The sequence below is a fragment of the Aureimonas sp. AU40 genome, from assembly GCF_001463785.1.
In the GTDB taxonomy this organism is placed as follows: domain Bacteria; phylum Pseudomonadota; class Alphaproteobacteria; order Rhizobiales; family Rhizobiaceae; genus Aureimonas.
On the sequence record NZ_BBWL01000041.1, the window covers coordinates 278,730 to 508,511 of the forward strand.

Annotated in this window: 203 protein-coding genes, 5 tRNA genes and 2 pseudogenes (2 of these 210 running past the window's edge); 106 read left to right on the forward strand and 104 right to left on the reverse strand. The window is 63.9% G+C overall.

What is annotated here, in order from left to right; translation table 11 throughout:
• From AUL32_RS14885 to AUL32_RS14900, 4 genes are all read left to right on the forward strand, one after another.
• Window positions 1–271, forward strand: partial view of an ATP-dependent Clp protease proteolytic subunit gene (locus tag AUL32_RS14885; RefSeq protein ID WP_061976205.1) — the end only. Its footprint begins 362 nt before the window's first position; only the last 271 of its 633 coding nucleotides appear in the window; the start codon falls outside the window, past its left edge; the stop codon is at window positions 269–271.
• Window positions 272–516: 245 nt separating this feature from the next.
• Complete coding sequence (clpX, locus tag AUL32_RS14890) at window positions 517–1,785, forward strand: ATP-dependent Clp protease ATP-binding subunit ClpX (protein ID WP_061976204.1); 1,269 nt, start codon at window positions 517–519, stop codon at window positions 1,783–1,785.
• Between the two features lie 247 nt (window positions 1,786–2,032).
• Entirely contained in the window at window positions 2,033–4,459 is a 2,427-nt protein-coding gene (gene lon, locus AUL32_RS14895) for an endopeptidase La (RefSeq protein ID WP_062116353.1), read from the forward strand.
• Between the two features lie 164 nt (window positions 4,460–4,623).
• Window positions 4,624–4,902, forward strand: a complete 279-nt coding sequence (locus AUL32_RS14900; RefSeq protein WP_061976202.1) for an HU family DNA-binding protein — start codon at window positions 4,624–4,626, stop codon at window positions 4,900–4,902.
• 324 nt (window positions 4,903–5,226) lie between these two features.
• On the opposite strand, the gene AUL32_RS14905 is transcribed toward AUL32_RS14900, so the two are convergent.
• Window positions 5,227–5,302, reverse strand: a tRNA-Val gene (locus AUL32_RS14905).
• Window positions 5,303–5,572: 270 nt separating this feature from the next.
• Here AUL32_RS14905 and AUL32_RS14910 point away from each other — a divergent pair.
• From AUL32_RS14910 to dnaE, 26 genes are all read left to right on the forward strand, one after another.
• Window positions 5,573–5,649, forward strand: a tRNA-Asp gene (locus tag AUL32_RS14910).
• A 58-nt stretch (window positions 5,650–5,707) separates the two neighbouring features.
• Window positions 5,708–5,784, forward strand: a tRNA-Asp gene (locus tag AUL32_RS14915).
• Window positions 5,785–6,072: 288 nt separating this feature from the next.
• The gene (locus tag AUL32_RS14920) at window positions 6,073–6,438 is read left to right on the forward strand and encodes an NADH-quinone oxidoreductase subunit A (RefSeq protein ID WP_019995320.1); all 366 of its coding nucleotides are present in this window, start codon (window positions 6,073–6,075) and stop codon (window positions 6,436–6,438) included.
• Window positions 6,429–6,986 (forward strand): NuoB/complex I 20 kDa subunit family protein, encoded by a 558-nt coding sequence (locus AUL32_RS14925; RefSeq protein WP_062116355.1) that lies wholly within the window; start codon window positions 6,429–6,431, stop codon window positions 6,984–6,986. Before AUL32_RS14920 ends, AUL32_RS14925 begins: the two co-directional genes overlap by 10 nt.
• A 1-nt stretch (window position 6,987) precedes the next feature.
• Window positions 6,988–7,587: an NADH-quinone oxidoreductase subunit C gene (locus AUL32_RS14930; protein ID WP_062116357.1), complete on the forward strand. Its 600-nt coding sequence runs from the start codon at window positions 6,988–6,990 to the stop codon at window positions 7,585–7,587.
• Between the two features lie 5 nt (window positions 7,588–7,592).
• Window positions 7,593–8,024: a GFA family protein gene (locus AUL32_RS14935; protein WP_062116361.1), complete on the forward strand. Its 432-nt coding sequence runs from the start codon at window positions 7,593–7,595 to the stop codon at window positions 8,022–8,024.
• A gap of 2 nt (window positions 8,025–8,026) precedes the next feature.
• Window positions 8,027–9,217 carry an NADH-quinone oxidoreductase subunit D gene (locus AUL32_RS14940; RefSeq protein ID WP_062116364.1) on the forward strand — a complete coding sequence of 397 codons (1,191 nt, stop codon included), beginning with the start codon at window positions 8,027–8,029 and terminating at the stop codon, window positions 9,215–9,217.
• Window positions 9,218–9,372: 155 nt separating this feature from the next.
• Window positions 9,373–10,566 (forward strand): NADH-quinone oxidoreductase subunit NuoE, encoded by a 1,194-nt coding sequence (gene nuoE / locus AUL32_RS26525; RefSeq protein WP_062116365.1) that lies wholly within the window; start codon window positions 9,373–9,375, stop codon window positions 10,564–10,566.
• A gap of 17 nt (window positions 10,567–10,583) precedes the next feature.
• Entirely contained in the window at window positions 10,584–11,891 is a 1,308-nt protein-coding gene (gene nuoF / locus AUL32_RS14950; protein WP_062116368.1) for an NADH-quinone oxidoreductase subunit NuoF, read from the forward strand.
• A 68-nt stretch (window positions 11,892–11,959) separates the two neighbouring features.
• Complete coding sequence (gene nuoG / locus AUL32_RS14955; RefSeq protein ID WP_062116371.1) at window positions 11,960–14,035, forward strand: NADH-quinone oxidoreductase subunit NuoG; 2,076 nt, start codon at window positions 11,960–11,962, stop codon at window positions 14,033–14,035.
• Between the two features lie 15 nt (window positions 14,036–14,050).
• The gene (gene nuoH, locus AUL32_RS14960) at window positions 14,051–15,097 is read left to right on the forward strand and encodes an NADH-quinone oxidoreductase subunit NuoH (RefSeq protein ID WP_061976194.1); all 1,047 of its coding nucleotides are present in this window, start codon (window positions 14,051–14,053) and stop codon (window positions 15,095–15,097) included.
• Between the two features lie 104 nt (window positions 15,098–15,201).
• Window positions 15,202–15,693 carry an NADH-quinone oxidoreductase subunit NuoI gene (gene nuoI, locus AUL32_RS14965; RefSeq protein WP_061976193.1) on the forward strand — a complete coding sequence of 164 codons (492 nt, stop codon included), beginning with the start codon at window positions 15,202–15,204 and terminating at the stop codon, window positions 15,691–15,693.
• A 109-nt stretch (window positions 15,694–15,802) separates the two neighbouring features.
• Entirely contained in the window at window positions 15,803–16,417 is a 615-nt protein-coding gene (locus AUL32_RS14970) for an NADH-quinone oxidoreductase subunit J (RefSeq protein ID WP_062116374.1), read from the forward strand.
• A gap of 22 nt (window positions 16,418–16,439) precedes the next feature.
• Window positions 16,440–16,748 carry an NADH-quinone oxidoreductase subunit NuoK gene (gene nuoK / locus AUL32_RS14975; protein WP_061976191.1) on the forward strand — a complete coding sequence of 103 codons (309 nt, stop codon included), beginning with the start codon at window positions 16,440–16,442 and terminating at the stop codon, window positions 16,746–16,748.
• Window positions 16,749–16,756: 8 nt separating this feature from the next.
• Complete coding sequence (gene nuoL, locus AUL32_RS14980; protein ID WP_062116375.1) at window positions 16,757–18,733, forward strand: NADH-quinone oxidoreductase subunit L; 1,977 nt, start codon at window positions 16,757–16,759, stop codon at window positions 18,731–18,733.
• Entirely contained in the window at window positions 18,733–20,241 is a 1,509-nt protein-coding gene (locus tag AUL32_RS14985; protein ID WP_062116378.1) for an NADH-quinone oxidoreductase subunit M, read from the forward strand. The genes nuoL and AUL32_RS14985 overlap by 1 nt, the downstream gene beginning before the upstream one ends.
• Before the next feature lie 20 nt (window positions 20,242–20,261).
• Complete coding sequence (nuoN, locus tag AUL32_RS14990) at window positions 20,262–21,710, forward strand: NADH-quinone oxidoreductase subunit NuoN (RefSeq protein ID WP_062116381.1); 1,449 nt, start codon at window positions 20,262–20,264, stop codon at window positions 21,708–21,710.
• Window positions 21,711–21,713: 3 nt separating this feature from the next.
• Window positions 21,714–22,490: a biotin--[acetyl-CoA-carboxylase] ligase gene (locus AUL32_RS14995; RefSeq protein ID WP_062116383.1), complete on the forward strand. Its 777-nt coding sequence runs from the start codon at window positions 21,714–21,716 to the stop codon at window positions 22,488–22,490.
• A gap of 118 nt (window positions 22,491–22,608) precedes the next feature.
• Complete coding sequence (locus AUL32_RS15000) at window positions 22,609–24,219, forward strand: ribonuclease J (protein WP_244497923.1); 1,611 nt, start codon at window positions 22,609–22,611, stop codon at window positions 24,217–24,219.
• Window positions 24,220–24,267: 48 nt separating this feature from the next.
• Entirely contained in the window at window positions 24,268–24,534 is a 267-nt protein-coding gene (locus AUL32_RS15005; RefSeq protein WP_062116388.1) for a DUF1467 family protein, read from the forward strand.
• 468 nt (window positions 24,535–25,002) lie between these two features.
• Entirely contained in the window at window positions 25,003–26,325 is a 1,323-nt protein-coding gene (proS, locus tag AUL32_RS15010) for a proline--tRNA ligase (protein WP_062116391.1), read from the forward strand.
• 14 nt (window positions 26,326–26,339) lie between these two features.
• Window positions 26,340–27,641 (forward strand): lipoprotein-releasing ABC transporter permease subunit, encoded by a 1,302-nt coding sequence (locus AUL32_RS15015; protein WP_062116394.1) that lies wholly within the window; start codon window positions 26,340–26,342, stop codon window positions 27,639–27,641.
• On the forward strand, window positions 27,638–28,327 hold the full coding sequence (locus AUL32_RS15020; protein ID WP_061976182.1) for an ABC transporter ATP-binding protein: 690 nt from the start codon (window positions 27,638–27,640) through the stop codon (window positions 28,325–28,327). Before AUL32_RS15015 ends, AUL32_RS15020 begins: the two co-directional genes overlap by 4 nt.
• A gap of 155 nt (window positions 28,328–28,482) precedes the next feature.
• Window positions 28,483–29,160 carry a gluconate 2-dehydrogenase subunit 3 family protein gene (locus AUL32_RS15025; protein WP_062116397.1) on the forward strand — a complete coding sequence of 226 codons (678 nt, stop codon included), beginning with the start codon at window positions 28,483–28,485 and terminating at the stop codon, window positions 29,158–29,160.
• Window positions 29,157–30,713 (forward strand): GMC family oxidoreductase, encoded by a 1,557-nt coding sequence (locus AUL32_RS15030; protein ID WP_062116400.1) that lies wholly within the window; start codon window positions 29,157–29,159, stop codon window positions 30,711–30,713. Before AUL32_RS15025 ends, AUL32_RS15030 begins: the two co-directional genes overlap by 4 nt.
• A 419-nt stretch (window positions 30,714–31,132) precedes the next feature.
• Window positions 31,133–34,603: a DNA polymerase III subunit alpha gene (gene dnaE / locus AUL32_RS15035; RefSeq protein ID WP_062116886.1), complete on the forward strand. Its 3,471-nt coding sequence runs from the start codon at window positions 31,133–31,135 to the stop codon at window positions 34,601–34,603.
• A gap of 12 nt (window positions 34,604–34,615) precedes the next feature.
• Here the strand turns inward: dnaE and AUL32_RS15040 are convergent, their stop codons facing one another.
• Window positions 34,616–35,278 carry a hypothetical protein gene (locus tag AUL32_RS15040; protein ID WP_062116403.1) on the reverse strand — a complete coding sequence of 221 codons (663 nt, stop codon included), beginning with the start codon at window positions 35,276–35,278 and terminating at the stop codon, window positions 34,616–34,618.
• Entirely contained in the window at window positions 35,278–35,589 is a 312-nt protein-coding gene (locus tag AUL32_RS15045) for a DUF3572 domain-containing protein (protein WP_062116405.1), read from the reverse strand. The genes AUL32_RS15040 and AUL32_RS15045 overlap by 1 nt, the downstream gene beginning before the upstream one ends.
• A gap of 118 nt (window positions 35,590–35,707) precedes the next feature.
• Here AUL32_RS15045 and AUL32_RS15050 point away from each other — a divergent pair, with 118 nt between their 5' ends.
• Complete coding sequence (locus AUL32_RS15050; RefSeq protein ID WP_058598284.1) at window positions 35,708–36,079, forward strand: response regulator; 372 nt, start codon at window positions 35,708–35,710, stop codon at window positions 36,077–36,079.
• A 3-nt stretch (window positions 36,080–36,082) separates the two neighbouring features.
• Window positions 36,083–37,453, forward strand: a complete 1,371-nt coding sequence (locus AUL32_RS15055; protein ID WP_062116409.1) for a PleD family two-component system response regulator — start codon at window positions 36,083–36,085, stop codon at window positions 37,451–37,453.
• A 586-nt stretch (window positions 37,454–38,039) separates the two neighbouring features.
• Here AUL32_RS15055 and rpmG read toward each other — a convergent pair.
• The 8 genes from rpmG to AUL32_RS15095 all read right to left on the reverse strand — a co-directional run bounded on the left by rpmG (window position 38,040) and on the right by AUL32_RS15095 (window position 48,032).
• Window positions 38,040–38,207 (reverse strand): 50S ribosomal protein L33, encoded by a 168-nt coding sequence (rpmG, locus tag AUL32_RS15060; protein ID WP_019995293.1) that lies wholly within the window; start codon window positions 38,205–38,207, stop codon window positions 38,040–38,042.
• A gap of 210 nt (window positions 38,208–38,417) precedes the next feature.
• Window positions 38,418–38,861, reverse strand: coding sequence for a DUF983 domain-containing protein (locus tag AUL32_RS15065; RefSeq protein WP_062116412.1), 444 nt, complete (start codon window positions 38,859–38,861; stop codon window positions 38,418–38,420).
• Window positions 38,858–41,158, reverse strand: a complete 2,301-nt coding sequence (gene rnr / locus AUL32_RS15070) for a ribonuclease R (protein ID WP_062116415.1) — start codon at window positions 41,156–41,158, stop codon at window positions 38,858–38,860. Before rnr ends, AUL32_RS15065 begins: the two co-directional genes overlap by 4 nt.
• Before the next feature lie 8 nt (window positions 41,159–41,166).
• Window positions 41,167–43,911, reverse strand: coding sequence for a type I DNA topoisomerase (gene topA, locus AUL32_RS15075; protein ID WP_062116419.1), 2,745 nt, complete (start codon window positions 43,909–43,911; stop codon window positions 41,167–41,169).
• 117 nt (window positions 43,912–44,028) lie between these two features.
• Window positions 44,029–45,153: a DNA-processing protein DprA gene (gene dprA, locus AUL32_RS15080; protein ID WP_062116422.1), complete on the reverse strand. Its 1,125-nt coding sequence runs from the start codon at window positions 45,151–45,153 to the stop codon at window positions 44,029–44,031.
• On the reverse strand, window positions 45,150–45,755 hold the full coding sequence (plsY, locus tag AUL32_RS15085) for a glycerol-3-phosphate 1-O-acyltransferase PlsY (RefSeq protein ID WP_062116425.1): 606 nt from the start codon (window positions 45,753–45,755) through the stop codon (window positions 45,150–45,152). The genes dprA and plsY overlap by 4 nt, the downstream gene beginning before the upstream one ends.
• A gap of 10 nt (window positions 45,756–45,765) precedes the next feature.
• Window positions 45,766–47,082, reverse strand: a complete 1,317-nt coding sequence (locus tag AUL32_RS15090; RefSeq protein WP_062116428.1) for a dihydroorotase — start codon at window positions 47,080–47,082, stop codon at window positions 45,766–45,768.
• Window positions 47,079–48,032 carry an aspartate carbamoyltransferase catalytic subunit gene (locus tag AUL32_RS15095; protein ID WP_062116430.1) on the reverse strand — a complete coding sequence of 318 codons (954 nt, stop codon included), beginning with the start codon at window positions 48,030–48,032 and terminating at the stop codon, window positions 47,079–47,081. The genes AUL32_RS15090 and AUL32_RS15095 overlap by 4 nt, the downstream gene beginning before the upstream one ends.
• A 154-nt stretch (window positions 48,033–48,186) precedes the next feature.
• Between AUL32_RS15095 and AUL32_RS15100 the strand changes: the two genes are divergently transcribed.
• Together AUL32_RS15100 and AUL32_RS15105 are read left to right on the forward strand one after the other, a co-directional pair.
• The gene (locus AUL32_RS15100; protein ID WP_062116433.1) at window positions 48,187–48,714 is read left to right on the forward strand and encodes a hypothetical protein; all 528 of its coding nucleotides are present in this window, start codon (window positions 48,187–48,189) and stop codon (window positions 48,712–48,714) included.
• Entirely contained in the window at window positions 48,714–49,046 is a 333-nt protein-coding gene (locus tag AUL32_RS15105) for a DUF6105 family protein (RefSeq protein WP_062116436.1), read from the forward strand. Before AUL32_RS15100 ends, AUL32_RS15105 begins: the two co-directional genes overlap by 1 nt.
• Here AUL32_RS15105 and ruvX read toward each other — a convergent pair.
• Entirely contained in the window at window positions 48,983–49,477 is a 495-nt protein-coding gene (gene ruvX / locus AUL32_RS15110; RefSeq protein WP_062116439.1) for a Holliday junction resolvase RuvX, read from the reverse strand. The genes AUL32_RS15105 and ruvX overlap by 64 nt on opposite strands.
• A 99-nt stretch (window positions 49,478–49,576) precedes the next feature.
• Here ruvX and AUL32_RS15115 point away from each other — a divergent pair, with 99 nt between their 5' ends.
• From AUL32_RS15115 to AUL32_RS15145, 7 genes are all read left to right on the forward strand, one after another.
• Complete coding sequence (locus AUL32_RS15115; RefSeq protein WP_062116443.1) at window positions 49,577–50,278, forward strand: metal-dependent hydrolase; 702 nt, start codon at window positions 49,577–49,579, stop codon at window positions 50,276–50,278.
• Window positions 50,279–50,379: 101 nt separating this feature from the next.
• Window positions 50,380–50,667 (forward strand): Asp-tRNA(Asn)/Glu-tRNA(Gln) amidotransferase subunit GatC, encoded by a 288-nt coding sequence (gene gatC / locus AUL32_RS15120; RefSeq protein ID WP_062116444.1) that lies wholly within the window; start codon window positions 50,380–50,382, stop codon window positions 50,665–50,667.
• Window position 50,668: 1 nt separating this feature from the next.
• A complete protein-coding gene (locus AUL32_RS15125; protein WP_062116447.1) occupies window positions 50,669–51,145 on the forward strand; it encodes a GNAT family N-acetyltransferase in 477 nt (158 codons plus the stop codon).
• A 26-nt stretch (window positions 51,146–51,171) separates the two neighbouring features.
• Window positions 51,172–52,653 carry an Asp-tRNA(Asn)/Glu-tRNA(Gln) amidotransferase subunit GatA gene (gene gatA / locus AUL32_RS15130; protein WP_062116449.1) on the forward strand — a complete coding sequence of 494 codons (1,482 nt, stop codon included), beginning with the start codon at window positions 51,172–51,174 and terminating at the stop codon, window positions 52,651–52,653.
• A 67-nt stretch (window positions 52,654–52,720) separates the two neighbouring features.
• Window positions 52,721–54,220: an Asp-tRNA(Asn)/Glu-tRNA(Gln) amidotransferase subunit GatB gene (gene gatB / locus AUL32_RS15135; protein ID WP_062116452.1), complete on the forward strand. Its 1,500-nt coding sequence runs from the start codon at window positions 52,721–52,723 to the stop codon at window positions 54,218–54,220.
• A 68-nt stretch (window positions 54,221–54,288) separates the two neighbouring features.
• Window positions 54,289–54,678 carry an NADH:ubiquinone oxidoreductase subunit NDUFA12 gene (locus AUL32_RS15140; RefSeq protein WP_061976163.1) on the forward strand — a complete coding sequence of 130 codons (390 nt, stop codon included), beginning with the start codon at window positions 54,289–54,291 and terminating at the stop codon, window positions 54,676–54,678.
• Between the two features lie 17 nt (window positions 54,679–54,695).
• Window positions 54,696–55,106, forward strand: coding sequence for a DUF2155 domain-containing protein (locus AUL32_RS15145; protein WP_062116454.1), 411 nt, complete (start codon window positions 54,696–54,698; stop codon window positions 55,104–55,106).
• Here AUL32_RS15145 and aat read toward each other — a convergent pair.
• From aat to AUL32_RS15170, 5 genes are all read right to left on the reverse strand, one after another.
• A complete protein-coding gene (gene aat / locus AUL32_RS15150; protein WP_062116457.1) occupies window positions 55,046–55,717 on the reverse strand; it encodes a leucyl/phenylalanyl-tRNA--protein transferase in 672 nt (223 codons plus the stop codon). The genes AUL32_RS15145 and aat overlap by 61 nt on opposite strands.
• Before the next feature lie 7 nt (window positions 55,718–55,724).
• Window positions 55,725–57,077 carry an acetyl-CoA carboxylase biotin carboxylase subunit gene (accC, locus tag AUL32_RS15155; protein ID WP_062116460.1) on the reverse strand — a complete coding sequence of 451 codons (1,353 nt, stop codon included), beginning with the start codon at window positions 57,075–57,077 and terminating at the stop codon, window positions 55,725–55,727.
• A gap of 53 nt (window positions 57,078–57,130) precedes the next feature.
• A complete protein-coding gene (gene accB / locus AUL32_RS15160; RefSeq protein ID WP_061976159.1) occupies window positions 57,131–57,613 on the reverse strand; it encodes an acetyl-CoA carboxylase biotin carboxyl carrier protein in 483 nt (160 codons plus the stop codon).
• A 236-nt stretch (window positions 57,614–57,849) separates the two neighbouring features.
• Complete coding sequence (locus AUL32_RS15165) at window positions 57,850–58,644, reverse strand: DsbA family protein (RefSeq protein WP_062116463.1); 795 nt, start codon at window positions 58,642–58,644, stop codon at window positions 57,850–57,852.
• A complete protein-coding gene (locus tag AUL32_RS15170) occupies window positions 58,641–60,032 on the reverse strand; it encodes a M48 family metalloprotease (protein ID WP_244493156.1) in 1,392 nt (463 codons plus the stop codon). The genes AUL32_RS15165 and AUL32_RS15170 overlap by 4 nt, the downstream gene beginning before the upstream one ends.
• Window positions 60,033–60,133: 101 nt before the next feature.
• Between AUL32_RS15170 and AUL32_RS15175 the strand changes: the two genes are divergently transcribed.
• On the forward strand, window positions 60,134–61,303 hold the full coding sequence (locus AUL32_RS15175; RefSeq protein ID WP_062116466.1) for a pyridoxal phosphate-dependent aminotransferase: 1,170 nt from the start codon (window positions 60,134–60,136) through the stop codon (window positions 61,301–61,303).
• A 62-nt stretch (window positions 61,304–61,365) separates the two neighbouring features.
• Here the strand turns inward: AUL32_RS15175 and AUL32_RS15180 are convergent, their stop codons facing one another.
• Window positions 61,366–64,263, reverse strand: a complete 2,898-nt coding sequence (locus AUL32_RS15180) for an Rne/Rng family ribonuclease (RefSeq protein WP_062116468.1) — start codon at window positions 64,261–64,263, stop codon at window positions 61,366–61,368.
• 567 nt (window positions 64,264–64,830) lie between these two features.
• On the opposite strand from AUL32_RS15180, the gene AUL32_RS15185 reads away from it, so the two are divergent.
• The 3 genes from AUL32_RS15185 to prfB all read left to right on the forward strand — a co-directional run bounded on the left by AUL32_RS15185 (window position 64,831) and on the right by prfB (window position 69,853).
• Window positions 64,831–66,006 (forward strand): N-acetylmuramoyl-L-alanine amidase, encoded by a 1,176-nt coding sequence (locus AUL32_RS15185; protein ID WP_082659702.1) that lies wholly within the window; start codon window positions 64,831–64,833, stop codon window positions 66,004–66,006.
• A 190-nt stretch (window positions 66,007–66,196) separates the two neighbouring features.
• Window positions 66,197–68,638 carry a penicillin-binding protein 1A gene (locus tag AUL32_RS15190; RefSeq protein WP_062116471.1) on the forward strand — a complete coding sequence of 814 codons (2,442 nt, stop codon included), beginning with the start codon at window positions 66,197–66,199 and terminating at the stop codon, window positions 68,636–68,638.
• Between the two features lie 86 nt (window positions 68,639–68,724).
• Window positions 68,725–69,853 (forward strand): peptide chain release factor 2 gene (prfB, locus tag AUL32_RS15195; protein ID WP_156421478.1). Its coding sequence is split into 2 segments (ribosomal slippage): window positions 68,725–68,793 and window positions 68,795–69,853, totalling 1,128 coding nucleotides; the frame shifts between segments, so codons are not numbered across the junction.
• Window positions 69,854–69,934: 81 nt separating this feature from the next.
• Here prfB and AUL32_RS15200 read toward each other — a convergent pair.
• The 3 genes from AUL32_RS15200 to AUL32_RS15210 all read right to left on the reverse strand — a co-directional run bounded on the left by AUL32_RS15200 (window position 69,935) and on the right by AUL32_RS15210 (window position 72,572).
• Complete coding sequence (locus tag AUL32_RS15200; protein WP_062116477.1) at window positions 69,935–71,179, reverse strand: M23 family metallopeptidase; 1,245 nt, start codon at window positions 71,177–71,179, stop codon at window positions 69,935–69,937.
• A gap of 92 nt (window positions 71,180–71,271) precedes the next feature.
• The gene (locus AUL32_RS15205; RefSeq protein WP_062116480.1) at window positions 71,272–72,093 is read right to left on the reverse strand and encodes a ferritin-like domain-containing protein; all 822 of its coding nucleotides are present in this window, start codon (window positions 72,091–72,093) and stop codon (window positions 71,272–71,274) included.
• Window positions 72,090–72,572 (reverse strand): peroxiredoxin, encoded by a 483-nt coding sequence (locus AUL32_RS15210; RefSeq protein WP_062116483.1) that lies wholly within the window; start codon window positions 72,570–72,572, stop codon window positions 72,090–72,092. The genes AUL32_RS15205 and AUL32_RS15210 overlap by 4 nt, the downstream gene beginning before the upstream one ends.
• Window positions 72,573–72,868: 296 nt before the next feature.
• On the opposite strand from AUL32_RS15210, the gene AUL32_RS15215 reads away from it, so the two are divergent.
• The gene (locus AUL32_RS15215; protein ID WP_156421479.1) at window positions 72,869–76,207 is read left to right on the forward strand and encodes an AsmA-like C-terminal region-containing protein; all 3,339 of its coding nucleotides are present in this window, start codon (window positions 72,869–72,871) and stop codon (window positions 76,205–76,207) included.
• 52 nt (window positions 76,208–76,259) lie between these two features.
• Here the strand turns inward: AUL32_RS15215 and tyrS are convergent, their stop codons facing one another.
• Window positions 76,260–77,510, reverse strand: a complete 1,251-nt coding sequence (gene tyrS / locus AUL32_RS15220; RefSeq protein ID WP_062116488.1) for a tyrosine--tRNA ligase — start codon at window positions 77,508–77,510, stop codon at window positions 76,260–76,262.
• A gap of 53 nt (window positions 77,511–77,563) precedes the next feature.
• Window positions 77,564–78,238 (reverse strand): alpha/beta hydrolase, encoded by a 675-nt coding sequence (locus tag AUL32_RS15225; RefSeq protein WP_061976148.1) that lies wholly within the window; start codon window positions 78,236–78,238, stop codon window positions 77,564–77,566.
• Window positions 78,239–78,434: 196 nt separating this feature from the next.
• On the opposite strand from AUL32_RS15225, the gene AUL32_RS15230 reads away from it, so the two are divergent.
• The 7 genes and pseudogenes from AUL32_RS15230 (at window position 78,435) to sufA (ending at window position 85,569) form a co-directional block, all read left to right on the forward strand.
• Window positions 78,435–79,607 carry a cysteine desulfurase family protein gene (locus AUL32_RS15230; RefSeq protein WP_062116491.1) on the forward strand — a complete coding sequence of 391 codons (1,173 nt, stop codon included), beginning with the start codon at window positions 78,435–78,437 and terminating at the stop codon, window positions 79,605–79,607.
• Between the two features lie 140 nt (window positions 79,608–79,747).
• Window positions 79,748–81,286 carry a Fe-S cluster assembly protein SufB gene (sufB, locus tag AUL32_RS15235; protein WP_062116493.1) on the forward strand — a complete coding sequence of 513 codons (1,539 nt, stop codon included), beginning with the start codon at window positions 79,748–79,750 and terminating at the stop codon, window positions 81,284–81,286.
• A gap of 80 nt (window positions 81,287–81,366) precedes the next feature.
• Complete coding sequence (sufC, locus tag AUL32_RS15240) at window positions 81,367–82,122, forward strand: Fe-S cluster assembly ATPase SufC (RefSeq protein ID WP_061976145.1); 756 nt, start codon at window positions 81,367–81,369, stop codon at window positions 82,120–82,122.
• Complete coding sequence (gene sufD / locus AUL32_RS15245) at window positions 82,122–83,366, forward strand: Fe-S cluster assembly protein SufD (RefSeq protein ID WP_062116496.1); 1,245 nt, start codon at window positions 82,122–82,124, stop codon at window positions 83,364–83,366. The genes sufC and sufD overlap by 1 nt, the downstream gene beginning before the upstream one ends.
• Before the next feature lie 55 nt (window positions 83,367–83,421).
• Window positions 83,422–84,675, forward strand: coding sequence for a cysteine desulfurase (locus AUL32_RS15250; RefSeq protein ID WP_062116499.1), 1,254 nt, complete (start codon window positions 83,422–83,424; stop codon window positions 84,673–84,675).
• Window positions 84,676–84,785: 110 nt separating this feature from the next.
• Window positions 84,786–85,115 (forward strand): annotated as a pseudogene (locus tag AUL32_RS15255) (SUF system Fe-S cluster assembly protein); the annotation flags it as partial.
• Window positions 85,116–85,194: 79 nt separating this feature from the next.
• Window positions 85,195–85,569, forward strand: a complete 375-nt coding sequence (sufA, locus tag AUL32_RS15260) for a Fe-S cluster assembly scaffold SufA (protein WP_062116504.1) — start codon at window positions 85,195–85,197, stop codon at window positions 85,567–85,569.
• Window positions 85,570–85,716: 147 nt separating this feature from the next.
• On the opposite strand, the gene AUL32_RS15265 is transcribed toward sufA, so the two are convergent.
• From AUL32_RS15265 to parE, 3 genes are all read right to left on the reverse strand, one after another.
• Window positions 85,717–87,282 (reverse strand): DEAD/DEAH box helicase, encoded by a 1,566-nt coding sequence (locus AUL32_RS15265; RefSeq protein WP_062116507.1) that lies wholly within the window; start codon window positions 87,280–87,282, stop codon window positions 85,717–85,719.
• Window positions 87,283–87,489: 207 nt separating this feature from the next.
• Window positions 87,490–88,083: a hypothetical protein gene (locus AUL32_RS15270; protein ID WP_062116510.1), complete on the reverse strand. Its 594-nt coding sequence runs from the start codon at window positions 88,081–88,083 to the stop codon at window positions 87,490–87,492.
• Between the two features lie 12 nt (window positions 88,084–88,095).
• Window positions 88,096–90,129: a DNA topoisomerase IV subunit B gene (parE, locus tag AUL32_RS15275; RefSeq protein ID WP_062116514.1), complete on the reverse strand. Its 2,034-nt coding sequence runs from the start codon at window positions 90,127–90,129 to the stop codon at window positions 88,096–88,098.
• Here parE and AUL32_RS15280 point away from each other — a divergent pair.
• Entirely contained in the window at window positions 90,128–91,237 is a 1,110-nt protein-coding gene (locus AUL32_RS15280) for an alpha/beta hydrolase family protein (RefSeq protein ID WP_156421480.1), read from the forward strand. The two genes, parE and AUL32_RS15280, sit on opposite strands and share 2 nt — an antisense overlap.
• 72 nt (window positions 91,238–91,309) lie before the next feature.
• On the opposite strand, the gene glnA is transcribed toward AUL32_RS15280, so the two are convergent.
• Window positions 91,310–92,719 (reverse strand): type I glutamate--ammonia ligase, encoded by a 1,410-nt coding sequence (glnA, locus tag AUL32_RS15285; protein WP_061976137.1) that lies wholly within the window; start codon window positions 92,717–92,719, stop codon window positions 91,310–91,312.
• Window positions 92,720–92,775: 56 nt separating this feature from the next.
• Window positions 92,776–93,114 carry a P-II family nitrogen regulator gene (locus tag AUL32_RS15290; RefSeq protein WP_019995247.1) on the reverse strand — a complete coding sequence of 113 codons (339 nt, stop codon included), beginning with the start codon at window positions 93,112–93,114 and terminating at the stop codon, window positions 92,776–92,778.
• A 284-nt stretch (window positions 93,115–93,398) separates the two neighbouring features.
• Between AUL32_RS15290 and AUL32_RS15295 the strand changes: the two genes are divergently transcribed.
• On the forward strand, window positions 93,399–94,847 hold the full coding sequence (locus AUL32_RS15295) for an NAD(P)H-hydrate dehydratase (RefSeq protein WP_156421492.1): 1,449 nt from the start codon (window positions 93,399–93,401) through the stop codon (window positions 94,845–94,847).
• Between the two features lie 3 nt (window positions 94,848–94,850).
• Here the strand turns inward: AUL32_RS15295 and uvrA are convergent, their stop codons facing one another.
• Complete coding sequence (gene uvrA / locus AUL32_RS15300) at window positions 94,851–97,727, reverse strand: excinuclease ABC subunit UvrA (RefSeq protein ID WP_062116525.1); 2,877 nt, start codon at window positions 97,725–97,727, stop codon at window positions 94,851–94,853.
• A gap of 248 nt (window positions 97,728–97,975) precedes the next feature.
• Here uvrA and ssb point away from each other — a divergent pair, with 248 nt between their 5' ends.
• Window positions 97,976–98,530 carry a single-stranded DNA-binding protein gene (ssb, locus tag AUL32_RS15305; protein WP_062116528.1) on the forward strand — a complete coding sequence of 185 codons (555 nt, stop codon included), beginning with the start codon at window positions 97,976–97,978 and terminating at the stop codon, window positions 98,528–98,530.
• An 11-nt stretch (window positions 98,531–98,541) separates the two neighbouring features.
• On the opposite strand, the gene AUL32_RS15310 is transcribed toward ssb, so the two are convergent.
• The gene (locus AUL32_RS15310; RefSeq protein WP_061976133.1) at window positions 98,542–99,177 is read right to left on the reverse strand and encodes a MarC family protein; all 636 of its coding nucleotides are present in this window, start codon (window positions 99,175–99,177) and stop codon (window positions 98,542–98,544) included.
• A 460-nt stretch (window positions 99,178–99,637) separates the two neighbouring features.
• Between AUL32_RS15310 and gyrA the strand changes: the two genes are divergently transcribed.
• Window positions 99,638–102,343 carry a DNA gyrase subunit A gene (gyrA, locus tag AUL32_RS15315; protein WP_244497925.1) on the forward strand — a complete coding sequence of 902 codons (2,706 nt, stop codon included), beginning with the start codon at window positions 99,638–99,640 and terminating at the stop codon, window positions 102,341–102,343.
• Window positions 102,344–102,371: 28 nt separating this feature from the next.
• On the opposite strand, the gene AUL32_RS25280 is transcribed toward gyrA, so the two are convergent.
• The gene (locus AUL32_RS25280) at window positions 102,372–102,644 is read right to left on the reverse strand and encodes a hypothetical protein (RefSeq protein ID WP_156421481.1); all 273 of its coding nucleotides are present in this window, start codon (window positions 102,642–102,644) and stop codon (window positions 102,372–102,374) included.
• 38 nt (window positions 102,645–102,682) lie between these two features.
• Here AUL32_RS25280 and coaD point away from each other — a divergent pair, with 38 nt between their 5' ends.
• The 13 genes from coaD to mazG all read left to right on the forward strand — a co-directional run bounded on the left by coaD (window position 102,683) and on the right by mazG (window position 115,398).
• A complete protein-coding gene (gene coaD / locus AUL32_RS15320) occupies window positions 102,683–103,195 on the forward strand; it encodes a pantetheine-phosphate adenylyltransferase (RefSeq protein WP_062116534.1) in 513 nt (170 codons plus the stop codon).
• Window positions 103,196–103,214: 19 nt separating this feature from the next.
• Window positions 103,215–103,757, forward strand: a complete 543-nt coding sequence (locus AUL32_RS15325; RefSeq protein ID WP_061976130.1) for a peptidylprolyl isomerase — start codon at window positions 103,215–103,217, stop codon at window positions 103,755–103,757.
• Window positions 103,758–103,856: 99 nt separating this feature from the next.
• Window positions 103,857–104,327, forward strand: a complete 471-nt coding sequence (locus AUL32_RS15330) for a peptidylprolyl isomerase (RefSeq protein WP_061976129.1) — start codon at window positions 103,857–103,859, stop codon at window positions 104,325–104,327.
• A gap of 12 nt (window positions 104,328–104,339) precedes the next feature.
• Complete coding sequence (gene queA, locus AUL32_RS15335) at window positions 104,340–105,422, forward strand: tRNA preQ1(34) S-adenosylmethionine ribosyltransferase-isomerase QueA (RefSeq protein ID WP_062116537.1); 1,083 nt, start codon at window positions 104,340–104,342, stop codon at window positions 105,420–105,422.
• Entirely contained in the window at window positions 105,419–106,558 is a 1,140-nt protein-coding gene (gene tgt, locus AUL32_RS15340; protein ID WP_062116538.1) for a tRNA guanosine(34) transglycosylase Tgt, read from the forward strand. Before queA ends, tgt begins: the two co-directional genes overlap by 4 nt.
• Before the next feature lie 215 nt (window positions 106,559–106,773).
• Window positions 106,774–107,952 carry a septal ring lytic transglycosylase RlpA family protein gene (locus AUL32_RS26290; protein ID WP_062116539.1) on the forward strand — a complete coding sequence of 393 codons (1,179 nt, stop codon included), beginning with the start codon at window positions 106,774–106,776 and terminating at the stop codon, window positions 107,950–107,952.
• Window positions 107,953–108,031: 79 nt separating this feature from the next.
• Window positions 108,032–109,225, forward strand: coding sequence for a D-alanyl-D-alanine carboxypeptidase family protein (locus AUL32_RS15350; protein ID WP_244497893.1), 1,194 nt, complete (start codon window positions 108,032–108,034; stop codon window positions 109,223–109,225).
• Window positions 109,222–109,923 (forward strand): dTMP kinase, encoded by a 702-nt coding sequence (gene tmk, locus AUL32_RS15355; protein ID WP_062116541.1) that lies wholly within the window; start codon window positions 109,222–109,224, stop codon window positions 109,921–109,923. The genes AUL32_RS15350 and tmk overlap by 4 nt, the downstream gene beginning before the upstream one ends.
• Window positions 109,920–110,969 carry a DNA polymerase III subunit delta' gene (locus tag AUL32_RS15360; RefSeq protein WP_062116543.1) on the forward strand — a complete coding sequence of 350 codons (1,050 nt, stop codon included), beginning with the start codon at window positions 109,920–109,922 and terminating at the stop codon, window positions 110,967–110,969. The genes tmk and AUL32_RS15360 overlap by 4 nt, the downstream gene beginning before the upstream one ends.
• Window positions 110,970–111,055: 86 nt before the next feature.
• Window positions 111,056–112,603 (forward strand): methionine--tRNA ligase, encoded by a 1,548-nt coding sequence (gene metG, locus AUL32_RS15365; protein ID WP_062116546.1) that lies wholly within the window; start codon window positions 111,056–111,058, stop codon window positions 112,601–112,603.
• Window positions 112,603–113,400: a TatD family hydrolase gene (locus tag AUL32_RS15370; RefSeq protein WP_062116549.1), complete on the forward strand. Its 798-nt coding sequence runs from the start codon at window positions 112,603–112,605 to the stop codon at window positions 113,398–113,400. The genes metG and AUL32_RS15370 overlap by 1 nt, the downstream gene beginning before the upstream one ends.
• 9 nt (window positions 113,401–113,409) lie before the next feature.
• Window positions 113,410–114,219 (forward strand): MBL fold metallo-hydrolase, encoded by an 810-nt coding sequence (locus tag AUL32_RS15375; RefSeq protein WP_062116553.1) that lies wholly within the window; start codon window positions 113,410–113,412, stop codon window positions 114,217–114,219.
• A 297-nt stretch (window positions 114,220–114,516) separates the two neighbouring features.
• Complete coding sequence (mazG, locus tag AUL32_RS15380) at window positions 114,517–115,398, forward strand: nucleoside triphosphate pyrophosphohydrolase (RefSeq protein WP_062116892.1); 882 nt, start codon at window positions 114,517–114,519, stop codon at window positions 115,396–115,398.
• 62 nt (window positions 115,399–115,460) lie between these two features.
• Here mazG and hflX read toward each other — a convergent pair whose 3' ends face one another.
• From hflX to AUL32_RS15420, 8 genes are all read right to left on the reverse strand, one after another.
• On the reverse strand, window positions 115,461–116,801 hold the full coding sequence (gene hflX, locus AUL32_RS15385) for a GTPase HflX (protein ID WP_062116895.1): 1,341 nt from the start codon (window positions 116,799–116,801) through the stop codon (window positions 115,461–115,463).
• Between the two features lie 35 nt (window positions 116,802–116,836).
• Window positions 116,837–117,088 (reverse strand): RNA chaperone Hfq, encoded by a 252-nt coding sequence (gene hfq, locus AUL32_RS15390; RefSeq protein ID WP_061976120.1) that lies wholly within the window; start codon window positions 117,086–117,088, stop codon window positions 116,837–116,839.
• Window positions 117,089–117,266: 178 nt separating this feature from the next.
• Window positions 117,267–118,643 carry a Trk system potassium transporter TrkA gene (trkA, locus tag AUL32_RS15395; RefSeq protein ID WP_062116556.1) on the reverse strand — a complete coding sequence of 459 codons (1,377 nt, stop codon included), beginning with the start codon at window positions 118,641–118,643 and terminating at the stop codon, window positions 117,267–117,269.
• Between the two features lie 10 nt (window positions 118,644–118,653).
• On the reverse strand, window positions 118,654–120,015 hold the full coding sequence (gene ntrX, locus AUL32_RS15400; protein WP_062116559.1) for a nitrogen assimilation response regulator NtrX: 1,362 nt from the start codon (window positions 120,013–120,015) through the stop codon (window positions 118,654–118,656).
• Window positions 120,015–122,267 (reverse strand): sensor histidine kinase NtrY-like, encoded by a 2,253-nt coding sequence (locus AUL32_RS15405; RefSeq protein ID WP_082659710.1) that lies wholly within the window; start codon window positions 122,265–122,267, stop codon window positions 120,015–120,017. Before AUL32_RS15405 ends, ntrX begins: the two co-directional genes overlap by 1 nt.
• Window positions 122,268–122,339: 72 nt before the next feature.
• A complete protein-coding gene (ntrC, locus tag AUL32_RS15410) occupies window positions 122,340–123,788 on the reverse strand; it encodes a nitrogen regulation protein NR(I) (protein WP_061976117.1) in 1,449 nt (482 codons plus the stop codon).
• Window positions 123,788–124,933, reverse strand: a complete 1,146-nt coding sequence (locus tag AUL32_RS15415; RefSeq protein WP_061976116.1) for a two-component system sensor histidine kinase NtrB — start codon at window positions 124,931–124,933, stop codon at window positions 123,788–123,790. The genes ntrC and AUL32_RS15415 overlap by 1 nt, the downstream gene beginning before the upstream one ends.
• Before the next feature lie 3 nt (window positions 124,934–124,936).
• A complete protein-coding gene (locus tag AUL32_RS15420; protein WP_082659712.1) occupies window positions 124,937–126,004 on the reverse strand; it encodes a tRNA dihydrouridine synthase in 1,068 nt (355 codons plus the stop codon).
• A gap of 151 nt (window positions 126,005–126,155) precedes the next feature.
• Between AUL32_RS15420 and AUL32_RS15425 the strand changes: the two genes are divergently transcribed.
• Both AUL32_RS15425 and AUL32_RS15430 read left to right on the forward strand, forming a co-directional pair.
• Entirely contained in the window at window positions 126,156–127,358 is a 1,203-nt protein-coding gene (locus AUL32_RS15425; RefSeq protein ID WP_062116562.1) for a bifunctional 2-C-methyl-D-erythritol 4-phosphate cytidylyltransferase/2-C-methyl-D-erythritol 2,4-cyclodiphosphate synthase, read from the forward strand.
• Window positions 127,355–127,870, forward strand: a complete 516-nt coding sequence (locus AUL32_RS15430) for a CinA family protein (protein WP_062116564.1) — start codon at window positions 127,355–127,357, stop codon at window positions 127,868–127,870. Before AUL32_RS15425 ends, AUL32_RS15430 begins: the two co-directional genes overlap by 4 nt.
• On the opposite strand, the gene AUL32_RS15435 is transcribed toward AUL32_RS15430, so the two are convergent.
• The 14 genes from AUL32_RS15435 to tpiA all read right to left on the reverse strand — a co-directional run bounded on the left by AUL32_RS15435 (window position 127,867) and on the right by tpiA (window position 142,053).
• A complete protein-coding gene (locus tag AUL32_RS15435) occupies window positions 127,867–128,331 on the reverse strand; it encodes a type II toxin-antitoxin system RatA family toxin (RefSeq protein WP_061976113.1) in 465 nt (154 codons plus the stop codon). The two genes, AUL32_RS15430 and AUL32_RS15435, sit on opposite strands and share 4 nt — an antisense overlap.
• Before the next feature lie 4 nt (window positions 128,332–128,335).
• Complete coding sequence (gene lipA / locus AUL32_RS15440; protein ID WP_062116567.1) at window positions 128,336–129,307, reverse strand: lipoyl synthase; 972 nt, start codon at window positions 129,305–129,307, stop codon at window positions 128,336–128,338.
• Between the two features lie 42 nt (window positions 129,308–129,349).
• Entirely contained in the window at window positions 129,350–129,604 is a 255-nt protein-coding gene (locus AUL32_RS15445) for a GlsB/YeaQ/YmgE family stress response membrane protein (protein WP_061976111.1), read from the reverse strand.
• 121 nt (window positions 129,605–129,725) lie between these two features.
• Window positions 129,726–131,177 (reverse strand): dihydrolipoyl dehydrogenase, encoded by a 1,452-nt coding sequence (gene lpdA, locus AUL32_RS15450; protein WP_061976110.1) that lies wholly within the window; start codon window positions 131,175–131,177, stop codon window positions 129,726–129,728.
• 53 nt (window positions 131,178–131,230) lie between these two features.
• Entirely contained in the window at window positions 131,231–131,866 is a 636-nt protein-coding gene (locus AUL32_RS15455) for an SGNH/GDSL hydrolase family protein (protein ID WP_062116570.1), read from the reverse strand.
• 31 nt (window positions 131,867–131,897) lie between these two features.
• On the reverse strand, window positions 131,898–133,325 hold the full coding sequence (locus tag AUL32_RS15460) for a pyruvate dehydrogenase complex dihydrolipoamide acetyltransferase (RefSeq protein ID WP_062116573.1): 1,428 nt from the start codon (window positions 133,323–133,325) through the stop codon (window positions 131,898–131,900).
• Between the two features lie 175 nt (window positions 133,326–133,500).
• On the reverse strand, window positions 133,501–134,922 hold the full coding sequence (locus AUL32_RS15465; protein ID WP_062116576.1) for a pyruvate dehydrogenase complex E1 component subunit beta: 1,422 nt from the start codon (window positions 134,920–134,922) through the stop codon (window positions 133,501–133,503).
• Window positions 134,923–134,931: 9 nt separating this feature from the next.
• On the reverse strand, window positions 134,932–136,026 hold the full coding sequence (gene pdhA, locus AUL32_RS15470; RefSeq protein WP_148640030.1) for a pyruvate dehydrogenase (acetyl-transferring) E1 component subunit alpha: 1,095 nt from the start codon (window positions 136,024–136,026) through the stop codon (window positions 134,932–134,934).
• A 147-nt stretch (window positions 136,027–136,173) separates the two neighbouring features.
• Window positions 136,174–136,494 carry an FtsB family cell division protein gene (locus tag AUL32_RS15475; RefSeq protein ID WP_062116579.1) on the reverse strand — a complete coding sequence of 107 codons (321 nt, stop codon included), beginning with the start codon at window positions 136,492–136,494 and terminating at the stop codon, window positions 136,174–136,176.
• 139 nt (window positions 136,495–136,633) lie between these two features.
• A complete protein-coding gene (gene eno, locus AUL32_RS15480) occupies window positions 136,634–137,914 on the reverse strand; it encodes a phosphopyruvate hydratase (RefSeq protein WP_062116582.1) in 1,281 nt (426 codons plus the stop codon).
• 78 nt (window positions 137,915–137,992) lie between these two features.
• Window positions 137,993–138,826: a 3-deoxy-8-phosphooctulonate synthase gene (kdsA, locus tag AUL32_RS15485; RefSeq protein WP_061976104.1), complete on the reverse strand. Its 834-nt coding sequence runs from the start codon at window positions 138,824–138,826 to the stop codon at window positions 137,993–137,995.
• Window positions 138,827–138,848: 22 nt separating this feature from the next.
• On the reverse strand, window positions 138,849–140,477 hold the full coding sequence (locus tag AUL32_RS15490; RefSeq protein WP_062116584.1) for a CTP synthase: 1,629 nt from the start codon (window positions 140,475–140,477) through the stop codon (window positions 138,849–138,851).
• 105 nt (window positions 140,478–140,582) lie between these two features.
• Window positions 140,583–141,185 (reverse strand): preprotein translocase subunit SecG, encoded by a 603-nt coding sequence (gene secG / locus AUL32_RS15495; protein WP_062116587.1) that lies wholly within the window; start codon window positions 141,183–141,185, stop codon window positions 140,583–140,585.
• An 82-nt stretch (window positions 141,186–141,267) separates the two neighbouring features.
• On the reverse strand, window positions 141,268–142,053 hold the full coding sequence (gene tpiA / locus AUL32_RS15500) for a triose-phosphate isomerase (protein WP_062116590.1): 786 nt from the start codon (window positions 142,051–142,053) through the stop codon (window positions 141,268–141,270).
• Between the two features lie 154 nt (window positions 142,054–142,207).
• Between tpiA and AUL32_RS15505 the strand changes: the two genes are divergently transcribed.
• The 6 genes from AUL32_RS15505 (at window position 142,208) to lexA (ending at window position 148,412) form a co-directional block, all read left to right on the forward strand.
• Complete coding sequence (locus tag AUL32_RS15505) at window positions 142,208–144,082, forward strand: peptidylprolyl isomerase (RefSeq protein ID WP_192847472.1); 1,875 nt, start codon at window positions 142,208–142,210, stop codon at window positions 144,080–144,082.
• Entirely contained in the window at window positions 144,079–145,110 is a 1,032-nt protein-coding gene (gene trpD / locus AUL32_RS15510; RefSeq protein WP_062116593.1) for an anthranilate phosphoribosyltransferase, read from the forward strand. Before AUL32_RS15505 ends, trpD begins: the two co-directional genes overlap by 4 nt.
• Window positions 145,107–145,916: an indole-3-glycerol phosphate synthase TrpC gene (trpC, locus tag AUL32_RS15515; RefSeq protein ID WP_062116596.1), complete on the forward strand. Its 810-nt coding sequence runs from the start codon at window positions 145,107–145,109 to the stop codon at window positions 145,914–145,916. Before trpD ends, trpC begins: the two co-directional genes overlap by 4 nt.
• The gene (gene moaC, locus AUL32_RS15520; protein WP_062116599.1) at window positions 145,913–146,395 is read left to right on the forward strand and encodes a cyclic pyranopterin monophosphate synthase MoaC; all 483 of its coding nucleotides are present in this window, start codon (window positions 145,913–145,915) and stop codon (window positions 146,393–146,395) included. The genes trpC and moaC overlap by 4 nt, the downstream gene beginning before the upstream one ends.
• Window positions 146,392–147,603, forward strand: a complete 1,212-nt coding sequence (locus AUL32_RS15525) for a molybdopterin molybdotransferase MoeA (protein ID WP_062116903.1) — start codon at window positions 146,392–146,394, stop codon at window positions 147,601–147,603. The genes moaC and AUL32_RS15525 overlap by 4 nt, the downstream gene beginning before the upstream one ends.
• A gap of 71 nt (window positions 147,604–147,674) precedes the next feature.
• Window positions 147,675–148,412 (forward strand): transcriptional repressor LexA, encoded by a 738-nt coding sequence (gene lexA, locus AUL32_RS15530; protein ID WP_062116602.1) that lies wholly within the window; start codon window positions 147,675–147,677, stop codon window positions 148,410–148,412.
• Here the strand turns inward: lexA and AUL32_RS15535 are convergent.
• Window positions 148,366–150,462 carry a ComEC/Rec2 family competence protein gene (locus AUL32_RS15535; protein ID WP_156421482.1) on the reverse strand — a complete coding sequence of 699 codons (2,097 nt, stop codon included), beginning with the start codon at window positions 150,460–150,462 and terminating at the stop codon, window positions 148,366–148,368. The two genes, lexA and AUL32_RS15535, sit on opposite strands and share 47 nt — an antisense overlap.
• 297 nt (window positions 150,463–150,759) lie before the next feature.
• Here AUL32_RS15535 and gltX point away from each other — a divergent pair, with 297 nt between their 5' ends.
• Together gltX and gltA are read left to right on the forward strand one after the other, a co-directional pair.
• On the forward strand, window positions 150,760–152,184 hold the full coding sequence (gene gltX, locus AUL32_RS15540; RefSeq protein WP_062116607.1) for a glutamate--tRNA ligase: 1,425 nt from the start codon (window positions 150,760–150,762) through the stop codon (window positions 152,182–152,184).
• Window positions 152,185–152,434: 250 nt separating this feature from the next.
• Window positions 152,435–153,721 carry a citrate synthase gene (gene gltA, locus AUL32_RS15545; protein WP_061976093.1) on the forward strand — a complete coding sequence of 429 codons (1,287 nt, stop codon included), beginning with the start codon at window positions 152,435–152,437 and terminating at the stop codon, window positions 153,719–153,721.
• A 45-nt stretch (window positions 153,722–153,766) separates the two neighbouring features.
• Here the strand turns inward: gltA and lpxB are convergent, their stop codons facing one another.
• The 14 genes from lpxB to AUL32_RS15615 all read right to left on the reverse strand — a co-directional run bounded on the left by lpxB (window position 153,767) and on the right by AUL32_RS15615 (window position 167,863).
• Window positions 153,767–154,927: a lipid-A-disaccharide synthase gene (gene lpxB, locus AUL32_RS15550; RefSeq protein ID WP_062116610.1), complete on the reverse strand. Its 1,161-nt coding sequence runs from the start codon at window positions 154,925–154,927 to the stop codon at window positions 153,767–153,769.
• Window positions 154,924–155,811 carry an LpxI family protein gene (locus AUL32_RS15555; RefSeq protein WP_244497895.1) on the reverse strand — a complete coding sequence of 296 codons (888 nt, stop codon included), beginning with the start codon at window positions 155,809–155,811 and terminating at the stop codon, window positions 154,924–154,926. The genes lpxB and AUL32_RS15555 overlap by 4 nt, the downstream gene beginning before the upstream one ends.
• Complete coding sequence (lpxA, locus tag AUL32_RS15560; RefSeq protein WP_062116615.1) at window positions 155,808–156,617, reverse strand: acyl-ACP--UDP-N-acetylglucosamine O-acyltransferase; 810 nt, start codon at window positions 156,615–156,617, stop codon at window positions 155,808–155,810. Before lpxA ends, AUL32_RS15555 begins: the two co-directional genes overlap by 4 nt.
• A 3-nt stretch (window positions 156,618–156,620) precedes the next feature.
• Complete coding sequence (fabZ, locus tag AUL32_RS15565; protein ID WP_082639354.1) at window positions 156,621–157,094, reverse strand: 3-hydroxyacyl-ACP dehydratase FabZ; 474 nt, start codon at window positions 157,092–157,094, stop codon at window positions 156,621–156,623.
• Entirely contained in the window at window positions 157,081–158,139 is a 1,059-nt protein-coding gene (gene lpxD / locus AUL32_RS15570) for a UDP-3-O-(3-hydroxymyristoyl)glucosamine N-acyltransferase (RefSeq protein WP_062116618.1), read from the reverse strand. Before lpxD ends, fabZ begins: the two co-directional genes overlap by 14 nt.
• Before the next feature lie 21 nt (window positions 158,140–158,160).
• Window positions 158,161–160,578, reverse strand: coding sequence for an outer membrane protein assembly factor BamA (gene bamA / locus AUL32_RS15575; protein WP_061976088.1), 2,418 nt, complete (start codon window positions 160,576–160,578; stop codon window positions 158,161–158,163).
• Between the two features lie 199 nt (window positions 160,579–160,777).
• Window positions 160,778–161,908: an RIP metalloprotease RseP gene (rseP, locus tag AUL32_RS15580; RefSeq protein ID WP_062116906.1), complete on the reverse strand. Its 1,131-nt coding sequence runs from the start codon at window positions 161,906–161,908 to the stop codon at window positions 160,778–160,780.
• A gap of 92 nt (window positions 161,909–162,000) precedes the next feature.
• Entirely contained in the window at window positions 162,001–162,852 is an 852-nt protein-coding gene (locus AUL32_RS15585) for a phosphatidate cytidylyltransferase (RefSeq protein WP_062116621.1), read from the reverse strand.
• A gap of 3 nt (window positions 162,853–162,855) precedes the next feature.
• Window positions 162,856–163,542, reverse strand: coding sequence for an isoprenyl transferase (locus AUL32_RS15590; protein ID WP_061977792.1), 687 nt, complete (start codon window positions 163,540–163,542; stop codon window positions 162,856–162,858).
• Between the two features lie 83 nt (window positions 163,543–163,625).
• The gene (gene frr / locus AUL32_RS15595; RefSeq protein ID WP_061976086.1) at window positions 163,626–164,183 is read right to left on the reverse strand and encodes a ribosome recycling factor; all 558 of its coding nucleotides are present in this window, start codon (window positions 164,181–164,183) and stop codon (window positions 163,626–163,628) included.
• 33 nt (window positions 164,184–164,216) lie between these two features.
• On the reverse strand, window positions 164,217–164,930 hold the full coding sequence (pyrH, locus tag AUL32_RS15600; protein WP_061976085.1) for a UMP kinase: 714 nt from the start codon (window positions 164,928–164,930) through the stop codon (window positions 164,217–164,219).
• A gap of 103 nt (window positions 164,931–165,033) precedes the next feature.
• Window positions 165,034–165,960, reverse strand: a complete 927-nt coding sequence (tsf, locus tag AUL32_RS15605; RefSeq protein WP_061976084.1) for a translation elongation factor Ts — start codon at window positions 165,958–165,960, stop codon at window positions 165,034–165,036.
• Between the two features lie 106 nt (window positions 165,961–166,066).
• Window positions 166,067–166,858 carry a 30S ribosomal protein S2 gene (rpsB, locus tag AUL32_RS15610; protein WP_061976083.1) on the reverse strand — a complete coding sequence of 264 codons (792 nt, stop codon included), beginning with the start codon at window positions 166,856–166,858 and terminating at the stop codon, window positions 166,067–166,069.
• 198 nt (window positions 166,859–167,056) lie between these two features.
• Window positions 167,057–167,863, reverse strand: coding sequence for an EipB family protein (locus AUL32_RS15615; RefSeq protein ID WP_062116623.1), 807 nt, complete (start codon window positions 167,861–167,863; stop codon window positions 167,057–167,059).
• A 97-nt stretch (window positions 167,864–167,960) separates the two neighbouring features.
• Between AUL32_RS15615 and AUL32_RS15620 the strand changes: the two genes are divergently transcribed.
• The 4 genes from AUL32_RS15620 to AUL32_RS15635 are packed head-to-tail and all read left to right on the forward strand — an operon-like array spanning window position 167,961 to window position 170,880.
• Window positions 167,961–168,425: a RidA family protein gene (locus tag AUL32_RS15620; RefSeq protein WP_062116626.1), complete on the forward strand. Its 465-nt coding sequence runs from the start codon at window positions 167,961–167,963 to the stop codon at window positions 168,423–168,425.
• A gap of 14 nt (window positions 168,426–168,439) precedes the next feature.
• Window positions 168,440–169,156 (forward strand): glycerophosphodiester phosphodiesterase family protein, encoded by a 717-nt coding sequence (locus tag AUL32_RS15625; RefSeq protein ID WP_062116629.1) that lies wholly within the window; start codon window positions 168,440–168,442, stop codon window positions 169,154–169,156.
• A 23-nt stretch (window positions 169,157–169,179) separates the two neighbouring features.
• Complete coding sequence (locus AUL32_RS15630) at window positions 169,180–170,397, forward strand: GNAT family N-acetyltransferase (RefSeq protein ID WP_062116631.1); 1,218 nt, start codon at window positions 169,180–169,182, stop codon at window positions 170,395–170,397.
• A gap of 54 nt (window positions 170,398–170,451) precedes the next feature.
• Entirely contained in the window at window positions 170,452–170,880 is a 429-nt protein-coding gene (locus tag AUL32_RS15635; RefSeq protein ID WP_192847476.1) for an HIT family protein, read from the forward strand.
• A 3-nt stretch (window positions 170,881–170,883) separates the two neighbouring features.
• Here AUL32_RS15635 and AUL32_RS15640 read toward each other — a convergent pair whose 3' ends face one another.
• The 8 genes from AUL32_RS15640 to AUL32_RS15675 all read right to left on the reverse strand — a co-directional run bounded on the left by AUL32_RS15640 (window position 170,884) and on the right by AUL32_RS15675 (window position 179,009).
• Window positions 170,884–171,255: an AzlD domain-containing protein gene (locus AUL32_RS15640; protein ID WP_062116637.1), complete on the reverse strand. Its 372-nt coding sequence runs from the start codon at window positions 171,253–171,255 to the stop codon at window positions 170,884–170,886.
• Complete coding sequence (locus AUL32_RS15645) at window positions 171,252–171,986, reverse strand: AzlC family ABC transporter permease (RefSeq protein WP_062116640.1); 735 nt, start codon at window positions 171,984–171,986, stop codon at window positions 171,252–171,254. Before AUL32_RS15645 ends, AUL32_RS15640 begins: the two co-directional genes overlap by 4 nt.
• A gap of 77 nt (window positions 171,987–172,063) precedes the next feature.
• Complete coding sequence (clpA, locus tag AUL32_RS15650) at window positions 172,064–174,586, reverse strand: ATP-dependent Clp protease ATP-binding subunit ClpA (protein ID WP_062116642.1); 2,523 nt, start codon at window positions 174,584–174,586, stop codon at window positions 172,064–172,066.
• 8 nt (window positions 174,587–174,594) lie between these two features.
• Window positions 174,595–174,957: an ATP-dependent Clp protease adapter ClpS gene (clpS, locus tag AUL32_RS15655; protein WP_061977791.1), complete on the reverse strand. Its 363-nt coding sequence runs from the start codon at window positions 174,955–174,957 to the stop codon at window positions 174,595–174,597.
• A 259-nt stretch (window positions 174,958–175,216) separates the two neighbouring features.
• Window positions 175,217–176,854, reverse strand: a complete 1,638-nt coding sequence (locus tag AUL32_RS15660) for a hypothetical protein (protein ID WP_062116646.1) — start codon at window positions 176,852–176,854, stop codon at window positions 175,217–175,219.
• Complete coding sequence (locus tag AUL32_RS15665; protein WP_062116648.1) at window positions 176,847–177,293, reverse strand: GtrA family protein; 447 nt, start codon at window positions 177,291–177,293, stop codon at window positions 176,847–176,849. The genes AUL32_RS15660 and AUL32_RS15665 overlap by 8 nt, the downstream gene beginning before the upstream one ends.
• A complete protein-coding gene (locus AUL32_RS15670) occupies window positions 177,293–178,318 on the reverse strand; it encodes a glycosyltransferase family 2 protein (RefSeq protein WP_062116651.1) in 1,026 nt (341 codons plus the stop codon). Before AUL32_RS15670 ends, AUL32_RS15665 begins: the two co-directional genes overlap by 1 nt.
• A 331-nt stretch (window positions 178,319–178,649) precedes the next feature.
• Window positions 178,650–179,009, reverse strand: a complete 360-nt coding sequence (locus AUL32_RS15675) for a phasin family protein (RefSeq protein WP_062116653.1) — start codon at window positions 179,007–179,009, stop codon at window positions 178,650–178,652.
• A gap of 311 nt (window positions 179,010–179,320) precedes the next feature.
• Here AUL32_RS15675 and AUL32_RS15680 point away from each other — a divergent pair, with 311 nt between their 5' ends.
• A complete protein-coding gene (locus AUL32_RS15680; RefSeq protein WP_062116662.1) occupies window positions 179,321–180,778 on the forward strand; it encodes a D-alanyl-D-alanine carboxypeptidase in 1,458 nt (485 codons plus the stop codon).
• An 86-nt stretch (window positions 180,779–180,864) separates the two neighbouring features.
• A complete protein-coding gene (locus AUL32_RS15685) occupies window positions 180,865–181,149 on the forward strand; it encodes a hypothetical protein (RefSeq protein ID WP_082639686.1) in 285 nt (94 codons plus the stop codon).
• 3 nt (window positions 181,150–181,152) lie between these two features.
• Here the strand turns inward: AUL32_RS15685 and AUL32_RS15690 are convergent, their stop codons facing one another.
• A complete protein-coding gene (locus AUL32_RS15690; RefSeq protein WP_062116665.1) occupies window positions 181,153–181,584 on the reverse strand; it encodes a DUF1489 family protein in 432 nt (143 codons plus the stop codon).
• A gap of 117 nt (window positions 181,585–181,701) precedes the next feature.
• Here AUL32_RS15690 and AUL32_RS15695 point away from each other — a divergent pair, with 117 nt between their 5' ends.
• Window positions 181,702–182,418 carry a DUF599 domain-containing protein gene (locus tag AUL32_RS15695; RefSeq protein WP_062116668.1) on the forward strand — a complete coding sequence of 239 codons (717 nt, stop codon included), beginning with the start codon at window positions 181,702–181,704 and terminating at the stop codon, window positions 182,416–182,418.
• Window positions 182,415–182,678, forward strand: coding sequence for a DUF3253 domain-containing protein (locus AUL32_RS15700; protein WP_306302892.1), 264 nt, complete (start codon window positions 182,415–182,417; stop codon window positions 182,676–182,678). The genes AUL32_RS15695 and AUL32_RS15700 overlap by 4 nt, the downstream gene beginning before the upstream one ends.
• Here the strand turns inward: AUL32_RS15700 and AUL32_RS15705 are convergent.
• Complete coding sequence (locus tag AUL32_RS15705; RefSeq protein ID WP_062116671.1) at window positions 182,648–183,466, reverse strand: YdcF family protein; 819 nt, start codon at window positions 183,464–183,466, stop codon at window positions 182,648–182,650. The genes AUL32_RS15700 and AUL32_RS15705 overlap by 31 nt on opposite strands.
• A 90-nt stretch (window positions 183,467–183,556) precedes the next feature.
• Window positions 183,557–184,387, reverse strand: coding sequence for an aldo/keto reductase (locus AUL32_RS15710; protein ID WP_062116674.1), 831 nt, complete (start codon window positions 184,385–184,387; stop codon window positions 183,557–183,559).
• Window positions 184,388–184,486: 99 nt separating this feature from the next.
• Here AUL32_RS15710 and AUL32_RS15715 point away from each other — a divergent pair, with 99 nt between their 5' ends.
• Window positions 184,487–185,446, forward strand: coding sequence for a heparan-alpha-glucosaminide N-acetyltransferase (locus tag AUL32_RS15715; protein WP_062116912.1), 960 nt, complete (start codon window positions 184,487–184,489; stop codon window positions 185,444–185,446).
• 30 nt (window positions 185,447–185,476) lie between these two features.
• Here AUL32_RS15715 and AUL32_RS15720 read toward each other — a convergent pair whose 3' ends face one another.
• The 6 genes from AUL32_RS15720 to pcsA all read right to left on the reverse strand — a co-directional run bounded on the left by AUL32_RS15720 (window position 185,477) and on the right by pcsA (window position 190,064).
• Window positions 185,477–185,869 carry a MerR family transcriptional regulator gene (locus AUL32_RS15720; protein ID WP_061976063.1) on the reverse strand — a complete coding sequence of 131 codons (393 nt, stop codon included), beginning with the start codon at window positions 185,867–185,869 and terminating at the stop codon, window positions 185,477–185,479.
• 122 nt (window positions 185,870–185,991) lie between these two features.
• Complete coding sequence (locus AUL32_RS15725; protein ID WP_156421483.1) at window positions 185,992–186,693, reverse strand: Crp/Fnr family transcriptional regulator; 702 nt, start codon at window positions 186,691–186,693, stop codon at window positions 185,992–185,994.
• Window positions 186,694–186,970: 277 nt separating this feature from the next.
• Window positions 186,971–187,060, reverse strand: a tRNA-Ser gene (locus tag AUL32_RS15730).
• Between the two features lie 13 nt (window positions 187,061–187,073).
• Entirely contained in the window at window positions 187,074–188,324 is a 1,251-nt protein-coding gene (locus AUL32_RS15735) for an acyltransferase family protein (protein WP_156421484.1), read from the reverse strand.
• A 28-nt stretch (window positions 188,325–188,352) separates the two neighbouring features.
• Entirely contained in the window at window positions 188,353–189,327 is a 975-nt protein-coding gene (locus AUL32_RS15740; RefSeq protein WP_062116684.1) for a quinone oxidoreductase family protein, read from the reverse strand.
• Complete coding sequence (pcsA, locus tag AUL32_RS15745; RefSeq protein ID WP_244497900.1) at window positions 189,324–190,064, reverse strand: phosphatidylcholine synthase; 741 nt, start codon at window positions 190,062–190,064, stop codon at window positions 189,324–189,326. Before pcsA ends, AUL32_RS15740 begins: the two co-directional genes overlap by 4 nt.
• 146 nt (window positions 190,065–190,210) lie before the next feature.
• Here pcsA and AUL32_RS15750 point away from each other — a divergent pair, with 146 nt between their 5' ends.
• Window positions 190,211–191,428: a UbiH/UbiF family hydroxylase gene (locus tag AUL32_RS15750; protein ID WP_156421485.1), complete on the forward strand. Its 1,218-nt coding sequence runs from the start codon at window positions 190,211–190,213 to the stop codon at window positions 191,426–191,428.
• Window positions 191,429–191,494: 66 nt separating this feature from the next.
• Window positions 191,495–191,833, forward strand: a complete 339-nt coding sequence (gene hspQ / locus AUL32_RS15755; RefSeq protein ID WP_061976058.1) for a heat shock protein HspQ — start codon at window positions 191,495–191,497, stop codon at window positions 191,831–191,833.
• An 86-nt stretch (window positions 191,834–191,919) separates the two neighbouring features.
• Here the strand turns inward: hspQ and AUL32_RS15760 are convergent, their stop codons facing one another.
• On the reverse strand, window positions 191,920–192,543 hold the full coding sequence (locus AUL32_RS15760) for an invasion associated locus B family protein (protein ID WP_061976057.1): 624 nt from the start codon (window positions 192,541–192,543) through the stop codon (window positions 191,920–191,922).
• 188 nt (window positions 192,544–192,731) lie between these two features.
• Here AUL32_RS15760 and AUL32_RS15765 point away from each other — a divergent pair, with 188 nt between their 5' ends.
• Window positions 192,732–194,594, forward strand: a complete 1,863-nt coding sequence (locus tag AUL32_RS15765) for an extracellular solute-binding protein (protein ID WP_062116689.1) — start codon at window positions 192,732–192,734, stop codon at window positions 194,592–194,594.
• A gap of 15 nt (window positions 194,595–194,609) precedes the next feature.
• On the opposite strand, the gene mfd is transcribed toward AUL32_RS15765, so the two are convergent.
• Window positions 194,610–198,122, reverse strand: a complete 3,513-nt coding sequence (gene mfd / locus AUL32_RS15770; protein ID WP_062116693.1) for a transcription-repair coupling factor — start codon at window positions 198,120–198,122, stop codon at window positions 194,610–194,612.
• Entirely contained in the window at window positions 198,119–198,415 is a 297-nt protein-coding gene (locus AUL32_RS15775) for an FAD assembly factor SdhE (RefSeq protein WP_061976055.1), read from the reverse strand. Before AUL32_RS15775 ends, mfd begins: the two co-directional genes overlap by 4 nt.
• Window positions 198,416–198,570: 155 nt before the next feature.
• Here AUL32_RS15775 and recG point away from each other — a divergent pair, with 155 nt between their 5' ends.
• On the forward strand, window positions 198,571–200,679 hold the full coding sequence (gene recG, locus AUL32_RS15780) for an ATP-dependent DNA helicase RecG (RefSeq protein ID WP_062116696.1): 2,109 nt from the start codon (window positions 198,571–198,573) through the stop codon (window positions 200,677–200,679).
• A gap of 15 nt (window positions 200,680–200,694) precedes the next feature.
• On the opposite strand, the gene glmS is transcribed toward recG, so the two are convergent.
• The 3 genes from glmS to AUL32_RS15795 all read right to left on the reverse strand — a co-directional run bounded on the left by glmS (window position 200,695) and on the right by AUL32_RS15795 (window position 204,791).
• A complete protein-coding gene (gene glmS, locus AUL32_RS15785) occupies window positions 200,695–202,521 on the reverse strand; it encodes a glutamine--fructose-6-phosphate transaminase (isomerizing) (RefSeq protein ID WP_062116698.1) in 1,827 nt (608 codons plus the stop codon).
• 125 nt (window positions 202,522–202,646) lie between these two features.
• Window positions 202,647–203,999, reverse strand: a complete 1,353-nt coding sequence (gene glmU, locus AUL32_RS15790; RefSeq protein WP_062116700.1) for a bifunctional UDP-N-acetylglucosamine diphosphorylase/glucosamine-1-phosphate N-acetyltransferase GlmU — start codon at window positions 203,997–203,999, stop codon at window positions 202,647–202,649.
• A gap of 54 nt (window positions 204,000–204,053) precedes the next feature.
• The gene (locus AUL32_RS15795) at window positions 204,054–204,791 is read right to left on the reverse strand and encodes a cytochrome c biogenesis CcdA family protein (RefSeq protein ID WP_062116919.1); all 738 of its coding nucleotides are present in this window, start codon (window positions 204,789–204,791) and stop codon (window positions 204,054–204,056) included.
• Window positions 204,792–204,959: 168 nt separating this feature from the next.
• Between AUL32_RS15795 and AUL32_RS15800 the strand changes: the two genes are divergently transcribed.
• Together AUL32_RS15800 and AUL32_RS15805 are read left to right on the forward strand one after the other, a co-directional pair.
• Window positions 204,960–205,035 (forward strand) — tRNA-Lys (locus AUL32_RS15800).
• 175 nt (window positions 205,036–205,210) lie between these two features.
• On the forward strand, window positions 205,211–206,302 hold the full coding sequence (locus AUL32_RS15805; protein WP_062116922.1) for a GGDEF domain-containing protein: 1,092 nt from the start codon (window positions 205,211–205,213) through the stop codon (window positions 206,300–206,302).
• Window positions 206,303–206,348: 46 nt separating this feature from the next.
• Here the strand turns inward: AUL32_RS15805 and AUL32_RS15810 are convergent, their stop codons facing one another.
• Entirely contained in the window at window positions 206,349–208,427 is a 2,079-nt protein-coding gene (locus tag AUL32_RS15810; protein WP_062116704.1) for an NAD(+) synthase, read from the reverse strand.
• A gap of 668 nt (window positions 208,428–209,095) precedes the next feature.
• Here AUL32_RS15810 and AUL32_RS15815 point away from each other — a divergent pair.
• Window positions 209,096–210,322, forward strand: coding sequence for a flavin monoamine oxidase family protein (locus tag AUL32_RS15815; RefSeq protein ID WP_062116707.1), 1,227 nt, complete (start codon window positions 209,096–209,098; stop codon window positions 210,320–210,322).
• Between the two features lie 24 nt (window positions 210,323–210,346).
• Here AUL32_RS15815 and nagA read toward each other — a convergent pair whose 3' ends face one another.
• A complete protein-coding gene (nagA, locus tag AUL32_RS15820) occupies window positions 210,347–211,528 on the reverse strand; it encodes an N-acetylglucosamine-6-phosphate deacetylase (protein ID WP_062116709.1) in 1,182 nt (393 codons plus the stop codon).
• Window positions 211,529–211,726: 198 nt separating this feature from the next.
• On the opposite strand from nagA, the gene AUL32_RS15825 reads away from it, so the two are divergent.
• Window positions 211,727–212,500 carry an NAD kinase gene (locus AUL32_RS15825; RefSeq protein WP_062116925.1) on the forward strand — a complete coding sequence of 258 codons (774 nt, stop codon included), beginning with the start codon at window positions 211,727–211,729 and terminating at the stop codon, window positions 212,498–212,500.
• A 17-nt stretch (window positions 212,501–212,517) separates the two neighbouring features.
• On the opposite strand, the gene AUL32_RS15830 is transcribed toward AUL32_RS15825, so the two are convergent.
• From AUL32_RS15830 to AUL32_RS15840, 3 genes are all read right to left on the reverse strand, one after another.
• Window positions 212,518–213,654 (reverse strand): DUF2336 domain-containing protein, encoded by a 1,137-nt coding sequence (locus tag AUL32_RS15830; protein WP_062116712.1) that lies wholly within the window; start codon window positions 213,652–213,654, stop codon window positions 212,518–212,520.
• Window positions 213,655–213,741: 87 nt separating this feature from the next.
• Window positions 213,742–214,374: a flavin reductase family protein gene (locus tag AUL32_RS15835; protein ID WP_062116716.1), complete on the reverse strand. Its 633-nt coding sequence runs from the start codon at window positions 214,372–214,374 to the stop codon at window positions 213,742–213,744.
• On the reverse strand, window positions 214,374–214,958 hold the full coding sequence (locus AUL32_RS15840) for a nitroreductase family protein (protein ID WP_244497903.1): 585 nt from the start codon (window positions 214,956–214,958) through the stop codon (window positions 214,374–214,376). Before AUL32_RS15840 ends, AUL32_RS15835 begins: the two co-directional genes overlap by 1 nt.
• Before the next feature lie 163 nt (window positions 214,959–215,121).
• Here AUL32_RS15840 and AUL32_RS15845 point away from each other — a divergent pair, with 163 nt between their 5' ends.
• Complete coding sequence (locus tag AUL32_RS15845; RefSeq protein WP_244497905.1) at window positions 215,122–216,234, forward strand: hypothetical protein; 1,113 nt, start codon at window positions 215,122–215,124, stop codon at window positions 216,232–216,234.
• Window positions 216,235–216,278: 44 nt separating this feature from the next.
• On the opposite strand, the gene thrS is transcribed toward AUL32_RS15845, so the two are convergent.
• From thrS to AUL32_RS15860, 3 genes and pseudogenes are all read right to left on the reverse strand, one after another.
• Entirely contained in the window at window positions 216,279–218,252 is a 1,974-nt protein-coding gene (gene thrS / locus AUL32_RS15850) for a threonine--tRNA ligase (protein ID WP_062116722.1), read from the reverse strand.
• 177 nt (window positions 218,253–218,429) lie between these two features.
• Window positions 218,430–218,687, reverse strand: a pseudogene (gene yidD, locus AUL32_RS15855) (membrane protein insertion efficiency factor YidD); the annotation flags it as partial.
• A complete protein-coding gene (locus AUL32_RS15860) occupies window positions 218,684–219,145 on the reverse strand; it encodes an iron-sulfur cluster assembly scaffold protein (protein ID WP_062116728.1) in 462 nt (153 codons plus the stop codon). The gene AUL32_RS15860 and the pseudogene yidD, both read right to left, overlap by 4 nt.
• Before the next feature lie 228 nt (window positions 219,146–219,373).
• On the opposite strand from AUL32_RS15860, the gene folE reads away from it, so the two are divergent.
• The 3 genes from folE to AUL32_RS15875 all read left to right on the forward strand — a co-directional run bounded on the left by folE (window position 219,374) and on the right by AUL32_RS15875 (window position 221,511).
• Complete coding sequence (gene folE, locus AUL32_RS15865) at window positions 219,374–219,997, forward strand: GTP cyclohydrolase I FolE (protein ID WP_061977784.1); 624 nt, start codon at window positions 219,374–219,376, stop codon at window positions 219,995–219,997.
• Window positions 219,994–220,431, forward strand: a complete 438-nt coding sequence (gene hisI / locus AUL32_RS15870) for a phosphoribosyl-AMP cyclohydrolase (RefSeq protein WP_062116731.1) — start codon at window positions 219,994–219,996, stop codon at window positions 220,429–220,431. The genes folE and hisI overlap by 4 nt, the downstream gene beginning before the upstream one ends.
• Window positions 220,432–220,521: 90 nt before the next feature.
• Complete coding sequence (locus AUL32_RS15875) at window positions 220,522–221,511, forward strand: patatin-like phospholipase family protein (RefSeq protein ID WP_062116734.1); 990 nt, start codon at window positions 220,522–220,524, stop codon at window positions 221,509–221,511.
• 6 nt (window positions 221,512–221,517) lie between these two features.
• On the opposite strand, the gene AUL32_RS15880 is transcribed toward AUL32_RS15875, so the two are convergent.
• Window positions 221,518–221,952: a CBS domain-containing protein gene (locus AUL32_RS15880; RefSeq protein ID WP_062116737.1), complete on the reverse strand. Its 435-nt coding sequence runs from the start codon at window positions 221,950–221,952 to the stop codon at window positions 221,518–221,520.
• A gap of 75 nt (window positions 221,953–222,027) precedes the next feature.
• Window positions 222,028–222,780 carry a rhomboid family intramembrane serine protease gene (locus AUL32_RS15885; protein ID WP_062116740.1) on the reverse strand — a complete coding sequence of 251 codons (753 nt, stop codon included), beginning with the start codon at window positions 222,778–222,780 and terminating at the stop codon, window positions 222,028–222,030.
• A gap of 238 nt (window positions 222,781–223,018) precedes the next feature.
• Here AUL32_RS15885 and AUL32_RS15890 point away from each other — a divergent pair, with 238 nt between their 5' ends.
• Complete coding sequence (locus AUL32_RS15890) at window positions 223,019–223,624, forward strand: PilZ domain-containing protein (RefSeq protein ID WP_062116743.1); 606 nt, start codon at window positions 223,019–223,021, stop codon at window positions 223,622–223,624.
• A gap of 533 nt (window positions 223,625–224,157) precedes the next feature.
• Window positions 224,158–224,715: a transglutaminase-like cysteine peptidase gene (locus AUL32_RS15895; RefSeq protein WP_062116928.1), complete on the forward strand. Its 558-nt coding sequence runs from the start codon at window positions 224,158–224,160 to the stop codon at window positions 224,713–224,715.
• A 52-nt stretch (window positions 224,716–224,767) separates the two neighbouring features.
• Here AUL32_RS15895 and AUL32_RS15900 read toward each other — a convergent pair whose 3' ends face one another.
• The 3 genes from AUL32_RS15900 to AUL32_RS15910 form a co-directional block, all read right to left on the reverse strand.
• Complete coding sequence (locus tag AUL32_RS15900; protein ID WP_061976032.1) at window positions 224,768–224,977, reverse strand: DUF3126 family protein; 210 nt, start codon at window positions 224,975–224,977, stop codon at window positions 224,768–224,770.
• A 98-nt stretch (window positions 224,978–225,075) separates the two neighbouring features.
• Window positions 225,076–225,897, reverse strand: coding sequence for a serine O-acetyltransferase (gene cysE, locus AUL32_RS15905; protein WP_062116746.1), 822 nt, complete (start codon window positions 225,895–225,897; stop codon window positions 225,076–225,078).
• 149 nt (window positions 225,898–226,046) lie between these two features.
• Window positions 226,047–226,820 carry an alpha/beta fold hydrolase gene (locus AUL32_RS15910; protein WP_062116749.1) on the reverse strand — a complete coding sequence of 258 codons (774 nt, stop codon included), beginning with the start codon at window positions 226,818–226,820 and terminating at the stop codon, window positions 226,047–226,049.
• Between the two features lie 129 nt (window positions 226,821–226,949).
• On the opposite strand from AUL32_RS15910, the gene AUL32_RS15915 reads away from it, so the two are divergent.
• From AUL32_RS15915 to AUL32_RS15925, 3 genes are all read left to right on the forward strand, one after another.
• Window positions 226,950–227,195, forward strand: coding sequence for a zinc-finger domain-containing protein (locus AUL32_RS15915; protein WP_062116752.1), 246 nt, complete (start codon window positions 226,950–226,952; stop codon window positions 227,193–227,195).
• A 10-nt stretch (window positions 227,196–227,205) separates the two neighbouring features.
• Window positions 227,206–228,345 (forward strand): FAD-dependent monooxygenase, encoded by a 1,140-nt coding sequence (locus tag AUL32_RS15920; RefSeq protein WP_062116755.1) that lies wholly within the window; start codon window positions 227,206–227,208, stop codon window positions 228,343–228,345.
• A gap of 1,085 nt (window positions 228,346–229,430) precedes the next feature.
• Window positions 229,431–229,782, forward strand: the start of a protein-coding gene (locus tag AUL32_RS15925; RefSeq protein ID WP_244497909.1) for an OmpA family protein. 806 nt of this gene lie beyond the right edge of the window; 352 of the gene's 1,158 nt are visible here — the first part of the coding sequence; the start codon lies at window positions 229,431–229,433; its stop codon lies off the right edge, out of view.

Genomic DNA, 229,782 nt, shown 5'->3' on the forward strand with positions numbered 1-229,782 from the left:
CGCTACGCCCAATGCCCGCATCATGGTGCACCAGCCCTCGGGCGGCTTCTCGGGCCAGGCCTCCGACATCGAGCGCCACGCGCAGGACATCATCAAGCTGAAGCGTCGCCTGAACGAGGTCTATGTCCAGCACACCGGCCAGGATTACGAGACGATCGAGCGCACGCTCGACCGCGACCATTTCATGACCGCCGACGAGGCGCGCGAGTTCGGACTGATCGATAAGGTCTATTCCTCGCGCGACGCGCTGGAAGTCAGCACCACCAACTGATCCCTGCCGCGATCTTGATGTTGCCATCGCCGGTTTCTACCTAGGAAAGGTGGAAGCCGGCGTTGTCGTTAAGCGTCGATCAAGGATGATCCGGCTACCGTGTGATGACGGATCTGCGACGAAGCCTTCTGCCGGTCGGATTGAACGATTGCTTTATGAGCGTTGCAGCATAGGATGACGAAAAAAGGGTCTGACGACCCATCTCCGGACCTCAAAGTCCGAGGTGCGGAACGGAAGGAAGAACGATGAGCAAAGTGAGCGGCGGCGATTCCAAGAACACGCTCTATTGCTCTTTCTGCGGAAAGAGCCAGCACGAAGTCCGCAAGCTGATCGCCGGGCCCACGGTCTTCATCTGCGACGAGTGCGTCGAACTGTGCATGGACATCATCCGGGAGGAAAACAAATCCTCCATGGTGAAGTCGCGCGAGGGCGTGCCCACCCCGCAGGAGATCATCGCGGTTCTCGATGATTATGTGATCGGACAGTCCTTCGCCAAGAAGGTTCTCTCGGTCGCGGTGCACAACCACTACAAGCGCCTGGCGCACGCGCAGAAGAACAACGACGTCGAACTGGCGAAGTCCAACATCCTCTTGATGGGCCCGACCGGCTGCGGCAAGACTCTGCTCGCCCAGACGCTGGCGCGCATTCTCGATGTGCCCTTCACCATGGCGGATGCCACGACGCTGACCGAAGCCGGTTATGTCGGCGAAGATGTCGAAAACATCATCCTGAAGCTGCTCCAGTCGGCCGACTACAATGTCGAACGCGCTCAGCGCGGCATCGTCTACATCGACGAGATCGACAAGATCAGCCGCAAGTCGGACAATCCCTCGATCACCCGCGACGTGTCGGGCGAGGGCGTCCAGCAGGCTCTCTTGAAGATCATGGAAGGGACGGTCGCGTCCGTTCCGCCGCAAGGTGGCCGCAAGCATCCCCAGCAGGAGTTCCTGCAGGTCGATACGGCGAACATCCTCTTCATCTGCGGTGGCGCTTTCGCAGGCCTCGACAAGATCATCTCGGATCGCGGCCGCAAGACCTCGATCGGCTTTGCCGCCACGGTCGAGTCGCCGGAAGATCGCCGCACGGGCGAGCTGTTCCGCCGCGTCGAGCCTGAGGATCTCCTCAAGTTCGGTCTGATCCCGGAATTCGTCGGCCGTCTGCCGGTTCTGGCGACGTTGGAAGATCTGGACGAGCCAGCCCTGGTGCAGATTCTGGTCGAGCCGAAGAACGCCCTGGTCAAGCAGTATCAGCGTCTGTTCGAGATGGAGAATGTCGAGCTGACGTTCCATGAGGATGCGCTGAAGGCAATTGCCCGCAAGGCGATCGAGCGCAAGACCGGCGCTCGCGGCCTACGCTCGATCATGGAATCCATGCTGCTGGACACGATGTTCGACCTGCCGACGCTGGAGGGCGTTCGCGAGGTGGTGATCTCGGAAGAGGTGATCGACGGCAACGCGCGGCCCCTCTACATCTACTCGGACCGTAAGGACGAGAAGGAAACGGCCAGTGCCTGATCGGTCCAACGGCCCGAAGCTTTAAACGAGATGGCCCGTTCCGGCAGAGTGCTGGAACGGGCCATTGGTTTTTTCAGGGGTTCGTGCGCGTTTTGAAACCGCTTCGTTCACGCCTTGGCGACGCACCATCGGCTTGAATGGACGGGACCAAGTCGCCACATTGCTATTCGATGACGGCCTTCGCCTCGGTGCCTGATTGGGCCGGCGTGGAAGGGCCACTAGCGGCTTCGCCGCAGAAAGGAATTTCATGTCCAATTCGACATCCGACCGCGGTCTCGGCGATCTCTCGGGGCAGACCTATCCGGTTCTGCCGCTCCGCGACATCGTCGTGTTCCCGCACATGATCGTGCCGCTGTTCGTCGGCCGCGAGAAGTCGATCAAGGCGCTGGAAGAGGTCATGGGCTCCGACAAGCAGATCCTGCTTGCGACCCAGAAGAATGCGGGCGACGAGGATCCGGCGCCGGACGCCATCTATGATCTCGGCACGCTCGCCAACGTCCTTCAGCTTCTGAAGCTGCCCGACGGGACCGTGAAGGTTCTGGTGGAGGGCATCTCGCGCGCTTCGATCACAGGCTTCACGGACCGCACCGAGTGGCACGAGGCTCACGCCGAGGTGGTGGACGAGGTCGAGGACGATCAGGTCGAAATCGAGGCTCTGGCCCGGTCGGTGATCTCGGAGTTCGAGAACTACGTCAAGCTGAACAAGAAAATCTCGCCGGAGGTGGTCGGCACCGCCGGGCAGATCGACGACTATTCCAAGCTGGCCGACACGGTGGCCTCCCATCTTGCGATCAAGATTCCCGAGAAGCAGGAAATGCTCGGCATCGTGAGCGTCCGCGAGCGTCTGGAACGCGCGCTGGGCTTCATGGAAGCGGAGATTTCCGTTCTCCAGGTTGAAAAGCGCATCCGCTCGCGCGTCAAGCGCCAGATGGAGAAGACGCAGCGCGAGTACTATCTGAACGAGCAGATGAAGGCGATCCAGAAGGAGCTCGGCGACGGTGAGGAAGGCCGTGACGAACTTGCCGAGATTGAGGAGCGCATCAAGAAGACCAAGCTCTCCAAGGAAGGCAAGGAGAAGGCCTCCGCCGAGCTGAAGAAGCTGCGGCAGATGAGCCCCATGTCGGCCGAGGCGACAGTGGTGCGTAACTATCTCGACTGGCTGCTCGGCCTGCCCTGGGGCAAATCGTCCAAGATCAGGATCGACCTGAAGCGCGCCGAGCAGATCCTGGACGAGGAGCACTACGGGCTCGATAAGGTGAAGGAGCGCATCGTCGAGTATCTCGCGGTGCAGGCGCGTCAGCCCAAGATCAAGGGCCCGATCCTGTGCCTCGTTGGCCCTCCGGGTGTCGGCAAGACCTCGCTCGCCAAGTCCATCGCTCGCGCGACGGGCCGCGAATATGTCCGCATGGCTCTTGGCGGCGTGCGGGACGAGGCCGAGATTCGCGGTCACCGGCGCACTTATATCGGCTCCATGCCGGGCAAGGTGATCCAGTCGCTCAAGAAGGCGAAGCGCAACAACCCGCTCTTCCTTCTCGATGAGATCGACAAGATGGGCCAGGACTTCCGAGGCGATCCGTCTTCGGCCATGCTGGAGGTGCTCGATCCCGAGCAGAACGCGACCTTCATGGACCACTATCTGGAGGTCGAATACGATCTATCGTCCACGATGTTCGTCACCACCGCGAACACGCTGAACATCCCCGGCCCGCTGATGGACCGCATGGAGATCATTCGGATCGCCGGCTACACCGAGGATGAGAAGGTCGAGATCGCCAAGCGGCATCTTCTGCCGAAGGCCATCCGCGACCATGCGTTGCAGGCCAGCGAGTTTTCCGTGGCGGAAGACGCGCTACGCGAGATCGCTCGGCGCTATACCCGGGAAGCCGGCGTGCGCTCCTACGAGCGCGAGCTGTCGAAGCTTGCACGTAAGGCGGTCACGCAGATCGTGCGAGGCGACGTTAAGTCGGTGGCCGTCACGGCTGCGAATCTCGCGGACTATCTCGGCGTGCAGCGCTACCGCTATGGCGAGGCCGAGCTGTCGGATCAGGTCGGCGTGGTGACGGGGCTGGCCTGGACCGAGGTCGGCGGCGAGTTGCTGACGATCGAAGGCGTCATGATGCCCGGAAAGGGCAAGATGACGGTGACCGGCAACCTGAAGGACGTGATGAAGGAGTCGATCTCGGCGGCAGCGTCTTACGTCCGATCGCGCGCGATAGAGTTCGGCATCGAGCCGCCGCTCTTCGACAGGCGGGACATCCACGTTCACGTTCCGGAAGGGGCGACACCGAAGGACGGTCCGTCAGCCGGTACAGCCATGGCAACCGCGATCGTGTCGGTCATGACCGGCATCCCAGTGCGTCGGGATATCGCCATGACGGGCGAGGTCACGCTGCGCGGACGGGTGCTTCCGATCGGCGGCTTAAAGGAGAAGCTGCTCGCCGCCCTGCGCGGTGGTATCAAGACGGTTCTGATCCCGGAGGAGAATGCGAAGGATCTCGCGGAAATCCCCGACAATGTGAAGAACAATCTCGAGATCATTCCGGTCTCGCACATGAACGAGGTCCTCGCCAACGCGCTGATCCGGAAGCCCGAGGCGATCGAATGGACCGAGGCGGACAACCCCGTGCCTGTCCGTGATTCGGGAGACGAAGCCACCTCCGCCATCGCTCATTGATCCGATTCCGCTTCGAAAAACGAAAAATGCCGCCCCATCGGGCGGCATTTTGCTTGCAAAAGCCTTGTTTCCCGGGCTTTTGGTCCATCTCACCTTGAAGCTGGCCGGTCTTTTCAGCATCGTAGCCGCTGGAGTCGGTAAGACCAAACGTTTGGAGATTTGGCATGAATAAGAATGAGCTCGTATCCGTCGTCGCGGAAAAGGCTGGCTTGTCCAAGCAGGACGCAACGACGGCCGTCGACGCGGTGTTCGACGCGCTTCAGGGTGCCATGGCGAAGGGCGACGACGTCCGTCTCGTTGGTTTCGGGACGTTCTCCGTGTCGCATCGCGCCGCATCCAAGGGCCGCAACCCGTCGACCGGCGCTGAGGTCGATATTCCGGCTCGCAACGTGGCACGCTTCACGCCTGGCAAGGGCCTGAAGGATGCGGTCAACGCTGGCTGATTTAAGCCGTAGATTTGTTCAAGAGAATGGTCGGCACCTTGGTGCCGGCCTTTTTTGTCTCGGGATGACGGCCGCGCATATCGGAGATGGGGGGCTTCCAACCATGAGACCAACCGATCTCGGCCCGACAGGTGACAAAGGCGATCGCTAGCAGCGGAAACGTAAATGGCAGGCGTCGATAGACTGCTCATTTGTTTCATGAGCGAGATCGGGCTGCGGAGGGCGTCTTTGTCGGCGAACCTTGTTCGCATTCACTCCATGGCAACCTTTCCGGTCAGGAAAAGTCATTCCCTACTGCCTAGTCTAGTTAGGAATGTCGGGGAATGGTGGGCGATGACAGGCTCGAACTGCCGACATCCTCGGTGTAAACGAGGCGCTCTACCAACTGAGCTAATCGCCCGACGCGCATCGGATAGGCGCTCGGGCACCAAAATGCAAGCGGGAGAGCGATTCGGCGGCGCCGTGCGCGATCAGGCGGCAATTTCGACTGGTAGAGGCGGTCGATTCGTCATCCAAAGCTCGCGATTCTGTCTTGCGGACGCCATGAAACGAGGGACGCAGCCGGTAAGTCATTGAATTTCTGTAGGCTGAAAAAGGGACGTTGACACCGTCAGCGGCACGCCTTAAACGACCCCTCATGCCGCTGACGGAAACGACAGCGGCACGGAGCGCGGGTGTAGCTCAGTCGGTTAGAGTGCCGGCCTGTCACGCCGGAGGTCGCGGGTTCGAGCCCCGTCACTCGCGCCATCCTAACTCAGCTACCGTATGGTGGCTTTCTATAGATCGCTTTTGGGTGATCGTTTGCGCGGGTGTAGCTCAGTCGGTTAGAGTGCCGGCCTGTCACGCCGGAGGTCGCGGGTTCGAGCCCCGTCACTCGCGCCATCTTCTCGCTTTAACTCTTCTATCGCAAAGCCCAATATCGAGCTGTCCGCATCTGATGCGGCTCTTTTGCCGCACTGCGGCCGAGCTTGCGCGAAGTGTTTTGCAGCGACGAAAGGCTCCTTGCTTCTACTTTGGGAAGGGTCTAATTCTCGCCCCGATTTGGCGAGGCGGGATAGCTTCTAGGTTTCGCGGTAAGGGGTGCGGCGACGCCGACCTTGGCCGGAAACTACATGAAGCGTCAGACCGTTGCCCGATCGCGACCCGTTCGCGGTATGGAGAGTTAGGCTTGTGAACGAGCTCCTTGGTTCTTATCTCCCGATCGTCATCTTCGTGGGTGTCGCCCTGCTGATCGGCCTGGCGCTTCTCGTCTCGCCGTTTCTCCTGGCTTTCAAGGCGCCCGACGACGAGAAGCTTTCGGCTTATGAGTGCGGCTTCGACGCGTTCGATGATTCCCGTATGAAGTTCGACGTTCGATTCTATCTCGTATCGATCCTGTTCATCATCTTCGATCTCGAAGTCGCCTTCCTGTTCCCTTGGGCCGCGTCGTTCCATGAACTGGGTTGGGCCGGACTGTGGTCGATGATGGTGTTCCTGGGTGTTCTGACCGTCGGCTTCGTCTACGAATGGAAAAAAGGTGCGTTGGAATGGGATTGACCCCCGCTTCCTCTTCGCTGGCGTCTCGCTCGGATTTGCAGGTCGCCCCGGCGGCCGACCCTTTCGTTACCGACGTCAACAATGAATTGGCCGACAAGGGCTTCATCGTCACGTCGACCGAGGATTTGATCCAGTGGGCCCGCACGGGTTCGCTGATGTGGATGACCTTCGGTCTCGCCTGCTGTGCGGTCGAGATGATGCAGATGTCGATGCCGCGCTACGACGGCGAGCGCTTCGGCTTCGCGCCGCGAGCTTCGCCGCGCCAGTCCGACCTGATGATCGTCGCCGGCACGTTGACCAACAAGATGGCGCCCGCGCTCCGCAAGGTCTACGACCAGATGCCGGAGCCGCGCTACGTCATCTCCATGGGCTCCTGTGCCAACGGTGGCGGCTACTACCACTATTCCTATTCGGTGGTTCGTGGCTGCGACCGCGTCGTTCCGGTCGACATCTATGTGCCGGGCTGCCCGCCGACGGCCGAAGCACTGCTCTACGGCATGTTGCTGCTTCAGAAGAAAATCCGCCGCCTAGGGACCATCGAGCGCTGATATGAGCATGAGCGAGCTTTCGGATTTCCTGGGCGAGACGTTTGGCGGCAAGATCGTCGAGACCAAGCAGGCCTATGGCGAACTCACGATCGAGGTTCGGCCGAGCGACATCGTCGAGGTCACGACTTTCCTGCGCGACAACTCGCAGTGCCAGTTCAAATGTTTCGTCGATCTCTGCGGGGTGGACTACCCCAATCGCATCGAGCGGTTCGAGGTCGTCTATCATTTCCTGTCGCCCTACCTGAACCATCGCATCCGCGTGAAGGTCTCGACCCACGAGGACAACCCGGTTCCATCGATCACGGACGTCTTCCCCGGTGCCGACTGGTTCGAGCGGGAAGCTTACGATCTGTATGGCATCTTGTTCACGGGCCATCCCGATCTGCGTCGCATCCTCACCGACTATGGTTTCGAGGGGCATCCGCTTCGCAAGGATTTCCCCCTGACCGGCTTCGTCGAGGTCCACTACGACGAAGAGTTGAAGCAGGTCGTCTACGAACCCGTGCAGCTTCGCCAGGAGTTCCGTAATTTCGACTTTCTCTCGCCCTGGGAGGGGACGGATTACGTCCTGCCGGGCGACGAGAAGGCCAAGGCGAACTGAAGGCGATGACGGGCGAAGGCATGAGATCCGGTGGCTGTCTGTGTGGCGCCGTGCGTTTTCTCGCGCGGCCGGCAAGGCCGGAAATGGATGTGTGCCACTGCGGTTTCTGCCGTCGTTGGAGCGGCGGCACGTTCATGGCCGTTCCCTGCGAGGGCGACTTCGAGTTGACGCAAAGTGCCACGCTCGGCATCTATCGATCGTCTGCCTATGGCGAGCGCCTGTTCTGCAAGACCTGTGGATCGAGCCTCGCCTGGCGAATGCAAGACGGCTCCATGCACGCCGTTTCGTTCCAGGCCTTCGACGATCAGGAGGGCTTCCACTTCGCGGAGGAAATCTTCGTGGACGAGAAGCCAACTCACTATGCCTTCGCCAATGACACCCGCAAGTTGACCGGCGCCGATGTCATGGCGCAATTCGCTAACGAACAAGGGGCCTGACCGTGGCCGAGATCGACGTCCGGAACTTCAATATCAATTTCGGTCCGCAGCATCCGGCGGCCCACGGCGTTCTGCGTCTGGTTCTCGAGCTGGACGGCGAGAATGTCGAGCGCGTCGATCCGCATATCGGCCTTTTGCATCGCGGCACCGAGAAGCTGATCGAGCAGAAGACCTACCTGCAGGCGATCCCCTATTTCGACCGGCTCGACTATGTCGCGCCGATGAACCAGGAACATGCGTTCTGCCTCGCGGTGGAGCGGCTGGCCGACGTGGACGTGCCGATCAAGGCGCAGCTGATCCGCGTTCTCTACTGCGAAATCGGGCGCATCCTTTCGCATCTTCTCAACGTCACCACGCAGGCCATGGACGTCGGCGCGCTGACGCCGCCGCTTTGGGGCTTCGAGGAACGTGAGAAGCTCATGGTCTTCTATGAGCGGGCAAGCGGTGCGCGGCTGCATGCCGCTTACTTCCGACCGGGCGGCGTGCATCAGGATCTCGATGCGCGTCTGGTGGACGATATCGGTGCCTGGTGCGATCCGTTCCTGAAGGCGCTCGCCGATATCGATGAGCTTCTGACCGAGAACCGCATCTTCAAGCAGCGCAATGTCGATATCGGCGTCGTGTCACTGGAGGACGCTTTCGCCCTAGGCTTCTCCGGCGTTATGGTGCGCGGTTCGGGCGCGGCCTGGGATCTTCGAAAGTCGCAGCCCTACGAGTGCTACGACCAGATGAAGTTCGACATTCCGATCGGCAAGAATGGCGACTGCTACGACCGCTACCTCATCCGCATGGAAGAGATGCGCCAGTCCACCGCCATCATGAAACAGTGCATTGAGCGCCTCGCCGGCAAGGACCGTGCTGGTCCTGTGTCCTCGACCGAGGGCAAGGTCGTGCCGCCTAAGCGCGCAGCAATGAAGCGCTCGATGGAAGCGCTCATCCATCATTTCAAGCTGTACACCGAAGGCTTCCACGTCCCGGAAGGCGAGGTCTACGCTGCGGTCGAGGCGCCGAAGGGCGAGTTCGGCGTTTATCTGGTGGCGGACGGGACCAACAAGCCCTATCGCTGCAAGATCAAGGCCCCGGGCTTCGCGCATCTTCAGGCGCTGGATTTCCTGTGCCGCAATCATATGCTGGCCGACGTGTCCGCGATCCTGGGGTCCTGCGACATCGTGTTCGGCGAGGTCGATCGCTGACCTGACCGGCGAGGTCTTCAGGGCCTCGCCGGCCGACCGTCCGCCTAGAAACTGCTGGTGCTCGCGGTCTCGTGAAGTCGCTGGTCTTTTATGCATTCTATGTTAGAACGCGCCGCAACATACGCATGTTGGAACCGTTCTGAAGTCGAGGTCCAATGTCTGTCCGACGCCTTGCGGAAGATGCCGTTCAACCCCAGAGCTTTGCCTTCTCGGATCAAAACGAGCGGTGGGCCGTCACGTTGATCGCTCGCTATCCCGAGGGGCGCCAGCAGTCGGCGGTTATTCCGCTGCTCATGCGTGCGCAGGAGCAGGACGGCTGGGTAACGAAAGCGGCGATCGAGTATGTCGCCGATCGTCTGAGCATGCCGATGATCCGCGTCCTCGAGGTCGCGACCTTCTACACGCAGTTCCAACTGAAGCCCGTCGGCACGCGCGCCCATGTTCAGGTCTGCGGCACGACGCCCTGCATGCTGCGCGGCGCTGAAGATCTGAAGGCGGCCTGCCGCAAGCACATTCATCCCGAGCCGTTTCACCTCAACGAGACAGGCACCCTGTCCTGGGAAGAGGTGGAGTGCCTGGGCGCATGCGTCAATGCGCCAATGGTCATGATCTTCAAGGACACCTACGAGGACCTGACGCCGGAGCGGCTGGGCGAGATCATCGCCGCGTTCGATGCCGGCGAGGGCGAGAGCGTCCGCAAGGGGCCGCAGGTGGATCGTCACCTGTCCGTGCCGATCGGTGGTCTTACCACGCTGACGGCCTTCAACGATGAAGACGGGCCAGAAGAGGCGCGCTCGCGCGATCAGGCTGCGACCTCGACTTCGGGTGGCGAAACGTCGACCCCGCCTTCGCAGGCAGGTCGCGTCGAAACCAGCGCGCCGGAAACCGATCCGACGATCCAGGCGCCGGGCAAAGCTTCTGCTGCCGACTCACGTTCCGCGAAGGAGGAGTCGACCAGCGTTGATCCGTCCGATGGCGCCGGACACGCCGGTGCCGGTAAGACCGGTGGGACCACGCAAGGCCCGACCGGCCAGAACGAGCGCGACAAGGCTGAGTTCGGGTCCGCTTCGGGCTCGACCGATGGCAAGCCGCGCAGCGACGGGCCGCTGAAGGACAAGGGTGCTGCGGCCGAAGATTCCGTGGTTCGTGACGAGCAGCGCGTTCCGGGCGAGTCGCCGGTGAAGGTGACGTCTAGCTCCGACCTGTCGAATCGTGAATCCAGCGCCAGTGGCCAGCTCGAAGGCGAGCGCAAGAACACGTCCGACACGGTTGGAACTCCGGCCAGCGAGGCCGGCGCATCCGGAAGCGAGAACCGCAGCGTGCCAGGCGCTGACGAGACGAAGCGCTGAGAGGCGGGGAGGCGACTATGCTGCAGGATCAGGATCGCATCTTCACCAACATCTACGGTCTTCGGGACAAGAGCCTGAAGGGCGCGATGCGTCGCGGTCATTTCGACGGGACGGCCGAAATCATCGGCAAGGGCCGCGACTGGATCATCAACGAGATGAAGGCCTCGGGCCTGCGCGGCCGCGGCGGCGCTGGCTTCCCGACAGGTCTGAAGTGGTCCTTCATGCCGAAGGAGGCCGGCGTGCGGCCGCATTATCTCGTGGTCAATGCAGACGAGTCCGAGCCCGGCACCTGCAAGGATCGCGAGATCCTGCGCAACGATCCGTTCACGCTGATCGAGGGTTGCATCATCGCCAGTTTCGCGATGGGCGCGCATGCGGCGTACATCTACGTTCGCGGCGAATATGTGCGCGAGCGCGAGGCGCTGCAGCGCGCAATTGACGAATGCTACGACGCCGGCCTACTCGGCCGCGACAACAAGTGTGGCTGGGATATGGACGTCTTCGTCCATCACGGCGCCGGCGCCTATATCTGCGGTGAGGAAACCGCGCTGCTGGAGAGCCTTGAGGGCAAGAAGGGCCAGCCGCGGCTGAAGCCGCCTTTCCCGGCCAATATGGGTCTCTACGGATGCCCCACGACGGTGAACAACGTCGAGTCGATCGCCGTCGCGCCGACCATTCTGCGTCGTGGCGGAGCATGGTTTGCAGGCTTCGGCCGCCCGAACAACACCGGCACCAAGCTCTTCTCGATCTCTGGTCACGTAAACCGCCCCTGCACGGTCGAAGAGACGATGGGCATCTCGTTCCGCGAGTTGATCGACCGCCATTGCGGCGGTGTGCGCGGCGGGTACGACAATCTTCTGGCCGTGATTCCGGGCGGCTCATCCTGCCCGCTCGTGCCGGGCGAGCAGATGGTCGACGCGATCATGGACTTCGACGGCATGCGCGAGGTGAAGTCCTCGTTCGGTACGGCGGCCGTGATCGTCATGGACAAGTCGACCGACATCGTCCGGGCCATCGCGCGACTTGCCTATTTCTACAAGCATGAGAGCTGCGGACAGTGCACGCCCTGCCGCGAAGGCACGGGCTGGATGTGGCGCGTCATGGAGCGCATGGTGGTGGGCAACGCGCAGAAGCGCGACATCGACATGCTGCTCGACGTGACGAAGCAGGTCGAAGGTCACACGATCTGCGCGCTTGGTGATGCTGCGGCTTGGCCGATCCAAGGTCTCATTCGACATTTCCGCGCCGAGATCGAGCGCCGGATCGACGAATTCTCGCGCAATGCCGATAAGGACCGTCCCGCCATCCTTCAGGCGGCAGAGTAATCGGGCGACGCGGAACGGGGCAGGGCGATGGCTCTGCCGGTCAGGCGCACCGGAACTGAGAAAAGCAGATGGCAAAGATCAAAGTCGACGGCAACGAGATCGAGGTTCCCGACCACTACACGCTGCTACAGGCAGCGGAGGAGGCTGGTGCCGAAATTCCGCGCTTCTGCTTTCACGAGCGGCTTTCGGTCGCTGGTAATTGCCGCATGTGCTTGGTCGAGGTGAAGGGCGGTCCGCCGAAGCCTGCGGCGTCCTGCGCCATGGGCGTGCGCGATCTGCGCCCCGGTCCGAACGGTGAGGCACCTGAAATCTTCACCAACACGCCGATGGTGAAGAAGGCGCGCGAAGGGGTGATGGAGTTTCTCCTCATCAACCATCCGCTGGATTGCCCGATCTGCGACCAGGGCGGCGAGTGCGACCTGCAAGACCAGGCCATGGCCTTCGGCGTCGATTCCTCGCGTTACAAAGAAAACAAGCGCGCTGTCGAAGACAAATATATCGGCCCGCTCGTGAAGACGATTATGACGCGCTGCATTCACTGCACGCGCTGCGTTCGCTTCACCACGGAAGTCGCCGGCATTTCCGAGCTCGGTCTGATTGGCCGTGGCGAAGATGCCGAGATCACGACCTATCTCGAACAGGCGATGACGTCCGAGATGCAGGGCAACGTGATTGACCTCTGCCCGGTCGGCGCCCTGACCTCTCGTCCCTATGCATTCCAAGCTCGCCCGTGGGAGCTGACCAAGACCGAGACGATCGACGTCATGGATGCGGTCGGCTCTTCGATCCGCGTCGACACACGCGGCCGCGAGGTCATGCGCATTCTGCCGCGCACGAACGAGCTCGTGAACGAGGAATGGATTTCCGACAAGACCCGCTTCGTCTGGGATGGCCTTCGCACGCAACGCCTGGACCGGCCCTATGTGCGCCGTGACGGCCGCCTCCAGCCGACGACCTGGGCGGAAGCCTTCGACGTGATCAAGTCGAAGATCGCTGCCAGCAGCGCGAACCGCATCGGGGCCATTGCCGGCGATCTCGCCAATCTCGAAGAGATGTGGGCGCTCAAGCGCCTGATGGGCGAGCTCGGTTCCACCAATATCGACTGTCGCCAGGACGGATCGAAGATCGACCCGGCCGATGGCCGTGCCTCCTATCTCTTCAACACGACGATTGCCGGCATTGAGAACGCGGATGCGCTTCTCATCATCGGTGCCAATCCGCGGTTCGAAGCACCGGTTCTCAACGCGCGCATTCGCAAGCGCTGGCGCCGTGGCGGTTTCCCGATTGGTCTGATCGGGGAAAATGTCGACCTGCGATATGCCGTGACGCATCTCGGCGCTGGACCTCAGACGCTGGGCGAGATCGAAACGGCGAACCGCGACTTCTACGAGGCGTTGAGCAAGGCCGAGCGGCCGATGATCATCGTCGGGCAGGGGCCTCTGTCGGGCGAGAACGGTCTCGACGTTCTGAACTCGATCGCGGCGCTCGCTCGCGAAATCGGGGCCGTGACGGACGGATGGAACGGCTTCAACGTTCTCCACACGGCTGCGTCGCGCGTCGGCGGTTTGGACATCGGGTTCGTGCCTACGGCAGGCGGTGCTTCGGCGCGTGAGATGGCCAATGGCGGCGTCGATGTCCTCTTCAACCTTGGTGCCGATGAGATCGACATCGCGGCTGGGCCCTTCGTTGTCTATATCGGCACGCATGGCGACAAGGGCGCGCATCGCGCCGACGTCATCCTGCCGGGGGCGGCCTATACGGAGAAGGCCGGCATCTACGTGAACACCGAAGGGCGGGTCCAGTCCAGTGGTCGTGCCGCATTCCCGCCGGGCGACGCCAAGGAGGACTGGGCCATCTTCCGCGCATTGTCTGCGGTGCTCGGTAAGGCTCTGCCCTTCGACTCACTTCTGCAACTGAGGACTGACCTTGTTGCCGCCGTCCCTCATCTGGCGCAGGGCGAGCTGGTGGAAGCCGATCGCAACGCGATCACTGTTCTGGCTGATCGCGCTGGCGCGTTGAGCGGCGAGACCTTCCGCTCGCGTATCGGTGACTTCTACCTGACCAATCCCATTGCCCGGGCCTCCAAAGTGATGGCCGAGTGCTCGCGTCTGGCGCGCGGCGAACAGCTCCAGGCTGCCGAGTAAGGAAGACCAAAACACATGGACCTTTTCTCGTCCTATATCTGGCCAGCGCTGGTCATCCTCGGACAGAGCCTTCTGTTCCTGGTCGTGCTGCTCGTACTGATCGCCTATATCCTTCTGGCTGATCGCAAGATCTGGGCGGCGGTGCAGATGCGTCGCGGTCCGAACGTCGTCGGTCCCTTCGGCCTCTTCCAGTCTTTCGCCGATCTGCTGAAGTTCGTGCTGAAGGAACCGGTCATTCCGGCCTCCTCCGACAAGGTGGTGTTCCTCGTCGCGCCTTTGGTCGCGGTCGTGTTGGCACTCGCCACTTTCGCGGTGGTGCCGATCGCCGACGGTTGGGTGATTGCCGACATCAATCTCGGCATTCTCTACATTTTCGCGATATCGTCGCTCGAGGTCTACGGCGTCATCATGGGCGGCTGGGCGTCGAATTCGAAATACGCCTTTCTCGGCGCGCTTCGCTCGGCAGCGCAGATGGTCTCCTACGAAGTCTCGATCGGTTTCGTTATCGTCACCGTGCTGCTCTGCGTCGGCTCGCTGAACCTCACCGACATCGTCGTTGCGCAGTCCGATGGCCTCGGCACTATGCTCGGCTTGCCTGCCAGTTTCCTCGACTGGCACTGGCTTTCGCTCTTCCCGATGTTCGTGATCTTCTTTATCTCGGCCCTGGCCGAGACGAACCGGCCGCCCTTCGATCTACCGGAGGCGGAATCCGAGCTGGTCGCGGGTTTCATGGTCGAGTATGGCTCGACTCCTTACATGATGTTCATGCTCGGCGAGTATGCCGCGATCACCCTGATGTGCTCGCTGATGACCATCCTGTTCCTCGGCGGCTGGCTGCCCCCGTTCGGCTTTGCGCCCTTTACCTGGGTGCCTGGGGTGATCTGGTTCCTGATCAAAGTCACCTTCTGCTTCTTCCTCTTCGCCATGGTGAAGGCCTTCGTGCCCCGCTATCGCTACGACCAGCTGATGCGTCTGGGCTGGAAGGTCTTCCTTCCGATCTCGCTCGCCATGGTCGTGATCGTCGCCTTCGTTCTCCAGCTTACGGGCTGGGGCAACGCCTGATCGGAGAGGCGGTTCGGCCGCCTTTCTTCCTCTTCGCATTCCCCGACGCATGGGCGCGAAGGCCGACCTGACATTCACTCCGGATTTCGGAGGCAAGGTAAAAGATGAGCGCTCTGACGCAGTCCATTCGATCGCTGTTTCTTCTGGAGTTCTTGGCAGCGTTCCGCCTCTCCATGCGCTACTTCTTTGCGCCAAAATCGACCCTGAACTATCCGTTCGAAAAGGGTCCGGTCAGCCCGCGCTTTCGCGGCGAGCATGCCTTGCGCCGCTATCCCAACGGCCAAGAGCGCTGCATCGCGTGCAAGCTCTGCGAGGCGATCTGCCCGGCGCAGGCGATCACTATCGAAGCCGGTCCGCGCCGGAACGATGGTACGCGCCGCACCGTGCGCTACGACATCGACATGGTGAAGTGCATCTACTGCGGCTTCTGCCAGGAAGCTTGCCCGGTCGACGCGATCGTCGAGGGGCCGAATTTCGAGTTCTCGACGGAAACACGCGAAGAGCTCTACTACGACAAGGAAAAGCTGCTTGCGAACGGCGACCGTTGGGAGCGCGAGCTTGCGCGCAACATTGCGCTCGACGCACCGTACCGTTAAGCCTCTGGCGGTCACCTCCGGGGGCCGCGGCTGAGATTAGGGCAAGCCGCGCGGCCTTTGTCGCGCGCTTCTTGCGAGTGAACCGTACCTTTTGGGGGAGCCCGCCACGATGGGGCTGCAGACGTTCTTCTTCTATGTTTTCGCGATCGTCAGCGTCGGTTCGGCGCTGATGGTGGTCGTGTCGCGCAATCCGGTCCATTCGGTCCTGTTCCTAATCCTGACCTTTGTGGCGGCGGCGGGCCTGTTCCTGCTGACGGGAGCCGAGTTCCTCGCGCTGATTCTGATCGTTGTCTATGTCGGCGCCGTGGCGATCCTCTTCCTCTTCGTCGTAATGATGCTGGATCTCGATTTCGGTCGCATCAAGCAAGGCGCGCTGAAATACGCGCCGGTCGGCGCGATCATCGGTTTCGTGCTGCTGGCCCAGCTGATCATCGCCCTGTCGGGCGGCTACTACCAGCCGGCGCCGACGTCGGCGACCGTTCTGCCCATGCCCCCGCTCGAAACGATGTCGAACATCGAGGCGATCGGGCAGGTGCTCTATACCCGCTACGTCTTCTTCTTCCAGATGGCGGGTCTCATCCTATTCGTCGCCATGGTGGGTGCCATCGTCCTGACGCTGCGCCATAAGCCGGGCCTGAAGCGGCAGTCGATCCCCGAGCAGGTTCGTCGCAACCCGGCGACTTCGATCGAGGTCGTTCAGGTCGAGACCGGTCGCGGACTCTGAGCGGAACCCAAGGAACAGCAATATGGCCGTTGGTCTCGGACACTACCTTACGGTTGCCGCCATTCTCTTCGTGATCGGCGTCTTCGGTATCTTCATGAACCGCAAGAACATCATCACGATCCTGATGTCGGTCGAACTCATCCTGCTCGCCGTCAACCTGAACCTCGTGGCGTTCTCAGCCTTCCTAAACGACTTGGCGGGGCAGATCTTCGCCCTGTTCATTCTGACCGTCGCCGCCGCCGAAGCCGCGATCGGACTTGCAATTCTGGTCGTCTTCTTCCGCAACCGCGGGTCGATCGCGGTCGACGACGTCAACACGATGAAAGGCTGAAGGCGAGGATGTATACCCTCATCGTTCTACTCCCGCTGATCGGCTTCATCACGGCCGGGCTCGCGGGGCCGACCATCGGTCACAAGGCGTCGGAATATCTGACCACGGCGCTCCTGATTGTCGCTGCTGTCCTATCCTGGATCGCCTTCATCTCCTTCGGCTTCGGCGATGGCGAGACGCTGCACGTCTCCGTCCTGCACTGGATCCAGGCCGGCGCGCTCGACGTGTCCTGGTCGCTGCGGATCGATCGCCTGACGCTTGTCATGCTGGTCGTCGTGAACAGCGTCTCGGCGCTCGTCCACGTCTATTCGATCGGCTACATGCATCACGACGAGTCGCGCTCGCGCTTCTTCGCCTATCTCTCGCTCTTCACCTTCGCCATGTTGACGCTGGTGACGGCCGACAATCTCGTCCAGATGTTCTTCGGCTGGGAAGGCGTGGGTCTGGCTTCCTACCTGCTGATCGGCTTCTGGTACAAGAAGCCTTCGGCCAACGCCGCGGCGATGAAGGCCTTCGTCGTCAACCGCGTCGGTGACTTCGGCTTCCTGCTTGGCATCTTCGGTCTCTTCGTCGTCTTCGGCTCGGTGCAGTTCGACACGATCTTCGCCGGTGCCGGCCAGCTTGTCGGTGCCATCCATGGCGAAGGCGGGGAGGCGACGCAGCCGGTGCTGAGCTTTGCCGGTTATTCGCTCGGCGTCGCCGGCGCGATGACCGCCATCTGCCTGCTCCTCTTCATGGGCGCCATGGGCAAGTCGGCCCAGATCGGGCTGCACACCTGGCTGCCGGACGCGATGGAAGGCCCGACCCCGGTCTCCGCGCTGATCCACGCGGCGACGATGGTGACGGCGGGTGTGTTCATGCTCGCGCGAATGTCGCCGGTCTTCGAACTCAGCCCCTCGGCGCTCACCTTCGTCACCTTCATCGGCGCGACCACGGCATTCTTCGCGGCCACGGTCGGCCTCGTCCAGAACGACATCAAGCGCGTCATTGCCTATTCGACCTGCTCGCAGCTTGGCTACATGTTCGTCGCGCTCGGCGTCGGCGCTTATGGCGCGGCGATCTTCCACCTGTTTACGCACGCCTTCTTCAAGGCGCTTCTGTTCCTCGGTGCCGGCTCGGTGATCCACGCCGTCGATGGCGAACAGGACATGCGCAACATGGGCGGGCTGCGCAAACACATCCCGATCACCTACTGGACCATGATGATCGGTACGTTGGCGCTGACCGGCTTTCCGTTCACGGCGGGCTACTATTCCAAGGACGCAATCATCGAGAGCGCCTTCGCCGGTGAGAATGCCTTTGCGATGTACGGCTACATCATGACGGTGATCGCGGCGGCGCTGACCAGCTTCTACTCCTGGCGCCTCGTTTTCCTGACCTTCCATGGCAAGCCGCGCGCCAGCCACGAGGTCATGCACCACGTCCACGAGTCGCCCCCGGTCATGACCGTGCCGCTCTTCATCCTGTCGGCGGGCGCGCTGCTCGCGGGTATCGTGTTCTATCCGTTCTTTCTGGGACACGGATACGAGACATTCTGGCACACGGCGATCTTCACCGGACCGGAAAACCACGTGCTGCACGAGGCGCACGAGGTTCCGACCCTGGTGATCTGGTCGCCGACCATCGCCATGGTCTTAGGCTTCCTTGTCTCATACGTCTTCTACGTACGTTCGCCGGAGAAGCCGGGTCAGCTCGCAGCGCGAAATCCGGGTCTCTACAAGTTCCTCCTCAACAAGTGGTACTTCGACGAGCTCTACGACTTCCTGTTCGTGCGCACCGCCAAACGCCTCGGTCGCTTCCTTTGGAAGACGGGTGACGGTCAGGTCATCGACAGGCTCGGCCCCGATGGAATATCGGCCCGCGTTCTCGACGTGACCAACCGCGTCGTTCAAATGCAGACCGGCTATCTCTACCACTACGCATTCGTCATGCTGATCGGCGTCGCGGCGCTCGTCACCTTCATGATGTTCTGGGGAACCATCTGATGACCGGCTGGCCGATCCTATCGACCGTCACGTTCCTTCCGCTCGTCGGCGTCCTGATCATCCTGTTCACGCGGGACGACAGCGAGCTGGCGCGCCGGAACATCCGCAACGTCGCGCTGCTGGTTACGGTCTTCACCTTCCTTCTGTCTCTTCTGATTTGGGTTGGCTTCGACAAGAGCGTGCCCGGGTTCCAGATGGTGGAACGGGCTGAATGGCTCGAGGGTGGCATCAGCTACCACATGGGTGTCGACGGCATCTCGATGCTGTTCGTCATCCTGACGACCTTCTTGATGCCCATTTGCATCCTAGCCAGCCGCGACTCCGTCACGGTTCGGGTCAAGGAATACATGATGGCCTTCCTCGTGCTGGAGACGCTGGTTGTCGGCGTGTTCTGCGCGCTGGACATCGTGCTCTTCTACCTTTTCTTCGAGGGCTCGCTGATCCCGATGTTCCTGATCATCGGCGTCTGGGGCGGCAAGCGGCGCGTCTATGCGTCCTACAAGTTCTTCCTCTTCACCTTCCTCGGTTCGGTTTTCATGCTCGTTGCCATCATGGCGATGTTCTGGACGGCCGGAACGACCTCGATCCCGGATCTCCTGGCCTATCAGTTCCCGGCCTCGATGCAGACCTGGCTCTGGTTCGCGTTCTTCGCCTCCTTCGCGGTGAAGATGCCGATGTGGCCGGTCCACACTTGGCTGCCCGATGCGCACGTCGAGGCGCCGACGGCGGGTTCGGTTATCCTGGCGGGCATTCTCCTGAAGCTTGGCGGCTACGGCTTCCTGCGCTTCTCGCTGCCAATGTTCCCGCTCGCCTCGGCCGAGTTCGCGCCTCTGGTCTACACGCTCTCCGTCGTCGCGATCATCTACACCTCGCTGGTGGCGCTGATGCAGGAGGACATCAAGAAGCTGATCGCCTATTCGTCGGTGGCGCACATGGGTTTCGTGACCATGGGTATCTTCGCCGCCAACGCGCAGGGTGTGCAGGGCGCGATCTTCCAGATGCTGTCGCACGGCCTCATCTCGGGCGCGCTCTTTCTCTGCGTCGGCGTCGTCTATGACCGCATGCACACTCGCGAGATCGCCGCCTATGGCGGTCTGGTGAACCGCATGCCGGCCTATGCCGCGATGATGCTGCTCTTCACCATGGGCAATGTCGGCCTGCCGGGCACAAGCGGCTTCGTCGGCGAGTTCCTGACCCTGATGGGTGTCTTCCAGGTCAACTCGTGGGTCGCGATTTTCGCCGCGACCGGCGTAATCCTGTCGGCCGCCTATGCGCTTTGGCTTTATCGCCGGGTCATCCTCGGGGCGCTCGATAAGGAAAACCTGAAGAGCATTCTCGACCTGACGCCGCGAGAGAAGGTTCTGCTCTATCCCTTGGCCGTGCTGACGATCTTCTTCGGCGTTTATCCGATGCCGGTGTTCAACGTGACGGCCGCCTCCGTGGAGCATCTCCTCGGGAGCTACACCGCCGCCCTGCAGGCTGCCGCCAATGTCGCGTCTCTGCACTAACCGACTGGGCTGAACAGATCATGTTTTCGCAATTCGTGGCGCAGAGCCTCCCCATTGTCGGTACCGAACTGATCCTGGCGGTCGGCGCGATGCTTCTCCTGATGGTGGGCGTCTTCCAGGGCGAGAAGAGCGGCGGTTTCGTGCTGTCGCTCGCAGTTGGCCTGCTCGTTTTCGCGGCAGGCTGGCTCTGCTTCGTGGTGCCGGACGGCATCGCCTTCGGCGGCTCGATCATTCTCGATCCGTTCGCCCGCTTCATGAAGATCCTGGTTCTGATCGGATCGGCGGCCGCGCTTCTCATGTCGGCGACGTTCGCCAAGCGCGAGCGGTTCGACAAGTTCGAGTTTCCGGTCCTCATCGTGCTGTGCACGATCGGCATGCTCGTCATGGTCTCGGCCGGTGACCTGATCGCCCTCTACATGGGTCTCGAGCTTCAATCGCTGGCGATTTATGTCATCGCCGCGATCGCGCGCGACCAGGTGAAGTCGACGGAAGCAGGCCTGAAGTACTTCGTTCTCGGCGCGCTGTCCTCGGGCATGCTGCTCTACGGCGCCTCGCTGGTCTACGGTTTCACGGGCCAGATCGGCTTTCGCGAGATCGCCGTTGCGATCTCATCGCATGAAGCGCGTTCGATCGGCCTTTTGATCGGCTTGGTCTTCGTCCTCTCGGGCCTCGCCTTCAAGGTGTCGGCCGTGCCGTTCCACATGTGGACGCCGGACGTCTACGAAGGCGCGCCGACGCCGGTCACGGCCTTCCTGTCGGGTGCGCCGAAGGTCGCCGCGATCGCGCTGTTAACCCGCTTCACTGTGCAGAGCTTCGGCCCGCTGACAGCGGACTGGCAGCAGGTGATCATCTTCATCTCGATCGCCTCCATGCTGTTCGGCTCCTTCGCCGCTATCGGCCAGCGCAATATCAAGCGCCTGATGGCCTACTCCTCGATCGGTCACATGGGCTACGTCCTGGTCGGTCTGGCCGCCGGCGACGAAGCCGGTGTGCGCGGCGTGCTAATCTACATGGTAACCTATGTCACGATGACGCTCGGCACGTTCGCGGTGATCCTGTCGCTGCGTCGGCGCGACGAGATGGTCGAGGATGTCTATGAACTCGCTGGTCTGTCCCGCACCAACCCGATCATGGCTCTGGCGCTGACGACCCTCATGCTGTCGCTGGCTGGCCTTCCTCCGCTGCTCGGCTTCTGGGGGAAGTACTACGTGTTCGTGGCGGCCGTCGGCGCGGGTCTCGTCCCTCTCGCCGTGATCGGCGTGATCGCGTCGACCGTGGGTCTTTTCTACTATCTGCGCGTCGTGAAGGTCATGTGGTTCGACGAGCCGATCGGTGGGTTCGAGCCGATGGGAACGGAGCTCAAGGTCGTGCTGGGAGCGGCGACGCTCTTCGTCTTCCCCGCCTATGTCTTCGTCGCCGGGCCGATCTTCGCGGCCGCAGCGGCTGCGGCCCGTTCTTTCTTCCTCTGAGGAATGAGGGTCGGGTCTCCGTTGCCACGTCGGTGGCTTGCTCTGGGCGAGGTCGGTTCGACCAATAGCGTTGCTATGGACGCCGCGCGGGCAGGGGATCCCGGGTCTCTTTGGATCACAGCCGAACGACAATCGGCAGGACGAGGGCGGCGGGGCCGCCCTTGGTCGTCTGATACAGGCAATCTTTACGCCAGCCTTCTTCTGATCGATCCGGCGCCCGTGGCATCGCTCGGCCAATTGCCTCTAGTGATCGCCGTGGGCATGCGACGCGCCCTTTGCTCGCTGCAGGGGATCGACGCCGATCGCGTGCGGATCAAATGGCCGAACGATCTCTTGCTCGACGGTGCCAAATGCGCCGGTATCCTGGTCGAGAGCGAGCGCAGTCCAGATGGACGGCAGGCCGTTGTGGTGGGATGCGGTCTCAATGTCGAACTCTGCCCGGACGACGCTCCCTACGCCGTAACCACGCTTCGCCGCGCCGGGAGCGCAGCTTCGGTTCGCGAGACCTTTCTGGCTCTTGCCGACGGCGTGGAATGGGCTCTGGACTTATGGCGCCGGGGACGCCATTTCTCGGACATACGCGAGGAATGGATGGCGGGAGCCGCTGGGCTCGGCCAGACATGCCGCGTGAATCTCTCGGATCGAACCTTGGAAGGTCGTTTCGCCGATCTCGATGAGTCGGGTCGATTGGTTCTGGAAACCCAGGACGCACGTCGTCTCGAGATCTCGGCTGGAGATGTCTTCCTGTTGCCGCGCCCTGATGCGTCGGCCGCTCAGTGAGTTTGCAGGTGATCCCTGCCTTTGGAAATGAAGACGCCGATATTCGGCCTGTTTTGAAAGCGACTGTGACTTGAACGAACTGGTATTCGTGCCGCTTGGCGGCATCGGCGAGATCGGTATGAATCTTGCCCTTTATGGATTCGGCCCTGCGGACAACCGGGAATGGATCGCCATCGACTGCGGCGTGTCCTTCGCCGGCCCCGAACTGCCGGGCGTGGACCTCGTGTTTCCCGACACGACCTTCATCGAGCAGCGGCTGCACGCCCTCAAGGGCATCATTATCACCCATGCGCACGAGGACCATTACGGAGCGGTTCTCGACCTTTGGCCGCGCCTGAAGGCGCCGGTCTATGCGACGCCCTTCACGGCCGCGCTGCTCGCCGCCAAGCGCGAGGGCGAGCCCGGCGCACCGAAAGTGCCGATCACGATCTTCCGTGCGGGCGATCGTTTCGATGTCGGACCGTTCTCCATCGAGGCGGTCAATGTCACGCACTCGATCCCGGAGCCGGTCGCACTCGCCATTCGAACGCCGCTCGGAACCGTGCTGCACACGGGTGACTGGAAGATCGACGCGACGCCTGGCCTTGGGCAGCCGACCGACGAGAAGCGGCTGCGCGAGATCGGCGACGAGGGCGTCCTCGCTCTCGTCTGCGACTCGACCAACGCGATGCGTGAAGGCGAGTCTCCGAGCGAGAAGGAAGTATCCGCTTCGCTCGCCGAGATCATCGGGACAGCCAAGGGCCGCGTCGCGGTCACGACCTTCTCCTCGAATGTCGGCCGCATCCGTTCGATCGCGCAAGCCGCCGATATAGCGGGTCGTCAGGTTCTCCTAATGGGGCGCTCGATGAAGCGCGTGGCCGATGTCGCGTCTGAACTCGGCTATCTCGAATCCCTGCCGCCTTTCGTCAGCGAGCAGGATTTCGGCTACATTCCGCGCGAGAAGGCCGTGATCGTCCTCACCGGCAGTCAGGGCGAGCCGCGCGCGGCCTTGTCCAAGCTGGCAAAGGACGAGCATCCGGCCGTGGCGCTGTCGCGCGACGACACCGTCATCTTCTCCTCCCGCAGCATTCCAGGCAACGAGAAGGCCATCAACGAGGTCAAGAACGGGCTGATCGAGCGCGGCATCATCGTGATCGAGGATCACGACAAGCTGGTTCACGTGTCCGGCCACCCGCGCCGCTCCGAGCTGCGCCGCATGTACGAATGGACGCGTCCGAAGATCGCCGTGCCGGCGCATGGCGAGCCGGCGCATCTGGCAGCCCATGCCGACCTTGCCAAGCAACTCGGCGTGCCCGACGTCGTGTCGCTGCGCAATGGCAAGCTGGTGAGGTTGGCGCCCGGTCCCGCGACGATCATCGACGAAGTGCCCGTCGGCCGGTTCTACAAGGACGGGTTCCTGATTGGCGGCACGAAGGAGATGGGCATCGACGAGCGTCGGCGCTTGGCCTTCGCCGGCCATGTCTCGGTGCTAATTGAGCTGAACACCAAGCTCGAACTCGAACTTGATCCCGAAATCGTCGCCATGGGGCTTCCCGAGAAGGACGAGAACGGCGACGATATGACCGAGGTCCTGCTCGACGCGGCCGCCGGTGCGGTGGAAAGTATCCCGCGCGGTCGTCGCAAGGACTTGGAACTCGTGCGGGAAGCTGTTCGTCGCGCCGTTCGTGGAGAGGCGAACGACGCTTGGGGCAAGAAGCCCGCAGTGACCGTTTTCGTGGTCAAGAACTAGACCGAGGCGGTCCCGTCACAGGGACCGTCGGCGGCGAGGAGACAATCGATGAGCATCGTCACATCCATTGCGATCTATTTCGTGATCTGGTGGACGGTGCTATTTCTCGTTCTGCCGATCGGTGCGCGCTCGCAAATCGACGATGGCGAGGTGTTGCTAGGCACGACTCATAGTGCTCCCAGCCGCTTCCACGCGTGGCGGACCATTGTGCGCACGACGCTTTTGGCCTGCGCGGTATTTGCGCTCTTCTACGTCGGCACTCAGTATCTCGGTCTCAGCCTCGATAGCCTGCCGCATATCGTTCCGGGAACGTGATTGCAGCCGCACAAGCAGAAGTGGCCCCAACCGAGGCGGGCATTCCTGATTGAAACCGGCAAACTCAAGACAAAAAAAATGCGAGGCACTGCCTCGCATTTTAGATCGCAAGCCTGGATCTTACATCGGCCCTTGGACCGAGGCTGCGCCTTGGCGCGCCGAAGATCACGTCCTCCCAAACGCGACTTGCCGGTAAGTGCGCCATTCGGCGCTTGTTGATGCTTGAGCTTAGACTCCGAATCTCGCCGTTGTCGAGCACAAATGGCAGAAGTATGACACTTTCTTTCGCAGCGCGCCTTATGTCTGAGCATATTGTTCCTTGCTCGATGCAAGTGCCAGGACGCGGCGGGCAGCATTGGGTCCGGAGGCAAGCGAGGGCGTGGCTTTGCTTTCGGTTCCCAAGCCGTTAAGAAGCCGAGCGAGGCTTGGCCTCGCGTCTTCGTTCTCTCGCCCGAGCTTAGAGTCCCCATGCGCCTTTCCCACTACTTTCTGCCGATTCTAAAGGAAACACCGAAGGAAGCGGAAATCGTCTCGCATCGGCTCATGCTGCGGGCCGGGATGATCCGTCAGCAGGCGGCGGGGTTGTATTCCTGGTTGCCGCTGGGCAAGCGCGTGTTGGACAAGGTCTCCAACATCATTCGCGAGGAGCAGGACCGCTCCGGGGCGATCGAGATGCTGATGCCGACCATCCAATCCGCCGATCTCTGGCGTGAAAGCGGGCGCTACGACGATTACGGCAAGGAGATGCTGCGGATCGAGGACCGGCACGAACGCGAACTGCTGTTCGGTCCGACCAACGAGGAGATGATCACCGACATCTTCCGGTCCTACGTCCGTTCCTACAAGGACCTCCCGCTGAACCTCTACCACATCCAGTGGAAGTTCCGAGACGAGGTGCGCCCCCGCTTCGGCGTGATGCGCTCTCGCGAGTTCCTGATGAAGGACGCCTATTCCTTCGACATCGACTACGAGTCGTCGAAGACCGCCTATGACCGGATGTTCGTCGCCTATCTCCGCACGTTCGAGCGCATGGGCCTCAAGGCCATTCCGATGCGCGCCGATACCGGTCCGATCGGGGGCAAGCTGAGCCACGAATTCATCATTCTCGCCTCGACCGGCGAGAGCGAAGTGTTCTGTCATCGCGACTATCTCGGCATGGACGTGCCGGCCGAAGGGGTGGACTTCTCCGACGCGGCGGCGCTCGACGCGATCGTGACGAAATGGACCACGCCCTACGCGGCGACGGACGAGATGCATGACGAGGCCGCATGGAACGCGCTGCTGGAGAGCGACCGCGTCGCGGCGCGCGGCATCGAGGTCGGCCATATCTTCCATTTCGGCACGAAGTATTCCGAACCCATGAAGGCCAACGTGACCGGCCCCGATGGCAAGGATGTGCCCGTGTTCATGGGGTCGTACGGCATCGGGCCGAGCCGCCTGATCGCCGCCATCATCGAAGCCTCGCATGACGAGAACGGTATCATCTGGCCGAAGGGGGTCGCGCCGTTCGACGTTGGCCTCGTCAACATGAAGCCCGGTGACGCCGATTGCGACGCGGTTTGCGAGCGCCTCTATGCGGAGCTGCAGGCAGCGGGGCAGGACGTCCTCTACGACGATCAGGACACGCGCGCGGGCGCCAAGTTCGCGACTATGGACCTGATTGGTCTGCCGGTTCAGGTCATTGTTGGCCCGCGCGGCGCCAAGGCTGGCGAAGTGGAGATCAAGCTGCGAGCGGGCGGCGAGCGCGAAACGCTCCCCGTCGGCGACGTTCTGCGTCGCTTGTCGGCCTGATCTCGGATGGCTGCATGAAGACTCTCTCCGCTGCTCCGGTGAACACTGGTCCCGCCCCGAAGACGAGGCCCTTCTCGCGCTTCGAGTGGATGATCGCGGGACGCTATCTTCGGTCGCGGCGGCGGGATGCCGGCGTGTCGGTGATCGCGGGCTTTTCGTTCCTCGGCATTATGCTGGGCGTCGCCGCCCTCATCATTGTCATGTCGGTGATGAACGGCTTTCGCGGTGAGTTGCTGACCCGCATTCTAGGCGTCAACGGCCATGTCATCATGCAGCCGATGGACCAGCCCCTGACCGACTATGGCGAGGTGGCGCGTCGTCTCGCCGGCGTGCCCGGGGTCGCCTTCACTATGCCGCTCGTGCAGGGGCAAGTTCTGGCGACGGGCTCTAGCAATGCGAGCACCGGCGCGCTGGTGAAGGGCGTGCGCGGCGAGGACCTTCTGCGGCTGAAGCCTGTGGCCTCGAACATCAAGCTCGGCACGATCGAGAATTTCGACACGAGCCAGGGCGTCGCGATCGGCAGCCGCCTGGCCGATTCTTTGGGGTTGAGGCTGGGCGACTCCATCACCCTGGTTTCGCCCGAGGGCGACGTGACGCCGCTCGGCGTGACACCGCGCGTGAAGGCCTATCCGATCGTCGCGATCTTCGAGATCGGGCTGTCGGAATATGACGCGGCCTATGTCTACATGCCGCTCGGCGAGGCGCAGCTCTTCTTCAATCAGGAGAACCAGGCTCAGTCGATCGAGATCTTCGTCAACGATCCCGATAAGGTCTCCGCGCTCCAAGCGCCGATCGAACAGGCCGCTGCGCGTCCGAACTACACGGTGACCTGGCAGCGCCAGAACGAGAGCTTCTTCTCGGCCTTGGAGGTCGAGCGGAACGTCATGTTCATCATCCTGACGCTGATCGTTCTCGTGGCGGCGCTCAACATCATCTCCGGACTTTTCATGCTGGTGAAGGACAAGGGCAGGGACATCGCGATCATGCGCACGATGGGCGCGACGCGGGGCTCCATCATGCGGGTGTTTCTGATTACGGGCGCCTCGATCGGCGTGTCCGGCACGATCGCTGGCTTCGCGCTGGGCACCCTGTTCTGCCTCAACATCGAGAACCTTCGACAGTTCTTCTCCTGGGTTTCCGGCACGACGCTCTTCAACCCGGAATTCTACTTCCTCAGCCGCCTTCCCGCAGAGATCGATCCGCGCGAGGTCGCGACCGTGGTTCTCATGGCCGTCGGCCTGTCCTTTCTCGCGACGATCTTCCCCTCCTGGCAGGCGTCCAAACTCGATCCGGTCGAGGCGCTTCGGTACGAATGATGCAGAATGCTTCCCTTCGGCTCGAGCGCGTCGAACGCCACTTCGTGCAGGGCGAGTCGCGGCTGACGATCCTCCAGCAGGCCGATCTCGACATCATGCCCGGTGAGATGGTGGCCCTCGTGGCGCCGTCCGGCTCCGGCAAATCGACGCTGCTTCACATTGCCGGCCTTCTGGAGAGGCCCGATGCAGGAGACGTCATCGTAAACGGTCAATCCTGCGGCGCGCTGGACGATGCTGGGCGCACCGCCATGCGCCGGGCGGCGATCGGCTTCGTCTACCAGTTCCACCATCTCCTGCCGGAGTTCTCGGCCCTTGAGAATGTCATGCTGCCGCAGATGATCGGCGGCTTGAAGCGAGAGGTCGCGGCCGAACGGGCCCACGAGCTGCTCGACTATATGCGGCTCGGTCATCGCACCAAGCACCGTCCTTCGGAGCTTTCGGGTGGCGAGCAGCAGCGTGTCGCCATCGCGCGGGCCGTCGCCAACAATCCGTTCGTGCTTTTGGCGGACGAGCCGACGGGAAATCTCGACCCGACCACGTCGAATTATGTTTTCGACGCGATGACGGCGCTGGTCCGCCAGTCCGGCGTGGCTGCTCTAATTGCCACGCACAATCACGATCTCGCCCGGCGCATGGACAGGGCGGTGACGCTTCAGGACGGGAAGGTCCTCAGCCACACGCTTTAGGCGTCGGCGCTCGCGGACAAGTCGGTTTCGCTGCCGGTTTGGCCGGGCCGCTTGTTGCCGATGCGGCAACATGTCGGCCGACGCAATGCAGCGTTTCGGTGCCTCGTTAGTTAGTCGGCGGTCTTTGAACCGTTCTAGCTGAATGGGAACAGCCGTTGTCCAGCGTCCTCCGCGTGCCCCCGACTCTTTCAAACCCGCCGCTCTGCACCGATCTCGTTCCAGCGGAACGCGTCAGCGACAGGCTGCGCGAGGCGCTGGCCGAGCGGGCGCGTCCAGACGACCCCGACGCTGAACCCCGCGCTTTCTCTGAAGCTCAGATCGTGACGCTTAGGGCCATGTTGGCCCGGATCATCCCGACCGCGGTGGACTACGGGATCGATATTGCCCTCCGACTGGACCGGATGATGGCGGATCAGGACGGAAACGGCTGGCGTTACGAAGCCCTTCCGACAGACCCGAACGCCTACAAGATCGGGCTCGACACGCTGGATGCCATCGCGCGCCACCGAGATGGGACAGGGTTTGTGATACTCCATAGCGCGTCGCAAGACGAGATCCTGAACGCGATTGCCGCGTCGGATGATCTCGGACTGAGTGACCCGACCTTGTTCGATGCCAAGCAGATGGCGCTTTGGTTCGAGGAGGTGCTGTCCGATTCCGTCCGGCATTACGTCGCCCACCCCGCTGTCATGGCCCGCATCGGATATTCCGGGTTCGCGAATGGCGGCGAGACGGGCGAGCGGTTTGTCGGCTTTCGTAAGGTCGCAATCGGCGAGCGCGAGGCTTGGGAGCCCGAGCCGGTTTCCCCAGCCGCAGAGGAGAGCGTCCGATGAGGCTCGACCTGATGGCGCGCTACGGATTGGACGAGACCGTCGATGCCGTGGTGATCGGAACTGGGGCGGGCGGTTCCCCCCTGCTCGCGCGCTTGGCCTCCGCTGGCCTTCGCGTCGTCGCGCTGGAAGCCGGATCGAATCGGTCTCAAGAGGAGTATGCCGCAGACGAGACCTTGTCGTCGGACCTCTACTGGATGGACGAGCGGATCAGCGGTGGCTCGATGCCAGAGGCGTTCGGCGCCAACAATAGCGGCGTCGGCGTCGGTGGCTCCATGCTGCACTGGGGCGCCTTCGTGCCGCGCGCAGACGCCCGCGACCTTCGGCTGCGGACGGAGACGGGCAAGGGGCGCGACTGGCCGCTGCGGCTGGAAGACCTCGTGCCCTATTACGAGGAGATCGAGCGCTTTGTCGGCGTGTCGGGTCCTGCCTCCTATCCGTGGGACCCCACGCGTGGCTATGGCCTCCCGCCCGTGCTTCGGAACGCACCGGCGCAAGCCATGGCGGCGGGCTGCGCCGCTATTGGCGCGACGGCGAGCGACGGCCCGGTGGCGGTCGTCTCCCGGCGCTTTGAGCAGGCGGATGGTCCCAAGCGTGAGGCCTGCGTCAATTGCGGCTACTGTCATCAAGGTTGCCGCAACGGGGCCAAGACGTCGATGGACGTGACCTATCTCCCACTTGCCGTGGCAAGGGGTGCCGAGATCCGGGATGAGTGTTTCGCCACCCATTTCGAGTTCGACACGCAGGGACGCGTCATCGCCGTCGTCTATCTCCAGGGTGAGCGCGAGGTCCGGCAGCGCTGCGCGGCCGTATTCCTCTGTGCCGGCGCGATCGAGACGCCGCGCCTTCTTCTGCGCCAGAGCATTTCCAATTCCAGTGGGCAAGTCGGGCGCAATTATACCGCCCATGTCGCGACGCAAGTCTGGGGCACGTTTCCAACCGAGATGCGGATGAACAAAGGCTATCCCTCAGCCCTCATCACCGAGGATATGCTGCGCCCCAAAAACGCGGATTTCGCGGGTGGCTATCTCGTGCAAAGCCTCGGCGTCGTCTTGCAGACATGGGCCGATCAGGTGGCGCGGGGAAGAGGGCTCTGGGGCCAGCGGCTGACCGACTATCTCGATCGCTACAATCATGTCGCTGGCATCGGCATCAACGGCGAGGGGCTGCCGAGCGACGACAACTACCTGATCCTGTCGGACGAGCTGGACGGCCGCGGCATGCCGAAGCCGATCATCCGCTTCGGCTATGGCGAGAACGAGAAGCGCCTTCGCGCACATGCCATCGGTTTCATGAAATCGGTCTGGGAAGCCGCCGGCGCAAGCGACATATGGGTGCTGGACCGCACGGCCCATACGATCGGGACATGCCGCATGGGGACGGATGCTGGCGAGAATGTCGTCGATCCCCATGGCCGCAGCTTCGACATTCCTAACCTCTGGATCGCCGACAATTCGGTCTTCCCGAGTTCGCTCGCTGCCAATCCGGCGCTGACGATCATGGCGCTCAGCCTGCGCACGGCCGATGGCTTCCTCGGAAAGCATGGGTCCGCCTGACAGCTTCCAGTCCGCCACGTCGAAACGTTAAAGGCCCGGCGGTTTTCGCCGGGCCTTTAACGTTTCAGAAGTCCTGACGAATTTGTTCCGCCTTTGTTCTTTCATTCGGCTGAAATATGGAACAAATTGAGAACACAGCTTGATGGAGATTGAAATGCTGGTTCTCAGAGAAATCGCCTCGCTCACCGCCGTCTCCGCCTTCGTGGCGAGCTTTGCGCTTATCCTTCACCTGATTTGATCGCCCGTCCGTCGAAAGACGGGGACATCCGACGACGCGGGCTGGACTCTGGCCTATGAATTGGGACACTGACAAATTCCTTGCCGAAGACATGGACAGCGAGTCGCTTGGCGAACTCGAGGTCGATGCGCGGCTCGGCGGTCGCCTGGACGGCGTCCGCGCGGACACCGGGGATCTCGTCATGGCCGAAGAGAAGAAGGGCGCTCCCGCGCCTCTGCGTTTCGTTCATCTTCGCGTGCACAGCGCCTATTCGCTTCTCGAGGGCGCGCTTCGGGTCGATCAGATCATCAAATTCGCGAAAGCGGACGGCGCGCCGGCCATCGGCATCGCCGACACCGGCAATCTCTTCGGTGCGCTGGAGTTCTCCGAGAAGGCCGCGAAGTCCGGCATCCAGCCTATCATCGGTTGCCAGATCGATGTCGAGTTTAGCGATGTCGAGGGCAACCCGCGCGATCGATCCGGCTTCGGCTCGTCCGGCTCGCTGGTGCTGATGGCGGCCACCGAACGGGGCTACGAGAATCTCGTGGAACTCGTCTCGCGTTCCTATCTCGCGCATGACGGCAACATGCGCCCGCATGTCCTGGTGGACTGGCTCGGCGAACATGCCGAAGGCGTCATCGCGCTGACCGGCGGTCCGCTCGGGCCGATCGGCACGGCCATCAACGCTGGGCAGGGGCTGGTCGCTCGCGCGCGTCTGGAAAAGCTCGCCGGCTTCTTCGGCGACCGGCTCTATGTCGAGCTGCAGCGCCATGAGGGGCGGGGGCGTCGCACCGAGGGCGAGACCGTGGCGCTCGCCTACGAGCTTGGCTTGCCACTAGTCGCCACCAACGAGCCCTTCTTCTTCTGCAACGAGGATTTCGACGCGCATGACGCGCTGATTGCCGTCGCCTGCAATCGGCTTGTCAGCCACGAGGACCGCCGCCGCCTGACGCGCGACCATTGCCTGAAGTCGCAGGACGACATGGCGCTGCTCTTCGCCGACCTGCCGGAGGCGATTGAGAACACGATCGAGATCGCCCGCCGCTGCTCCTACCGCGTGCGCACCCGCAAGCCGATCCTGCCGCGTTTTGCCGGTGCCGATGCGGATGCCACCCAGGCCGAACTGGCGGAATCTTCCGAACTGCGCCGTCAGGCGCAGGAAGGGTTGGAGATGCGTCTGGCCGCTCATGGCCCGGCGGCGGGCCAGACGGAAGAGAGCTATCGCGAGCGGCTCGAATTCGAGCTTTCGGTCATCGAACGCATGAAGTTCCCCGGTTACTTCCTGATCGTGGCGGACTTCATCAAATGGGCGAAGGCGCAGGGGATACCGGTGGGGCCTGGCCGCGGTTCGGGCGCGGGGTCGCTGGTCGCCTATTCGCTGACCATCACCGATCTCGACCCGCTTCGCTTCGCTCTTCTCTTCGAGCGGTTCCTCAATCCCGACCGCGTGTCGATGCCGGATTTCGACATCGACTTCTGCCAGGACCGGCGCGAAGAGGTGATCCGCTACGTCCAGCAGAAATACGGCCGCGAGCAGGTCGCGCAGATCATAACCTTCGGGTCGATGCAGGCGCGCGCCGTGCTGCGCGATGTCGGCCGCGTGCTCGAAATGAGCTATGGCCATGTCGATAAGCTCTGCAAGCTCGTGCCCCAGAACCCGGCCAATCCGGTCACGCTCGCCCAGGCGCTGGAGGACGAGCCACGCCTGCAGGAGGAGCGGCGCAAGGAGGAGGTGGTGGACCGCCTTCTCAGCATCGCCTTGAAGCTGGAAGGTCTCTATCGACACGCCTCAACCCACGCCGCCGGCATCGTGATCGGCGATCGGCCGTTGTCGAAGCTCGTGCCGATGTATCGCGATCCGCGCTCCGACATGCCGGTCACCCAGTTCAACATGAAATGGGTGGAGCAGGCAGGGCTGGTGAAGTTCGACTTCCTTGGCCTTAAGACACTGACGACGCTGAAGACTGCGGTGGACCTCATCGCGCGGCGCGGCGAGCGGATCGATCTCGGCGCAGTGCCTTTGGAGGACAAGCCGACCTACGATCTCCTGACACGCGGCGAGACGGTCGGCGTGTTCCAGGTGGAATCGGTCGGCATGCGCAAGGCGCTGATCGGCATGCGGCCCGACCGGTTCGAGGACATCGTGGCTCTGGTCGCGCTCTATCGCCCGGGCCCGATGGAGAACATCCCGGTCTACAACGCGCGCAAGCACAAGGAAGAGGAAGTCGAGATCATCCACCCGAAGATCGAGCCGATTCTTCGGGAGACGCAGGGCGTCATCATCTACCAGGAACAGGTGATGCAGATCGCCCAGGTTCTGTCCGGCTATACGCTTGGCGAGGCCGATCTCCTTCGCCGCGCCATGGGCAAGAAAATCCGCGCCGAGATGGATGTGCAGCGGGTGCGTTTCGTCGAAGGCTGCGTCAAGAATGGCATTCCGAAGGCGCAGTCCAACACGATCTTCGACCTTCTGGCCAAGTTCGCCGACTACGGCTTCAACAAGAGCCACGCGGCCGCCTACGCGCTGGTTTCGTACCATACGGCCTATCTGAAGGCGAATTACCCGGTCGAGTTCCTGGCCGCGTCCATGACGCTGGACATGGGCAACACCGACAAGCTCAACGACTTCCGTCTGGACGCCAAGCGTCTTGGCATCCCCGTCGTGCCGCCCTCCGTGCAGCGGTCCCACCGGGCGTTCGAGGTGCAGGACGGGCAGATCATCTACGCGCTCGCCGCCATCAAGGGCGTCGGCGAGCAGGCGGTGGACCACATCGTGGAGCGGCGGCAGGATGGCGGCGCGTTCAAGAGCCTTGAGGATTTCTGCGCCCGGATCGATCCAAAGATCGTCAACAAGCGGACTCTGGAACATCTGATCGCCGCTGGCGCGCTCGACAGTTTCGGCCTCGACCGCGCCAAGCTCTGCGGCAATCTGGAAAAGCTGGCGTCCTATGCCGCGCTGGCGCAAGAGGGCCGGACCTCGGGCCAGCACGACATGTTCGGCGGCAGCGGCGAGCCGGAGCCGCTGCGTCTGGCCGACGTGCCGGGTTGGACGACGACGGAGAAGCTTCTTCGCGAGTTCCAGTCGATCGGCTTCTATCTCTCGGCCCATCCGTTGGACGAGTACAAGGATGCGATGAAGCGGCTGAAGGTCCAGTCCTATGCCGAGGTTGTAGCCGGCGTGCGCAAGGGCCAGACGGCGGGCCGACTGGCGGGAACGGTGACCTCGCGCCAGGAGCGCAAGACTCGTACGGGCGGCAAGATCGGCATCGTCCAGCTCTCCGACGCGACGGGTCAGTACGAGATCGTCCTGTTCACGGAAACTCTGATCGCCTTCCGCGACAAGCTGGAGCCGGGCGCTTCGGTCATCGTCACCGTTTCGGCGGAGGACCGGCCGGAGGGCATTTCCCTGCGCGCATCCGGCGTCCAGTCTCTGGAGGCCGAAGCTGAAAAGATGCAGAAGGCGCTGCGTATCTTCCTGCGCGACGCCAAGCCCTTCTCGTTGTTCCAGAACCAGCTTCGCGCCGGTGGAGACAGCGATGTCTCGTTGATCCTCCTTCGTGACGATGGCGAGCGGGAAGTCGAGATCGCGCTTCCCGGCAAGTTCCGCGTTTCGCCACAGATGGCGAGCGCCATCAAGGCTTCGCCCGGCGTGATCGACGTGGAACTGGCCTGAGGTGAAGGGCGCCTAGCGGCGCTCTTCGTTCCCATTCGCCAAGAGCGCCGCGATCTTCGCGGCCGCATCGCGCCAGTTCTCGGCGCGCAGCGTGCCATGGGGCATGGGCGGGAGATGCGCGCGAAACTCGCGATTGGCCATGAGATGCACGAGATGGATGTCCGGCGCACTGCGCCGCGCGCCCTCCAGATTGGGCGGAAGATCGTCCACGAAGACGATGGGCCCGCGCCAGCGTTGCCGCATCTCGGCGAGCAGGCCGCCTTTCGACCGTTCCGTCGCGATCATCGGGTCTGTCAGCCCATGGCTGTCCAAGAGCGCCCGTCGCTGCTGGTAGTAGCTCGGCGTCATCGCCGTGAGATAGACGACGTCCGCTTTCTGTCGCAGGTCCGCCAGGGCTTCCCTTACGCCTTCCACTGGGGCTTGGCGCTTGATCTGGTCGGCATAGAGGAGCGCCGTGATCCGATCGAGTTCATGGCCCGACACGGCAGCGCCGGTCGAGAGCGAACGCACGTTCCCTGTCAGGCGAAAGCTTTCGAAATGCAGCTTGGCGCCATGCTCCGCCAGAAGTTCGCAGAAGGGTGCGATGAAATGCAGCACCACTTCGTCCACATCCAGAACGATCAATGCGTCATGATTTTGCGGGAGGGCATCGATCGTGGGTCCTACCGTCGTCATCAGGAATAGGATTCCGCATAAGGCCCGGCCATCACCCGCCGCGCGGCTGCCACGCGCTCGGGAGGTACTTCGATATGAGCGGCGAAATCCGTCAGGATCCGCTCGTCGGACAGAACGAAATCGAGCACGCCAGCGAGGAACGCCGGCTCGTCGGCGGCTTGGCGCAGGTTTTCGAGTTCAAGACCGGTGAGGCGCAGGAACCGGCTGAACAGAAGGCCGTCGCTGGCGATAAAGGACAAAGCTTCGACCGCGAGACCCGATGCGGTCTGCTGGGCTTCATGGTTTCCGCTACGGTAGTTCTCGTTAATCATAATCGTAGCCTTCATCCTTCGAAGAGCGAGATTGCCGAATTGTTAAATCAAATTGCTCTAGCTTTGCCTATTGAAGGTCGGGAACCGGGTGAGATCACGCCTGGCAGAGGGTATGCGTATGACCAAGACCGTCATGATCGTCGAGGACAACGAGCTCAATATGAAGCTCTTCCGCGACCTGATCGAGGCTCACGGCTATCGCACGGTGCAGACCCGTTCGGGGTTGACCGCGGTCGATCTCGCGCGTGAACATCGTCCTGACCTCATTCTCATGGACATCCAGCTTCCCGAGGTTTCCGGCCTCGACGTCACGCGCGATCTGAAGGCCGATCCCGAACTGCGTTCGATTCCCGTCATCGCCGTCACGGCTTTTGCCATGAAGGGCGACGAGGAGCGAATCCGCAAGGGCGGATGCGAAGCCTATATCTCGAAGCCGATCTCCGTCCTGAAATTCATCGAAACCATCAAGTCCTTCCTCGGCGACGCCTGAGCCATGTCTGCCCGGATCCTCGTGGTGGACGACATGCCGGTCAATCGCCGGCTGATGCAGGCGCAGCTATCCGAGGAGTATTTCGAGGTTCTGCTCGCCTCGTCCGGCCCCGAGGCTCTCGATATCTGCCGCCGCGAGATGGTGGATCTCGTTCTGCTCGACGTGATGATGCCGGATATGGACGGGTACGAGGTCTGCCGGCGCCTGAAGGCGGAGCCGACGACACTGCACATTCCGGTGGTGCTCGTCACGGCGCTGGACCAGCAGGCGGACCGCGTTCGCGGTCTCGAGGCCGGCGCGGACGATTTCCTGACCAAGCCCGTGCGCGGACTGCCGCTCTTCTCGCGCATCCGCAGCCTGACCCGCCTCAAGATGCTGACCGACGAACTGCGTGTGCGCGCCGAGACGGCGGCGCGGGTCGTGGCGGAGCCCTGGGATCTCGGAGCCGAGACCATGGGGCGGAACGGGCGCCTCTGCGCGATGATGGCCCGGCCGGAGGAAGCGCTTCGGGTGAAACGCCTTGTCGGCGCCGAACATATGATCATGCCGGCCGTAGAACCTGATGCGGTCTTGAACCCCACCGAGCCGGTCGACCTTTTCATCCTCGATCTTCAGGCCGAAGCGTTCGATGCCTTGCGCCTCTGTTCGCGCCTGCGGTCGAACGAGGGCACACGTCAAACGCCGATTCTGTTGATCGCGGGACCGGAGGATGAAGCGCGCATCACGCGCGGCCTGGAACTGGGGGCCAACGACTATTGTCAGCGCCCGCTCGACCCAAACGAACTGCTGGCGCGCATTCGCACTCAGATCAAGCGCAAGCGATACGACGAAGGTCTGCGGCGCAGCGTGCAGACGACGATCGAGCTTGCGACGATCGATCCTTTGACCGGCCTCTACAATCGTCGCTTTCTCGACGGGCATCTGGCTCAGGCGAGCGAACAGTCCGTCCGCAGCGGCAGACCGCTCTGCGTCCTGATCCTCGATATCGATCACTTCAAGCAGATCAACGACACCTATGGCCATGATGTCGGAGACGAGGTGCTTCGTCAGTTCGCGGAGCGCGTGCGTCGCAGCCTTCGCGCCAGCGATCTCGCGGCGCGGATCGGCGGCGAGGAGTTCGCGCTTCTCATGCCCGACACCGATCTTGCCTCCGCCGAGGGTGCGGCGGAACGGCTGCGCGAGTTGATCGAGGCGGAACCCTTCGAGGTCCAGGATCTGGCGATACCCGTCACGTCCAGCGTGGGGCTTGCGAGCTTGAACGGGGTGGAACCCCGCGGGCTGATGAAGCGGGCCGACATCGCGCTCTACGATGCGAAGCGAGCCGGGCGAAACCGCGTCGTCGTCGCCAGCGATCTCTCGACGGCCGGACCTTAACCATTCCTAAAACGAATGGGAGCATTTTGCATTATCCAGATTGATTCCCCTTCGATTCTCGGCAAGTCTGGAAGCGTAGGGTTTCGAGGTCACAGACAAGCGTCTGTTCTTAGTTTCCCCATGGAATGCTCAGGTCCGCCGCATCTCCTGGGTCCCGTGGGGCGGTCGGCCGGCAGCTGGTCATACGCGGTATCCTCGTGCCGCGATCGGCGCGCCGGCCGACCACTTTTACAGCTTCGATCATATGCTTGCTGCCACGCTAGCGGTCGCCTCTAGGGTCGGCGAACTCTAGCGATCGGACCAGCCCTTAGCCGATATGGCGATATGGCGGCGATCGGGTGAACTGCGCCCCCTCGGGGAGGGTTCAAGGCTGACGCGCCCTCCGTGACCATTCCCGACACGACATCTCTATCGCTCCGGGCGAGCACGCTTTGGTGTGCCTCGACGCTTGATGCGATGATGGTGTTTTGCGTCACGCCGAGCCGACTTTCGAACTCCGTACGATCGCTGCCTCGCAACCTGCGCCCCAAACGAAAAACGCCGCCCGGAAGGGGCGGCGTTCTCGAAATCCGAAACGGACGACGACTTACTTGATCTTGGTCTCGCGGAACTCGACATGCTTGCGAGCGACCGGATCGTACTTCGTCTTGACCATCTTATCGGTCATCGTACGGCTGTTCTTCGTGGTGACGTAGAAGAAGCCGGTGTCAGCCGTGCTGAGCAGCTTGATCTTGATCGTTGTAGCCTTGGCCATTGTGCGTCCATCCTGGCGAATCGTGGCCCTGCGTCTGACGGCGGGCCGAACAGGCGTCGCACGGGGCATGCAGGACATTAGAGATTGTATCTGGCCCGTCTCGCCAAGCGACACAAGCCGAACAGGCGCACGAAACCATGCGCCCTTATCGCGGCGGACACTACTTATGGAGACGCCGAAGTCAAGGTCTTCGGCCTCCAACAGGTCGTCTCAGCTATCGCTTTCCTCGCCCCGTCCGCCGAACCCATGCATCCGCATGGCCCATTGGAGGCCGATCGTAGCGCCTTTCAGAGGCCGAAGCAGCACAAGCGAGAGAGCAATCGTAACGGGCACCCAGATGGCCAGATGCGCCCAGAGCGGCAGGTCCGTGACCTGTTCCATGCCCATGAACAGCGCGACCACCAAATGGCCCACGATGAAGATCGTGAGATAGGGGGGCAGATCGTCGGCTCGATGGTGCTCGAACGCTTCACCGCAAGCTTCGCACCGATCGACGCTTTTGAGATAACCCGAAAAGAGCCGTCCCTTGCCGCAATGCGGGCAGCGCATGAGGAAGCCACGCCCCATGGCCTGCAGTGTATCGCGCGGCTCGCCCGAGTTGCTCGCCGCCGGTTCCAGAACGTTCGCACGAGACTCATGAGGGGCGATGGTCATCGCTTTCCGCGTCCTTTCCCGGCGGCCGCCTTCGGGCCCTTGCCGGCGGGCTTTGGCGTGCGCCCGGGCCGATGGAGGCGGTGGCTGCGCCGCGCCGCCTTGTGGAACGAGCCGGTCGTGGCCGGCAACTCCCGTGGTTCGGACAGCATCTCGAATCGCATCGAGCCGGCCAGCGGCACGGCTTCCACCAGCTTCACCTCGACCGAATCGCCCAGCCGAAAGCCACGCTTCGAACGCTCGCCGACGAGGGAATGGCCGACTTCGTCATAGTGGTAGTAGTCGGCGCCCAGGGTCGAGATCGGAATGAAACCGTCGGCGCCGAAGGTCGGCAACTGGACGAACAGGCCCGACTTGGTGACGCCCTGAATCTTGCCCTCGAACTCCTCGCCCAGCCGGTCGGCGAGGTGATGGGCGATGAGGCGGTCCACCGTGTCGCGCTCGGCCGCCATGGCGCGGCGTTCCGCCTGACTGATCGCCTCGGCGGTCTCTTCCAGTTGCTCCTCGTCCTCGCGGCTCAAGTCGCCATCACCGAGACCCAACGCCTTCACCAGAGCGCGGTGGACGATGAGATCGGCGTAGCGGCGGATCGGCGAGGTGAAATGCGCGTAGCGCATGAGATTGAGGCCGAAATGGCCGAGATTCTCGGGTGTGTAGACGGCCTGGCTCTGCGAGCGCAGAACGACCTCGTTCACCAGACTCTCGTGCTCGGTGTCCTTCACGGCGTGGAGAATGCCGTTGAAATTGGCAGGCCGCAGGGCACCGGTCTTCGCGAGCGGTAAATCCAGCGTGCGCAGGAAGTCGCGCAGCGTTTCCAGCCGTGCGAGCGAGGGGGAATCGTGGACGCGGTAGATCAGCGCCTGCTTCTGCTGCTCTAGCGCCTCGGCCGCGGCGACGTTGGCCTGGATCATGAACTCTTCGATCAGCTTGTGCGCGTCGAGCCGTTCGGGAAGGATGACGCGATCGACCCGGCCGGCTGCGTCGAGCACGATCTTGCGCTCGGGCAGATCGAGATCGAGCGGGGCGCGCCGGTCGCGCGCGCGCTTCAGCGCGGCGTAGGCGTCCCAAAGCGGGCGGAGGACGCCGGCGACGATCTGCGGATCGACCAACTCTTCCGTCCCGTCGATCGCTCCCTGGGCGTCCTGATAGGCGATCTTGGCATGGCTGCGCATCATGATGCGATGGAAGCGATGCGAGCGCTTGTCGCCGTCGCGGTCGAAGATCATGCGCACGGCCAGCGCCGGCCGGTCGACACCCTCGCGCAACGAACAGAGATCGTTGGAAATCCGCTCGGGCAGCATCGGGACGACGCGGTCTGGGAAATAGACCGAGTTGCCGCGCAGCTTGGCTTCCGCGTCGAGCTTCGAATGCGGCCGGACGTACCAGGAGACGTCGGCGATCGCGACCGTCACCACGAACCCGTCGGGATTGGACGGATCGGCGTCGGGGGCAGCGTGAACCGCGTCGTCATGATCCTTGGCGTCGCGCGGGTCGATCGTGACCAACGGCAGATCTCGCCAGTCCTCGCGATGCGCCATGGTCGCCGGGCCGGCGGCGTCGGCCTCCGCCAGAACTGATTTCGGGAAGACATGCGGAATCGAATGCGCGTGCAGCGCAATGGTGGAGATCGCCTTTTCGGTGTGAAGCGAGCCGATCACTTCGGCAATCGACCCCATCGGCAGGCCGGCGCGCATGCGCTGGGACGGCTCGACCTCGACGAGATCGCCGTCCTTGGCGCCCCGTGTGTCGCCGGGCCCGACGACGAATTCATGTTGGCGCCGCTCGACAGGCTCCACCCGGCCGCCGCCGCCCGCCGTCTCGCGGAAGACGCCGAGTGCGCGGGCGGTTTTGCGATCGAGCAGGCGAATGACGTCGGCCGCCGGGCCTTCCGGCGCGTCGAAGTCGAGCTGCGCCAGGATGCGATCCCCGATCCCGGCAATGGCGGCTTGGTCGCGCTTCTGGCGCACGGTGAAGCGGGGGCGGGGACCGAGGTCGCTCTCGTCCCAGCCAACCGGATCGGCCAAAAGGCCGCCTTCGTCGTCGCGGTCGCGGATTTCAAGAACCGTGACGGTCGGCGGCGCGCCGGGGCGGGTGTATTGCTTGCGACCGCCAGCCAGGAGGCCGTCGGCCTGGAGATCGGCGATGATGTCCTTGAGCGCGACCCGTGCCTCGCCCTTGACCCCGAAGGCCTTTGCCAGATCGCGCTTGGTGGCGCGGTCCGGGTGGTCCGCGATGAAGCGCAGGACCGCCTCCCGGCTCAGCGAGCGTTCGTCGGTGGTCGGGATCGCTCGCTTGGCCATGGAACTCCTTACTTCGCCTTTGCCTTCGGCGCCTTGATCAACTCGGTCTTGGGAGCGGCGGGCCGTGCGGGGGGCTCGTCGCTCCTGGCGGCGGGCTTGGCCGCCGCGCGCTTGGCCGGTGCCTTCTTCGGCTTCTCCGTCGCGTCGCCCTCGGCGGCGGCCTTCTTGGGGGCCGCCTTCTTCGGCGCCGCTTTCTTGGTCGGCGCCTTTCCAGACTTTTCCGCCCGCTCGTTCAGAAGCTGGATTGCTTCCTCCAGCGTGACGGAGGCCGGGTCCTTGGACTTCGGCAAGGTCGCGTTGATCTTACCGACATTCACATAGGGACCGAAGCGCCCTTCGCGTACTGTGATTTCGCCGCCGAAGGTCGGATGCTCGCCGAGCGTCGCCAAAGCGGCCGGCGTCGCGCGACCGCGCGGACCCTTTTCCTTCTTTTCGGCGATCACGGTCACGGCCCGGTTGAGACCGATCTCGAACACGTCCTCCACCGTCTCCAGATTGGCATAGCCGCCGTCATGTTGAAGGAACGGGCCGTAGCGGCCGAGGCCCGCCAAGATCGGCTTGCCGGACTCGGGATGGAGGCCGACTTCGCGGGGCAGGGACAGCAGCCTGCGCGCCTTCTCGAAGTCGATATCTGCGACCAGCCAGCCCTTCGGCAGCGAGGAGCGCTTGGCTTCCTTGCCGTCGCCGCGTTGGACATAGGGCCCAAAGCGGCCCGAGCGCAGGGTGATCGGCTCTCCCGAATCCGGGTCGCTGCCGAGATCCTTGGGCTCATTCAGGCCGCCATCGCCTTCCACGCCCTCGGCCGAGAGATTGGAGCCGAGCTGGCGCGTGTAGCCGCAGTCGGGATAGTTCGAACAGCCGACGAAAGCGCCGAACTTGCCCAGCTTGAGGCTGAGCTTGCCCTGAGCGCAACGCGGGCAGACGCGCGGGTCCGTCCCGTCGCCCCGGTCGGGGAATACGAGCGGAGCCAGTTCCTCGTTCAGGGCGTCGAGAACGTCGGTGACGCGAAGTTCCTTGGTGCCATCGACCTGAGCCGAAAAGTCCTTCCAGAACTCACGCAGCACGTCCTTCCAGGACAGTTCGCCCGCCGAGATGCGGTCGAGTTGGCCTTCCAGGTCGGCGGTAAAATCGTACTCGACGTACTTTTCGAAGAAATTGTGCAGGAAGGCCGTGACCAGCCGGCCCTTTGAATCGGGCAGAAGCTTGCGCTTGTCCTGCACGATGTATTCGCGGTCCTGCAGCGTCTGCAGGGTGGCGGCATAGGTGGAGGGGCGGCCGATGCCGAGCTCTTCCATCCGCTTGATCAGCGAGGCTTCCGAGAAGCGCGGCGGTGGCTCGGTGAAATGCTGGGTCGGGTTGACCGCCAGCTTTTTCAGTCCGTCCTGCGGCTTGATCTCGGGCAGGCGGGCGGAATCGTCTTCCTCCGCCTCCTGGTCGGCCTGGGTCTTGGAATCGTCGCGGTGGTCCTGATAGGCGCCGATGAAGCCCTCGAAGCGGATCACCGAGCCGGTGGCGCGCAGCTGCGCCTTCTGAGCGCCGTTCTCGGCCGCGATCTCGACCGTGGTGCGCTCGATCTCGGCCGAGGCCATCTGGCTGGCGATGGCGCGCTTCCAGATCAGGTCGTAGAGGCGCGCCTGGTCACGGTCGAGAAAGCGCTCCATGTCCTTGGGCAGGCGCATGAAGCTGGTCGGGCGGATCGCCTCGTGCGCTTCCTGCGCGTTCTTCGCCTTGGTCGAGTAGAGACGCGGCTTCTCGGGCACATAGCGTTTGCCGAAGGTTTCGCCGATCGCCTCGCGCGCCGCGTCGATGGCTTCGGGCGCCATCTGCACGCCGTCGGTTCGCATATAGGTGATGAGGCCGACCGTCTCGCCGCCGATATCCATGCCTTCATAGAGGCGCTGGGCGATCTGCATCGTGCGCGAGGCGCCGAAGCCGAGCTTGGCAGAGGCCGCCTGCTGCAGACTCGACGTGGTGAAGGGTGGCGAGGGGTTGCGCTTGGTGGGCTTGGCCTCGACGCTGACGGCGCGGAACGAGGCGCCGTTCAGCATGTCGCGAATGGCGAAGGCGCGTGTCTCGTTGTTGATAGACAGGCGCTGCAGCCGCTCGCCCTCGAAGGCGGTGAGGCGCGCCTCGAAATCCTCGCCGCGCGGCGTCGAGAGCTTGGCGGCGATCTGCCAGTACTCGTCGGTCTTGAAGCGCTCGATCTCGGCTTCGCGATCGCAGACGAGGCGCAGCGCCACGGACTGGACACGCCCAGCCGAGCGGGCGCCAGGTAGCTTGCGCCAGAGCACCGGCGACAGCGTGAAGCCGACGAGATAGTCGAGCGCGCGGCGGGCGAGATAGGCGTCCACCAGCGGCACGTCGATCTCGCGCGGATTGGCCATCGCGTCGAGCACGGCCTTCTTGGTGATGGCGTTGAAGACGACGCGGCTGACCGGCTTGTCCTTCAGCACCTTCTTCTCGCGCAGGACTTCCAGCACATGCCAGGAAATGGCTTCGCCTTCGCGATCCGGGTCGGTTGCCAGGATCAGCGCGTCGGCGTTCTTTAAGGCGGCGGCGATGTCGCTCAGGCGCTTCTGCGAGGGCTTGTCCACCTCCCAGTCCATGGAGAAGTCGTCGTCGGGACGCACCGACCCGTCCTTCGCCGGGAGATCCCGAACGTGACCGAAAGACGCCAGCACCGTGTAGTTGCTGCCGAGATATTTGTTGATCGTCTTCGCTTTTGCAGGCGATTCGACGATGACCACGTCCATGTGCACGTCCTGGGAAAGGCGGTCGGGCAGAGCCGACGCGCCGGAATATCGCTTCGTTCACATGGACAGCCCAAGCGCGTGGGTCAACCCGTCCGCTGCAACAGCGGGGCGGCCCAATCAAGGAAGAAGCGAAACGCGGCCGCCGGAATGGCGCTCCAGACGGCCCGCGATTTCCAGCTCCAGAAGCGTCAAATGGATCGCCGCCGGGGCGACGCCGCTATGGCTGGAGAGATCGTCCAGCGAGACCGGGGCGACGCCGAGGGCGCGAAGGATGCGCTCGCGTTCGCCATTTTCGGGCTCGGCATTCCCTTCGAAGAATGTCGGCTCGGCTTCGCTTGACACAGTTCGGCGCTCGGCCATCGGTTGAAGCGCCTGGAGCAGGTCGGCGGTCTCGGTCGCCAGATGCGCGCCGTCCTTCAGAAGGGCGTTGGTGCCGGCGGACCTCACTTCCAGCGGCGAACCCGGCACCGCGAAGACCAGACGGCCCATCTCGGCCCCGAGGCGCGCGCTGATCAACGAGCCAGAGCGCAGCGAGGCTTCCACGACGAGCACGGCCAGCGACAGGCCGACCACGATGCGGTTTCGCCTTGGGAAATCCACCGCGCGCGGTTCCCAACCGAAGGGCATCTCGGTAACGAGGCATCCGCCGCGATCCACGATCTGGCGCATCAAGGGCTTGTTCTGCGGCGGGTAGGGGCGGTCGAGCCCACCGGCGAAGACGCCGATGGTTCCCGTCTCCAGAGCAGCTTCGTGGGCCACCGTGTCGATGCCGCGCGCGAGGCCGGACGCAATGACATAGCCAGCCTGACCGAGTTCGGTCGCGAACATACGCGTCAGCCGGCCGCCGGCAGCGGAGGCGTTGCGCGAGCCGACGATGGCGACGCTGGGTTTTGCAAGGCAAGCGACCTCGCCCATGACGGAAAGAAGCGGCGGGGCGCCCTCGGCCGCGCGCAGCGCCTGCGGATAGTCCGCCTCGTCATGGCAGAGAAGCCGCGCCCCGAACCGGCCGAGGCGCATGAATTCGGCTTCGGCCGCTTCGCTCGTGCAGATCGTGATGCGGCGCCGCGTGCCGCCGCGCGCTGCGAGTTCGGGCAGATGTGCCAGAGCTTCCGAAGCCGTGCGGAACCGGCGCAGCAGGGTGTGAAAGGTCGCGGGTCCGACATTGTCGCTGCGGATCAGCCGCAGCCGCGCGAGGCGTTCCGCCTCGGAAAGCGAAGCTCGCTCTCCGGCCGCCAAGCTCATCCCTTGGACCCGATCCGGCTTTCGGTTCCGGCCAGAAGGCGGCGGATGTTGGGAATGTGCTTGAGATAGACGAAGACGGTCAGGATCGCGGTGAGACCCGCCGCCATGGAATTGCCGAGCAGGAGATAGGCGATCGGAACGAGCAGCGTCGCCGTCAGTGCGGCGAGCGAGGAGTAGCGGAAGACCTTGGCCATTCCGAGCCAAGCGACGGCGAAGACGAGGACGCCGATCGGCGCGAAGCCGAGAAGAACGCCGATATAGGTCGCGACGCCCTTGCCGCCCCGGAAGCCCAGCCAAATCGGAAAAAGATGCCCGAGAAAGGCCCCGAGCCCGGCTGCTGCTGCAGCCGGCGCGCCCCAGCGCCACGCGACGAGGATGGGGATCGTCGCCTTCAGGAGATCTCCCGCAAGCGTCAGAGCGGCGACCTTTTTATTGCCTGTGCGCAGGACATTGGTGGCGCCGATATTGCCCGAGCCGATGGAACGCAGGTCCCCCAGACCGAACATCTTCGTCAGGATCAACCCGAAGGCGATTGTGCCGCAGAGATAGCCGACCGCGAGAAAGACGGCGATGGCCATTGGGGAACTGCCGGTCCAGATCATGCGGAGGTCCTCAAAGCGGTCCGTTGGCGGTGTCGAAGACGGTGCGCCCGGCCACCACCGTGCGCATTACCTCACCCTGGAAGCGGGCGTTCTCGAAGGCCGAGTTCTTGGAACGCGACCGGATGCGCGTCTTGTCGTAGACATAGGGCGCGTCGAGATCGACCAGCGCGAAATCGGCCGGGCGGCTGGGCTCCAGCGTGCCCCGGTCGAGCTTGAGCAGCTTGGCCGGCGCGACCGTCAGGCACTCGACGATGCGGGCCAGCGGAACCTGGCCGGAGTGATGGAGCCGGAGCGCCGCCGGAAGCAGCGTCTCCAGCCCGATCGAGCCTGCTTCCGCATCCGAGAAGGGGCGGCGCTTGCCGTCGGCATCCTGCGGATCGTGCGAGGACACGATGACGTCGAGCGTGCCGTCGGCGATTCCCTCGATCATCGCCTGCCGGTCGTCCTCGGACCGCAAAGGCGGCGAAAGGCGGAAGAAAGTCCGGTACTCGCCGATGTCGTTCTCGTTCAGCGACAGGTGGTTGATCGAGACGCCGGCTGAGACTTTCGGGTTCTCGCGCTTGGCACGACGCAACACATCGAGCGAGGCGGCGGTCGAAAGCTTGGCCGCGTGGTAGCGGCAGCCGGTGAGGGCCGCGAGGCGCAGGTCTCGCTCGAGCGGGATGATTTCCGCTTCACGCGGAATGCCGGGCAGGCCGAGCCAGGATGCCAGCAGCCCCTCGTTCATGACGCCCGAACCGGTCAGATCGGCATCCTGCGTCTCGTGCAGGAAGAGCGCGTCGAAATCCCGGATATAGGTCATGATGCGACGGATCAGGGCGGGGTCGCGCAGCGTATGGCGCCCCTCCGTGAAGGCCAGCACACCAGCTTGGGCGAGAAGACCGATCTCCGTCATCTCCTTGCCCTTCAATCCCTTGGTGAGGGCCGCCGAAGGGAAGACGTTGATGATCGCGGTTTCTCGCGCCGTGCGCGAGACGAACTGCGCGAGGGCAAGATCGTCGATCACCGGATCGGTGTCGGGCATGGTCAGGATCGACGTGACGCCGCCGGCCGCCGCCGCGCGGGACACGGAGCGGATCGTCTCGCGATGCTCTCCGCCCGGCTCGCCCATGAAGACGCGCGCGTCGACGAGTCCGGGGATCAGGAGCATTCCGCGCGCGTCGATCACCTCGGCGCCTTCGGGGAAGCCCTGGTTCTGCGCATTCCCGCCGGCGGCGAGGATGATGCCGTCTTCGGCGATCAGCGTTCCCACTTCGTCCAGGCGACGGGACGGGTCGAGAATTCGAGCATTGGCGACAACAAGCGGGCGTGAAACGACGGCGGTCATGCCCGACCCTCGGCATGGTCTCCGACAAGCCATTCCATCACGGCCATTCGCACGGCGACGCCCATTTCCACCTGCTCCTCGATGACGCTCTGCGGACCGTCCGCAATGTCGGACGCGATCTCGACACCGCGATTCATTGGGCCGGGATGCATCACCAGCGCGTCCGGCTTGGCGCGCGAGAGCTTCTGTCCGTCCAGTCCGAAGAAGCGGAAATACTCTCGCACGGAAGGAACGAAGGAGCCTTCCATGCGCTCGCGCTGAAGGCGCAGCATCATGACCACGTCGGCGTCCCGCAGCCCGTCTTCCATGTTGCGGAACACGGTGACGCCCATCTGCTCGATGCCGGCCGGAAGCAGCGTGGAGGGTGCGACGACGCGCACATCCGCGCCGAGCGCGTTGAGGAGAAGGATGTTGGAGCGGGCCACGCGGCTGTGGAGCACGTCGCCGCAGATCGCCACCACTAACCGGGCGACGCGGCCCTTGTGGCGGCGGATGGTCAGGGCGTCGAGAAGCGCCTGGGTCGGATGCTCGTGCGCGCCGTCGCCGGCGTTCACGACGGAACAGCCGACCTTCTGGGCCAGCAGTGCGACGGCGCCGGCCGCATGGTGGCGCACGACCAGAAGATCGGGCCGCATTGCGTTCAGCGTCATGGCCGTGTCGATCAGCGTCTCGCCTTTTTTGACCGACGAGTTCGCCACCGACATGTTCATCACATCGGCGCCGAGCCGTTTTCCCGCCAGCTCGAAAGAGGCCTGGGTGCGGGTCGAGGCTTCGAAGAAGAGATTGATCTGGGTCCGCCCCCGAAGGGCGGACTTCTTCTTGTCCCGACCAAGGCTGACGGCGATCTCGCTTTCCGCGAGGTCCATGAGCTGGTGGATGTCGGGCAGCGACAATCCGGCGATGCCGAGAAGGTGCCGACGGGCGAGCGGAGTGGGCGAGGGCGCTGACATGTCGAGGTCCGCCTATAGGAGAAAGCACCCGCCGCCACAAGCGCGGGGAGGCGCCACGGCCGGCCCGTTAACCTTACCCGACTCTTTCGTTTGCGTCCCACAACGGATGGGGGGAGTTTCGCGTTAAGACTTCGTTAAGGATGGAGAGGGTGCGATGACGAGAGTCGCGACAAGCTTCGCCCTGAGCCTTTGGCTCGGGTTTCATGCGGTCACCGGTCTGTCGGAGCTGGCGCATCTGGCGGGCATCGACGCCATCGGCGGCCACGCGCTGGAGCCCGCCGCCGCGGGAACGCCGGTCGCATCGCTCTTCGTCGCCGGCCTGATGCTCGGCACCGCCGGTCTTCTGGCCGTCGCTCTTCGTTCGCTTCATGGCGGAACCGATCGCCTGCGCCGCCAGGGCGAGCGCTTGAGCTTCGCCGGCATCGGCATCTGCTCGGCGATGGTTGTCGCCGCCGCGCTGTTCGGCCCGCCGCTGGCCCATGTGTTCGACCGGGTCGATTTGGCCTTCTGGTCGCTCTTCCTCAGCCTCGTCGCGCTGGTGTTCGACCATGCGGTCTTCTCGGCCGATGACAGGGACGACGAACTGGCCTTCCGCAAGGCTTTGGCCGCTATCGATCGGTCGGTCCCCGATCCTGCGCATCGCCACCAGGCGACGGGCAGGGCGGACGAGGACCGACGCTGATGCGTTGGCTCCTCGGGCTCTGGTTCATGCCGATCTCGATCCTGACCGGCTGGCTCGGCCTCGCCTCGCAGGATTTAAGCTTCGGGCTCTTCTTCCTGACACGGGACTTCTACGATCTCGTCTTCGGCGTCTACGCTCAGACGCTCGGGGTGCCGGCCGAAAGCCTGCCGCCTCTGGTGGTCCGAGCGCTGGTCTTGGATAGCACGATCGTCATGGGCCTCTATGCCTTACGCCGTCGCAAGGCGATCGTGGCGCTGAGCAAGCACGCTTATGCGAGATTTGCACCGTCGCCGCGTTCAAGCAGCGTCGAAAGCCTGTCCAGCGCCCCCTGAAGAATGAAGGACGCGGCGGCCGAGTCGATTCGCTCGGCCCGCTTGGCGCGAGATACGTCCATCTCCAGCATTCCGCGTTCGGCCGCGACGGTTGAGAGCCGCTCGTCCCAGAAGGCGATCGGTCGCGGATCGAGCCGGAGATAGTTGCGAACGAAGGCGCGGGTCGATTGCGAGCGCACGCCTTCGCTGCCGTCCATGTTGAGCGGCAGGCCGATGATGATGCCCCCGCACTGCGACGCGTCGAGAACCTTCTGAAGGGCTGCGGCGTCGATCCCAAACTTCACCCGGCGCAGGACGGGGCGTGGAGTCGCGAAGCGCCAGCCGAGGTCGGAAATCGCGAGACCGATCGTCTTCGTGCCGAGATCGAGGCCCGCGAGCGTCTGGCTCTGTGGCACGATCGCGCCCAACTCTTCGATCTGAACCAGCGGCACACGCAACTCCTTGACCCTTTACGCCGGGCGCTACCTAATCGCGCGCAGTCCCGGCACTCTCGCCTCCGGCCTTGCGGCGAGGCGACGGAGATCCTTAGCATGAAGATGACCTATTTCGGCCACTCCGCCTTCCGCCTCGAAACCAGCGAGTCCGTCATCCTGATCGACCCGTTCCTTTCGGGGAACCCGCATTTCAAGGGCGACGTGGCGAAGGCGAGCGAGCGCGTCACGCATATTCTGCTGACGCACGGCCATTCCGATCACGTCGGCGACACGATCGAGATCGCCAAGCGCACGGGCGCCAAGGTGGTCGGCACGTTCGAGCTCGTTCAGTGGCTGAAGTCGAAAGGTGTGGAATCGATCGAGCCCGCCAACACGGGCGGCACGGTGAAGTTCGGCGACTTCTCGGTGACGCTGACCCAGGCCTTCCATTCCTCCGCATCGATCGAGGAGGGGGGGCGCATCACCTATCTCGGCATGCCGAACGGCCTCGTCCTGCATTTCGCGGACGGCCCAAGCGTCTACCACATGGGCGACACCGACATTTTCAGCGACATGGCCCTGGTCGAGGAACTGCACCATCCGCGAATCGGACTCGTCCCGATCGGGGATCGGCTGACCATGGGCGCGGCGGTGGCGGCCCTGGCGTGCCGGCGCTATTTCAACTTCGAGACGATCATCCCGCTTCATTGGGGCACGATGCCGATCCTCGATCCCAACCCCGACAAGTTCATCGAGGCGATGGAGGATGAGTCGAACCGCGTCCGTCTGCCGCCGGTCGGCGAGCCCTTCGACATCTGACGGCTTTCGCGACATGCGACCATCCGGGGCCGGCCGACATTGCGTCGCGCCGGCCCCATGGCTATAGCGTTGGACGCAAGCTACCCGCTTCCAGAGGTCCAATGTCTGTCGATACCGCCACCGTTCGCCGTGTCGCGCGCCTCGCGCGCATTGCCGTCAGCGACGAAGACGTCGCGACGATGGAGGGCGAGCTGAACGCCATCCTCGGCTTCGTCGAGCAGTTGCGCGAGGTGGACGTCTCCGGCGTCGAGCCGATGACGTCGGTCATCCCGATGCAGATGAAGAAGCGCCAGGATGCGGTGACCGATGGCCATAAGGCCGAGGACATCGTCGCCAACGCGCCCGCGACCGAAGACCATTACTTCATGGTCCCAAAGGTGGTGGAGTAAAATGGCGTCCGTCGAGATCCGCGAGGAGACGCCGTTGCAAGACGACGTGCGCGCGCTGATCGCCGAACTCAACGCCTTTCTCGAGCCGCTGTGTCCGCCGGAATTTCGCTTCTGCATGACGGCGGAGGAGATGGCGGCACCGAACACCACGGTCTTCGTCGCGCGCCGGGATGGTGTCGCGATCGGCTGTGGCGCGCTCCTGCGGCACGATGCCGAACTCGCCGAGGTGAAGCGCATGTATGTGCGCCAAACCGAACAGGGCCGTGGCGTTGGCGGCGCGATCTTGGAACGGATCGTCGCGCGCGCCAAGGAGGAGGGCATCGCCATTCTCAAACTCGAGACCGGCGACCAGCAGCCCGCCGCCTGCAAGATTTACGAACGCGCCGGCTTTCGACTTTGCCCGGCCTTCGCGGACTATCCCGAAAGCGCCTATTCCGTGTTCTACGAAAAGCCCCTCGCGCGCTCCGTCGCGGCCTGAGTGGCAGAAGTGATCGATACGAGCTCATGACCGACCTGACCGCCCTTACGATTGCCGAAGCCCGCGACGCGCTGAAGGCGAAGCAGTTCTCGGCCGTGGAACTGACCGACGCCTATCTTGCCGCGATCGAAGCCGCGAACAAGGCGCTGAACGCCTATGTCGCTGTCACGCCAGATGCCGCGCGCCGCATGGCGCAGGCGTCCGATCAGCGTCTCGCGCGCGGCGAGGGCAAGGCGCTGGACGGCATCCCGCTCGGCATCAAGGATCTCTTCGCAACCGAGGGCGTCCACACCCAGGCCGCCTCGCACATTCTCGACGGGTTCAAGCCGCGCTACGAATCCACCGTCACGGCCAATCTTTGGGCGGACGGCGCCGTCATGCTCGGCAAGCTGAACATGGACGAGTTCGCCATGGGCTCCTCCAACGAGAGCAGCCATTACGGACCGACCGTCAACCCATGGCGCCGTTCGGGTTCCGACACGCCGCTCGTGCCGGGTGGCTCTTCGGGCGGTTCGTCGGCCGCCGTCGCCGCGCGGCTCTGCGCGGGCGCGACCGCCACCGATACGGGCGGCTCGATCCGCCAGCCTGCCGCCTTCACCGCCACCGTCGGCATCAAGCCGACCTATGGCCGCTGTTCGCGCTGGGGCGTCGTCGCCTATGCCTCGTCGCTCGATCAGGCAGGGCCGGTTGCGCGCGACGTGCGCGACGCTGCGATCCTTCTGAAATCCATGGCCTCGGTCGACGCCAAGGACACGACTTCCGTCGATCTTCCGGTGCCGGACTACGAGGCGGCCGTAGGCGGCTCGCTGAAGGGCAAGCGCATCGGCATCCCGCGCGAATATCGCGTTGAGGGCATGCCCGCCGAGATCGAGGCGCTCTGGAGCCAGGGTATCGCCTGGGCCAAGGAAGCCGGCGCCGAGATCGTCGAGGTCTCGCTACCGCACACGAAATACGCTCTGCCGGCCTATTACATCGTCGCCATGGCGGAGGCTTCCTCGAACCTCGCCCGGTATGACGGTGTGCGCTACGGATTGCGCGTGCCTGGGCGCGATATCGCCGACATGTACGAGCAGACCCGCGCCGCCGGTTTCGGCCGCGAGGTGAAGCGCCGCATCATGATTGGCACCTATGTGCTTTCGGCTGGCTACTACGACGCCTATTATCTCCAGGCGCAGAAGGTCCGCACGCTGATCAAGCGCGATTTCGAGCAGGTCTTCGACGCCGGGGTGGATGCGCTGCTGACGCCGGCGACGCCGTCCGCCGCCTTCGCGATCAACGACCAGACGCTCGCCGCCGACCCGGTCGCCATGTATCTGAACGACGTATTCACGGTGACGGTCAATCTCGCCGGGCTTCCCGCCATCTCGGTTCCGGCCGGTCTGTCGGGCGAGGGCACGCCGCTCGGCCTGCAGCTGATCGGACGTCCCTTCGGCGAGGAGACGCTGTTCACCGCCGCTTCCGTCATCGAGAAGGCGGCAGGCCGGTTCGCCCCGCAACACTGGTGGTAAGCCGCTTCGCCTTCCTCCCGGCGGCACCACGTGCCGCCACCGCACCGTTTCGCACCTGAGCTCGATCATGACCCTCGTCGACACCCGCACGCCCGATCCCCGCAAGTTCATCTCCGGCCTCTCGGGAGACTGGGAGATCGTGATCGGCATGGAAGTTCACGCGCAGGTCCTGTCGGAAGCCAAACTGTTTTCCGGCGCCTCGACGCAGTTCGGCTCGGAGCCCAACGACAACGTATCGTTGGTGGACGCAGCCATGCCCGGCATGCTGCCCGTCATCAACGAGGAATGCGTCCGGCAGGCGGTGCGCACCGGGCTCGGGCTCAAAGCCGCGATCAACAATCGCTCGGTCTTCGACCGGAAGAACTATTTCTACCCCGATCTGCCGCAGGGTTATCAGATCTCGCAGTTCAAGGACCCGATCGTGGGCGAGGGCATCGTGCTCGTCTCGGTTGGTCCTGACTCCAAGGGCCAGTTCGAGGAGATCGAGGTCGGCGTCGAGCGTCTGCATCTGGAGCAGGATGCCGGCAAGTCGCTGCACGATCAGCATGCCACCATGTCCTTCGTGGATCTGAACCGCTCGGGTGTGGCGCTCATGGAGATCGTCTCCAAGCCCGACATGCGGTCGGCCGACGAGGCCAAGGCGTACCTCACTAAGCTGCGGACCATCCTGCGCTATCTCGGCACGTGCGACGGCAACATGGATGAAGGCTCCATGCGCGCCGACGTCAACGTGTCGGTTCGCCGGCCCGGCGGCGCATTCGGCACGCGCTGCGAGATCAAGAACGTCAACTCCATCCGCTTCGTCGGCCAGGCGATCGAATCGGAGGCTCGCCGCCAGATCGCTCTGATCGAGGATGGGCGGACGGTGGATCAGGAAACGAGGTTGTTCGATCCCGTGAAGGGCGAGACACGGGCCATGCGCTCCAAGGAGGACGCGCACGACTACCGCTACTTCCCCGATCCCGACCTCTTGCCGCTCGAATTCGACGACGCGTTCGTGGAGTCGCTTCGTGCCGATCTGCCGGAACTGCCGGACGACAAGCGCCAGCGGTTGATGGACCATGCCGGCCTCTCGCCCTACGACGCGTCGATTCTCGTGTCGGAAAAGGCGATCGCCGATTTCTTCGAGAGAACGGCGGCTGGGCGCGACGCGAAGCAGGCGGCCAACTGGGTGATCAACGATCTCCTCGGTGCGCTCAACAAGTCGGGCAAGTCGATCGAGGAGAGCCCGGTCTCGGCCGAGCAGCTGGGCGCGATTCTGGATTTGATCCGCGAGAACGTCATCTCTGGCAAGATCGCCAAGGATCTGTTCGAGATCGTCTGGACCGAGGGCGGTGACCCGAAGGACCTGGTCGAGAGCCGCGGCATGAAGCAGGTGACCGACACCGGCGCCATCGAGACAGCGGTGGACGAGATCATCGCCGCCAACCCGGACAAGGTGGCGCAGGCGCAGGCCAAGCCGACGCTGGCCGGCTGGTTCGTCGGGCAGGTCATGCGCGCCATGGGTGGCAAGGCCAATCCGCAGGCGGTGAACGATATTGTCAAGGCCAAGCTCGGCTTGGAGTAAGCCCGGTTTGCGATGGACTTTCGACCAGCACCAGACCATAACCCTTGCCGACGCGAGGAACGAGCCCGATGAGTAAAGTCAGCCCCTGGCTTCTTCAGATTTTCACTTGGTGGAACGGCCAGACGATCGGCACGCGCTTCTACACTTGGCGCTTCGGTCAGCCGGTCGGCGAGGACGAGCGCGGTAACCTGTACTACCAGTCCGCCGACGGCAAGCGCCGCTGGGTCATCTACAATGGACCGGCCGAGGCTTCCGCCATCGGCCCGGGCTGGCACGGCTGGATGCATCATCGCGTCGACACGCCGCCCCCGAAGGAAGACTATCGTCCGCGCGATTGGGAAAAGCCGCATCAGGCGAACCTGACCGGCACGGGCCGAGCCTATCGCCCGAAGGGTTCGCTGCTCAACACGGCCGAGCGGCCGCGCGTGTCCGGCGATTACGACGCGTGGCAACCCTGATCGGGGCCACGCGAATTATGACATTTTCTTTTCTTCGCGGGCTGCTGGGGGCAGGGCTTCTGGCGGCATCGCTCGTTCCCGCGCCGGCCTTGGCCGCCCGCATTGCCAACAAGGTCGCGGTCTTCTCGGGTCTCGACAAGATCACGGGTCGGATCACGAGTTTCGACGTCGCCGTCGATGAGACCGTTCAGTTCGGCACGCTGCAGGTGACACCGCGTGCCTGCTACACGCGCTCACAGGACGAAGCGCCGAAGACGGATAGTTTCGTGGAGGTTGACGAGATCACGCTCGACCGACAAATCCGCCGCATCTTCTCGGGCTGGATGTTCGCGGACTCGCCTGGCCTCAACGCCGTCGAGCATCCCGTCTATGATGTCTGGCTCAAGGACTGCAAGACCGACTCGACCGTTCCCGCGCCGGCCGGGTAGAAACTCGCGGTTTGTTCCAAGGCCGCTTCAAGGCGCTTGCGATAGGCCTCACGCGGGATCTCGACCGCACCGAAGCGGGACAGGTGGTTGGTGATGAACTGCGTGTCGAGCAACGTGTAGCCGCCGCGTGTCAGCCTTTCCCAAAGATAGACCAGGGAAATCTTCGACGCGTCGGTGCGGCGGGAGAACATGCTTTCTCCAAAGAAGGCGCCTCCGAGACTGACGCCATAAAGGCCGCCGACGAGCTGATCACCCTCCCAGGCCTCCACACAATGGGCATAGCCCATCGCGTAAAGCTCCAAATAAAGCTCGCGAATTTGCTGGTTGATCCAGGTGTGTTCGCGGCCGGGAGCCGGCTCCGCACATCCGTCTAGGACGGCCGAGAAGGCCGTGTCCACGCGAATATCGAACGTATTCCGGCGGATCGCCTTCACCAAGCTGCGCGGCACGTGGAAGTCGTCGAGGGGCAGGACGCCGCGCAGGGTCGGATCAACCCAGTAGATCGAATCGTCCTCAGCATCCTCCGCCATCGGAAACAGCCCGGCCGCATAGGCCCGAAGCAGGATCTCCGGCGTTAGCCGGAAATCCTCGTCGCGTCGACTCGGCGCCATGGAAGGCTCACGCCGCCTTCACCGCCTCGGCGAGATAGTGCTCGAGCCAGTGGATGTCGTAGTTGCCGGCCTGGATATCGGGATTGTCCACGAGGTCCTGGAACAGGGGCAGGGTCGTCTTCACGCCGTCGACCACGATCTCGTCCAGCGCGCGGCGCAGGCGCATCAGGCATTCGTTGCGTGTGCGGCCGTGGACGATGAGCTTGCCGATGAGGCTGTCGTAGAAGGGGGGGATCGTATAGCCCTGATAGACGCCGGAATCGACACGAATGCCGAGCCCGCCCGGCGCATGGTAGTAGCTGATCTGGCCGGGCGACGGCGCAAAGGTACGCGGGTCCTCGGCGTTGATGCGGCACTCGATGGCATGGCCGAGGAAGTTGATGTCGGACTGCTTCACCGACAGGCCCTGGCCAGCCGCCACGCGAATCTGCTCGTGAACGAGATCGAGCCCTGTGATCGCCTCGGTCACGGGATGCTCGACCTGAAGCCGCGTGTTCATCTCGATGAAATAGAACTCGCCGTTCTCGTAGAGGAACTCGATCGTGCCCGCGCCGCGATAGCGCAGCTCGGACATGGCGTTGGCGCAGATCTCGCCGATGCGCTTGCGCTGGGCGTCGTCCAGAGCCGGCGAGCGCGCCTCTTCCCAGACCTTCTGGTGGCGGCGCTGCAGCGAGCAGTCGCGCTCGCCCAGATGAATGGCGTTGCCCATCCCGTCGCCGAAGACCTGCACTTCGATATGGCGCGGCTTGCCGAGATATTTCTCGAGATAGACCGCGTCGTCGCCGAAGGCCGCACCGGCCTCCTGACGCGCCGTGGACAGGGCCACGGACAGGTCCTCCGGCGTCTTGGCAACCTTCATGCCGCGACCACCGCCGCCTGCAGACGCCTTCACCAGAACGGGGAAACCAATCTCCTTGGCGATGCGCATGGCCTCGACATCGTCCGTCACGGCGCCGGGCGAACCGGGAACGACCGGAATGCCCAGGCGCTTGGCGGTGCGCTTAGCCTCGATCTTGTCGCCCATGATGCGAATGTGATCCGCGGTCGGGCCGATGAAGGTGATGTTGTGCGCGTCGAGAATGTCGGCGAAGCGAGCGTTTTCGGACAGGAATCCGTAGCCGGGATGCACCGCGTCGGCGCCGGAAATCTCGCAGGCAGCGAGGATCTGCGGAATGTTCAGGTAGCTGTCGCGCGCCGGGGGCGGGCCGATGCAAACGCTTTCGTCCGCAAGGCGGACATGCATCGCGGCATTGTCGGCCGTGGAATGGACCGCGACGGTCGCGATGCCGAGTTCCTTGCAGGCGCGCAGCACGCGAAGCGCGATCTCGCCGCGATTGGCGATCAGTACCTTGTTGAACATGACGGGCCTTTCATCGATCGACGGGTGCGCTGAAACGGTACGTGGGGACCGGCTCAGCCGATCACCACCAGCGCTTCGCCGTATTCGACGGGCTGCCCGTTATCGACGCATATCCGCTTGATCGTCCCCGAACGCGGGGCGGGAATCTGGTTCATGGTCTTCATGGCCTCGATGATCAGCAGCGTGTCGCCTTCGCTGACCTGCTGGCCGATCTCGATAAAGGCCTTGGCTCCCGGCGCCGGCGAGAGATAGGCCGTGCCGACCATGGGGGAGGGTACGGAGCCGACCTCGGGGCCGGGGGCGGCGGCCGGTGCCATGGGCGAAGCCGGGATCGAGGCGGCCTGCGGCATGGGCGCCTGCATCTGCATGGGGACGCTCGCGGCATAACCGCCGGCGGCCACGTATTCCTTCTTGCGCGAGACGCGAATGCGAAGCTCGCCCTGCTCGATCTCGATTTCCGTCAGGTCGGTGTCGTTCAGGATGTCGGCGAGCTCGCGGACAAGAGAGCGATCGACTTTCGTTTCCGAGTTCTGCATGGGAATCCTTCGAAATCAAAATGGTTGGGCCGCGCCGCTCGGCGACCGACAAGTCCGGGAAAGGCGCGCGCCCGGCCTGGAAACCAACGATGGGTTCGCCTCGAACGCGGATGCACGAGAAAGAGGTCTGAGCACCCGCGTCCTGACGCCTGTCCGGGCGCGATCCGTTTGAACTGGCGTATAGACCGGCGTCGTTCCCGGGAAAAGCTCCCTTTTCGCGCGGAGATCAAGGAATCTCAGCAGTTCGCCTTGCCGCACTGCCGGACATTGGTGATTTTACCGGCCAGTGCGTCGGCACCGACGGCTCCAGCCACCAGTTCGTCGCCGACGACATAGCTCGGGGTACCGTTGATGCCGAGCGCCATGGCGAGCCCGTTGGCCTGGGCAAGTTCGGCCCGGACGGCCGAACCTTGGAGAAGCGGCTTGAGGGTCTTGGCCTCGACACCGAAGCTTTCGGCCACCTCCAGGGCGCGGGCCTCGTCCACCTGGGCCCGGCTCGCCAGGAGCTTGCGCTGGAACGCGGCGTAGCTTTCGGGCTTCACCGAGCGAAAGGCGAGGCTGACGCGGCTTGCGGCCTCGGAGGCTGGCCCAAGGACAGGGATTTCCTTCAGGACGACACGCAGCTTCTTGTCGCTTTCTAGAAGAACGTCCATGTCGCTGGCAGCGCGCTTGCAGTAGCCGCAATTGTAATCGAAGAACTCGACCAGCGTCACATCGCCGTTGGCCGCGCCGAGCGCCGTGCCATCCGGCGTCGCGTGCAGCGCGTCGCGCGAGGATTCGATGGTCCCGCGCCGCGTGTCGTTCTCCTCGTTCACGCGCTTGGTTTCCAGCGCCTGCATGGCCTCGATCAGGACTTCGGGATGCGTGACGAGATAGTTGCGCACGATCCCCTCGATGTCACGGGTCTGCACGTCGTCGAAGGCTTTCGCTGGTGCGTCAGCAAGTGTCATCAAACCGGCGAGGACGAGGAGGCCGCGCGTGCCGAGCCGGGCGGGGCGAAGGCGCGAGCCTTGCTGAATGGGGGCTGTCATGAACGCTTGACCTTTGTCACGAGAATATCCTGGGCCCGGCGCCATTGCGGCGAGTCCGGGCGAAATTTCTGTTGGGCGCGGGCGGCGAAGATCTTGGCCTGCGTGAAATTGCCGGCCTCCCAATAGCCTTCGGCGGTCGCGAGTTCGGCGTCGCCGATCTGGCCGAGATGGCCATACGCCATGGCAAGGAAGCGATAGGCCGAGGAATTGTCGGGATCGGCCTCGAGGCCGCGCTGGATCTGCGCGATCGCCTCCTTCATCTTGACCTTGTCGCCGCCGGTCACGATCGCCTGTCCGATCGATGCTTGGAGTAGCCCGGAGCGGGACTTGTCGAGCTTGGCGGCTTTGGTAAAGGCCTGCTCCGCCTCACCAGCGCGCCCGGCCGCCATCAGGATTTCGCCCCGTACTTCCTGAAACCACGGATTGTTCGGCTGCTTGGCGATCAACGCGTCGATCTTGTCGAGCGCTGCCTTTGGCGAACCGGCGAGATGGGTGGCGATCGCGTCGCCATAGAGCGCGGGAAGCGAATAGAGATCGCGCCCGAAGGTGCGGCGGACCTGCGTCGCTCCGCCGTTATACGCCGCGATCTTCGCGCGGGCGAAGTCGTGCCGCTGCTGCATCTCGGGCGAGTCCTTCTTGTCGAAGAACGGGCTCTCGTGGGCTGCCGTCTGAAGGAAGCCGATTCGATCCTGCGGCGCAGGATGCGAGGAGAGGTAGATGTCGCGCGAAACGCCGGCCAGCATGTTCTTGCGCATCAGCCCTTCGAAACTGTCGAGGAGGCCCTTGGGCGACTGGCCGGTCTTGCGGAGATAGGTAAGGGCGGAGCGGTCGGCCGTGGTCTCCTCCGTCCGCTGGTAGGCGAAGAGACTGCGTTGCGCGATGCCGCTGCCGCTCGTCATCAGACCGCCGCCAAGGCCGGCGACGGAGCCCGAGCCAGAGGCCGCGCCCGCCGCCGCGACGCCGGCGCCGATCAAACCGGCCACGACGGCGATGGTCTGCGCTCGGGCGATCTGGTCCCGCAAACGCTCCTGATGGCCACCGGCGAGATGCCCGACCTCATGCGCGATCACGCCGATCGTCTCGTTCGGTGTTTCGGAATCGAGGAGTGTGCCCGTGTTGATGAAGATTCGCCGGCCCGCCACGAAGGCGTTGAAGTTGAGATCGTTGACGAGGACGATTTCGACCCGGTTCGGCGACAAGCCCGCGGCCTTGAGGATCGGCGCCGCGTAGTCTTTCACCAGGCTTTCGATCTCGGCGTCGCGCACGACGGGAAGACGCTGCCGGGCGGCAGACTGCGCGACGGATGGCGTCGCGGTCGCAGCGAGCGTCGCAGCCGTGAGCGCCAGTGCGAGGCAGCCTGTCGACAAACGTCGGCGCCAATCTTTCATGCCAACCCTTCCCATCGTCCCTGGCCGGACCCTATGAACGGCGAAAGCCCAAGAACCCACCCGTTCGAGGGCATGTCTTTCCGGCGAATGTGAGACCCGACATGTATACCAGCCGCGTGATCAAAGCATCCCGACGTTCGGAAATCGATCCGTTCCGCGCGATGGACGTACTGGCGGAAGCGAACCGCTTGTCGGCGGCGGGCGTGCCCGTCATCTCGCTCGCCGTCGGCCAACCCTCCGCGCCCGTTCCGAGCCGCGCGGCGGAGGCGGCGGAGCGTTTCCTCAAGGCGGGACGCATCGCCTATACCGACGCCCTCGGCCGCACCTCGCTGCGTGACCGCATCGCGCGCCACTATGTCGAGACCTATGGCGTGGACGTGCCGGCCGAGCGGATCATGGTGACCACCGGATCGTCCGCGGGGTTCAATCTGGCGTTTCTCACGGCCTTCGATCCCGGCGATCGGATCGCCATCGCCAACCCGGGCTACCCTGCCTATCGCAACATCCTGAAGGCGCTGGGTCTGGTGCCGGTGGAAATCCCGGTCGGCCCCGACGAGAACTACATCCTGACGGTGGAGCATCTGCGGGCAGCGCATCGCGCCGAGCCGCTGCAGGGCGTCCTCGTTGCCAGCCCTGCTAATCCGACCGGGACGGTGACGCCGCGCGACGAGTTGCAGGCGCTGATCGAGTTCGCGGACGCGGAAGGCATCGCCTTCATTTCCGACGAAATCTACCACGGCTTGACCTATGCCGACCGGGACGTGTCCGCGCTGGAATTCTCGGACCGCGTGATCGCGGTGAATTCGTTTTCCAAATACTACTGCATGACGGGCTGGCGCATCGGTTGGCTCGTGCTTCCGCACTCGCTTGTGCGCGCGGCGGAGCGGATCGGACAGAGCCTCTACATCTCCGCGCCGGAGCTCAGTCAGGTTGCGGCGGAAGCCGTGTTCGACACGGTAGAGGAGCTGGACCGGACGAAGCAGGATTACATCACGAACCGCGCCGTTCTGGCGCAGCGCCTGCCGTCGCTCGGCTTCACCGACATCGCGCCGATCGATGGCGCCTTCTACGCCTATGCCGGCTTGCCGGAAGGCTGGCGCGACGCGAGCACATTCTGCTCTCAGGTGCTGAAGACCTGCCATGTTGCGATCACGCCGGGCATCGATTTCGACCCGGTGAGGGGCGAGCGTTTCGTTCGCCTGTCCTATGCGGGATCCACTACGGACATTGCCGAAGCGGTCGAACGGCTCGCCGGTTTCCTAAACCGGTAGCGATCTCTGAAACAAAAAAGGGCGGCCATCTGGCCGCCCTTCTTTTTGTCTGGCTTGGCGTCTTAGAGGAAGCCGCGACGCGACCACCACCCGGTGCGCTTGGGACGCGTGTCCTCGCTCGTATCCGGCAGATCGACGCCATTGGTCGTCAGTCGAGGTGCGCGCGGCTCGACCGACGCGGGGGCGGGCTCTTCGGTCTCGGCCTGTGCCGGCGTGTCGTCCGAAGGGAAGACCTCGTCCAGCGGCGGGTTCGCGTCGATCAAGGCGCCGGCTTCGGCGCTGGCGGCCATGACTTCGTTCTCGTCGGGCGTGTCGCTGTTGCGATCGGCTTCCAGATCGGACAGCGTGCGGCCGTCGAGATCGACGCCTTCGATCGCATCCACCGCGTCGGTCATCTCCGGCTCGAAAGACCGCTCCGCGACGTCGCCGATTTCCACCGGCTCGCTCTCGTCGGCTTTGCCTGTGTCCACGGCCACGTCGTCAGCCACCACATCGGGAAGGGCCTCGTCGGCTCCGGCCCCGCCTGCCACGTCCATGACCGGCGCGTCCTGCGCCTCGTCGTCCCGCGTGCGGCGACCGCCCCGACGGCCGCGACGGCGGCGCTTGCGGTTCTTGCCGTTCTCGTCGTCGCCGTTCTCGTCGGTCGAGTCGTCTTCGTCCGAACCGGCGAGCGCTTCCGCTTCGCCCTGGACCTCGACCTCACCAGTCTCGTCGTTCGAAACCGGGCCGTCCTCTTCGGTGCCGTTCTCCGACTCGTCGCCATTGGCCGCCAGATCGGATTTGCGACCGTTGCGGCGACGGCGGCGGCGACGGCGCGAGGCGTCGCGACGCTCTTCCTCGGTCCCGTCCTGCGCCGGCGCCTCTTCGACTTCCTCGGAGGCGGCGACCGCGACGATCTCCTCTTCGTCCTCGACGACGGGCTCGATCTCGTCTTCTGGCGCGAGCGTGACGGGGCGCACCGGCTCGGGACGCGGCCGCTTCACGGCTTCGGCGCCGTGCTCGATCTCGATATGCTGGTGTCCGTGGCCTTCCACGGCTTCCAACGTGATGCGCAGGCCGTGATGGGCCTCGAGCTCGTCGATGGTCCGGCGCTTCTCGTTCAGGATGTAGAGCGCAGTCGCGGTGGGAACGCGGACCTGAAGGTCATGCGTTCCGTGCTTCTGGAGATGTTCTTCGATCGTGCGCAGCACATGCAGCGCCAGCGAGGAGGCGGAGCGGATGAAACCGTTGCCGTTGCAGACGGGGCAGGTCTGCATCGTGGATTCGAGAACGCTGGCGCGGATGCGCTGGCGGCTCATCTCCAGGAGGCCGAAATGCGAGATCCGGCCGATCTGGATGCGGGCGCGGTCGTCCTTCAGGCAATCCTTCAGGCGCTTCTCGACGTTCCGGTTGTTCCGCTTCTCCTCCATGTCGATGAAGTCGATGACGATCAGGCCGGCGAGATCGCGCAGGCGAAGCTGGCGGGCGATCTCCTCCGCCGCTTCCAGATTGGTCTGGTAGGCCGTGTCCTCGATCGAATGCTCGCGCGTCGAGCGACCGGAGTTCACGTCGATGGCGACGAGCGCCTCGGTCTGATTGATGATGATGTAGCCGCCGGACTTCAGCGTCACGTTCGGCTGCAGCATCTTGTCGAGCTGGGCTTCGATGCCTTGGCGCGCGAAGATCGGGGTCGGGTCGCGGTAGGGCTGAACGACCTTCGCCTGGCTCGGCATCAGCATCCGCATGAAGTCCTTGGCTTCGCGGTAGCCGGCTTCGCCCGCCACGAGGACCTGATCGATGTCCTTGTTGTAGAGGTCGCGGATCGAGCGCTTGATGAGGCTGCCTTCCTCGTAGACGAGGGTCGGCGCCGTCGACTGCAGCGTCAGCGTGCGCACCGTCTCCCACAGGCGCATCAGATATTCGTAGTCGCGCTTGACCTCGGCCTTGGTGCGGTTCGCCCCGGCCGTGCGCAGGATGATGCCCATGCCGCGCGGCACTTCGAGATCGTGCACGACCTCCTTCAGGCGCTTGCGGTCGGCGGCATTCGTGATCTTGCGGGAGATGCCGCCGCCGCGCGCGGTGTTCGGCATGAGGACGGAGTAGCGGCCGGCCAGCGACAGATAGGTGGTGAGAGCCGCGCCCTTGGAGCCGCGCTCTTCCTTGACCACCTGCACCAGAAGGATCTGGCGGCGCTTGATGACTTCCTGAATTTTGTACTGCTTGCGCGGCTGGCGCGAGCGGACGGGCACTTCCTCGAGCGCGTCCTCGCTGCCGAGATCGTCGACCTGCTCGGCCTCGTCCTCGGATGCGGCAGGTTCCTGGTCGGACGAGCGCGTGCGGCGGCGCGAGCGACGGCGCTTCCCGCCATCGTCGTCGTTGCCGCGAGCGCTGCGGGTTTCCTCGGACGCGCCTTCGCCCTCCTCAGAGACGGACTCGCCGTTGGACGCTTCGACGACGGTGGAATCGTCCGAACCCGGTTCCCCGTAATTGCCGACCTGCGCCGAGCCGACTTCCGCGATCTCTTCGTCGGCGTCCTGGATCTCGTCGACTTCGGTCTCGCTCTCGGAGACGTCCTCGGACACGCTCTCGTCCGTGGCTTCGGCCGCCTTCGCTCCGCCGTCGCGCGAGCGACGGGGCCGCGAGCGGCTCTCGCGAGCGGGCTTGCGCTCCAGCTCGTCTTCTTCCTCGGCCGCGCGGGCGAGTTCGTCCTCGACCAGCGCGCGGCGGTCGGCGACGGGAATCTGGTAGTAGTCGGGATGGATTTCGCTGAAGGCGAGGAACCCGTGCCGGTTGCCGCCATATTCCACGAAGGCGGCCTGCAACGAGGGTTCGACCCGCGTCACTTTCGCCAGATAGATATTGCCTTTGATCTGCTTCTTGTGTTCGGACTCGAAATCGAATTCCTCGATCCGGTTACCTTTGACGACGACGACCCGGGTTTCTTCGGGATGCGACGCATCGATCAGCATCTTGTTTGCCATGGAATCTCAACTCCGAGACCCTGACCCCGCCGGATGGTCCGACGCGCCGCGCCGGTTGAAAAATCGGGAAGGGTGGGCCCTCAGGCGCCGTGCGGTTCGGAGCCAGCAAGATCCCGGTCAAAGGATGCTTCGCCCGTCCAATCAGGAGGCGGTCTATCCGGGATTGAAAAAATGCTGACGACACGCGCACGCGACCTGCAACAACTGGTGGCCGTTTCGTCGGCCGATGAAAAGACATACGTTCGACCTTCTGGCCGGTCCGTATGATGCTGTTCCGCCGATAGGAATCGGACGGAGAGAATTTGCCGGGGGCTCGTCGCGCACGATCGCACCGTGCAAGATGGCGCAACGTTCAAGTCAGCTACGCGTCTCGATCGGACGGACGATGTCATCCGTCCCGATCGGTCGCGAAGCCACTCGGCGATCGACGCGGTAGCCCCACTTCTGCTTTTATGGTGTGGAACGCGCCTAAACAAGGGCCAAGCCTCTCAAAGAGGCAGTTCCCCGCCATGTTGGGCCGTTACGAACGGCTTTATCACCCTTGCCAGACGCCCGGTTCGCTTTCGCATGTCCCGAATTCTTGTCTGCCTGGCCGCTCTCGGTCTTCTTCTTGCCGGCCCGGTCGCGGCGCGCGCGGCCGATCCCTCGGTCGTCACTTCGATTCGGATTACCAGCGAAGGGGAGGCGGATCATCTCGTTGTGGAACTCGATGGTGCCGCCGATCCGCAGATGCTGGCGCTGAAGAATCCTTTCCGGCTGACGCTCGATCTCGACGACGCGCTCTCGGCGGCCGTCTTGCCGGACGTAAAGAGCGCGCGCTTCGTTCGCTCGATCAAGCAGGGGCTGGCCGGCCCCAATCGCTATCGCCTGCTCATGGAGCTCAAAGGCCCCGTGCGCCCCGATGTCGAGTTGAAGCGCGAAGACGGCAAGACGCGCATCTCCCTGACGCTCGCAAAGGGCAAGGAAGCAGACTTCACCGTGGCGGCGCGGGCGCGCGACGTCTCGCCCGCCGCGCATGGCGCCCCCGCTCCCTCAGGGCCCTTCGTCGTGGTGATCGATCCTGGCCACGGCGGGGTGGACCGGGGTGCGACGGGCGAGAAGGGTACGGAGGAGAAGGCTGTGAATCTCGCCTTCGGCCTGGCTCTGCGCGAGGCGCTATCCGCTTTCCCCAACATCAAGGTCGAGATGACGCGCGAGGACGACACGTTCATTCCGCTGAACGAGCGCGCGGCGATCGCCCGCCGCGCCAAGGCCGGCCTGTTCGTGTCACTCCATGCCGACTCCATTCGCTTCAAGGACCTGCGCGGCGCCACGGTCTATACGCTGTCGGAAAAGGCGTCGGACGGGCTGGCCCGGGAACTCGCCGAAAGCGAAAACTCGGCCGACCGCTTCGCCGGCGCCGAGTGGGATCAGGACGCGCCGGAGATCCACGACATTCTGGTGGATCTCGTTCGACAGGAGACGGAGGGCTTTTCCGAACATTTCGCGCTCAGCCTCGTCGGCGAACTCAAGACCGGGGGCGTCAGCCTCATCAACAATCCCAAGCGATCGGCCGGCTTCCGCGTGCTTCGGGCGCCCGACGTACCCTCGGTTCTGGTGGAGATGGGCTATCTGTCGAACGAGGAGGAGGAGAAGCTTCTGACGTCCCCCGAGTGGCAGAAGAAGGTCGCCTCGATCCTGGCGCGCTCCATCGAGGCGTTTTCCCGGCATCGATCGATTGTGGATCAGCGCGGATCGAATTGACGCTACCGGGGCGCGTGATGCATTTGCCACAACGGATTGGCAATGGCGCCTCGCAACATCGGGGCGCCTCATTTATGAAGAAAGTCCGAACCTTGAACGCAAGGGTGCACGACGCGATCGCAGGTTCGAGGCCGGGCGAGTCGTGTCGCGCTGTTCGGGCGCATCCTGAAATGCAGGCGATAGGGTCACGATGATCAGACTGCTCGGCTACTTCTTCGGCATCGGATCGGTGCTGGCGCTGATCGGCGCCGGCGGCGCCGGCCTTTATGTCGCGAAGATGAGTGAGGACCTGCCCGACTATCAGGTGCTCGAGAAATACGAGCCGCCTGTGATGACGCGCGTTCACGCATCGGACGGCGGCCTGATGGCCGAATATGCCAAGCAGCGCCGGCTCTACCTGCCGATCCAGGCCATTCCCTCCCGGTTGAAGAACGCCTTCCTCTCGGCCGAGGACAAGAATTTCTACGAGCATCACGGCGTCGATCTGGAAGGCATCGGCCGCGCCGCCATGGTCTTCGTCAAGGGCGGCCCCATGCAGGGCGGCTCCACCATCACCCAGCAGGTCGCCAAGAACTTCCTCCTGACCAACGAACGTTCGATGGAGCGCAAGGTCAAGGAAGCCATCCTATCGCTGCGCATCGAGCAGGCCTATTCGAAGGACCGCATCCTCGAACTCTATCTCAACGAGATCTATCTCGGCCTCGGCTCCTATGGCGTCGCTGCGGCCTCCTTGTCCTATTTCGACAAGTCGGTGAACGAGCTGGAGATTCAGGAAGTCGCCTACCTCGCGGCCCTGCCCAAGGCGCCTGAGAACTACAACCCGTTCCGCAACCCGGACGAGGCGATCGGCCGTCGCAACTGGGTCATCCAGCGCATGGCCGAGAACGGGTTCATCACGCAGGACGAGGCCAACGAGGCCATCGCCAAGCCGCTCGGCATCAAGACGCGCTCCAGCAGCGCCTATGTCCCTTCGGCCGAATATTTCACCGAGGAAGTACGTCGCGATATCATCTCACGCTACGGTATGAACGCGCTCTACGAGGGCGGTCTCTCGGTTCGCACCACGATCGACCCGCACATGCAGATCGAGGCGCGCCACGCCCTGCAACAGGCGTTGATCCAGTACGATCAGGCAAAGGGCTTCCGGGGACCGGTCAAGACCGTCGAACTCGGCAACGATTGGGCGACGCCCATCGGTGATATTGAAGCGATGTCCGACGTGCCCGAATGGCGTCTGGCCGTGGTGCTCACGGCGGATGCCAACGCGGTCAACATCGGCTTGCAGCCGGAAAAGCTGGCCTCGGGCCGGCGCGGTCCGGAGCGCGAGATGGGCGAGATCGCGCTGGCCGACATGCGCTGGGCGTTGCAAACCGTGCAGGACGGACGCCGCGTTTCGGCGAAGACGGCCGACCGCGTCCTTCAGCGCGGCGACGTGGTCTATGTCGAGAAGAAGCCGGACGGCGGCTATCGCTTGCGCCAGCCCCCGAAGGTGCAAGGCGCGCTCGTCGCCATGGACCCGCACACCGGCCGCGTCATGGCCATGGTCGGCGGTTTTTCCTATTCGCAGTCGGAGTTTAACCGCGCCACGCAGGCCTATCGCCAGCCGGGCTCCTCCTTCAAGCCGATCGTCTACGCGGCGGCACTCGACAATGGCTATACGCCGGCCTCGGTGATTCTTGACGCGCCGATCTCGATCGCGGATGGCACCGGCGGCTATTGGGAGCCGAAGAACTACGGCGGCGAGTTCGCCGGTCCTTCGACGCTGCGCACCGGCATCGAGAAGAGCCGCAACCTGATGACCGTTCGCCTCGCCCAGGACATGGGCATGAAGCTCGTCGCGGAATATGCCGAGCGTTTCGGCATTTACGACAAGATGCTGCCCTATCTGCCGATGGCGCTCGGCTCGGGCGAGACGACGGTCATGCGAATGGTCTCGGCCTATTCGGTGATGGCCAATGGCGGTCGTTCGATCGAGCCATCGCTGATCGACCGCGTGCAGGATCGCTACGGCCGCACGGTGTACAAGCACGACAATCGCCGCTGCGAAGGCTGCAACGCGGCGGGCTGGTCCGATCAGGCCGAGCCCGAACTCGTGGACGATCGCCAACAGGTTCTCGACCCGATGACGGCCTACCAGATCACCTCAATGATGGAAGGCGTCGTGCAGCGCGGCACGGCGACCGTCGTCAAGGAACTTGGCGTGCCCGCCGCCGGCAAGACCGGCACCACGAACGACGAGAAGGACGCCTGGTTCGTCGGCTTTACGCCGGACCTCGTGACCGGCGTCTATCTCGGCTACGACAATCCGCAGCCGCTGGGGCATGGCGGCACGGGCGGCGGCTTCGCCGCGCCGGTCTTCGTGGACTTCATGAAGGACGCCATCAAGGGCAAGCCGGTCGCCGACTTCCGCATTCCCGAAGGCATGACGCAGATCGCCGTGGACAAGCGCACCGGCATGGCCGCCGATCCCGGCTCGAAAGATGCGATCATCGAGGCCTTCAAGCCGGGAACGGGGCCGTCCAACGTCTATCAAGTCATCGGCGCGGGCAGTTCGGGGCCGAGCGCGGCGGCCGAACCTCTGCCGGCCGAGGCGCAGCAGGCCATCGTGTCGGGCGCGGGAGGCCTGTTCTAGGCCAGCGTCATCCAAGCTTTACATGCCCTGGCGCGGTCCCTATGGTCCGCGCCATTCCAATCCTTTTTCAAAGCGAGGGAAACGGCATGCGTGCCGAGATCCAATCCATTGTCGACGAAATCCAGCAGGCCGTAAGCCTGCTGAGGAGGCATCTTTGACTGGGATCAGTCCCTCCGCGAACTCGATCGGCTAAACGCGGCCGCCGAAGATCCTTCGATCTGGAACGACCCTCAGGAAGCGCAGCGCCTGATGAAGGAGCGCCAGCGCCTCGATTCCGGCGTGAACGGCATCCTGACCATCGAGCGCGGTCTGGCCGACAACATCGAACTCATCGCCATGGGCCAGGAGGAAGATGACGAGTCGATCGTGACCGAGGCCGAGAACGCCATCAAGGCGCTTCAGAAAGACGTCGCCGAACGTCAGATCGACGCTCTCCTGTCCGGCGAAGTGGATGCGAACGACACTTATGTCGAAATCCATTCCGGCGCCGGCGGCACGGAAAGCCAGGACTGGGCGTCCATGCTTCTGCGCATGTATATGCGCTGGGGCGAGCGCACCCGAATGAAGGTCGAAGTTCTAGAGCAGAATTCCGGCGAAGAAGCGGGCATCAAGTCCGCCACGATCCTGCTCAAGGGCCACAATGCCTATGGCAAGATGAAGGTCGAGTCGGGCGTCCACCGCCTCGTCCGCATCTCGCCCTATGACAGCCAGGCGCGCCGGCACACGTCCTTCGCGTCGGTTTGGGTTTATCCCGTCGTGGACGATTCGATCGAGATCGACGTTAACGAAGGCGATGTGCGCATCGACACCTATCGCGCCTCGGGCGCGGGTGGACAGCACGTCAACACGACCGACTCGGCGGTGCGCATCACGCATATCGCGACCGGCATCGTGGTTCAGTGCCAGAGCGAACGCTCCCAGCACAAGAACCGCGCCACGGCCTGGAATATGCTGCGCGCGCGCCTCTACGAAGAGGAGTTGCGGAAGCAGGAGGAGAAGGCGAACGCCGCCGCCGCTTCCAAGACGGATATCGGCTGGGGCCACCAGATCCGGTCCTATGTCCTCCAGCCCTATCAGCTGGTGAAGGACATGCGGACGGGCGTGGAAAGCACCAGCCCGCAGCAGGTTCTGGACGGCAGCCTCGACCTGTTCATCGAAGCGGCGCTGGCTCAGCGCGTGTTTGGCGGCGATGTCGAAGTGGCCGATCTCGACTGATCAGACCTGCGGCCCATCAAATCAAAAAGCCCCGCCCGGTCGACCCGGGTGGGGCTTTTTGATGTGTACGGGAGAGTTCGTCTACAGCTTGGCCAGCTTGTGGCCGACGCGGATGTAGCGCTCGGGATCGACCGGCACTTCGTTCGTCCGCACCTCATAATGGAGATGCGAGCCGGTGCTGCGCCCCGTGCTGCCGACGCGGCCGATCGCCTGTCCCGCCTTGATCCGATCGCCCACCGACACGTCGATCTGCGACAGATGCGCATAGCGGGTGCTGAAGCCATTGCCGTGATCGATTTCGATCATGTTGCCGTAGCCGCCCGCCTCGCCGGCGGACACGACCTTGCCGCTGGCTGTCGCTTTGACCAGAGTGCCGCTCGGCGCAGCGAGATCGACGCCGCTGTGGAGCGCCGCACGCCGAAAGAAGGGGTCGGGGCGGACGCCGAATGTCGAACTGATCGTGGCGCCGGGGAGCGGATCGGCCAGCGGCATTCGCGCCGAGCGGGTCCGAAGATCGTCATAGGCGCGCAGAGTCTGGTCGAGCAGGTTCAGGCTCTCTCCGAAGGACAGGTCGCCGTCGGCGGGAATGAAGGGTCCGCCCATCGCGGAATTCGTCTCGTCGGTTCGAATGCCGATCGAACCCAAAACGCCCGCGAGACGGCCGACGCGCTCCTGTGCCGTGCGTGTGAGTTCGGCGATCGTGCTGGTCTGCTCGTCGCTGACCATGCTGACGGACCGCCGGATGGTCGGCAGAACGAGATCGGCGATCTGGCTGACATCCGCGTGGCGCAGGGGGAGGGCGCTGATGTCCTCCATGAGGTCGCCGGCGGGCGGCTTGGCGGTCTCCGCCTTTGCGTTCGTTGCGGCGGGGGCCGGATGCTCGTCTTCCTTGGTAGCCTTTTCGGCGGGGGCGAGGACGCCCATGCCTTGCGCCTTTTCAAGGAGCGGCTGCAATTGTTGGAACCGGTCCGTCAGTTCCGCCTGCTGGCTGAGAAGGTCCTGAACCTGCGCGGCAACGGTATCACGGACCTTGGTCTGGCCGGTCTTCAGCCGGTCGATCTCGTTGCGCAGCGCGCCCATACGCTCTTCATAGGCATTGGTCACCTTGACTTCGCGCGCCAGAAGCGCGGCCACGATGTTGTCGTTGAAGAGATAGGCGCCGGCGAGCGCGAGGCTTCCGGTCAGCGTCAGACCCAGAAGGCCGATGCCGGAGCCCAGAAGCCAGGGCCGCACGGTCCAGTGCCGGATCTTATCGCCACGCGCGATGACGATCGTGTGCGGGGCCGACCGTTGGCCGAAAACGCTTCTTCGAGATTCGGAAGCCATCCGCAATCGACTCCAACTCAAACGAACGCACAGGCGATGCCGGCATTAGACCTCGTTAGGGTTAATGGAGCGTTGAGATCGTTGGATGGTCGTCAGCTCGAAAGCGGCGAAAGCGAGCGGTAGAAGGTCGGCGTCAAGCCCGCTTCGGCCCTCGCCCGGTCGTTGAAGGGCGGCTTCACCTCGCCTCGAAAGCATTCGCGAACGATCTCCTGAAACCGCCGGGCCGGGTCGATCCGCTGCCGGGCGCAAAGGAAGCGAAACCATTTGGCGCCGATCGCGACGTGCTTCTTCTCGTCGTTGTAGATGATCTCCAGAATCGCCGCCGTTTCGCGATCGCCGACCTCGCCAAGCTTCAGGAGAAGCGAGGGCGTGACGTCGAGCCCCCGCGCTTCCAAGATCAGAGGCACGATGGCCAGGCGCGAGGAGAGATCGTGCGAGGTCACCTCGACCGCCTGCCACAAGCCGTCATGCGCCGGCAGCGCGCCATAGTGCGAGCCGAGATCATGCAGCCGGGTCGAGAGCAGCCCGAAATGCTTGGCCTCTTCCATGGCGACCGTCATCCAGCCGTCGAAGAAAGAGCGGGGAACGGGCTGGCCGCAGAACCGCGCCACGATATCCAGTGCCAGATCGATGGCGTTCAACTCGATATGGGCGAGGGCATGGATCATCGCGATCCGCCCTTCCGGCGTGTGGACCGAGCGACGGGGCACCTGTCGCGGCGGGACGAGACGCGGCTCGGCAGGGCGTCCGGGCCGGCTCGGCGGCGCGGGGTCCGTCGGCGCCGACAGGCCGAGCCGGCGGGCGAACCACCTTTCGCCTGCAGCCGTGGTCAACCGCGCCTTTTCCGCCAAGTCCGCGGTGGACAAAGCCGTGATCGCGCTGGCGCGGAGCGTACCGGGCACGGCCTCGCTCACGCCTCGCTGTCCTTTAAAGCCTTGGCGACGTCCAAGACCTCCTTTGCATGGCCACCCGCCTTGACCTTTTCCCAGACCTTCGCGATTTTGCCTTCGCGGTCGATCAGAGCCGTGGTGCGCTCGACGCCCAGATACTTCCGACCATACATGCTCTTCTCGACCCAGACCCCGAACGCCTGAAGCAGCGTCTTTTCCTCGTCGGCGAGCAGGCCGACCTTCAAGCCGTGCTTGTCTCGAAAGCGGCAGTGCTTGCTCACTGAATCGGGCGAAACGCCAAAGACCTCAACGCCCAGCGCTGCGAAGGCCTCGATCAAAGCCGTGAACTCGATCGCCTCCGTGGTGCAGCCGGACGTGTCGTCTTTCGGATAGAAGTAGAGGACGAAGGGCCGACCCTTGAGCGAGGCTTTGGAGACGAGCTGCCCATCGCTTTCCGGCAGTTCAAAATCGGGACAGTTTTGCCCTACACTGGGTACGGACATGGGAGCCTTCCTTTCGGCCAAAAGACACGGCATGAGCGAGACGACGGGACCACATCGACTTCACCCCTCGGTTCGTTCGTCTATATCAGCGGGCCATGGTTCGGGCAGCCCGATCCGAAAAATTCACCAGACCGCAATGCCCGCCGGCGGGCGTCCAAGACCGAAGGAACGATGCAGCTCCTCATGGCATGCCGCTTCGAGACGCCACGGCCGACCCCTCGTTTACGCCTGCGGCGCTTCGGCGCAGGGTCCCCTGCATGACGCGGGTCGTTCGCCTTTTTGGCGCGATGGTCAGCTTGCTTGTCCTGATTGCGATGCTTGCCGCGCTTGGTCTTTTCGTCCTGTTTGGCACGCCGGCCGGCGAGGCCTTCGTGCAGGGCCAGACCAAGGCAGCATTGTCGCGGCTCTTCGGGCCGGCCTACGACGTATCCTTGGGCGCGCAGCGCTTCGAGGTGCGCCGCGACGGCATTCTGGCTCTGTCGTGGGACGATGTGGCGCTGCATCGACGCGATCGTCCGGAGCTGAGTTCGGAGATCGGCCGCGTTTCGGTCGCCGTTCGTCTGCTGCCGCTCGTCGGCGGCTCGCTGGAATTCGGGCGCCTGGAAATCGAGCGAGCGCGGATCGATCTGGCAGCTTTCGGCGAAACACCCTCGGAGCGCTATCGCGGCCCGGCGCGCGTCCAGTCCACGGACGTCCCGGCCGCCTTGCCCACCACGGATGCCGAGCCGCCTCGCTCTCGCATCTCGCGAGCAGCCGAAAGCGCGATCCGAACGCTCGAGCGCCAGCTTCAGGCCCTCCAGGCCTACCATTTCGACACGGTTGCCTTCGTGGACATCACGATCGAAGGCTTTACCGGCGCCTTCGCCCGCGTGCCGGATCTTCGCCTGGAGCGGGCCGAACTGCACCGCGCGCTGGATGGCTCGCTGTCGCTCTATTCCAAGTTCGACATTGCAGGGGTTCCGTTTTCGATCGGTGGGGCTGCGGATTTCGACCCGGACAGCGCCCGCCTGCAATCCTTCTCGCTTCGCTCGGGCTCGATCGATCTCGCCGCCGTTCTACCGCCGGCTCCGCTTTCGGAAACGAAGGACGAGCGCCCCTTCGGCAGCGATGCATCGATTTCGCTCGAGGCCGGCATGCACCGGCAAGCCGAGACCGGCATGGCCGTTCTCGGCGTTTCACTCCGGTCCGGCGCGGGACATCTGCAGCTAGGCCTGAACCGAACCGAGATCGAACCCTCGGCGCTTCGACTCGAATATCGGGAGGGCGAGGACAGGGTGCAGGTCCTGTCCAGCCCCTTGCGATTTCGCGATGTGGGTTTCGATCTGGAAGGCACGGCGGAGCCCGTGGTCACGGATGGCGTGGCCGACCCCGATCGCCTGCGCTTTCGAGTGGGCACCAAGCAGATCCGCTCCAAGGTGGGCCTGCCGGAGGGGGAAACCGAGCCGCGCGAGGCGAGCCTCTGGCTCGACGGTCTGATCGATCCGCTCGCCCAGACGGCGGAGATTACCCAGCTCGATCTCGAGCCGTCGAAGGGCAAGCTGACGGGCAACGCCATTTATCGCGGACGCTCGCCAGACGATCTCACGTCCTTGAGTCTGGAGGCCGTCGATCTTTCGGCGGAGTCGATCAAGGCCTTCTGGCCGTTCAACGTGTCGGGCAAGGCGCGCAACTGGGTGATCGCGCATATCGGGGATGAAGGCGCCGTGCCGGGCGGCTCGATCCGCATCGACGTCGCCCGCGCTCGGCTCGGCGAAGCCTTCAAGCCGGACCGGGCGCCTCAGGACAGCGAGTTGCAGATCGACCTCGACCTACGAGACATGGACCTTGCGACGGTTGGAACGGTGCCCCGGCTCGAAAAGGCCAATGGCCGTTTGGAAACGCGCGGCGGGACGACCACCGTCTTCGTCGATCGTTCCGACATGGTGGGCCATCCCGATCTGGCGGTCGGCCCGGCGAAAGTAACGCTGGGCAAGCCGGCGGAGGGCAGTCAGCGCGATCTCCATATCGATCTCGACCTTGCGGCCAGCGGCGCGATTCGGGACGCGCTGGAGGTCGCCAATTCCGAGCCGATCCACGCGCTTCGATCCGTCGATCTCGATCCCACCAAGGTGTCCGGCGAGGTCGAGGCGAAGGTCGAGGCGTCGTTCCGGCTGGGCGAGGGGATTGCGCCTGAGAAGCAGGTGGAAGCCTGGAACGTCGAAGCGAACCTGAAAAAGGTCGACCCAGGCCAGCCGATTCAAGGGCGCAGACTCTCCAAGCTGGATGGCGTCCTGCATGTCATTCCCGGTCAAGCCAGCGGCTCGCTCGATGCGGAGATCGAAGGGCTACCGGGCGACCTCAACTTCATCCTTCCCTTCGGCGAGAAGCCGGTGGGCGAGCGGCGGGTGGACGTGTCGGCGACGATTCCGGGCAAGAGGGTTGCCGAGGCCGTGCCAGCTTTGAAAGGCGTCCTCGCTGGAACCACCAAGGCGGAGATCTCACAGACCCCCTCCGGCCTTCGGGCCGAGCTGGACCTTCGCGACGCGACGCTCGATCTGCCGTTCATCGCCTGGAAGAAGGGGGCCGGCGTGCCCGCCGCGCTGTCCTTTCTCGTGGCGCAAGGCGAGGGCGGAACGAACCTACGCGACATCAACCTGACTGGCGAAGGGTTCGCGGCGAAGGGAAGTGTGGCGTTGGACGGCGAAGGGTTGTCGAGCGCCAATCTCACCAATGTCTCGCTCAATCCGGGGGACGACATTGCGGTGAAGGTCACACGCCATCGCAACGGCTATGGCGTCGAGCTGACGGGATCGCGCTTCGACGCTCGTCCGATCCTGGCCGAGTTGAAAGGCAATGTCGGCAAGAAGGACCGCAAGATCGGCGGCGGGACCTTCGACGTGAATGCCGATATCGACGTTCTGAACGGGTTCAACGGACAGAGCATCCGCGACTTTCAGATGAACTATGCCAGCGCCAAAGGTCGCATGGCTGCGCTCAATCTTGGCGGCTCCGTCGGCGGCGGGGCCGTGACAGGGGACCTGTCGCCGCGAGGCGACGTGCAGGCGATACGGCTGCGCAGCGCCGATCTTGGCGCATTGTTGGGATTTGCCGGCCTTTATCAGCACATGCAGGGCGGACAGGCGACGCTCGATCTTCTCGGCACGGCGGACACATCCTACCAAGGCGCTCTGCAACTGACGAACTTCACGCTCGTGGACGAGCCCAGGCTGTCGCGCATCGTCGGATCGTCCGGCGGGCAAAGCGACCAGACACTGTCCCAAGCGGTTGGCCAGAATCTGCAGACCGAGCGGGCCTTCTTCGATCACGCATCGGCCAAGCTCAGCTACACCGGTTCGACGCTGCGCGTGGCGGACGGAATCCTGCGTGGCCCGGTCTTCGGATCGAGCTTCAACGGCACGCTCTACAATGCCAAGGGTCAGATCGATATTTCCGGCTCCTTCATGCCGGCCTACGGGCTTAACCGTATGTTCGGTGCCATTCCCGTGCTTGGCCAAATTCTCGGCAATGGCAACGAAGGCGGTCTCATCGGCATCACATACCGGCTCGACGGCCCCTTCGCCTCGCCGACATTGGTGGTCAATCCGATCTCGGTGATCGCGCCCGGCATCTTCCGCCAGATCTTCTCCTACCAATGAAAAAGGCGGCCCGGAGGAGCCGCCTTTCGTAGGGTTCGCCGGATAGGAGCGGTCAGTCGCCGATGCGCACGAGGACGTGGCGCTTCTTGCCGAGCGACAGTTTGGCCACTCCGTCCTGAATCTCGGCTTCGCCGACCAGCTTGCGGTCGTCGGTGATCGGCTGGTCGGCCAGACGTACGGCCCCGCCCGCGACATGCCGGCGCGCCTCGCCATTGGAAGCAGCAAGACCGGCTTTCACCAGCAGCGACAGGATGCCGATGCCTCCTGCGAGATCGGCCTTGGCGATCTCGATGGTCGGCAGGCTTTCGGCAAGTGCCCCTTCCTCGAAGGTCGTGCGGGCCGTCTCGGCGGCCCTTGTGGCCGCGTCCCGCCCGTGGACGATGGCGGTCGCCTCGGTCGCCAGCACTTTCTTGGCCTCGTTGATCTCGGAGCCACCGAGCGCGGCTAGGCGCGCGATCTCGTCCAGCGGCAGGCGGGTGAAGATCTTCAGGAAGCGACCGACATCCGCGTCCTCGGTGTTCCGCCAGTACTGCCAGAAGTCATAGGGGCTGAAGAGATCGCCGTTCAGCCAGACCGCGCCGGAGGCCGACTTGCCCATCTTCTCGCCGCTCGACTTGGTGAGAAGCGGCGTCGTCAGTGCGTAGAGCTGCGGCCCGCCCATGCGATGGCTGAGGTCGACACCGTTGATGATGTTGCCCCATTGGTCCGACCCGCCCATCTGCAGAACCGTGCCGTGGCGGCGGTTCAACTCGGTGAAGTCGTAGCCCTGCATGATCATGTAGTTGAATTCGAGGAAGCTCAGCGACTGCTCCCGGTCGAGCCGCAGCTTCACCGAATCGAAGCTCAGCATGCGGTTGACCGAAAAGTGCCGGCCGACATCGCGCAAGAACTCGACATAGTTGAGCTTCATCAGCCAATCGGCATTGTTCACCATCATGGCCGGATTCGGCCCGTCATAGCGCAAGATGTTGCCGAAAACGCGCTGGATGCCGTCGATATTGGTCTGGATCTGCTCAGGGGTGAGCATGCCGCGCTGGCTGTCGCGGAACGACGGGTCGCCCACCATCGACGTGCCGCCGCCCATCAGGCTGATCGCCTTGTGACCGGTTTCCTGCAGCCAGTAGAGCATGGTGACGGAGATGAGATTGCCGATATGGATCGACGTCGCCGTCGCGTCGTAGCCGACATAGCCTGTGATCGGCCCGTTGAGAGCGAGCGCGTCCAGACCTTCCGGATCGGAGATCTGGTGGATGAAGCCGCGCTCGTCGAGGACGCGCAGAAAATCGGACTTGAACTTCGGCATGGTCTTTCTCTCCTGTCGCGTCGGATGCTCGTCATCCGACGCGAGACGGGGGCTTACTTCAGGCGCTTGGGGCGCACGTCGGACAGTTCGCCGATCAGGCGGCGATCCAGATATTCTGCGCATTCCGCCATCAGTTCGGGCGTGTGGTCCGTGAAGAAATGGTTAGCACCCTCGATCGTCTTCTGCGTGATCAGGATGCCCTTCTGGGTCTTCAGCTTGTCGACCAGCCCCTGTACGTCCTTGGGCGGCGCGACCTTGTCCTTGTCTCCATGGATGATGAGGCCGGAGGACGGGCAGGGCGCCAGGAACGAGAAGTCGTAGGAATTGGGCTGGGGCGCGATGGACATGAAGCCCTCGATCTCCGGCCGGCGCATCAAAAGCTGCATGCCGATCCACGAGCCGAAGGAGTAGCCGGCGACCCAGCAATTCTTCGAATCGGGGTGAATGGCCTGAATCCAGTCGAGCGCAGCAGCGGCGTCGGACAACTCACCCGAACCGTGGTCGAACTCGCCCTGGCTGCGGCCGATGCCCCGGAAGTTGAAGCGAAGGGTCGTGAACCCGCGCTCCACGAACATGTAGAAGAGCTGGTAGACGATCTGGTTGTTCATCGTGCCGCCGAAGCGGGGATGGGGGTGAAGGACGAGCGCGATGGGCGCGTTCTTTTCCTTCGCCGCCTGGTAGCGGCCTTCCAGACGACCGGCCGGACCGTTGAAGATAACTTCGGGCATCGCTTGCAAACCTCAAGGAAGCGGCGCCGGAGAAGGCCGGCACCTTGACGGAGGATAGGCAGCCTCGTAGGTTCTATGCTTAGAACGATTCAAAACTACACGCTTCCCTCAAGGGGGCTATGTAGTCCGCGGACCGGCTCGAATACAACGATTTTCGCGACCCCATTTCGGTTCCGTCCGTCGGCAAAGGTTTGGGATGACGGCTTCCGGGCGACGCATCTATCTCGACTACAATGCCAGCGCGCCGCTTCTGCCCGAAGCGCGCGAAGCCTTCGTTCGCGCTTTGGACTTGGTCGGCAATCCGTCTTCGGTTCATTCGGAAGGCCGAGCCGCACGCGCTGCGTTGGCTCGTGCCCGCGCGCAGGTCGCCGGATTGGTCGGGGCTTCTGCAGACCAGGTCGTCTTCACCAGCGGCGCCAGCGAAGCCGCGTCCACCTGCCTCACGCCGAATTGGCGAAGCGGTGGTCAGATCACGACGCTGGAGCGTCTGGCCGTTCTCGACACGGATCATCCCTGTATCCGCGAGGGCGGTCGATATCCCGCTGCGGCGATCACGCGTCTGGGCGTGGATCGGAACGGAGTCGTCGATTTCGAGACGTTGACGACCTGGGCTGAGGCCGGTCCCGGCCTTCTCGCGATGAGCGTCGCCAATAGTGAGACCGGCGCGCTTCAGCGCGTGGAAGCCATCTCCGCAATCTGCCGCGATCATGGCATTCGGCTGGTGCTCGACGTCGTTCAGATGGTCGGCCGCCTGCCGATCGACAGCCTGCTTCCGCTCTGTGATGCGATCATCTTGTCGGGGCACAAGATCGGCGCGTCTAAAGGCGTAGGTGCCTTCGTGCTCCGCGACGAGCGCTTCCGACCAGACCCGTTGATCACCGGCGGAGCGCAGGAAACGCGCCAGAGAGCGGGAACGGAAGCCTTGCCTCTCGTGGTCGCTTTCGGTGCTGCGGCCGAGGCCGCCGGCCTGCGTCTGGGGCGCTCCGGCGAGCTGCGCGAAAAGCGGCAGCGTCTCGTGGAGCGGCTGTCACGATTGGATGCCAGCCTCGTCCTTGGACAAGACCATACGACGCTGCCTCAGACGGTGGCGCTCCATCATCCCCGCTTTCGCGCGGAAACGGTTCAGATCGCCTTGGACCTTCAGGGCATCGCGGTGTCGGCCGGGTCGGCCTGTTCTTCCGGCAAACTCGGCGCGAGCCATGTTCTGCTGGCGCTCAGAAACGGCGGGGCCGCAATCGAACCCGAGACAGGAGCGATTCGCGTCAGCTTTGGGCTCGAAACAACGGCGTCCGATCTCGACGCCTTCGCAGACGCCTTCGAGCGCATATGGATGAAAAGCCTGGAGAAAGAGGATCCGAGAGCGGCCTGAGAAAGAAGGTGCCGTTAATCTGGTTACAGATCTTCAACTTTTCACTTCGGATCACCATTTCAACGGTCGCGCACAATCGATATATGCCGACCGAATAACCAACCACCGGACTTTGAATCCGGCGAGTAGGGAGAATGAGCATGCCAGCAGTCCAGGAGACCATCGATCAGGTCCGCCGTATCGACGTCGATCAGTACAAATACGGCTTCGAAACCCAGATCGAGATGGACGTCGCTCCCAAGGGCCTGACCGAGGAGACTATTCGTCTCATCTCCGGCAAGAAGGGCGAGCCCGAGTGGATGCTGGAATGGCGGCTCCAGGCGTTCGAGCGCTGGAAGACGATGGAGAGCCCGTCCTGGGCCCGTCTCGACTATCCCGCGATCGACTTCCAGGACATCCACTACTACGCCGCACCCAAGTCGATGTCGGGTCCGGCATCGCTGGCCGAGGTCGATCCCGAGATTCTGCGCACCTACGAGAAGCTCGGCATTCCGCTGAAGGAGCAGGAAATTCTGGCGGGCGTGCGCAAGCCGGACGAGCCGTCCGAGTTCGGCAGCGAGGATGATTCCGGCGTACCACCCTCCGAAGGTAGCTACGGGCGGCGCGTCGCGGTCGACGCGGTGTTTGACTCCGTGTCCGTCGCCACGACTTTCAAGAAGGAGCTTCAGAAGGCCGGCGTGATCTTCATGCCGATCTCGGAGGCGATCCGCGAGCACCCCGATCTCGTGCGCAAGTATCTCGGCACGGTCGTGCCGGTGTCGGACAATTTCTTCGCGACGATGAACTCCGCCGTCTTCACCGACGGCTCCTTCGTCTACATTCCGCCGGGCGTTCGCTGCCCGATGGAGCTCTCGACCTATTTCCGCATCAACGAGCGGAACACCGGCCAGTTCGAGCGGACGCTGATCATCGCCGATGCCGGCTCCTACGTCTCCTATCTCGAAGGCTGCACGGCACCGCAGCGCGACGAGAACCAGCTTCACGCTGCGGTCGTCGAACTCGTGGCGCTGGACGATGCCGAGATCAAATACTCGACCGTCCAGAACTGGTATCCTGGCGACAAGGACGGCAAGGGCGGCATCTACAATTTCGTCACCAAGCGCGGCGATTGCCGGGGCACGAACTCGCGCATCTCTTGGACGCAGGTCGAGACCGGTTCCGCCATCACCTGGAAGTACCCGTCCTGCATCTTGCGCGGCGACAATTCGCGTGGTGAGTTCTATTCGATTGCGGTGTCCAACGGTCGTCAGCAGATCGATAGCGGCACGAAGATGATCCATATCGGCAAGAACACATCGAGCCGGATCATCTCCAAGGGAATCTCGGCCGGCCATTCCAACAACACCTATCGCGGTCAGGTGACGGCGATGCGCAAGGCCTCCAACGCACGCAACTTCACGCAGTGCGACTCGCTTCTGATCGGCGAGGACTGCGGGGCGCATACCGTTCCCTATATCGAGGCCAAGAACGCCTCGGCGCAGTTCGAGCACGAGGCGACCACCTCGAAGATCTCCGAGGACCAGCTCTTCTACTGCATGCAGCGCGGTATTCCGGAGGAGGAGGCCGTGGCGCTCATCGTGAACGGCTTCGTCAAGGACGTGATCCAGCAGCTGCCCATGGAGTTCGCCGTCGAAGCGCAGAAGCTGATCGGCATTTCGCTTGAAGGCAGCGTCGGCTGAGTCAAGCCCGCCGGGCCTCACCATTCAAAGAAAGCCGCGCTTGAGCGCGGCTTGTCTCCCCAAACCTTAGAAGAACGACGATGCTGGAAATCAAGAACCTTCACGCCCGGGTCGCCGAGACCGGAACCGAAATCCTTCGCGGCTTGGACCTGACGGTGGAAGCCGGCGAAGTGTCCGCGATCATGGGCCCGAACGGATCGGGCAAATCCACGCTCTCCTACATCATCGCGGGGCGCGAGGATTACGAGGTCACCGAGGGCGACATTCTATACAACGGCGAGTCCATCTTGGAGATGGATGCGGCCGAGCGTGCCGCCTCGGGCGTCTTCCTGGCCTTCCAGTATCCGCTGGAGATCCCGGGCGTCGCCACCATGACCTTTCTTAAGACCGCCCTCAACTCGCAGCGCAAGGCACGCGGCGAGGGCGAGTTGACAACGCCCGACTTCATTCGCCGGGTGAAGGGTTCGGCGGCTGATCTCAAGATCGACATGGACATGCTGAAGCGTCCGCTCAACGTCGGCTTCTCCGGCGGCGAGAAAAAGCGCGCCGAGATCCTGCAGATGGCGCTGCTCGAGCCCAAGCTCTGCGTTCTCGATGAGACCGATTCTGGCCTCGACATCGACGCGTTGAAGATCGTGGCGGACGGCGTCAACGCTCTGCGCGGCGCTGATCGCTCCTTCCTCGTCATCACCCACTACCAGCGCCTGCTCGACTACATCGTGCCAGACAAGGTGCACGTCCTCTACAAGGGCCGCATCATCAAGTCGGGCGACAAGAACCTGGCGCTGCAGCTGGAGAACGAAGGCTACGCGCAGATCATCGGCGAGGCCGCCTGATGTCACTCACCAAGACGCAGCCGCGCACGGCGGCGGAACTGGCGCTGATCGACCGAGCCGAGGGGCGCGTTTCCAACGACGCCTCGCGCGAGGCGCTCGACATGCTGCGAAGCGAGGGGCTCCCGAGCCGCCGCGTCGAAGCTTGGCACTACACGGATCTTCGCGCTCTTCTGGGTCGCCAGAAGCGTGAGGAAAGCGCCGAGATTGCTGGCCAACCGACCTTCCTGACGCCGCTCCTGCCGCAATCGCTCGTGGTCGAACTCGATCGTGCGGCGGCTGGCAACGATCCCGTCTCCGGCCTTACCCTTGCCGAAGGCCGGACCACCGCGCGGTGGAACCAGTCGGTCAACCATCTCGATCGCGGCTTCGACACGATCCGGGTTCTGAACCAGGCGATGGGTGCGCGCGGCGTAGAGATCGACATCGCGGCCGGCCTGACGCTGGCGTCCCCCATCGAACTTCGACCGGAGCCCAGCGCCACCGGCGGCCAGAGCTTCGCCAATGTGCGCGTCGGCGCGGGTTCGCGTGCGACCATTGTCGAGCGCGCGGCGCCGGCCGGTCCGGGCGCCGTCTCCACTGCGGTTTTTACCCTGGAGCTCGGTGACGACACCGATCTCCTTTGGATCGTGGTCCAGGAAAAGGGCTTGGACGAGAGCCATCTCGGACAGCTTAACGTGACGCTCGGCGCCAATTCGCAGCTGCGCCTTTTCGTCCTGAACGCCGGCGGAGCCGTCGTGCGCCAGGAGGTTCACGCGGTGACGGAAGGCGAGGGCGCCGATATCAAGATTCGCGGCGTTAATCTCCTGCAGGACGGCCAGCATGTGGATGTCACGACCACGCTGAACCACACTGTCGCCCACACGACCTCGACGGAGATTTTCCGCAACGTGGTCTTGGGCGGTCATGGCGTGTTCCAGGGCATGATCCGCGTCGCCAAGGGCGCACAGAAAACCGACGCGCGTCTCGCCTGCAACACGTTGCTCCTTTCGGAGGACGGCGAGTTCTCTGCCAAGCCGGAGCTTGAGATCTTCGCGGACGACGTCCAGTGCGGCCATGGCGCCACGGCCGGCGAGATCAATGCCGACCACCTCTTCTACCTGATGAGCCGAGGCATCCCCGAGGCCAAGGCGCGTTCGCTTCTGGTGAAGGCTTTCGTCGGCGAAGTGGTCGAAGAACTGGAAGACGAGGCCGTGGTCGAAGCGCTGGAAGCGCGGATCGACGCTTGGCTCGATAGCCGACACTGACCCATCCGGCGCTCGTTCCTTCGGGGACGAGCGCCCAGCCGGAGGACCGGACGCGATGAATGCCCCGTTCAGCTCTGCGACCCTGGATCGGCAACCCTACGATGTAGAGAGCATTCGGAGGGATTTTCCGATCCTCTCGAAATCCGTCTACGGCAAGCCGCTCGTCTATCTCGACAATGGTGCCTCGGCGCAGAAGCCGAATGCCATGCTCGACGCAATCCACCACGCCTATGCCGACGAATATGCAAACGTCCATCGCGGCCTGCATTTTCTGTCGAATGCCGCGACGGAGTCCTTCGAAAATGCGCGTGAAACGGTTCGCCGCTTTCTGAACGCACCGACGCCGGAGGAAATCGTCTTCACGCGTTCGGCGACGGAAGCGATCAACCTCGTTTCCTACGGGTTCGAGCAGGAAATCGCAGAAGGCGACGAGATCGTCCTGACAATCATGGAGCACCATTCCAATCTGGTGCCCTGGCATTTCCTGCGGGAGAGGCGCGGCGCCAAGCTCGTGTTCGTGCCGGTCGCGGACGACGGTTCGGTCTCGCTGGAGGATTTCGCCAAGGCGATCGGTCCGCGAACCAAGCTCGTTGCCGTCACCCACATGTCCAATGTCCTGGGTACGGTGACGCCGGTCAAGGACATCTGTGCGCTGGCGCAGGAGCGGAACATCCCCGTTCTCGTCGATGGCAGCCAGGGCGCCGTTCATCTCAGCATCGACGTGCAGGAGATCGGCTGCGACTTCTACATCTTCACCGGCCACAAGGTGTACGGGCCGACGGGTATCGGCGTGCTCTACGGCCAGCGCGAGCGGTTGGAGCAGATGCGTCCCTTCAATGGCGGCGGCGAGATGATCGTCGAGGTCAGCGAGGACAAGGTCACCTACAACGCTCCACCCCATCGCTTCGAAGCCGGCACCCCGCCGATCGTCCAAGCAATCGGCTTGGCCGCCTCGCTCGACTACATGCTCTCGATCGGACGAGATCGGATTGCCGCCCACGAGCACGAGTTGCTCACCTATGCGACGGAGCGGCTGACAGCGATCAACTCGTTGCGGATCTACGGCAACGCGCCGGGCAAGGGCGCGATCATCTCTTTCGACCTGGAAGGCATCCATTCGCACGATGTCGCTATGGTCATCGACCGGGAAGGCGTCGCGGTCCGCGCCGGCACGCATTGCGCGCAACCCTTGCTGAAGCGCTTCGGCGCCACGTCGACCTGCCGCGCCTCGTTTGGCCTCTACAACACGAGGGCAGAAGTCGATAGTCTGGCGGAAGCCCTCGAAAAGGCTAGGCGCTTCTTCGCCTGAGGAATCAAACGATGGAAAACACCTCTCACAGTGCCGCAGCGTCGGTCGAGGAGACCGAAAGGCCGGATCGCGCCGAGGCCAATATCGCCTTGGCGTGCGGCGGCACCGCCGTGTCCGCCATCCCGGCCGAGGAGTTGACGCGGCTGACGGACGATATCGTCTCAGCGCTCAAGACGGTCTATGACCCGGAAATTCCGGCTGATATCTACGAGCTCGGCTTGATCTACAAGATCGACATCGATGACGACCGAAACGTCGCGATCGACATGACTCTGACTGCCCCAGGCTGCCCCGTCGCGGGCGAGATGCCCGGTTGGGTCGAGAATGCCGTGGGTACGGTCGAGGGCATTCAGGTGGTCAAAGTCGAACTCGTGTTCGATCCTCCCTGGACGCCAGAGCGAATGAGCGAAGAGGCCCAGGTGGCCGTCGGTTGGTACTGACGGGCGTCCGGGTTGGTGAGGGCTTGCGTCCCATCGCAGTCTTCACCATTTGAAAGTAGAGCTTGAGAAGGGATCCAGCATGGGACGCTTCGCGGTAATGACGCTGACCGACACGGCGGCCGAGCGGGTTCGCTCGATCACGGCCGCGAACGGCGAGGCGCTAGGCATTCGCGTCGGCATCAAGAAGGGTGGCTGCGCTGGGATGGAATACACCATCGCCCTCGCAGACGGTCCCAAGCCAGGGGAAGACGTTGTCGAGCATGAGGGTGCATGTGTCTTCGTCGCGCCAGAAGCTGTCCTGTTTCTGCTGGGGACATGCATGGACTACGAGGAGACCGTGCTGCGATCGGGTTTCGTGTTCAACAATCCCAATCAGACGTCGGCCTGCGGCTGCGGCGAGTCGGTGGAACTGAAACCGGCCGATGCCAAGCAGCTTGAAACCGCCGACGCCTGAACGCTATCGTCCCACGCTTGAAGCAGGGACATCGAGAGCGCCATTCCTAACAAGCAAAAAGGCCAGCCTTGGAATGAGGCTGGCCATTTTGTTTACGTGAGCCGGGAAGCCCCGGCCTCGATTTGTCCGGTCAATGCCGATGGCACCTCAGAGGCGAGCGCCTGTACCGATCAGCATGAAAGCGGGAATATCGTCACCGAAACCAACGGGGCTCGGCTCGTCCATCCCGGAAGAGCGGCCGCCACGCCGGTCATTGTTGTAAGGAGCGGCACTGCTCGACCGTCGCGGATTCTCGCGCGGTGTGCGATCCCGGTCACGGCGCGTGAAGGGGGCGGCCTCTGCTACAGGCGCGACTTCGCTGTCGAAACTCGCCAGCGTACGCTCCGCAGCCTCGACGACATCGAGCTCGACATCGGTTTCGGGCGTTTCGGTTGTCTCGGCCATGCGCTCTCCTCGGCTGCGGCTTCGGGTGCGCGGGGATCTGGTGCGGGTGGACTCGCTCCGCTCGCCGCGTTCGCCACGGCGGCTACTGCGCCGCTCGGTTCCGCGATCGCCCTCGTCGTCGGCCGCCGCAGAGATCGTCGTCAGATCGCCCTCGAACCATTCGATGTCCTGGCCCGTCATGGCCAAGATAGCATCGAGAAACTTCTGGTCGGACTTAGAAACCAGCGTGAAAGCCTTGCCCGACCGTCCGGCGCGGCCGGTGCGGCCGATGCGGTGAACATAATCTTCGGCATGGATCGGGACGTCGAAGTTGAAGACGTGGCTGACCATGGGAATATCGAGACCGCGCGCCGCAACATCGGAGGCGACGAGAAAGGTGATCTTGTCGTCTCGAAACGACTGCAGCGTCATGGTGCGCGAGCGCTGGTCCATGTCGCCATGCAGCGCGCCGACCGAAAAGCCGTGCTTCTCCATGGAGCGGAACAGCAGCGAGACGTCGCGCTTGCGGTTGCAGAAGATGATGGCGTTGGTGATCTCTTCGCCTTGGCTGCGGATGACGCGGCGAAGCGCCTCGCGCTTGGCGTAGTCTTCCTTGCGGGTGGCGACCAAGCGCTGTTCCACCGTCTTGGCGGTAGAGGACGCCTTGGCGACTTCGACTCGCACGGGATTCTGGAGGAACTGGTCGGCCAGACGAGTAATTTCCGGCGGCATGGTGGCCGAGAAGAACAAGGTCTGACGGGTGAAGGGGATGAGTTTGCAGATCCGCTCGATGTCGGGAATGAAGCCCATGTCGAGCATCCGGTCGGCCTCGTCGATGACGAGGATCTCAACGCCGGTCATCAGTAGGCGGCCACGTTCGAAATGGTCGAGCAGTCGGCCGGGCGTCGCGATCAGAACATCGACGCCGCGTTCAAGCTTCTTGTTCTGCTCTTCGAAGGAAACGCCGCCGATCAGCAGCGCAACGTTCAGGCGCTGGTTGGCGCCGTACTTGACGAAGGACTCTTCGACTTGCGCGGCCAGTTCGCGGGTCGGCTCCATGATGACGGTGCGCGGCATGCGCGCCCGGGCTCGGCCCTGTTCGAGCATGGTCAGCATCGGGAGCACAAAGGAGGCCGTCTTGCCCGTGCCGGTCTGCGCGATGCCGAGAACGTCCCGGCGCGCCAAGGCGTAAGGAATGGCCTGTTCCTGGATCGGGGTCGGTTGCGAGTAGCCCGCCGCCTCGACAGCGGAAAGAACCTTCGCGCTCAAGCCTAGTTCAGAGAAGTGCATGAGATCGCTATGTCTTTCTGTCGGAGGAGAATGTCGCCGAAGCCCGTCTCCGCGCATAGGTTAGGTGCGCCATAGGCTTGACAACCCAATTTGTCAAGCAAATGGCCGGTTTGCGCTGTGGAAGAAGGCTTTCCGCGAAGACCGGTCCTGGGTTCAGTTAATGGATCTCTCGGACACTGTTTCGGCTGTCATGCTCGACTTGCGCGTTCAGTTGGTGGCTGGCCCGAAGCGATAGGGAGTGTTGGGCGCGATGAAGAGTTCGTACGTGTCGGTCACTTCGCCGTCCAACGGAAGGATGTCGAAGAAAAGGGTCAGATTGCTTTCCTGACCTTCTGCCGGGGGATCGGCGCGATAGCCGACCACAGCACCCTTCACCTCGGCGATCTCCGTCACCTCAATTGAGGACGATACGTGCGAGGTGTCGCCGGACTGCTCGATCTGCTGAACGAAGAACCGGTTGCCACCGTTTTCCTGCGCAGGCTGCGTCATCACCGTCCGCCAGACGCCATGGCGATCGCCATCCGTCCAAGGGCCGACCAACTGCACGTCACCGATGAGCGGATCGAGCCCGGCAATGGCCGAAAGCACCTTGGCGTTGCGTCCTGCTTCGTCCTGCGGCTTTGGGGCTGCAGGGGCGGGAGCCAGCGCAGGGGGCGCCTCAGTGGCGGGCTTGGTCTCGGTTGCAGGCACAGGGGCGGCGGCCGACGGCGTGTCCGTCGCGGCCTGTGCGAAGGCGAGGTGCGGCGCCAGTGTGACCGTCATCAGCGTGGACGCGAGCCATATCCGGGAGAAGCGGGTCATGGCGAGGTTTCCTTAGATATCGAGGTCGTTCACGAAGGCGGCCCGCTCCTGGATGAAGCGGAAGCGCGCCTCGGGCTTGTTTCCCATAAGCGCGTCCACCACGCCAGCGGTTCCGGCCTCGGGCGTCGAGTCCGCCACGACCCTCAGAAGCGTTCGCTTCCTTGGGTCCATGGTCGTCTCCTTCAGCTGAGAGGGTAGCATTTCGCCCAGGCCTTTGAACCGGCTGATCTCGACCTTGCCTTTGCCCTTGAATTCTTTGGCGATCAATCGCTCGCGATCCCGGTCATCGCGTGCATAGAAGGTCTTGCCGCCCTGGCTGAGTTTGTAGAGCGGCGGAACCGCCAGGAAGAGATGGCCCTCGCGGATCAGCTCCGGCATTTCTTGGAAAAAGAAGGTGATGAGCAGCGAGGCGATATGGGCGCCGTCGACGTCGGCGTCCGTCATGATGATCACGCGCTCGTAGCGCAGGTCGGTCTGTCGGTACTTCGAGCGCGTGCCGCAGCCGAGCGCCAGGGTCAGGTCGGCGAGCTGCTGATTGGCGCCGAGCTTCTCGCGCCCTGCCGAGGCGACGTTCAGGATCTTGCCGCGTAGGGGCAGTATGGCCTGCCGTGCGCGGTCCCGCGCCTGCTTGGCCGAGCCGCCGGCCGAGTCGCCCTCGACGATGAAAATCTCGGCCCCGGCAGCCCCGGTCTGTGAGCAGTCGGCCAGCTTGCCCGGCAGGCGCAGCTTGCGCGTCGCTGTCTTGCGGCTGACTTCCTTTTCCTGCTTGCGCCGAAGCCGCTCGTCGGCGCGCTCCACCACCCATTCGATCAGCCGTGCCGCGTCCTGCGGCGAAGAGGCTAGCCAGATGTCGAAGGAATCGCGCAGCGTGTTCTCGACGATGCGCTGGGCCTCGGTCGTCGCCAGCCGGTCCTTGGTCTGGCCGACGAATTCAGGCTCGCGGATGAAGACTGACAACATAGCGGAGGCCGTGATCATCACGTCCTCGGCGGTGATCGCTGCCGCACGCTTGTTGCCCGACAGTTCGGCAAAGGCCTTGAGGCCGCGCAGAAGTACGTTGCGCAGACCCGTCTCGTGCGCGCCGCCTTCCGGGGTCGGGATCGTGTTGCAATACGAGCGGACGGTGCCGTCGCCCGCCGTCCAGCAAACCGCCCATTCCACCGCGCCATGGCCCGACGCGCGTTCGGTTCGGCCGGAGAAGATCTGCGCGGTGATGCGTTGTTCGCCTTCCAGCGAGGCGTCGAGATAATCCTTGAGCCCACCTGGAAAATGGAACGAGGCCTTAGGCGGCGTCTTGCTGCCTTCGCCAAGCAGGGCAGGGTCGCAGGACCAGCGGATCTCTACGCCGCCGAAGAGATAGGCCTTCGAACGCGCCATGCCGAACAGGCGCGCTGGATCGAAACGTGCATTCGGGCCGAAGATCGCCGGGTCAGGATGAAAGCGGACCTTGGTTCCCCGCCGATTCTGGGTGTCGCCGATCTCGGCCAACGGCGAGGTGGCGAGACCACGCGAATAGGTCTGGCGGTAGAGCTTGCGGTTGCGAGCGATCTCGACTTCGAGCATGTCAGACAGCGCATTGACCACTGAAACGCCGACGCCGTGCAGACCACCCGAAGTCTCATAGACCTTCGAATCGAACTTGCCGCCCGCGTGCAGCGTCGTCATGATGACTTCGAGCGCAGACTTGTCCTTGTATTTCGGGTGCGGATCGATGGGAATGCCGCGCCCATTGTCGGCCACCGTGAGGAAGCCCTCGGCATCGAGCGACACGTCGATGACCGTTGCATGCCCCGCGACGGCCTCGTCCATTGAGTTGTCGATCACCTCGGCGAAAAGGTGATGCAGGGCCTTTTCGTCGGTTCCGCCAATATACATGCCCGGCCGACGCCGAACGGGCTCAAGCCCCTCCAGAACCTCGATATCGGCGGCCGTGTAGTCCTGCGATACGGGAGCGGCAGGCGTTTCTACCGGCTTGGGAGCGCGAGCGGTGCGCGCCGTGGCGGTCAGTTTGGGTGCGGCCGATCCGGCGAACAGATCATCGCTCATGGGCGATCGGCCCCTCTCTGCATCAAGGTTCGGAAATCTGAGCACTGCATGGGTGGGACGTATCGATTTCAGCAATGTTCTTCAAGTGTTCTCGTGTCTCGGACTGGGCGCGAGAGCTGGGTCGTTTATGGACAAAGATGCCGCCGATGTCGAACGGCCGAGCAAGGGAAGGATGGGAGCTATGGCGCGATTGCACCGACCGAGACACGGACGAACGCCTGCCCTGACGCTGGGCCTAGGCGCCTTCGTGATGGCGTTGGCGGTCGGAAATCCCGTCGAGGCCCGGTCCGGTCTGACGCTGCCACCCTTCAAGGACGCGCTGTTCGCCTATCCCGAACCGACCGCGATTTCGAAGGACGGTACCCTGAAGGATGTGCCCTACGCCGAGTCGCGAGACATCGACGTGCGCGACGAGATCCCTGAGCGGCGCGTGCGCGGCGCCTATGTCGAGCGTCTGCCGTCCGCATCTCAGGTCGAGGAGGTTTTGCCGAGCCCGAATGGTGGGCTCCACTGGACGCGAGTCGGCGAAATCGCAGGCGCGAAAGCCATCGTGGTGTTCGTTCACGGACGCAACGGAGACCGCCGACTCGGCATGAACGACTGGACCTTCGGCGGAAACTTCAATCGGCTGAAGAATCTGCTGACGCGGGCCGGCGGGGCCTATGTCACAGTGGATGGCGGACGGCTTGGGTCGGAAGATTCAACCCGCGTCGGGCACCTGATCGAGAGCCTGCGGGCGCGAAACGAGACCGGGCGGATCGTTCTTGCCTGTGGCTCCATGGGGGGCGAACTTTGCTGGAGTCTTCTGACCCAAGCGCCGATCGTCGCCGCCATCGATGGCTTGGTCCTTCTTGGCGCCAATAGCAGCTGGGATCGCTTCGACGCGCTGCGCAAGGCCGAAGGTGGACGCGATGTGCCGATCGTTCTGGCGCATGGGACGCGAGACAAGGTCTATCCTCTGGAGCGTCAGCGGACGTTTTTCGATGCCGTTCGCAGTCGGCAGCCGAGCTATCCCATCCGAATGGTTGTGTTCGACGATGGCAATCACGGGACGCCGATCCGCATGATCGACTGGCGCGAAACGCTCAACTGGATGCTGACCCGCTGAAACGAGAAAAGGCCCCGCGAGGGGCCTTTTCCCTTATCCGATCGGACGGATCGGATGAATGAGCCCGACGGCTTAGATCGAGTAGTACATGTCGAACTCGACCGGGTGCGGCGTCATTTCGAAGCGCAGCACTTCGGTCATCTTGAGTTCGATGAAGGCGTCGATCTGATCGTCGTCGAACACGCCACCGGCCTTCAGGAAGTCACGGTCCGCGTCCAGAGACTCCAGCGCTTCGCGCAAGGAGCGGCAGACGGTCGGGATTTCCTTCAGCTCTTCCGGCGGCAGGTCGTACAGATCCTTGTCCATGGCGGCGCCCGGGTGGATCTTGTTCTTGATGCCGTCGAGGCCGGCCATCAGCATGGCGGCGAAGGCGAGGTAGGGGTTGGCGGTCGGATCGGGGAAGCGAACTTCGACGCGCTTGGCCTTCGGCGACTGGCCGATCGGGATACGGCAGGAGGCCGAACGATTGCGCGCGGAATAGGCGAGCAGAACCGGAGCTTCGTAACCGGGGACCAGACGCTTGAACGAGTTGGTCGACGGGTTCGTGAAGGCATTGATGGCCTTCGCGTGCTTGATGATGCCGCCGATGTAGAACAGCGCGTTCTCGGAGAGACCGGCGTATTCGTTGCCCGCGAAGGTCGGCTTGCCGCCCTTCCAGATCGACTGGTGCACGTGCATGCCCGAGCCGTTGTCGCCGAAGATCGGCTTCGGCATGAAGGTCGCCGTCTTGCCGTAGGCGTTCGCAACCTGGTGGGTCACGTACTTGTAGATCTGCATGTTGTCGGCGTTCTTCACGAGCGTGTCGAACTTGACGCCGAGCTCATGCTGAGCGGCTGCCACTTCGTGGTGGTGCTTCTCGACCTTCACGCCCATCTCGGCCATGACGGTCAGCATCTCGGAGCGCATGTCCTGGCAGCTGTCGATCGGCGGCACAGGGAAGTAGCCGCCCTTGACGCGCGGACGGTGGCCGAGATTGCCCGTCTCGTACTCGCTGTCGTCGTTGGACGGCAGTTCGGTTGAGTCGAGCTTGAAGCCCGTGTTGTACGGGTCGGCCTTATAGCGGACGTCGTCGAAGATGAAGAACTCGGCTTCGGGACCGAAATAGGCGGTGTCGCCGATGCCGGACTGGTTGAGGTAGGCCTCGGCCTTCTTGGCGATCGAGCGCGGGTCGCGATTGTAGCTCTCGCCCGAGACCGGGTCGAGAATGTCGCAGATGATGACCATCGTCGACTGCGCGAAGAACGGGTCCATATGCGCGGTCTCGGGATCCGGCATGAGGATCATGTCGGACTCGTTGATCGCCTTCCAGCCACCGATCGAGGAGCCGTCGAACATCGTGCCTTCGGAGAAGATGTCCTCGTCGATCATCGTCACGTCCATGGTGACGTGCTGCAGCTTGCCGCGCGGGTCGGTGAAGCGCAGGTCGACGAACTTGACGTCGTTGTCCTTGATCTGCTTCAGAATGTCGTTGGCCGAAGTCATACCGGTCCTTCCTGATTGAACGACTGAACTCTGGTGTCTCGAAAGCCGCTCGGCTTTCAGATGGCGTCCGTCCCGACTTCGCCGGTGCGGATGCGGACCGCTTCCTCGACGTTGGAAACGAAAATCTTGCCGTCGCCGATGCGCCCGGTCTGGGCCGCCTTGCGGATCGCTTCGACCGCCGCCGCGACGGCGTCGTCGGCGAGCACGATCTCGATCTTCACCTTGGGGAGGAAATCCACGACATATTCGGCGCCGCGATAGAGCTCCGTATGCCCCTTCTGACGGCCGAAGCCTTTGGCCTCGATCACCGTGATGCCCTGAAGGCCGACGTCCTGAAGCGCTTCCTTGACCTCATCCAGCTTGAACGGCTTGATGATCGCCTCGACCTTTTTCAACGTCGCACCCCTTCCGCAAAGACCTGATTCCATCCTGCATCGCAGGAAGAAACGGCCGCTTTCGGCTGATCCCGCGGCGCCCTTCCGCTCTCGCGTCCTCTGGACGGAAGCGGCTTGCGCCTTATGCGTTGTCTATCGAATAGGGCAAACGTGCGCCACTGCCAAACAGGCTGGAACTGAAGCCCTTATAGGCAAACTTCTGTGAAATTTTTATGCAGGATGCATAAATTATGAACACTTCTGCCTCGCATCCCGAAGCTTGGCGTCTCTGGACGCCTCAGGAGATGAAGATTGCGGACGAATCTGCTGCTCGTGAGGGCATTTCGGTTCGTGAATTGATCGACGCAGCGGGACGGGCCGTAGCCACTTGTGTCTCTCGGAACTTTCAGAATGAGGGGCGGGTCGCCGTCCTCGCGGGCAAGGGCAACAAAGGCAAGGACGCGTTGGCAGCGGCTCGGATCCTCAGCGCCAAGGGTTGGGACGTGCTCATCTTCGCCGCGGTGGAAGATGAGGACGACTCCCGCGGCCTTGCCGACTTCGACCCGACGGGGTGCGATCTCATTCTGGACGGACTGCTCGGAGCAGGGCTCGACCGGGAGGTCGAGGGCGTGGTCGCTGAGGTGATCGACAAGGCCAACGCATCGGGGGTTCCGATCTTAGCCGTCGATATTCCCAGCGGGGTCGATGGTCGCACCGGGCAGGTGCGTGGTGCCGCTATTCGGGCGTCTCTCACGATCACCTTCGTTCTCCGCAAGCCCGGGCATCTTCTCCTGCCCGGTCGCGATCTCTGCGGCGCCGTGACCGTGGCGGAACTCCCGATGCCGGGTGCGGCAATGGCCGAGGCGCTGGACGATGCTTCGCCGACCTACGCCAACGAGCCGGCCTTGTGGCGAGCCTATGCGAGCGCACCGCTTAGCGCCCATCACAAGTATGATCGCGGCCATGCCGTCGTCTTTTCCGGCGGCATGGCGCAGACAGGGGCCGCGCGCCTTTCCGCCATGGCCGCGCTTCGCGGAGGAGCGGGCTTGGTGACCATGTTTTCGCCGGCCTCGGCCTTGCTGGTAAACGCGCATCATCTCACAAGCATTATGTTAAAACGCTGCGAAGCGGAGGATCTGGCCGGGCTCCTGGAGGACAAGCGATTGAACGCTTTCGTGCTCGGACCCGGCTATGGCATCGGCGAGCGTGCGAGGCAGGCGACGGAGGCCGTGCTCGCAGCGGGGCGGCGGCTTGTGCTGGATGCCGATGGGCTGAGTTCGTTCAAGGAGGAGCCGGAGGCGCTGTTCGCGGCCGCTCGCAGGGCGGTGACGGATCAGCCCACCCTGGTTCTAACGCCGCATTCCGGCGAGTTCGCCCGGCTCTTTCCCGATCTTGCGGCCGACAAGGCGCTGTCGAAACTCGATCAGGCGCGCGAGGCCAGCGCGCGCTCGGGTGCCATCATGGTGCTGAAGGGCGCCGATACGGTGATCGCGGCGCCCGATGGCCGAGCCGCGATCAACGCGACCGGCACGCCCTGGCTTGCGACGGCTGGAACGGGCGATGTGCTGACCGGCCTCATCGCTGCGCAACTGGCTCAAGGTGTACCGAGCTTCGAAGCCGCCTGCCTCGGTGTCTGGATGCACGGCAAGGCCGCCGAGCATTTTGGACCCGGTTTGATTTCGGAAGACTTGCCGACCTGTCTGCCGGCCGTTCACCGGGAGTTGGCGAGCCTTTCGGCGGAGCAGGCGCCGTAGCGCCTATTCCGCCGCCTCCGCCTTGAGGCTTGGCTTGCGTTCCAACAGGTCCTTCAGAAAGCGGCCCGTCCAGGACCGCTCCACCTTTACTATCTCCTCGGGCGTGCCGGTGGCGACGATCTCGCCGCCGCCGCTGCCGCCTTCCGGGCCGATATCGATGATCCAATCGGCGGTCTTGATGACCTCGAGATTGTGCTCGATGATCACGACCGTGTTGCCCTGATCGACCAATTCGTGGAGCACTTCCAGAAGCTTCGCGACATCGTGGAAGTGCAGGCCGGTGGTCGGCTCGTCCAAGATATAAAGCGTGCGGCCCGTCGCCTTGCGAGCAAGCTCCTTGGCGAGCTTCACGCGCTGCGCTTCGCCGCCCGATAGGGTCGTCGCCTGCTGGCCGACCTTGATATAGCCGAGCCCGACTTCTTTCAGCGTTGCCAGCTTGTCTCGCACCGCCGGCACGGCGGAGAAGAACTCGACGCCTTCCTCCACCGTCATATCGAGCACGTCGGCGATCGACTTGCCCTTGAAGGTAACGTCCAACGTCTCGCGATTGTAGCGTTTGCCATGGCAGACGTCGCAGGTCACATAGACGTCGGGCAGGAAGTGCATCTCGATCTTGATGACGCCATCGCCCTGGCAAGCCTCACAGCGGCCACCCTTCACGTTGAACGAGAAGCGTCCCGGCTGGTAGCCACGGGCCTTGGATTCCGGCAGGCCGGCGAACCAGTCGCGGATCGGGGTGAAGGCGCCGGTATAGGTCGCGGGATTGGAGCGCGGCGTGCGACCGATCGGGGATTGGTCGATGTCGATGACCTTGTCCAAAAGCTCCAGCCCGTCGATCCGATCATGATCGGCGGGGACCTCGCGCGCACCGGCGATACGCCGTGCGGCCGCCTTGAACAGCGTCTCGATCAGAAAGGTCGACTTGCCGCCGCCAGAGACGCCGGTGACGCAGGTCATGACACCCATCGGGACTTCGGCAGTAACGTTCTGCAGATTGTTGCCGCGCGCGCCGACGACCTTGATCGCCTTGCCCTTTTGCGGCTTGCGCCGCTTGGGCGGCAATGGCACGCCGCGCGCGCCGGACAGATATTGGCCCGTTAGCGAGGCCGGATTGGCCATGACCTCCGCCGGCGTGCCAGAGGCGATGACCTGTCCGCCATGGATGCCGGCCGCCGGACCGATATCCACCACATGGTCGGCGAGACGAATGGCATCCTCGTCGTGCTCGACGACGATCACCGTGTTGCCGATGTCGCGGAGATGCCGCAGCGTGCCGAGCAACCGCTCGTTGTCGCGTTGGTGCAAGCCGATCGACGGCTCGTCGAGGACATAGAGAACGCCCGTCAGGCCCGAGCCGATTTGGGAGGCCAACCGAATGCGTTGCGATTCGCCGCCGGACAAGGTGCCGGAGGCGCGCGACAGGCTGAGATATTCGAGGCCGACGTCGTTGAGGAACCGCAGGCGTTCGCGGATTTCCTTCAGGATACGGACGGCGATCTCGTTCTGCTTCTGCGTGAGGTGTTCGGGCAAACCCTCGAACCAGTCGCGCGCCTTGCGGATCGACAGGTCCGTCACCTCGGCGATGTGGCAACCACGGATCTTGACCGCCAGCGCCTCGGGCTTCAGCCGTGTGCCGCCGCAAGCTGGGCAGGGCGTCGCCGACATGAAGCGCTCGATCTCCTCACGCGACCAGGCCGAGTCGGTCTCCTTCCAACGCCGCTCGAGATTGGGAATGATCCCCTCGAAGGTCTTGGTGGTGGAGTAGGATCGCAAGCCATCATTATACAGAAACTCGATCTTGCGCGTGCCGGTGCCGTGCAGGATGGCCTTGCGGGCTTCGGGCGAGAGCGCCGACCAACGATCGCTCTGCTTGAACCCGTATTCCTTGCCAAGCGCGTCCAGCGTCTGGCCGTAATAGGGCGAGGTGGATTTCGCCCAGGGCGAGATGGCGCCGTTCTTCAACGTGCGCGACTCGTCCGGGACGATGAGCTTGGGATCGATCTGCTGCTGCGCGCCGAGTCCGTCGCAACGAGGGCAGGCGCCGAACGGGTTGTTGAAGGAGAAAAGACGCGGCTCGATTTCCGGGATCGTGAAACCCGAGACGGGACAGGCGAACTTCTCGGAAAACAGGAGCTGACGCGGCTTGCCGTTCTCGTCCAGCCCATCCGCATATTCCGCGACGGCGAGGCCTTCGGCGAGCCCCAGCGCGGTCTCCAGCGAGTCGGCAAGCCGCGCCTTGATATCACCGCGCACGACGATGCGGTCCACCACCACGTCGATGTCGTGCTTGAACTTCTTGTCCAGCGCCGGCGCGTCTGCGATGTCGTGGAACTCGCCATTGATGCGGACGCGCTGGAAGCCCTTTTTCTGCAGCTCGGCCAGTTCCTTCTTGAACTCGCCCTTGCGACCACGAATCATCGGAGCAAGCAGATAAAGGCGCGTGCCTTCGTCCACCGCCATGATGCGGTCCACCATCTGGCTGACCGTTTGGCTCTCGATTGGCAGGCCGGTGGCCGGCGAATAGGGCACGCCGATGCGCGCATAGAGAAGTCGAAGGTAGTCGTAGATCTCCGTCACCGTGCCGACCGTCGAGCGCGGGTTCTTCGACGTCGTCTTCTGCTCGATGGAGATGGCGGGCGACAGGCCGTCGATCTGATCGACGTCAGGCTTCTGCATCATCTCCAGAAACTGGCGCGCATAGGCCGAAAGGCTTTCGACATAGCGACGCTGCCCTTCGGCATAGATCGTGTCGAAGGCGAGCGAGGACTTGCCCGATCCCGACAGGCCGGTCATCACGATGAGCTTGTCTCGCGGAATGTCGAGATCGACATTCTTAAGATTGTGTTCGCGCGCGCCGCGAATGGAAATGACGTTCTTCATGGGGTCGCCGCATTCTGTCCGATCTCGGCCCCCATATCGGGACGTCGCGTCGGGAATCAAAGGTTTCGAACCAGGCACTGGCGTGGGATGCGTATTGTTCCTAATTTGTTCTAACCGACAAGCGCCCTGCGGACAATCTCCCTGCCGATTCGTAGAATCCGGCTGGGGATGGCTGGGGCGACGCGCTATCCCTCGGCGGCCAGCACCCTTAGAGTTCGCGCGACGAGAGCTAAATACGGAGAAGAAGAATGGCGGGAAGCGTCAACAAGGTCATCCTCGTCGGCAATCTGGGTGCCGACCCGGAAATCCGGCGGCTGAACTCGGGCGACGCCGTGGCCAATCTGCGCATCGCAACCTCGGAAACCTGGCGCGACAAGGCGTCGGGCGAGCGCAAGGAGCGCACCGAGTGGCACAGCGTCGTGATCTTCAACGATGGTCTGGTGAAGGTCGCCGAGCAGTATCTGAAGAAGGGCGCCAAGGTCTATATCGAAGGCCAGCTCCAGACTCGCGCCTGGGATGACCAGCAGTCCGGCCAGAAGCGCTACACGACCGAGATCGTTCTTCAACGATTCCGCGGCGAGCTGCAGATGCTCGACGGGCGCGGCGAGGGCGGCGGCGGTGGAGCCGAAGGCGGCGGATATGATCGCGGCGCCGGTGGCGGTGGCGGTTACGATCGTGGCGGCTCGGGCGGTCGTTCGGGCGGCGGCGGCGGTGGCCGCAGCGGCTCCGGTGGGGGCTATGGCGGCGGCGGCGGTGGCGGCGGACGCCCGTCCAACGACATGGACGACGAAATCCCGTTCTGATTGGCTTCTACTCAGGCGAGACGGCTTCCTTCGATGAGAGAAGCGATGCCGTCCGCTACGAACTGAACCGCGAGCGCGGCCAGAAGCACGCCTAAGAGCCGCGTCACCACGGCGCGGCCGGTCTGCCCCAGGAAGCGGTCGAGGCGATGCGCCACGCTCAGCATGAGATAGGTCGCACCGACAACGGCGGCGATCACGAGCAGGAGGCTGATCTGACCCGTCGGCCCCGGCAGGGCGCCGGATAGAAGGATCACGGCGGAGATCGCGCCCGGCCCCGCCAGAAGCGGAATGGCGAGCGGCACGGCGGCAATCTCGTAGACCTCGTGCTCGGTCATGGCCGTTTCCGCGTCCTTCTCCTTGCGCGTCTTGCGCTTCTCGAAGACCAGTTCGAAAGCGATCCAGAACAGGAACAGCCCGCCGGCCACGCGGAAGGCGCCGAGCGACACGCCGAGCGTCTGCAGGACGGCGACGCCCGCCAGCGCGAAGACCGCCAGGATTACGAAGGCGATCAGGCAGGCCCGCAGCGCCAGACGGCGGCGATCCGCCATCGCGAGTCCGGGCGTAAGGCCAAGGAACAGCGGCGCCAACCCGATCGGGTCTATGATCACGAACAGGGTCGCGAAGCCGTTCAAAAGAGTTTCGATCATTCCGGCCCCCAATCGTGTTCCGCTTCTCCCTAGAGGGGGTAAGGAGGGGAGGGCAAGCCACCGATGCCGCAGTTAGGTGAAGGTGATACGCGGGCTGCCCTTCTCTCGTGAAATGCATCGTTACGCCGGAGGAAGGCATATTTTCCCGCGCGCTTAGCACTTGAAGCAGGCGCTATTGATGGCGCGCAGACCCGAGATGGCGCCCATGCCGCGACCGGCAAAACCTACATTTCCCGTCTGGCACAGGTCGCAATGCTCCGCAGAAATTCTAATTGTGTTCGCGGCCGAATAAGCATCTGATTCTACTGCGCAATTAACGCGGGCCCGATTTGCCAAGCGTAGGCAGGGCACGCTATAAGTCTTCGACGTTGAGTTTGGGAACTTGTCCTTGTCCGACACTAAGCAAGATCAGCCGCCCGAGCGGCCAAGCGGCATCGAGCCGGTTTCCATTATCGAGGAAATGCAGCGGTCCTATCTCGATTACGCCATGAGCGTCATCGTGAGCCGTGCGTTGCCGGATGTGCGGGACGGATTGAAGCCGGTGCATCGCCGCGTTCTCTACGCGATGCACGAGATGGGCCTCGTCTACAACAAGTCGTTCCGCAAGTCCGCCGGCGTCGTCGGCGAGGTGATGGGCAAGTTCCATCCGCATGGCGACGCGTCGATTTACGATGCCTTGGTCCGAATGGCGCAGGACTTCTCGCTTCGGGCGCCGCTGATCAACGGGCAGGGCAATTTCGGCTCCATCGACGGCGATCCGCCTGCCGCCATGCGTTACACCGAATGCCGGCTTCAGAAAGTGTCCGACGCGATCCTGTCGGACATCGACAAGGATACGGTCGATTTCCAGGAGAATTACGACGGGCGCGAGATGGAGCCCGTCGTGCTTCCCGCGCGTGTTCCGAACCTTCTCCTGAACGGATCGGGCGGCATCGCCGTCGGCATGGCCACCAACATCCCGCCGCACAATCTGGGCGAGCTGATCGATGGCTGCGTGGCGCTGATCGACAACCCGTCTCTGCTGCTTCACGAGTTGATGGAGTTCATCCCCGGGCCGGATTTTCCGACCGGCGCGCTGGTGATCGGGCGTGTGGGGATCAACAACGCCTATGCCACCGGTCGCGGCTCCATCCTCATGCGCGGCAAGGTTCACGTAGAGCAGATGCGGGGCGACCGCGAGTCCATCGTCATCACCGAGATTCCCTATCAGGTGAACAAGGCGACGATGATCGAGAAGATGGCCGATTTGGTTCGCGAAAAGCGGATCGAGGGCATCTCCGACATCCGGGACGAGAGCGACCGCGAGGGTTACCGCGTCGTCGTCGAACTGAAGCGGGACGCGTCGTCCGACGTCATCCTCAACCAGCTTTACCGCTTCACGCCGCTGCAGACGACCTTCGGCGCCAACATGGTGGCGCTGAACGGCGGCAAGCCGGAGCAGTTGAACCTCCTCGACATGCTATCGGCCTTCGTGTCCTTCCGCGAGGAGGTGGTTCAGAGGCGGACGAAGTACCTCCTGCGCAAGGCGCGCGAGCGGGCCCATGTCTTGGTAGGTCTGGCGATCGCCGTCGCCAATATCGACGAGATCATCAAGCTCATTCGCCATGCGCCGGATCCGGCCACGGCGCGCGAGCAACTGATGGAACGCGATTGGGATGCGCGCGACGTGGCGCCCCTGATCCGCTTGATCGACGATCCTCGGCATCGCATCAGCGACGCCGGCACCTATCGCCTGTCGGAGACGCAGGCACGCGCCATTCTCGACCTTCGTCTGCAGCGCCTGACGGCGCTCGGGCGAGACGAGATCGGCGACGAGTTGAACGGCATCGGAAACGAGATTCGGGAATATCTCGAAATCCTTTCCTCGCGCGTTCGCGTCCGAGAGATCATCAAGGACGAGCTCGCAGCCGTGAAGGCCGAGTTCGCGACGCCCCGCCGCACCGAGCTTCTGGAAGGTGCTGGCGATCTCGAGGACGAGGACCTCATTCCACGCGAGGACATGGTCGTCACGGTCAGCCATGGCGGCTACATCAAGCGCGTGCCGCTCGTCACCTACCGAGCCCAGCGGCGCGGCGGAAAGGGCCGGTCGGGCATGTCGCTGAAGGGCGACGAGGATTCCGTCACACGTCTCTTCGTGGCCAACACGCACACGCCGGTTCTCTTCTTCTCCTCGCGCGGAATCGTCTACAAGGAGAAGGTCTGGCGGCTTCCGCTCGCGACGCCCCAGTCGCGCGGCAAGGCGCTGGTCAATATGCTGCCGCTAGAGAAGGGCGAGCGCATCACGTCCATCCTGCCGCTGCCGAACGACGAGCAGCAGGCGGCCGAGCTGAACGTCATGTTCGCGACCACCAAGGGCACCGTCCGCCGCAACAAGCTGGCCGACTTCCTGCAGGTGAACCGCAACGGCAAGATCGCAATGAAGCTTGAGGAGGCGGAGGACGAGATCCTGGCCGTCGCGACCTGTTCGGAAAACGACGACGTGCTTCTGACCGCGGCGAGCGGCCAGTGCACACGCTTCTCGGTGCCGGAAGTTCGCGTTTTCGCCGGTCGCAATTCGATCGGCGTTCGCGGCATGAACCTCGCCGAGAACGACCGACTGATTTCCATGGCGATTCTTCGCCATGTCGACGCGACCGCTGCCGAGCGCGCCGCCTATCTACGGATGCGCCGGGCTGTCGAAGGCGAGGCGGCGGCTGCCGATAGCATGGTGGATGAGGAGGGCGTGGAAGAAGTGTCGCTCTCGTCGGAGCGTTACGCATTCCTCAGCGCATCGGAAGAGTTCGTTCTGACGCTCAGCGAGTTCGGCTTCGGCAAGCGCTCTTCGTCCTACGAGTTCCGTACCAGCGGGCGCGGCGGTAAGGGCATTCGAGCCACCGACGTCTCACGCCTGGCCGACATCGGTCAGTTGGTTGCCGCTTTCCCCGTAGAGGCAGGCGACCAGATCCTTTTGATCTCCGATCGCGGGCAGATGATCCGCGTTCCGGTGGAAGGCATCCGCGTCGCCGGTCGTGCGACGAAGGGCGTCACAATCTTCAATACCGCCGACAGCGAGAAGGTCGTCTCGGTCGAGCGCATTCCGGATCAAGGCGGGGACGACGAGATCCTCGCCACGGACGTGGAGAACAACGAGACCCCGGACGGTGCCCAAGAAGATGGCGGCGCGTAAGCGCCGCCTTTACCTCAGTGGCAAAAGCCTAGCGGAGGATACGACGCGTCTTGGCGGCGATCTTGACGCGCGACTTGTCGGCTTCGTTGTGAACTGCAACGGCCGTGGCAGTGACCAGAGAAGCGATCATCGCGAGAGACAGGGCAAAAACCAGCATCATCATATCTCCGAATTCGCTGCCAAAACGTAAGAAATTGTTAGTTCGTTCCCTGAACGTGGCCAGCTTCGAGATTTCTTGCTCGCCGCGTGTTCTGAGGCAGCCCATCCTGATGGCGGAATGGTTTTCGAAGTGCGAAGTCATGACCTCGGGCCGATGCCGATCGCAGGGAGTTTGATGCAATGGTTAGCGAGCGGCGAACACGCCGGACTGGTCTTTTCGCCGGCTCCTTCGATCCGATGACGAATGGCCATCTCGATATTCTGACGCAGGCCTCGCACCTATTCGACCGCATCGTGGTCGCGATCGGCGTGCATCCGGGGAAAGCGCCCCTGTTCAGCGCGGACGAGCGGGCGGCGCTTGTGCGACGGGTGGTCGAGGGCGAACGCCTAGACGCCGTTATCGAGGTCAGTTTCTTCCAGGGGCTGACGGTGGATGAAGCGCGGCGCCATGGCGCCACGTCCTTGATTCGGGGCGTTCGCGATTCCGGCGATGTCGATTACGAGATGCAACTTTCAGGCATGAACAGTCGTCTGGCTGGCGACATTGGAACGGTGTTTCTGCCGGCCTCGATCGAAACCCGGCCCATAACGGCCACATTGGTTCGTCAGATCGCCGGCCTCGGCGGCGACGTTTCCGGCTTCGTGCCGACCATTGTCGCCGAGGCCCTACGTGAGAAATTCGTTCGGCACTGAGCCGAAGAGGGAGTTTGGTATGAAGTTGTTTGCCTCGATCGGATTGGCCGCCATGGTTCTGGCCTCCTCGGCGCTGCCGAGCCTCGCCCAGGCGGCCGAGACGATGGTGATCACCACCGACAAGGGGGAGATCGACGTCAAGCTTCGCCCCGATCTCGCGCCCAAGCATGTCGAGCAGATCAAGGCGCTCGCCGGCGAAGGCTTCTACAACGGCGTGGTGTTCCACCGCGTGATCGACGGCTTCATGGCCCAGACCGGCGACCCGACGGGCACAGGCATGGGCGGCTCCAAGCGCCCGGACCTGAAGGCGGAGTTCTCCAAGGAGCCGTTCAAGCGCGGCACGGTCGGTATGGCCCGCGCTCAGAACCCGGACTCGGCCAACTCCCAGTTCTTCATCATGCTCGGTGACGGCGACTTCCTGAACGGCCAGTACACCGTGGTCGGCGAAGTGACCAAGGGCATGGACGTGGTCGACAAGATCAAGAAGGGCGACGAAGCCCGCAACGGTCAGGTGACGAACCCCGACAAGATGGTCAGCGTCAAGGTCGTCGACGGCAAGTAACCGGCGGTCCCCTTGCATGCGCGAGGGGGATCGGCCAAGGAAGCACATCGGAATGGCCTGGCGGGTCCAGGCCATTCGTCGTTTGACCAGGAGGAAGGCATGACCTTCGAAAACCCGGAAGACACCCTCGTCCTCGAAACCACCAAGGGCCGTGTGGTCATCAAGCTCCGGCCGGACCTGGCCCCAGGCCATGTCGCCCGCGTAAAGGAACTCGCTCGCGAGAAGTTCTATGATGGCGTGGTGTTCCACCGCGTGATCGACGGCTTCATGGCGCAGACCGGCGATCCGACCGGCACCGGCACGGGCGGCTCGTCCAAGCCCGACCTCAAGGCCGAGTTCTCGGCCGAGCCGCACAAGCGCGGCACCGTCTCGGCGGCTCGCACGGCGAATCCGAACTCGGCCAACTCGCAGTTCTTCATCTGCTTCGAGCGCGCGCCTTGGCTGGACCGCCAGTATTCGGTGTGGGGCGAGGTCATCGAGGGCATGGACGCGATCGACCAGATCAAGCGCGGCGAGCCGGTTCGCGACCCGGACTCGATCACCACCGCACGCGTCGCCGCCGACCTCTAAGGTTCGGGCGGGATGCGGGTCGATCTTTTCGATTTCGACCTACCGGAAGAGCGGATCGCCCTGCGACCCGCTCTTCCGCGCGAATCGGCGCGCCTTCTTCATGTCCCGGCTTCGGGCGGGCTGGGTGATCGTCGCATCGCCGATCTTCCGTCCCTGCTACACGCGGGCGACGTTCTCGTCTTCAACGACACGCGCGTCATTCCTGCGCGGTTGAACGGCGAGCGCCGGCGCGTAGGGCTGCCGGAAGGTCAAGGTGTCGCGCAGATCGAGGCGACGCTTCACATGCGGCTCGACGCGGGGCGCTGGGCGGCATTCGTGCGCCCGGCCAAGCGCGTGTCGGCCGGCGATCGCATCACCTTCCAAGGCGCGGACGGTGCCACGCTGGGCTCCGAAGTCGAGGAACGGGGCGAAGGCGGCGAGACGGTGCTGCGCTTCGACAGTTCCGGGCCGGAGCTGGACGCGGCCATCGCGACCGTCGGCCATTTGCCGCTGCCGCCCTACATCGCGTCCAAGCGGCCGGAAGACGAGCAGGACCGGGCCGACTACCAGACCATCTATGCCAAGCATGACGGCGCCGTCGCGGCACCGACGGCAGGCCTGCATTTCACGCCGGAGCTTCTCGAAGCTCTCGCATCTGCGGGCGTCGACTTCGAATATGTGACGCTGCATGTCGGGGCAGGGACGTTTCTGCCGGTGAAGGCTGACGACACCTCGGCCCATCGCATGCATCACGAATTCGGTTCGATCGACCCCGATACCGCCCAGCGCCTTTCAACGGCCCGGGACGTTGGCCGACGGATCGTGGCTGTCGGCACGACTTCGCTGCGCGTTCTGGAGAGCGCGGCGGAAACTGGCCGGATCGAACCCTTCCACGCGGCGACCGACATTTTCATCACGCCGGGCTATGAGTTCCGCGCCGTCGATGCGCTGCTGACCAATTTCCACCTGCCGCGTTCGACGCTCTTCATGCTCGTCTCCGCCTTCAGCGGGCTGGATCGCATGAGGGACGCCTATGCCCATGCGATCGAGACGGGCTATCGCTTCTATTCCTATGGTGACGCCTGCCTGCTGGAGCGTCCGAAGGCAGTTTCATGACCTCGAATGAATTCGAATTTCGGCTTCTGGCCACGGACGGCAAGGCGCGTCGCGGCGAGATCACCATGCCGCGTGGGACGATCCGTACGCCGGCCTTCATGCCGGTGGGAACCGCCGGCACGGTCAAGGCCATGTATCTCGATCAGGTGCGTGAGCTCGGCTCCGACATCATCCTCGGCAACACCTATCATCTCATGCTGCGGCCTGGGGCGGAGCGCGTGGCGCGGCTCGGCGGCCTGCACGAGTTCGCCCGCTGGCCCTTTCCGATCCTCACCGATTCCGGCGGCTTCCAGATCATGTCGCTGTCGAGCCTTCGCAAGATGAGCGAGAAGGGCGTCACGTTCCGCTCGCATGTCGACGGCTCGGTGCATGACCTCAGCCCAGAGCGCTCGATCGAAATCCAGGGGCTACTGGATGCCGACATCCAGATGCAGCTCGACGAATGCATTCGCTTGCCGGCCGAGCGCAGCGAGATCGAGCGGGCCATGGAGCTTTCGCTGCGCTGGGCCGAGCGCTCCGCCGTCGCCTTCGGCAACCAGCCGGGCAAGGCCATGTTCGGCATCGTCCAGGGCGGCGACCAGCCGGATCTGCGCATCCGCTCGGCCGAGCGTCTGGCGGCGATGAATCTCAAGGGCTACGCGGTGGGCGGTCTGGCGGTCGGCGAGCCGCAAGCGGTCATGCTGGAAACGCTTCAGGAAACGCTGCCGTCGCTTCCAACGGAGAAGCCTCGCTATCTCATGGGCGTCGGCACGCCGGACGACATTCTTCAGTCCGTGGCGCGGGGAATCGACATGTTCGATTGCGTCATGCCGACGCGGGCGGGGCGGCATGGGCTGGCCTTCACGCGCGACGGGCGCGTCAATCTGAAGAACGCGCGGCATGCCGAAGATCCACGGCCGCTGGACGATACGTCAGACTGTCCCGCAACCCGTGATTATTCCCGCGCCTATCTGCATCACCTTGTCCGGGCCGACGAAGCCTTGGCCGGAATGCTGCTGACTTGGAACAATCTCGCCTACTATCAGAGGCTTATGGCGGGCATGCGATTGGCGATCGAGGAAGGGCGCTTCGACGATTTCGCCGCTGAGACCACCGAGCGATGGACGCGTGGGGAAGCTGCCCGCAAGGCTGCCTGAACGGTTTTCACCATTTCCTGAGCCGTTGAAATTGCCCCGCCTCGCCGATGATCTGTGGATAAAGACGGTCTTTGGCGGCTAATCCGACCGCTATCTCTTGATTGCGAACGAGACAACTTGATCGCCATCTTAAATTCTTCGTAAGTTTTTAGGGTGAGGGAATAGGGAAGCATCTGGGTGCGGCGCGAAGCACCCTTTGGGGGACATGAGTTTTGATGATCAAAACCGAAGCCACGTGTCGCGGCCGGAAGGTCCTGCTCGTCTCGACGGTCTGCGTTGTCGGCTTGACCCTGTCGGCCTGTCAGTCGACCTCGTCTTCGACCCATGAGGAACTGGCGCCGGAAGACGACGCGCCAATCTTCAGTTCGAGCATCTTCGGCGTGAAGGCGAGCCCGCGCATGACGCGCTCCAAGACCGTGCCCAAAGGCGGCGGCCGCGATCAGACCGGCAAGCCCTACATGGTGAAGGGCAAATGGTACTATCCCAAGGAAGAGCCGGGCTACGTGAAGTCCGGCACGGCTTCCTGGTACGGCGCGAATTTCCATGGCCGTCTGACGGCCAATGGCGAAATATACGACATGTATCATCTGTCGGCCGCGCATCCGACCTTCCCCCTGCCGTCCTACGCCCGCGTGACCAACCGGAAGACCGGCGCCTCCGTCATGGTGCGCGTGAACGATCGCGGCCCCTATGTCCATGATCGGGTGATGGATGTCTCTTCGCGCGCGGCCCAGCTTTTGGGCTTCCAGCAGGATGGCATCGCCGACGTGAAGGTCGAATATGTCGGCCGGGCCCCGCTGGAAGGCGACGACACCAAGGTTCTCATGGCCTCGTACCATCCTGGTACCGTGAAGCCGGAGGATGCCGGGCTCTCGTCTGGCGTCATGGTGGCCTCAAAGAGCGAGTCGGTTTGGCCGTCCTTTCTTAGCGCAGCCTTCAGTCCGCGCAGGCAGGAACAGCCGGCAGAGGTCGCGACCAAGCCTCTGGTGCGTCCGGTCCCCAAGGCGGTGGCGAAGAGCGCGCCCAAGCCGTCCTCGATCGAGGACCTCATCGACACGTACGACGCCGCGACGCCGCCGGGCGTGTCCATGCCGAAGATCACGATGTCCTACGCCAAGTCGCTCGGTCTGTCGTCCGACGCGATGCGGGCGATTGCCGCGATCGCGCAGAATGATGCGCCCAGCAACCGTATCGAAATCGGTCGGGTCGATCATATCTCCCAACTGATGGCGCTTGAGAACGCGGCGGCTGGCTATGGCGAGATTGTCGAGCAGAAGAGCGCGGAAGGATCGTCCTTCGCGCTGGTGGTGGCCGAGGGGCAGAGCATCGATGTCGGTCTGCGCCGCCTTTGGTCTGCCGGTTTCAAGGATGCCTTCGCCCTGCGGGACGAGTGAGCTGCAGGGGATTGCATTCGCCTGCTGCGATCGTTCCTCCACGCCGTTCGCTTCCATGCCCCTCGACTCCTTGAGGTGTATGCCCGAGCCGATCTATCGAGCGTTGGCGGCGTCTCTGCTTGCCGCCGGCATGCTCGCGGCTGCGAACGGTCCCGCGCAGGCCCAAGGGCCGGACGCTCCGTTCTTTACCGACACGGCGGCGCGCAGCGCCTATGTCCTGGATGTCGAAACCGGCAGCATTCTTCTGGAGAAAAACGGCGATCAGGGCTTCGCGCCGGCCTCGCTCGCGAAGCTGATGACTGCCGACATCGCTCTGGACGCGCTGGCCAAGGGCGCCATCGAGCCCCAAACGACTTATCCGGTCAGCGACCATGCCTGGCGCACCGGCGGGGCACCGTCCCGGACCTCCACGATGTTCGCCGCCGTGCGCTCCAACGTGCCGGTGGACGCGCTGTTGAAGGGCTTGGCAATTCAGGGCGCCAACGATGCCGCGATTATTCTCGCGGAAGGTCTGGACGGTTCGGAGCGCGCCTTCGCCGAGCACATGAACCGGCGCGTCACCGAGCTCGGCCTCACAGCCTCCCGCTTCGTGAACGCGACGGGTCTGCCGGCCGAGGGGCAGGCCGTTTCGGCGCGAGACATGGCACTTCTCGGCCGTCATATCGTCTCGGCCTATCCCGAGCAGGCGGTGCTCTACGCCGAGCCGGAATTCGAGTGGAACCGCATTCTACAACGCAATCGCAACCCGCTGCTGCGCCTCGGCATCGGTGCAACTGGGCTGGCGACCGGCTTCACCGACGGCGAGGGCTATTCGATCGTCGGGGTGATCGGGAAGGATGGTCGTCAGACCGTTCTCTCGCTCTTCGGTTTCGAAAGCGACGCGGCGCGAACCAAGGAGACGGTGCGCCTGTTCGACTGGACCAACGCAAATTTCGAGCGGCGCACAATTTTCGCGACTGGTCAGGCAGTGGGTCAGGCGCAGGTCTTCGGCGGAACGGCCGGCCAAGTTTCGGCGGTGGTCGATGGCAGTGTGGAGCTCTACGTCCCGCGCAAACGCACCGACCTCGTTGCGGCGGACGTCCGATATGACGGCCCGTTACAGGCGCCTCTGCGCAAAGGCGATCGGATCGGCACGTTGAACGTGACGATCGAGGGAAAGCCCGCTTTGCAGCGCGACGTCTTCGTCGGAGAGGACGTGTCGGAAGGTACGTTCGCCGCCCGCGCAGCGGGTGCGATCCAGGAACTGGCTTTCGGCTGGATCCGCAGCCTATGAAAGAAGCCACCCCCATCACCGATCCAAGCGCCAGCTTCTTTCTCACTTTCGAGGGGGGCGAGGGAAGCGGCAAGACAACGCAGATCGCTCGTTTGGCCTCATTCCTGCGAGAGCAGGGGCATGAGGTCTGCACGACGCGCGAACCTGGCGGGACACCGGCCGCCGATGCGCTCCGGCAGATCCTCCTGTCCGGTCGCGCCCGCGACCTCGGCGGCGAAACGGAGGCCCTGCTGTTCGCCGCTGGGCGGCGCGACCATATCGAGGGCGTGATCCTGCCGGCTCTTCTGCGCGGCGAGATCGTGCTCTGTGACCGGTTCCATGATTCGACCCGGGTCTATCAGGGCAGCGTCGGCGGCGTTCCGCCCGAGACGCTGGCCGTGATGGAGGCCGCGACGTTGGAAGGGGTCGTCCCTGATCTGACGCTGATTCTCGACATTCCGGCCGAGCAGGGTCTGCAACGCGCGGCCACCCGGCGAGGCCAGGACGCCGCCGATCGGTTCGAAAGCGAGCCCGTCGCTCTACACGAGCAAAGGCGGAAGGCCTTCCTGCGGATCGCCGCCTCGGAGCCGAGCCGCTGCGTGGTGGTGGATGCCGCGCGCGAAGCCGATGTGATCGAAGCAGAGATTCGGCGGATCGTCATGGAACGACTTGTTGGGAAGCAGAGCTTTCCCCAACAGCTTGGGAAGCCATCGCCATGACGCTGACCATCGTCGCGGGACATGACGACATCGCTGACATCCCCACTCCGGCAGAGCGGATCACGCTTCTGGGTCGGGCCGCCGAGTGGGGCGAACTCCAGTCGGCTCTGACGGACGGACGGTTGCATCATGCCTGGTTGTTCCAAGGGCCGGAAGGCACTGGCAAGGCGACCACGGCCTATTCCTTCGCACGCCGTCTGATCGGCGGCGAAGGTGTTCTCGTAGATCAGGCTCATGGCGAGCCGAGTTTCCACGAGGACCATCCCGTCCTTCGCCAGATGGCGCAGGGCAGCCACCCCAATTTTTTGCATATCCGCCGTCCGCCGATGGATCGGGGCGAAGGCTTTCGGACGCAGATCACCGTCGATGAAGTTCGTCGCCTCAATCACTTCTTCCGAAGCACGGCGGCCGACAACTGGCGTGTGGCCCTGATCGACCCCGCCGACGACATGAACCGCAACGCTGCAAATGCGCTTCTGAAGATCCTGGAGGAGCCGCCGGAGCGTTCGATCTTCTTGATCGTCAACCACATGCCGGGCCGGCTTCTTCCGACGATCCGCTCGCGTGCCAGAACACTCCGCTTCTCGCCGCTGTCCGCTGAGGCTGTCGCGCGCGGTCTTGCCGCGAGTTTTCCCGAACAGGACGCCTCCTCGATCACCGCGGCCGCGAAGCTTTCCGGCGGCAGCCTGCGCTCGGCCTATCATCAGATCGTGTCGGGCGGCCTGGAGATCATGCAGGAGGTGGATAAGGTCTACGGCGCGGGGCGGACCGACTGGCGTCATGTCCACGCCTTGGCCGATAGTCTGTCCCAGAAGGGCCGCGAGGAAGCCTGGGGATTGGTGCGCGATGGCTTGTTCGATCGCTTGGCCCAGGACGCGCGCCGGGCGGTCACGACGGGGGATCAGCGCTTGGGGGCGGCGCTTGCCGAATTCTGGCGAAGCGAGACGGGCCGATGGCAGGACGCGGCGGCCTTCAACCTCGATCGTAAGCAGACGCTCATCACCTTCGCCTCGGGTCTGGCTGCCGTTCGGGAGAAGAACCGCTGAACGATTGCGATCGCTTTGTTGAGGGGCGGCACGGGATGGTTTATTGCGGCCAGAGTTGACCGATTCCTGCAGGCAAGACGATCGATATGGCTGAGACCTTCTATCTGACCACCGCGATCTCTTATCCCAACGGGCGCCCGCATATCGGCCATGCCTACGAGCTGATAGCCACCGACACGATCGCCCGGTTCAAAAGGCTGGATGGCTACGACGTCCTGTTCCTCACCGGGACGGACGAACACGGCATCAAGATGCTGCAGACCGCGCGAAACCTTGGCATCGAGCCGATCGAACTGGCAACCCGAAACTCCGGCGAATTCCAGGAGATGGGTCGGCGCGTCGGCAGCTCAAACGACGATTTCATCCGCACCACCGAAGAGCGCCATCGCAAGGCGAGCCAGGCGATCTGGACCCGGATGGTCGAGGCCGGCGACATTTACAAGAGCTCCTATGCCGGCTGGTACTCCGTTCGCGACGAGGCCTATTACGCGGAGGACGAAACCCGGCTGGCTGAGGACGGCAAGCGCTTGGGTCCCCAGGGCACGCCGGTCGAGTGGGTGGAGGAAGAGAGCTATTTCTTCCGCCTGTCGCAGTTCGGTGAGCGCCTGCTTGCCCATTACGAGGCGCATCCCGACTTCATCGGGCCGGCCGAGCGGCGCAACGAGATCGTCTCCTTCGTCAAGTCCGGCCTTCGCGACCTGTCGATCTCCCGCACGACCTTCGACTGGGGCATTCCCGTTCCCGGCGACGAGCGGCATGTCATGTATGTCTGGGTCGATGCGCTCACCAACTACCTGACTGCGACCGGCTTTCCCGATGCGGGCGAGCGCAATCGCTTCTGGCCGGCCGATCTCCATGTCATCGGCAAGGACATCGTCCGCTTCCACGCGGTCTATTGGCCGGCCTTTCTGCTGTCGGCCGGGATCGAACTGCCCAAGCGCATCTTCGTCCATGGCTTCCTCTTCAATCGCGGAGAGAAGATGTCGAAGTCGGTCGGCAACGTGATCGATCCGATCGCGCTGGTCGATGTCTACGGGCTCGATCCCTTCCGCTACTTCCTCCTGCGCGAGGTGCCCTTCGGCCAGGACGGCAATTACTCGCACGACGCGATCGTCGCCCGGATGAATTCCGAGCTCGCGAACGATCTCGGCAATCTGGCACAGCGCTCGCTGTCGATGATAGCCAAGAACTGCGAGGGCAGGGTGCCCGAGCCGCTCGACTTCACCGAGGCCGATCACGCCATTCTCAACCAGAGCGGCCAGCTCCTGCAGCTGTGCCGCGCCTCGATCGATCGGCAGGAGCTGCATTCCATGCTGGCGACGATCGTCGCCACCGTGTCCGAGACGAACCGCTATTTCGCGGCTCAGGAGCCATGGGTGCTGCGCAAGACCGATCCGGCTCGGATGGGAACCGTTCTCTATGTGACCGCCGAGGTCGTTCGCCGCGTCGCTATCCTGCTTCAGCCGGTCATGCCTGAGTCCTGTGGCAAGCTGCTCGATCTTCTGGCCGTGGGCACTGACGAGCGAAGCTTTGCATCGCTGGATCACGGCACGGTCCTGCCGGCCGGGCGCGAGCTGCCGGCGCCCGCCGGCGTCTTCCCGCGCTTCGTCGAGCCGGAAGCGGGCAACGCGTGATGACGCGGCCCTATCTAGTCGACAGCCATTGTCATCTCGACTTCCCGGAGTTCGAGCCCGACCTCGACGCCATCGTGGCACGAGCGGGCGAGAACGGTGTTGGGTTGATGGTGACGATCTCGACCTACACTTCCAAGCTGCCCAATCTGTTGCGACTGACCGAGCGATTCGCTCAAGTCTATGCTTCGGTCGGCACGCATCCGCTGAGCGCTGCAGCCGAGCCGGACGTTCCGACCGAGGAGATCGTTCGCCTCAGCCGAAACCCGAAGATCGTGGCGATCGGCGAGGCAGGGCTCGACTATTTCTACGACCGCGCGCCGCCCGAAGTTCAGAAGCCGGTCTTCATTCGCCATATCGAGGCGGCTCGCGAGACCGGGCTGCCGCTCGTCATCCATGCGCGCGACGCCGATGCCGATATCGAGGCCATCCTGAGCGAGCAGACGCGCCTAGGAGCCTTTCCCTTCATCCTCCATTGCTTCTCGTCCGGCCGACGGCTGGCGGAAGCCGGGGTGGAACTCGGCGGCTATGTGTCCTTCTCCGGTATCCTGACCTTCAACAAGTCGGAGGAGATCCGCTCCATCGCGCGGGGCGTGCCGATGGAGCGGCTGCTGGTCGAAACGGATGCGCCGTTCCTTGCGCCGCCGCCCCATCGCGGCAAGCGCAATGAGCCGGCCTTCGTCCGTCATACGGCCGAAGCGCTCGCCAAGGTTAAGGATGTCGATCTCGATACGATCGCCGCCGCCACGACCGACAATTTCTTCCGCCTGTTCAGCCGCGTCCCCGGCGGCGCCGCGTAAGGAGGCTGCGTGACCGATCGCTTGCGCCTCACCATCCTGGGATGCGGCAGTTCGCCAGGGACGCCGCGCATCACGGGGGATTGGGGCGCCTGCGACCCGAACGAGGCGCGCAACCGGCGCGGCCGGTGCTCGGCCATGATCGAGCGGATCGGACGTGACGGGCGGACCATCGTGGTGATCGATTGCGGCCCGGACTTTCGCGAGCAGATGCTTCGAGAAAGCGTACGGCATCTCGACGCCGTCCTGGTGACGCACCCCCATGCCGACCATTTCCATGGCCTGGACGACATTCGCGGCTTCTTTCTAGAGACGGGCCGAGAGATCGATCTCTACGCAGATGACGCGACCTATGTCCGCCTGCGGGAGGCCTTCGGTTACTGCTTCCAGACGCCGCCCGGCAGCGCGTATCCGCCGATCGTTCGGCGACTGCCGATTACGCCGTTGGAGCCCATCCGTATCGACGGTGCCGGCGGCCCGATCGAATTCCTGCCGTTCGAGCAGGATCATGGTTCGATCCTATCGCTCGGGTTCCGTGTCGGGCCCATCGCTTATTGCAGCGACGTCAGCGACTTTCCAAAAAGCGCGCAGAGCGCCATCGAGGGAGTGGAGCTGCTCGTCATCGATGCTCTCCAGTATCGGCGTCATCCCAGCCATCTCTCGCTCGAACAGGCGCTCGACTGGATCGCTCGGTTCCGTGTGCCGCGCGCCGTTCTAACTCATATGCACACGCCGCTGGACTACCAGACGCTGCTGCGCACGCTTCCCGACCATGTCGCGCCCGCCTATGACGGCCTGCAAATCGAGTTCGATCTCGGCTGAGCGTCAGGACGCTTCGTCCTGCAAAAGGACGAGTGGATCGACGCGCTTTTCCAACTTCTCCGCACGTTCGTTCCTCGAACTATAGACTGGTCTCACAGGCCAGGCATCAATAACCGTCAGCACTTATCGTGTTCCATAATCCATATTATGAGGATTAAGTGTGGTGATGATAAGAGAGGGATTGTGGACATCTCTGTCTGTCCGTCCCCTGTCCTTCGATCGTAGGCGACGATCCTCACTTGACCGACATCGGTCCCGCGTTCAGACCGACGCACGGATCGGCCGATGGAGTTTGAGATGCAGCCGTCGCGAGACATGAAGCGCTTGGTGGAGATCATGAGTGCCCTGCGTGCCCCGGACACGGGTTGCCCATGGGATCTCGAGCAGAGCTTCGACACGATCATTCCCTATACGATCGAGGAAACGTTTGAGGTCGTGGACGCGATCGAGCGCCGTGACCCGGACGATCTCAAGGAAGAACTGGGCGACCTCCTGCTTCAGGTCGTCTACTACAGCCAGCTCGCTGCCGAGGCCGGTCTCTTCGATTTCGAGGACGTGGTCGAAGGCATCACGCGCAAGATGATCCGGCGTCATCCGCATGTCTTCGGGGATGCCGATGCGCGCAACGCGCGCTCCGCTAAGGGACAATGGGAGCGCATCAAGGCCGAGGAAAAGCGCGAGCGCGCCGAGGCTCGCGCTGCCCGCCTGCGTGCCGAGTTGGATGGTACGGCCGAGCGCTCGGAATGGTCGGGCCGGAACGAGGCCGCAACAAGTCTTCTCGACACGGTGCCTGGCGCCCTGCCGGCGCTGACGCTGGCCAGGAAGCTGCAGGAAAAGGCCGCGACCGTCGGCTTCGACTGGACGACACCAGAACCGATCATTGCCAAGCTACGCGAGGAAACGGCGGAGTTCGAAGCGGCGTCCACAGGCCAGGAGCGGAGCGACGAGCTGGGAGATCTCCTGTTCACGCTCGTCAATCTCGGGCGGCGCTACGAGATCGACCCGGACTCGGCGCTTAGAGGAACTGTTGCGAAGTTCCGCGATCGTTTCCGACTGATGGAGGTCGCGGCGGATAGTCAGAGCCTCCGCCTCGCGGACCTGCCCCTGGACGAACTGGAAGCGCTGTGGGTGCGAGCCAAGCGCTCGTCGCAGCCGGAAGCCGAGAGTATCATCGGCTGAAGCGTTGAAATGTCGAGCGGTCGCGCATCAGATGATACGCGACCGCTCGACTCCGCCCGAAATCAGTCGATCCGAAGGTTGGGATAACGGGAGCCGAGCCGCTGGAGGTCGAACCGCGCCTGACGTGTCACGTCCAAAACGAGATGCACGCCGCCGTCTTCGAGATCCTCGCGTTCGCGCACGATCGAGTTCTCGTAGACCCAGGGCAGAACCGTCATGCTGTCGGAGGGAACGTCGAGTTCCAACAACTCCGCCTTGCCGGCGATGCGACGCTCGATCTCTGCGAGCAGCGCATCGACACCCTCACCGGTCAATGCCGAGGCCAGATGGATCGAAGGACCCTTGGCGTTGGACGCCGCGGTCTGGGCCAGATGCACACGGGCCGACTCGTCCAGCCTGTCGATCTTGTTCCAGACTTCGATGACGTGATCGGGGTCGTCCACATCGACGTCGAGATCCTTCAGGATCTTGTTGACATCGGCGGACTGGGCCAGACTGTCGGGATCCGACATGTCCCGCACATGCAGGATGATATCGGCTTCGATCACCTCTTCCAGCGTTGCGCGGAAGGCGGCCACGAGATGCGTGGGAAGATCGGAGATGAACCCCACCGTGTCCGACATGATCACTTCCGTTCCATGCGGCAGCGTGATGCGCCGCAAGGTCGGGTCGAGCGTAGCGAAGAGCAGATCCTTGGCCAGGACATCGGCGCCCGTCACCGTATTGAAGAGCGTCGATTTGCCGGCATTGGTGTAGCCGACCAGCGCGATCACGGGATGGGGCGTCTTCTTGCGCTTGGCGCGATGGAGAGTGCGGGTCTTCCGAACCTGATCCAGTTCCTTTTCCAAGCGCTTGATCTTGTCCTGCAACTGCCGCCGATCCGCTTCGATCTGGGTTTCGCCGGGACCACCGAGGAAGCCCGCGCCACCGCGCTGTCGCTCCAAGTGGGTCCAACTGCGAACAAGCCGGCCGCGCTGGTAGTTGAGATGCGCCAGTTCGACTTGAAGCCGGCCTTCCTTGGTTCGCGCGCGCCGCCCAAAGATTTCCAGGATCAAGCCGGTGCGGTCCAGCACCTTTGCGTTGAGTTCCTTTTCGAGATTGCGCTGCTGCACCGGCGTCAGCGGATGGTCCACGATGACGAGGCCGATTTCCTCGGCCGCCACCAGACCCTTCAGCTCTTCCACCTTACCGGACCCGATCAGGGTCGCCGGCTGGGCCTTCGAGACGGAAATGATCCCGCGCGCGACGACATGAAGGTCGATCGCGGCGGCAAGACCTTCGGCCTCGATCAGGCGATCCTCGTCGGCTCGCCGGACTAGATCTGCCCCTTCTTCTGCGCGCGAACGCTCTCGAAGAACGGGGACGAACACCCCTGCCCTAGTCGCGACCTGCTTGTGTTCGATCGGTCCCTTGGAACCGGACGCCTTGTCGAATTCAGTCAATCAGACTTCCCGCCTTCTTCCCCACCGTCGTTCATATTGACCGGCTGCGACGGCATGATCGTAGATATGGCGTGCTTGTAGACAAGTTGCGAGTGCCCATCGCGTCGAAGCAGCACGCAAAAATTGTCGAAGGACGTCACGACGCCGGTCAGCTTGACGCCGTTCACGAGGAAAATCGTGAGGGAAATCTTCTGTTTGCGGACCGCGTTGAGGAACAGGTCCTGCAGGTTGGGAAGGCGCTCGGCCATGGGAAATCAGTCACTCTTCTTGGCTTGCCCGACACGTTGGTGCATCGGGACGTGCTTGTTATTCGACGGCGGGCGCGAGCTTGCCGCCCCGTGTCACAGTGTCGACCATTCCCACGATTCGTTTCAAGCCGATGACGTGAGCGGTCTCATCGATTGGTCCGATAAAATCGCTGGTGCGTCAAAAGAACTCCAGGCTCACCCGGAAGAACTGCTCGACTTGGCGCACCGCCGTGGACCGAACGAAGATCACGACATGATCCCGCGCCTGGATGCGGGTCTGGGCATTGGGCCGGATGAAGATGCCGTTGCGCGAAATGGCGCCGATGCGCAGGCCGTCGGGCAAATTCAACTCATGTAGCGGGCGCCCGACCAGAGGCGACGTGTCCAGGGCCTCGACCTCGATCACCTCCGCCACGCCGTTCTGGACGGAATGAACAGCCCGGATGCGGCCGCGGCGGACATGCTGCAGCACGCGAGAAATGGTTACGGACTTTGGATCAATCACCGAATCGACGCCGAAGCTTCGTGACAGCTCATGATAGGTTCGCCCGTTCAGCAGAACGAGATTGGACTTGGCGCCGAGCCGCTTGGCCAGCGCGCCGGACAAGATATTGACCTGATCGTCGTTGGTGAGAGCGACCATGAGATCGGCCTCGCCGATATCGGCTTCCTTCAGTATCGCGGGATCGAGCGCGCTGCCGTTGAGGACGGTGGTACGGCGAAGCTCGTCGGCCAGTTTGCTGGCCTTCAGGATGTCAGGCTCGATCACGCGGAGACGCTTGGATGTCTTCTGTCGCTCCATGGCGCGGGCGACCGCAAGGCCGACATTGCCGCCGCCCGCAATCACGATCCGCCCGGCTTCCGGCTCCTCGTGCCCGAACAGCGCCAATGTTCGCGCGACATTGGTCTGCTCCACGACGACATACGCGAGGTCGTTGGCATAGAGCTGATCGGCCGAGTTCGGAATGAAAAGGTCGGCGTCGCGAAAGATGCCGACCACGGTAGCGCCGAGATCTGGAAACAGCGCCGACAATTGGCCTAGCGGCATATTGAGGATAGGGCATTCGTCGCGGCATTCGATGGCGAGAAGCGCGATTGTGCCGCTGGCGAATCGGACGGAGTCCACCGCGCCCGGCAGCGCGATCCGCCGCATGACCATTTCCGCGACCTCGATCTCCGGCGAGATCACGACGTCGATCGGCAACTGGTCCGTGGCGAACAAGGTCTGCCAATGCGGCTGGAGATAGGACTGCGCGCGGATACGGGCGATCTTCAAGGGTACGTTGAAGATGGAATGGGCGACCTGGCACGCGATCATGTTGACCTCGTCGTGCAAGGTCACCGCGATCAGCATGTCCGCCTCGGCCGCGCCCGCCTCGGCCAGCACTTCGGGATACGCACCATTGCCTACGATGCCGCGCGCGTCGATCCGCTCGCGCAGCGCGTTCACCAGCGCAGGCGACGTGTCGATGACCGACACGTCGTTCTGCTCGGCGGCTAGGCGTTCGGCGATGCCGTAGCCCACCTGCCCGGCACCGCAAATGACGATCCGCATGCAGTCGGCCTTAGATGCCGAGGGACTTCAGCTTACGATGGAGCGCAGACCGCTCCATGCCGACGAATTCCGCCGTTCGCGAGATGTTGCCACCGAACCGGTTGATCTGCGCGACGAGATATTCCTTCTCGAATACTTCGCGCGCGTCGCGCAAAGGCAGCGCCAGAATGCGCCCGTCCGACTGACTGGGTGTGCGCGGCAGCATGTCGCCGACCTCGCGTGGCAACATGTCGGCGGAGATGTGCTCGGCATCGTCCTGCCGCGACAGGATCATCAGCCGCTCGATATTGTTGCGCAGCTGGCGAATGTTGCCCGGCCAGTCGCTCGACTGAAGGACGGCCAGCGCCTCGGGGCTGAGCGCCTTCGGCTTGATGCCGGTCTGTTCGCCGATCTGCTTCATGAAGGCGTCGATCAGGAGCGGAATGTCGGCGCGGCGGTCCGCCAGCGGCGGCACCATGATTGGCACCACGGCGAGGCGATGGAACAGATCCTCGCGGAACGAACCCTCCGCGATCAGCGATTCCAAGTTTTGCGCCGTCGAAGAGATGATGCGAACATCGACCTTCACCTTCTTCGTCCCGCCGACGCGTTCGAAGGTCTGGTCGGTCAGCACCCGCAGGATCTTGTTCTGCGTTTCACGTGGCATGTCGCCGATCTCGTCGAGATAAAGGACGCCGCCGTGGGCCTCCTCCAGCGCGCCGATCTTGCGCTCGACGCCGGGCGGGGTGTCCGTGCCGAACAGCTCGATCTCCATGCGCTCGGGCGTGATCGCGGCGGCGTTGAGTACGACGAACGGACCCTTGGCGCGGGCACTGGCGCCGTGGATCGCGCGGGCGACCATTTCCTTGCCCGATCCAGACGGGCCGAGGATCATGATGCGGCTGTTGGTCGGCGAGACGCGTTCGATCGTCTGGCGCAGCTGGTTCATGGGCTGCGACTTGCCGAGAAGATCGGGCGAGTCGGACGAGCGACGGCGCAGTTCCAACACCTCGCGCTTGAGCTTCGATGTCTCCAGCGCGCGCTCGGCCACGAGCACGAGGCGGTCGGCCTTGAAAGGCTTTTCGATATAGTCGTAGGCGCCACGGCGAATGGCCGAAACGGCCGTCTCGATATTGCCGTGTCCGGAAATCATCACGACCGGGATCTCGGGATGCTGGGTTTTGATGGCGTCCAGTACGTCCAAACCGTCGAGCCGGCTCCCCTGTAGCCAGATGTCCAGGAAGATCAGCCGCGGCGCGCGGTCTGCGATCGCCTGCAGCGCCATGTCCGAATTGCTCGCGGTGCGGGTCTCGTGTCCTTCGTCTTCCAGAATGCCGGCCACGAGTTCGCGAATGTCGGCTTCGTCGTCAACGACCAGAATGTCCGATGCCATCAGTGTTCACCATGTGTCTGATTGGATGGGAGACCAGCGTTGGCGGTCTGCTCGAAAGGATGCGATTGGGCCGAGGCGGGAAGCCGGATGCGAACCAGGGCTCCCGGCCGTCCGTCCGGTGGATCTTCGAGCTCGATCGTTCCGCCGTGCTCCTCAATGATCTTGCGGACGATGGCCAGGCCAAGCCCGGTGCCCTTTTCCCGCGTCGTCATATAGGGCTCGAGAAGGCGATCTCGATTCTCCTGAGGGAAGCCTTTTCCGTTGTCTTCGATCTCGATGACGTGACTTTCCGAACCGGGGGTCGCGCGGATGGCAATGTGCCCGGCATGGTTCTCCAGGGTTTCCATGGCCTCGACGGCGTTCTTCACGAGATTGCCGAAGGCCTGGGAGAGAAGTCGCACGTCGAAGGAGCCGAGCAGCGGCGCGTCTCCGAACTGGTTTTCGAACCGGACGCCGTGCTCTCCCATCTCGCGCATGAAGACGGCCTCGCGCAGCGCCTCGCGCAGGTCCTTGTCCTCCAGCTTGGGCTTGGGCATCCGAGCGAAAGTGGAGAACTCGTCCACCATGCGTCCGATATCCGACACCTGGCGGATGATCGTGTCGATGCAGCGATCGAACACCTCGCGGTCGCCTTCGATCGTCTTGCCATAACGGCGGCGAATGCGCTCGGCGGAAAGCTGGATCGGCGTTAGCGGATTCTTGATCTCGTGAGCGATGCGCCGAGCGACGTCCGCCCAGGCGGAGGAGCGCTGCGCGTCTACGAGATCGGTGATGTCGTCGATTGTGATGACGCTGCGCTGGTTGCCCTCGCCGCTTTCCTCGGACGTCACGCGAATGGTCAGGACGCGCTCACGGTCGCGAGCCCGAAGCTGTATCTGTTCCTGATGTTCGCGATGGCGCGAATGCTTAGCGGCCTCGTAGACGCTGTCGATCAACGGGAAGCGGGCTGCCAGGGTGACACCGACGGCCTCTTCCGCCACCGTGCCTAGAATGCGCTCGGCGGACGGGTTCAGCATGCTGATCGACCCGTCGGTGTCGACGCCGATCACGCCCGCCGTCACGCCCGACAGAACGGCCTCGGTGAACCGACGGCGCTCATCGATCACATCCTTGGCGCGGATGAGTTCTGAACGCTGGCTGCCCAGCTGGCGGATCATGTTGTTGAACGTGTTGGACAGGGAACCGACATCGCCGTCCGACGCACGCACGGGAACGGATACATCGAGATTGCCCTCGCTGACCTCGTCGGCAGCGCCGATCAGAAGCCGGATCGGCCGTACCAGCCTGTCGGCGACGCCGATGCCGGTCCAAATGGCGGACAAGAGAACGATCAGCGTGATGCCGAGATAAAGGAGAGCGAAGGCGATCTGGAGGTTGAAGCGGTTCTTCTCCAGCCCGGAATATTCGGCCGTGCGCTCCTCCATAAGCCGAAGCGCCGCGATCACGTCGGGGTCCACGACGCGCACGGTGTAGAGATAGACGTCGTTGAAATCGCGCAGCTTCGTCACCGCGCCGACGAGATTGGTGACGCCGGGCGGAATGAAGACGAGATTGCCCTGCGCGGCCTGTTCCAGAGCGTCGGCGGGCGGGACCGGAAGCGGGCGCTCAACCGGAACGTCTGCGCGGAGGAACGGCGTTCCATCGGCGCGAAGAAGCTGTGCGCCCAGAAGCGAGCGGCCCCTCGCCTGCTCCGTCATCAGTGCGCCGAAGCCGGTGCGGTCGAGATCGAACAGCTGGCGCTGCGCCCCGAGGTCGTAGGCCATGGAAAGCGTCGAGCCCTGCAGATTGCGGGCGTTCTCATTGACATAAGCTCGCGCGACGCTGGTCGACGATTCCACGATCGTCCGCGTGCGGATTTCGAACCAGCGATCGAGGCCAAGGTCGAGCGTGATGCCGGCGACGATGGCGACCAGCAGCGCCGGGATGGCCGCAACGATCGAAAACAGGATGACGATACGCACATGAAGGCGCGAGGCGGCCTTGCCGTTGCGCCGGGCCTTGGTCATCCGCACGACCTCGCGGCCGATCAGGCCGCAGAGGAGCAGAACGAAGACCCCGTTCACCAGCGACGCGATCCGCACGACCGTGTCGGTCGGCGCGATCGATGTCAGGCCCATGAGGACCACGAAGGAAATCGCCCCGGTGATCAAAGCGCCAGCAACGGCCAGAATGCCGGGAATGAGCATGAAGCGCCGCCGCTCGCCGAACGTCGGAGCCTCGCTTTCATTCGGAACAGTGTAGGTTGCCATCATGCCACTACCATATACGGAAGTGACACGATTGCAACGCAATGTGGCCGAAATGCAACTAAATTTGATGGCTTTTTAACGGATAGACCGAACGATCGAAATATCGAGATCTCGGATCTTCTTGCGAAGCGTGTTGCGGTTCACGCCCAAGAGATCAGCCGCTTTTACCTGATTGCCGCGCGTCGCTGCAAGCGCGGCGGCGATGAGTGGATATTCCACTTCACGCAGGATGCGTCCGTGTAGGCCCGGCGGCGGAAGATCGTTGCCGTAGGAGGAGAAGTAGTCGGCGAGATATTTCTCGACCGAAGCCGAAAGATCGATCGGCTTGCTACCGTCGCCATCACCGCCCAGTGACTTGGCGTGGTCGTTGGAGAGTTCGTGGTCGATCAGTTCGGCGGTGATCTCGTCCTGCGGATAAAGCGCGCAGAGGCGGCGAACGAGGTTTTCCAACTCGCGAACGTTGCCGGGCCAGGAGTAGCGGCGCATGACGTCGAGCGCGCCGGGCGTCAGCGTCTTTCGCGCCAAGCCTTCCTTCTGCACCACCGTGAAGAAATGGTTAGTCAGATCGACAAGGTCCTCGATCCGCTCGCGCAAGGGCGGCAGGCGGAGCGGCACGACATTCAGTCGGTAGAACAGATCCTCGCGGAACAGACCGCGCTGGATTAGCTGACGCAGGTCCTTGTTCGTGGCCGCCACGATCCGCACATCGGTCGCGATCGGCGTGCGACCGCCGACGACGGTGTATTCGCCCTGCTGGAGGACGCGCAGCAGCCGGGTCTGCGCCTCCATCGGCATGTCGCCGATCTCGTCGAGGAAAAGCGTCCCCCCCTCGGCCTGCTCGAAGCGGCCGCTGGTGCGGGTCTGCGCGCCGGTGAAGGCGCCCTTCTCATGGCCAAAAAGCTCGGATTCGATCAGGTCGCGCGGAATGGCCGCCATGTTGATGGCGACAAAGGGCCCCTTCCGCCGACGCCCGTAGTCGTGCAGCGCGCGCGCGACGAGTTCCTTGCCGGTTCCCGACTCACCTGTGATCGTCACGGTCAGATCGGTCTGCATCATACGCGCCAGCGCGCGGTAGATTTCTTGCATGGCCGGCGAGCGGCCAACCAGCGGAATGGTCTCCCCATTCTCGTCCGCATTGGCGAGGCGGGCCGGGTTCTTCGGCTCGGCCAGCGCACGGCGGACGATCGAAATCAGCTCCGTCAGGTCGAAGGGCTTCGGGATATAATCGTAGGCGCCCTTCTCCGACGCCTTGATCGCCGTCATGAACGTGTTCTGCGCGCTCATGACGATCACCGGCAGGTCCGGCCGCGTATTCTTCATCTTCGGCAAGGTGTCGAAGACGCTGCCGTCCGGCATCAGCACATCGGTGATGACAAGATCGCCATCGCCCGCGCTGACCCAGCGCCAGAGCGTTGCGATGTTCGATGTCACGCGGACCTCGAATCCGGCGCGCATCAGCGCCTGCGAGATCACTGTGCGGATCGCGGCATCGTCATCTGCGACAAGGATTTGGGAAGTAGCCATTATCGCGTCCGTTTCCCCGTGTTCCGATGCGAGGTGGTGTCAGGGCTCGTCGGATCGGCCCAGGCGGGCATCAGGATCCGAAAGCTGGTATGGCCGGGCTGGGATTCACATTCGATGACCCCGCCATGATCGCCGACGATCTTGGCGACCAACGCGAGCCCCAGCCCGGTGCCGCTGGGCTTGGTGGTCACGAACGGGTCGAAGATGTGTTCGCGGATATCCTGGGGAACGCCGACCCCATTGTCTTCCACGATGAATTCGAGCGGCAGCGTCACGCGCGACTTCGTGCCCGGCACGGACAGTCGCACGCCGGGGCGGAACGCGGTGGACAAGCGAATCTCGCCATCCTCCCGGCCGGCCAGCGCCTCGCTCGCGTTCTTCAGGAGATTGAGGAAGACCTGAATGAGCTGGTCCCGGTTAGCGAAGACCGGCGGCAGCGAAGGGTCGTAGGTTTCCTGAATGCGGATGCCACGCGCGAACCCGCTTTTGGCGAGCGTCTTCACATGTTCCAGCACGGAATGGATGTTGACGGCCGAGCGCTCGATCGGACGCTGGTCGGAGAAGACCTCCATCCGGTCCACGAGCTTCACGATCCGGTCGCTCTCTTCCTGTATCAGCCGGGTCAGTACGCGGTCGTCGTCGTTGGCGGAGGCTTCCAGAAGCTGCGCGGCGCCCTTGATGCCGGACAAGGGATTGCGGATTTCATGAGCCAGCATGGCCGCCAGCCCGGTGACGGTGCGCGCCGCAGAGCGGTGGGTCAGCTGGCGGTCCATCTTGTCGGCGATCGAGCGAAGCTGGACCATGACCACGACATGGCCCGGCGCCTCGGCCAGGCTGGAGACGTAGACATCCACCAGCCGCTCGCCCCCGAGCCGGGGCGAGGACACGTCGACGCGATACTCGCTGATGCGCGAATCGTGCAGACGAACCTGCTCGATCAGGCCGAAGATCGGGCTGTCATGCGGAATGAAGTGCCCCAGCGTCTTGCGCGCAAGGCTGGCCGCGCTCGCAGAAAAGAACTGCTCGGCGTCCGAATTGACGGAGGCGAACTCGTTTTCCGGTCCCAACACGAACACGGGATGCGGCAGGGCATTGAGAATCCCCATCTCGCCGCTTGAGAAGGACGGCTCAACGCTCGAAGTCATGGGTCAGGCCGCTTTCCGCAGGGTCTGCAATTCCGAATCGACGTCGCCGATCGTCATGCCGTCAAGAAGGGTTCGGAGGTCCGAGGCGACACGGCGATGGTCGGCCTCGCGCAAAAGCGGCGCCTTCCGCTCGCCCGGCGTCCGCGCGCGATCGAGATACCAGCCGAGATGCTTTCGGGCATGCCGAAGCCCGGCCTGGATGCCGTAATGCGCGAGCATCGCTTCGTAATGACCGGCGACGAGATCACCGAAGGAGCGCGTGGTGAGATCGCTGGGGGCTGAGCCCGAAAGAAGCGCGGGAAACCAAGGGCGGCCGCAGGCCCCTCGCCCGACCATAACGGCGTCCGCGCCACTCAGCCGAAGCATCGAGCCATGCTGGGCGCGCTCCGTCAGGTCGCCGTTCGCGATTACAGGAATGCTCACCACGTCCTTCACCGCCCGGATGGCCGACCAGTCCGCCTCGCCTTCATAGAACTGATCTCGCGTGCGGCCATGCACCGTTACCCAAGCGATCCCGGCGCGCTCGGCGCGAAGAGCGAGGTCAGGCGCATTGAGGCTGCTGCGATCCCACCCGAGCCGCATCTTCAGGCTGACGGGCACGCGCCCCGCGCCCTCCAGCGTTGCCTCGATCAGGCGCAGCGCATGGTCGAGATCGCGCATGAGCGCCGAACCCGACGCGCCGCCCACGACCTTCTTGGCGGGGCAGCCCATATTGATATCTATAAGATCGGCGCCTTCGCCCGCAACGAAACGAGCGGCATCGCGCATTGCGTTCGCCTCGCGGCCAGCCAGTTGAACGGAATGACAGCCGGTGCCGTCGGTGCTCATTCGAAGTCGGCTTTCGCTGTCGCCTTTCAGCAATTCGCCGCTGGCCACCATCTCGGAGAAAACAAGCTTCGTCCCAAAAGAGCGGACGAGGCTTCGAAACGGCACGTCGGTGATGCCCGACAGCGGGGCGAGAAGAACGCGCGTCGCCGGAGAGGCTCCACTCCACAGAAGGTCCTGCGGCCGCACCTCGCTCGAATCGCCGCTAATATCGGCAAAAACTGTGTTTGACGCGTTTTCCATCATGGCGCTTGTACCATATCCGGGCATGCTCAAAAGACAAGCATCTGACAGCCGTGATGCTCCAATATTGTTGCACTGCACGTATGCGAATTGGGCTTTGCCTTTGCAACGTGTCCGGGCTGCGATAAGCCGATCCGGTGTCAGGGGAACCGGAATGCACCAGAGTAAGACGGCCGTGGTAATCGTGGCCGCCGGGCGTGGGGAACGCGCGGGTCAATCGGAGGAAGGGCCGAAGCAGTACCGCCGCATCGGCGGGCGGCCAGTCTTGCAATGGACGGTCGAGGCCTTCCTGCGCGACCACGCCTTTCAGACCATTGTTGTCCTCATCCACCCCGACGACGTCGAGCGCGCGAACGCATGCCTGTCTTGCTTTGGCGATCGGATCAGGCTTGTCCCCGGTAGCATCACGCGCCAAGCTTCCGTCCTGAAAGGGTTGGAGGCCTTGCGAGCTGCGGCGCCTGAGGCAGTCCTGATCCATGACGGCGTGCGCCCCTTTGTGTCCAGCCGTGTGATCGACGACGTGTTGGACGCTGTGTCTCGAAGCTCTGGCGCCATTCCCTCCGCTCCGGTGACCGACACGATCAAGCGCATGGGCGATGGCGGCTTCATTGCCGACACGGTGGATCGCAAGAATCTCTTCGCCGCGCAGACCCCGCAGGGCTTCCCCTTCAACCTTATTCTCCAGGCGCATGAAGCGGCGACGCGCGAAACCGCTCAGGCCTTCACGGACGATGCGTCGCTTTTCGAATGGCGAGGCCATCCCGTCGCGCTCGTTCCCGGGGAGATGCGCAACGTGAAGCTGACGCTGGCCGAAGATATCACTGCCGCCGACACCAAGCTGAGGAGCGCTTCGCGCATGATCGATGTAAGAACCGGCAATGGCTACGACGTACACCAGCTCGTGGAGGGCGACCATGTCACGCTTTGCGGCGTGCGCATCGCCCATGATCAGACGCTGCTTGGCCATTCCGATGCCGATGTGGGGCTGCACGCTCTGACTGATGCGCTTTTGGCCACATGCGGCGCCGGCGACATCGGCACGCATTTCCCGCCGAGCGACCCGCAGTGGAAAGGGGCGGCATCAAGCCTGTTCGTTCGGCACGCGGTGGAGCTCGTTCGAGAGAAGGGCGGCCGCATCTGCAATGTCGACGTGACGCTGATTGCAGAGGCCCCGAAAGTCGGCCCGCATCGCGCCGCTATGGTGGCGGCGATCGGCGAGATGACTGGGCTCGAGCCCGAGCGCATCTCGATCAAGGCCACCACCAACGAAATGCTGGGCTTCATCGGCCGGCGCGAAGGCATTGCAGCCATCGCTACGACCAGCGTCGTCTATGGAGATGCGGAGAGTGCGCGATGACTGAGGACGGCATCCTCGCTCAGGCGCGCCGGATCGTCGAACTCGCGCGGCAGCATGGACTCACCCTGGCCACGGCGGAATCCTGCACGGGCGGTCTCGTCGCAGCCGCGCTGACGGCGATCGAAGGCTCTTCGGTCGTTTTCGACCGAGGCTTCGTGACTTACTCGAATGGCGCCAAGCAGGATTTGCTCGGCGTGTCCGGTGAGAGCTTGGCGACCCATGGTGCGGTGTCGCAGGCCATCGCGCTGGAGATGGCGGGGGGAGCGAGGTCTCGCGCCAAGGTGGACATCGCCGTGTCGGTCACGGGCATCGCTGGTCCCGGCGGTTGGACCGAGGCCAAGCCAGTGGGCCTCGTGCATTTCGGCCTCGCCAGCGAACGCGGCGTCGAGCATCGAGAAATGCGCTTCGGCGCTCTCGGCCGCGACAACGTCCGGTACGAGTCCGTGCGCGTCGCGCTCGAATTGATCGAAAGCGCCCTGCTCCAGAACGCGCCGCGTCAAGTCGGCGACTAAGCTTCCGCGACCCGTTCCGGCGCGTAGATTCGATCCGCCCGTTCCTCGAAGGCGGTGGAGAAACGGCGGAAGGCGAAGTCGAACATCGAGCCCATCAGAAGGCCTAGCGTTCGGCTCTTGAATTCATAGTCGATGAAGAACACGACCTCGCAGCCATTGGCATGCGGCTTGAAGAACCAACGGTTCTCCAAATAGCGGAAGGGTCCATCGACATATTTAACGTCGATTTCCAGCTCGGCCGGTTTCAGCAGAACCTGGGACGTGAAGGTCTCCCTGACCAGCTTGTAGGCCACCGTCATGTCGGCAATCAGCAACGTCTTGCCGTCCCGCTCCTTGCGGGAGCGGACCACGAGGCGTTGGCACAGCGGAAGGAAATCGGGATAGCGCTCGACATCCGCGACCAGATCAAACATCTGACCCGGCGTATGCTTGACGAGGCGGCTGCTTTCGAACTTCGGCATCGATTTAGGCTGCAGCCTGCTTTGCCAGACGCGCCGCCTTCAGCTTGTCGAAATCCTCGCCCGCATGGAAGGAGGACCGCGTCAGCGGGCTGGAGGCAACAAGGAGAAAGCCCTTGGTGCGGCCGACCGTCTCGTAGGAGTTGAACTCCTCCGGCGTCACGTAGCGGATCACGGGATGATGCTTGCGGGTCGGCTGGAGATATTGGCCGATCGTCATGAAGTCCACGTCGGCCGTGCGCAGATCGTCCATGAGCTGCAGGATCTCGTTCCGCTCCTCGCCAAGCCCGACCATGATGCCGGACTTCGTGAAGATCGTTGGATCCAATTCCTTGACCCGCTGCAGAAGTCGAATCGAATGGAAGTAACGCGCGCCCGGCCGAACGGTCAGGTAGTTTCGCGGCACGGTTTCCAGATTGTGGTTGAAGACATCGGGCCGCGCTTCGACCACGCGCTCCAACGCGCCTGGCTTGCGGAGGAAGTCCGGCGTCAGGATTTCGATCGTCGTTCCAGGAGCAGTGGCGCGAATGGCGCGAATGGTCTGGACGAAATGCTCGGCGCCGCCATCGGGAAGATCGTCCCGATCCACCGAGGTGATGACGACATGGGTCAGGCCCATCTGGGCGACCGCGCGAGCGACGCTCGCAGGTTCCCCAGCGTCCAGTGCGTGGGGAAGACCCGTCGCAACATTGCAGAAGGAGCAGGCGCGAGTGCAGATCCCGCCCATGATCATGAAGGTCGCGTGTTTCTTTTCCCAGCAGCCGCCGATATTCGGGCAGCCGGCCTCTTCGCAAACCGTCACCAGCTTGCTGGATTTGACGATCTCCCGGGTCTCGAAATAGCCGGGCGAGACGGGCGCCTTGACCCGGATCCAGTCCGGCTTCGGCAACACCTCCGTATCGGGACGGTGGGCCTTTTCAGGATGACGTGGCCGAGGCGAAGCCTCGGCCACTTTGCGCGTGTCGAGAACGGTGACCATGAGCCCTATTTAAGACAGGCCACCTCGGGACGCAACGAGACCTTAGGCCCGGCCGCGGATCGCGCGCCAGAGGAAGATCAGGATGCAGGCGCCGACAATGGCGACGATGAACTGAACGATAAGCGAAGGCGCCGTGTAGACCCCAAGCAGGCCCAGGATGAAGTTCAGGAACAGAGCACCGACGATGCCGAGGATGATGTTGGTCAGCAGGCCGACATTGGCCTTCATGATCTTTTCGGCGACCCACCCGGCCAGACCGCCGAGGATGATCGACATGATAATTCCAACGCCGTTCATACAAAAACTCCTTCCAAACCTGCGGCACTTCGGCTCGCCCATGGGGTAAATGGGCGAAAATATGTCCGGTCAAGGTAGGAAGTCGGCTCCGGATGGTGCCGGAGCCGAAGTTTTAAGCCGCTTACATATGAATGACGCGGCCATAAGCATCGAGAACGCTCTCGTGCATCATTTCCGAAAGGGTCGGATGCGGGAAAACCGTGTGCATCAGGTCTTCTTCCGTGGTCTCGAGACCCATGGCGACCACGAAACCCTGGATCAGTTCGGTGACTTCCGCACCCACCATGTGAGCGCCGAGAAGCTCCCCGGTCTTCGCGTCGAAAATGGTCTTCACCATGCCCTCGGGCTCGCCGAGTGCGATTGCCTTGCCATTGGCGACGAAGCGGAAGCGGCCGACCTTGATCTCCCGACCGCCTTCCTTGGCCTTCGCCTCCGTCAGGCCGACGGATGCGACCTGCGGCTGGCAGTAGGTGCAGCCGGGGATTTGCTCGCGCTTCATCGGGTGAACGTGAAGACCCTTGATCGCTTCGACGCAGATCGTGCCCTCGTGCTCGGCCTTGTGGGCCAGCATCGGCGCGCCTGCGACGTCGCCGATCGCATAGACGCCTTCCACATTCGTCCGACCGACCGCGTCGATCTTGACGAGACCGCGCTCGACCACAACGCCGACGCCTTCGAGATTGAGGCCTTCGGTGTTGCCCTGGACGCCAACCGCCGAAATCAGCCGCTCGGCTTTCAGGACCTGCGTCTTCCCACCCTGCTCCACCGTGACTTCGACACCTTCGCTGGTCTTGGTCACCTTGGCGACCTTGGCGTCGGAGAGGATCTTCAGACCTTGGCGCTCGAACTGCTTCCGGGCAACGGCGGCGATCTCGGCGTCTTCCACGGGGAGGATCTGCGGCAGCAGTTCCACCACCGTCACTTCCGCGCCCATCGTGCGGTAGAACGAGGCGAACTCGATGCCGATCGCGCCCGAGCCCATGACGATCAACGACTTCGGCATGGAAGCCGGCTTCATCGCCTCGAAATAGGTCCAGATCCGATCCCCATCCGGCTCGATGCCGGGAAGGACACGCGGCCGCGCGCCGGTCGCGACGATGACGTGCTTCGCCTTATAGGTGCCATGGCCGAGAGCGCCCTTGGGCACCGGATTTTGCGGCTGCACGGCTGGCTTGGTCGGCTCGCCGACCTCGATCTCGACCGGGCCACCCTTGCCGGCCTTCGTGATCTTCGCCTGACCCCAGATGATGTCGATCTTGTTCTTCTTCATCAGCATGGCGACGCCGCCGTTCAGCTGCGCCGAGACGCCGCGCGAACGCTTTACGACCGCCGAGATGTCGAAGCTCGGCTTCTCGATCTTAAGGCCATAGTTTTCGCCATGCTCGGCATAGTGGAAGATCTCGGCCGAGCGCAGCAGCGCCTTGGTCGGGATGCAGCCCCAGTTCAGGCAGATGCCGCCCATGTGCTCCCGCTCGACCACGGCGGTCTTGAAGCCGAGCTGCGCGGCGCGGATCGCCGCGACATAGCCGCCCGGTCCACCGCCGATGATGAGGATATCGTAGCTGTCGGCCATAGGAGCGGCTCCCTGATGGAGAAAGGGTGAAGCGCCCGATGGCGCTTGGGAAATCAGACGAGGGTCTTCAAGGCGGAGGCGATTGCGAGACCGAGAGACCTTGTGTTGTCTGCGTCGAGATGGACTCCGTCGAGCGGCGTCGCCGCGCAATGGTCGGACGCCGCAACATGAGCGCAGCGCTCCTGCAGCGCGATCCGCGCATAGGCGGCCTTGAGTTTCTGGGACTCGGCGATCGCACCGCCGAACATGTCTCGAAAGTCAGGATTGTCGGTCGGAACGAGGGCCGGTGGCGACAAGATCACGATCTCCGGGCAGCCGAAGCCGAACGTTGAGCGGAACTCCCGCACGATGGAGATCAAGCGCCCAACCCCTGCCGCCGCCTGAAAGGCCGTGCCGCCTCCCGTATGCGACTTGAGATCGTTCGTACCGAGCGCGAGTACAACAATGTCGATCGGCTCATGCGAGGCGAGCATCGTGGGGAGCACACGCGCGCCGTTGCGATCAGCTGGGGCCAGATGGTCGTCATAGGCCGTGGTGCGCCCGTTCAATCCCTCCGGGATGATGCGAGCGCGGCCCGACAATTGGTCGGCGACGACCGAAGGCCAGCGGTCGCCATGGCTATGGCGACCCGGCCCTTCGGCGTCGTAGCCCCAGGTCAGGGAGTCGCCGTAGCACAGAATGGTTTTCATGCTGGACCCGCCTTCCCGACCCGGTTGCCGATCAGACCAGCATGCTCATCGGGTTTTCGATGAACCGCTTGAAGGCCGAGATCAGTTCGGCGCCGAGCGCGCCGTCCACCGCGCGATGGTCGGTCGAAAGCGTCACGGTCATGACATTGGCGATCGCCACCGCACCGCTCTTCACGACAGCCCGCTCCTCGCCCGCGCCGACCGCAAGGATCGTGGCATGCGGCGGGTTGATGACGGCTGAGAAGTCCTTGATGCCGAACATGCCGAGGTTCGAAACGGCCGTCGTGCCGCCTTGATATTCCTCGGGCTTCAGCTTGCGACTGCGCGCGCGCTTGGCGAGGTCCTTCATCTCGTTGGAGATGACGGAGAGCGTTTTCTCCTCGGCGCGGCGAATGATCGGCGTGATCAGGCCGCCTTCGATCGACACGGCGACGCCGACATCGGCGTGCTTGTGCTTCAGCATGGCGCTTTCCGTCCAGGAAACATTCGCCTCCGGCACCGCCTTCAGCGCGCAGGCCATGGCCTTGATGACCATGTCGTTGACCGAAAGCTTGTAGGCCGGGCGCTCGCCTGCTTCGCCCTTCACCATCGGTGCCGAGCTGTTCAGCTGCTTGCGCAGCGCCAAGAGCGCGTCGAGCTCGCAATCCACCGAGAGATAGAAATGCGGCACCGTCTGCTTGGACTCGACCAAGCGCTTGGCGATGGTCTTGCGCATCCCGTCATGCGGGATTTTCTCGTAGGACCCTTCAGCGAATAGCTTGAGAATGGCGTCGTCGTTCGAAGCCTTGGCGATCGGCGCGGCAGTTTGAGTCTCGGTGGCTGCCTGCAGGGCGGCCTTGGCTTCCGGCGGCTTGGCCGATTTCGGTTCCTGCGCGGCGCGCTCGATATCCGACTTCACGATGCGGCCATGCGGACCTGAACCCGTGACGCCCGAAAGATCGACCCCCTGCTCCTTGGCAATCCGGCGCGCCAGCGGCGACGCGAAAACACGGCCCGAGGCCGACGCATTGCCGGCGCTCGTGGCGGAGCCAGCGCTGCCCTTGCCGCCTTCGCTGGCCGAGGCGGTCTCGGCCGCGCGCTCATAGCCACGCTGGCCGGCATCAGCCGCGTCGGTCTGCTTGCCGACCACGGCATCATCACTGGCGACGGACTGCGCCGCGGAGGCGGTGGGCTTAGCGGATTCGCCACCACCGGAAGCGGCAGCTGAGGCGTCTTCGCCTTCGGCGGCGAGAATCGCGATTACCGCGTTGACTTTCACGCCTTCAGTACCGGCGGGCACGAGGATCTTGGCGACCGTGCCTTCATCGACGGCTTCGACTTCCATCGTCGCCTTATCGGTCTCGATCTCGGCGATCACATCGCCCGAAGAAACCTTATCGCCTTCCTTGACCAGCCACTTCGCGAGATTGCCTTCTTCCATGGTCGGCGAGAGCGCCGGCATCGTCACGTTGATCGGCATCGGCCCGGATCTCCTCAATCGCCCGCGTGGCGGGGCATCGAATCCATAGAATGAGCGGCATCGGGCGGCGAAAGGCCCTGCCCCGCTCTGCCCGCATCTTACGCTGGGCGAGGCGGCGCTCTGCGCCGCCCCGGAATGTTGTGCGCGATCATCGTGTCGCGCGGGTCGCGTCAGCTCAGCGGTAGCAGACGGCCTTCACCGCCTCGACCACTTCCTTGGCGGAGGGCAGAGCGAGCTTCTCGAGATTGGCGGCGTAGGGCATGGGCACGTCCTTGCCGCATACCTTCAGCACCGGCGCGTCGAGATAGTCGAAGGCCCGGACCATAAGCTGCGAGGCGATCTCGGAACCGATCGAACCCTGCGGCCAGCCTTCTTCCACCGTGACGCAACGATTGGTTTTCTTGACCGAACGCACGATCGCATCCACGTCCATCGGGCGGATGGTGCGCAGATCGATCACCTCGGCGTCGATCCCTTCCTTGGCCAGCTGCTCCGCCGCCGCAACGGCGTAGGTCATACCGATGCCGAAGGAGACGATGGTCACGTCCTTGCCCTTGCGGTGGACACGCGCCTTGCCGATCGGAACCGTCCAGTCCTCGACCTGCGGCACCTCGAACGAGTGACCGTAGAGGATCTCGTTCTCAAGGAAGATGACGGGGTTCGGATCGCGGATGGCGGACTTCATCAAGCCCTTGGCATCGGCGGCCGTGAAGGGCTGCACGACCTTGAGGCCCGGGATGTGGCTGTACCAGGAGGCATAGTCCTGGCTGTGCTGCGCGCCGACGCGGGCCGCCGCGCCGTTCGGGCCGCGGAACACGATCGGGCAGCCCATCTGTCCGCCGGCCATGTAAAGCGTCTTGGCCGCCGAATTGATGATGTGGTCGATCGCCTGCATCGAGAAGTTGAACGTCATGAACTCGACGATGGGCTTCAGCCCGGCAAAGCCGGCACCGACAGCCAGACCCGCGAAGCCGTGCTCCGTGATCGGCGTGTCCACTACGCGGCGTGCGCCGAACTCGTCCAGCAGGCCCTGGCTGATCTTGTAGGCGCCCTGGTACTCCGCGACTTCCTCGCCCATGAGGAAGACGGTTTCGTCTCGGCGCATTTCCTCGGCCATGGCCTCGCGAAGCGCCTCACGCACCGTCTTGGTCTCCATGGCGGTGCCGGCAGGGATTTCCTCGGCATAGTCGCCTTCGGCGTCCTCGACGGAAGGATGCGACAGGCCCTGCGCTGGCACGGGTGCCGGCTTGGACTTGTCGCCCTCGCTCGCCTCGGGCTTGGCTTCCTCGGGCGTCGCGGCGGGCGCGGACTTGGCCAGCGCGGGGGAGCCCTTGCCGATGTCGCTGGTGCTCTCGCCCTCGGCGAGCAGGATAGCGATCGGCGCGTTGACCTTCACGCCTTCAGTGCCGGCCTCAACCAGGATCTTCCCGATCGTGCCTTCATCCACGGCTTCGACTTCCATCGTCGCCTTGTCGGTTTCGATCTCGGCGATCACGTCACCGGGGGCGACGCTGTCGCCCTCCTTCTTGACCCACTTCGAGAGGGTGCCCTCTTCCATCGTCGGAGAAAGGGCGGGCATCAGGATTTCAGTCGGCATGGTGCCCTCTTACTCCGCAGCCTGCGGGACTTCGTCGGCATAGATGTCGGTCCAAAGCTCGGACACGTCCGGCTCCGGATCGTTCTGGGCGAAATCGGCCGCGTCGGCCACGATGTCGCGAACGTCCTTGTCGATCGACTTCAGTTCGTCTTCGCTGACATTGTGTGCCTCGATCAGGCGCTGGCGGACCTGCTCGATCGGATCGCGCTCGGCGCGCATCTTCTGCACTTCGTCGCGCGTGCGATACTTGGCCGGGTCGGACATGGAGTGTCCGCGATAGCGGTAGGTCATCATCTCGAGGATGATCGGACCCTTGCCCTCGCGGCAATGGGCAACCGCGAGGTCGGCGGCGGCCTTCACGGCGCGCACATCCATTCCGTCGACCTGAATGCCCGGGATCTTGAAGGAGATGCCGCGATGGGCGAAATTCGTCTCGGCCGAGGCGCGGTTGACCGATGTGCCCATGGCGTAGCGATTGTTCTCGATGATGTAGATCACCGGGAGCTTCCACAGCGATGCCATGTTGAAGCTCTCGTAGACCTGGCCCTGGTTGGCCGCGCCGTCGCCGAAATAGGTGATCGCGACGGAATCGTTGCCGCGATATTGGTTGGAGAAGGCTAGGCCCGTGCCGATCGAAACCTGCGCACCCACGATGCCGTGGCCGCCGTAGAAGTTCTTCTCCTTGGAGAACATGTGCATGGAGCCGCCTTTGCCCTTGGAGTAGCCGCTGCGGCGCCCCGTGAGCTCGGCCATGACGCCGCGCGATTCCATGCCGGTGGCCAGCATGTGGCCGTGGTCGCGATAGCCGGTGACGACCTGATCGCCTTCCTTCATCGCCATCTGCATGCCGACGACGACCGCTTCCTGACCGATGTAGAGATGGCAGAAGCCGCCGATGAAGCCCATGCCATAAAGCTGGCCGGCCTTCTCTTCAAAGCGGCGGATCAGAAGCATGTCGCGATAGGCGCGAAGATCTTCGTCGCGTGCGAATTCCAGAGGTGCGGGCGGCTCGAAGCTCTCGAGCGTCTTGACGATTTCGGCAGAGGACTGCGCGTCCTTTTCGGCCACGTCGATTGCGCCGGCCTTCTGCTTACCCGTTGCCATTCGTGATTCCTCGTCCTCGACGCCCGCGGACAGCGGACCGATCGGCGCGCAGTATAGCCACGGCGACCTTCAGAGCAAGGGATCCACGCATCTTAACTAGAATAAGATTAAATGCTGCATTGCGGCAAAAATTAACCGAAAATCAGTTCACCCCTTCCAAGGACCCAGTATGGTGATCTCGTCGTCATTCGACATATTGAGGGCACGCCGCGCGCGCTCATCGATCATATCACGCTCCAAGGTCCCATCGCTGAGCAATTTGACGCGTTGCTCCAAGGCTTTTCGAGAAAGCACAAGATCGTCATAGGCCTTGGTCTTGGCGGCCAGCTCGCCGCGCATCTCCTGGCTGGCCTCGAGACCATAGCGCCCAGTCTGAGATTGCATCGCGAAATACGCCAAACACGGCAGGGTGATGGCCGGGACGATCAGCGGCGTGAACCAGGACTTCCGTTTTTGTTTGGTGCGCATAGGGGCTCTCCTGGCCCTACCCTGTCAAAGCGTCGTTAAAACCGCGTTAAGCCTGACGAACTCTCAACAAGCGCCACAAACGAAAAAGGCCCGCCTTGCGGCGAACCCTTCGAATGCGTCGGTCTTTGAAGACCATTGACTAACGGTGGCTGCGCAGAATGCTGCGACCGGCATAGACCGCCTGATCCCCCAGCTCTTCCTCGATGCGAAGGAGCTGGTTGTACTTGGCGAGCCGGTCGGAGCGAGCCAGCGAGCCGGTCTTGATCTGCCCGCAATTGGTTGCGACGGCGAGGTCCGCGATCGTGGAATCCTCGGTTTCGCCCGAGCGGTGCGACATGACGGCGGTGTAGCCAGCGCGATGCGCGACGTTCACGGCGTCCAGCGTCTCGCTTAGCGTTCCGATCTGGTTGACCTTCACGAGGATCGAGTTGGCCACCTGCTTCTCAATGCCCTCGCGCAGGCGCGTCGAATTGGTAACGAAAAGATCGTCGCCGACCAGCTGGACCGTCGAGCCGATGCGATCGGTGAGCGACTTCCATCCCGCCCAATCGTCCTCGGCCATGCCGTCTTCGATCGAAATAATGGGATAGGCGCCCGCAAGTTCGGCGAGGTAGGCTGCCATGTCTTCGCCGGACAGCTTGCGCTTCTCGCCTTCGAGATCGTAGACGCCGCCCTTGAAGAACTCCGTCGAGGCGCAGTCGAGGGCGAGGAAGATGTCCTCACCCGGACGGTAGCCCGCCTTTTCGATCGAGCGCATGACGAAGTCGAGACCGTCTTTCGCCGATCCGAGGTTCGGGGCGAAGCCGCCTTCGTCGCCGACATTGGTGTTGTGACCGGCGTCCTTCAGACCCTTCTTGAGGGTGTGGAAGATTTCCGCGCCCATGCGCAGCGCTTCGCGGAAGCTTTCCGCGCCGACTGGCATGATCATGAATTCCTGGAAGTCGATCGGATTGTCCGCATGCGCGCCGCCATTGATGATGTTCATCATCGGCACGGGAAGAACGCTGGCGCTGGCGCCGCCGACATAGCGGTAGAGCGGCAGACCGGCCGAGTCGGCAGCGGCCTTGGCTACCGCCAGCGAGACGCCGAGAATGGCGTTGGCGCCGAGGCGGCTCTTGTTCGGCGTTCCGTCGAGTGAGCGCATGACGGAATCGATGCGGATCTGATTCTCGGCTTCAAAGCCGACGATCGCCTCGAGAATGTCGTTGTTGACGGCTTGCACCGCCTGCTGGACGCCCTTGCCGCCATAGCGATCGTCGCCGTCACGCAGTTCGACCGCCTCGTGCGCGCCGGTCGAGGCGCCGGAGGGAACGGCCGCGCGACCCATCGAGCCGTCTTCGAGCACCACGTCGACCTCGACGGTCGGGTTGCCACGGCTGTCCAGAATTTCTCGCGCGATGATGTCGATGATCGCCGTCATGCTCGTTCCCTCGTTCGGATTGGGGCTTCGATGCGCGCCTTGTAGGCTGGAATCGCCGTGCGGCGCTAGAGTTCTCTCTCAGAAGGCCTTGGCCGCCGCATCAAGCGCGGTGAGGCGGCGCAGAAGCTCCGGCATGTCACCGAGCGCCACCATGTTCGGCCCGTCCGAAGGCGCGTTGTCGGGGTCTTCATGGGTCTCGATGAACAGGCCGGCGACGCCGACGGCGACTGCCGCCTTGGACAGCGTTTCGACGAAACGCCGCTCGCCCCCGGACGAGCCGCCCTGCCCACCGGGCTGCTGCACCGAATGGGTCGCGTCGAAGACGACGGGCGCTCCGATCTCGGCCATGATCGGCAAAGCGCGGAAGTCGGAAACCAGCGTGTTGTAACCGAAGGACGCGCCGCGCTCGGTTAGAAGGATGTTGGTGTTGCCGCTCTCGGTTACCTTGGCCGCGACGTTGCGCATATCCCAGGGGGCGAGGAACTGGCCCTTCTTGATGTTGACGACGCGCCCGGTGCGCGCCGCCGCGATCAGAAGGTCGGTCTGCCGGCAGAGAAAGGCCGGGATCTGCAGCACGTCGCAGACTTCGCTCACCTCGGCGCACTGTTCCTCGGTGTGGACGTCGGTCAGAACCGGCACATCGAATGTGCGCTGGATCTCGTCGAATACCGGCAGCGCACCGCCGAGGCCGATGCCGCGACGGCCCGAGAGGCTGGTGCGGTTGGCCTTGTCGAAGCTCGCCTTGAAGACGTAGCCGATCCCGAGATCGCCTGTGATGCGCTTCATGCGCTCCGCGATCATCATGGCATGATCGCGGCTTTCCATCTGGCAGGGCCCGGCGATCAGGGCGAAGGGCCGGTCCTGCGCAAAGGTGACGCCGCGAAGATTGACGGAGGCGTTGGGCTGGTTCATCGCGGCGCCTTTCGGGCAGGTCTCAAACGAGGCGGGAGCGTTCCACGGCGGCGCCGATGAACGAGGCGAACAGCGGGTGCGGCTCGAACGGCCGAGACTTCAGTTCGGGATGGTATTGAACGCCGATGAACCAGGGATGGTCCGGCAGTTCCACCGTCTCCGGCAGCAGGCCGTCGGGCGACATGCCGGCGAAGCGCATGCCTGCCTCCTCCAGCCGACCGCGATAGGTGCGGTTGACCTCGTAGCGGTGGCGATGGCGCTCCTCGACGACCGTGTCGCCGTAGATCGACGCAATGCGCGAATCGGGTTCGAAGCAGGCGGTGTAGGCACCAAGGCGCATCGTGCCGCCGAGATCGCCCTCGCTGGCGCGCTGTTCAAGCTCGTTGCCCTTCATCCACTCCGTCATGATGCCGACGACCGGCTCGCGGGTCGGTCCAAATTCGGTGGAGCCGGCCTCTTCGATGCCGGCCAGCGAACGGGCCGCCTCGATCACCGCCATCTGCATTCCGAAGCAGATGCCGAAATAGGGCACATTGTGCTCGCGCGCGAACTTGGCCGCGAGGATTTTGCCTTCGGAGCCGCGCTCGCCGAAGCCGCCCGGAACGAGAATTCCGCTGACGCGCTCGAGATACGGCGTCGGGTCTTCTTTCTCGAAAACCTCCGACTCGATCCAGTCGAGCTTCACACGCACGCGGTTGGCAATGCCGCCATGCTGCAGCGCCTCGATCAGAGACTTATACGCGTCCTTCAGGCCGGTATACTTGCCGACCACCGCGATGGTGACCTCGCCTTCGGGATTGGCGATGCCGTCCACCACCTGGTGCCAGCGCTCCAGTTTGGGCTTGGGGGCCGGGTCGATGCCGAAAGCGGCCAGCACTTCCGTGTCCAGCCCCTCGTTGTGATAGGCGATCGGCACGTCGTAGATCGTCGCGACGTCGAGCGCCTGGATCACGGCGCTTTCGCGCACGTTGCAGAACAGGCTCATCTTGCGCCGTTCCTCGCGCGGAATCGGGCGATCCGCGCGCACGAGGAGGATATCGGGCTGAATGCCGATGGACCGCAGCTCCTTCACCGAATGCTGCGTCGGCTTGGTCTTCAGCTCGCCGGCACTCGGGATATACGGCATGAGCGTCAGGTGGACATAGACCGCCCCACCACGAGGAAGGTCGTTTCCGAGCTGGCGGATCGCTTCCATGAAGGGCATGGCCTCGATATCGCCGGCCGTGCCGCCGATTTCGCAGAGCACGAAATCGTACTCCTCGTTGCCTTCGAGCACGAAGGCCTTGATGGCATCCGTGACGTGCGGAATGACCTGCACGGTCGCGCCGAGGAAATCGCCCCGCCGCTCCTTGGCGATCAGTTCCTGATAGATGCGGCCGGTGGTGACATTGTCCATCCGGTTCGCCGAGCGGCCCGTGAAGCGTTCGTAGTGACCGAGATCGAGATCGGTCTCGGCCCCGTCATCGGTCACGAAGACCTCGCCATGCTGCGTCGGGCTCATCGTGCCGGGATCGACGTTCAGATAGGGGTCGAGCTTGCGAAGGCGCACGCGATAGCCGCGCGCCTGAAGAAGAGCGCCGAGCGCCGCCGAAGCGATGCCTTTTCCCAAAGAGGAAACCACGCCGCCAGTGATGAAAATATATCGCGCCATGGGCCTTCCCGATACGCTTCCAGTGAGGATTCGGCCAGTCATAAAATCGGCCGCAAACGAAATGGGGCGCCGAAGCGCCCCGTGAGGTTCGGTCGAAAACCCGGTCTACTGCGCGGGCTGAGCGGGCGACGCATTGGGCGCGCCATTGTCCGCCGCACCGGGCGCCGGGCTTTCCACCGGCGCGACGGTCGGCTGCGAGCCGGCGTTCGGCGCCTGGGGAGCCGGGTTGGCCGGGATCGTCGCGGGAGCGGCACCGGTCGGCACGCCGCTTTCGTTCTGCGCCGGAGCAGGCGTCACCGGTGCCACCGGTGTTGCGCCGGTCGTGGCGCTGCCTCCGGCGGGCACGCCGTTGGTGGTCGTGGTAGCGGGCGTCTGCTCTGGAAGGCCGCCCAGCTGGTCGAGAAGCGAGCCGTTTGCGCCGGTGCCCGTTGCCGGCGCGCCCTGGCTGGCGGGGACGCGGTTCAGGATGTCCAGCGGATCGGTGCCGTAGCGGGCGAGGATCGCGAGAGCCATCGAGGTGATGAAGAAGAGGGTCGCGAGAATGGCCGTGGTGCGCGTCAACATGTTGGCCGCGCCCCGCGCTGTCATGAGGCCGCCGCCGCTTCCGCCGCCCATGCCGAGGCCGCCCCCTTCGGAACGCTGCAGGAGAACGACCACCACGAGAGCGAGGACGATCAGGAGATGAACGGCGATCAGGACAGTCTGCATAAGGGGCTTCGCGCACAATCGTTCTTGAGTTGGGCGCTTTCTATAGGAGCCCCGAATTTATTCCAACCCTATTGTGCAACCCCTATCGGCAGTTACAGGCCGCCTCGCAGATCGCCAGGAAATCCGAAGCCTTGAGACTCGCCCCGCCCACGAGTGCGCCATCCACATCGGGAACCGCCAGAAGTGTCGCGGCATTGGCCGGCTGGACGGAGCCTCCGTAGAGAAGGCGGATGGCCCGGCCCCTGTCCTCGCCGAACCGCTCGATCAGCTTGCCGCGCAGATGGGCGTGCACTTGCGCGACATCGTCGGTCGAAGGAGTCTTGCCGGTCCCGATGGCCCAGACCGGCTCATAGGCGACGATCGTGTCGTCCGCCGAGACATCGTCGTGAAGAGAGCCTGCAAGCTGCGTTTCGAGAACACCCAAGGTCTTTCCGGTTTCGCGCTCGGACAGCGTCTCTCCAATACACACGACGGCTATGAGACCGGCCCGGTGAGCGGCCGTCAGCTTCGAGCGCACGCTCTCGCTGCTCTCGCCATGGTCGGCCCGGCGTTCGGAATGCCCGACGATGACATGCGACGCGCCGGCGTCGCGAAGCATCTCGGCCGAAACCTCGCCGGTATGGGCGCCCTTCTCGGCGTGATGACAGGTCTGGCCGCCAACGAAGACGTGATCGTCCAGCTGATCACGCAGCGTGCGCACCAATGTCGCGGGCGGACAGAGAAGAAGATCGAGTTGAGGGGCGAAGGCTCGGCTGCCCTCGGAAATGGCCCGACCCTCGTTCAGGTGCGAGGCCAAGCCGTTCATCTTCCAGTTTCCTGCGATCAAGAGCCGTTGCGCCAAGTCGTTTTCTCCCACTTCATGTCCCATTGCAGGGCTTCTGAGGAGGAAGGGGTAACGATGGCGCAATGTGAAATCAAACCCGTGCGATGACGAGAGCGCCTTTTCTTCGCCGGCTGGAATGCTTATTCGAACGTCCAGTGAGTTTGGATCGATCGGGAGTTCGCAGCGAATGCTGAACCAGATGCGTCGCGGTGCCTCGGGCTGGGTTGCAAAGCTTTTCTTGGGCGGCCTGGCCGTGAGTTTCGTCGGCTGGGGCATTGCAGATGTGCTGCGCGCGCCCGGCGGCGGCTCCACCGTGCTGCAGGCCGGCGACGTGCGTGTGTCCCTTGCGGAATACGAAATGGCCTATCGGCAGGGGCTCAACCGACTCGGGCAGCAGCTTCAAGCGCGGCCGACCGCCGAGCAGGCCGAGATGTTCGGCGTCGATCAGATGGTTCTGGCGCAGCTTCGCTCCGGCGCCATGGTCGATCTCAAGGCAGAGAAGGCCGGGCTCGGCGTTTCCGACGCCGGGCTCATCGCCCTGATCCAGCGTGAGCCGGCCTTCCACGACGGCAGCGGACATTTCTCGCGCGATGTGATGCGGGCCGTGCTGGCCAATGCCGGCATGAACGAGGCGAGCTATCTGGCGGACCTGCGTCGCAGCGCCGTGCGCGGGCAGCTGATCGGCTCGGTGACGGACGATGTCGCCGTTCCCCGCGCCTTCGTCGATGCACTCGGCGCTTACAATGGCGAACGCCGGACGGTGCAATATGTCGTTCTGCAGCCACAGCCCGCCGACGGGCTCGCCGATCCGAGCGACGAGGAACTCGGCAGCTACTTCACCGAACATAACGACACCTACCGCGCGCCGGAATACCGAGCCTTTTCCTATGTCGCGCTGACACCGACTTCCATGTCCGAGGCGGACAAGGTCACTGACGAGGAACTCGCTCGCTATTACGAGGCCAACCGTGCGCAGTTCACGACGCCGGAGCGCCGCGGCGTGCAGCAGGTCGTCTTCGCCGATCGCGCCTCCGCCGACAGCGCGGCGCAAGCCCTTGCCGGCGGCGCAACGCTTGCCGACGCTGCCAAGGCCGCAGGCCGCGAGATCGCCGATCTCGGTGTGATCGACCGCGCCGCCTTGGGCAATGCGAGCCTGGCCGAAGCCGCCTTCGCGGCGCAGCCCAACACGCCGACCGGAGTCGTCGAGGGTCCCTTCGGCCCGGTCATCCTCAATGTAACCAGCGTGCAGCCGGAAGTGGTGCGCCCGTTCGATGCCGTGCGAGAGGAAATCCGTGCCGGTTTGGCGAAGGACGCGACCAACACCCGCATCACCAATGCCTATAACGCGCTGACCGACGCCCTGCAGAGCGGCGCGCCGATGAGCGAGGCCGCCGCGCAGGCCGGCGTGAAGATCGAAACCGCTCCTGCCGTTTCTCGCGAAGGCGCGACGCCTGCCGGTGCAAGGGTCGATTCGATTCCCGGCCGGGATCAGGTGCTCGCCGCCGTCTTCGCGGCGGAAGAAGGCGGCGACATCCCGCCCGTGCAGTTCGATGGCAACAGCTACGTCTTCCCGGTTCTCGGCGAGATCACCCCGGCGCGGGATCGCCCGCTGGACGAGGTGCGCGATCGCGTGGTGGCCGACTGGAAGCAGGACGAAGCCGTGCAGATGGTGGTCGATCGCGGTCAGTCGCTGGCGGAGCGGGTTCGCAAGGGGCAAAGCTTTCAGGACATGGCGGAGGTCGAGGGGCTGACGCTTGAGACCGCACCCGGCCTGACGCGCGCCACGGCGGTTCCCGCGCTCGGCGAAGCCGGCATGCGCGCCGCCTTCTCGGGTCCGCAAGGCCTCGTGGCCTCGACGCCGGCTCGCGACTCGGGTCAGGCGCTGGTGCTTCAGGTTTCCGAGGTCGCGGCGCCAGCCGATCCGGCGTCCGTCGTGGCCGAGAATACAAGGTCCGGCCTCGGCCAAGCGCTTCGCGGCGATTTCGAACAGGGCTACATCGCCGCGCTCCAGAGCGGCGTCCCCGTAACCTACAATCAGAAGGCCATTCAGCAGGCGAAGGCGAGCGTGCGATGAGCCCAGGGATGAAGCCGCTTCTCGGAAAGGTCGCCTCCGGCAAGGCGTTGACCCGGGACGAGGCGCGGCAGGCCTTCTTCATTCTGATGTCCGGCGAGGCGACGCCGTCGCAGATCGGCGGCTTCTTGATGGCGCTACGGGTTCGCGGCGAAGCCGTGGACGAGATCGCCGGCGCGGTGGATGTCATGCGCGCCAACATGGCGGGGGTCGTTGCACCGTCGGACGCGGTCGACATCGTCGGCACCGGCGGCGATCAGTCCGGCACGTTCAACGTCTCGACTTGCGCAGCCTTCGTGGTCGCCGGTTGCGGCGTGACGGTGGCCAAGCACGGCAACCGGGCCCTTTCTTCCCGCTCCGGCTCGGCGGATGTCCTGGCGGCACTGGGTGTCGATGTCGATCTCAGCCCGGATCAGATCGGACGCGTCATCGAGGCGGCCCGCATGGGCTTCATGTTCGCGCCGACCCATCACGCGGCGATGCGCTTCGTCGGTCCGAGCCGTGTGGAACTCGGCACCCGCACGATCTTCAATCTCCTTGGTCCCCTGGCCAATCCGGCCGGCGTGAAGCGCTTTCTGCTGGGCGTCTTCGCGCCCGAATGGGTCGTTCCCGTTGCCGAAGCCCTGAAGGCGCTTGGCGCGGAAAAGGCTTGGGTCGTACATGGCGACGGGTTGGACGAGATGACCGTCTGCGGCGAGACGCGGATCGCCATTCTGGAAGACGGCGAAGTTCGGCAGACCGTGCTTCGCGCCGGCGACGCCGGCCTGCCCGAACACCCCATGGCAGAGTTGATCGGCGGTGATGCCGAGCACAATGCCGAGGCGCTTCGCCGGGTTCTCGCCAACGAGCCGAGCGCCTATCGCGATATCGTGCTTCTGAACGCGGCGGGTGCCCTGGTGGTCGCGGACAAGGCGGCGAGCCTTGAAGAGGGCGTGGCGCTGGCGCAAATGTCCTTGGCAGGGGGCGCTGCCGCGGACGCATTGTCCAGGCTTGTCACGGTGTCCCAATCCATGCGGAGAGCAGGCGCTTGAGCGATATCCTCACCAAGATCGAAGCTTACAAGCGCGACGAGATCGCCAAGGCGAAGCGCGAGGTTTCCCTTTCGTCCCTCGAAGACGCCATTCGGGTGGGTCTGCCCCCGCGCGGCTTCGCCGAGGCGGTGCGGCGCAAGCATGCGGACGGACAGTTCGCTTTGATCGCCGAGGTGAAGAAGGCCAGTCCTTCCAAGGGTCTGATCCGCCCCGACTTCGATCCCGTGTCGATTGCCCAGTCCTATGAGCGAGGCGGAGCCGCCTGCCTCAGCGTGCTGACGGACACCCCGTCGTTCCAGGGCGCGCCGGGATTCTTGACGGAGGCGCGCAACGCCACCGCCCTGCCCGCCTTGCGCAAAGATTTCATGTTCGACACGTATCAGGTTGCGGAAGCGCGCGCCTGGGGTGCCGATGCGATCCTCGTCATTCTGGCGGCCGTAGACGACGCGCTGGCAGCCGAACTCGAAGCCAGCGCTTTCGCGCATGGGATGGACGTCCTTCTCGAAGTTCATGACGAGGCCGAGGCCGAACGCGCGCTCAAGCTGCGTTCACCGCTTTTCGGCATCAACAACCGCAATCTGCGCACCTTCGAAACCGATCTGTCCACAAGTGAGCGGATCGCCCGGCTTGTCCCGGCGGATCGCATCCTCGTTGGCGAGAGCGCGATCTCGACGCATGAGGATTGCGTGCGCCTCGCCGGTGCGAACATTCGCACCTTCCTCGTCGGCGAGAGCCTGATGCGGCAAAGCGACGTGGAAATGGCCACTCGCAAGCTGCTCTTCGGCGCGGCGGCGGAAGCGGCATGAGCGAGGCTTCACTGACTCATCTCGATGCGGACGGCTCGGCCCGCATGGTCGATGTCGGTGACAAGCCCGAGACGGTCCGCACGGCGCGGGCCGAAGGCCTCGTCCTGATGCGGGCGGAAACGCTGGAGATGATTCGGCAGGGCAGTGCCAAAAAGGGCGACGTGATCGCGATCGCGCGCATCGCCGGCATCATGGGCGCGAAAAAGACCCACGAACTGATTCCGCTTTGCCACCCGCTGATGCTGGAGAAGGTCTCGCTCGATCTGGAGTACGAACCGGCATTGCCCGGCATCCGCGTTTCCGCGACGTGCCGGGTATCCGGCAAGACGGGGATCGAAATGGAAGCGCTGACAGCCGTCTCCATCGCCTGCCTCACGATCTACGACATGGCGAAGGCGGTGGACCGCGACATGACGATCAGCCAGATCCGCCTCGTGGAGAAAACGGGCGGACGTTCCGGCACTTGGAGCGCCGCGTGAGTTTGCTGCCGGTCGAGGAGGCGCGCGATCGGCTCCTGTCGGACGTCTCGCCGGTGGCGCAAACCGAGCGCGTAGACCTGCGGAGCCTAGCCGGAAGGCGGCTGGCGAGCGATCTCTCGGCCATCCTGACCCAGCCTTCTTTTGATGCCTCCGCGATGGACGGATATGCCGTCCTTGCCAGCGACTTGGGCACTGGTGAAACGCGACTGCGTCTCATCGGAGAATCGGCCGCCGGCGCGGCGTTCGAAGGCATTTTGCGTGCTGGCGAGGCGGTTCGCATCTTCACCGGCGCACCCGCGCCGCAAGGCGCGGATGCCGTCGTCATCCAGGAGAACACAGAGCGTCCGAACCCGGAGACGGTGCTCGTCCGCGAGCCGGTCACGCCCGGCCGCCATATCCGCCCGGCAGGGAATGACTTTCGAGAGGGCGCGCCGCTTCTCCGGGCCGGCACGATCTTTCGCCCTGCCAGTATCGCGCTGGCGGCAAGCGGCGGTCACGCGGAGGTGGAGGTTTGTCGGCGCCCGCGCGTCGCCATTCTGATGACCGGCAGCGAATTGGTTCTGCCCGGCACGCGCCCCGGCCCGGCGCAGATCGTGGCATCCAACGGGTTCGGCATCGCTGCCATGGTGGAAGCGTCAGGCGGAGAGGCTTTATCCTATGGCGTTGTCGCGGACGACCGCTCGGCGCTTGCCGCCGTGCTCGACAGGGCCAGGCGCGATGAAGTGGATGTCTTCGTGACGATCGGCGGCGCCTCGGTCGGAGATCACGACCTCGTCGCGCCGGTCTTTCGCGAGTGTGGAGTGGAACTCGATTTCTGGAAGGTCGCCATGCGGCCCGGCAAGCCGCTGATGGCCGGACGCTTCGGCGAGATGCGGTTTCTAGGTCTGCCGGGAAACCCCGCCTCCAGCCTCGTCACCGCCGAGCTTTTTCTTCGGCCGCTGGTCGAACGGCTGGCCGGGCGCCCGGCGCACGGTGGCTACGAAAGGGGCGTATTGGGGACGCCCGTCCCCGCCAACGATCATCGTGCCGAGTTCATGCGTGGCCGAATCAGTGGGGAGACAGATGGCAAGCCCCGCATCGTCCCGTTCGATCGGCAGGACTCCTCGCTCCTCAGTGTCTTCGCCCTAGCGGACGTACTTCTCGTCAGGCAACCTCATGCTCCGCCTAGCGAGACCGGCGATCCCTGTGAGTTCGTGCGATTGGCTTGACAGGCATCCTTGCAGAACACAAACAGAACAGATAGGCTTTGTTCAGGTTTTGTTTTGGTTGGATACGAACGATGTTGACCCGCAAGCAGCATGAATTGCTCCTCTTCATTCATGATCGCCTGCAGTCGATCGGCGTTCCCCCGTCCTTCGACGAGATGAAGGAAGCGCTGGACCTGAAATCCAAGTCCGGCATCCACCGGTTGATTACGGCGCTGGAGGAACGTGGCTTCATCCGCCGCCTTCCCAACCGGGCCCGCGCTCTTGAGGTCGTTCGGCTTCCCGATTCCATGGCCGGTAAAGCTCAGGTCGCCGCGTCAACTACCGCGAAGGTTTCCCAAGGCGAGACGATCGAGCGGCAGGTTTTGCCCTTTCCGGGGCGGGCTGCCACCGCGCGAAGCGGCGAGACGGCGGACGCGGCCAATGACTCCATGCCTGTTCCCGTTATGGGCCGCATCGCAGCGGGTGTCCCCATTTCCGCGATCCAGCAGAACAGCCGCTCCATCGCCCTCCCGATTGAGATGTTCGGCCAAGGCGAGCATTACGCGCTGGAGGTCAAAGGCGATTCGATGGTCGAGGCCGGCATTCTCGACGGCGACACGGTGCTGATCCAGCGGGCGGAGACGGCAACCGCGGGCGAGATCGTCGTGGCTCTCATCGATGAGGAAGAGGCCACCTTGAAGCGCTTCCGTCGTCGCGGCGCCATGGTCGAACTGGAAGCTGCCAATCCCGCCTATGAGACGCGGGTCCTGGAAGCGGGACGGGTCAAGGTGCAGGGTCGTCTCGTCGGTCTGATCCGCCGCTATCATTAGGGCGCGGCCGCGCGCCTTTCGGCGTTTTCCGGCTCGGCTTGTCGCCTCCCATTCGCTCGGGCCAAGGCGCCGAGCGATGCTGGTTCCATTCTTCGAAAGGCTGGGGAATGGACGGCCGTAGCTCCCACCCGCCTCGCTGCCTCTCCAGAGCCACCGCGCCTGTGCGCCGCAGTGTGCGGAGCGTCAGAAGTTTCGCACCTGAGCGGCAAGATTCGATGCGAGGCGCGCGGGCGACCACGGCAATATCGGCCGTGTCGCAGAGTTCTCCCAGCTTCTCCAACTGATCGGTCCAGGCGATGCGGAGCCCCGAGCGGGTCTTCGCACGGCAAATCTGCTCGTCGCATTCGAAGGTCTTTCGATCGTCCTTCGAACGGCCGGGAGGCGCCAACTGGTAGGCGCGCTTCCATTGATCGTGCACGAAGCGGTTCGGGCGCTTGCGAAGATCGATCACCTGCCCATTGTCGCCTATCACTGCGATGTCCCGAGCGTCCTCCGATATGGCGAGTTCGGGGCGCGAGGCTGCAGGAACGAGGAGAAGGCCGAGCACCAGCGGGGCGACCGCCGCCCATCGAAAATGGCTCTGGCAAAACGAGAGCAGCAGCAGACAGACCGTGAAGCAGATAAGGCTGACGCTGCCGATCTGCCCAACGCCATAATCGGGAAAGGCAGCGGCCAGCGCCTTCGCCATCCAGAACACGAGATCGAGCCCCCAACCAATGGGCACAAGCGCCAAGCTCTCGAGGCCGAGGGGCATCAGGCAGACGCTCGCCAACGCCAGCGGCATGATCCAGAACGAGAAGATCGGCGTCGCCAGGACATTGGCAAGAAGGCCGAAGGGCGCGGCCCGCTGGAAATGGTAGATCGCGTAAGGCGCCGTCGCCGCGCCGGCAATCAGCGACGACAAGAACACGCCGATCACCACCAGCGCCAGCGTGCGCAAAGGCGAGAGATCGTCGCCCGCCCCTTTCGACCACCGGGAATACGCACCATAGGCCCCGACCAGCGCGGCGGTGGCGGCAAACGACATCTGGAAGGTCGCGGTCATCAGTGCATGCGGCGAGATCAGCATGACCACCATGGCCGCAATCGCAACATTGCGCAGGGTCAGGGCCGGTCGATCCACCAGAACCGCGCCCAGCATGATCGCGATCATGACGAAGGATCGCTCGGTTGCGGCGTTGTCACCCGCCAGTAGGAAGTAGAACCCGGTGATGCCCAGCGCCGCGACCGCCGCGATCTTGCGCGCCTGCCAACGCAGCGCCAGCGACGGAAAGGCGGCGATGCTTGAGCGCACCGCTAGCATGGTCATTCCCGCCACTAGCGCCATGTGAAAGCCGGAGATTGATAGGACATGGGCAAGTCCGGTTACTCGCAAGGCGGCTTCGATGTCGTCGGGGATCCCGGCGCGCTCGCCATTGATGAGCGCTGCCGCGACAGCGCCGCGCTCGTCCGGCAGCACGGCGCGAATCCTATCGCCGATCAGCAGGCGCAGCTTGGCGACGTGTTCGAAAACTCCAAGCGTCTCGGGTTCCACGGAGGGGTTCGGCGGCCCGAGGGAGTAGCCGAAGGCTCCGGTGCCGTCGAAATAGGGCATGAAAGCGAAGTCATATCCACCGGGAAAGGCAGGGCCTGCCGGCGGCTGCAGGCGCACGAGGCCCACATAGCGAGCGCCGATCGCCAGGGCCTCATGGCGGCTCGATACGAGCACGCGTACGCGTTCCGGCGGCCGGCTGAGATGCGGGCGCTCCGTTGCCAGGACTTGGATCGTATAGCGATAGCGCCCGCGATCGTCCTGCTCGCGAAGCAGAACACGCCCGGAAATGCGAACCGTTGCATTTCCCGAGAGCATCACCGTGTCGGTTGTCTTCAGCTCGATCCAACTCGTGCCAAGTCCCAGGGCGAAGCCGAGGGGCAACAGGAAAGCGGATCTGACAAAGGGGCGACCGGCCCCAAGGTTTGCGCCAGCGATGCTTACGAACGCGAAGACAGGTCCCAGCCAGCCCGGAGGCCGCCAGCCCGAGCCGAAGACGAGAGCGATCGCGATCATCATTCCGATCGGAAGCCACGCGAAGGCCGACCGGAGGTCTCGTTCGCGCTGTACCTGCCGGGAAAGCCAGAGCCGCAGCGGCCCAATCGGATCGACGCGCGGGATGGACGATGAATTGCCGGCGGCTCCGTCCGGCAGAACGTCCGTGATCACCTGCGATGCCGGCACGTGCGCCCCGCCTTGAGTCCTCTCGATCCTATGTTACACACCCGGCCATCCATGCGCAGCCCGACCGGAGGCGCGCATTCCAACTGAGAGGGCTTGCGATCTCCGTCGCGCCCGGTTTTCAAAGGCACCGAGATGACCGATCGCGTGGTGACACGTTTCGCGCCCTCGCCCACGGGCTTCCTCCATATCGGCGGAGCCCGCACGGCCTTGTTCAACTGGCTCTACGCCCGGCGCATGGGCGGGCAGATGCTGCTACGCATTGAGGACACCGATCGGGAGCGCTCGACCGACGCGGCCGTGAGCGCGATCATCGAAGGGCTGGACTGGCTCGGGCTGAAGGCTGACGGCGAGCCGATCTCGCAGTTCGCTCGGGCGGCGCGCCACCGCGAAGTGGCAGAAGCGCTCGTCGCGGCCGGTAAGGCCTATTATTGCTATGCCTCCCCGGCCGAGCTGGACGAGATGCGCGAGAAGGCCAAGGCCGAGAAGCGCCCGCCCCGCTACGATGCTCGCTGGCGCGACCGAGATCCGTCCGAGGCGCCGGCCGGCGTCAAGCCGGTCATCCGCATCAAGGCGCCTTTAGACGGCGAGACCGTGGTGCGCGATCAGGTTCAGGGCGACGTCCGCTTTCCCAACAAGGATCTCGACGATTTCATCCTGCTGCGCTCGGACGGCACGCCGACCTACATGCATGCGGTCGTCGTGGACGACCACGACATGGGCGTCACGCACATCATTCGGGGCGACGACCATCTGACCAATGCCGGGCGCCAGACCTTGATCTATCAGGCCATGGGCTGGGACGTTCCGGTCATGGCCCATATTCCGCTGATCCATGGCGCGGACGGAGCCAAGCTTTCCAAGCGCCACGGCGCGCTTGGCGTCGATGCCTATCGCGGCATGGGCTACCTCCCGAAGGCGCTCCTGAACTATCTCGTGCGTCTCGGCTGGAGCCATGGCGACGACGAGGTCATGACGATCGAGGACATGACCGCCTGGTTCGACATCACCGACATCAACAAGGGCGCGGCGCGGTTCGATTTCGCCAAGCTCGACGCCATCAACGGCCATTGGATTCGCGGGTCTTCCGACACGGATTTGGTCGAGACGCTAATGGTGGAGCGCGTGCATCTACCCAATGGCGACATCCTGCGCCAGGACGACGACGCGACGGTTTGCCGCCAGCTGTCGGCTGCCATGCCAGGCTTGAAGGAGCGCGCCAAGACGCTGGTGGAGCTGACGGAAAGCGCCGCCTATCTCTTCGCTCGCAGGCCGCTCACGCTGGACGAGAAGGCCGCCGAGATTCTGGCTAAGGATGGACGAGACATTCTGAGCGGGCTCCTTCCGGTTCTAGAGGGCTTAGGCGACTGGAGCGTCGTATCGCTGGAGCCGGCGATCAAAGCCCATGCCGAATCCGTTGGGCTGAAGCTCGGCAAGGTCGCGCAGCCGCTGCGTGCCGCTCTGACCGGCAAGTCCACCTCGCCTGGCGTCTATGACGTGCTGGCGGTCTTGGGCCGAGACGAATCGCTGCAGCGGCTCAAGGACCAGGCGTCCGTTTAACGGGTTGAGATTCCGGACGGTGCGGGCGCGGGGTTGCGGTCTCAGCCCGCGCCCTTGGAAACCAAGAAGCCTGCTTGGAGTAGGCTTGTAGGCCCCGCCTAAAGTTGAGCTTGAGCGAGTGTTGCGGCGCAAAATTGTTCTGCGACGGAAACTTGTTCCTTAACCCCCTTTCCGATACGCATTCGCTCGAAGCTGGCGTTTGGCCCAAGAACGGCCGTTGGCGCCCTGGCTCACGCAGAAGGGGTAACGCATGAATCAATCGGCGAAACTGGCCCTTGGAGACAAGAGCGCGGAGCTGACGCTCCGATCAGGAACCATCGGACCCGATGTGGTCGACATCGCGTCGCTCTACAAGAACACCGGTCTCTTCACCTACGATCCGGGCTTCACATCGACCGCGTCCTGCGAGTCGAAGATCACCTATATCGACGGTGACGAAGGCGTTCTTCTGCATCGCGGCTATCCCATCGACCAGCTTGCGGAGCGCGGCGACTTTCTCGAAACCTGCTACCTCCTGCTCTACGGCGAACTTCCGACCGCGAGCGAGAAGGCGGACTTCGTCTACCACGTGACGCGCCACACGATGGTGCACGAGCAGATGTCCCGCTTCTACACGGGCTTCCGTCGAGACGCGCACCCAATGGCCGTCATGGTCGGCTCTGTCGGCGCCCTCTCCGCCTTCTATCACGACTCGACCGACATCACCGATCCGCATCAGCGCATGGTCGCGTCGATCCGCATGATCGCCAAGACGCCGACCCTGGCGGCGATGGCCTACAAGTATCACATCGGTCAGCCCTTCGTTTACCCGCGCAACGATCTCTCCTACGCGGAAAACTTCCTGCATATGTGCTTCGCAGTTCCCTGCGAGCCGTACCAGATCAACCCCGTGCTGGCGCGGGCGATGGATCGGATTTTCATCCTCCACGCCGATCACGAGCAGAACGCTTCGACCTCGACGGTTCGCCTTGCCGGCTCGTCGGGCGCCAATCCCTTCGCCTGCATCGCGGCCGGCATCGCCTGCCTATGGGGCCCTGCCCATGGCGGCGCCAACGAAGCGGCGCTCAACATGCTGTCGGAAATCGGCAGCAAGGACCGGATTCCCGAGTTCGTGGCGCGCGCCAAGGATAAGAACGATCCGTTCCGCCTCATGGGCTTCGGCCACCGGGTCTACAAGAACTACGACCCGCGCGCCAAGATCATGCAGCAGACCTGCCACGAGGTCCTGAACGAGCTCGGCATCAAGGACGATCCGCTGCTCGAAGTCGCGATGGAACTGGAGCATATCGCTCTGAACGATGAGTATTTCATCGAGAAGAAGCTCTATCCCAACGTCGACTTCTACTCCGGCATCACGCTGAAGGCGCTCGGCTTCCCCACCACGATGTTCACCGTTCTGTTCGCGGTCGCGCGCACGGTCGGTTGGATCGCGCAGTGGAAGGAAATGATCGAGGATCCGCATCAGCGCATCGGTCGCCCTCGCCAGCTTTATACCGGCGCACCGCAGCGCGACTACATCTCGGTCAGCGATCGCTGATCCGACAAGCTGAAACGAAAACAGGCGCCTCGGGCGCCTGTTTTTTTATGGTCTGCCGGATCGCTCGATCTCACGAACGATGAGATCCGCAATCGCCTCCCCGGGCGGGCGGTCGACCCGCATGGCCTGTCGGATATCCTGCATCCCCTTCAGCTGAGCCGCGCGTTCCGGCGTCTCATGCATCAGGCGATCGAGCCTGAGCGCTAAAGCCTGTGGGCGAACGAACTCGTGAAAATGCTCCGGCACGAGCGGATGGCCGGCGATGAAATTGGGCAACGCCGCTGTCCAGCCCGTCACCATGTGGCGCAGCGCATAGGATACAGGGTCCAGCCGATAGGCCAGGGCCATGGGAACGCCGGCGAGCGCGAGCTCCAGCGACACGGTTCCGCTCGCTGCAAGGGCGGCGTCGGCGGACGCGAAGGCCGCCCATTTCGCGTCGTCTCCTTCCAGCACCTCTGGCTTCACGCTCCAGCTTTCCAGTTTGGACTCGATCAGAGAGCGCACGCGGCGCACCGCTGGCAAACTCGCTCTCAGGCCAGGGATGCGGTGGTGAAGCATCGAGTAAGTGCGGCCGAAATCGTCCATCAGCCGCTCGATTTCGCCCCGTCGCGAGCCCGGCAGGATGACGAGATGCGGCGGACTACCGGCAGGCCTCATGCCCGTTTCGGCCTCGCGATCCAGAATGGCGCGCAGGCGCGGATCGCTCAGGAGCGGATGGCCGACATAGGTCGCAGGCGGACCGCCATGTTCTTTTAGAAAACGCGGCTCGAACGGAAATAGGCTGGCGGAATGATCGACGGCTTGGCGGAGAGTTTCGGCCCGCTTGGGCTTGTAGGCCCAGATCGCGGGCGGCACGACATTGACGATGCGCGCGTCCGGCCAGCGCTGGCGAACCTTCAGTGCGACCCGATTGGTGAAGGTGAAGCTGTCGATCGTGACGATCGCATCCGGCCGTTCCTCTAAGAGAAAATCCACCGTTTGCCGCAGCCGACCGAGGAGCTTCGGCAATCGCGAAAGAATTGCCCCGACGCCGATGATCGACAATTCCTCGATATCGAAAAGGCTGGTGAGCCCTTCCCGTTTCAGCGCATCGCCTCCGAGGCCGATGAACTGGATGCTGGGACCGAACCGATCACGCAGAGCACGGGCCACCTCGCCCGCAATCCGATCGGCCGACTCTTCCCCCAGGACGAAGGCGATCTTCATGACGGATCTTCTCCCAGTGCAGTCTCGATGCCGAGAACAAACAAACCAGCCGCCTCGGCTTCTTCCGCAACCCGCTGCGGTTCGATGACGAGGGATCGGTTCGCGCTCATGGCGATCCCGGCAAGCCCCGCTTCCTGTGCCTGGCGTATCGTCTCCGTACCGATGCTGGGCAGGTCGAAGCGGGCGTCCTGCTGCGGCTTGAACGCCTTGAACAACACACAAGGCTCCGACGCACCGATGCGCCCTCGCCCGCGAAGATCGGCGACGCGTAGCAGCATCTCCTTCGTGCCCTCGATCCCTTCGAGGGCAATCACACGATCGGCCGAAGCGACGACGGCTTGGCCGATGTCCAGAAGACCAAGCCGCGTTGCCGCGCGCTGGGCCCGATGGATCGCTTCATGATGGCGCTCACTCAAAGGGCGATTGGTGAGGTTGCCGGCGGGAAGCAGCAGCGTTGGAGAAATGGCCTGGACGCTGACGACTTCGAAGCCCCTTCGCTCGAACGTTCCGGCGACGGCTCGGATCAGGCTGTCGTCCCCACCCCGCGTCATTCGAAGGATTTCGGGGAGCATCCGAAGCGTTTGCAGGCTCGGCAAGATCGAGCGATAGTCCGGGCGAACGGAGATCGTTCCGGAGAAGACGAGCTTCGACACGCCTCGACGTCGTAGATGGGCAAAGACGTTGCCGGTCTGCCCCCAGGTGAGCGAGACCGATTCCCATTCGTCCCAGGACGAATCGCGCCCATCCGCGATCGCGACGATGAACGGGCGCCAGCCCAGACGCTCCGCTTCGTGAGCGATAATCGCTGGCAGGGTCCCGCCTCCGGCAATGATGCCGAGGCGTTCCCCGGGCCGCATGGGCGTCAGCGCTGCGTTTGCGCTCACACCGGACGCGTGCTGCGAGGGAAGCAAAGCGCCCGGTCCCCGCCCGAGCGGATGAAGCCGAGGAGATCCTGCACCAACGGGTCTTCCGGATACTCGGTTTCGACCTCCTCGAGATTTTCGCGGAAGGTCAGATCGTCAGAGAAGAGCATCCGATAGGCCTTGCGGACGTTTCGAATGGCTTCGCGGCCGAAGCCGGCGCGCTTCATGCCGATGACGTTGAGACCAGACAGATAGGCGCGATTGCCGAGAACCATGCCGAAGGGAATGACGTCGCCTTCGACTGCGGCCAAACCGCCGACATAGGCGTGGTGGCCGACGCGGGTGAACTGGTGGATGCCGGACCCGCCGGCGATCGTCGCGTAGTCGCCGACGACGCAATGGCCGGCCAGCATGACATTGTTGATCAGCGTCACGTTCGAGCCGACCAGACAATCATGCGCGACATGCGAGCCCGTGAAAAACGCGCAGTTGTCGCCCACCGTGGTCTCGCTCCGCCCCTGTACCGTGCCGGGATTGAGCGTGACATGCTCTCGGATCAGGCAATTGGCGCCAATCACCAGGCGGGTGTCTTCACCTTGGTATTTCAGGTGCTGCGGATCATGGCCGACCGATGCGAAGGGATAGATTTTCGCGCCTGAGCCGATCCGCGTGTTACCCCAAAGGGCGACATGGGACCGGAGTGTCGATCCCGCACCCAGAACGACCTGCGGCCCGATGTGACAGAAGGGCCCGATCTGGCATCCTTCGCCGATCGTTGCGCCATCCTCGATGACGGTGGTCGGATGAATCCGCGTCTCGCCCGCCATGGATCAGTTGCTGCCTTCGGGAACGAGCATGGCGCTGATCGTGGCTTCCGCCACTTTCTGCTCGTCCACGATCGCCAGACAGTCGAACTTCCAGATATTGCCACGCTTCTTCGTCTGCGTGACGTGATATTCCAAGCGGTCGCCCGGCACGACCGGCTTGCGGAACTTCGCGTTGTCGATGGTCATGAAGTAGACGATCGAGTTGGCGTTCCCGCCCGTCGCCAACTGGCAGATCGCGCCAGCTGTCTGCGCCATGCCCTCGATGATGAGGACGCCCGGCATCACGGGATAGTGGGGAAAATGACCCTGAAAATGCGGCTCGCTTGCCGTCACGTTCTTGATGCCGATCGCCTTTCGATCGCCGTCGATCTCAATGATCCGATCCACCAGAAGGAACGGATAGCGATGCGGCAAAAGCTGCATGATCTTCAGGATGTCGACGCTTTCGAGCGTCGTTGCGGCCTCAACCGTCGTCACGTTCGTCTCCCCGGCCTGACTGACCAATTCGTCTGAGCACGGCCATCTCGCGGATCCACTCGCGCACGGGACGCGCGGGCGTGCCACCCCAGCGCGCACCGGCTGGCACATCGTTCGCCACTACGCTGACGGCGGCGATCTGAGCGCCGTCACCGATATGAACGTGACCGTTGATACCCGTCTGGCCACCGATGGCGACACCGTCGCCCATCGTCACGCTGCCGGCGATGCCGACCTGTCCGACGATAACGCAATTGCGGCCGATCACCACGTTGTGGGCGACCTGCACGAGATTGTCGATCTTGGTGTTTTCGCCGATCACCGTGTCGCGCACGGCGCCGCGATCGATCGCCGAGTTGGCACCGACCTCCACCCGGTCCTGAATGATGACGCGGCCCACCTGCACCATCTTTTCCAAGCCGGTCGCGCCGGGTGCGTAGCCGAACCCGTCCTGTCCGACTCGAACGCCGGGATGCAGGATGACCTTGTTGCCAATCAGCGCATGCTGGACGGAAACATGAGGGCCGATGTAGCTGTCGCGCCCGATCTGGCAGCCCGCCGAGATCACCGCCCCCGAGGCCACGATCGTTCCCGATCCGATCGCAACGCCCGGCCCGATCGAGGCGAAGGGCTCCACCGTCGCACCCGACTCGATGGAGGCGGACGGATGGATCGAGGCCAGTGGCGAGATGTTGCCGACCTTTTCGGAAGAGACGGGCTGGACGGCCTGTGGGAACAGGGCCCGGCCGATCTGCCCGAACGCCGATTGCGGATGGCGCACGATTAGGACGGACAAAGCGTCCTGGACCAACCCGGCATGCCGCCGTGACGTCACCACGAGACCAGCGCGAGATAGTTTGAGATCGTCGCTATAGGTCGGGCTGTCGAACAAAGCGACATCCTGCGGACCGGCGTCCTTCAGTGCCGCCAATCCATCGACGCGAATCGCACCGGCAGAAGGGGCACGAAGCTCGCCGCCACACAAAGATGCCAGCGCGGCGAGGGTCTGACCCTCGCCGCGCTGGAAGAACGATGATGACATCATAAGGCGGCTGGATCCTCGCCGTTAGAAGCGCGACGAGAAGCCGAACGAGAATTCCTGCGTCTTGTCGTAGTCTTCCTTCGCCAGCGGTGCCGCGTAGTTCACGCGCAGCGGCCCGAACGGCGATGCCCAGATCAGACCGACACCAGCGGATGCACGGATGGCGAACTCTTCGCCCTGAATGCCGGCCTGGTTTCCGACATTGTCGAGACCCCAAAGCGAACCGGCATCGGCGAAGGCTGCGCCCCGGAAGCCGAGATCGCGCGAGATCAGCGGCAGCGGGAACGTCACTTCGGCCGTCGCATTCGCGTAGTTCGTGCCACCGATCGCGACGCCGTTCTGACGCGGCCCGATGCCCTGGTACTTGAAGCCGCGAACAATGTCTTGGCCCTTGAAGAAGTTGTCGAAGACACGCAGGTCGTCGCCAAGCGCAGTCACGTTGCCGGCGCCACCGCTGACCTGGCCGATCACGTCGTACTCTTCCGACAGGAGGCTGAAGAACGACGCGCGACCCGTGGTCCGCAGGAACTTGGCGTCGCCGCCGAGGCCCGCTACTTCCTGGCCGACCTGAGCAAAGATGCCGTCGCGCGGGTCGCGCTGGTTGTCCAGCGTGTTGTAGGTCAGCGCATAGGAGACCGATGAGGTCGAATACGGGCTATCGCAGATCGCGCGGTTGATGATCGGCGAAAGCGTGTAGAGCGGTCCGACCGGCGTGTTCGCACAAGTGCTGTAGAAAGGCTGGCCGTTGACGAAGATCGGAAGGCCGTCCGCCCCGTAGGTCAGAACGCCCTTGTCGTCGCCGAACGTCTCTTCCTTGTAGTTGTAAGCCACCTGCGCGGTGAGGTTCTCGGTGATCGGTGCCGCCAAGCGCAGCGAGCCACCCGTCCGCTGGATATCGTAGGCCGTCGAGGAAGAGTTCTCCGTCCGGTAGAGATCGAAACCGGCCGCCAGACGCCGACCCAGGAAATAGGGCTCGGTGAACGAGAGGTTGTAATTGCGCGTGTTCTCGCCGAAACCGGCGGACACTTTCACGAATTGACCGCGACCCAGGAAATTGCGTTCGGTAATGCCGACTTCCGCGACCGGACCTGAGCTTTCGCCGCCCGTCGTGTAGCCGCCGCCGACTGAGAACTCGCCGGTCGACTGCTCGTCCACCTGAACGACGAGAACGACGCGATCGGGCTGCGTGCCGGGAGCGGTGGAGACGTTGACGGTCTTGAAGAAGCGCAGCGCCTCGAGACGCTTCTTGGCACGCTGCACCAGAACCTGATTGAACGCGTCGCCTTCGGACACATCGAACTCGCGACGGATGACGTAGTCGCGCGTCTTGGTGTTGCCGCGAATTTCGATGCGCTCGACATAGGCCCGCGGGCCCTGGTCGATCACGTAGTCGATCGAGATCGTGTTGTTTGCGAAGTCGCGATTGCCGCGCGGCGTGACCTGCGCGAATGCATAGCCCTGGTTCGCAACGGCGTTGGTCAGGCTGACCAGCGTATTCTCGACCTGCTCGGCGCTGTAGGTCTCGCCCGGACGCGTCTTCAGATCGCGCTGGAGGGCCTGGGCGTCGATGCCAGGAACGGTCGAGTCGATGTTGACCGCGCCGTAGGTGTAACGCTCGCCTTCATCGACAGTGATCGTGATGAAGTACTTGTTCTGGGTCGGCTCGAGCTCGGCTACCGACGACACGATACGGAAGTCGGCGAAGCCACGATTGAAGTAGAAGCGGCGGAGCGCTTCTTCGTCGGCCCGCAAGCGGTCTTCGTCGTAGATGTCGTTGCGCTGAAGGAAGCTGAAGAGCCCCGATTCCCGCAGCGAGATGACTTCCTTCAGACGAGAGTCACCGAAGGCGTTGTTGCCGACGATGTTGATGCTCTCGATCTGAGTGCGATTGCCTTCCTGAATGTCGAACACGACATTCACGCGGTTGCCCTCGGCCGGCAGAGTGCGCACGGAAACGGTCGCGTCCGAACGGCCGATCCGCACGTAGGCCGCCTTGATCGCCTCGACATCCGCCTGAGCGGTGGAAGCGTTGTAGGGTGCGCGCGTCGCGGTCTGAACCGTCGAAGCCAATTGCTCGTTCTTGATCTTGCTGTTGCCCTGGAAGACAACCTCGCCCACGATCTGGTTCTCGGACACGTCGACGATCAGCACGCCGCCCTGCTGGCGCGCACGGACATCCGAGAAGAGACCCGTCGAGAAGAGCTTCGTTACCGCCGCGTCGACATCGGCATCCGTCGCATTGCGACCGGGCTTGATGTCGATCAGGTTCCGAACCGTCTCGGCGTCGACGCGCTGGTTGCCCCGCACCTCGACGCGATTGACGACTGCCGCACCAGCTTCGGACAGGGTCACAAGACCCATAGTAACGGCTGAAGCTGCGAGCACTGTAGACGAAAGAGCTGCTGCAGACAGTGCGCTCAGTAGCTTCGAACCAGCCGCCATGGCCACTCACCTTTTTTCATTTCGCCGACAACGCCGAAACCGAACGTCGGCAGGCCGTGCGTTTGTATCGGCTTTGCAGACGCATTCAACCAAACTGGACCGATTCCCTTTAGGAATCGGAAAAGCGTTGCTCGCCCGCCACGCGGGCGACCGGTTTGGTGAACGAGTTGCTAACCCCCAATAAGTCCCCGTCCGATTCTCAAGTCAGGCTCGAGAGATCGTTCCAGAATGCGAATACCATAAGCAGCATCACGAGAGCGAGGCCAATCCGGAAACCGAATTCCTGAACACGCTCGCTCAGCGGCCGCCCCCGCACCGCTTCGCAGGCGTAGAACAGCAGATGCCCCCCATCGAGCATCGGAATCGGCAAAAGATTCAGGAGGCCGATCGAGATCGAAAGTAAGGCTGCGAGGTTCAGAAGCGGCGCAAAGCCGAGCGTGGCAACCTGGCTGGACACCTGTGCGATCTTGATCGGACCGCCGATCTGGTCCGATCCCTGGCTACCGCCGAAGATCCCGCCGATGAAGGCGACTGTCCGTTCGGTCACGAACCATGTCTGCGACACACCATATTTGAGCGCATCGATCGGGCTGAGGTCCTCGCGATGGAAGCCTGCCTGCTCGCTATTGGCCACGATGCCGATCACTGGCACCTGAAAATTATTCCCGAATCCATCGGTCTGGTTCTGCAGCTTGGGCGTGACGCTGACCGAGCGGGTTTCGCCGTTCCGCTCAAGCTCGACGGAAATCGGCGTGTCGGCTCGGGTCGAAACATAGCGCTGTAGATCGCTGAAATAGCGGATGCGCGATCCGTCCGCCGCCACGATCCGGTCGCCGGGAAGAATGCCCGCCTCGGCCGCCGGCGAATTCGGACGCACTTCGGAGACGATGGGATCGCCCACGATGATGCCGCTGGCATAGGCCGTCCCGGCGAAGATCGCGATGGCCAAAATGAAGTTCGCGATGGGTCCCGCCGCGACGGTGGCGGCGCGCTTGCCAACGCTGGCGCTTTGGAAAGCGCGGGCGCGATCCTCTGGGCTGGCGGCTTCAAGCGCCGCTTCGCTCGGCACGCTGGCCGCGTTCTCATCTCCGAAGAACTTCACATAGCCGCCGAGGGGTATGGCGCAGAGCTTCCAGCGCGTGCCGTGACGATCGGTGAAACCCAGAAGTTCCGGTCCAAACCCAACGGAAAAGGCCATGATCTTGATGCCGGACCACCGTCCGACGAGATAATGGCCGAGTTCGTGGAAGAAGACGATCACAGTGAGAACGAAGAGGAACGGCACGATCTTGATCAGAGCCGTGTTCCAGATCGCGTCCGGCAAGCTCATGAGATCCATTGGGGCGCCTTTATCGTAAGGAGGACGCGCCGGCTCTAGCATCGAGCCAACCGGTCCGCCGACAATCCGTCATCATTTTTACGTCAAAAATCGAAAATAGCACGCGCCGGGTGCTCCAGGCCCGATCCAAGAAGGCCGACGAAAAGCAGCACCCCTGTCGCGACGATGAGCGCGTCGATCCGGTCCATCAGACCGCCATGACCGGGGATTAGGCGGCCGGAATCCTTCACGCCGAAACGGCGCTTGATCCAGGATTCGAAGAGATCCCCAGCCTGCCCGACGATCGAAAGAATCCCTGAAAGGACGACCACTAGAGCCGTCACGTCCCCAATCAGCCAATACTCGAAGGTCGACCCGAACAGGATGCTGGCCAACAGACCTCCAAGCGCGCCGGAAACGGTTTTCTTCGGGGACACCATCGGCATGAGCTTCGGTCCACCAAAGGTGCGGCCGAAGAAATAGGCGAAGATGTCTGTCGCCCAGACGACGCAGATCACGAGGCCTAGCGCTCCCAAGCCCTCCGTGCCGCTGTCACGCAGAATGCCAGGGGCCATGCCGGCGGCGGCGGCATAGACAAGCCCGCCCATCACCCAGTCCGCCTTGCGCTCGCCTCGGTCCACCACCGCTATAAAGGCCGTGGCCGCGCCGACGATCGTCAGCGCCCATCCGTGAAAGCCGAAAAAGAAGGCGGCAAGGCCGACGTAAAGCGCGCGGCGCGCGAAGATGTAGATGTCGCCAGCCCGCTTGGCGCGCGTCATCCTCGCCCATTCATCGAAGACGATGACGGACGCCGCACAGCACAGAAGCCGGAAAGCGACGCCGCCGATGACGGTGATGAGCAGGACGGCGATGCCGAGGATCACGGCCGAAATGAGCCGTGACCTCAGGTCGGTCCAGGATTGGGTCGCCGCGAGACGTCCGAGCCCGAGCCCCATGCGTCAGGAAGCGATTTCGCGCGAGACGCCGCCGAAACGGCGGTCCCTCATCGCGAAGTCCTGAACGGCGGCGGTGAAGGCCGCGCGGTCGAAATCGGGCCACAGGCAGGGCAGGAAAGCGAATTCGGAATAGGCGGCCTGCCACAGGAGGAAGTTGCTCAAGCGCAGCTCGCCGCTCGTTCGAATGATCAGGTCCGGGTCGGGAATGCCTGCCGTATCGAGATGCTGGTCCACGACGTCCGGCGAGATGGATTCCGCCGTCAACTCGCCTGTCCCCAGTTTCACGGCGATGCGGCGCATCGCGCGGGCCATCTCATCCCTCGCCCCATAGTTGAAGGCGATGATCAGCGTGTTGCGATCGTTGCCGATCGTCAGTGTCTCCGCTTCTTCCAGAAGTCCCCGGATGTCGCGTGGCAGGTTCTCGCGCTCGCCAATGACCCGAACCCGGACACCTTCGCGGTGGAGCTCGGCGAGATCGCGGCGGATGAAGAACTTAAGGAGGCGCAGCAGTTCGCCCACCTCCTCAACCGGTCGCTTCCAGTTCTCCGAGGAGAAGGCGAAGAGCGTGAGGTAGCGGATGCCGAGCTCCCGGGCCGTACGAACGGCCTCGCGAACGGCTTCCACACCTCGCCGGTGCCCCAAGGTGCGCGGCAGACCGCGCGCCTTCGCCCAGCGCCCATTGCCATCCATGATGATGGCGACGTGTTCGGGCTGACGCACCTGTTCCACCGCGTTCTCCGCCTTTCCGCTTGTGACCCTGAATTGGAGAAAGACTAGACCTGCATGATTTCGGCTTCCTTGACAGAAAGCGACTTATCAATCTCGGTGATCGTCTCGTCGGTCATCTTCTGGATTCGATCTGCCATGACGCGGCTGTCGTCCTGGCTTACGTCACCGTCTTTTTCTGCCTTTTTCAAGGTCTCCATCCCATCCCGGCGCACGTGACGAGCGGCTACACGGGCGCTCTCGGCATAGGTGTGGGCGACCTTCGCGAGTTCCTTGCGCCGCTGCTCGTTCAGCTCCGGCAGCGGGATGCGAAGGGTCGAACCGTCGGTGATCGGGTTGAGGCCGAGACTGCTCTCGCGGATCGCGCGTTCCACCGCGCCGACCATGCCCTTGTCCCACACGGACACGGCAACCATGCGGGGCTCGGGCACCGTGACGTTGGCGACCTGATTGAGCGGCATCTGCGAGCCGTAGGCGGAGACCACGATCGGGTCCAGGAGGTTGGCCGAGGCCCGGCCCGTGCGCAGGCCTGCAAGGTCTCCCCGGAAGGAGGTCACCGCGCCATCCATGCGACGCTTCAGTTCGTTCAGATCCGGACCGGCCATAAAAATTCCTCTGAAAGTTCGTGCTGAGTTGAGTCAGTCGGAAACGATGGTCGAGCGGCCGCCGCCCGACAGGATTCGACCGAACTCGCCCTGCTCGTGGATCGAGAACACCACGATGGGAATATGGTTCTCGCGTGCCAGGGCCACGGCGGTCACGTCCATGACCGCCAGACCCTTGTTCAGCACCTCGTCATGCGTCAGCTGATCGAAGCGCGTCGCATCGGGAACGAGCTTGGGATCGGCGGAATAGATGCCGTCGACCTGCGTGCCCTTGAAGAGCGCATGGGCGCCCATTTCGGCAGCGCGCAGCGCGGCGGCCGAATCCGTCGTGAAGAACGGGTTGCCGGTGCCACCGGCGAAGATGACGACGCGTCCACGATCGGCATGGGCCAGCGCCGCGCGCTGGGAGAAGCTTTCGCAGATCTCCGGCATGGCGATCGCCGAAAGAACGATCGCGTCGATGCCGAGCTTGGTCAGCGAAGTGCGAAGCGCCAACGCGTTGATGACGGTAGCCAGCATGCCCATGTGATCGCCGGTCACGCGATCGCCGCCCTTGGAGGCCACGGCGACGCCGCGAAAGATATTGCCGCCGCCGATCACCACGGAGATTTCCACGCCGAGGTCGCGCGCTTCGCGAATGTCGCCGGCGATGCGATCGGCCACGGCAACGTCGATGCCGAAGCCTTGCCTCCCCATCAGCGCCTCGCCCGAAACCTTCAGAAGAACGCGCTTGAAACGGACGGTCATGCAAGTTTCCCGATTTTGGTGCCGGCCTGCGATACAGGAAGGGCGCCCGCTTCTCAAGCGGACGCCCCGAATATAGCTCCGACGAACGATAAGTCGTTCGGGCTTATTTCTTGCCGGCAGCCGCCGCGACTTCGGCCGCGAAGTCGCTCTGCTCGCGCTCGATGCCCTCGCCGAGAGCGAAGCGGACGAAACCGGTGATCTTGGCCGGTGCGCCCGCTTCCTTTGCGGCGGCCTCGAGCGCCTTCTCGACCGTGAGGTCGGGATTGATGACGAAGGCCTGCTTGGTCAGCACGACTTCCTCGTAGAACTTGCGCAGGCGGCCCTCGACCATCTTCTCGATGATGTTGTCCGGCTTGCCCGACTGGCGGGCCTGCTCGGAGAACACGGCCTTTTCGCGCTCGACCGTTGCCGGATCGATCTCGGTCTCGGTCAGCGAGAGCGGGCTCGTGGCCGCAACGTGCATGGCCACCTGACGGCCGAAGGCGCCGAGAATGGCCTTGTCGCCGTCCGACTCGATCGCGACGAGAACGCCCATCTTGCCCAAGCCTTCGGCGACCTGATTGTGGACATAGGTCGCGACGATGCCGTTCGACACGGTCAGCTGAACGGAGCGACGCAGGCTCATGTTCTCGCCGATCGTGGCGATCGCGTCCTTGATCGTGTCCGAAACCGGCTTGCCGCTGGCAGGATAGGTCACGGCGGCGACCGCGTCGATCGAGCCGTCCGTGGTGAGCGCGACGTTGGCGATGTCACGAACGAGCGTCTGGAAGGCCTCGTTGCGAGCGACGAAGTCGGTCTCAGAGTTGACCTCGACGACGACGGCCTTGTTCTCGCCGGCGGCGACGCCGACCAGACCCTCGGCAGCCGTGCGGCCCGACTTCTTGTCGGCCTTGGCGATACCCTTGGCGCGAAGCCAGTCGATCGCGGCCTCCATGTCGCCATTGGTCTCGGCCAGCGCGGTCTTGCAGTCCATCATACCCGCGCCGGTCTTCTCGCGCAGGTCCTTCACCATCGAAGCGGAGATCGTCATGAATTGGCCTCTGTCTTAAAAAATTGGCGCACCGAACCTTTGAGGAAGGGTGCGCCGTTAGGGTCGGCGACGCTGCGGCGCCGCCGGCATGCTAGGTTGCGAGCGATCAGGCCGCGGCGGACGCTTCGGTCTCGTCCGTTGCTTCGCCTTCGAGCGCGGGCTCGATCGGAGCCTCTTCCATCGCGCCGATGTCCACGCCCATCGAGCCCTGCTGGCGCGCGATGCCGTCGACGGCGGCGCGGGCGATCAGGTCGCAATAGAGCGTGATGGCGCGCGCGGCGTCGTCATTGCCCGGGATCGGGTAGTCAATGCGCGAGGGATCGCAGTTCGAATCGACCACGGCGACGACCGGAATGCCGAGGCGCTTGGCCTCTTCGATCGCGATCGACTCCTTGTTGGTGTCGATGATGAAGATCATGTCCGGCACGCCGCCCATGTCCTTGATGCCGCCCAGAGCGCGGTCGAGCTTGTCGCGCTCGCGCTGCAGGTTGAGGCGCTCCTTCTTGGTAAAGCCCTGGGCCTCACCCGACAGGAGCTCGTCGAGCTTGCGAAGACGCTGGATCGAGTTCGAGATCGTCTTCCAGTTCGTCAGCATGCCGCCGAGCCAGCGGGCGTTGACGTAGTACTGGGCCGAGCGGTTCGCCGCATCGGCGATGATCTCGGACGCCTGACGCTTGGTGCCGACGAAAAGCACGCGGCCGCCGCGCGAGACCGTGTCGGACACGGACTGCAGCGCCTTGTGCAGAAGCGGAACCGTCTGCGCGAGGTCGATGATGTGGATGTTGTTGCGCGCGCCGAAGATGTAGGGCGCCATCTTCGGGTTCCAGCGATGGGTCTGGTGTCCGAAGTGGACGCCAGCTTCGAGAAGCTGACGCATGGAATAGTCAGGCAGAGCCATTAGAATGTCCTTTGACCGGTTGAACCTCCACGGACAGAAGCAGATCAGGCGACCTGCCACCGGCGAGAACCAAAGGGATTCGAAATCCCGGATCCTCATAATCCGTGTGTGGAATAGGCGGGCGCATACACCATCCCGCCGACTGGAGCAAGATAGGAGGGATCGACGCCCTTCGCCAGAGGGCGCCTCAAAACCCGCTCAGGGACGTTTGCCGCACTCGTCCGGCAGCAGCTCCAGATGCGACAGGCGCCCCTTCAGCGTGTAGGCGCCGAAGTTCATCTTCAGCTCGTCCGACACGCCGTTCTCATACAGGCGATACCGGGTTTCGAAGATCGGCAAACCGTCCCGGTCGCTGTCGCTGTTGTAATAGGACTCGACGATCATCCAGGAGCGAATCCCTTCGAGCCGCTTTCCGATCGGGTCCGACGCGCGCTCGGTCAACTTAGGACTCGTCGGCGCGATGATCACAGTGGTGGTCAGGTCCTTCTCGGCCTCGTTGTCGCCATCGAAGAGGCGGGTTTCGAAGATGCGCTGGCCGGCCTTGGCTTGCTCGATGATCTCGGCCGTGTGGTTCAGCGGAAAGGCGGCCTTTTCGATCTCGGTTTGGCGGACGACGGGCAGTTCGTAGTCGATGCGCGTCTTCTCGCCCTCGGTCACGGCCTTGCCCTTCACCGCTTCCTGCGGCGCGCCGTCGATCGTCGTGCGCGTTTCGAACTCGAAGCGGCGCCCGTCCCGCGATTCCTTGGACAGCGTATGCTGATCGGTCACGGTCAGCTCTGTGTCCTCCTGAAACCGGACCACGAAGCGATAGTCGAGGCTCATCGCCTCGCAGGTGTCGTTCTTGAGTTGCAGCGCGATCCGCCCCTCGGCGCCGTTGACCACTGAGCCGGGCTGATCGAGCGTCAGGTCATAGACGGCTTCCTGCGGCACGAGGCTCGCGGCTTCGGCGCAAGCGACGCCCAGCGTTGAAAGCAAGGCGCAAAAGGCCAGATGACGAAGCCCCATGATGATCCAACTTTCCCTGTGATCGCCCGGGCCACTCTCGAAGGCCGAGACAAAACCTGCTAGCGGTCGCTCGACCAGTTAACCCACGAGGATTCGCATGAGCAGCACGATCAGCAGCCGCTTGGCCGACGCCGGTATCCAGTTGCCCCAGGCGGCCGCCCCGGCGGCCAATTATGTGCCTTGGGTCCGCTTTGGCAACCTGCTCCAGACCTCAGGCCAGTTGCCGCTGGCCGATGGCAAGATCGCGGTGTCGGGAAAGCTCGGCGGCGGCGTGGCGCTGGAGGACGGCCAGCTTGCGGCGCGCCATTGCGCCATCAACATCCTGGCGCAGGCCCAGGCCGCGTTGGGCGATCTGGAGACGATCGGCCGCCTCCTGAAGCTTACCGTCTTCGTGGCCAGCGAGGCGGGCTTCACGGAGCAGCATAAGGTGGCCAACGGTGCATCCGACTTCCTCGTGCAGATCCTGGGCGATCGCGGTCGTCATGCCCGTTCGGCCGTGGGCGTTCCTTCGCTGCCGATGGATGCGGCGGTCGAGATCGAAGCTTTGTTCGAGATCGCCTGATCGTAGGCCCCTCCATGAACACTGACTGGCTCAAGGATCGCCCGATCGCCCATCGCGGTCTTCATGACGGCAATCAGACGGTTTTCGAAAACTCGATGTCGGCCTTCCAAGCCGCCGTCGACGGTGGCTTTGCCATCGAGTGCGACGTTCACCTCTCCTCAGACAAGGTACCGGTCGTGTTTCACGACAGCCATCTCGGGCGCATGACAGGGCGCGACGCCTTGCTGCGAGAGTTTTCGGCCGCGGAGCTCTCCACGCTGCGGCTCGGCTCCTCCAGCGATACGATCCCGACCTTGGCCGACCTGCTGCGCCTCGTGGATGGCCGCGTTCCTCTCGTGGTGGAACTCAAGGGTGAGAGCGAGGCGGAGGACCAAGGCTTCGCGGAAGCCGTGGCGGCTTTCGCATCAGGCTACGAAGGTCCGCTGGCCTTCATGTCCTTCGATGCTTGGCTGCTTCACCAGACGGATGCTTTCGGCGGCGCCTACCCGATCGGCCTCACGGCTGAGGGAACCAGGCCGGACGTTCTGGCCGAGCACCGCGCGCTTTTCGAGCGGCGCTGCGACTTCACGTCCTATAACGTTCATCATCTTCCGAACGCATTCGTGGAATGGGTTCGAGGTGAGCGCGGCGCGCCCGTCATCAGTTGGACGATCCGCACCCCGGCCGAGGCGCAAAAGAGCGCGCTTCACGCGGATCAGATCACGTTCGAGGGGTTCACGCCAGCGCGCTGACCTTTCTCACCGAGGAGGTCGACATGGACGATTGTGGTCAGGAACCATCCACCACCCCCGGCGAACTGACGCTCCGGGTGCTGGAGAGCGTTTCGGATGTCGAACCAGCCTTGTGGGATGGATTGGCGCTGGTCGATCCCGCCCATTCGCTGAACCCCTTCCTCAGCCACGCCTTCCTCGAATGCCTCGAGGCGTCCAAGAGCGTCGGGCGCAAGGCCGGCTGGCTGCCGCAGCATCTGATCCTGTCGGATGAAACCGGACGGACTGTCGCCGTCGCCCCCGGCTACCTCAAGAGCCATAGCCAGGGCGAATACGTGTTCGACCAAGGCTGGGCGGACGCGTTCGAGCGCGCGGGCGGTCGCTATTATCCCAAGCTCCAACTGTCGGTGCCGTTCACGCCGGTCACCGGCCCTCGCCTTCTCGTCGGCGCCGGATCGGACGCCGAGGTTCTGCGCCATGCGCTGGGCCAAGCCGTGAAAGGCTATGTCAAGGCCACGGGCGTCTCGTCGGCGCACGCGACGTTCCTGACGCCGCCCGACCTCGCCGCATTATCGGACGGCGAGTTTTTGCATCGCACAGATCAGCAGTTCCACTTCATCAATCGGGGCTATGCCGACTACGAGGCCTTCCTCGAAACGCTGGCGTCCCGCAAGCGCAAAGGGCTGCGCAAGGAGCGGCGCGATGCTTTGGCGAACGGCATTACGATCGAGCGGCTCACCGGCGCAACACTGACGGAAGCTGCCTGGGACGCGTTTTTCGGCTTCTACATGGACACGGGCAGTCGCAAATGGGGGCGGCCCTATCTCAACCGAGCCTTCTTTTCGCTGCTGGGCGAACGGCTGGGTGATGAGGTTCTGCTCGTCATGGCGAAGCGAGAGGGCCGCTACATCGCCGGGGCGCTCAATCTCGTAGGAGCAGGCCGCGTCTACGGACGCTACTGGGGATGCGTCGAAGACCACCCCTTCCTGCATTTCGAGGTCTGCTACCACCAAGCGATCGACTACGCGATCGAGAACGGGCTGGAGGTGGTGGAGGCCGGTGCGCAGGGCGAACACAAGCTCGCGCGCGGCTACGAACCAGTGACGACCCATTCGGCCCACTACATTCAGCATCCCGGTCTTCGCAATGCCGTCGAGGATTATCTCGAACGCGAGCGTCGCGATGTGGAGCGGATGCACGATATCCTTTCGGACCACACGCCCTTTCGCAAGTCCGATGGAATGGAGCTCGATCCCTCCTAGACCTGCCCTACCCGTCGCCTATGATCGGCCCATCGGCATTCAGGATTCGGGCCTCTGATGACTCAGTACGACGACACGAACATCTTCGCGAAGATCCTGCGTGGGGAGATTCCCAGCACCAAGATCTTCGAGGCCGACAAGCTCGTCGCGATCATGGATGTCATGCCCCAGTCCAAGGGCCATTGCCTCGTGATCCCCAAGACCCCCTCTCGCAATCTGCTCGATGCCGACGACGCGGTTTTGCAGGATGTCATAGTCGCGACGGCCCGGCTCGCGCGTGCGGCAAAGCAGGCGTTCGAAGCTGATGGCGTGTCGGTGATGCAGTTCAACGAGGCGGCGGGCGGACAGAGCGTCTTCCACCTTCATGTCCACGTTATCCCGCGTTTCGAAGGCGTCGAGCTGCGCCCGCATGGCAGTTCGGGCATGGCGGACCCGGCCGTTCTCGCCGAACAGGCCGAACAGATCCGGCGCCACCTCGCTTAAGGGCTAGAGAAGTCTCATCGCCCAGGGAATGCCGAGCAGAATGATCTCGGCCACGAGGATCGCGACCAGCGTTTGGCGGCCAAGCCAGAGATAGGCGCAGAAGCCGCCGGCCAGCGCCGCGATCCGAATCCAATCCGGGATCGCGGCCAGCGATCCGCCGGGAAACAGAAGCAGGCGCCCGATCACGGCGGCGACCAGACCCGTCGCGATGGCGCGGGCAGCGACGATCAGGGTCGACTTCTCGTCGATCCGACCCGACGACAGGACACCGAGCCAGCGCCAGACATCCGTCGGTAGCCAGCCTGCCAGAAGGATGAACAGGAACGGCCACCAGGGCGCGACAAGCGCCCTGTAGCTGGTATCGAGCCAGCTCATGCCCGCCGCCCCTCCGCCAATCGTCCGACAAGCAGCGACGCGAGGCCGGCAGCTATTCCAGCGATAAGGATGTCGAAATCGGGCGCCAGCCAATTGGCCGGCACGATCGCCGCCATGCCGAGAAACAGCGCCAGCCGTCCGGTGAGGTCGCCCGCCGAGCCATAAAGCGAGGTGAGGAAATAGACCGGCGTCAGAAAGGCCAGCGCGCCTGTGACTAGCGCCGGCAACTGGCCCATGAGATTGAAGGCGAAGGCGACGACCAGCGTGTTGACGACGGTCAGCGTCACGCCGAAACCCGCGAAATAGGCCGTGCGATAGCGCCGTGGCACCGTGGGGAAGCGCTCGCGCGCCACGACCCAGGCGGTGACGGCGACGAAATGCGACAGGACGAGGAGCGTGCGCTTGCGCGTGCCCTCGGCCCGCATCTCCGGCACGAGTGCGATCACCATCGGCATCAATCGTAGAGAAGACAGCCCGATGGCGACGGCCGTGGCCGCGAGCGACAGGCCAGCGGTGATGGCGCCGAGCAGGATGAGATTGGCTGGCAGGGCCCAGATGGTGAAGACCATGAAGGAGGCCTCGAACCAGCTGATGCCGGCATCGCGCGCCAGACCCGCGAAGCCCAGATGCGCGGTGACGAGAATCAACGCTGGCGCGGACAGGATCTGCCCCATGCCCTTGCGAACCCAGAAGCGGGTTTCATCGACCGGCAGGACATCCGAGCCATTCATGGCATACCCCGAAGTTTCGACTCGACGGGCAGCCCAAACAAAAAGGCCGCCCTGTAAGGCGGCCTTTCCTTAACCGATCAATTCAGCTTGCGGGGAACTTTCGGGACCGTTCCCGCCCGCTTTCCGCCGCGAGGCGCGGGCTCCTCGGGCGCCGGCTCGGCCTCCGCCTCGGCGGTGGAGAGTTCCGCGTCCTCGTCCTCTTCGAGGAATTCGTCCTCGTCATCCTCTTCGATCACGTCCTCGCCGTTGGGCCCCACCTTGGCGCGGCGCACGCGCGCCTCGCCGGGCTTGCGCGGCTTGGTGAAGCTCTCGTCGGCGATCGCTTCGAGATGCAGCTTCTTGGCGCCGGTCTCGTCGGTGACGACCGTGACTTTGACCGTACCGCCACGCTTCAGCTTCCCGAACAGAACCTCGTCGGCCAGTGGCTTCTTGACGTGTTCCTGGATGACCCGGCCGAGCGGACGGGCCCCCATGTGCTCGTCGTAGCCCTTCTCCGCCAGCCACGCGATGGCTTCCTGCGTAAGTTCGAAGGTCACGCCACGCTCGGAGAGCTGGGCTTCCAGCTGCATGACGAACTTCTGCACGACCTCGTGGATGACAGGCGTCGGCAGCGCGCCGAACGGGATGATCGCATCCAGACGGTTGCGGAACTCCGGTGTGAAGAGGCGGTTGATCGCCTCCGCTTCGTCGCCCGTGCGCCGGCTGGAGCCGAAGCCGATCGCCGCCTTCTGCGCTTCCGAAGCGCCGGCATTGGTCGTCATGATGAGAATCACATTGCGGAAGTCGATCTTCTTGCCGTTGTGATCGGTTAGTTTGCCGTGATCCATCACCTGCAACAGGATGTTGAACAGGTCAGGATGGGCCTTCTCGATTTCGTCGAGCAGAAGCACGCAATGCGGATGCTGGTCCACACCGTCGGTCAACAGGCCGCCCTGGTCGAAGCCGACATAGCCCGGAGGGGCGCCGATCAGCCGCGAGACCGTGTGGCGCTCCATATATTCCGACATGTCGAAGCGCAGAAGCTCGATACCGAGTGCCGAGGCCAGCTGCTTGGCGACTTCCGTCTTGCCGACGCCGGTCGGACCCGAGAACAGGTAGGAGCCGATCGGCTTCTCCGGTTCGCGAAGCCCGGCCCGGGCCAGCTTGATTGCGGTGGTCAGGTTCTCGATCGCCGCGTCCTGACCGTAGACGACGCGCTTCAGCTGCTCGTTGAGGTTGGACAGAACCTCCTCGTCGTCCTTCGACACGGACTTCGGCGGAATGCGCGCCATGGTCGCGACAGTCGCCTCGATCTCCTTAACGCCGATGCTCTTCTTCCGCTTCGGCTCGGGCAGGAGCATCTGCGACGCGCCCGTCTCGTCGATCACATCGATCGCCTTGTCGGGCAGCTTGCGATCGTTGATGTAGCGTGCCGACAGCTCGACAGCCGAACGGATCGCGTCGTTCGAGAATTTCACATGGTGGAATTCTTCGAAATACGGTTTGAGGCCCTTGAGGATCGAGATTGCGTCTTCGACCGTCGGTTCCGCCACGTCGATCTTCTGGAAGCGGCGCACCAAAGCGCGGTCCTTCTCGAAGAACTGGCGGTATTCCTTATAGGTCGTCGAACCTATGCAGCGGATCGCGCCGGACGAGAGAGCGGGCTTCAGGAGGTTGGAAGCGTCCATCGCGCCACCGGACGTGGCGCCGGCACCGATGACGGTGTGAATCTCGTCGATGAAGAGAACCGCGCCGGGATACTCCTCGAGCTCCTTGACGACCTGCTTCAGCCGCTCCTCGAAGTCGCCGCGATACCGCGTGCCCGCAAGCAGCGTGCCCATGTCGAGCGAGAAGATCGTGGCGTCCGCCAGAACCTCCGGCACGTCGCCTTCGACGATGCGCTTGGCCAAGCCTTCGGCGATCGCCGTCTTGCCGACGCCGGGATCGCCGACATAGAGCGGATTGTTCTTGGACCGGCGGCAGAGGACCTGAATAGTCCGGCTGATCTCGCTGGCGCGGCCGATAAGCGGGTCGATGCGACCCGTCTTGGCCTTCTCGTTCAAATTGACGCAATAGGCGGTCAGGGCATCCTGCGCCGTCTTGCGACGCCCTTCGTCCTCGTTCCCCATGACCGACTGCTCGTCCTCCGTTCCGCGAACCGTGCGGCCTTCCGAGGCCCCAGGCCGCTTGGAAATTCCATGAGAAATGAAATTCACGGCATCGTAACGCGTCATCTCCTGCTCCTGCAGGAAGAAGGCGGCATGGCTTTCCCGTTCGGCGAAGATGGCGACGAGCACGTTGGCTCCCGTCACTTCGTCGCGCCCGGATGATTGGACATGGATCACCGCGCGCTGGATCACGCGGTGGAAACCGGCGGTCGGCTTGGAGTCGTCGTCGCTGCCGCTGACGAGATTGGCCAATTCCGTGTCGATATATTCGACGAGCGATCCGCGCAGCGCGTCGAGATCGACGCTGCAGCCGCGCATGACGTTGGCCGCGTCCTTATCGTCCAGCAGAGCCAGGAGGAGATGTTCGAGAGTTGCGAATTCCTGATGGCGTTCGTTGGCGTAGGTCAGCGCCTGGTGCAGCGACTTTTCGAGGCTTTGAGAAAATGTCGGCAAGCTTCACCTCAATTCTTTTCCATCACGCATTGAAGCGGATGCTGGTGCTGACGGGCGAAATCCATGACCTGCGTCACCTTCGTTTCCGCGACCTCGTAGGTGTAGACCCCGCACTCGCCCACCCCGTGCTTGTGAACATGGAGCATGATGCGCGTGGCCGCCTCTCGGTCCTTTTGGAAGAACCGCTCGAGAACGTGGATGACGAACTCCATCGGAGTGTAATCGTCATTCAGAAGAAGAACTCTGTAAAGATTCGGTCGCTTGGTTTTCGGCTTCGTACGCGTGATGACGGATGTCCCACGGTCGTTGCCGACACCCTCGTCGTCGCCCGCCTGCGCGCGAACTTTCGATGTTGGAGCCCCAATGCCCATGACCATATCGTTCAATGCCGTCACCTTCGCCTTCGGCTGATATGTATGTGCGCGATCGTCCATTTTAAGACGCCATCCCGCCGCAGCCGAATTTCATTCCATCCCGCGATCCAGCCGCGGACTCGACAGGATTCGCCGCGGCGGCGCAAGCGTCTTCTCAAGGCGCGGCAGAGCCTTTGGGGAACGGACGTCGGTAGAGGGAAAGCTCAATCCTTCAGCACATGCAGGGCTTCACGATCTCGAGGAGGAGACGTGTCGTCTACCGCGCGATGCGGTAGAGCCGCGCAAAACCCTTGTCCGCGACCGAAACAAGATTGGGCAGGTTCGTCATGGGGCCGGCGGCGTTCGGCTGATCGGCGTTGAGCACCAGGATGTAGTCGAAGCGGTGCGTCCAATCCGCGAGATAGGGAAAGGCCGCCTGGACTGGCTTGGTCAGAAGATCGACCGTGGGCGGAACGCCTTCCGGCACGGAGATTTCGGTATAGGGCGGCAGGACGGTGATAGGCTGCTTGCCGGCGGCGGTGAACAGGGTCGGGATGAAGGCCTTTTCGCGAACGACGGCGAGCGAACCGTAATGCCAATGCAGCGGCATGTTGCGCCCCAGGAAACGGCCGCTCGGCGCCTGGGAATTGAGCGCCTTGTCGCCTGTGTCCTGCAGCGGCAGAAGCTTCGCGCCCGGAGGCAGGTCCGCGACCGCCGCCTCGACAGCGGCGATATTCTTTTCCGCTTCGCTCCACACCCGGTCCACGACGATCATGCGCGAGGCGACGAGCACAAGGGCAAGCGAAGCGAGCACCAGTCGATCACGCCCGGCTTCGAACAGGCGCAGGCGAACGCCCGCGGCCAGCGCCAGGACCATCATGGAGGGCAGACGCAGATCGATCGCACCCGTCGCCCGATAGGACACCGGGATGAAAGGGGAGACCACGGCCAGAAGACCCGCAACCAATAGTAGGCCGGCATGAGCCGACAGGCGGCGGCGCAGACAGGCCAACCCAATGAGGCCCGCGAAGAGGACGACATAAACGGCATCGACCTGAAGATCGTAGGTCTTGAAGTAGGTGAGCAGAACCGAGATCGCGTTGGTCAGCGATATTTCGCTCCAGACCGTGCCGCCCTGCCCGGCCGCGCTGTTCGACCCCGGAAGCGCGGGTCCGAACGCGAGCAGCACCAAAAGCGGAATGAAGCACGGCGTGCAGGCTGCAAGCACTCGGCCTAGCATGGGCTTCCAGAGCGATCGATCGGCAAGCAGCGAGAGATGCGGTCCGAAGGCCATCGCGGCCTGAAGCAAGACGAAAAACAGAAGCGCGAAGGGATGGGCGATCAGAAGCAGAGCGGACGACGCCGCGCGATAGGCCAGCCGAAGAACCAAGGACCGGGATGCCAGATGGAGGTCTCCCGCCGCTAGAAGGAGCGCAAGGCCGAGCCCGATGCTGAAATTCAGGAAACCGGCCAGGAAGATGACATTCCAGACCAAGATCATACAGACAATGTTCCACCAATGCAATCCGCCGAACAGTGCCCGGTTGAGCGCAGTCAAGCCGATGGCAGGCATCAGCAGCCCCAGCGCGAGAAGCAGCCGGCTCAAGACCTGGAGCGGCAGAATGGGGCCGACCGAGGCGGCGATCATGTCGGTCAAGACGTTGGTCCACGCCGCGCCCCAATCAATCCGGTACATGGCGGCCATGACGGGGTCTTGAGCGCCGCCGGAAATGAGCCAGAGCCGCGCATAATGGTTTGGATAGTCGAGCAGCGGCGGGATTTCGACACGCAGGATCGGCAGCAGAGACAGGACGGCAGCAACGAGAAGGAAGACAAGCATGAGCGCATTGTCGCCTCCTGCGGACTTCGCCTTCGTGATGGGTGGCAAGGGCGCGCGCGATGCAAGATCAACCATGCTGGGATGACTTCCTGAACGTCACGAATTTGTTGAGACCGAAACCGACGACGAAGGTGACGAGAACCGAGGCGAGTTTGGCCGCGAGCGCCGGTGCTCCCATCGTCATCAAGGCCGAAAGGCTGGCTTGCGACACCCCGAGCGACAGAAACGTGACCGCCGCGAAACTGAACACCAGACGCGGGGAATAGCAGGCGCCGGCCTCGCGGAAGGTCAGGTTCTTGTTCAGGATCAGGCTATTGAGCGCGCCGAGGCAGAAGCTGATCGCGTTGGCCGCCAGCGGTGCCAGACCGATCCAAATAAGGACTGCAAAGGCCGCTAAATCGACAGCCGTGTTCACGATGCCGACCAGCGCAAACAGAACCATTTGCCGAAGAGACCCGCCTGAAGGCGAGGCGGCGTCCTTGTTGATTTCCTCATATGCGCGCTGTGATGACATCAGGCGGACGCTTCCACGCCTCGATCGGCCAACGAAGCGGCGCGTCCGGCAGCGAGGCTATCGGCCTCTCGCACCGCGAATGGCTGCACCAATGCGGTCTGCCGAATCTCCGCAATCGTAAAGAGCGGACGCCGCTTCACTTCCTGGACCACCCGTCCGAGATATTCACCGAACACACCCATCACGATCATCTGGACGCCGGAGAAGAAGGAGATTGCGACGAGCGAACTCGCCCAACCAGGGACGACATTGCCGAGCACCCATTGAGCGACGGCATAGGCGAGAATGAGGAAGGCGAACACGGCCGACAACATTCCGAGCCAGACCGCCAGCCGAAGCGGCACGGTGGAGAAGCTCGTCATCGCGTCGGTGGCGAAGGCGATCATCTTTCGCAACGGATATTTGGTCGTTCCGGCGAACCGGGCCTCACGCGCATAGGGCAAAGCCGCCTGCTTCCCCCCGATCCAACTCACCATCCCTCGAATGAAACGGTGCTGCTCGGGCATGCCGCAGAGAATGTCGACCACGGTCCGGTTCATCAGACGGAAATCGCCGGTATCACGCGGGATCGGCACGGCCGAGACCTTATCGAGGAGGCGATAGAAGACCGAAGCCGTCACGAGCTTGAAAGCGGTTTCGCCCGAGCGGGACGCGCGCTGGCCGTAGACCACGTCCGCACCGCTATCCATGATGCCCATCATGTCGGGCAAAAGCTCGGGCGGGTCCTGAAGGTCGGCGTCGATCAGGAGAACGCGGGCGCCCTTGGCAACCGACAAGCCGGCGGTGACGGCCAACTGGTGCCCATGATTTCGAAACAGCCGCACGCCGACGACATGCGCGTCCCGCTCTGCCAGTTCGGCGATCATGGCCCAGGTGCGGTCGGACGATCCATCGTCCACCAGAACGATCTCATGCGCGTCGCCAACCGCGCCGAGGCAGGCCGCCGACATGCGCCGATGAAAATCGGCGAGCACCGCTTCCTCATTGTAGCATGGAGCTACGACGGACAGTTTGATCCCGGCCATGAGATGACGACGCCCCTATCTGCTTGGTCGAAGCGCTGGAGCGGAGCGCTATGGGAGGGGCTACGCAAAGCTTTTCGACGCAGAAAGGAATAGCGCCCGATAAATATAAAATACAGAGCTTATTTGTATTAGGAGTCGGAAAGGGATATTTCTACTGACTTCGCAACGCTGGGTAGTAAAGGCCAGCCGCCCTATCTGCGAACACTTGCTCTACAGCCTCAAAATGACCGTAAGAGCATGGTGAGATACTCAACGACGGAAAGCCCGGCGGAGGCCAGGCTTTCTCGAAATGCAGAACTGATCTTGCAAATGGTGCGCTAGCGCGAGCCGATCAGGCGGCCTGCTGCACCGAATCCTGCGCGTAGGACGCGGCCTTGTTCATGTTGGTTTCCAGCGGCTTGAAGGACTCGCGGGCGATGTTCGTGTAGAGTTCGCCGATCTTCGTCGCCTGCGACATCCATGCCTCGTAGAAGCTCTTGGCATAGGCGCTCTGCAGTTCGATCGCCTTGTCCGGCGTACGGGTCTGCGCCAACTCTTCGAACAGCTTCGCGGAAGTCTCGTAGTTTCGCTTGGTGAATTCACCGGTCTCGGCGGCGATCTGCTGGAAACCCTTCGTCACCGTCGAAACCGACTTGATGAAGTTGTCCATTGCTTCCTTACCGGCCTGACCAGCGTCCGCATACATGTTCATTGCACTGCTCCCGTTCCAACCCAGAGGCCGCACGCCTGGGTGCAGCGCGCTCGTTTATATTGCACCGCACAAAAATCGCAAGATGCAATCTTGGGTTCTCAAAAGAATTTTCCGATCACGTTCAGGTCGTCAAAAATTTGAGATGAATGCCACCTTCCGATCACAAGGTTCCGGCAACCATAAACGGATTGGTAAGGCCCTCGGGCGTATCTTTCCCACAAGATGAGATCGCGACGCCACGCAGTTGGTAAGGTTCGGCTTAGCCGCCGAATCGCAGCATCTCGAAATCGCAGAGACGAGAGTGCTGCCTCATGCTCAAGGCCCCTTCCCGGATCGATGGTCTGACCAAGCGCGCATCCATGGCGATGGGGACACTCCTCGTTGGTGCCAGCCTTCTCGCCACAGTTCCTGGCGCTCACGCCCAGAGCAGCGACGAGCGTTATTCCGCCATCGTTCTCGACGCGAACAATGGCAAGGTCCTCTACTCCAAGAGCAGCGACGAGCGCCGCTACCCCGCATCGCTTACAAAGATGATGACGCTCTACCTTCTCTTCGATGCGCTGGAGAGCGGCCGGGCCACGCTGTCGACGCCGATGAAGGTCTCGGCCTATGCCTCGGCCCGGCCGCCTTCTAAGCTCGGGCTGAAGCCGGGAACCACGATCTCGGTGGAGGAAGGTATCCTTGCTCTCGTGACCCGATCGGCCAACGACGCGGCGGTGGTGATCGGCGAGTATCTTGGCGGGACTGAGAGCCAGTTCGCCGAGATGATGACGGCCAAGGCACGCAAGCTCGGCATGTCGCGCACCACATTCCAGAACGCCAACGGACTTCCGAACCCGGGCCAGATGACCACGGCCCGCGACATGGCGACACTCGGCGTCGCGCTACGCGAGCACTTTCCGCAGTATTACGGCTATTTTAGCCGACGTTCGTTCAACTTCCGCGGTCAGGTCATCGGCAATCACAACCGGCTTCTGGGTCGTATCCAGGGCGTCGACGGCATCAAGACCGGCTACATCAATGCCTCAGGCTTCAATCTCGTGACCTCCGTCCTGCGCGGAAACAAGAAGCTGGTGGCGGTGGTGATGGGCGGGCGCACGGCGCGCTCGCGCGACGATCACATGGCCGAGCTCGTGAACAAGTATCTGCCGGACGTCAGCACGCGTTCGGGTGATCCTGTGATCGCGGCCTATTCCCCGACCGCGCGCGGCCCATCCGTCGCCGCTCATGTCGCCGAAATCCCCGCCAGCGTGCCGCTTCCCACGCGCCGCGCCTCGTCGATCAACGAGCGCGTCGCTCAGGCCTATGGCTCGAATGCGGCCGGCGCGATGAATGCCATTACGGCGCCCGAGCGTCAGGTGATCGGTCGCGAGGCCCTGCGCGCTGCCCTCGGTCGTAAGGAGGTCGACGCGATGGAAATCCCGACCTCGAATGCGTTGGCTGGCGCTCCCCGCCCGCGTGCGTCCATCCCCAACGCCGGACCGTCGCCGGTCGTTGCAACCGCTTCTCTCGCTCCCAGCAGTGGCTGGGTCGTCCAGATCGCGGCAACGCCGGTCGAGGCGACGGCGCTGGAGATCCTGTCCGAGGCCAAGCAGCGTGGCGGATCGGCCCTGTCCCGGGCCAAGCCCTTCACTCAGTCGGTCGGCAACGGATCGCAGACGCTTTATCGCGCCCGGTTTGGCGGATTCGACACCAAGACGGCTGCGAATGCTGCCTGCGAGGTCCTGAAGGCCCGCTCCTATGCATGCTACGCGATCGCCGCCAACTGATCGCCTGCGCCCTGCCTTGACGGGCTTGGAAAGACGTCCGTCCGAGTTTTCCAAATCATCAGTGTATGTGTCAGTTCGAGGTTCCCATGTCCGTTGAACAGGAAATCCTTGGTTTTTCGTCTGCCGGGGAAAAGGCTTCGAACGTTTCCGCGATCGGTCTTCACCCACTACAGCAAGCGGCATCGCGCCTCGGCGATTATCGCGATGGCAAGACGCGCGTGCGCGCCAAGGACCTGGTCGGGCTGCTGCTCTGCCACGGTGCGCGCGCCTGGCGCGCTGCGCAGCCGGAAGGGATGATCTATCTCAAGGTGAACACGCCGACGGGCACGCCTGCGGTTCGCATCTCCTGCGGACGGGTGGATCGTCTCTAAGGGTTAGAGAAGTCCGAGCCCGGCGAGTTCGCGTTGCAGGTCTGCCGGTAGGGGCTCGCCATCCCCTGATGTTCGGTCAGGTGGCGCGTCGTCCTGCGTGAGATAGCGCCATCCCTGGAAGGCGCGCCGAGGTTGCCACCGCGTCGGGATGAAGTCCGGCGCCAGCACGATGCGGCATCGCTCGATCCCATCCTCGGCCGTGAAGGCGTCGAAGCGCAGGATGGGTTGGCGCACCTGCACCTGTGCCTTGATCACCCAGTAAAGCGACCCGCCTGCCAAGATCTCGGCGGCGCGCTTGGGCATGACCCGCGTGACATGGGTCTGCTCGGCCACTTGGCCGGACAGATTAGCGAGCTGCAGGCGATGCTCGACATGGATCTGCAGATCCTCGATCGATTCGACACCGACGCAAAGCTTGATCATATGGAGCGACATGAGCGCTCCATCCGCCCCTATCGCGGCGAGGTCAAGGCCGGCTGACGCGCTCGTTCCAAATTGCAAGACGAGCGATCCTTCGCGTCGCTCCCAGCCCGCGAAGAGGCTCCGCCGTCCATGCCGCTTCAGCAGATCCTCGATCCCGCAAACCTCGTCGCCCTTCTGACCTTCAGCCTCGGCTGGACGATCTATGCCTATGCGGTGGACGGGAGCGCCCTGTCCCGGCGCGGCTTGAGCCGGCGCATGAACATGCAGCGCGAAGCCTGGATGTACACCATGCTGCGACGCGACCTGCGCATGATCGACACGGCCATCATGACGGGTCTTCAGCAAGGCACCGGCTTCTTCGCCTCCGCCTGCATCTTTGCGATCGGCGGCTGTTTCGCCCTAATGGGATCGGCAGACCATATCGCGACCGTCGTGACCGACCTGCCGCTGCAAGGCACGTTCGACCGCGCGCTGCTGGAGTCGAAGCTCCTCGGTCTCGTGACGATCTTCGTTTTCGCCTTCTTCAAGTTCGGCTGGGCCTATCGGCTCTTCAACTATTGCACGATTCTAATCGGAGCCGTGCCCATGGCACGCGAAGCGGAAGCCGATCCGGAGGCAGCGGAACTGGCCGTTCGGCGCGCTCTGAGGATGAACCAGATCGCGGCACGGCACTTCAATTCCGGGCTCCGAGCGATCTTCTTCGCCATGGCCTATCTCGGCTGGTTCATCAGCCCCTGGGTCCTGATCGCGACGACTCTAACCGTCATCCTCATTCTGGCCCGACGGCAGTTCTATTCCGACGCGAACGACTGCCTGGCGACAACGCGAGAGGAAGACGCATCGTGATCAGCCAAGACGAGATCAGAACAACCATCCTCGTGGCTATTACGGAGCGAGGCGTCGGCAAGACGGTCTGCCCCTCCGAGATCGCGCGCCAGATCGCCGGCTCCGACGAGAAGGTCTGGCGGCTGATGATGACGCCGATCCGCGCCGTTGCGGTGGCGCTTGCGGATGCCGGCGAGGTCCGCATCTTGCGCAAGGGGCGTGCGGTGAACCCGCACGACTTCAAGGGTATCTACAGGCTGGCGCTCCCCGACGAAGGCTGAGGCGCCGGCAGCAGCGCGTCGGTCTTGCCCGTCAGGCGATAGGCGAGAAGCCCCAGATACTCGCGGATCGCAAAATGAACCTTCTCCAGATTGCGCACCGTCGCGGTCGAGGGCCGGTAGATCGCGTCACCGGCAGGCGTCTGATAGTCCGTGGGATAGGGAACCACGTCGAATCCGGCCGTGCGAAAGCAACCGACCGCACGGGGCATATGCGCGGCCGAGGTTACGAGAAGCCAAGTGTCGCCGCTTTGAGGATCGGCAAGCTCCTTGGAAAAGCGCGCATTCTCGACCGTGTTGCGCGAGCGGTCCTCCAGAACGAGCCTTTCAGGCGCGAGGCCGAGGTCGCCGAACAGGCGCTGCGCGACGGAAGACTCCGTCACGTCGTCCTCGAACATGGCGGCCGCGCCGCCGCTGAAGACGATCTTCGCCTCCGGAAACTGCCGCGAAAGAGCGAGCGCGGTGGTGATGCGGTCTGCCGCGTCGTTCAATTCCGGTTCGCCGCGCGTGCGGGCGACGCGCGTGTCGAACGAGCCGCCGAGAACCACTATGCCGGCGACGCGCTCCGGCAACGCGGGTTTCGGAAAGCGGTTCTCCAGCGGCGCCAGCATCAGAAGCCCTAGCGGCGAGAGGCTGATGATCGCCAGCACCAGGAAGGCGAAGCCGAGGAGACCAAGGCCTGTCCGAGGCAATTTCAGCAAGAGGCAGAGAAAGCCGACGGCGGAGATCAGCAGAATGCCGACGAGGGGCTGGACCAGATACCAGCCGAGTTTCGAAAGGGCGAAAAACATCGGTCGGCTGATATCCTATTATCGCGAGATGGCATGGGGATCGGCCGTTCGGGCCGCCCCGCTTTCGATGTCAGCCCAAGCGTGGCTCTGTCAAATCCGGTCCCACGCCGGCGCGAAGGCCGGGTCGACCAGACGCTTGCGCTGCCGCGTCATGTCGTTGAGCGCAGTTCGATCCGTCTCAGAAAGTTCGAACGAGAAGACGTCGAAATTTTCCCGCAGGCGGTCGGGATTGGAGGTGCGTGGAATGGCGCCGACGCGGGGCTGCTCGATCTCCCAGCGCAGAATCACCTGCGCCGGCGTGCGGCCCCGGCGCTGCGCGATTCCCGTTACCGTCGGATGCTGGAGCAGCTCGCCGCCTTGCCCGATCGGCGAATAGGCGATGAGAGCCATGTCGTTGCGCTCGCAAGAGCCGAGTATCGCCTCCTGCGACAAGAGCGGATGATACTCGACCTGATTGCAGACGAGCGGCGCCGTGCTCATGGCGGCCGCGTCGTCGAGAAGCGTGCTCGGAAAGTTCGCCACGCCGATATGCCGAGTCAGCCCTTGCTCCTTCGCCGCGTTGAGCGCCGAAATCGAGTCTTCCAGCGGAATGCCCGCATTCGGCCAGTGGATCAGAAGCAGGTCGACCGCGCCGATGCCGAGCGCGTCCACCGCCGCTTCGGCTGTGGCGACGAGCCGGTCGGCGCCGATGTCCTCGTACCATACCTTCGTGGTCACGAAAATATCATCCCGCTCGATGCCGCTCGCGCGAACCCCCTCGCCGACTTCCCGTTCGTTGCCATACATTCGGGCCGTATCGATATGGCGATAGCCCGCCTCGATCGCCTCTCCAACCATGCGGATGCAGGTTTCGCCGGTCAGCTTGTAGGTGCCGAAGCCGAGGGCGGGAATGCGCGCGCCGGATGCCTCGATGATCTTCATGCCATGGTCCTCGAATGGGCTCGAAGGCGAGAGAAGTTCCGTTCGCCTTCCTTCCGCATTTGAGATAGGCGGATCCGGGATCGAACCAGTGGACGCATGATGACGGCACCCGAGAAAATCCGTGGCGAGCGGATCGACCTCCTCGACATCGCGCGGGGCTTCGCGCTCCTTGCCATGCTGGTTTATCATTTCACCTGGGATCTCGAATTCTTCGGCTATCTCGCGCCGGGCTTCGCGCAGGTCGGCGGATGGAAGCTGTTTGCGCGCATTATCGCTTCGAGCTTTCTGATCTTGGTCGGGGTCAGCCTCGTGCTGGCGCATGGTCGCGGCGTGCGCTGGGCGTCTTTCCGTAAGCGCTTGTTGCAGATCGCCGCCGGCGCGGCCGCAATTTCGCTCGCGACCTATCTCTTCACGCCGCAGGGTTTCGTCTTCTTCGGCATCCTGCACCTGATCGCGGTTGGAAGCTTGCTGGGCCTGCCGTTCCTGCGCCTGCCCTTCTGGCTCACCGCCCTCTTGGCCGTCGCCTTGGTCGCAGTCTCGTTCAGCTTCACGACGCCCCTGACCGACAGCCGATGGCTGGCCTGGATCGGCTTCTCCGAGCACCCCCCTCTATCCAACGACTTCGTTCCGCTGTTCCCCTGGTTCGGCGCCATCCTGTTCGGAATTGCGATCGCGCAGGCGATCGGCCGCTTCGACGGATGGCGAGCGCTCTCGCAGCTCAACGCCCCATTGCGAGCGTTATGGCCCCTCTCGACCCTTGGGAAACATTCGCTCCTGTTCTATCTCGTTCACCAGCCGGTCTCGATCGGGATCGTCGCGCTCGTGGCCTTCCTGGCGCCGCCTGATCAGACCGAGGCGTTTCAGGCCAGCTGCCGGCAAACCTGCGAGAAGGATCGGGACGCGGCCTTCTGCCAGAGTTACTGCGGATGCGTCCAGACACGGCTGGAGTCGGACAAACTGCTCGATCGACTGCTTCGCGGTCAGCTGACGGAAGACGAGCGGCAAAAGGTGGGCGAGACCGTCAACGCTTGCTCCTTCGCCCTGCCCGCCTCTCCGTGAGAGCGCGCAGCGACAGGAGCGGCCTACCGCTTAGCTCGTCGGCGAAATCCCGAGTTCCGCCATGCGGGTGAGACACGCTTCCTCGGCCTGATCCAGCTCCGCCAGCAGGTCTTCGATGTCCCGACGTTTCTGCTCGAGTTCGCCCCGCTTCTCGCTCACGCGCCGCACGATCGCTCGAAGCTGCCCGGCTTCGCCAGGCGGCGTGCGGTACATGCCCATGATCTCTCGGATCTCGGCAATCGAGAATCCCAGGCGTTTGCCACGGAGAATCATGCGCAGCAGATGACGATCCGAATGCCGGAAAAGCCGGGTTCGCCCTCGCCGGATGGGCGAGATCAGCCCTTCGTCTTCGTAGAAGCGTATAGTCCGCGTCGAGATGTCGAACTCGCGGGTCAGCTCCGTAATCGTGTAGTAATCGCGCATCAAGATTGTCCGAATGGACGTTTTGTGTGACCCGCCAACGGAAGCAAGTCAATCCGTCGGCCCGTATCCCCAAGCGACGCGCGAGCGAAGATCCGCGTCATCGGACTTGAACGCTTTCCATGCTAGTCGTTCAAATGCAGGAAGCTGGGGTCGAACTGCGCGAGATCGGCCAGTTGCGACCAGTTGAGCACGTCGATTCGCCCTCGATCCCAGACCATCAGTCCTTCGGACCGAAGGATCTGCATGGAGCGGTTGACGCTGACGATGCTGAGGCCGAGCACCTGCCCCACCATCTCCTGCGTCATCGTAAAGGCGAAACCCGTGCGATCGGTGAGCCCAACGGCATGGAAGCGGCACCACATCTCGCAGATGAAATGAGCGAGACGTTCGGTCGAACCGAGCCGGGCGTTGCGCACGATAATGGCGCGGTAGAGCGAAGCGTCTATCAGCGTCTCGCGCCAGAAGGTCGCCGTGAGTTTGGGCGATCCGTCGAGAACGCGCAACATGCTCTCATGCGTCACGAAACCCACGCGGCAATGCGAAACCGAGCCGATGTAATGGTCCATGCGCTGCAGATGCAGGCTCTGCAAGTCCGGCATGTCGCCTGGGATATGGACGGATTGGATTTGCCGCTCGCCCGAGCGAGTGAAGTTCGAGCGGACGACGACTCCCTCCATCAGGAGACAGCATCGGTTTTGAATGTCGCCCTCGTTGATGAAGTCGGTTCGCGGGGGGATATCGACGACGTCCCAGCGAAGCGTCGATATCATCATCTCGTCCTGCGCGCTAAGCCGTCCGATCGCGCGCAGTCGCCGGATCAACATGTCCTGAGCTTCTTCCTGCTTGTCCGAAACCGCGCTCAAAACCGTCACCTTATTTTGGACCGGCGCAAGGATGGCCGAAACTTGCTTGAGTGTCGAGACAATTCATCTCGCGCGATCAGGTGATACTCGTGCGTTGGTTGTAGATCGAGAACCAGAACGCAATGATGGAAGTTAAGTTGGAACGTCCTGCTTCTCGCATGTTCGGCAGGAGGTAACAACTCGCCAATAGCTAAGGTGCGACGACGTAAGAGGTGCGCAGAGGTGCGAAGAAGATCGATGGCGGATGGGGTGAGATTCGAACTCACGGTACGGTTCCCCGCACGGCGGTTTTCAAGACCGCTGCCTTAAACCACTCGGCCACCCATCCATGGTCGGCGTCTTTAAGGGACGCTCGGGCTTGGCGCAAGCGTCTGCGGAGCGACGGGATCGGGAACCAGGGTGGGGACGGCGGTTTCGGCCGGCGGCGGAACGGGTTTGGCGATCGGCTGTCGATTGAGCTGAGGGGTCGGACCCGTGCTGAACAGCGAGGCGGTCGCCGCGACGGCCACGAAAAACGCGGTGTAGAGGCTCGCGAGGAGCGCTGCGGTGGTTTTGCTGCTGCGATCCACCCATGCTTTCAGGAAACGGTAGAGCGCGAGATCGATGATGCCGTAGGGAATGGCCACGAGAAGCGGCACGAGCACGGCCAGACACCACAAGCCCCAGCCCGGCAAGGGCGGATGCTTGAGATAGATGGCCACCACGAGCGGCGCGTGACAGAGGTAGAGCGCGTAGCTCCAGTCGCCGTATCGGTCCGCAATGCGGGAGACTACACCGGGCCGTCCAGCGCCGTGCAGTCGATTCGAGACGACGAGCCCCACGAGCAGGATCGCGGCGGCCGAGGCCACCAAGCGATCGACCCCGAACGAGAAGACGCCGGACAAGAGGAGAATGCCGACCGCCAAGGTGGCGAGAGCGGGCTGAAACAGGCCGCTCGCTCGCAGGCGCGGGATCAACAGGCCGGCCGCGAAGGCGGCATTGACGGACATGATCGGCAGAAGCTCGATTCGCGGCGTCAGAACCGACTGGACGCTGCTATAGGCGAAGGTTCCAACAGTGATCACCACGAGCCAAAGCCCGGCGATCCAGTGAAGCCTATGGCGAAGGCCGAGAAGGCTGCAGATGAACAGGAAGACGTAGAACGTCGTCTCGAACAGAAGCGTCCATTCCACGCCGAGATAGTAGATCCGCCCCTCACCCACGGGCACCAGCGTTACGGCCCAGAGGTCCACTTCGTCGAGCCGGCGCCGCACCAGCAGCAACGACAGGAGGACGATCAGGAAGATCGGGTATATCCGCACGACCCGGTGTAGGAGAAAGCGCCAGGGATCGACCTTCGGGAGGATCTCGGCCATCAGATAACCGGAGATCGCAAAGAAGATCGCGACCCCGATCAGGCCGAAACGACCGTCGAACACGCGCAGAAACGCGCTCTCGCCTGTGATCTGATCGAGATAGACGCTGGCATGGTAGAGCAGCACGAAGAGCGCGGCGATCGCGCGCATCCATTGCAGGTTTCTGTTGCGGAAGCGCGGGTCTTGCGAGGTCGGGAGAACCGACTGTCCCGCCGCGTCTGGCTTGGATTGGTGCACGAGGCTCGGCTTCTCTCTGGTCCGCCGTCTAAACGGTCAGAATGGATGCTCCGGTCGTTCCGCGCGCTTCGAGCGTCTCGTGCGCCTTGGCGGCCTCGGCCAGTGGGAAGGTCTGATTGATGCGGATCTTCACCGCGCCGCTGCGCACGACTTCGAACAGCGCTTGCGCGCTCGCCTGCAACTCGGCCCGTGTCGCGGTATATCCGTTGAGGTTCGGCCTCGTTAGGTAGAGCGAACCCTTCTGATTCAGAATTCCGACGTCGAAGCCTTCGATCTTGCCCGAAGACTGGCCGAAGCTCACGAACAGTCCGCGACGCTTCAGGCAGTCGAGACTGCTCGGGAAAGTGTCCTTCCCGACCGAGTCGTAGACCACATCGCATTTGGCTCCGCCCGTAAGCTCGCTCACGACGGCCACGAAATCTTCCCTGCGGTAGTCGATGACATGATCGTAGCCATGGTCCAGCGCCAGGGCGCATTTCTCCGGCGATCCAGCCGTGCCGATGACACGGGCGCCGAGATGCTTGGCCCACTGGCCGGCGATGAGGCCGACGCCGCCGGCTGCCGCATGGATCAGCACGGTATGGCCTGGGCCGACCTCGAAGGTGCGGCGAAGCAGATACTCCGCCGTCATTCCCTTCAGCATCATGGCCGCCGCCGTCCGGCAGTCGATCTCGTCCGGCAGCGTCAGTGCCTGGGCGCTGGGCAGGATAATTTCTTCGGCATAGGCGCCGTCGACGCCGCAATAGGTCACCCTGTCGCCCAACCGAAGGTCGGCGACCTCAGGCCCCAGTTCGATCACGACGCCCGCGCCTTCCTTGCCGGGCACGAAGGGCACCTGCGGCGCCTTGTAGGTGCCGTTTCGGAAGTAAACGTCGATGAAGTTCAGGCCGATCGCTTCCTGCCGAACGCGAATTTCACCGGGCTCGAGCGCGCGCCGCTCCACGGGGCGCCACTGGAGAACGTCTGGACCACCGATCCGGTCGACGACGATCGCATGGGTCATGGCACGTCCTTTCCTTTGAAAGGCGTCTCCCGCCTCCTCGTCAGCTTGTCGACGATCTGAAGGACGCCGCCGACGGAGAACAGGTAGAGGCCGGTCACGAGGACGCCACTGCGCACCCAGAACGGGGATTCGAACGCATAGCCGATCGCGACGAGACCGAGCACCGACCAGACTGCGAAGACTGCGAGATTGAAGGTGCGGAAGCGCACGACCCGAACGGGATGGAGAAACTTGATCGGGAGGAAGGTCGCGATCGAACAGAAAAGGACAAAGGCGAAGGCCGTCCAATCGTCCGGCTGCACCACGAAGAAGGTGAAGACCACCATGTTCCAGGTGACGGGAAAGCCACGGAAGTGGTTGTCCTTCGTCTTCATGCGCATGTCGGCGTAGTAGACCGCGCTCGTCACCACGATCAGCGCGGCCGCCACGAAGGACCAGGGCCGTCCGATAATGCCGGACTGATAAAGGCCGAAGGCCGGAATCAGCACATACGTGGAATAGTCGATGATCGCGTCGAGCATGTCGCCCGACCAGTTCGGCAGCACCCGCTTGATATCGACGCGCCGCGCGATCGGCCCGTCGATCCCGTCCACGAACAGGGCGAGACCCAGCCAGGCGAACATGTGGACCCAGTTCTGCTCCGCCGCCGCGATGATGGAGAGAAACGCCCAGAATGCACCGCTCGCCGTCAGGAGATGAACGGAAAACGCGCGCCATTGCCGAAAACTCGATGTCACGTCGTTCGCCAAGCCTCGAATTTCATTTCCGCTGCCTAACGCAGGCGACATAGGATTGTCATCCGTCCGCGAGGCCGTATCTCGTTTAAACACTGAAAAGAGATACAGTGCTTTGCGTGCGAGACCATCGGAAAGACGAGGAATCGATGCCCACAATCCGACGTGAGGTCGCCGTGATCGGCGGCGGACTGGCCGGAACCAGTGCCGCCATCGGTCTGGCGAAGGCTGGTTTCGACACGGTTCTGATCGCCCCCCCGGCCCCGGCCGACAAGCGTTCCACCGCGCTGATCGGGTCTTCGCTCGATTTCCTGGCCGGTTGCGGTCTTCTGGACGAGATCGAAAAGGCCGGCGAGCCGCTTCGCGTCATGCGGATCGTGGACGACACGATGCGGCTTTTCCGCGCGCCGAATGTCGAGTTCCATGCCAGCGAGATCGACCGCGACGCATTCGGCATCAACATCCTGAACGCCGATCTCATGTCGATCCTGCGCGAGTCGGCGGATCGACTGGCCGATCGGCTGACGATTCTGCCTTCGCCGCTCGCCTCGATCGAGACAGGGGAAGACCATGCAGTGCTGACGCTCGCGTCGGGAGAGGTTATCCGCGCGAGCCTCGCGGTCGGGGCCGATGGACGAAAGTCCCGCGTGCGGGAAGCGGCGGGCATCGCCATGCGCAGCTGGTCCTACCCGCAGAGCGCGATCGTTATCAACTTTCGCCACCAGCGTGACCATGATGGTGTCTCGACCGAGTTCCACACGCGCACCGGCCCCTTTACGCAGGTTCCCCTGCCCGGTCGGCGTTCGTCCCTCGTCTGGGTCGAACGGCCAGAAACCGCCGAACTGATCCTGGCGGCGCGGCCGGAGGCGCTCTCGCGCATGGTCGAGGAAAGGATGCATTCCATTCTCGGCGCGGTTGAGGTGGAAGAGGACGTTCAGAGCTTTCCCCTATCCGGCGCGACGGCGACACGGTTCGGGGCCGAGCGCAGCGTTCTGGTCGGCGAGGCTGCCCACGTCTTTCCGCCCATCGGAGCGCAGGGGCTCAATCTTGGTCTGCGGGACGTGGCAGAGTTGGTCGAGGTGGCCGGGCGGCACCGCGACGATCTCGGCGGTGTTGCCATGATCGCGGCCTACGAGAAGGCGCGCGGGACGGATGTCGCGACGCGAACCGCGGCCGTCGATGTCCTGAACCGCTCGCTCCTGTCGGGCCTCCTTCCCGTGCAGGTCCTTCGCACACTGGGCGTCGGGCTACTGTCGCACCTCCCGGTTCTGCGTCGCAGCCTGATGCGCGAGGGCGTCGAGCCTGGCTCCTCGCTGCGCGTGCGCCTGCCTTTCGGACCACGCGGCCCCCGGCGTGCCTCGATTTAAGCTTTGATTTTGCGTGAAATGGCTCGCCGCTTGCGAAGCGCGAGGGCCGGAGTTAGACCGCGATCGATGACCGTCAGTTCAACGCAGACCGCCCGCTTCTTTATTGGACAGATCGTTCGGCACCGGATTTTTCCGTTCCGGGGCGTGATCTACGATGTCGATCCCGAGTTCGACAACACCGAGGAATGGTATCAGTCCATTCCGGCAGAGGTCCGACCGCGCAAGGACCAGCCGTTCTATCACCTCTTCGCCGAGAATGCGGAGAGCGAGTATGTCGCCTATGTCTCCGAGCAAAACCTCGTGCCCGACGAATCCGGTCAGGCCGTGCGCCACCCGCAGGTGGGCGAAATGTTCGACGGGCCCTTCGACGGCGTTTATCGTCTGAAAGGCCAGCACCGGAACTGAGCGGTCTCACCGCATCCATTCCAATCTAGACAGCAAAACGGCGGCCCTTCAGGCCGCCGTTGGCATTTGAAAAGGCTGGGGCCGCTTTACTGCGTGGCCTTGGCCTTGTTCTGCGCGTCCTCGAAACGCTGGCGGCGAGCCTCGGCCTGACCCTGCAGGGCCTTGTCGAGCTCCTGCTGGCGCTGGGCGAGTTCGGGCTGGGCGCGGGCCGGGCCGTCATAGGCCTGCGTAAAGCCGGAGAGCGAGACGGAGATCGGGTTCGGCTGGCGCTGGAAGTTCACGGACGTGACCTTCAGGACCTTGCCCTTCTTCATCGACGCGACGAGCGCGTCGGAAAGCTCGGCCTCGGCGATGCAGCGGTCGGGGAAGCAGACGGAGTAGTTCAGGGTCTGCGGCTTGTTCTCGTCGATCTGCATCTGCACGCCGGCCGGGACCACGCGGCCGGTCGGGACGACGGCCTGCAGGACCTTCTGATTCACCTTGCCGGTCACATTGATGAGGTTCACGGCGGTGATGAGCTGCCGCGTGTCGGCGATCATCGTGTACTGGGTGTTGCAGATGTTGTTTTCGCCCTGCGGCGAGCAGACCTTGAACCACTCCGCCGGGACTTGCTGCGCGGATGCGCTTGCGACCGGCAGAGCCAGTCCGGCGACTGCGGCCAGACCAGCCAACGCCAACGCCTGCTGAATGTTCTTGGTATGGGTTCTCACCGTCTGTTCTTCCTTCTTTGGCGTGAGCCTCGATCCGGGTCGCGGACTGCAATAGACGCCTCTGCGGTCTTCTGCAAATGAGGCCGTTTGAAGACCTGCCCGAAGCTGGCGGCGGGGCTGCGAGGTGTAGGCAAGGCGCTGCAAAACCGATAGTTTCCGCCGCGAAATGCCACGGAGTTTCCAGCCGAATGCCGACCCGAAGCCTTGCTCGAATCTTGCGCCGCCTCGCTCTTCCGGCCCTGGTATCGCTGGCGACTCTGGCCTCGGGAAACGCGTCGGCGCTGGCGGAGGCGATGCATGGGATCGCCATGCAGGGCGAGCCGAAGCTGCCCGCAGGGTTCGACCATTTCCCCTATGCCGACCCCAAGGCACCCAAGGGCGGGCGCATGGTCTATGGCGTGTTCGGCGATTTCGACAATCTCAACCCCGTCAGCGTGCGCGGCGCGCTGACCACAGCTCGCGGCATCTTCGCCGACCCGGAATTCGGAAACCTCGTCTTCGAGCCCCTGATGCAGCGCTCGGCCGACGAGCCCTTTACCTATTACGGGCTGATCGCCAAGAGCGTCGAGACGGACCCGGACCGAACCTTCGTCGAATTCCAACTCGACCCCGCCGCGCGCTTTTCCGACGGCCGTCCGATCCGGCCCGAGGATGTGCTGGCGACGGTCGAACTTCTGCGTACGCAAGGCTCGGTTCGCCCGCAATACTCCGCCTGGCTCGCCAAGGTGGCCTCGGTCGAGAAGCGCGGCGATCATGGCGTCCGCTTCACCTTCAACGAAAAGGCCGATCGCGAGTTGCCGCTGCTCCTGGCCGGTCTCCCCGTCCTGCCCGCCGGCGATTTCGATGCCGACACGATCGCCCAGACGACGCTGAAGCCGCCTGTCGGCTCCGGCCCCTATCTCGTCTATCGCGTCGAATCCGGGCAGCGGATCACCTATCGACGCAATCCCGACTATTGGGCCAAGGACCTGCCGACCAAGCGCGGACTGGACAATTACGACGAAATCACCGTCGAATATTATCGCGACCAGAATGCCCAGTTCGAGGCCTTCAAGAAGGGTCTGTCCTACGTCTACATCTATCAGCAGCCCAATCCACGCCACTGGCAGACGGCTTACGACTTCCCGGCCGTGCGGGATGGGCGGGTCATCAAGGAAGTGTTTGAGACAGGGCGCCCGGCCAATCTGAACGCCTTCTTCTTCAACACGCGCCGCGCGCCCTTCTTGGACCCGAAGGTCCGGGAGGCGTTGTCGCTGCTGTTCGATTTCGAATGGGTGAACGCCAATCTCTTCTACGGGTCCTACAAGCGCCTCAACAGCTTCTTCGATAATTCCGACCTGTCGAGCATCGGCCACCCGGCGGACGAAACCGAGCTGAAGCTACTCGCCCCCTTTCAGGCCGACGTGGCACCGAAGGCGCTGAAGGGAGAGGACCGGCAGCCTGTCAGCGATGGCTCGGGAAGCGATCGCGGGCTGTTGCGAGAGGCGGTCGATCTGCTTCAGGCCGACGGCTACCGGTTCGAGAACGGCCAGATGGTCGGCCCCGAAGGCGCGCCTCTGCGCTTCGAGATCCTGGTGCAGTACAGCGACCAGCAGAAGATCGCCCTCGCCTACTCCCGCACGCTGGCGCGGATCGGCGTTCAGGCCGATGTGCGGCAGGTGGACGACGCGCAGTATCAGAAGCGCAAGCAGAGCTTCGACTACGACGTCATCGTCTCGGCCTTTTCCGGCACGCTGTCGCCGGGCGCCGAGCAGGTGAACCGCTGGGGATCGGCAGCGCGCGACCGGCCGGGCTCGTTCAACTATGCTGGCGTCGCCAGCCCGGCCGTCGATGCCATGATCCAGGCCATGGTGACGGCGCGCTCTCGCGAGGATTTCGTCTCGGCCGTGCGAGCCTATGACCGCCTTCTCATCAGCGGCCACTATGTCGTGCCGCTCTATTTCATCGGCGAGCAATGGCTGGCGCGCTGGCGTTTCATCCAGCACCCCGAGGTGACGCCGCTGACCGGCTTCTATCTGCCGGCCTTTTGGCGCGACCCCAAAAGCGAGTGAGGTGGAGAAGGCGGCTCAAGCCGCCTTCTTCTGCCCCTCGTCCACGAAGCGGGCAAGCTGCGTCGCGATGCCGGCGGCGCCGTTGAGGCGCTGTTCCGGCTTTTCCCAGACGCGAGCGAGCACGATGGACTGGTCCGGCCGGATCTTCGCCGCCGGCCCCTGCTCGCCGATATATCGCACCAGAGCGGCGGGATTGGCGAAGGTCTTGTCGCGGAACTGGATGACGAGGCCCTTCGGCCCCGCATCGAGCTTCTCGATATTGGCCTTGCGGCAGAGCGCCTTGATGAACACGACCTTCAGGAGATGCTCGACTTCCACCGGCAGCTTGCCGAACCGATCGATCAGTTCCGCGCCGAAGGCGTCGATCTCTCGCGCGTCCTCCAGCTCGGCAAGGCGCCGGTAGAGCGTCATGCGAAGCTGCAGGTCCGGCACATAGCTTTCCGGGATCATCACGGCCGTGCCGAGCGAGATCTGTGGCGACCAGGTGCCGTCGGTCTCGACCTCGACGCCCTTCATCTCGGCTACGGCCTCTTCCAGCATTTGCTGGTAGAGCTCGAAGCCGACCTCCTTGATATGTCCACTCTGCTCGTCGCCGAGCAGATTGCCAGCGCCGCGCTGGTCGAGATCGTGGCTGGCGAGCTGGAAGCCGGCCCCGAGCTTGTCGAGCGATTGCAGCACCTTGAGGCGGCGATCCGCGCCGGCCGTCGGCGTCTTGTTGGCGGGAATGGTCAGGAGCGCATAGGCACGCTGCTTGGAGCGCCCGACGCGGCCGCGCAGCTGGTAGAGCTGCGCGAGGCCGAACATGTCCGCCCGATGCACGATCATCGTGTTGGCCGAGGGAATGTCGAGGCCCGACTCCACGATCGTCGTGGACAGGAGCACGTCGTAGCGACCCTCGTAGAAGGCGTTCATGATGTCGTCGAGTTCGCCCGCCGGCATCTGGCCATGCGCGACGGCGACCTTCAATTCCGGCACCTGCTCGTCCAGGAACTCCTTGATGCCAGCAAGATCGGCGAGGCGCGGCGCGACATAGAAGCTCTGGCCGCCGCGATAGCGCTCGCGCAGCAGCGTCTCGCGCACCACGAGCGGATCGAAGGGCGTCACGAAGGTGCGCACCGCCATGCGGTCCACCGGCGGCGTGGTGATGAGCGAAAGCTCGCGCACGCCTGTCAGCGCCAATTGAAGCGTGCGGGGGATCGGGGTCGCCGAAAGCGTCAGGACGTGGATGTCCGACTTCAGCTCCTTCAGCCGCTCCTTGTGCTTGACGCCGAAATGCTGCTCCTCGTCGATGATGAGAAGGCCGAGATTCTTGAATGTAATGCCCTTGCCCAGAAGCGCATGGGTGCCGACGACGATGTCGACCGTGCCGGCCGTGACGCCCTTCTTGACCTCGTTCAGTTCCTTCGTGGTCACCAGCCGCGAAGCCTGCGCGACGTTTAGCGGCAGGCCACGGAAGCGCTCGGAGAAGGTCTTGAAGTGCTGGCGCGCCAGAAGCGTCGTCGGCACGACCACCGCGACCTGCAGCCCGTTCATCGCCGCGAGGAACGCACCCCGAAGGGCGACTTCGGTCTTGCCGAAGCCGACATCGCCGCAGACCAGTCGGTCCATCGGGCGCCCCTGCGCGAGATCGTCGGCCACCGCCTCGATCGCGTTGAGCTGGTCCTCTGTTTCCTCGTAGGGGAAGCGCGCCTGGAACTCGGCCCAAAGGCCTTCGGGCGGCAACAGTCGCGGCGCACCGCGCATCTCGCGCTCGGCGGCGATGCGGATGAGTCCGCCCGCCATGTCGAGAAGCCGCTTCTTGAGCTTGGCCTTGCGCGCCTGCCAGGCACCGCCGCCGAGCTTGTCCAGCGTCGCGTCCATCCCCTCGCCGCCGTATCGCGACAGGAGCTCGATGTTTTCGACCGGCAGAAAGAGCCGGTCGTCGTTGGCGTAGCGCAGCTCCAGGCAGTCGTGCGGCGCGCCCATCGCCTCGATCGTGCGCAGGCCGACGAAGCGGCCGATGCCGTGATCGACATGGACGACGATGTCGCCTTCGTTGAGGCCCGTGACCTCGGAGATATAGTCAGAGCCGCGCTTCTTGCGGCGGCCCCGCCGGACGAGACGATCGCCCAGAATGTCCTGCTCGCCGACGACGACGAAACGGTCGGTCTCGAAGCCGGCCTCGACGCCGAGAATAGCGGTGGCGACCATGTGGCGCCCGGCTTCGAGTGCCTGCTTCAGCGTGTCGACCGGCTTAATGTTGCCGAGCCCATGCTCCTCGACCACCTGCGTCAGGCGCTCGCGCGAGCCTTCCGACCAAGCTGCCAGGATGACCTGCTTGCCGTCCGCCCGCAGGCGCGAGATGTGATCCACGGCGGCGGTGAAGACGTTGACGTCGCCCGCCTGCCGCTCGGCCGCGAAGTCGCGCCCGCGCTGCACGTCGAGATTGACCGTGTCGATCTGGAAGCCGGCATCGGTTACGGCATAGGAAGACAGGCGCACCGGGTCAGCGCTGGCGAGGCCGCCGCTCAGCTCGTCCTCGGTGAGATAAAGTTCCTGAGGCCCGAGCGGGTTGTAGGGAACGGACTCGGCGCTGTTCTCTGCGACGCCGCGTCGGCGCGCCTCGTAATAGTCCTGCACGAGCTTGCGCCGCTCGCCCACCGCCTCGGACACGAGATGGTCCAGCACCAGCGGAAAGCCATCGATATAGTCGAACAGCGTCTCGACGCTCTCGTAGAAGAGCGGCAGCCAATGCTCCATGCCGGAGAAGCGCTTGCCCTCGCTAATCGAGGTGTAGAGCGCGTCGTTGCGCGCCGGAGCGCCGAAGCGCTTCACGTAGTTGGAGCGGAAGCGCGAGATCGTCTCGTCCTTCAGCGACACTTCCGAGACGGGCGCGAGCTCGAAGCTCTTGCGCTGTCCGGTGGTGCGCTGCGTCGCGGGGTCGAAGGAGCGGATGGATTCCAGCGTGTCGCCGAAGAAGTCGAGCCGAACCGGCTCCTCGTCGCTCGGCGCGAAAAGGTCCAGAATGCCGCCGCGCACCGCGAACTCGCCGCGCTCGCGCACCGTCGTCACCCGCTCGAAGCCGCCGCGTCCGAGCACCTGGACGATCTGCTCCATGGCGATGCGCCCGCTCGCGCGGGCGGAGATCGTCTCCTCCTCCAGCACCTTGCGCGGTGGCATCTTCTGCAGAAGCGCATTGGCGCTGGTCAGAATCAGAGCGCGATGAGGGTCGCGCTGAAGCGAGGCGATGGCCGAAAGAGCCGAAAGGCGGCGCGCCGCCGCTTCCGATGATGGGCCGACGCGGTCATAGGGAAGGCAGTCCCAGGCCGGAAGCGAGAGAACCGGCAGGTCCTTCGCGATGAAGCGCAGCGCGTCCTCGATCTCGCCCATGCGGTTGCCATCGCGCATGACGAAGACGACCGGCTTGTTCTTGCCGCGAGCCCGCGCGATCTCGGCTAGGAGAAACGGCTCGTAGCCGTCCAGCACATTGCCGATGCGCAGGCCGACGCCCTTCTCCAGCGCCTTCTTGACGACGGCGGGACTGCTCACGAAGCCACCACCTGGTTCAGGGCGTAGAAGGTACGGATGCGCTGGAAGACCGGAGTGTCGTAGTTTGCCGGCGTTTCCTCGGTGCCCGTCAGCCAGGAGAAGAGGTCGCGGTCGGGCGCCTCCATCAGAAGCTCGTAGACGCCTAGATCCTCGTCGTTGAGATGGCCGATCTCGGCGTCGGCGAAGCGGCCGAGAACCAGATCCATCTCGCGCGTTCCCCGATGCCAGGACCGGAACAGGGCCTTGCGCCGACGCGGGTCGAGATCGCTGGAGGAGCGTGTGGTTCCGGTCATCGCGATCGTCCGATTGTTTCAGGTCTCAAACAGGTTTCGCCGGATCGCTTCCCCTCTCGGGGCAAGGTCCGGTTCGGTCACGGTCCCTATATAGTTGCCGCGTCCCGGCCTGTCAGCCTATCCGAAAACGAGAACAGACGATAAACACCGCTGCCATGCGCCCCTCGATTCTCGACCCGCTCTTCGCCTCCGTCTCGACGCTGACCGGCGTCGGGCCGAAGGTCTCCGTCCTGATCGGCGGGCTCGTCGCGCCGCCGGGCGCCGGCGGCGTCGCCAAGGTGCGCGATCTCCTGTTCCATCTGCCGAGTGGCGCAATCGACCGGCGTCGCCGCGAGCAGATCGCCTCGGCGCCTGACGGCGTGATCGTCACGCTGGAAGTGCGCATCGACCACTATCAGTTCCCATCTCGCGAGGCCCGCAACCAGCCGACGCGCGTCATCGCGCACGATGCTTCGGGCGAGATCGCGCTGGTTTATTTCCGCGCCCAGTCGCAATGGCTGGAAAAGCTGTTTCCGCTGGGCGAAACGCTGCTCGTTTCCGGCAAGGTGGATCGCTTCAACGGCCGTGCCTCGATGGTGCATCCCGATTTCGTTGGCAGCGCTGAGGATGCCGAAAGCCTGCCGCTGGTCGAGCCGGTCTACCCCATGACGGCGGGCCTTTCGCCCAAGGTGCTGCGGCGCGGCGTCGCCAACGCTCTGGAAAAGCTGCCGGAACTCGCCGAATGGATCGAGCCGAGCATCCTCAAGCGCGAAGGCTTTCCGCCCTTTCGTGCGGCGTTGGAAAGCCTGCACAAGCTCCAAGACCCCAAGGATCTCGACTTCGCCAACCCCGCCTTTCGTCGCCTTGCCTATGATGAGTTTCTGGCAAGCCAATTGGCGCTCGCCCTCTCGCGCCGGCGCATGAAGCAGGAAGCCGGTCGTAGCCTCGGCACCGACGGCGCCATCCGCGTCCGCGCCGAAAGCTCGCTCCCCTTCAAGCTGACGCTGGGGCAGAACGAGTCACTATCGGAAATCTTCGCCGACATGGCGCGGCCGGAGCGCATGGTTCGGCTGCTGCAGGGCGATGTCGGCGCGGGGAAGACCGTGGTCGCCCTGCTTGCCATGGCTGCCGCCAAGGAATCGGGCGCCCAGTCCGCGCTGCTCGCGCCCACCGAAATCCTCGCCCGCCAGCACTTCGCCGGCCTGTCGCGCTTTTGCGACGCCGCAGGCCTAACGATCGCCCTTCTCACCGGACGCGACACCGGCAGGGCGCGCGAGGGTAAGCTCGCAGCGATCGCGTCCGGCGAGATCGACATCATTGTGGGCACGCATGCCCTGTTCCAGGACGATGTCGCCTATCACGATCTCGGCCTCGTTGTGGTGGACGAGCAGCATCGATTCGGAGTGGAGCAGCGGCTTCGCCTCACCCGCAAGGGCAGCGCGCCCGATCTTCTGGTAATGACGGCGACGCCCATTCCGCGCACGCTGGTGCTCGCAGCCTTCGGCGACATGGATGTGTCGCGTCTCCACGGCAAGCCGGCGGGCCGCAAGCCGATCACCACCGTCGCCGTGTCGTTCGACCGGCTGGAAGAGGTCGTCGCCCGCGCTGGGCGCGCCATCGAGGAAGGCGAGAAGCTTTATTGGGTCTGCCCGTTGGTGGAGGAAACCGAGACGAGCGATCTGACGGCGGCCGAGGAGCGCGCCGAGGTGCTTCGGCAGTTCTTCGGCAATCAGGTCGGGCTCGTGCACGGCCGGATGACCGGCGCCGAGAAGGACGCCGCCATGGCCGATTTCAAGTCTGGTCGCACGCGCATCGTGGTGGCGACGACGGTGATCGAGGTCGGCGTCGACGTGCCCGATGCCTCGATCATCGTGATCGAACATGCAGAGCGCTTCGGCCTGTCGCAATTGCACCAGCTGCGCGGCCGGGTCGGGCGAGGCGACAAGCCGTCCTCTTGCGTCCTTCTCTACCGCGCGCCGCTGGGCGAAGCCGCCAAGGCGCGGCTCGCGGTGATGCGCGAGACGGAGGACGGGTTCCGTATCGCGGAGGAAGACCTGAAGCTGCGCGGCGAAGGCGATCTGCTGGGCACGCGGCAATCCGGGATGCAAAGCTTCCGCATCGCCGATCTCGAAGCCCATGCCGATCTGATGGAAACCGCGCGCGACGACGCGCGGCTGCTGATCGCGACCGATCCCGAACTTGGCTCGAAGCGAGGCGAGGCCGTTCGCGCCCTCCTCTACCTCTTCGGCAAGGACGACGCGATTAAGCTTCTGCGCGCCGGCTGAGCGCTGTTCGGCGCGCTATTCGACGGTGACGGATTTGGCCAGATTGCGCGGCTGGTCGACATCCGTGCCCATCTGCACGGCCGTGTGATAGGCCAGGAGCTGCAGCGGGATCGCGAAGACGATCGGCGTTAGGATTTCCGGCATGTTGGGCAGGACCAGCGTGTTCACCGTCTGCACCGCGCCGGATGCAGCGCCCGCCTCGTCGGTCAGGAGGATGATCCGCCCGCCGCGCGCGGCGACCTCCTGCATGTTGGAGACGGTCTTTTCGAACACACGGTCATGCGGGGCGACGACCACGACCGGCATGGTCTCGTCGATCAACGCGATCGGTCCATGTTTCAGTTCGCCGGCGGCGTAGCCCTCGGCGTGGATGTAGCTGATTTCCTTCAGCTTCAGCGCGCCTTCCAGGGCCAGCGGAAAGGAAAAGCCGCGCCCAAGGAACAGCGCATGGCGATGCGTTGCCATCTCGCGCGACAGGCTCTCGACCTGATCCTCCAGATGCAGCGCGGCATTGACGAGACGCGGCGCCTCGGCGAGCGCCCGCGTCAGCTCCAGCTCGCCATCGCCCGAGATCACGCCGCGCTCGACGCCGGCATGCACCGCCAGCGCGGCCAGGGCCATCAGCTGGCAAGTGAAGGCCTTGGTGGAGGCGACGCCGATCTCCGGCCCGGCCAGCGTCGGGAAGACCAGATCCGCCTCGCGAGCCATGGTGGATTCCTGCACGTTGACGACCACCGCCGTCTTAAGCCCGGACTCCTTGGCGTAGCGCAGCGAGGCAAGCGTATCGGCCGTTTCGCCGGACTGAGAGACGAAGAGCGCAAGGTCCACGTCGCCGAGCGGGCTTTCGCGATAGCGAAACTCGGAGGCGACATCGAGATCGCAGGCGATACCGGCAAAGCGCTCGAAGAAATAGCGGCCGACCAAAGCGGCGTAATAGCCCGTGCCGCAGGCCGACATGGCGATGCGACGAACCTTGGAGAAGTCGAACGCCTGGCCCTGCGGCAGGCGCGTGCGCCCGCTCGTCATGTCCACGAAGGCCCCCAGCGTATGGGAGAGCACCTCTGGCTGCTCGTACATTTCCTTCTGCATGAAATGACGATGATTGCCCTTGTCGACATAGAAGGCCTTGCCGACGGAACGCCGAACCGGCCGGTCCACCGGCTGGTCGTGCTCGTCGAAAATTTCGGCGCCCCGATGCGACAGAACGGCCCAGTCGCCATCCTCGAGATAGCGGACGGAATCGGTGAAGGGCGACAGCGCGATGGCGTCCGAGCCGAGGAACATCTCGCCCTCGCCCTCGCCGATCGCCAGCGGGCTGCCGCGCCGCGCGCCGATCAGAAGCTTGGTGTCGCCGTCGAACAGGAAGGCGAGCGAGAAGGCGCCTTCGAGAACCTTCAGGGTGGAGGCGACGGCCTCCTGCGGGCCCATGCCCCGGTCGATCTGCCGCGTTACATAGACCGCGACGACCTCCGAATCCGTCTCGCTCTCGAACGCGTATCCGTCGGCGGCGAGTTCGGTCTTCAACTCGCGGAAATTCTCGATGATGCCGTTGTGGACGACGGACAGCCGCTGGGTCGAATGCGGATGGGCATTCGCCTCGTTCGGCACGCCATGGGTGGCCCAGCGCGTGTGGCCGATGCCGATCGTGCCCTGAAGCGGCTGCTCAGTGAGCACGGCTTCCAGATTGCGGAGCTTTCCGGCCGCGCGGCGTCGTGCCAGCGCGCCGTCTTCCAGCGTCGCGATGCCTGCGGAATCATAGCCCCGGTATTCCAGGCGCTTCAGCGAGTCCACGAGCCGCGAGGCGACGGGGGCTTGGCTGATGATGCCGATGATGCCACACATGAGCGAACCGATCCTTTCGGGAAAGCCCCGGCCGGTCCGGTGCTTCGCGCCGTCTGCTGATAGCGCGACGGCGCAAAACCGTCGCTCAATTTTCATTGCTGGTTTTTAGAGATCGCGGCCGCGCGTCAGCTTTGGCCGGCCTTGCGCGCGGCGTTGCGCGCGTTGATCTCGCGCCCGCGCCCCTCTTTTACCACCTGCCGCGCCCGGCCAAGGGCCAGCGCATCGGCCGGCACATCCTCCGTCACGACGCTGCCCGAGGCGACATAGGCTCCGTCGCCGATCAACAGCGGCGCGACGAGAGCGGAGTTCGACCCGATGAAGGCGCCAGCGCCGATCACCGTGCGATACTTGTTGAACCCGTCGTAATTGCAGGTGATCGTGCCCGCGCCGATATTGGCTTCCGCGCCCACGCTGGCATCGCCGAGATAGGTGAGATGGCTGACCTTCGCGCCTTGGCCGACCGTAGTGCTCTTGATCTCCACGAAGTTGCCGACCTTCGCGCCGTCCCGCAGGTCCGTGCCCGGTCGCAGCCGCGCGAAGGGACCGACGCTCGCCTTCGGGCCGACGGACGCACCCTCGAGATGGCTGAAGGCGTGAAGAACCGCGCCGCTCCGAATGTGAACGCCCGGACCGAAAACGACGTTCGGCTCGATCACGACGTCGGGCTCGACCACCGTGTCGGCCGCGAAGAACACCGTCTCTGGCGCAATCAAGGTCACGCCTGACAGCATCGCCTCATCGCGACGGCGCGCCTGCCAGATCGCTTCGACCCGGGCCAGTTCCAGCCGGGTGTTGACGCCGAGCACGTCCTCCTCCTCGGCCGTGACGAGCCGTACGGACAAGCCCTTGCTTCGCGCCACGGACACGATGTCGGTGAGGTAGTATTCGCCCTTGGCATTGCTGTTGCCGACGCGTTCCAGAAGGTCGAGCGCGCGGCCACCGTCGATCGCCATGACCCCGCCATTGCAGAGATCGATCAGCCTCTCTTCGGGCGAGGCGTCCTTTTCCTCGCGAATGGCGACGAGTTCATCGCCTTCGCGGATCAGACGGCCATAGCCCGTCGGCTTGGCGCTGTGGAACCCGACGACGCATACCGCCGCCCCTGCGGCGATCTCGGCCCGCGCCGCGAGCAGCGTTTCGGGCCGCACGAGCGGCGTGTCGCCAAACAGCACGAGCAGATCGTCGAAGCGGTCGGCCAAAGCGCCGCGAGCCGCCAGCACTGCATGTGCCGTTCCGAGACGCTCTTCCTGCGCGAAATGGCGCAAGGGCGGTTCGAACCCCGAGACCAGGCGCACGACGCTCTCGGCATCGCGGCCGACGACCACGACGGTCTCGCTCGATCCGGCGCGCATCGCGGCATCCACAGCGTGCAGCACGAGCGGGCGATGGGCGACCTCGTGCAGCACCTTGGCGCGCGTCGATTTCATGCGCGTTCCCTCGCCTGCGGCAAGGACGATGGAAAGGCAGGTGCGGCTCATGGGAGGAGTCCTCGAAACAAAGAAGCGTCGTTTGGGGGCGTGGCGATTGGGAGATCAGCCGATTTTTTGAAGGGCCGGGAATGTTTCCAGGAGCCAGAAGGACATGGCCTGCATGCCGCCCGTCAGGAAAAGAACGCCGGTCGCCACCAACATGACGCCCATCGCCTTCTCGATCGCGCTGAAATGCGAACGAATGCGACCCATGGCACGCAGGAAGCTGGCGGAAAAGGCGGCGGCGAGGAGGAAGGGAATGCCGAGGCCGGCCGAATAAAGGCTCAGCATCACCATGCCTTCGCTCACGGACTGGCGTGCGCCGGCAAGGCCGAGAATCAGCCCCAGCACCGGGCCGATGCAGGGCGTCCAACCGAAGGCGAAGGCAAGGCCCATGAGATAAGCGCCGCCGAGCGAGCGGCGCGGTGCCTCCGGCTGGAAGCGCGCTTCGCGCGACAGGAAGTCCAGCCGCAGAACACCCAGGAACTTCAAACCCATCAGAATGATCGCGATGCCAGCGAGCAAGCCGAGCCAGTCCATGTTGCGGCGAAGAAGCTGGCCGAGCGTGCTCGCTCCCGCGCCAAGGAGAACGAAGACTGTGGAGAAGCCGAGCACGAAGACGAGGGCGGTCAGAACAAGCCGCCCATAGCCGGGCACGGCCATCGACCCGCCTCGTCGCAGGTCCTCGGCGGAGACCCCGGCCATGTAGCAGAGATAGGGCGGCACCAGCGGCAGGACGCAGGGCGACAGGAAAGACAGCGCTCCGGCCAGAATCGCCGTCGGATACGAAAGGTCCGAAATCAAGACAGCCGCCCTCACCTACACCGCCCTTTCAGGGGCCTACCAGACGGGTCTTACGACGAAGCCCGATCGGGTTCAAACCGTGTGGATGACATCGCAAAAGCTGTTGACCGGCACCGGCGACCTTTCTATGGTCCGCGCAATCCGTACATGAGTTCATGTAGGTTCGAGCGCGTAGCTCAGTTGGTAGAGCACGTGACTTTTAATCATGTGGTCGTGGGTTCGAGTCCCACCGCGCTCACCATTCTCCCAGTTTTTTGAATGCCCACCAGTCCGGCGGTAAAATTCGCAGCCGGGATCGCTCTTCGCTCAACGCGATTTACTCCGGGATAACGATCCCGCGCAATTTGCGCGCGCTCGTAGGGAAGCTTAGATTTCGGTTCGGTAAGTCTCCGTCCATGCGCATTGGGCCGACGGCGATGGATCTCTCGATCCCCACATTGCAGTTCACGGGTTTCGTCGTGTTCGCGACCTGCGGCTCTGTCTTCGCCGCCTGTTGGCTGCTTCATCGCGAAAAAATCCACCATCTCTTGTTTGGCGCCAGCTTCTTCACCTGCGCGGTCATGTCCGTCTGGTTCGTGGATTTCGGCTATTACGGCAGCGTGTGGTCGCCGCTGGGATGGTCGCTCGGAGGCTCGCTATTCTGGAGTGGCTTTCGGCTGTTTGACAACCAGCGCGCCGTGACCAGGCCCATGGTGGCGCTGTTCGTGCTGCCGACCGTTGTGCATATCGTATGCGCCGCAAGTGGATTCACCCCCTCGACGATAAACGCGGCCAGCACCCTCGCCTACGCGCTGCACGAAGGCGCGGCGGCCCATTACGTGCTGGCGCGCAACCCTTCCCGCTCTCCTATCCGGCTTCTGGCCGGGCTCGCGTTGGGGGCCATCTCCGTGGCGATCTGCCTGCCCCTGCTGCCGTTGCAGCCCTCGCATGTCGCGCTGTCGATTGTCGCCATTTTCGTGGTCGACCATGTCGTGTCGGTCCTGCTGACGACATCGATTCTCGCGCTGGAAGCGGAGAAGGCCTACTCCGCCGTAGCGCGACAGGCGCGCACCGATCCGCTGACGCAGCTTCTCAATCGGGAGGGCTTGGCGGAAGCGGTAAGCCGCCACTCTGGGCCGGCCTGCGTGATCTTCGCCGATCTCGATCACTTCAAGTCGGTGAACGATCGCTTCGGCCATGCGGCCGGCGACGAGGTGCTGCGGGAATTTGCAAGGCGAGCCAAGGCCATTCTGCCGGAGAACGGCCATCTCGCACGGTTCGGAGGCGAGGAGTTCGTTCTCGTCCACGCCACGAAAGACCGGAACGCCGCACTAATTCTTGCCGAACGCCTGCGCTTTGCGATCGGCAGCCGGCCCATTTCGTGGAACGGCCAATCGATCCCCGTCACCGCCAGCGTCGGTGTGGCCTTGTCCGACACGCGGACCAGCCTGGCCCGCGCCCTCGAACAGGCCGATGCGGCCCTCTACGAAGCCAAGCTCGCGGGACGAGACCGCGTTCAGGCAGCCTGATCATCCAGCAAGCATCACCAAGGCGGCTCGACCTCGAAGCTTCGCCTTACGTCTTCGGAATACGCTCGAGATCGCGGAGCCAGGCATGGGCGCGCCCGTCGGACGGCGCGCGCCAATCCCCCCGCGGCGACAGGCTGCCGCCGGCCGAAACCTTGGGGCCGTTGGGCATGGCGGTGCGCTTGAACTGGCTCGTCTGAAAGAATCGAAAGAGAAAACGCTCCAGCCAAAGCCGGATCGTGGCGAGATCGTACTGATTCTTCTTCGCCTCCGGAAAGTGAGCGGGCCAACGTCCCTGCTGGAGATCGCGCCACGCGTGATAGGCAAGAAACGCCACCTTGGCCGGCGGTTGGCCGTAGCGCATGGTGTGGAACAGGAAGAAGTCGTTGAGCTCGTAGGGCCCAATCTTGGACTCGGTGCTCTGCAGGGCACCGCTGTCATCCGCAGGAACCAGTTCGGGCGAAATCTCGGTTTCGAGGATTGCCGTCAGGACCCGGTTCGTTTCCGCGTCGAACTGACCGGTCGTCACGGTCCAGCGGATCAGATACTGGATCAGCGTCTTGGGGATGCCGGAGTTGACGCCGTAATGGCTCATCTGGTCGCCAACGCCGTAGGTGCACCAGCCGAGCGCCAGTTCCGACAAGTCGCCGGTGCCGATGACGAAGCCGTTTCGCTGGTTTGCCAGCCGGAACAGATAGTCGGTCCGCAGCCCCGCCTGCACGTTTTCGAAGGTGATGTCGTAAACCGGTTCGCCCGACGAGAAGGCGTGGCCCATGTCGCCCAGCATCTGACGGGCGGCGGGGCGAATGTCGATCTCGTCGGCCTCGATGCCGAGCGCGCGCATCAGCGCCCAGGCGTTGCCCTTCGTCTCGTCGCCGGTCGCGAAGCCCGGCATGGTGAAGCCGAGAATCGTGGATCGAGGCAGACCGAGCGTGTCGCAGGCCTTGGCGGCGACGATCAGCGCATGCGTAGAATCCAACCCACCGGAGACGCCGATGACCATCCGGTCGCCCGGCGTCGATTCGAAGCGCTTGATGAGCGCATGGACTTGGATGTTGAAGGCTTCGTAGCAATCCTGGTTCAGCCGGGCCGGCATGTCGGGCACATAGGGAAAACGCCTGATGTGCCGCTCCAGCCCGTGATCGGCGAAAGAGGGTTGGTGGGCGAACTCGATGCGGCGGAAGCGCAGTTCCGGGTGGCCGGCACGCGCGGCGGAATCGTTGAAAGTCGGCATGCGCATGCGCTCCAGGCGCAACCGCTGCAGGTCGACATCGGCGACGGTCAGTTGCGGCTCGCGTGAGAAGCGTTCGGACTCGGCCAGCAGGTCGCCAACCTCGTAGATCATCGCCTGCCCGTCCCACGACACGTCGTTCGTGCTCTCGCCCTGCCCGGCGGCAGAATAGACATAGGCCGCCATGCATCGCATCGCATGGGCCGAGGTGAGAATATGGCGATCGGCCGACTTGCCGACGGTGATGTTCGAGGCCGAGAGGTTGCACAGAAGCAATGCCCCGGCTAATGCGCCGTCGATCGACGGGGGAGTCGGCGACCAGAAGTCCTCGCAGACCTCGATATGAAAGATGAAGTCCGGCAGATCGGTGGCGGCGAACAGGAGATCGGTGCCGAAAGGCACCGTCTGCCCTGCGAGATCGATGGCGGAAGAGGTGATGCCGCTGCCGGAGGCGAACCAGCGTTTCTCATAATATTCGCGATAGTTCGGCAGGAAAATCTTGGGCACCACGCCGAGGATCGCTCCGCGCGAGATCGCGATGCCGCAATTGTAAAGCCGGCCGTTGCGCCGTATTGGCGCGCCGATCAGCAGAACCGATGGGAGCGCGGCGGACGCGGCCGCGGCCGCGATGCGACCGACCGCCCGTTCCACATCGTCCAGCAGCGCGTCCTGAAGATGGAGATCGTCGATCGCATACGCTGAGAGGCAGAGTTCGGGATAGACGACCAGATCGACGCCGCGCTCGGCCGCGCGCTCCGCCTCGCGAAGGATTTCCACGGCATTGGCGTCGGGATCGGCGACGAAGACGCGGGGCGTGGCAACAGCCACTCGCACGAACCCGTGCTCGTGCAGGGAATAAAATCGTTCGACGCGACGCTGGGCGGTCTCGAAGGACATGGTAGCCGGACCTTATCTGCGGATCGTTCGGACAGGCAGGTGGACGATGCGCCGGACGAATCAACCGGTGCCTGAAGCCCATTCTAGGTCATTCGCGCGGGTTTTGCGTCTGCCGACGATACTCGACATCGGCCATCCGACAACGTGGCTCTAGCTTCTCTTCGTCTCGCGGTTGGGCAGGAGCACGCATGAGCGAGACGTAAGGGGACCTTCGCTTCAGGTCGTGCCGATCGGTGACGAGGCCTTCCGTAACCGGGTCGATCGCGTCCTGCCCGAGTTGGTCGAGATCGTTGACGTCTATCCGAAAAGCCCTCGTGTGTGCTTCACCCTGAGGAAATGCAGGAGGTGCCGATCGAAGTTTATCGCAGCCGCTGGACAATACGCTGAAACCGTCACCGCCGATCTTTTGTTGCGGCGCTGGAATTGACGGCTCACGTTGGGGAACTAAATCGCCGATCTATCGAGAGGCCGACAATTTGATGACGAACCTTCATCGTGTTGCAATCTTCCCGACCTATACACATTCCAAGCATCCGGTTCGGGCGGCTTTCGGCGTCCCACTCGCCTCTCGCCGCGCCGAACCGGAAGCCATCTCTTGACGGCATTGGCAAGCGATACTTGCGTCGAACTACGCCCGGCCTTCCTCAACCCAGCTTCCGATTGATCCGATGATATCCTGCGATGTTGCCATCGTCGGTGCGGGCGCGGCGGGCCTTGGCGCCGCGTGGCGCCTGGCCTCCACCAGCCGTTCCGTCGTTTTGATCGATGCTCGGGATCGGCTGGGCGGCCGCGCCCATACGGTCACGACCCGCGAGGGCGATCCGATCGACCTCGGCTGCGAGTGGCTCCATTCCGGCGACGTCAATCCGCTTGTGCCCCTCTTCGAGTCCCTTGGGATCGAGATCGACCGCACGAAGCCGAAATGGGATGAGCAGGACGGCAATCGCGGCTTTTCGCCGGAGCAGCAGCGCGAATTCGCGGAGGCTTTCGACGCGTTCGAGGAGCGGCTGGCGGAAGCGGCCGACCAGGGCCGGGACGACGCGGCCTCCCGTTATTTCGAACCGAACGGCCGCTGGAACGCCCTGATCGACGCGGTCAGCAGCTACTACAACGGGACGGAATACGATCGCGTCTCGGTTCTCGATTATGCCCGCTACGTCGACACCGGGGTGAACTGGCGCGTACGCCGGGGCTATGGCGCCGCCCTCTCCGCCATGGCGGGTTCGGTCACCTGTCGCCTCGGCGTGCGTGTCGAGGCAATCGAAGATCGGCCGAACGGATTGATTCTGCGAAGCGCGGGTGGCGATCTCGAAGCGCGCCATGTTGTGCTGAGCGTCCCAACGACCGTGCTGGCTGGCGGAAGGTTGATCCTGCCATCCCGCTTCGATGCGAAGGTCGAGGCCGCCAACGGCTTGCCACTAGGGTTGGCGAACAAGGTCTTCTTCCGCTTGCGGGAGCCCGAGCGTTTTTCGGTGGAGGGGCATCTCTTCGGCCGGATCGATACGGCCGCGACAGGCAGCTACCAACTTCGCCCGTTCGGCCAGCCGCTGATCGAAGGTTTTTTCGGCGGACGCCATGCCGCCGCTTTGGAGGCGGAGGGACCGGGCGCCATGACGGCCTTCGCTCTCGAAGAGCTGCGCGGCCTATTCGGGGCCGAACTCATAAGGTCCATCGAACCGGAATGCGAAACGGCCTGGGGACAGGACCCGTTCGCGCTCGGCTCCTACTCCCACGCCCTTCCCGGCCATGCCGAGGCGCGTCAGGTCTTGGCGCAACAGGTGGACGATCGCGTCACCTGGGCTGGAGAGGCAACGCATGCGCAGGCCTTCTCGACCGCGCACGGCGCCTGGGAAACAGGGCTGCGCGCGGCGGAGGAAATCCTGGCGCTGCGCTAAGGGCGCTGCCAGATCGGCCTCGCGTCAGCGATGGGCCGGGGCGAGCCGCGCGGTCTTCTCGTTTCGCCTTTCACGGCCGTGCAACCAGAGGCGACCGAGCGAAAGGTCGTCGCGCAGCCAGACGAGATCGGCGGGCGACCCCGCTTTCAGGAAGCCGCGATCCGCCTCGCGCCGCAGCAGGCGCGAGGGATTGGCCGTCGCCATGCGCAAGGCTTCTTCCAGCGAAAGGCCGATGGTGCGGACGAGATAGGTAACGGCATCCAGCATGGAGATGTCGCAGCCCGCCAGCGTTCCGTCGTCCAGTGTCAGCTTCCCGCCGTTGCGCGTGGCCCGGCGTCCGCCGAGCTCGAAGACCTGCCCCTCGCTGCCGACGGTCGGCATCGCGTCGGAAATGGCGATCATCCGGTTCTCGCCCTTCTTGGCGCGCAGGGCGAGTTCGACCATGGCCGGGTGAACATGGTGCCCGTCCGCAATGATGCTGGCCCAGACATCGGGCGAATCCAGCGCCGCCCCGGCAACGCCCGGCGTGCGGTGGCCGAGCTGGCTCATGGCGTTGAAGAGATGCGTGACGCAGCTTGCCCCGGCCGAGATGGCGGCCATGACGTCGTCATAGCTGCCGTCGCAATGACCGATCGAAACGTGAATGCCGGCGCGAGACAGCGTGGCGATCTGCTCGGGAGTCACGGATTCGGTCGCGACGGTGATGAGGAAAGGGCGCACGTCCACCGCGCAGAGCTTCGCCACGTCCTCGTCAGTCATGACGCGGACGCAGGCCGGGTCGTGGGCACCCTTGCGCTTCAGGGCGATGAACGGCCCCTCGACATGGATGCCGCCGCAACCCGGCACATGGCGCGCCAAGGCAGTGCGCACGCCCTCGATTGCGGCGAAGGTCACCTCCTCTCGATCAGTGATCACGGTCGGCAGAAGCGACGTGGTGCCGAAACCCAAGTGAGCCTCGCAGATGGCCCGCACACCCTCGACATCGGGCCGGTCGTTGAGGAGGACGCCGCCGCCGCCATTGACCTGAATGTCCACGAAGCCCGGCGCCAGCGTTCCGCCGTCCAGCCGCTCCACCGGCAGATCGGGGTCGAGGTCCACGCTCTCGGCGATTCCCTCGACCATCCCGTCCTTGACGATCAGCGCCGCGTTTCGGCGCGTTCTTACGCCGTCGAAGATGTCTGGGCCGGAAATTGCGAATCGTGCCATGGAAACGACCTCGAAGAAGCAGGTAAGCGAGAGATAGCACCGCGGAACTCGGCGTAATATCGGCGCGACGATCCCTCCGGCGTCCCGGCTTTTGCCCAAAGAAAGGCGAGGTCATGGCTTGCGTCTGCGAGGAGAGGATTTAGGTTCGCTCCGACATGCGGACGGGTCGGCCGCTCAAACCCTCGAATGTGGATGGTCATGCGACAAACGATCCGACCGATCGCCCTCGTCGCGAGCGAGAGCCCGGAGGCGCAGGAGGCGCTCGCCCGGCTGCGATCTTTCTATGAAACGGTCGATCCCGAAGACGCCGACATCGTGGTCGCGCTCGGCGGCGATGGCTTCATGCTCCACATCCTCCATCGCTTCATGGACACGGGCAAACCGATCTACGGGATGAACAAGGGAACCGTTGGGTTCCTTATGAACGATTTCCGCGAGGACGATCTGTCGGAGCGGCTGGACAAGGCGGTTCAGAGCGAAATCCGACCGCTCCAGATGACCGCCATCGACGATGTCGGCATGCGCCACACGGCGCTGGCCATCAACGAAGTCGCCCTGTTCCGCCAGTCCTATCAGGCGGCGCGGCTGAAAATTTCGATCGATGGCCGAACGCGGCTGGAGGAACTGGTCTGCGACGGGGTGCTGGTGGCGACGCCAACGGGATCGACGGCATACAATCTCTCGGCGCAAGGGCCGATCATACCGATCGAAGCACCGTTGCTGGCGCTGACGCCGGTCAGCGCCTTTCGCCCCCGTCGCTGGCGCGGAGCGCTGCTCGCCAACCGGCAGGTGGTCGATATCGAGGTCCTGGAGGCGGAGAAGCGGCCGGTCAACGCGGTGGCGGACCATCGAGAGGTCAAGTCCGTGCGCCATATCGAAATTCGCGAGGTGCGAGATCTCGGCAGCCTGATCCTGTTCGACCCCGAACATTCCTGGGACGAGCGAATTCTGGCCGAACAGTTCCGCTACTGAGGGGCGACAGGACTGCGTCAGGCGGCGAGATAGCGCTGCATACGCTGACGAGCGGTAGTGCGCTGCGCGTCCTTCGACAGGCGCTCCAGAAGCTCGGTGAGGTCCTTCTGGTCCGCAGTCGCCTCCCGGCGCTGGTGGCCGAGCAGCCTCTGCATGACCGAGGCCGTGACGTCGGCCGAGTCGAGATCGTCGATCATTGAGGCATCCTTCCAGACGCGCGTCGCGGCCAGGAGCAGCGGCACGACGACGGGCGGCAGTCCGGCCTTGGCGGCCAGCGCGGCGAAGGAGGGCTGGCGCGCCTCCGCGATGATGGCGCGCACGCGCGGCTCGGGATAGCCGGTCAGCCGCGCCAGGGCGGCGGAGAAGAGATCGATCCGCCCGGCGCAGACCGCCTTGAGCAGCAGGGCCGTGTTCAACGCGCCATCGGAGCGCAGATGCTCCACGAATGCCTCGAGCCCTTCCGCCGATACTTCGTCGACGATCGCGGTCAGGGCGCGCTCCTGCAACTCCTCGCGCAGGCGCTCGCTCCGGGTTTCCCCCAGCACGGCGGCGAGGAAGGGCGAGCGGCCCAATTGCTCGGCGACGGCGTGCACGAGGCGATGGCGCATGTCGGACGGCAGGTCGTCGCGTTCCAGAAGCGCCCCGCGCACCCGCCCGTCGCCGCCGAACGTCGTTGCAAGCTGACGAAGCGTCTCGACAGTCATCTCGGCGTGTCTGTTGCCGGCCAGCGCCAAGGCCGCATCCGGGTCCTCCAGCGCGGCGATGGCATGGCAGGCGTCAGACGGCAGGTGGGGCCGCCGCGCGATGGCGGCGCGAACAGGGCCGCTCGCGTCCATTGCAAGCTCGGCCAGATCCGGCCCGGTCAGGAGGGGCGAGCGCGAGACGACGAGCAGTGCGATCTCGTTCACATCCCGCGCGAGCCCTAAGACGAGCTGGCGCGATACGCGATCGGACGAAGCGACGAGATTGGCGATCGTGCGCCGGACGAGGGGCGAGACGTCCTCCAGCGCATAGAGAAGCGCTGCTTCCGCTTCGCGCGTTTCCTTCGGCAGAAACTTGCGGTGGATCACCGCTTCGGCCAGCAGAGCCACACCCGCGCAACGCTCCACCGTGTTGGCGGTCTCACACCATTTGACGAAGTGATGAGCGAGCATGGGAATCGGCCTCGAACGCAAGGGCATGTGCCCTATTCCTGCCCGCCAATCCTTTAAGAAGCGTTTACCACGTTTAAGAACCCCTTGCTAAGCTTGGGGGTCGAGGTCGCTGGCGTCGGGACGTTTGGGCCGGTTCATCGCGAAGACCTCGCGCGTCACGGCATAGTCGAGATAACCGAGGCGCGTCAGCGGCTGCGCCAGATCCATCGCGATCAATCCGTCGCGCAGGATCCGCTCATCGATATGGATGCCCACCACCTGCCCGATGACCATGAAGGCCACAGGCGATGGTCCGTCGATCCCCATGGGCCGGAAGGACTGGGTGACCTTGCATTCCAGGGCGGCCGGCGACTCCGCCACGCGCGGAGCGGCGACGAGGCGGCATGGCGCTTCGGTGAGCCCGGCGATGGCAAACTCGCTGACGCCGCGCGGGGCCGGCGCGGAGGAGCGATTGAGCGCCTCCGCCAGATCGAACGTGGCGAGGTTCACGACGAACTCCCCGCTTTCGATGGCGAAGCTTGCCGAGTCCTTCATGCCGGACGAGCAGAACATGACGAGCTTGGGATCGTCCGCGATCGCGTTGAAGAAACTGTAGGGCGCGAGATTCACCGCGCCCTCCTTCGACCGGGTCGAGATCCAGCCGATCGGTCGCGGCGCGACGATGGCCTTGAACGGATCGTGGGGCAGGCCGTGCCGGTTCGCCGCTGTCTCGTAGAACATCACGCGCCAGCCGGAACCGCCGCCTCCGAAACCACAGCGGAAAGCTCCGGCCGTGGCCGGTCGCTCGGCCGCTCGGCCGGCGTTCCGATATAGACGAAGCCGACGACCTTTTCCTCGGGAGCGATGCCCATCAGAGCCTTGGCCTTCTCGTCATAGGCCACCCATTCGGTGATCCAGTTCGCGCCATAGCCGCGCGCATGGGCGGCGTGGATAAGATTCATCGTAGCCGCGCCCGCCGACAGCACCTGCTCCCATTCGGGGATCTTGAAATGCGGCTTGGCGGTCGAAACGACACCCACCACCAGCGGCGCGCGGGTGAAGCGCGCTTCCTCGTAGGTCCGGCGTCCTTCGCTCAGAGCCTGTCCCTCGCGCCGCTCGGCAAGATCGGCAAGCCGGGCGCCGATCGCCAGCGCCGCCTCGCCGCGAAACAGGATGAAGCGCCAGGGCGCCAGCTTGCCGTGGTCGGGAACGCGGGTCGCCTCCGTCAGCATCTCGGTGAGCTCGGCGCCTTCCGGCGCCGGCGCGACAAGCGCGGGAATGGGAACGGAGCGGCGGGTCGCAAGCAGGGTCTTCGCGTCGATCACGGATTCGGGTCCTCGTGGTTGCCGCATGAGAGCTAAGAAAATTCCCGCCGTTTGCAAACCGGATTGCGGATCGAACCATGCGCTGTCGCCAATTGGCCTTGAAATGGTCTATGCCTTGCCGTTCAAGACGGCACTTCTGAAATGCAAAAAGGGGAGATGGACCATGCGCCCGATCGTGGGGATCGTCTCGACCTGCCTCCTGTCTTTGATCGCGATTCCCGCGTCTGCCCAGCAGGGCGCCCCTCCCGGCGGCGGGCATGACGCGCTGGAGGCGCCCGGTGCCTATGCCTCGCCGTCCGCCATCCCGCAGGATCCAGCCGCCGTCGATCTCGGCATTCCCTCCGCGCGCGGCCTGAAGCGCCTGGATCCGATTGCACTTCCCGAGCCCTTGCCCAAGATCCAGGGTCCGGACCTGAAGCTGCCCGCCATTCCCGCTTTCGCGCCGCAGCCCCAGCCGCATCTCGACATTGTCCGCCCGCCCAACGCGCTGACGCTGCGCGCGACGCTCGGCAAGGACGGGCCGGCCATCCCGTCCGACCTCGTCTGGCGCCTCTTCGCGCCGGCGCCCGGCGGCGACGGAAAGCTGCCGGTGATTGCGGTGGCCAAGGGCAGCGAGGCCGTATTCGACGTGCCGCCAGGCGCCTATCTCCTGCATGTCGGCTATGGCCGCGCGGGCATGACGAAGCGGATCGACTTCAATGGGCGCGAGACGCACGAGACCGTGGCAATCGACGCGGGCGGCCTGCGCCTCGTCGCCAAGGCCTCCGACACGGCCAGCCTGCCGAAGGAGCGCGTTCACTTCGATATTTTCAGCGAGGCGACCGAGGAGCGCGATCGCCGGCTCGTTGCCTCCGACGTTCCGCCCGGCGTCGTGGTGCGCCTCAACTCCGGCAACTATCACGTCGTCTCGCGCTATGGGGACGTGAACGCCGTGGCGCGGGCCGAGGTGCGCGTCGAGTCCGGTCGCATCACGGATGCGGTGATGAAGCAACGCGGCGCGCAGCTGACGATGAAGCTGGTGCGCGAGCATGGCGGCGAGGCGCTGGCCGACACGGCCTGGTCGATCACCTCGACGCAGGGCGACCTGATTCAGGAAAGCGTCGGCGCCTTTCCCTCCATGGTCCTTGCGGAGGGCGACTACGTGATCGTGGCCCGGAACAAGGAGCGCATCTTCCAGCGCCAGTTCCGCGTCGTCAGCGGCGAGGATGCCGATGTGGAAGTGTTGACCAGCGATCTGGTCGATCCCAACAGCCCGGATGTCGGCACGGGCGACTGACGCGCGACGAAAAAGGGCGGCCCCCGCGGACCGCCCTTCGTTTGTCAGGCTGCCTGCGCGGCGGCCGTGGGCTTGAGATCCGGCGCCACGGCCTCGTCCAGCAGCAGCGCCTTGGCGGCGTCGAAGCTCATTGCCTCCTGATCGCGCGAGCCGAGACGGCGCAGGTTCACCGACCGCTCTTCCGCTTCGCGCTTGCCGCAGACGAGAATGACCGGGACCTTGGCCAGCGAGTGCTCGCGGACCTTGTAGTTGATCTTCTCGTTGCGAAGATCGCTCTCCACCCGCAGGCCCGCGGCCCGAAGATCGCGCGCGACCTCGCTCGCATACTCGTCCGCCTCGGAGGTGATCGTCGCGACCACGACCTGCGTCGGCGCCATCCAGAGAGGGAAATGGCCGGCGAAATTCTCGATCAGGATGCCGAGGAAACGCTCCATCGAGCCGCAGATGGCGCGATGGATCATCACCGGCGGGCGCTTGTCGGAGTTGGAGTCGATGTAGAAGGCGCCGAAGCGCTCGGGCAGGTTGAAGTCCACCTGCGTCGTGCCGCACTGCCATTCGCGGCCGATCGCGTCCTTCAACGTATACTCGAATTTCGGACCGTAAAACGCGCCCTCGCCTTCGTTGATGCCCGTTTTGATCCGGCCGCCGGACTGGGACTCGATCGTCTTCAGCACGTCGCGCATCACGGTCTCGGCGCGGTCCCACATCTCGTCCGTGCCGACGCGCTTTTCCGGCCGCGTCGAGAGCTTGACCATGATCTCCTCGAAGCCGAAGTCGCGATAGACCGAGAGGATCAGGTCGTTGATCTTCAGGCACTCCGCTTCCATCTGCTCGTCGGTGCAGAAGATATGCGCGTCGTCCTGCGTGAAGCCGCGAACGCGCATCAGCCCGTGCATGGCGCCGGAGGGCTCGTAGCGATGCACCGTGCCGAATTCGGCATAGCGGATCGGCAGTTCGCGGTAGGACTTCAAGCCATGCTTGAAGATCATGACATGGCCCGGGCAGTTCATGGGCTTGAGGGCGAAGACGCGCTTGTCCTCCGCCTCGTCGCCCGCCGACTGAACCTGGAACATGTTCTCGCGGTACCAGCCCCAGTGACCCGACGTCTCCCACAGCGACTTGTCGAGCACCTGCGGCGCGTTCACCTCGGCATAGTCGCCGCGCAGGCGTCGGCGCATATAGGCGACGAGATCCTGAAACAGCGACCAGCCCTTCGGGTGCCAGAACACGACGCCCGGCCCTTCCTCCTGGAAATGGAACAGGTCCATCTCGCGGCCGAGCCGGCGATGGTCGCGCTTCTCCGCCTCTTCCAGCATCGTGAGGTAGGATTTCAGCTCGTCGGCCGTGCGCCAGGCCGTGCCGTAGATGCGAGTCAGCATCGGATTGTTGGAATCGCCGCGCCAATAGGCGCCGGCCACTTTCATCAGCTTGAACGCCTCGCCGATTTGGCCCGTGGAGGCCATGTGCGGGCCACGGCAGAGATCGAACCACTCGCCCTGGCGATAGATCTTGAGATCCTGGCCCTCGGGGATCGCGTCCACCAGCTGGACCTTGTAGGTCTCGCCCTTCTCGCCGAACACGCGGCGCGCCTCGTCGCGCGACCAAACCTCGCGCGTGAAGGGCGCGTTGCGCCGGATGATCTCCAGCATCTTCTTTTCGATGACCGGCAGGTCGTCGGGCGTGAAGGGCGTCTCCTTGGCGAAGTCGTAGTAGAAACCGTTCTCGATCACCGGACCGATCGTGACCTGCGTTCCCGGCCAAAGCTCCTGCACCGCCTCGGCCATGACATGGGCCGCGTCGTGGCGGATCAGCTCCAGCGCGCGATCGTCCTCGCGGGTGACGATTTCGAGGCGCCCGGCCCGGCCAACCGGCTCGGACAAGTCGCGCAGCTCGCCGTCGAGCGCGTAGGCGATGGCCTTCTTGGCGAGCGACTTCGAGATGCCGGCGGCGATACCCGCGCCAGTCGTCTCGGGCTCGTAGGTCCGCACGGAACCGTCGGGAAACGTGACGTCGATCATGTCTGTCCTTTCCGCTCACCCCCGCCTACCATGCGGGAAAGCTTTTCGATCGATGGACGCAGCCTCGATACGGGCTGCAAGGCCCCGGCTTCTAGGCGTGGGGCCGCAGGCGCGCAAGCGCCAAGCCTTATCTCCAGCTTGCGCCGAGCTTCGTCTGGCGGTGCCGCGCAGCGTTCAGTCGGGAACGGGGTCGTGCCCGGCGCAGCCGAACGGGCCGCAACGCGCGACGCGGCGCGCCGTCAGCCAGCCGCCGCGCCACAGTCCATGGCGCGCGATGGCCTCAAAGCCATATTCCGAACAGGTCGGGATATGGCGGCAATGTCCGCCCACCAGCGGCGAGAAGACGATCTGATAAAGCCGGATGAAGCCGGTGCCGAACAGGCGGCCCGGCGTCCGGCGCCAGGGACCGGCATAGTTGCGCCCGGCTGCGCTCACGCGGCGGCGCTCGCCTTGTTGGCCTTGTCCCCGCCCGCTTCGGCCTTCTCCAACGCGGCCTCTACCGCGTCGAAGGTCAGGAGCGTCGAGGCATGGCGGGCTTTGTGCTCGCGAACGGGTTCGAGATAGCGCATGTCGGAAAAGCGCCCTTCGGGCGGCGCACCACCCTCCTTCAACATGCGCGTCACGGTCTGGCGCAGCGCGCGCAACTCCTCCGCGCTCGCGCCGACGATGTGCCGGGCCATCATGGAGGATGAGGCTTGGCCGAGGGCGCAGGCGCGAACCTCTTGCGCGAAGTCCGAGACGAGACCGTCGGTCAACTTGAGGTCCACCGTGACGGTGGAGCCGCAGAGCTTGGAATGGGCCGTCGCCGTCCCGTCCGGCGTATCCAACCGTCCGAGATGCGAGATATTGCCGGCGAATTCGAGGATTCGCTCATTGTAGAGATCGTCGATCATCGCCGCCCCGTGGAAGCACCGTTCCGGCCAAGGCACTTTCAACCGCGCCGGACAATCGACATATAGGAGCGCGAATGGGCGATCGGAAGCCGCGCCGGGTTGCAAGGTATGTCTTTGCTTGACGCCTTTGATGCTTTGCAACATCAAGCGGTTTGACGTCGGCTTGGGTCATGGTGGTTTTGCAGCGAGGCGAAGCCACGCCCGAGATCTTGAGTTCGGGATGAGATGATGGACGCGAGCGTCAGAAAGACCAGTCAGACCATGCAGCCGGACGAGACCAAGCGCCCGTCGCGGGAAGAGGCCGAGGCCGCCGTCGAGACGCTCCTGCGCTGGATCGGCGAGGACCCGTCGCGCGAGGGGCTGATCGACACGCCCCGCCGGGTGGTCAAGGCCTATGAGGAACTGTTCTCGGGCTACAACCAGGAACCGGCCGCCATTCTGAACCGCACCTTCGAGGAGGTTGCGGGCTATGACGACATGGTGCTTCTGAAGAACATCGACTTCACCTCTCATTGCGAGCACCACATGGTGCCGATCATCGGCAAGGCGCATGTCGCCTACCTGCCAAGCGGCGGCCGCGTGGTCGGCCTGTCCAAGATCCCGCGCATCATCGACGTCTATGCCCGGCGTCTGCAGACGCAGGAAGCGCTGACCGAGCAGATCGCCGGCGTCATCGACGGCGCGCTGAACGCGCGCGGCGTGGCGGTCATGCTGGAAGCCGAGCACATGTGCATGTCCATGCGTGGTATCCGCACCAAAGGCTCCACGACGCTCACCACCTCATTCTACGGCGCGTTCCGCGAGGACAAGAGCGAGCAGGCGCGGTTCCTCGCCATGGTTGGCGTGAAATGACGCCGGCCGCTCCCTTCGCAACGGCCCCGAGCAAGGCGGAGCTGGAGGAAGGCAGCGTTCTCGCGCCGCGCTTCGACGCGGCCGGGCTCGTCACCGCCGTCGTGACCGATGCCAGTTCGGGCGAACTACTGATGGTCGCGCATATGAACGCCGAGGCGCTCGACCTGACGCTCAAGACCGGGATCGCCCATTATTACAGTCGCTCCCGCCAGAGCCTTTGGAAGAAGGGCGAAACCTCCGGCGCCCTTCAGACCGTGCGCGAAGCGCGGGTCGACTGCGACCAGGACGCCATCTGGCTGAAGGTGGATGTCGCCAAGCCCGAGGACACCTGCCATACCGGCCGGACCACCTGCTTCTATCGCCGGATCGATCCTTCAAACGGTCATCCTGCTTTGATAGAGATCGAACGGCGCGCTGCATCGCAGCATAGTTGACCATGTGTTAACCGCGCCGGTGAGGAAACCGGAAAGCGGTCGTCGGGTAAGCTCTCGATCTGAGCCGAACGACGATGGGAGAGCCGGCGGATGCTCGATCTGGTTTTCAGGCGAAATTCTCATCCGTCCGGCTCGGGCCGAGACGAGGCGAACCATCGCGAGGAAAAGCCGACCCCGCCCGTCAAGCGCGGGGTCGCCCTGGCGCTCGGCGGCGGCGCGGCGCGCGGCTGGGCGCATATCGGCGTCATTCGCGCGCTGACCGAGGCCGACATTCCCATCACCATGATCGCCGGTACCTCGATCGGAGCTCTCGTGGGCGGCTGCTATCTCGCGGGCCGGCTCAACGAGCTGGAGCAGTTCGCCCTGTCGCTCACGCGGCGCGGCATGATGCGCTTCTTCGACATTCGCTGGGGGGGCGGCGGCTTGATCGGCGGCGCACGGCTGCATCGCCGCCTCGCGGCCGAGCTCTCCGACATGCGGATCGAGGATCTCAGCCGGCCGCTGGTTTGCGTCGCGACCGAGGCCCGCAGTGGTCATGAGGTCTGGCTGGATTCGGGTTCGCTGGTTCTGGCGATGCGCGCGTCCTACGCTCTGCCCGGTGTTTTCCCTTCGGTCGAATGCAACGGGCGCCGACTTCTCGACGGCGCGCTGGTCAATCCCGTACCGGTCTCGGTCTGCCGCGCGCTGGAAGAGCCCTTGGTGGTGGCGGTGAATCTCCACTACGACCTGTTCGGCCGCGCCGCCGTGCTGCGCATGACCGCCGAAACCACCGCGCCCGACCGGACGAACGAGGCCAATCGCAACGATCCGCTGCTCGGCACCGACCCGAAGCCGCCTCGACAGCCGGACAGGATCGGCATCGGCCGCTCGGTGGTGGATGCGTTCAACATCATCCAGGACCGGATCTCCCGCTCGCGGCTGGCCGGCGATCCGCCGGACTACACCGTGCATCCGCGCGTTCGCGAGATCGGCCTGTCGGAATTCTTCCGCGCCCGCGAATGCATCGCCTTCGGATACGAGGAGACGATGCGGGGAATGGCCGAGATCGAACGGCTCTGCCACTCCCTGCCGAACCGGTAGGTCGGTCTAACCCCCGGCGTGGATGTAGGTCTTCAGATCTTCCGCCTCTCGCTCGGCGTCCTGAATCCGACGCTTCACGATATCGCCGATCGACACGATGCCAACACAGCGCCCATCCCGCACCACGGGCAGATGGCGGAAGCGGCCTTGAGTCATCAGACCCATCGCCTCGTCGATCGTTGCCTCTTCCGCTATCGTCACGAGGCTCCGGGTCATCACCTCGCCGACGCTGCGCGCGAGCGCGTTCGCGCCCTGCTCGGCCAGGAGGCGAACCACATCGCGCTCCGACACGATCCCCAGCAATCGATTGTCCGCGTCGAGCGCCAGAAGCGCGCCGATCCGGCGCGTGTGAAGCGCCTCGATCACATCCGCCACGGACTGCGCGGGATCGACCGTCGCGACGTCCCGCCCCTTGCTCTCGAGAATGAGTTGCACCGTCATCAGGACCTCCCTTCCTTAGACGACGCATCGTGGAGGCAGAATCGGTGGCGCGCAAGCTCTACCGCTACGGAACCCTCAGATGGCCTCGATCGGCCGTTGCCGGCGCGGATCGAAGAAGGCGAAACACAGGAAGCCGAACAGGAAGCCGCCGACATGCGCTTCCCAGGCGATGGCCCCCCCTTCGCCGAAGATCGCCGCGCCGCCCGAACCAAGCAGCAGGTTGGTGCCGAAGAAGATGAGGATGAAGAACAGGATCGTCCGGTCCGACAGGCTGGCGCCGATGCTCATCAAGGGCGCATGTGCGACCTCGCCCGATGTCAGCCGGCCCATAGCGCCCAAGGCGAAACGCGCCGCGCCGCCCATCAGGGCGGACACGACCCCGGATGCTCCGATCATCGGCTGAACCAGCGTCGGGTTGAGAAGGTAGAAAAATCCGGCCCCCGCTAGCGCGCCCACTGCGGAAAAGCCGAGAAAGCGCAGCCCGCCCAGCCGCCGCGCGACGGGCGTGCCGAAGGCCAGCAGCCAGACGGCGTTGGTGGCGAAATGCGTCCAGTCCCCATGCAGGAAAGCGTGGCCGACCGGCGAGACCCAGCCCGCCCACGTCTCGCGCAACTGACACACGGGATCGAGATCGCGATAGCAGCCGGGGATGAGTGCGAAGTTCAGAAGGGTCCAAACGTCCTCGTCCTGCGATAGGACGCTGGTGCGCAGCCAATGCGTCGCGCCGAAGATCGCGATCAGAGCCAGCACCACCGCCGGAACGTTGATGGGTGCAACGGGGCGCGGCGGGCGGCTCTCGCCGTGCATCGAGGCTGGATCGAGAGACACGCGACACTCCTTCTATCGGCGCTTGTTCTAATGCGCGCCCGGATGAAGGCAAATGCCCGGGGCTGCAAGGCACGGCCAACGCGCCATGCCGGAATTCCATTGCGTGAGCGGCTTTCCGCTTGCGGTGGGCCAAGGAGCGTGGACCAGACCGATCGATATCGGCGCCGGGTCGAACGGGCTCTTAACGCTTTCTAGTTAGGCTTCCTTCACCACGCTGATACAATGGCCTCGATCACCCATGCTGAGCCCCCTGCCCGCGATCCCGCTCGTTTCGGAAGACCGTCGCCACTTCAAGCGGGTGAAGGTCGATCTCCTCGGCCGCTTCATGCGCGAGAGTCAGGAAGAGTATCCCTGCCGCATCGACAATGTGAGTCCGGGCGGCATCGCGGTGATCTCGGCCGTCGAGCCGCGCTCGAACGAGCGGATCATTCTTTATGCCGACCATATCGGCCGCATCGAGGGATCGGTCGTGAGGGCGTTTGCGGGCGGCTTCGCGTTGCAGATTCAAGCGACCGATCGCAAGCGCGAGAAGCTCGCGGCGCAGCTAACCTGGCTCGCCAATCGCCATGAACTCTCGCTGCCGGAGGATCGCCGTCACGAGCGCATCCAGCCGCGCAACCCCATCATCGAGATGGTGCTGGAAGACGGGCGCCGGTATCAGGTGCGCATCATCGACTTGTCGCTGTCGGGCGCTGCCATCGCCTGCGCGGTTCGCCCGGCCAACGGCTCGAAGGTGACGCTCGGCACGATGCAGGGGCGCGTCGTCCGTCAGCTCGAAGACGGTTTGGCCATCGAGTTCTCGACGCTCCAGACGGCGGAAACGCTCAACGAATCCTTCCGCTGACGCCCGGCGTTCGACGGCCTGGACCGGGCCGTCGGGTCCGCTTTTCGGATCACGGATGCCCGTCGAGGGTCCGAAATCGCATTCGCTTGTGGAAAACTCGAAAAAGGGACGTGGCGCTGTTCCGCCGTTTCTTAAGCCCGGAAGCTTGACCCGATGCGGACGGCTCGCGCGCACCGGTTAGCGCGCGTGCCATGCGGAGCGCCCACCCGTTCAGAGGTGTTAACGCGCAACCCGATCAATCGTTAACGTTGGACAGACCGCGCCCCGGCGAGGCGACGGATGAGCGCGGGCTCGTCTTCACCTTCGTGACCGCAAAGCTTTATCCCTAGCGAAAGTTGAACGTAGACAAGACAAATTTCATACTGTTCTCTATTTTTCGAATTGGCTGAAGTCTTACTTTCTGGCCGCTCGAACGAGTAAAATTCGCCGATTCCACTTTCGTATTCCGTCAATCCGAACTGCGATGGTCGTCCCAAGTTGTTGGGAGATCCGCCGTGTTCACCTCGTTTCGTCGTCTTCTCACCCTGCCTCTCATGGTCGCAGCGATGTTCGCATCCCTGCCTTCCGCGGAAGCCACCATGGTGACGCGTGGTGCGACGTCTCAGCCGGTCGGCCATTTCGACTTCTGCAAGACCTACCCGGCCGAGTGCGGCCGCAACGCCGACGTCCGGCCGATCCGCCTGACGGACCGGACCTGGGCGACGATCGTCGAAATCAACGCGGCGGTGAACAACGGCATCACCGCTCGCACGGATCAGGAAATCTACGGGGTGCCGGAACGCTGGGCCTATCCGACCACGGAAGGCGATTGCGAGGACTTCGCGCTCTTGAAGCAGTACATGCTGGAGCGCGAGGGCTTTCCCCGGTCGGCGCTGCTGATGACGGTGGTGCGCCAGCGCAATGGCGAAGGTCATGCCGTGCTGACGCTGCGCACGGACCGAGGCGACATGGTGCTCGACAATCTCGACCAGCGCGTCCTCGACTGGACGCTGACGCCCTACCAGTATCTCAAGCGCCAGGCCGAGCAGGACTCGTCCAAGTGGGTTTCGATCGACGACGGCCGCGACATGCTGGTCGGCAGCGTGCGCTAGAAGTTCGGAGGTCCGAAAACAAAGGCCGGCTTCGAAGCCGGCCTTTGGTCGTTTAGTCGAGGTCGATGTCGAGGATCGTCATCGTGAAGTGATAGGACAACTCACCCTCGTCCGTGTCCTTGCCGAGCGTCCCCACGAACTCGTCGTCGAGATAGACTTCGGCCGTGTCGTTCCGCTTCGGCATCGGGCGTACCTTCAAGTCGACGCCTTTGAAGGTGCGCTTGAAGAAGGCTTCGAGTTTGCGGATTTCGTCTGGTTTCAAGTCGAGGGCTCCTTGAGAAGCTTGGCCGGCGGCGGGATCGGCCGAGCCTGGCTGGTGTGGGCCATGCGGCCGTTGCGGGACTCGCGTGGATCGAGAGATCAATCCCCGCGGCTGAAATTCTGATCCATGGCGCTGGCAGGCTCCGCGCAGCCCGAGGTGCCGACGATCTTGGCGGGAATGCCGGCGACCGTGGAATTGGGCAGTACGTCCTTGAGAACGACCGAGCCCGACGCGATCTTCGAGCAGGCGCCGACATGGATGTTGCCGAGGATTTTTGCGCCCGCCCCGATCAGCACGCCGGAGCCGATCTTGGGATGGCGGTCGCCGAACTCCTTGCCCGTCCCGCCGAGCGTCACGTCCTGAAGGATCGAGACATTGTCGCCGACCGCCGCAGTCATTCCGACCACGAGGCCGGTCGCGTGGTCGAGGAAGATGCCCTTGCCCATGCGCGCGGCCGGGTGGATATCGGTCTGAAAGACCGAGGAAGATTGAGACTGAAGGTAAAGCGCGAAATCCGCCCGGCCCGCATTCCAAAGCCAGTGCGCGAGACGATGCGTCTGGATCGCCTGAAAGCCTTTGAAGAACAGAAGCGGCTCGATGTAGCGCTCGCAGGCGGGGTCGCGGTCGAACACGGCTTGCAGGTCCGTGCGCACCTGGCCGGCCCAGTCGGAACTGGCCACTGCCATATCGGCGAAGCCCTGCTCGATATGGGAGGCCGGCACGTTGGGATGGTCAAGCCGCTGCGCGACGCGGTGGGCGACGGCGGTCTCCAGCGAGCGCTGGTTCAGGACCGCCGCGTAAAGGAAACCGCTGAGCGCCGGCTCGCGCTCGGCTGCGCGATGCGCTTCCTCTCGCATGCGAGCCCAGATCGGATCGACCGAGTGAAGACGATCCGCAAAGCTAGCGGGAATCACAGTCATCGTCCTGTCGCTTTCGTCTCGTGTTCGTCGCGGCATATGAGCCGACCGGCCTGCTTCGAAGGCCAATCTGCTTCGAAGGTAAGTCGGCGCCGCGCCGTTGCCAGCGCTTGGGCTTAACCTAAATCGGCGCAGCTTCCAACGCGCGCCCTTCAGCGCGCGATCAACGCCCGGTGGACATCCAGAAATTCCAGAACCTTCGCCTTGAACAAGCGGTCCCCCACCGCCAGCATATGGTCGCGGCCGGGAATGTCGAAGGCCTCGCCCGCCGGCAGAAGCGACGCCAGGGCCTCTGGCGAACCGGCGATGTCGTCCTTCGTCCCGACCCCGATCAGCACCGGCTGTCGAATCTGCCGTACCTCGTCGGCCGTCAACTCCTTGCGGGATGTCTCGATACAGGCAGCGAGCGCCAGCCGGTCGCTACGGGTTCGGTCGGCGAAGGCGCGGAACATCCGGCCGCGCTCGTGCGACACGTCGTCGAGCGAGGGAGCGAGCAGCGCTTCGGCGATCGGGTCCCAGTCGCCCACGCCGTCCACCAGGCCCGAACCAAGTCCTCCGAAGACGAGAAGCGGAAACCGGTCGGGATAGCGAAGTCCGGCGAAGGCCGAAACGCGAGCGCCCATGGAATAGCCGAAGAGAGCGGCCGTCTCGATCTGAAGATGGTCGGCTAGCGCCAACACGTCGCTCGCCATGGCTTCAGGCGTGTAGGCCGAACCCTCACGCGGCTTGTCGCTCTGCCCGTGACCGCGATGGTCGAAGGCCACTGCCCGGTATCCCGCGTCGGTCAGCGCCTTGACCCAACCCGGGTCCACCCAGTTCACACGAAGACTGGAGGCAAAGCCGTGCACGAGGAAAATCGCGGGCGCATCCCGGTCTCCCTCGTCGATGAAATGAAGGCGATAGCCACCATTCTCGAACTCAGCCATCTCAGCCCCTTCGTCGTGTTCGGCGCGAGCGGGATTATCGCGATCCGAGCCGCGCGACCACCCTGTTCTTTTTCGGCAGAGGCGATTAAAGTACGCGCCAAATCAGACGAGGGTCGAACGGAGAGCTTCATGGCCGGTTATGGCACGCCCCATTTCCAGAACAGCGCCGGGTATGACGTGATCGAGATCGGCGTCGCCGAATTCATGTGCGTCGGTGCCGACGCGCCCTTCGATCATCCGCATGTCTACCTCGACATGGGCGACGAGGGGGAGAAGGTCTGCCCGTACTGCTCGACGCTTTATCGCTACAATCCGGCCCTGAAGCGCGACGAAACGCTGCCCGTCGGTTGCGCCTATCACGACAAGGCCGCTTGACGGCTTTCCAGTGAACACACCGGACCGGGACGACCGGCCGCTTCTGATCGTGGGTGCCGGCATAGCCGGCCTCGCCTCTGCTCTCGCATTCTCCAAGGCCGGGTTTCGTTCGGTGGTCTGCGAGCGGTCGGATCGACTGGACCCGGTCGGCGCTGGCCTGCAGCTTTCCGCCAATGCGCTGAGCGTTCTCGATCGCTTGGGCGTTCTCGCCTCGCTTCGCGAGAACGCCTTCGCTGCGCGCACTGTCGCGCTGAGGGACGGCGCGTCGGATCGTCTGCTCGCGCGTGTTCCCGTCGAATCCGGGGCGGATGGCTATCTCGCTGTGCATCGCGCCGATCTTCAATCCGTTCTTCTGGAAGCGGTTCAGGTCGATCCCCGTATTGAGCTACGCCTCGGCCGGAGCTTGAAGGCGGTCGAAACCAGACCGAGCGGCGTGCGGGCGAGCTTCGCGCGTTCGGATGGTTCAAGCGAGACCATCGATACCTTGCTTCTGGTGGGGGCCGACGGCGTCCATTCCGCGACCGCCGGACTTCTGTCCTGCCCCCCACCGACAGATAGCGGCCTTGTCGCCCATCGTTTCTCTCTCAACGATGCGCCGGGGGATGAGATCGAGGCTTGGCTTTCGCCTCGCTCGCATGCCGTTTCCTATCCCATGCGCCGCTCGGGCGAGCGCAATCTGGTTTTGGTGGAGCGGCAAGGCAGCGAGCAGACCCCCTCAAGTGACGGCTGGAACCCGCGCCTTGCCGGCTTCATCCGCCATGGCACCTATCTCGGTCGCTGGCCGCTGCTGACGGTGGACCCCGACGAACGCATGCGAGCCTTCGGCCGCATCGTCCTCGTCGGGGATGCCGCGCATGCCATGTTCCCCTTCGCCGCCCAGGGTGCGGCGATGGCTCTGGAAGACGCCTGGGTGCTCGCCGCTTCGCTGGCGACGCAAGCCGACATCGATCGGGCGATCGGCGCCTATCTCGACACGCGGCGGCCGCGCATCGAGCAGGTGTTGAAGCGGGTGCGCTTCCATCGCTTCGTCTATCATCTGGGTTGGCCCGCCAGCCTCGTGCGCAATGCCGCGATGGCGCTGCGGTCCGAGCGAGCCATGCGCGGAGATTTGGCATGGCTCTACGACTGGCGCGCGGCGCCGCTGGCGTAACGGCCGGTCTCGCAGAGAAACCGGCCTGCGTCGCGCCGGCGACGCTTCGGCGATCACGCAAGCGCGAGGTCGCAGCCCCGGCCAGACCCGAGCATTCCCTTCATCCCGCTCCGACCTACCTGCTTTCCTCTGTGTCTCGCCCGTCAAATGGCGATGCGGCTCGGTGCGTTTCCTCTCGGAGGCTGCCGACCGCCACGGTCTGCAAGGGACAGATGGAAAGGTATGACATGCCGAACTTCGTACGCGCCGGGCGACTTCTGGCCATCACGGCGCTCGCCGCCTCCACTGCCCTAATCGGCCCCTTGGCCGCGCTGGCCCAACAACCGCCGCCGCCTCCGGTCGATGGCGCACCGCCGGAAATCCCGGCACCCGCCGACCAATCTCCTCCCGAGACCGCCCCTCCGGCTCCCGATGCGCCGGCTCCCGATGCGCCGGCACCGCGACCGGAGTCCGAGCCTGTTCGTCCGCCCCCGGCCGAGCCCGCACCAGCTCCTGCGGAAGAGCCAGCGCCCGCGCCGGCCGACGAGCCACCGGCGCCCTCGGCGCCGAACGCGCCGCAGCCCGGCGGCCCGTCCACGCCTGCCGCACCGGCTGCGCCGGACACGGGTGCTCCGGTCAACGCCCCGGAGGGCGATCGAAACAAGCTGCCGACCGACGAGGGAACGCTGAACGACGCGGCGCCGGCGCCCAATCCGAGGTCCCCACCGCCCGCGGCGCCAGAACCTACGCCTCCCGCACCTACAGCAGAGCCGGCTCAGCGCGCTGCACCCCCCGCCGCTCCCGATGCTCCGCCTCCGCAGGCTCCGGCGACACCGGAGCCGAACGCCGCGCCTGCCGCGCCGCCGCCCGCCCCTCCCGCGAACGCCCCGGTTCCGCCTGCGCCCCCGCAGCCCGGCAGCGAGCCGGCCCGGCCTGCCGAGGATCCAGCGGCGCGCGCCACGCCTGAGGCCGCGCCCACCGCTCCGACGAGCCCGGCCGCACCACCGGTCGCGCCGAACGCAGCGCCCGTCGCACCTGGCACGCCGCCGGCACCGCTTGTTCCGGCCCCCGGTGAAACCACACCGCCCGTCGCGCCAGGTGCGCCTGTGGGACAGACGCCCACCGCCGCGCCTTCTCCTGAAGGCGCCGCGCCGCCGAGTTCGCCGCAGGCCTCCGCTCCGCCTCCTCCAGCCGAGCCGCCGCGCCCCGTCCCGGCGGATGTGCAGACCGCGCCGGTCCCGCAAGGGGGCGTCGGACAGAGCGACGCGCGCGTCCAGCAGCTGACGCAGCCAGTCGAGATTCCCCCGGTTCGCCAAGTCGAGGGTCAGGCGATCCAGGCTCCGCCGCCGCCCACGCTGCCGCCCAACGTGGAAGTGGTCCAGCGTGTGGGGAACCGCGATATTCTCTCACTCGTGGGCGCCGGCGTCGCGGGAGCCGCGGCCGGCGGACTTGCGGCCT

Coding starts and splice junctions, on each gene's coding strand:
- clpX (WP_061976204.1), top strand. CDS start 517: ATGAGCAAAGTGAGCGGCGGCGATTCCAAGAACACGCTCTATTGCTCT.
- lon (WP_062116353.1), top strand. CDS start 2,033: ATGTCCAATTCGACATCCGACCGCGGTCTCGGCGATCTCTCGGGGCAG.
- AUL32_RS14900 (WP_061976202.1), top strand. CDS start 4,624: ATGAATAAGAATGAGCTCGTATCCGTCGTCGCGGAAAAGGCTGGCTTG.
- AUL32_RS14925 (WP_062116355.1), top strand. CDS start 6,429: ATGGGATTGACCCCCGCTTCCTCTTCGCTGGCGTCTCGCTCGGATTTG.
- AUL32_RS14930 (WP_062116357.1), top strand. CDS start 6,988: ATGAGCATGAGCGAGCTTTCGGATTTCCTGGGCGAGACGTTTGGCGGC.
- AUL32_RS14935 (WP_062116361.1), top strand. CDS start 7,593: ATGACGGGCGAAGGCATGAGATCCGGTGGCTGTCTGTGTGGCGCCGTG.
- nuoE (WP_062116365.1), top strand. CDS start 9,373: ATGTCTGTCCGACGCCTTGCGGAAGATGCCGTTCAACCCCAGAGCTTT.
- nuoF (WP_062116368.1), top strand. CDS start 10,584: ATGCTGCAGGATCAGGATCGCATCTTCACCAACATCTACGGTCTTCGG.
- nuoG (WP_062116371.1), top strand. CDS start 11,960: ATGGCAAAGATCAAAGTCGACGGCAACGAGATCGAGGTTCCCGACCAC.
- nuoH (WP_061976194.1), top strand. CDS start 14,051: ATGGACCTTTTCTCGTCCTATATCTGGCCAGCGCTGGTCATCCTCGGA.
- nuoI (WP_061976193.1), top strand. CDS start 15,202: ATGAGCGCTCTGACGCAGTCCATTCGATCGCTGTTTCTTCTGGAGTTC.
- AUL32_RS14970 (WP_062116374.1), top strand. CDS start 15,803: ATGGGGCTGCAGACGTTCTTCTTCTATGTTTTCGCGATCGTCAGCGTC.
- nuoK (WP_061976191.1), top strand. CDS start 16,440: ATGGCCGTTGGTCTCGGACACTACCTTACGGTTGCCGCCATTCTCTTC.
- nuoL (WP_062116375.1), top strand. CDS start 16,757: ATGTATACCCTCATCGTTCTACTCCCGCTGATCGGCTTCATCACGGCC.
- AUL32_RS14985 (WP_062116378.1), top strand. CDS start 18,733: ATGACCGGCTGGCCGATCCTATCGACCGTCACGTTCCTTCCGCTCGTC.
- nuoN (WP_062116381.1), top strand. CDS start 20,262: ATGTTTTCGCAATTCGTGGCGCAGAGCCTCCCCATTGTCGGTACCGAA.
- AUL32_RS14995 (WP_062116383.1), top strand. CDS start 21,714: ATGAGGGTCGGGTCTCCGTTGCCACGTCGGTGGCTTGCTCTGGGCGAG.
- AUL32_RS15000 (WP_244497923.1), top strand. CDS start 22,609: ATGAATCTTGCCCTTTATGGATTCGGCCCTGCGGACAACCGGGAATGG.
- AUL32_RS15005 (WP_062116388.1), top strand. CDS start 24,268: ATGAGCATCGTCACATCCATTGCGATCTATTTCGTGATCTGGTGGACG.
- proS (WP_062116391.1), top strand. CDS start 25,003: ATGCGCCTTTCCCACTACTTTCTGCCGATTCTAAAGGAAACACCGAAG.
- AUL32_RS15015 (WP_062116394.1), top strand. CDS start 26,340: ATGAAGACTCTCTCCGCTGCTCCGGTGAACACTGGTCCCGCCCCGAAG.
- AUL32_RS15020 (WP_061976182.1), top strand. CDS start 27,638: ATGATGCAGAATGCTTCCCTTCGGCTCGAGCGCGTCGAACGCCACTTC.
- AUL32_RS15030 (WP_062116400.1), top strand. CDS start 29,157: ATGAGGCTCGACCTGATGGCGCGCTACGGATTGGACGAGACCGTCGAT.
- dnaE (WP_062116886.1), top strand. CDS start 31,133: ATGGCCGAAGAGAAGAAGGGCGCTCCCGCGCCTCTGCGTTTCGTTCAT.
- AUL32_RS15040 (WP_062116403.1), bottom strand. CDS start 35,278: ATGACGACGGTAGGACCCACGATCGATGCCCTCCCGCAAAATCATGAC.
- AUL32_RS15045 (WP_062116405.1), bottom strand. CDS start 35,589: ATGATTAACGAGAACTACCGTAGCGGAAACCATGAAGCCCAGCAGACC.
- AUL32_RS15050 (WP_058598284.1), top strand. CDS start 35,708: ATGACCAAGACCGTCATGATCGTCGAGGACAACGAGCTCAATATGAAG.
- AUL32_RS15055 (WP_062116409.1), top strand. CDS start 36,083: ATGTCTGCCCGGATCCTCGTGGTGGACGACATGCCGGTCAATCGCCGG.
- rpmG (WP_019995293.1), bottom strand. CDS start 38,207: ATGGCCAAGGCTACAACGATCAAGATCAAGCTGCTCAGCACGGCTGAC.
- AUL32_RS15065 (WP_062116412.1), bottom strand. CDS start 38,861: ATGACCATCGCCCCTCATGAGTCTCGTGCGAACGTTCTGGAACCGGCG.
- rnr (WP_062116415.1), bottom strand. CDS start 41,158: ATGGCCAAGCGAGCGATCCCGACCACCGACGAACGCTCGCTGAGCCGG.
- topA (WP_062116419.1), bottom strand. CDS start 43,911: ATGGACGTGGTCATCGTCGAATCGCCTGCAAAAGCGAAGACGATCAAC.
- dprA (WP_062116422.1), bottom strand. CDS start 45,153: ATGAGCTTGGCGGCCGGAGAGCGAGCTTCGCTTTCCGAGGCGGAACGC.
- plsY (WP_062116425.1), bottom strand. CDS start 45,755: ATGATCTGGACCGGCAGTTCCCCAATGGCCATCGCCGTCTTTCTCGCG.
- AUL32_RS15090 (WP_062116428.1), bottom strand. CDS start 47,082: ATGACCGCCGTCGTTTCACGCCCGCTTGTTGTCGCCAATGCTCGAATT.
- AUL32_RS15095 (WP_062116430.1), bottom strand. CDS start 48,032: ATGTCAGCGCCCTCGCCCACTCCGCTCGCCCGTCGGCACCTTCTCGGC.
- AUL32_RS15100 (WP_062116433.1), top strand. CDS start 48,187: ATGACGAGAGTCGCGACAAGCTTCGCCCTGAGCCTTTGGCTCGGGTTT.
- AUL32_RS15105 (WP_062116436.1), top strand. CDS start 48,714: ATGCGTTGGCTCCTCGGGCTCTGGTTCATGCCGATCTCGATCCTGACC.
- AUL32_RS15115 (WP_062116443.1), top strand. CDS start 49,577: ATGAAGATGACCTATTTCGGCCACTCCGCCTTCCGCCTCGAAACCAGC.
- gatC (WP_062116444.1), top strand. CDS start 50,380: ATGTCTGTCGATACCGCCACCGTTCGCCGTGTCGCGCGCCTCGCGCGC.
- AUL32_RS15125 (WP_062116447.1), top strand. CDS start 50,669: ATGGCGTCCGTCGAGATCCGCGAGGAGACGCCGTTGCAAGACGACGTG.
- gatA (WP_062116449.1), top strand. CDS start 51,172: ATGACCGACCTGACCGCCCTTACGATTGCCGAAGCCCGCGACGCGCTG.
- gatB (WP_062116452.1), top strand. CDS start 52,721: ATGACCCTCGTCGACACCCGCACGCCCGATCCCCGCAAGTTCATCTCC.
- AUL32_RS15140 (WP_061976163.1), top strand. CDS start 54,289: ATGAGTAAAGTCAGCCCCTGGCTTCTTCAGATTTTCACTTGGTGGAAC.
- AUL32_RS15145 (WP_062116454.1), top strand. CDS start 54,696: ATGACATTTTCTTTTCTTCGCGGGCTGCTGGGGGCAGGGCTTCTGGCG.
- aat (WP_062116457.1), bottom strand. CDS start 55,717: ATGGCGCCGAGTCGACGCGACGAGGATTTCCGGCTAACGCCGGAGATC.
- accC (WP_062116460.1), bottom strand. CDS start 57,077: ATGTTCAACAAGGTACTGATCGCCAATCGCGGCGAGATCGCGCTTCGC.
- accB (WP_061976159.1), bottom strand. CDS start 57,613: ATGCAGAACTCGGAAACGAAAGTCGATCGCTCTCTTGTCCGCGAGCTC.
- AUL32_RS15165 (WP_062116463.1), bottom strand. CDS start 58,644: ATGACAGCCCCCATTCAGCAAGGCTCGCGCCTTCGCCCCGCCCGGCTC.
- AUL32_RS15170 (WP_244493156.1), bottom strand. CDS start 60,032: ATGAAAGATTGGCGCCGACGTTTGTCGACAGGCTGCCTCGCACTGGCG.
- AUL32_RS15175 (WP_062116466.1), top strand. CDS start 60,134: ATGTATACCAGCCGCGTGATCAAAGCATCCCGACGTTCGGAAATCGAT.
- AUL32_RS15180 (WP_062116468.1), bottom strand. CDS start 64,263: ATGGCAAACAAGATGCTGATCGATGCGTCGCATCCCGAAGAAACCCGG.
- AUL32_RS15185 (WP_082659702.1), top strand. CDS start 64,831: ATGTCCCGAATTCTTGTCTGCCTGGCCGCTCTCGGTCTTCTTCTTGCC.
- AUL32_RS15190 (WP_062116471.1), top strand. CDS start 66,197: ATGATCAGACTGCTCGGCTACTTCTTCGGCATCGGATCGGTGCTGGCG.
- AUL32_RS15200 (WP_062116477.1), bottom strand. CDS start 71,179: ATGGCTTCCGAATCTCGAAGAAGCGTTTTCGGCCAACGGTCGGCCCCG.
- AUL32_RS15210 (WP_062116483.1), bottom strand. CDS start 72,572: ATGTCCGTACCCAGTGTAGGGCAAAACTGTCCCGATTTTGAACTGCCG.
- tyrS (WP_062116488.1), bottom strand. CDS start 77,510: ATGCCGAAGTTCAAGTCCGATTTTCTGCGCGTCCTCGACGAGCGCGGC.
- AUL32_RS15225 (WP_061976148.1), bottom strand. CDS start 78,238: ATGCCCGAAGTTATCTTCAACGGTCCGGCCGGTCGTCTGGAAGGCCGC.
- AUL32_RS15230 (WP_062116491.1), top strand. CDS start 78,435: ATGACGGCTTCCGGGCGACGCATCTATCTCGACTACAATGCCAGCGCG.
- sufB (WP_062116493.1), top strand. CDS start 79,748: ATGCCAGCAGTCCAGGAGACCATCGATCAGGTCCGCCGTATCGACGTC.
- sufC (WP_061976145.1), top strand. CDS start 81,367: ATGCTGGAAATCAAGAACCTTCACGCCCGGGTCGCCGAGACCGGAACC.
- sufD (WP_062116496.1), top strand. CDS start 82,122: ATGTCACTCACCAAGACGCAGCCGCGCACGGCGGCGGAACTGGCGCTG.
- AUL32_RS15250 (WP_062116499.1), top strand. CDS start 83,422: ATGAATGCCCCGTTCAGCTCTGCGACCCTGGATCGGCAACCCTACGAT.
- sufA (WP_062116504.1), top strand. CDS start 85,195: ATGGGACGCTTCGCGGTAATGACGCTGACCGACACGGCGGCCGAGCGG.
- AUL32_RS15265 (WP_062116507.1), bottom strand. CDS start 87,282: ATGCACTTCTCTGAACTAGGCTTGAGCGCGAAGGTTCTTTCCGCTGTC.
- AUL32_RS15270 (WP_062116510.1), bottom strand. CDS start 88,083: ATGACCCGCTTCTCCCGGATATGGCTCGCGTCCACGCTGATGACGGTC.
- AUL32_RS15280 (WP_156421480.1), top strand. CDS start 90,128: ATGGGCGATCGGCCCCTCTCTGCATCAAGGTTCGGAAATCTGAGCACT.
- parE (WP_062116514.1), bottom strand. CDS start 90,129: ATGAGCGATGATCTGTTCGCCGGATCGGCCGCACCCAAACTGACCGCC.
- glnA (WP_061976137.1), bottom strand. CDS start 92,719: ATGACTTCGGCCAACGACATTCTGAAGCAGATCAAGGACAACGACGTC.
- AUL32_RS15295 (WP_156421492.1), top strand. CDS start 93,399: ATGAAGATTGCGGACGAATCTGCTGCTCGTGAGGGCATTTCGGTTCGT.
- uvrA (WP_062116525.1), bottom strand. CDS start 97,727: ATGAAGAACGTCATTTCCATTCGCGGCGCGCGCGAACACAATCTTAAG.
- ssb (WP_062116528.1), top strand. CDS start 97,976: ATGGCGGGAAGCGTCAACAAGGTCATCCTCGTCGGCAATCTGGGTGCC.
- AUL32_RS15310 (WP_061976133.1), bottom strand. CDS start 99,177: ATGATCGAAACTCTTTTGAACGGCTTCGCGACCCTGTTCGTGATCATA.
- gyrA (WP_244497925.1), top strand. CDS start 99,638: ATGCAGCGGTCCTATCTCGATTACGCCATGAGCGTCATCGTGAGCCGT.
- AUL32_RS25280 (WP_156421481.1), bottom strand. CDS start 102,644: ATGACTTCGCACTTCGAAAACCATTCCGCCATCAGGATGGGCTGCCTC.
- coaD (WP_062116534.1), top strand. CDS start 102,683: ATGGTTAGCGAGCGGCGAACACGCCGGACTGGTCTTTTCGCCGGCTCC.
- AUL32_RS15325 (WP_061976130.1), top strand. CDS start 103,215: ATGAAGTTGTTTGCCTCGATCGGATTGGCCGCCATGGTTCTGGCCTCC.
- AUL32_RS15330 (WP_061976129.1), top strand. CDS start 103,857: ATGACCTTCGAAAACCCGGAAGACACCCTCGTCCTCGAAACCACCAAG.
- queA (WP_062116537.1), top strand. CDS start 104,340: ATGCGGGTCGATCTTTTCGATTTCGACCTACCGGAAGAGCGGATCGCC.
- tgt (WP_062116538.1), top strand. CDS start 105,419: ATGACCTCGAATGAATTCGAATTTCGGCTTCTGGCCACGGACGGCAAG.
- AUL32_RS26290 (WP_062116539.1), top strand. CDS start 106,774: ATGATCAAAACCGAAGCCACGTGTCGCGGCCGGAAGGTCCTGCTCGTC.
- AUL32_RS15350 (WP_244497893.1), top strand. CDS start 108,032: ATGCCCGAGCCGATCTATCGAGCGTTGGCGGCGTCTCTGCTTGCCGCC.
- tmk (WP_062116541.1), top strand. CDS start 109,222: ATGAAAGAAGCCACCCCCATCACCGATCCAAGCGCCAGCTTCTTTCTC.
- AUL32_RS15360 (WP_062116543.1), top strand. CDS start 109,920: ATGACGCTGACCATCGTCGCGGGACATGACGACATCGCTGACATCCCC.
- metG (WP_062116546.1), top strand. CDS start 111,056: ATGGCTGAGACCTTCTATCTGACCACCGCGATCTCTTATCCCAACGGG.
- AUL32_RS15370 (WP_062116549.1), top strand. CDS start 112,603: ATGACGCGGCCCTATCTAGTCGACAGCCATTGTCATCTCGACTTCCCG.
- mazG (WP_062116892.1), top strand. CDS start 114,517: ATGCAGCCGTCGCGAGACATGAAGCGCTTGGTGGAGATCATGAGTGCC.
- hfq (WP_061976120.1), bottom strand. CDS start 117,088: ATGGCCGAGCGCCTTCCCAACCTGCAGGACCTGTTCCTCAACGCGGTC.
- trkA (WP_062116556.1), bottom strand. CDS start 118,643: ATGCGGATCGTCATTTGCGGTGCCGGGCAGGTGGGCTACGGCATCGCC.
- ntrX (WP_062116559.1), bottom strand. CDS start 120,015: ATGGCATCGGACATTCTGGTCGTTGACGACGAAGCCGACATTCGCGAA.
- AUL32_RS15405 (WP_082659710.1), bottom strand. CDS start 122,267: ATGATGGCAACCTACACTGTTCCGAATGAAAGCGAGGCTCCGACGTTC.
- ntrC (WP_061976117.1), bottom strand. CDS start 123,788: ATGGCTACTTCCCAAATCCTTGTCGCAGATGACGATGCCGCGATCCGC.
- AUL32_RS15415 (WP_061976116.1), bottom strand. CDS start 124,933: ATGACTTCGAGCGTTGAGCCGTCCTTCTCAAGCGGCGAGATGGGGATT.
- AUL32_RS15420 (WP_082659712.1), bottom strand. CDS start 126,004: ATGATGGAAAACGCGTCAAACACAGTTTTTGCCGATATTAGCGGCGAT.
- AUL32_RS15425 (WP_062116562.1), top strand. CDS start 126,156: ATGCACCAGAGTAAGACGGCCGTGGTAATCGTGGCCGCCGGGCGTGGG.
- AUL32_RS15430 (WP_062116564.1), top strand. CDS start 127,355: ATGACTGAGGACGGCATCCTCGCTCAGGCGCGCCGGATCGTCGAACTC.
- AUL32_RS15435 (WP_061976113.1), bottom strand. CDS start 128,331: ATGCCGAAGTTCGAAAGCAGCCGCCTCGTCAAGCATACGCCGGGTCAG.
- lipA (WP_062116567.1), bottom strand. CDS start 129,307: ATGGTCACCGTTCTCGACACGCGCAAAGTGGCCGAGGCTTCGCCTCGG.
- AUL32_RS15445 (WP_061976111.1), bottom strand. CDS start 129,604: ATGAACGGCGTTGGAATTATCATGTCGATCATCCTCGGCGGTCTGGCC.
- lpdA (WP_061976110.1), bottom strand. CDS start 131,177: ATGGCCGACAGCTACGATATCCTCATCATCGGCGGTGGACCGGGCGGC.
- AUL32_RS15455 (WP_062116570.1), bottom strand. CDS start 131,866: ATGAAAACCATTCTGTGCTACGGCGACTCCCTGACCTGGGGCTACGAC.
- AUL32_RS15460 (WP_062116573.1), bottom strand. CDS start 133,325: ATGCCGATCAACGTGACGATGCCGGCGCTCTCGCCGACCATGGAAGAA.
- AUL32_RS15465 (WP_062116576.1), bottom strand. CDS start 134,922: ATGCCGACTGAAATCCTGATGCCCGCCCTTTCTCCGACGATGGAAGAG.
- pdhA (WP_148640030.1), bottom strand. CDS start 136,026: ATGGCAACGGGTAAGCAGAAGGCCGGCGCAATCGACGTGGCCGAAAAG.
- AUL32_RS15475 (WP_062116579.1), bottom strand. CDS start 136,494: ATGCGCACCAAACAAAAACGGAAGTCCTGGTTCACGCCGCTGATCGTC.
- eno (WP_062116582.1), bottom strand. CDS start 137,914: ATGACGGCGATCATCGACATCATCGCGCGAGAAATTCTGGACAGCCGT.
- kdsA (WP_061976104.1), bottom strand. CDS start 138,826: ATGAACCAGCCCAACGCCTCCGTCAATCTTCGCGGCGTCACCTTTGCG.
- AUL32_RS15490 (WP_062116584.1), bottom strand. CDS start 140,477: ATGGCGCGATATATTTTCATCACTGGCGGCGTGGTTTCCTCTTTGGGA.
- secG (WP_062116587.1), bottom strand. CDS start 141,185: ATGCAGACTGTCCTGATCGCCGTTCATCTCCTGATCGTCCTCGCTCTC.
- tpiA (WP_062116590.1), bottom strand. CDS start 142,053: ATGGGACATGAAGTGGGAGAAAACGACTTGGCGCAACGGCTCTTGATC.
- AUL32_RS15505 (WP_192847472.1), top strand. CDS start 142,208: ATGCGTCGCGGTGCCTCGGGCTGGGTTGCAAAGCTTTTCTTGGGCGGC.
- trpD (WP_062116593.1), top strand. CDS start 144,079: ATGAGCCCAGGGATGAAGCCGCTTCTCGGAAAGGTCGCCTCCGGCAAG.
- moaC (WP_062116599.1), top strand. CDS start 145,913: ATGAGCGAGGCTTCACTGACTCATCTCGATGCGGACGGCTCGGCCCGC.
- lexA (WP_062116602.1), top strand. CDS start 147,675: ATGTTGACCCGCAAGCAGCATGAATTGCTCCTCTTCATTCATGATCGC.
- AUL32_RS15535 (WP_156421482.1), bottom strand. CDS start 150,462: ATGATGATCGCGATCGCTCTCGTCTTCGGCTCGGGCTGGCGGCCTCCG.
- gltX (WP_062116607.1), top strand. CDS start 150,760: ATGACCGATCGCGTGGTGACACGTTTCGCGCCCTCGCCCACGGGCTTC.
- gltA (WP_061976093.1), top strand. CDS start 152,435: ATGAATCAATCGGCGAAACTGGCCCTTGGAGACAAGAGCGCGGAGCTG.
- lpxB (WP_062116610.1), bottom strand. CDS start 154,927: ATGAAGATCGCCTTCGTCCTGGGGGAAGAGTCGGCCGATCGGATTGCG.
- lpxA (WP_062116615.1), bottom strand. CDS start 156,617: ATGGCGGGCGAGACGCGGATTCATCCGACCACCGTCATCGAGGATGGC.
- lpxD (WP_062116618.1), bottom strand. CDS start 158,139: ATGATGTCATCATCGTTCTTCCAGCGCGGCGAGGGTCAGACCCTCGCC.
- bamA (WP_061976088.1), bottom strand. CDS start 160,578: ATGGCGGCTGGTTCGAAGCTACTGAGCGCACTGTCTGCAGCAGCTCTT.
- rseP (WP_062116906.1), bottom strand. CDS start 161,908: ATGAGCTTGCCGGACGCGATCTGGAACACGGCTCTGATCAAGATCGTG.
- AUL32_RS15585 (WP_062116621.1), bottom strand. CDS start 162,852: ATGGGGCTCGGGCTCGGACGTCTCGCGGCGACCCAATCCTGGACCGAC.
- AUL32_RS15590 (WP_061977792.1), bottom strand. CDS start 163,542: ATGGATGGCAATGGGCGCTGGGCGAAGGCGCGCGGTCTGCCGCGCACC.
- frr (WP_061976086.1), bottom strand. CDS start 164,183: ATGGCCGGTCCGGATCTGAACGAACTGAAGCGTCGCATGGATGGCGCG.
- pyrH (WP_061976085.1), bottom strand. CDS start 164,930: ATGACCGTCCGTTTCAAGCGCGTTCTTCTGAAGGTTTCGGGCGAGGCG.
- tsf (WP_061976084.1), bottom strand. CDS start 165,960: ATGACGATCTCCGCTTCGATGGTGAAGGACCTGCGCGAGAAGACCGGC.
- rpsB (WP_061976083.1), bottom strand. CDS start 166,858: ATGGCTCTGCCTGACTATTCCATGCGTCAGCTTCTCGAAGCTGGCGTC.
- AUL32_RS15615 (WP_062116623.1), bottom strand. CDS start 167,863: ATGGGGCTTCGTCATCTGGCCTTTTGCGCCTTGCTTTCAACGCTGGGC.
- AUL32_RS15620 (WP_062116626.1), top strand. CDS start 167,961: ATGAGCAGCACGATCAGCAGCCGCTTGGCCGACGCCGGTATCCAGTTG.
- AUL32_RS15625 (WP_062116629.1), top strand. CDS start 168,440: ATGAACACTGACTGGCTCAAGGATCGCCCGATCGCCCATCGCGGTCTT.
- AUL32_RS15630 (WP_062116631.1), top strand. CDS start 169,180: ATGGACGATTGTGGTCAGGAACCATCCACCACCCCCGGCGAACTGACG.
- AUL32_RS15640 (WP_062116637.1), bottom strand. CDS start 171,255: ATGAGCTGGCTCGATACCAGCTACAGGGCGCTTGTCGCGCCCTGGTGG.
- AUL32_RS15645 (WP_062116640.1), bottom strand. CDS start 171,986: ATGAATGGCTCGGATGTCCTGCCGGTCGATGAAACCCGCTTCTGGGTT.
- clpS (WP_061977791.1), bottom strand. CDS start 174,957: ATGGGCATTGGGGCTCCAACATCGAAAGTTCGCGCGCAGGCGGGCGAC.
- AUL32_RS15660 (WP_062116646.1), bottom strand. CDS start 176,854: ATGGTTGATCTTGCATCGCGCGCGCCCTTGCCACCCATCACGAAGGCG.
- AUL32_RS15665 (WP_062116648.1), bottom strand. CDS start 177,293: ATGTCATCACAGCGCGCATATGAGGAAATCAACAAGGACGCCGCCTCG.
- AUL32_RS15670 (WP_062116651.1), bottom strand. CDS start 178,318: ATGGCCGGGATCAAACTGTCCGTCGTAGCTCCATGCTACAATGAGGAA.
- AUL32_RS15675 (WP_062116653.1), bottom strand. CDS start 179,009: ATGAACATGTATGCGGACGCTGGTCAGGCCGGTAAGGAAGCAATGGAC.
- AUL32_RS15680 (WP_062116662.1), top strand. CDS start 179,321: ATGCTCAAGGCCCCTTCCCGGATCGATGGTCTGACCAAGCGCGCATCC.
- AUL32_RS15685 (WP_082639686.1), top strand. CDS start 180,865: ATGTCCGTTGAACAGGAAATCCTTGGTTTTTCGTCTGCCGGGGAAAAG.
- AUL32_RS15690 (WP_062116665.1), bottom strand. CDS start 181,584: ATGTCGCTCCATATGATCAAGCTTTGCGTCGGTGTCGAATCGATCGAG.
- AUL32_RS15695 (WP_062116668.1), top strand. CDS start 181,702: ATGCCGCTTCAGCAGATCCTCGATCCCGCAAACCTCGTCGCCCTTCTG.
- AUL32_RS15705 (WP_062116671.1), bottom strand. CDS start 183,466: ATGTTTTTCGCCCTTTCGAAACTCGGCTGGTATCTGGTCCAGCCCCTC.
- AUL32_RS15710 (WP_062116674.1), bottom strand. CDS start 184,387: ATGAAGATCATCGAGGCATCCGGCGCGCGCATTCCCGCCCTCGGCTTC.
- AUL32_RS15715 (WP_062116912.1), top strand. CDS start 184,487: ATGACGGCACCCGAGAAAATCCGTGGCGAGCGGATCGACCTCCTCGAC.
- AUL32_RS15720 (WP_061976063.1), bottom strand. CDS start 185,869: ATGCGCGATTACTACACGATTACGGAGCTGACCCGCGAGTTCGACATC.
- AUL32_RS15725 (WP_156421483.1), bottom strand. CDS start 186,693: ATGTTGATCCGGCGACTGCGCGCGATCGGACGGCTTAGCGCGCAGGAC.
- AUL32_RS15740 (WP_062116684.1), bottom strand. CDS start 189,327: ATGACCCATGCGATCGTCGTCGACCGGATCGGTGGTCCAGACGTTCTC.
- AUL32_RS15750 (WP_156421485.1), top strand. CDS start 190,211: ATGCCCACAATCCGACGTGAGGTCGCCGTGATCGGCGGCGGACTGGCC.
- hspQ (WP_061976058.1), top strand. CDS start 191,495: ATGACCGTCAGTTCAACGCAGACCGCCCGCTTCTTTATTGGACAGATC.
- AUL32_RS15765 (WP_062116689.1), top strand. CDS start 192,732: ATGCCGACCCGAAGCCTTGCTCGAATCTTGCGCCGCCTCGCTCTTCCG.
- AUL32_RS15775 (WP_061976055.1), bottom strand. CDS start 198,415: ATGACCGGAACCACACGCTCCTCCAGCGATCTCGACCCGCGTCGGCGC.
- recG (WP_062116696.1), top strand. CDS start 198,571: ATGCGCCCCTCGATTCTCGACCCGCTCTTCGCCTCCGTCTCGACGCTG.
- glmS (WP_062116698.1), bottom strand. CDS start 202,521: ATGTGTGGCATCATCGGCATCATCAGCCAAGCCCCCGTCGCCTCGCGG.
- glmU (WP_062116700.1), bottom strand. CDS start 203,999: ATGAGCCGCACCTGCCTTTCCATCGTCCTTGCCGCAGGCGAGGGAACG.
- AUL32_RS15805 (WP_062116922.1), top strand. CDS start 205,211: ATGGATCTCTCGATCCCCACATTGCAGTTCACGGGTTTCGTCGTGTTC.
- AUL32_RS15810 (WP_062116704.1), bottom strand. CDS start 208,427: ATGTCCTTCGAGACCGCCCAGCGTCGCGTCGAACGATTTTATTCCCTG.
- AUL32_RS15815 (WP_062116707.1), top strand. CDS start 209,096: ATGATATCCTGCGATGTTGCCATCGTCGGTGCGGGCGCGGCGGGCCTT.
- nagA (WP_062116709.1), bottom strand. CDS start 211,528: ATGGCACGATTCGCAATTTCCGGCCCAGACATCTTCGACGGCGTAAGA.
- AUL32_RS15825 (WP_062116925.1), top strand. CDS start 211,727: ATGCGACAAACGATCCGACCGATCGCCCTCGTCGCGAGCGAGAGCCCG.
- AUL32_RS15830 (WP_062116712.1), bottom strand. CDS start 213,654: ATGCTCGCTCATCACTTCGTCAAATGGTGTGAGACCGCCAACACGGTG.
- AUL32_RS15835 (WP_062116716.1), bottom strand. CDS start 214,374: ATGTTCTACGAGACAGCGGCGAACCGGCACGGCCTGCCCCACGATCCG.
- AUL32_RS15845 (WP_244497905.1), top strand. CDS start 215,122: ATGCGCCCGATCGTGGGGATCGTCTCGACCTGCCTCCTGTCTTTGATC.
- thrS (WP_062116722.1), bottom strand. CDS start 218,252: ATGATCGACGTCACGTTTCCCGACGGTTCCGTGCGGACCTACGAGCCC.
- AUL32_RS15860 (WP_062116728.1), bottom strand. CDS start 219,145: ATGATCGACGATCTCTACAATGAGCGAATCCTCGAATTCGCCGGCAAT.
- folE (WP_061977784.1), top strand. CDS start 219,374: ATGGACGCGAGCGTCAGAAAGACCAGTCAGACCATGCAGCCGGACGAG.
- hisI (WP_062116731.1), top strand. CDS start 219,994: ATGACGCCGGCCGCTCCCTTCGCAACGGCCCCGAGCAAGGCGGAGCTG.
- AUL32_RS15875 (WP_062116734.1), top strand. CDS start 220,522: ATGCTCGATCTGGTTTTCAGGCGAAATTCTCATCCGTCCGGCTCGGGC.
- AUL32_RS15880 (WP_062116737.1), bottom strand. CDS start 221,952: ATGACGGTGCAACTCATTCTCGAGAGCAAGGGGCGGGACGTCGCGACG.
- AUL32_RS15890 (WP_062116743.1), top strand. CDS start 223,019: ATGCTGAGCCCCCTGCCCGCGATCCCGCTCGTTTCGGAAGACCGTCGC.
- AUL32_RS15895 (WP_062116928.1), top strand. CDS start 224,158: ATGGTCGCAGCGATGTTCGCATCCCTGCCTTCCGCGGAAGCCACCATG.
- cysE (WP_062116746.1), bottom strand. CDS start 225,897: ATGACTGTGATTCCCGCTAGCTTTGCGGATCGTCTTCACTCGGTCGAT.
- AUL32_RS15910 (WP_062116749.1), bottom strand. CDS start 226,820: ATGGCTGAGTTCGAGAATGGTGGCTATCGCCTTCATTTCATCGACGAG.
- AUL32_RS15915 (WP_062116752.1), top strand. CDS start 226,950: ATGGCCGGTTATGGCACGCCCCATTTCCAGAACAGCGCCGGGTATGAC.